Genomic DNA, 230,686 nt, shown 5'->3' on the forward strand with positions numbered 1-230,686 from the left:
CTACCAGGCCAACCTGCAGCGCTTCGCCGACCTCGGCGTGGACGTCCAGATCACCGAGCTGGACGTGATGACCGGCGGCAACCAGGCCAACATCTACGGCGCCGTCACCCGCGCCTGCCTGGCCGTCTCGCGCTGCACCGGCATCACCACCTGGGGCGTACGGGACTGTGACTCGTGGCGTGGCTCGGACAACGCGCTGCTGTTCGACTGCAACGGCAACAAGAAGGCCGCGTACACCGCCGTCCTGGACGCCCTCAACGGCGGCTCGACCCCGCCCAACACGCCCCCGCCGGGCTCCGGCGTGGACACCAGCGCCTGGTACGTGTTGCTGAACCGCAACAGCGGCAAGGCACTGGACGTGTACGCCTCGGCCACCACCGACGGGGCGCGGATCAGCCAGTGGACGCGCAACAACGGCGTCAACCAGCAGTGGCAGTTCGTCGACTCGGGGAGTGGCTACTACCGGGTGAAGTCCCGCAACTCCAGCAAGGTGCTCGACGTCAGCGGCTTCTCCACCGCTGACGGCGGCGCGATCGTGCAGTGGTCCGACCTCAACGGCACGAACCAGCAGTTCCGCATCGCGAACTCGGCCGACGGCTACGTTCGGCTGATCAACCGCAACAGCAACAAGGCGGTCGAGGTGCAGGGCGCGTCCACCGCCGACGGCGGAAACATCGTCCAGTACGCCGACTGGGGCGGCACCAACCAGCAGTGGCAACTGGTCCGGATCGGCTGACGACCGGCGTCATCAACCAGGTGAGCGGGAGCTGCCGGCCGCTCGGGATCCGGCCGGTGCCCGCCCCCGGCGAGGTGTGACCAGTGGCGGCCCGCCCCCATCCGGGGCGGGCCGCCGTGGCCGTCAGGGGACCCGTGGCGGGATCCTGCGGATCGATGGCAATCGTTTGACGTATGACGTATTACCCGCTAATTTCACCCCGCGGGCCACCCGGCCACCGGGAGCCAGGACGTCGAGCCGCGCCCCGCGTGCGGCCTGCCACGAAGCCCGGATCGTGGCATCGCCATCGACGTGCGCCGTTTGTCGTGGGTTGCCCGCACACCACCCAGACGTGCTGACGCCACCACCAGGACGCCGGTACGCACGCCACGGCACGCGCGGTCGCCCCCGCTCGTGGGTGACCCCGATCGAAGGAGTGGACCATGAAAGCCCTCGGTGAGGCTCGTCCCGCCTCTCGGCACAGATCTCGCTGGCGTTCAGGGTTGGCCGCGGCGGCGGCCGCGGCCATGGCAGCCAGCGCACTCGTCGCGGTCAACGCGGCACCCGCGGCGGCAGCGACAGTGGACACCAACGCCTCGTACGTGCTGGTGAACCGCAACAGCGGCAAGGCGTTGGACCTGTACGCCTCCGCCACCAACGACGGCGCGCGGATCAGCCAGTGGACGCGCAACAACGGCGTCAACCAGCAGTGGCAGTTCGTCGACTCCGGGGGCGGCTACTACCGGATCAAGTCGCGGCTCTCGGGCAAGGTGCTCGACGTCAGTGGTTTCTCCACCGCTGACGGCGGCGCGATCGTGCAGTGGTCCGACCTCAACGGGACGAACCAGCAGTTCCGGCTGGCCGACTCGGACGGCGGCTACGTTCGGCTGATCAACCGCAACAGCAACAAGGCCGTCGAGGTGCAGGGCGCGTCCACCGCCGACGGTGGCAACGTCGTCCAGTACGCCGACTGGGGCGGCACCAACCAGCAGTGGCAGCTCGTCGCCGTCGGCGGTGGCACCACCCCTCCACCGTCGGGTGGTAGCGGGTGCGGCAAGGCACCGACGTTGGCCAGCGGCACGCACACGATCCAGAGCAACGGCAAGACCCGGACCTTCATCCTCCGGGTGCCCGCCAACTACAACAACAGCAACCTCTACCGGCTGATCTTCGCCTTCCACTGGCGGGGCGGCACCATGCAGGAGATCTCCTCCGGCGGCACCAGCGGGACGGCCTGGTCCTACTACGGGCAACAGGAGCAGTCGAACAACAGCGCCATCCTGGTGGCGCCCCAGGGATTCGGTAACGGCTGGGGCAACTCCGGCGGTGAGGACATCACCTTCGTCGACGACATGATCACCCGGATCGAGAGCAGCCTCTGCGTCAACCCGAGGCAGCGGTTCGCGCTCGGCTTCAGTTGGGGTGGCGGCATGAGTTACGCCGTCGCCTGCGCCCGAGCCAACGTCTTCCGGGCCGTCGCGGTCATCTCCGGCGCGCAGATCAGCGGGTGCAGTGGTGGAACGCAGCCGATCGCGTACTTCGGGCTGCACGGCATCTCGGACAATGTCCTGAGCATCTCCCAGGGCAGGGCGCTGCGCGACACCTTCGTCCGCAACAACGGTTGCACCGCCCAGAGCCCGCCCGAGCCGGCCGGCGGCAGCCGCACCCACATCACCACCGTCTACTCCGGCTGCAGGTCCGGGTACCCGGTGCAGTGGGCCGCGTACGACAACGGCCACATGCCCGGTCCGGTGGATGGCACCTATTCCGAGAGCGGCGTCACGACCTGGACCAAGGGTGAGATCTGGAGGTTCTTCGCCCAGTTCTCCTGACCTGTTCGGCGGCGTCCGCTCCCGTACTCGGGGGTGGGCGCCGTCGGTCGTCCGGAACGATCAGCGTTCGAGGCGGCCGGGGCTCCCCGAGCCACTGCGGCGGACCAGCCAGGCCTCGGTGATGTGGGTGAACATCGCCTCGGCGGCGCCGTTGGAGTCGTGGGCGGCGATGCGCTCGTAGATGCGTCGGTGACCCTGGTTGGACGCCACGCACAGCGCGCGCTCGGTCCGGCCCATGTAGCGGGCGGTGTTGATGACCTGACTCTCCAGCGCCCGAACGACGCCACGGGCGATGCGGTTGCCGGATGCCTGCATGATCGTGTCGTGGAAGGCCCGGTCGTGGTCGTGGTAGGTGACGTGGTCGTCGACGAGTTCGTCCATCCGGTCCACCATGGCGCGCAGTCGATCAACGGTCTCGGCGTCGGCGTGGCGGGCGGCGACGTTCGCCATGTCGGACTCCAGCACCCGACGGGTGACGACCAGGTCGTCGAGGATGGCGAGGCTGTCGTCCACCGCGATGGTCGCCGCGAGGACCAGCTCGTCGAGCATGTCCCAGTGCGCCGGCGGGGTCACCATCGTGCCGGCCCCCTGGCGGACCTGTACCAGCCCCTTCTCCTGAAGGATCTTGACGGCTTCCCGGACGACGGTCCGGCTCACGCCGAAGGTCTCGCAGAGGATCGGCTCGGGGGGTAGGGACGACCCGGACGGGTGTACGCCGCGGACGATTCGCTCCACCAGTTCGGCCGTGACCGCCCTGGCGAGGTTGGTCGGCCGACGCACCCATGCCGGGGTCCCCGGGCTGTTCAGGGCTGTGTCCTGCGGTGGCGTCATGTCCCCCTCCGATGGCTCGCCGTGGCACGACGTCCGGATCAGTGTACGGCCGACCGTTGACGTAACACGTCATACGAGTTACCTTCCGGTCAACATTTGGCTAGCGGGGCGCCCGCCGGCCACCCCCCATATAGAGGTGACAACTGATGAGACAGCGCGCAATGTGGTCGGCCGTCCTCGTTGTGGGCCTGGCCCTGGCCGGTTGTGGAAGTGCTAGCGATTCGGGCAAGTCGACCAGCTCCGAAGGCAAGTTGGTCGTGTGGGACTGGAAATCCGGCGAGCCATTCGCCAAATCCTATCTGGACAAGGCCAAGGCCGACTTCAAGAAGAAGCACGCCGACGTCGAGGTCGAGTTCGTCGCGCAGCCGTTCGACCAGTACTACACCCTGCTCGGCGCGGCGATTCAGTCCGGCAAGGGCCCCGACGTCATGATGTTCAACGGTGGTGGCCAGATCCGCGACCGGGTGGACGCGTTGGTGCCCATCACCGACTACGTGGCCGAGGACAAGCAGCGGCTGGCCGGATGGGACGCGTTCACCAAGGACAGCAAGGTCTACGGCAGCCCGGTGACGCTGCAGGGCTACCCGATCTACTACAACAAGGAGATCTACCGGAAGGCCGGCCTCGACCCGGCCAGCCCGGCCACCACCTGGGACAAGTTCGTCGCGGACTGCGCCGCCATCGCCAAGGCCAGCTCCAGGTGCTTCGCCCTCGGCAACAAGGAGGGCGTCGGCATCCAGTTCTGGCTCTCCAGCATGGGGTCGGTCACCCTCACCGCCGCGGAGTACGACGCCTGGATCACCGGCAAGCGTGACTGGACCTCGCCCAACGTGAAGCGGGTCTTCGAAACGTGGAAGGAGACCGGCGACAAGAAGATGAACACGGACGGGGCCAACTCGACCGCGATGTTCAACGACTCCTTCGCCGCCTTCCAGTCCGGCAAGGCCGCCCACGTCATGGGCCTCATGTCCGACGTCGGGCACTGGAAGTCCTTCAACGAGTTCCTCACCGCGGAGAAGCTCGGCGTCATGAAGCCCCCGGTCGTCACCGCCGGCACCACCCCGAGCCTGCCGTACGACGGTGGCATCGGCTACGCCGTGGCCAAGTGGACGAAGGACCCGAAGGTGGCCGCCGACCTGGTGCGCTCCCTGACCTCGGCCGACGCGTTGAAGGCGTTCTACGCCGACGCCGGCGCGATCGCCGCCGACATCACGATCGACGTCTCGCAGGCCGGCCCGGCTGCCTCCACCATCGTCGCCGAGCTCAAGACCGGCAAGCCGGCTCTGCACGTCGCGCTCTCCTCGAAGACGATCGACCTGATGGGGCGCCTCTCCCAGCAGCTGCTCAGCGGTTCGATCACCGTCGACGAGGTGGTGAAGCAGTTGGCCGCTTCCGACCAGGCGGGCTGACCTCGTGCCGATCGGAAACACGCAACCGTCGGTCCGCCTGGCTTCGGCCGGGCGGGCCGGCGGCCCGGCGGCCACCTCTCCCGCGCACCGCGGTGGCACCCGTCCCCGTCGCACCCGTGGCGGCCTGGGAGCCGAGCGCTACGCCCCCTACATCCTGATCGCCCCGGCCGTCCTGATCATCGTGGCGCTGCGGCTCTACCCGCTGATCCTCGGGGTCAACTTCTCCTTCACCGGCGACGGTGACCGCAACGGAGAAGCGGTCGGGTTCGGCAACTACCAGGAACTGTTCGCCGATCCGCTGTTCCGCACCGCGCTGGGCAACGTCGGCCTGCTGGTGTTGCTGCTGCCGGTGGCGGTGGCGATCCCCGGCCTCCTCGCCACGTTCATCTTCCTCCGCGTGCCGGGCCACCGTTTCTACCGCAGCGTCTACTTCTTTCCGGCGGTGCTGTCGCCGGTCATCGTCGGGGCGATCTTCAACCTGCTGCTCGCCTTCGACGGCCCTCTCAACGCCGTCCTCGGGGCGATCGGCGTCGGTCCGGTGGACTGGCTCGGGGACCCGGACGTGGCGATGTTCATGGTGGTGGGCGTGCACATCTGGGCCACCTTCGGGATGGCACTGGTGGTGTTCCTCGCCGGCTTCGCCACGCTGGACGCCGCGCTGCTGGACGCCGCCCGGGTGGACGGCGCGTCGCTGCGCCAGGTCGTCTGGCACGTGATCATCCCGAGCCTCGCCCGGACCATCCAGTTCGTCTTCGTGACCACGATGATCGGGATGCTGACCTCGATGTTCGGGCTGCTCTTCGTGATGACCAGCGGCGGCCCGGAGGGCTCGACGTACCTGCCGGAGTACTACATCTGGATTCAGCAGGGCCAGATGAACCGCCCGGCTCTCGCGTCCGCCGCGTCCACGATCCTCTTCGCGATCATGCTCGTGGTGGGAATGTTGCAGATCAAACTGCTCGAACGATCGGGAAAGGTGGACTGATGTCCCGCGTCCGACTGGGACGGTGGATGATCGCCATCCCGATGTCACTGCTCGCGGTGGCGACGATCTACCCCCTGATCTTCACCGCGAACGTCGCGTTGAAGACCCGCCGGGACTACATCCTGGACCGGTTCGGCCTGACCAGCACTCTGCAGTGGGAGAACATCAGCACGGCGTGGACCAGCGTCGGCATGGGCCGCTACTTCGTCAACTCGCTGGTCGTGGTGACGTCGTCGGTGTTGCTGCTGCTCCTGCTCGGGTCGATGGCCGGCTTCGCGCTGAGCCAGTTGCGGTTCCGTGGCTCGTCGGCGTTGTTCCTGGGCTGCCTCGCGGGGCTCTTCATCCCGTTCCAGGTGATCATGGTGCCGCTCGCCCGGATCATGGCCGACACCGCGCTGATCGACACGTACCCGGGTCTGATCCTCGTCTACGTGGCCCAGTTCCTGCCCTTCACCGTCTTCCTGATGACGAGCTACTACAAGGGCATCCCACCCGAGATCGTCGACGCCGCCCGGATCGACGGCAACACCGTGTACGGCGTGTATCGCCGGATCATGCTGCCACTGGGCACTCCGGCTCTGCTGTCGGTCGGCATCCTCAACGCCCTGTTCTGCTGGAACGACGTCCTCATGGCGTTGGTGATGATGCCCTCGGCCGAGAACCGGACGCTCATGATCGGGGTGACCTCGTTGCGAGGGCAGTACTCCGACAACATCCCCACCTTCGCGTCCGGGGTGCTGATCGCCGCCATCCCCGTCCTACTGGTCTACCTGTTCCTCCAGCGCCAAATTGCCGACGGCGTCGCCGCCGGTTCCACGAAGGGTTGACATGCGGATCACGGGATATCGGACGCTCACCACGGTCCAGGAATGGGGGCGCCCCGTCGGCGACGCCAACGGCGTGTTCGCCGACGGGGTGGTCCCGGTCTCGATCGTCCTCGTCGACACCGACGAGGGCATCACGGGCGTCGGCCTCGGGCCGCACGTCGAGATCGAGCGGATCTTTCCAGCCCTCGAGGGCGAAGACCCCCGTGCCGTGACGTCCCTGTACGACCGCATGTTGCGGCACACCTTCAAGGCCGGCCACGCCGGCCCGGTGTTCGGCACCATCGGCGCTCTGGACACCGCGCTGTGGGACATCAAGGCGCAGGCCGCCGGCGAGCCGCTGTGGCGACTGCTGGGCGGACGCGACCGGCGGGTCACCGCCTACGCCTCCGGCCTGGACATCGGTCTCACCGACGACGAACTCGTCGCCGAGTACGAGGTCTACGCGAGCCACGGCCTTCGGGCGGCGAAGCTCAAGGGCGGCCTCGACATCGAGCGCGATCGACACCGCCTGAGCCTGGTCAGGGAGGTTCTGACCGAGGCCGGGCACGGCCGGCGGCCGGGCCTGATGCTCGACGTCAACGAGGCGTGGACCCGTAAGCAGGCCGTCCGACACGTCTGCGAGCTGGAACGCACCCTGGACCTCATCTGGATCGAGGAGCCGGTCCGGCGCTGGGACGCCGAGGGTCTCGCCGCGGTCAGCCGAGGCGTGTCCGCGTCGGTCGCCACCGGCGAGAACCTGACCGGGCTCGAACAGTACCGCCCGCTGATCGCCGCCGGTGCGGTCGACATCGTCCAGATGGCGGCCGTCTGGGGGGTCACCCACTTCCTGCGGGCGTCCGCCCTGGCGCATGCCCACGACCTGCCGGTCAGCCCGATCGGCAACAGCCCGGTCGGGCTCCTGCACGCCGCGACCTCGGTGCCGAACCACCTGACCAGCGAGTTGCAGGATCTGCACACACCCGTTGGTGTCTCCATCGACCTGCACGTCGAGGATGGTGCCTTCATCCTCGGCGACGCACCCGGGCTCGGGGTCCGGGTGGACGAGGAGCGGATCCGGGCGGTCAACCGCCGCCCGCAGGCGCAGACGGCCGACAGCCCCAACGTCCGGCCGGAGCGGGCCGGTCGACGGCTGCTGGCCGGAGTCGACGGGGTGATCCCCACCCGCCAGGTGCCCGTCGTGTCGCTGAACTCCCGCAACGAGGTGTCGCCGACCGTACGGCACTGAGCTGAGCACCAGACAAGGAAGGGCGTGGGTGCATCGCGACGGCGGTGCACCCACGGCCATGCCCGGTCGGCACGACCGACGTACCGACCGTCGAGACGGAGGAACGATGAAGGCAGTCGTCTACCGGGGAGCGCGACACCTCGGAATCGAGAACCGCGACCCGGAGCCACCCGGCCCCGGACAGGTACGGATCGAGGTGGCGTACACCGGCATCTGCGGTACGGATCTGCACATCTACCACGGGGACATGGACGCCCGGGTTGGCGACTCCGCGATCATCGGGCACGAGATGTCCGGGCGGATCGCGGCCGTCGGCGAGGGCGTGACCGGCTGGACCATCGGTCAGGCCGTCACCGTGATGCCGACCCGGCCCTGCGGACGCTGCGCCGCCTGTCAGCGGGGCAACTCACACGTCTGCCACGCGATGAACTTCCTCGGCATCGACTCACCGGGTGCCATGCAGTCCTCCTGGACGGTGCCGGTGGACCTGGTCCTGCCACTTCCGGAGGAGTTGCCCCTCGACCACGCGGCGCTCGTCGAGCCGGTGGCGGTCGCCGTGCACGACGTACGCCGGGGGAACGTGACCGCCGACGACCAGGTAGTCGTGGTCGGTGGTGGGCCGGTCGGCGTCCTCATCGCCACCGTCGCCCGGGGCCGTGGCGCACGGGTGCTCCTCGTCGAGCCGGACCCGTTCCGGCGCGAGGTGGCGGAGGGGGTCGGGATCGAGGCCGTCGACCCGCGGGCGACCGACGTCGTGGCCCTGGTCAACGACCGCACCGATGGCGCGGGAGCCGACATCGCCTTCGAGGTGTCCGGCGCGCCGGCCGGCGTCACCACTGCTGTCGACGTCCTCACCACCCGTGGCCGGCTGGTCATGGTGGCGATCCATCCGCAGCCCCGCGAGGTCAACCTGCACCGGTTCTTCTGGCGTGAGCTGGAACTCCTGGGTGCCCGGCTGTATCAGCGCGACGACATGGTCGAGGCGATCCGGTTGATCGCCTCGGGTGCCATCCCGGCACAGCGGCTGATCTCCCGGGTCGAGCCGGTCGAGGCGGCCGGCGCGGCCTTCGAGGCGTTGGAGGGTGGCGGCGTCATGAAGGTGCTGCTCGATGTGCGGGAGGGCAACCAGTGACGGCGTTGTTCGACCTGTCCGGCCAGACCGCCGTCGTGACCGGGGCGCGGCGCGGTATCGGTCTTGCCATGGCCGAGGCGCTGGCCCTGGCCGGCGCCGACATCGTGGGGGTCTCCGCCCAGCTCGAAGCCGAGGGCAGCGAGGTGGAACGCCGGGTGCGCGCCACCGGCCGCCGGTTCACCGGACTGCGGGCGGACCTCGGCGACCGGGCGGCCGTGCACCGGTTGGCCCGCGACATCACCGCTCTCGGGCCGGTCGACATCCTGGTGAACAACGGCGGCACGATCGCCCGGACCCCGGCCGCGGAGCACCCGGACGAGATGTGGGACCAGGTGATCGAGGTCAACCTCAGCAGCCAGTTCATCCTCAGCCGGGAGATCGGCCGGACGATGGTCGAGCGGGGCCGAGGGAAGATCATCTTCACCGCGTCACTGTTGAGTTTCCAGGGCGGCATCACCGTCCCCGGTTACGCCGCCTCGAAGTCGGGCGTGGCCGGCCTCACCAAGGCGCTGGCGAACGAGTGGGCGGCCCACGGCGTGAACGTCAACGCCATCGCGCCCGGCTACATCGCCACCGACAACACCCGGGCACTGCGCGACGACCCCGACCGCAACCAGGCGATCCTCGGCCGGATTCCGGCCGGGCGGTGGGGCCGGGCCGACGATCTCGGCGGTGCCATCGTGTTCCTGGCGTCGACGGCGTCGGACTACGTCAACGGCGTGGTGCTGCCCGTCGACGGCGGCTGGTTGGGCCGATGACGGGCGCGCAGCAACACCGGCAGACCGGCATCGTCGACGCACACCACCACCTCTGGGTCCGGGCACGGCACCCGCAGCCGTGGATCGACCCGGTGACCATGGCGGCCATCGACGCCGACTTCGAACCCGCCGATCTCGCGCCACCGGCCCGAGCCGCCGGGGTCACCGCGACAGTGGTGGTGCAGTCCATCGCCTCCGACACGGAGACGGTGGACCTGCTGTCCATCGCCGCCGAGGACACCCTCGTCCGTGGGGTCGTCGGCTGGGTGGACCTGACCGCCGACGACGTCACGCAGCGACTTGAGCGGCTGCGGGCCGGACGGGGCGGGGAGCGCCTCGTCGGCATCCGCCACCTCGTGCAGTCCGAGACCGACCCGGCGTACCTGGACCGTCCCGACGTCCGTCGGGGGGTCGCGGCGGTGGGCGCTGCCGGTCTCGTCTTCGACCTGCTGGTACGCCAACACCAGCTCCCCATGGCCGTGCGTCTCACCCGCGACCTGCCCGAGGTGCGCTTCGTCCTCGACCACCTCGGCAAGCCCGCGCTCGGCAGCCTGGAGATGGCCGAGTGGAGCCGGGACCTGCGGTCGTTGGCGGCCTCGCCCAACACCACCGCGAAGCTCTCCGGGCTGGTGACCGAGGTGCCGCACCCGCACTGGACGCCGGCTGACCTTCGACCCGCCGTCGAGGACGCCCTCGACGCGTTCGGGCCGGACCGACTGATGTTCGGCTCGGACTGGCCGGTCTGCCTGTTGGCCAGCTCGTACCAGCGCTGGGTCGACACCCTCGCGGAGCTGCTGGACGGCCGGGACGAGGCCGACCCGGCGTCGATCTGGGGTGGGACGGCGCGCCGCGTCTACCGGCTGGAGGCGTCATGAGGGCCCGCGCGCTGCCGCGCCGCCCGGGGGTACGCCTCAGCGAACTGGGCTTCGGCGCGGCCCAGGGGGGCAACCTGTACCGGACGACGACGGACGAGGAGTTCGCCTCGGCGGTCGACGCCGCATGGGAGGCGGGCGTCCGGTACTTCGACACCGCGCCGCACTACGGTCTCGGGCTGTCCGAACGCCGCCTCGGCGTCGCGTTGCGCCAACGGCCGCGCGACGAGTACGTGGTGTCGACGAAGGTCGGGCGACTCCTGGTGCCGTCGCCGCAGGACGCGCACCTGCGGGACTCCGACGGCTTCGACGTGCCCGCCACCCACCGGCGGGTGTGGGACTTCAGCCGCGACGGCGTGCTGCGCTCCATCGAGGCCAGCCTGGAGCGGACCGGGCTGGACCGGATCGACGTCGTCTACCTGCACGACCCCGACGACCACTGGGAGCAGGCCGCGCACGAGGCCGTACCCGCCCTGGTCGATCTGCGCGACCAGGGTGTCGTGGGCGCGATCGGCGCCGGGATGAACCAGTCGGCGATGCTGGCCCGGTTCGTCCAGGAGACCGACGTGGACGTGATGATGTGTGCCGGGCGGTACACCCTGCTCGAACAGGGCGCCGCCGCCGACCTGCTGCCGGCCGCCGAGAGCCGGGGGGTGGGCGTCGTCATCGCGGGCGTCTACAACTCGGGGCTGCTGTCCCGCGACCGGCCGCCGGCCGACGCCGTCTACAACTACGAGCAGGCCCCGGCGGCGGTGATCGAGCGGGCGCGGCGGATCGCCACCGTCTGCGAGACGTACGGGGTGACGCTGCCCCAGGCGGCACTCGCCTTCGTCCGCCACCACCCGGCCGTGGTGTCGACGGTGGTCGGTGTCCGCACCGAGGCGCAGGTGACCGAGACGGTACGACGCTGCGATGTCGCCGTACCCGAGGAGCTGTGGGGCGCCCTGGCGGCGGCGGGGCTGCTGGCCGGAACGCCCGGCGTTGCCGGGCAGCCGAACTGACAAAGACGTCCCGGCCGGGACCGGCTCCGACTCTCGGATACCGGTCCCGACCGGGACGTCATCTGTTACCGCGACAGCCGCAGGTCAGAGCGCGGTGAAGCGCCACTGCTGGTTCGTCGCGTTGCTGCAGGTCCACTGCAACACCCGGGCGCCGTCGGCCGTGGAAGCGCCGTTGACGTCCATGCAGAGCCCGCTCAGCGAACTCTTCACCGTGTAGACGCCGGAGGTACCCGTCGCGGTGGCGGTGAACTTCTGCTGGTTGCCGTTGTTGCAGGTGGCCTGCTGGAGGAAGGCCCCCGCCGCGGTCGAGCTGCCAGTGACCTCGACGCACTTGCCGCTGTGGACCGCCTTCAGGTAGAGCGCGCCGTTACCGGCGTCGACCGCCTGCCACCTCTGGTTGTTGCCACCGGTGTTGGCCCACTGGGTGATCTGGGCGCCGTCGGCGGTGGAGACACCGCTGACGTCCAGCAGCTTGTTGCTGTGCTGCGCCGTGACCGTGTAGGTCTTGCCGGCCAGGCCGGTGCCGGTGCCGGTGCCGGGTGTCCCGACGCCGTTGCCGCCGAAGGTGTGCGAGTCCAGATCGAACGAGTTGTTGGCGTTCTTGAACACCATGTAGAGCGTGTGCGTACCGCCGAGGGCGGCGACGCTCACCGGTGTCGTGGACTGGTAGTTGTCCCAGCCACCCGTGCTGGGCACCGTGGTGGTGGCCAGCAGTGTGCCCGTCGGCGAGTCGGCCCGCAGCTCGATCGAGCCGCCGCCGGAGGGCGACGACAGCCGGTAGCTGACCGTCGAGATCCCCGACAGGTTCATCGGGCTGAACGCGATCCAGTCGTTCGAGGAGATGTCACCGATGCGCTTGGTGCTCTCCGCGGCAGCCTGGTCGATGACCCGGATGCCCGACTGGCTGCTGAAGTACTCGGACTGCTTGTGCTTCGGTTGCAGGATCGCCTGCGCGGTCCCGGTGAGCGGGGCTCCGCCGCTCGAGCCGCCGTTGTCGGTGTACCGGGCGTTCAGCACGTAGAACAGGTTGGCGCCATCGGGGTGCCCACCGAGCAGGTCGGTGGAGATGGTGCCCGAGCAGCCCGGGTACTCGGTGGTCTCGTGGGCGTGGTCGTCGTGACCCAGCGCCGGGTTGAGGAACACCTTCGAGCAGTCGACCGTTCCGCCGTCCGGATCGGTCACGGTGATCTGGTACGACACCTTGTCACCGAAGGTCAGCATGCCGCCGTTGCCCGGTGTGGTGATGGTGACCACCGGGGCGCTGTTGCCGACGGTGATCGGGACGTTGGCGAAGCCGGTCTTGCCGGTGCTGTCGGTGACCTTCAACTGGGCGGTGTAGTTGCCGTTGGAGGTGTACACCTTCGACGGGTTGGCCGCCGTCGAGGTGGTGCCGTCGCCGAACGTCCACAGGTAGCTCAGCGTGTTGCCGTCCGGGTCGGACGTGCCAGCGCTGCTGAACTGGACGGTCAGCGGCGCGCTGCCGCTGGTGGGCGTGCCGGTGGCCTTGGCGATCGGTGACCGGCCGCCCTGGTTGTAGTCGATCCGGTAGAGCCCGGAGTCGCTGTTGCCGCCGCCGAAGTTGGTGCCCCACTCCAACATGTAGAGCGAGCCGTCCTTGCCGAACTCCATGTCCATCGGCTTGTTGAACCGCACGTTGGGCAGGAACGGGTTGGTGCGGGTCACCGCCGAGGAGGAGTCGAAGTGCACCTCCTTGACGTAGTTGCGCGCCCACTCGTAGAAGAAGTGCACGCCGTCGTAGTAGGGCGGGAACTTCGTCTCGGAGGGGTTCGCCGCGTCGTACCGGTAGATCGGCCCACCCATCGGAGCGGAGCCGCCGGAGCCGAGCTCGGGGAAGGTCGTCGAGGCGGGGTAGCCATACCAGATGTTCGGCATGACGACCGGCTTCAGGCTGGTCAGACCGGTGTTGTTCGGCGAGTTGTTGACCGGCGCGGAGCAGTTGAACTTCGATCCGACGACGCCGGTGTCCGGGTTGAACGGGGCATACGGCTGGTTGTTGCCGTGGCAGAACGGCCAGCCGTAGTTGCCGGGCGTCTTGATCACGTTGAGCTCGACCAGGCCCTCCGGGCCACGGTTGGTGGTGGGCGGGTTCCGGTCCGGGCCGTAGTCGGCCAGGTAGACCCAGCCGTTGGCCGGGTCGATGGAGAAGCGGAACGGGTTGCGGAAGCCCATCGCGTAGACCTCGGGCTTGGTCTGCGCGGTGCCCTGGGGGTAGAGGTTGCCCGACGGGATGGTGTAGCCACCGTTGGCCGAGGGCCGGATGCGCAGCAGCTTGCCGCGCAGGTCGTTGGTGTTGCCGGCGCTGCGGGCGGCATCCAGGTTGGACTTGCCCGACCGCCAGTCCAGCGGGGCGTAGCCCTGCCAGTTCGGGTCCAGGTTCGGCGGAGTGTCGTCGCCGGTGCCGATGAAGAGGTTGCCGTCGGGACCGAACTTGATGTAGCCGCCGGTGTGGCCGGGCTCGGCGAACGTCCGGTCCCGGTACGCCGGGATGTCGATGATCGTCACGCCGCTGGAGGTGTTCAGCGTGTCACCGCTGACCGTGTAGCGGGAGACCCGGTTGACGTCGGTGCTGCTGTTGGCCGGCGAGTGGTACAGGTAGATGTAGCCGTTGGTGGCGAAGTTGGGGTCCAGCGCCATGCCGGTCAGGCCGTCCTCGCCGCCGGTGTAGACGCTGAGCGTGCCGGCGGTGACGGTGCTGTTGGTGGAGGGCTTGAAGATCTTTACCTGGCCGCCGCGCTGGACGTAGAAGACCCGGCCGTCCGGTGCCACACCCAGCGCCATCGGGTCGACGGTGTTGTCGTCGAGGGTGCGCTTCTCGAAGTTGCCCCAGACGGTGCCGCCGCAGTCACCGGCGGCGTTACCGGCCGCCCACTTGATGCCACCGAGCACGTGATTCTGGAAGTTCGCCTCGCTGTAGGAGCCGATCGCGTGGCCCATCGCGGTGGCCCACACCCGCCCGCCACTGGTGTTACGGCACCAGGAGATCGGATGATCCGGGCCCATCGCCCGGGATCCCGGGTTGTACGTGCGCTCGTCGGCGGTCACCAGCACGTGCACGTTGCCGCGCGGGTTGGCGTCGAAGTTGTACCACTCTTCGCTGCGGGTCCACCGATCCGGCAGGCTGGCCGTCGACGGGTGCTTCTTGTCGGCGACGATGGCAGTGCCCTGGAGCACGCCGGGGGAGTGCTCGGGCATGTGGGCGCCAGCGTTGATGGTCTGGTCCCACCACGGGTATTCGCCCTCGATGCCCATGTCGGTGGCATTGTGGATGGCGACGATGCCCTTGCCGCTGGCGAGGTAGCCCTCCACCGCCTGGCGCTGCGCCGTCGAGGTCCAGACCATGCCGGAGGTCTGGAGCATGACGATGACGTCGAAGGTCGCCAGGTTGCTGGCGGTGAAGACGCTGGAGTCCTCGGTGGCCACCACCTCGAAGTTGTTCGCCGCCGCCTGCTGCTGGATCATGCTGATCCCGGCGGGGATCGAGTCGTGGCGGTAGCCGGTGGTCTTGCTGAACACCAGGGCGCGGAAGGCCGGGGCCGCCGACGCGGGTGGGGCGAGTCCGAGCGCCAGTAACAGGCCGGCGATCACCGAGATGAGCATTGTGTTACGACGCATGCCGTCTCCTAGGTTGGGCGGGCGTAGGGATTGCGACCACGGGCCCTACGACGCGCCAGGTTGACCCTGGACACGTGAGGGGACGCGGGCGCGCTTGGCTGTCCTCATGCCGTTCGCCGCAACGGCAGTCAGACCTGCGAGACGTCACACAGCGTGATGGTGGCTGTGGTTCTCGCCCCGGGGTCCACGAGGTCAGGATGAGCTAGAGATCGATGACTGTCAATCCACAAAGTAACGTCCGACGTCCTGCCCGGTGGACGACGTCCGTGCCCGACTCCCTCGCTGCGGTGCCGCTCGTCGATCCTGGCCCGACCTGGTAGTCAGTCTTGATCGAGGATTGCGGACCCGCATCCAAACATCTATCTTCATACGTGTGATGTTTCGTCGGTGTCAAGGGAATGTTTGCACCGCAAGAACGTAAGTCGTGGCTGTTGCCACGAAAGCTTGTTGTTCAGTGCCTCAAAGCCGCCGTAGTGTGGCATCTAAATACGTCTATAACTACTGTCTGTGAGGGCTTTCGGGATGTCAGACCCGCCGCCGACGCCGCTTCTCACCCTCCGGGGCATCGGCAAGTCCTTCCTCGGAGTCCGCGTTCTCGACGGTGTCGACCTCGATGTCGCGCCGGGCGAGGTGCACGCCGTGGTCGGTGAGAACGGTGCCGGGAAGTCGACCCTCATGAAGATCGTCTCGGGTGGGCACGCCCCGGACGGAGGCACTGTCGAGTTCGCGGGCGCGACGCGGACGTTCCGTGGCCCGCGCGACGCGCAGCGGGCCGGCATCGGCATCATCCACCAGGAATTCAACCTGCTGCCGGAACGGACCGTCGCGGAGAACGTCTATCTGGGGCACGAGCCGGTCCGACGCGGGCTCGTCGACCGTCGGGGGATGATCGACCACACCACGCGACTGCTCGCCTCGATCGGCGAGACCACGTTGCCGGCCGACGCCCGGGTGGGGCAGCTGGGCGTCGCGCAGCAGCAGGTCGTCGAGATCGCCAAGGCGCTCGCCCTGGACGCGCGGCTGCTCATCATGGACGAGCCGACCGCCGCGCTGGCCGACCACGAGGTCGAGCTGCTCTACGGGCTGGTACGCCGACTGCAGGAGCGGGGCATCGGGCTGCTGTACGTCTCGCACCGGCTCGCCGAGGTCTTCGACCTGTCCGGGCGGATCACAGTGCTCAAGGACGGCCGACGAGTCACCACAGTGGACACCGTCGACACCACGCCGGACCAGTTGGTGCGGCACATGGTCGGCCGGGAACTGTCCAGTTACTACCCGGACCGGGCCGTCCCCGAGGACCGGGGCCCGGTGCGGCTCACCGTTCGCGACGCCGGCAACCGCAAACTGCGCGACGTCAACCTCCAGTTGCGCGCCGGCGAGGTGCTCGGCATCGGGGGCCTGCAGGGCTCCGGGCGCTCGGCGCTGGCTCGCGCGATCTTCGGGGTGTCGCCGTTCACGACCGGCGACGTCACACTCGACGACCGGCCGGTCCGACTGCGCTCACCCCGCACCGCCATGCGGGCCGGCATCGCCTACGTCACCGAGGACCGCAAGGGCGAGGGGATCGTCCCTCGGCAGTCGGTGCTGGACAACGCGCTGCTGGCCAGCCGGGCCGTCTTCGCCGCCCGGTCCGGCCGGGCGGCCAGGACCGCCCGGGTACGCGAGTTGCTGGCCGCCGTGGAGATCCGTGGCGCCGGCGACGACCAGGAGATCCGCTTCCTGTCCGGGGGCAACCAGCAGAAGGTCGTACTGGCCCGGTGGCTCGCGCTCAGCCCGCGGATCCTGCTCTTCGACGAGCCGACCCGGGGCATCGACGTCGGCGCGAAGTCAGCCATCCATGATCTCGTCCGCCGCCTCGCCCGGGATGGCGCGGCCGTGCTGATGATCTCGTCCGATCTACCGGAGCTGCTGGGAATGAGTGACCGGATCGTCGTCATGCGGGACGGCCACGTCGCGGGTGAGCTGCCCGCCGGCGCGACCGAGGAGGAGGTCGTCGCGCTGGCGGTCGGCACGGTGCGGGAGGCGGCCCAGTGAGCGCGAGGAGTGAGCCGGTTTTGCGAGCCCCGCAGTCGCGAACCGAGGTGACCCAGTGAGCGCCCTGTCGCTGCTGCCGGCCCGACGGTCCGTACCGGGCGTGTTCGTGGCCCTGACCCTGACCCTGACGATCGGTTGGCTCGTCGTCCTGCTCGACGGTGGTCAGCTCTTCAACCAGTCCACGACCGTGAGTCTGCTGCATGTCGCGGCCGGCCTCGGGCTGGTCGCGGTGGGGCAGACCCTCGTCATCCTGGGAGGCTCGCTCGACCTCTCGGTGGCGTACGTGATCAGTCTCAGCACCCTCGTCGCGGCCGAGACGATGAACGGCAGCGACGGCGCGGTGCTGCCGGCGATCGGCCTGGTGCTCGTCGTCAGCGCCGGTGTCGGGTTGCTCAACGGGCTCCTCGTCACCAGGTTCCGGGTCAACGCGTTCATCGCGACGCTGGGCGTCGGGCTACTGCTCAAGGGCTACCTCGACAACGGCTACGACGGCCCGGCCGGCACCACCGCGCCCTCGCTCGTGCAGGCGCTCGGCTACCAGCGGGTCGGGCCGGTTCCGGTGTCGTTCCTGCTGTTGATAGCGGTCACCGCGGCGGCCTGGTTCGCCCTGTCGCGGACCCGCTTCGGCCACCACCTGGTCGCCGTCGGTGGGGACCCGGAGGTGGCGCGGCTCTCCGGCGTCCGCAACAACCGGGTCCTCGTCACCGCCCACGTCCTGTGTTCGATGTGCGCGGGGCTCGCCGGCATCTACCTCGCCAGTCGGCTCGGCTCGGGCGCACCCCGGGTCGGCACCGAGGGCCTCTACGACCTGGAGTCGATCGCCGCTGTGGTCATCGGCGGAACCGCCCTCGCCGGTGGGCGCGGCGGCGTCATCGGCACGGTCGGCGGGGTGCTGCTGCTGGCAAGCATCGACGCCATCTTCAATCAGCTCGAGGTCGACGCCTTCTTCAAGCAGGTGATCCGGGGCGTCATCATCATCGCCGCGGTCGCCGTCTACGCCCGCCGGGCCATGCGAAAGGCGGCCTAGCCATGCAGACCGTCCAGCCCCGTTCCCTGCCACTGCGTCTCCCGCGGGTGCGTCCCGGTGGAGTCCTGCCGATCCTCGTTATCCTCGCGGTGCTGCTGGTGCTCGTCGGCATTCGTCAGCCCGACTTCCTGGCCCCGCCGTCGTTGATGTCCTTCCTCGGCCGTTCGGCCCCGATCATCCTGCTCGCCGCCGGCCAGTACTTCGTGATCGTGTCCGGCGAGTTCGATCTGTCGGTCGGTTCCCTGGTCACCGCCCAGGTGGTGGTGGCCGCCCGGCTGATCGACAGCGACCCGGCGCGTACCTGGCCGGTGGTGCTGCTCCTGCTGGCCTTCGGCGCACTGGTCGGGCTGGTCAACGGCCTGATCACGACACGGCTGCGGGTGCCGTCGTTCATCACCACCCTCGGCATGTTCCTGATCCTCGTCGGCGCGGTCTACCTGTGGTCCGACGGTGCCCCGAAGGGTGGGCTCTCCGAGGAGTTCCGTCGGTTCGGGCGGCGCGCCTTCGAGGACGTGCCGGTGCTGGGCCGCGTTCCGTACGCGCTGGTGGTCCTGGTGGTCCTGGCGGTGGCGGCCGTGCTGCTGATGCGCTCGGACTTCGGCCGGACGCTGGTCGCCGTCGGCGACAACCCGCGCACCGCCGAGCTCAGCGGGGTACGCGTCTGGCGTACCCGGACCTTCGCCTTCATCCTCAGCGGGCTCGCGGCGGCGGTGGCGGCCATCCTCCTGGGCGGCTACAGCGGCGTGTCGTTCCAGGCCGGCGCGGGCCTGGAGTTCGGTGCGATCACCGCCGTCGTCCTCGGTGGGGTGGCGCTCGGCGGAGGTCGCGGCGCTGTCGTCGGGGCGATGCTCGGCGCGCTGACCCTCGAACTGTTGTTCGCCCTCATGAACTTCTACGGCGTCTCCGGCGCCCTCAGATCGACCGTCCAGGGCGCGATCATCCTGCTCGCCGTGGCGGTCTCGGCAACGCGTTCTTCGTCGAGATGAAGGGAAAACCATAGTGCGACGTTCCATGGCGGCCATTGCCGCTGTCACCCTGCTGTCCCTTACCGCCTGTGCCACCGACGAGCCGGCCGCGAGCCCGTCGGGAAGCGCGTCCGCCGCCACCGGATCCGGCACCGGGGACCAGTCGAAGTTCTTCGTGCAGGCCGACTACGACGCCGAGTTGGCGCTGCTCGACGCGGCACCGACCGGCCCGGCCGACAAGCCGTGGGAACAGGTGCTCAACCCGACGATGGTCGACACCGCCAAGTTCAAGAAGAGCGGCCCACACAAGATCTGCTTCTCGAACGCGGCGCTGAACAACCCCTGGCGGCAGGTCGGGTTCAAGACCATGCAGGCCGAGGTCGAGGCGCAGAAGAGCCGCATCAAGGAGTTCGTGCACGTCGACGCCGAGGGCAAGGACCAGAAGCAGATCGCGGACATCAACGATCTGCTCGGCAAGGGCTGCGACGCGCTCATCGTCTCGCCGAACACCACCGCCACGCTCACCCCGGCCGTCGAGGCGGCCTGCAAGGCCGGGCTGCCGGTCGTCGTCTTCGACCGCGGTGTCAACACGAAGTGCCCGGTGACGTTCATCAACCCCATCGGCGGTTACGGGTTCGGCCACGTCGGGGCCGAGTTCGTCAGCCAGAAGATGAAGTCCGGTGGCAAGGTCCTCGCCCTGCGGATCCTGCCCGGCGTCGACGTCCTGGAGACCCGCTGGTCGGCCGCGAAGGTGGCGTTCGACAAGGCCAAGGTCGACGTCGTGGGCGTCGAGTTCACCGATGGTGACCCGGCCAAGACCAAGAAGATCGTCGACGACTACATCCAGCGGTACGGCACGATCGACGGGGTCTGGATGGACGCCGGAGCGACGGCCGTCGCGGCAGTCGAGGCGTTCCAGGACGCGGGCAAGCCCGTTCCGCCGCTGAACGGCGAGGACCAGCTCGACTTCCTGAAGATCTGGAAGGACAAGAACCTCACCGCGATCGCGCCGACCTACCCGACCTACCAGTGGCGGACGCCGATCCTGGCGGTGTTGCAGATCCTGGACGGCAAGCAGGTGTCCAGCCCGTGGAAGCTGCCGCAGCCGACCGTCACCCAGGACAACCTGGACCAGTACCTCGACGCGAACATGCCGCCCCTGCACTACGCGATGTGCGGCTGCACCGACCTGCCCGGTTACCCGCAGCGCTGGAAGTAGGAACCGATGTACGCCATCGGCGTCAACCCCTGGGTCTGGACCTCGCCGGTCGACGACAAGGCCCTGACCGAGCTGATCCCGCGGATCGCCGCGTTCGGCTTCGACGCGGTCGAGTTGCCGATCGAGCAGCCCGGTGACTGGGACCCGATCCGTACCCGGGATCTGTTGGCGGAGCACGGCCTCGTCGCCGCCGGCGTCTGCGCGGTCACCCCGCCAGGGCGGGACCTGGTAGACGCCGCGCCGACGGTCGTCGAGTCGACGGTGGCGTACCTCAAGGGCTGCGTGGCGAGCGCGGCGGCCGTCGGCGCTGGATGCGTCGGCGGCCCCGCGTACGCCTCGGTCGGCCGCACCTGGCGGATGTCGCCGGCGGCTCGCGCGGCCTGCTACGCGGAATTCCGGCAGGCCCTGGCGCCGGTGGCCGAGCAGGCCGGCGAGTTGGGCGTGAGCATCGGTGTCGAGGCGTTGAACCGCTACGAGACGAGCGTCGTCAACACGATCGAGCAGACGATCGAATTGATCGACGGGCTACCGCCGAACGTCGGCATCATGATCGATACCTACCACATGAACATCGAGGAGGCCGACCCCTACGCGGCCCTCGCCGTCGCCGGCCCGCACATCAAGCACGTCCAGGTCAGCGGCACCAACCGGGGCGCTCCGGGTGCCGACCACTTCGACTGGCCCCGCTTCTTCACGGTCCTGCGGGACACCGGCTACCAGGGCTCGATCTGCATCGAGTCGTTCACCGCGGAGAACGAGACCATCGCCACCGCCGCGGCGATCTGGCGTCCGTTGGCCCCCTCGCAGGACCGTCTCGCCACGGACGGCCTGCGCTATCTCCGGGAGATCCTCGGATAACTGCCCGACCCGTCACCCCCGCGCTGGTCGAGGCCGCTCCGCCACCCCCACCCCGTTCTCATGTCAGGAGCACCGTCCCGTGTCCTCGTCCCTTTCGTCGCTGCGCCGGCTGCTGGCCGGCGCCGCCGCGACAGCGGTGACCGCGCTGGTCGCGGTAACCGCCTCGGCGTCCCCGGCCGCCGCGGCCACCACCACCCTCTACGCGTCGCCCTCCGGCACCGGCACCGCGTGTTCCGCCAGCCAACCGTGTTCGCTGACCGCCGCCCAGACGGCGGTACGGGCGATCAACAGCGCGATGTCCGGTGACATCGTCGTGGAGTTGGCCAACGGCGCGTACCGGCTCTCGTCGCCGCTGCGGTTCACCGCGGCCGACTCGGGCACCAACGGCTATCAGGTGATCTGGCGGGCCGCCTCCGGCGCGCGTCCCACGATCACCGGCGCCCGGGCGGTCACCGGCTGGTCGCTCGTCGACTCCGGAAAGAACATCTGGCGGGCCAACGTCGGCGCCGGGCTCGACTCCCGTCAGCTCTACGTCAACGGGGCGGTCGCCACCCGGGCCCGCACCGCCGTGAACCGCTCCGACTTCACCTTCACCACGTCCGGCATGCGGTTCACCAACAGCGCGCTCAACTACCTCAACAACCTCGGCAACCAGAACCGCGTCGAGGTGGAGAGCGTCGGCTCGTTCACCGACCGGTACTCGCCGGTGCAGAGCATCAGCGGAAACTTCCTGACGATGCAGCAGCCCGCGTGGAACAACAACACCTTCGGGTTCGACACCCTCTCCAGCCCGCACCGCGCCGGTCCCTTCTACCTGACCAACGCGTACGAGTTCCTGGACTCGGCGGGGGAGTGGTATCTCAACCCGAGCAACGGTCAGCTCAACTACATCCCGCTCTCCGGGCAGAACATGAGCTCGGTGAGCGTGGAGCTGCCGCAGTTGCAGTCCCTGGTCAACCTGGGCGGCACCCTCGCCGCGCCGGCGCACCACATCTCGTTCAGCGGCATCACCTTCACCGGCACCAGCTGGCTCGGCCCGAGCAGCAGCAACGGCTTCGCCGACCAGCAGACCGGCGCCCACATCACCGGCACCTGGTCCCGGCCCTCCGACGCGCTGACCTCCTGCCAGGCCGGCTGCCCCCAGTTCGAGGCCACCCGGCCGAACTGGAACCAGATGCCCGCCGCCGTGCAGGTCTCCGCGGCCAACACCATTACCTTCAGCGACTCCCAGTTCGTCAACCTCGGGCAGACCGCGATCGGCATCGGCAACGACGCGAACGCCCACGCCAGCGGCGTCGGCCTGGGCGCCAGCAACATCACCGTCACCCGCTCCGAGATCGCCCGCAACTCCGCCGGTGGCGTCGTGGTCGGTGGCGTACGCGCCGACGCCCACCACCCCAGTGACCAGCGGATGATCAACCGCAACATCACCATCAGCAACAACCGGGTGCACGACCTCGGCCTCGAGTACCGGGGTGTGGTCTCGATCCTGACCACCTACGTGAACACGGCGACGGTCTCGTACAACGAGGTCTACAACATGCCGTACACCGGTCTGTCGGTCGGCTACGGTTGGGGCGCCAACGACGCCGGTGGCAGCCAGCACTACGCCAACCGGGGCCTCTACAACTACCAGCCGCGCTACACCACGGCGACCACCGCGGCCAACAACCAGGTCATCGGCAACTACGTGCACGACGTGATGCAGCAGATGACCGACGGCGGCTGCATCTACACGCTGTCGGCGAACCCGGGCGCGACCATCAACCAGAACTACTGCCTGCGGACCAACGGCTGGTTCGGGCTCTACTTCGACGAGGGCTCCCGCTACTACACCGCCCGCAACAACGTGTTCTCCTCCACCGGTACCTGGGCCACCGCCAACTACTGGTACGCGGAGAACATGGGCAACTTCACGGTCACCAACAACTGGTCGACGAACAACTCCACGAACGTGACGAACGGCGACCGCGGCAACGTGGTCAACGGCAACGTCACGGTCAGCAACGGCAGTTGGCCGTCGGGCGCGCAGACCGTGATCAACGCGGCGGGAGTGCAGAGCGGCGGCGGCACCAACCCGCAGAACGTGCAGATCGTCGGCGCACAGTCGGGCCGGTGCGCCGAGATCGGCAACTCCAGCACCACGAACGGCACGCAGGCCCAGATCTGGGACTGCATCAGTGCGGCCACCAACCAACGGTGGACCCACACCGCCAGCCGGCAGCTCATGGTCTACGGCACCAAGTGCCTGGACGCCTCGGGGCAGGGCACCAGCAACGGCACCACGGTGGTGATCTGGGACTGCAACGGTCAGGCCAACCAACAGTGGAACGTCAACGCCAACGGCACGATCACGGGCGTGCAGTCGGGTCTCTGCCTGGACGCCAACGGCGCCGCGACGGCCAACGGCACGAAGCTGATCCTCTGGTCCTGCTCCGGCGGCACCAACCAGCAGTGGCAGCTGCGCAGCTGATCCGTTAGCACGACACCGACAGGTCCGGGCCGGGGCGCGAGACGCCCCGGCCCGGGCGCGTCCGGGCTACCGCTTCACTGTCAACCCGGTCGCGGCGTCGTAGCGGACCGGGATGGGGTCGGTGAGTTCCCCGACGAATGACCCGTCGACGTGGTCGAGGAAACCGATGAGGGACCAGTCGTCGGCGGGTCCGGGGACCAGCCGGGGCGCGTACAGGTGCGGGTGGGTGAACGGCTGGGCGGACGCGATGTCCCACGGCCCGAGGGTGGTCTCGCCGGTTGCCACCCAGATCCGCCGGTCGTCGCGCCGGGCGCTGCCGGTGGCGTCGGTGGAGAAGAGCAGCAGCGGCTGCCCGTCGAGCACCGCGACCTGGGGCACCTCCAGGTGACCGAAGCCGGCCGGTGTCGACAGCGGCGGCGCGACGGTCCAGGTGACGAGGTCGGTGGAGGTGGCGTGGCCGACGACGCCACGGGTGTTCGCCGGACCCGTGTTGGCGCGGGCGGTGATGAGCATGTGCCAACCGTCGCCGTCGGGGTCGGGGAAGACCCAGGGGTCGCGCCACGCCTGCTCGTACCACAGCTCCTTGTCCAGCAGCTCGTACCAGGTGGGGTCGGCCTGGACGATCGGCTCGCTGCCGTGCCGGTGCCAGGTCATGAGATCGTCGGAGACGGCCAGTCCGATGCGTTGGACGAGCCCGTCCTCGGCGCGACCGACGCCGGTGTAGAACAGGTACCACCGCCCGTCCGGCCCACGGACCGTGCAGCCCGTCCAGGTCGCCAGGTCGTCCCAACCGGGCGCGTCGGCGGGGACCACGGCGTCGGCGACCAGGCGCCACGAGCACAGGTCCGTCGAGACGGCGTGGCCGATGGTGGCCCGGCGGTGGCGGCGGTGCGGGTCGTGCAGGGCGCGGGACGCGCGCAGGAAGAACACGTGCCAGAGGCCGTTGTCGTCCCGCGTGTACCAGCTGTCCCACACCCAGTGGTCGGGTAGACGAAGCATGGTCGGAAACCTAGCACTAAACCGTTTTAGCGTCGGCCGAGCCCGATTCGACGGTGCTGATCGGGGGCCGTTGCTCAGCCGGCCGGCGGGGCGAGGGACTGGCGTCGACGCAGGGGCATCGGCACGAGCGAGGGCTCGACGGCGCCCCCGTCCAGGAGCAGTTCGACCGCTCGACGTCCCATCTGTTCGTGCGGCAGCGCCGTGGTGGCCAGGCTCGGACGCAACCAGGCGGCGATCGGGTCGTCGTCGAACGAGATGACCGAGATGTCCTCCGGGACGGTCAGCCCCGCCTCGCCGAGTGCCTGGTACGCGCCGAAGGCCAGCCGGTCGTTCATGCAGATGATCGCGCTGGGTCGCTCCGGCTTGCTGAGTAGGCTCCGCGTGGCCGCGTACCCGTGCTCGGGCAACCACTCGGTGCAGAAACACTCGGCCAGGAGGCCGACCTTCGCCTCGTCCAGTGTCTGCCGGATGCCGTGCAGGCGGGCGCGGGCGGCGAGTGAGACCTCCGGATCGTCCTCCTTGAGCCGGTTGCGGCCGATGAGCGCGATCGCGTCGCGGTGGCCGAGCTCCAGCAGGGCGGTGGCGACGGAGCGCCCGGCCCCCTCGTCGTCGGGGACCACGCTGGGCAGGCCGTCGGGGCTGGTGGCGTTGAGCAGCACCACCGGGCCGCCGAGGATGGCGGCGGGCACCGTCAGCCGTCGGGTCGCCATCGCCGCGTAGATCACCCCGTCGACCTGCCGGTCCAGGACAGCCTCGATGGCGTACTGCTCGAAGGTGGCGTCGCCCTGCGTCTCGGTGATGAGCAGGACGTGGTCCCGTTCGCGGGCCGCGTCGAGGGCGCCGCGGATGAGGTCGCCGGCGAACCGGGTGGTCGCCACGATGTCGGAGACGAACGCGATGGTGGCCGTCTTGCGGGTACGCAGGCTGCGCGCGGCCAGGTTGGGTCGGTAGCCGAGTTCCTCGGCGGCGGCGAACACCCGCTGGTGCGCCTCGGCCGAGAGTCGGGTGCCCTCTCTGCCGTTGAGCACCATCGACGCGGCGGTCTTGGACAGCCCGGCTTTCCGCGCGACGTCGGCGAGTGTTGCTCTGTTGCGGCCCATCAGTCCTCCGAATCAGGCACGGCGCCACGGGCACCGCTCCTGCCCATCATGATGCGTCGCCGTCCGGGATCGAGCGCCGGTCACGTCGGGTGTGGTGTGAACCCAACGTTTCCGCACCGTTGCCAAGTTGTCCTTGACAGCTCCCCGTGCCGCGCGCATGCTCTGCTAAATCAGTTTAGCGACCACTTCCGGTGCATCCAGAGGCGCCTGCGGTGGCCGCGCCGGTTCCTTTTTGTGCTGACGGTACGGGTGCCGCGCCCGCGCGAGAGGCCACGACCGACGTGTCGTGGCCTCCGCCGGTTCGCGGTGGTCCCGGTGGAGCCGTCGCGCGGCCATGGGTCGCGGGACGCGTGGAGATGTCAAGGAGTCATGACATGGCAGAATTGCTGACAAAGTTTCCGCGACGGAGGACTGTGCTCCTCGCGTCGTTGCTGGCCGTCGGGATGACCGCGACTGCCTGCAGCGCGCCGGGGGAGGACCGGTCGTCGAGCCAGAAGTCCGACGCCGCCGTCAAGACCGAGCTGGGCACCGACCCGATCACCCTGGAGATGTACGCGGAGACCGGCTTCCCGCTGGCCAAGGCGTTGGCCGACGAGTTCTCCAAGCAGCACTCGAACGTCACGTTCAACATCCGCGAGGACCAGTTCACGGTGATCGTGGAGAACGCGCCGCGGGTCATGGCGTCGGACAACTCGCCCGACATCATCCGGCTGCCGACCATGGTCGACCTGGTCAAGGACGACCTGCTCAAGAACCTCGACCCGTACTTCACCGCGTACGGCTGGGACACGTTCCCCGCCTCGCAGCTCATGCAGCTGCGCGTCGGCGAGAACACCCGGGGCACCGGCTCGCTGTACGGGATGGGACTCGGCTACAGCGTCACCGGCGTCTTCTACAACAAGAAGCTGGCCACCCAGATCGGCATGACCCAGCCGCCGGCCACCGTTGCCGAGTTCGAGGAACTGCTGGCCAAGGCGAAGACCGGCGGAGTCCAGCCGATCATGCAGTTCAACAAGAACACCGCGGGCATCAACTTCCCGCACCAGGCGCTGCAGAACCAGTTCGGCGACCCGACCCAGGTCGCCGACTGGATCTTCCAGAAGCCGGGGGCCACCTTCGACACCCCGGCTGCCCTGAAGGCCACCCAGGCCATCCAGAAGTGGGCCCAGGCCGGCTACTTCCCCAAGGACGCCAACGCCCTGGACTACGCGGGCATGGTGGGGGAGTTCCAGAAGGGCAACGGCCTGTTCATGTTCAACGGCGACTGGGAGTCGGCCAACCTCGACAAGTCGATGCCCGGCAACGTGGGCTTCTTCCTCTTCCCCACCGAGTCCGCCGGTGGAAAGCACGTGGCGATGTCCGCCCCCAACACCTTCGGTGTCTCCGCCAAGGCCAAGAACCCGGACGCCGCCGCGTACTTCCTGAACTGGGTGCACACCAACGCCAAGGCCCGCGAGATCTCGGTGACCGTCGGCGGCTCCAGCCCTGGCGGCCCGAGCGACCTGCCGGTGCCGAGCGCCGCGGAGAACACCGTGCTGGCCGAGACCCTGAAGGCGTCCCAGCAGCTCGGTGCCGAGAACGGCGCTGTGGACTTCACCGCGAACGCGACCGGCGGCATCTTCGCCGCCGCGATCACGCCGGAGATGCAGAAGCTGATCGCCGGCCAGCAGACGCCCGAGGGGTACGTGAAGGCGGTCCAGGCCGAGTACCAGAAGGAACTGTCCCGATGATGTCTGCCCTCGGCAGCGCACCAACCGGGCGCGACGATCGTCGCACCCGCCCCACCCCCACGCGGGCCCACCGATTCCGGTGGGCCCGCGCGGCCGGGACCGGCTGGTTGTACGTCCTGCCCGCCCTGGTGATGTACGCGGTGTTCGTCCTGCGCCCGCTCGTCCTGACGCTCCAGTACTCGCTCTACGACTGGAACGGCATCGGGGTGGCCCGCTGGGTGGGCCTGGACAACTACCTCACCGTGTTCACCGACAGCGACCTGCTGAAAATCATCGGCAACGCGATCGTGCTGATCGTCTTCTTCAGCTTCATCCCCGTCGCGCTGGGGCTGTTGGTGGCGAGCATGGTCCGCCGGATCACCACCGGCGTCTTCGGTACCGTCGTCCGGACCATCCTGTTCCTGCCGCAGGTCATCCCCCTGGTGGCGGCGGGCATCGCGTGGAGCTGGCTGCTCTCGTCGAACGGTCTGGTCAACCAGGCGCTACGCGCGGTCGGGCTGGGTGGCGTCGCCCGCGCCTGGCTCGGCGACTTCGACACGGCGCTGCCGGCCGTCGGCGTCATCGGGGCCTGGGTCCTGCTCGGCCTCTGCACGATCCTGCTGGTCACCGGCATGAGCAAGATCGACCCGGCGCTGTACGAGGCCGCCCGCCTCGACGGCGCCGGTCCGGTCCGCGAGTTCCTCGCCGTGACCCTGCCCAGCCTGCGTCAGGAGATCGGCGTCTGCCTCACCGTGACGATCATCGCGGCGCTCGCGAGCTTCGACATCGTTTACATCTCCACCAGCGGCGGCCCCGGCCTCCAGACCACGGTGCCGGGCCTGGAGATCTACCGGCTGGCCTTCTCGCAGCGGCAGGTGGGGCTCGCCTCGGCGCTCGCCGTCGTACTCATGCTGCTCGTGCTGGCGTGCGTGCTGCCGATTCAGCGCCTGAGCCGAGGGGACAAGCAGTGAACCTGAGTCGACGCGAACAGGTGACCGGCCGGGTCTTCCTGATCGCCCTGATCGTCGTCACCCTGCTGCCGTTCGTGAGCATGCTCTCGGCGGCGTTGCAGCCCCGGGGCACCGTGCCCAACGGGCTCGAGTGGCCGTCCGACCCGCAGTGGGGCAACTTCGCCGACGCCTTCACCGCCGCGAACATGGGCGCCCTGCTCCGCTCCAGCCTGCTCATCGTGGCCGGCGTCGTACCGGTGTCGGTGCTCATCGCGACCCTGGCCGGCTTCGGTCTCGGTCAGCTGCGCGTCCCGGGTGGCCGGCTCGTCTTCGGTCTCTTCCTGCTGGGTCTGACCCTGCCGTTCGAGGCCGTGGTCACGCCGCTCTACTACCAGATGCAGGACCTCGGCCTGCTCAACACCCGCTGGGCCATCATCCTGCCGCTGATCGGGCTCTACATGCCGTTCGCGGTGTTCTGGATGCGGGCACACTTCACCAATGTGCCGGTCGAGTTGTCCGAGGCGGCCCGGGTGGACGGCAGCAGCACCTGGCAGTTGTTCTGGCGGGTCCAGGTGCCGCTCGCCCGGCCGGCGATCGCCTCGCTGACCATCCTGATGTTCCTCTGGACGTGGAACCAGTTCCTGCTGGCCATCGTCCTCGTGGACGACGCGACGAAACGCACCATGGCCGGGGCGCTCGGAGCGTTCCAGGGCCAGTGGGGCACCGACCTGGTGCTGCTGTGCGCCGGGTCGCTGCTGATCCTCACCCCGACCCTCATCGTGTTCCTGATCTTCCAGCGACAGTTCATCAAGGCCCTGATCCAAGGGTCAGTGAAGGGGTAGGCAGTGGTCACACAGCCACAGATCCACGGCGACGTCGACGATCGCTTCGGGCGCGTCGCCGACGTCTTCCGCGACAACTTCACCTCCCGGGGAGAGGTCGGCGCCGCGGTAACCGTCTACGTGCGCGGACGCAAGGTCGTCGACCTGTACGGCGGGGTCGCCGACACCCGTACCGGGCGGCCCTGGGACGCGCACACGCCGGTCGTCGTCTTCTCCTGCACCAAGGGGATCCTGGCGATCTGCGCCTACCTGCTCGCCCAGCAGGGCCGGCTCGACCTCGACGCTCCCGTGACGCGCTACTGGCCGGAGTTCGGACAGCACGGCAAGGCGGACATCCCGGTGCGCTGGCTGCTGACGCACCAGGCAGGTCTGCCCGCGGTGGACCGACCGCTGACCCTCGACGAGGTGCTGGCGTGGGATCCGGTGATCAAGGCGATCGAGGCGCAGGCCCCGCTGTGGGAGCCGGGCACGGCGCACGGGTACCACTCGATGACCTACGGCTGGCTGATCGGAGAGGTGATCCACCGCATCACCGGCCAACTACCCGGCGCGTTCTTCGCCGACACCGTCGCGGGTCCGCTGGGCCTGCGTACCTGGCTGGGGCTTCCGGCCGCGGAGAGCGACAGCGTCGCCTGGGGCCTGGCACCGCCCCCGGACCCTGACCCGTTCGTGGACCCGGTCGCCGAACGGGGCATCACCATGGGGGGCGCCTTCGCCTTCCCCGCCGACGCCGACGGCCTGGTCAGCTTCAACGACGACGCCATCCGGGCCGCCGGTGTTCCCGGCGCGGGCGCGGTGAGCACCGCCGAGGGTCTCGCGCGCCTCTACGCCGCCTGTGTGTCGGAACGGGAGGGGGGGCCGCTGCTCACGGCGGCGTCGGTGGACGACGCGGTAGTGGTTCGCTCGCGTGGTCAGCAGCGGCACGGCCCGCCGGACAGCGGGCAGCGCTGGGGCACCGGCTTCCTGCTGCACTCGCCACCGGCCCGACCCCTGCTGGGTGAGCGCAGTTTCGGCCACGACGGCGCGGGCGGCAACCTCGCCTTCGCCGACGCCGAGCATCAGGTGGGCTTCGGCTACGTGGTCAACCAGATGCGCGGGATGGGCGACGAGCGCGCCAATCTGCTCACCGCCGCCCTCCGAACCTGCCTCCAGGCCTGACCCTCCGGGTCCCCCCACCGGGAGGGTCGCCTCGGTCGATCATGGAGTTGCTGCCCCGACCCGTCGTGGGCGGCGGCAGCAACTCCATGATCACCGAGGACAGGGCGGGTGTCGGCGATTGGTCCACTGTGGATCTACGCAGTGTTACGGGCATACTTCGGATGCGTTTCATCGATAGTCTTGACAGGGCTTGTTAGCGATAACACGATGGCCTTCACGCCGCTCTCGCGTTTGGAGCTCGCCTTGGCCCGGTCGGTCCGCTCGCGCGTCCTGAACATCGCCCGCGAATCCGCTGTGAACAGTCTGAACGCCCCCGCTCGCCATGCCACGCACGCGCTCGCCCGAGCGGCCTTCACAGTGGCCGCCAGCCGCCTTCGTCCGCTGTGCGCGCTCGCATCGGTGGCCGTTCTCGTCGCTGCCGGCATGGTGGCCGTTCGCGCCGCCCCCGCCACCGCGCACGCCGCCGCCGGATGGTCGCCCCGATCGTCGTACACCTCCACCGACACCGGCGTAGGCACCTACTCGGTGCCGCTGCTCAACGCCGACGTGCCGGACATCAGCGTCGAGCGGGTGCCGGCCGCCGAGAACGACGAGGGCCGTGACCTGTACTACATGATCAGCACGACCATGCACCTGAGCCCGGGCGCGCCGATCATGAAGTCGTACGACCTCGTCAACTGGGAAATCGTCAACTACGTCTTCGACCGGGCGAGCATCGGCGACTCCTTCTCACTGCGCAACGGCCAGAACTCGTACGGCCAGGGCCAGTGGGCGTCGTCGCTGCGCTACCACGACGGCACGTTCTACGCCGTCTTCAACACCAACAACCTCGGCGGGGCGTACCTGTACCGCACCGACGACATCGAGAACGGCCCGTGGCAGCGCACCGCCCTCGGCCGTGGCCTGCACGACCCGTCGCTCTTCTTCGACGTCGACGGCACGCCCTACATCTTCTACGGCTCCGGCGGCACCAGCGCCGTACGCCTCAACGCCGACCTGACCGCCGTCGCGCAGGACTACCCGAACATCTTCACCGCCAACAACTACGCCGGTCAGCCGTTCATCGGCGGGTTGTTCGAGGGCGCGCAGGTCTACCACATCGACGGCTGGTACTACGCCGTCATCATCACCTGGCCCTCGGGGCAGGGACGCCAGGTGGTGATGTTCCGGTCGAAGGACCTGCTCGGGCGCTACACCTCGGTCGGCGGGGTCAACACCTACGAGGCGCGCGGAGTGCTCAACTCCAACGGCTTCGCCCAGGGCAGCCTGGTGCCGATCAGCCGCCCGGGCGGCCGGACCGACTGGCACGGCATGTTCTTCCGCGACACGTTCCCGATCGGCCGGATCCCGGCGCTCATCCCCGCCACCTGGCAGGACGGGTGGCCGACCTTCGGCACAGGCGGGGTCGTGCCGGTCAACGGACTGTTCGACAAGCCGATCAGACTGAGCCCGGCCGAGGAACTGTTCGAACGGCAAAAGAGCGTCGTCGCCTCGGACGACTTCGCCAACGACGCGCCGCACCGGGCATACCAGGACGAGCAGTGGACGGTCCCCGCGCCGCTCGACCCGGCGGAGATCGCCCCCAACGGGTCGCGGCTGGACCTGGCCTGGGAGTGGAACCACGCCCCGGACAACCGGCACTGGTCACTCACCGACCGCGACGGCTGGCTGCGGCTGACGACCGGCACGGTGGTGACCGGCCAGTACGTCTACACCAAGCTGTCCAACCGGGCCGAGCTGGCGTGGTTCGAGGAGGCACGCAACACGCTCTCGCAGCGGACGTTCGGGCCACGACAGTCGGTCCAGACCCGGATGGACATCTCCGGAATGCGCAACGGCGACGTCGCCGGTCTGGCCGCCTACAACCGCGGATTCTCGTACGTCGCCGTCAAGCGCGTCGGGAACGTCAACACCCTCGGTGTGGTCAACCGGTCGCAGCCGTTCGCGGTCGACCTCGACCAGTCGACGCTGGAGACCTTCATCGCCGGCACGACGGTGTCGCTGGGCGACGCGACCGAGGTGCACGTGAAGGCGGACCTCGACTTCTCCGCACCGGTCGGCCAACTGTGGACGACGTTCTACTACAGCCTGGACGGGATCCAGTGGACGCGGCTGGGTAACCGCGTGGGCCCGCAGGCGCTCGACGGCAGCCTCGCCCACTTCATGGGTCACCGGGTGGGCCTGTTCACCTACGCGACCCAGCAGACCGGCGGCCACGTCGACTTCGACGACTACCTGCTCAGCGACGTCCTGACCGCGCAGGCCCGGCCACTGGACACCACCGCCCTGGACGCGGCCATCGCCCACGGGCGGACGCTCGACCCGCGCCACTACCCGGCCGACGCCTGGGCGGCTGCGCAGTCCGCGCTCACGGTGGCGACGTCGGCACGGGCCGGACAGTTCGGCACCCAGAACCAGATCGACGCACCGGAGCGGGCACTCAGCTACCAACTGGCCCGGCTCGGGGTGCTGGCGGCGCTGCCCGTGACGGCCACCGCCCAGGTGCGCTGCCTCAACGGCAGGGCGTACCTGGCGGTGCAGGCGCGCAACGACTCGGACGAGCCGGTCGAGATCACGGTGGAGACCCCGTACGGAAACCGGTCGTTCACCGCCGTCGCACCCGGCGCGAGCGTCTACCAGTCGTTCAACACCCGCGCGTCGTCGACGCCGGCCGGCTCGGCGACGGTCCGGGCCACCGGTGCGGTCGCCGGCCGGGACGTGATCACCCCCCACGCCGTCGAGCACCCCGCCAGCGCCTGCGGCGGATAACCCCACCACGAGCCTCGGCTCACCGACCAGGACCACCGGCGTTCGGCCGGGCGGCGCGGAACAGCGGACGGGTACCGCGCCTCGGCCGCTGTCGCACCCGGTGGCGGCGGTCGGCCCCTGATGTCCGGACCACTCACGACAGCGCACCCACCGATCCCCCGTACACCGATGACCGCACGTCAGAGATGAAGGAGGATGTCTCGTGGAACAACGAATGCGACGGGCGACCCGAGGACGGGTCGCGGCGCTCGCGGCGGTCGGCCTGATGCTGACCACGGGGTTCGTCGCCCCGGCGGGGCCGGTCCAGGCCGCCGACACGAACCTCGTCGTCAACGGCGGGTTCGAGGACGGCCTGACCGACTGGTTCGTCAACAACGGAAACGCCTCCGACGGGGCCCAGTTGTCGGCCACGTCGAACGCCTACTCCGGCGCGAACGCCGCGCTCGTCACCAGCAGGGCGACCACCGGGTCGGGCCCGATGCAGGACCTCAGCGGCAAGGTGCAGGCCGGTCAGGCCTACACCCTGACGGCCCGCATCAGGTACGAGAACGAGAGCGGGCCGGCGACGAAGCAGTTCTTCGCCACCATGCACTACGGCGGTGGCACCTACACCAACCTCGTCAGCGTGACGGCGACGAAGGGACAGTGGGCGCAGTTCACCGGAACCTTCACGATCCCGACGACGCAGAGCGTGTCGACGGCGCGCCTGTTCTTCGAGACCCCCTGGACGAGCACGCCGTCCACCGACCCGGCGCTGCACCTGATGGACTTCACGCTCGACGACGTGTCGGTGACAGGCGCCGCGCCGCCCGCGCCCGCGTCGAAGACCATCGAGGTCGTCGGCAAGCTGCCCGGGGAGCACAACCCGTTGATCGGGCACAAGTTCGGGGCTGACGGTTTCGGCCTCGTGCACGACGGCCGGGTCTACATGTACATGACCAACGACACCCAGGGCTACGCCCCGAACCCGACCACCGGCGTCTCCCCGGGGATCAACTACGGCGACATCAACCAGCTCACGGTGATCTCCTCGGCGGACCTCGTGAACTGGACGGACCACGGTGAGATCCAGGTCGCCGGCCCCAACGGGGTGGCCCCGTTCACCGCCAACTCGTGGGCTCCGGGCATCACCAAGAAGGTGGTGAACGGGGTGGAGAAGTTCTTCCTCTACTACGCCAACGGCGGTGGCTCCAGCAACGTGATCACGGGTGCGTCGCCGCTCGGCCCGTGGACCAGCGAGCGCACCAGCACGCTGATCGACGGCCGTACCCCCGGCGCCGAGGCCGTCGCGTGGAAGTTCGACCCGGCCCCGTTCGTCGACGACGACGGCCAGCCGTACCTCTACTTCGGTGGTGGTCCCGCGTCGACGAGCATGCCGCCGGCCGAGCGCTTCAACAACCCGAAGAACATCCGGTCGATCGAACTCGGCGACGACATGGTGTCGACCGAGGGCACGGCGGCGGTGGTCGACGCCCCGGTCGCCTTCGAGGCGGGCCACGTCTTCAAGCGCCAGGGCCGTTACTACTTCTCGTACTCCTCGCACTTCGGCGGGAACGACTTCGGCGGCAACCAGCAGCCGCTTCCCGGTTACCCGGGGGGCGGCCAGATCGGCTACATGATCTCCGACGGCCCGATGTCGTGGCCGAAGGAGACCTACGCCGGCGTGCTCTTCCCGAACCAGTCGCAGTTCTTCGGGGCCGGCACCGGTGGCAACAACCACCAGTCGGTGTTCGAGTTCGGTGGCAGGTACTACTTCACCTACCACGCGCCGACGCTGAACAAGCGCATCAACGGCAACACCACCCAGGGGTACCGCAGCCCGCACATCCAGGAACTGACCTTCAACCCGGACGGCACCATCCAGCAGGTCGTCGGCACCTACGCCGGGGTGGAGCAGGTTCGCGACTTCGACCCGTACCGCGTCTTCGAGGCCGAGACCTTCGGATGGAGCAAGGGCGTCGCCACCACGAAGGTCGACGGCAGCTCCGCCCAGTTCGGTGGTGCGGCACCCAACCTGGTCGTCCGCGACATCGACAACGGCGACTGGACGGCGTTGTCCTCGGTGGACTTCGGTGACGACGGCGCGCGGAGCCTGACGGCGCGGGTGCGTGCGCTCGCCACCGGCGGGCAGATCCAGGTCCGGCTGGACGACGTCAACGGGCCCGTCGTCGGCACTGTCGCGGTGGACAGCCCGGCCGGACAGTGGGCCGAGGTGACCGCCACGCTCGACGGCGTCAGTGGCGTGCACGACGTCTACCTCACCTACACCGGCTCGGCCGGCGCGGACCTCTTCGAGATCGACAACTGGTCCTTCGCGGCGGACACCCTCGACCTGCCCGTCACGCTCAGCGCGTCCACGCGGTGTGTGGGCGGCAAGGCGTACGTGGCGGTGCAGGCGCGCAACGACCACGACGCCCCGGTGGGGATCACCCTGGAGACGCCGTACGGCGAGCGGTCGTTCGTGGCCGTCGCGCCAGGCGCGAACGCCTACCAGTCCTTCAACAGCCGTGCCGTGTCGCTGTCGGCGGGTTCGGCCACGGTCCGGGTGACCGGGGCGATCGGCGGACACGACGTGACGACCGTCCGCACCGTGCAACACCCCGCCGGCACCTGCGGCGGATGACCCCTGATGGCGGAGAACGGAGAACACATGAACACAGACAAACGGCGGCAGACGCTCGCGGCCGGCGTCGTCGTCGCCGTGCTGACCGGGGCGGCGGTGCTGCCGTCGCCCGCACTGGCCGAGCCCGGTGACGACGCGAGCGTGCGGGTCACTGTCGACATCGACGAGATCAGGGAACCGGGCGTGCTCGCCCTGTCGATCGCCGGCGACGCCGTCGCGCTGTCCGAGGACGGCTCGACCCTGCTGGTCCGCCAGTTCGTCGGCACGTTGCCGACGGTGACGGTCACCGACACCCGGGTCGCCGACGAGGTGCCCGACGGCGCCAACTGGGCGGTGCTCGGCAGCGCGACCGACTTCGCGGGCAGCGCCGGCCAGGCACCGATCACCGCCGACCATCTCGGTTGGAAGCCGCGCCTGCTCGACGGCGGCGAGACCGGCCTGGTCACCGAGGGCGAGGAGGTGGTGACCAGCCTGGACGAGCCGACCCAGCCGGGCAACAATGTCGGCCTCGTCGACCAGGAGCTGTTGGTCTCGGCCTTCGACTCCGGGGCTGTCGCCAACGACTCGTACTCGGTGAACGCCGACCTGTACCTGCGGACCCCCGCGGAGGTCGCCGCCGGCGAGTACAGCTCGACGCTCACGCTCTCACTGTTCGAGTAGTGGCCTGGGCGGGGGCCCGGACCGGGCCCCCGCCCAACCCCGTGCCGAAGGGCCGTCTCATGACCGTCACCCCGTTGCGCCGCGCGCTCGTCGTCCTCGCCGTCGCGTCCCTCGCCGTTTCGGTCTCGCCGAGCGCGGCGGCGGCGGAACCGGACCCGAAGGCCCTGACCTGGACGGTCCAACCCGCCACCGCGAGCGGGCCGGACCAACGCCGATGGATCAACGCCAGTCTGGACCCGGGGCAGGCGGTCACCGAACACCTGGCGGTACGAAACTTCAGCCGCACCGCCGTCGCCTTCTCCCTGAAGGCCGCCGACGGCTACCTCACCGACAAGGGCCGCTTCAACATGCTGTCGTCCGACCGGCCCTCCGTCGACGGTGGCACCTGGATCGACGTGCAGGAGAAGGTCACCGTCGGCCCCAACGAGACACGGGTGGTGCCGTTCACGATCACGGTGCCTCAGGGTGCCACACCTGGCGACCACCCGGCCGGCATCGCCGCGACGGTCACCAGCACCGGGGGCACCGTCAACGTCGAGAGCCGCGTCGGCTTCCGGGTGATGCTGCGCGTCAACGGCACCGGGCGGGCCGCCCTGGCTGTCCGGGGCCTCGATGCGACGTACTCCCCGTCGTGGAACCCCTTCGCCGGTGGCACGGTGCGGGTCCGCTACACCGTCGAGAACGACGGCAACGTCTGGGTCGGCGGGACGAGTCGGGTGGCGATGTCCGACCTTCTGGGCCGGAGCACCCACGACGCCACCAGCGCGGTCGAGGAGTTGCTGCCTGGCGGCGCGCGAACGATGCAGACCCGGGCCGGCGGCGTCTGGGCCCTGGGGCGCCTGCGCACCACCGTCAGCACGTCGCCGGCGCTGCTCGGCGACGGCCAGGGTGGGGCAGACCTCCGACCGGCCTCCGCCACCGTCACCACCTGGGTGGTGCCGTGGGCGCAGCTCGCCCTGTTGGGTCTGCTCGCCGGCCTGTTCCTGGGGCTGCGGGCGGCGGCTCGGCAGCGGCGGCGTCGGCTGGCCGGGCTGCTGGCCCGCGCGAGGCAGGAGGGCCGGCAGTCGGTGCTCGTCGGGGGTGCGCCCGCTGCCGCCGAGCCCGGCGCGGGCGACGCCCGCCGGTGAGCCGTCGGCGCGAGGGAGTCGTGCTGCCGGATCGCGGCGAGGACGTCGCCCGGCCCCGGCCTCAGGGCTTGGACCGGCCCAGCAGCCAGCGCAGGATGCTGGCGTCCTCGTAGGTCGGCCCGAACGCCGCGTGGTAGTCCGGCACCGAGAACGCGGCGTCGGCGTACTCGGTGTAGCGCACCAGGTCGGCGGTCTGCTCGGGCGTCCTGCCCCGGGCGGCGTACGCCTGCCGCAGCAGGGCGGTCGAGTTACGCGCGCCTGAGACGTTGAGCAGGTGGTCGTGCTCGCCGTGCGTGATCCACACCGGCACCTCGGCCGCCGCGATGGCGCTCGCCTGGGTGGCGTTGACCGGGAAACCACCGGTCACCAGTCCTCCGGCGAACAGGTCGGGACGCTTGGCGAACGCCTCCCAGAGCAACTGCGAGCCGTACGACACAGTGGTCGCGTACACCCGACGGGTGTCCACCGCGAACTGACCGACGAACTGGTCGAGCAGCTTGACCAGCAGGTCGGCCTCGGCGACCCCACCGACGCGCTGGTGCTGGGGCGCCAGGACGATGACGTCCTCGGCGGTGCCGGTCCACCGCGGTTGGAGCCACGCGGTCGCCGGGATGTCGGCGGCGAGTTGGACGCCGAGGTTGTCACCGTCCCAGCCCATGCCGTGACCGGGCAGGACGACCATCAGTGGGTATGTGCGGCCCGGCTGGTAGTTCTTCGGCAGGTGGTAGTGGTACGGCAGCACCATTCCGCCACTCAGGAACGAGCCGTAGGTGAACTCGTCGACCAGTTGGTTGACCGGCTTCTCGGTGACGGGACGGGATTCGCGCGGGGTGCCCCGGGCGAGCACCGGGCCCTTGCCGGCCCCGCGGCCGGGCTGGCCGTGCACGTCCTTGCGTTGCACGACCCGGGTCGGCAGCTCGGGGTTGACCTTGACAGTGCAGAGGAAGGTCGGGCACTTGGAGACGACGACCGTCGAGCCGCCGGTGTCGGCGGGGTCGAGTTCGACGATGACGTACCGTCCCGGCGCCGATCGGTGGTCGGCGCGGGTGCCCGGTGTTGCGTTGGTGTAGGTGTGGGTGACGGTCCGTTCGGCGAGCTTCGGCAGGTCCTCGATGGGATTGAACCGGAAGTTGTAGATGGTGTCGGTGACCGAGAACGTGGTGGGGTCGAGGGTGCGCGGGTTGACAGTGGCCGGGTACTCGATCGCCACCGCGGAGACCTTCTGGCCGTAGGTGTAGACGGTGGTGATCGGGGTGATGCTGCGGATTCCGTCAGTGCTGCCCGGGCTGCCGCTCGCGCTGCCGTACGCCGTGCCGGAGGCGCCGGCCAGGACGAGGGTGGCGGCGAGCGGGATCAGTCCTTTTCGCAGTCTCATGGGGGTCCTCTCTCGAAGGTGGTGCGCTCAGTCGGCGGTCCGGCCGGGGGAACGGGAGTGGGACGGGTCGGAGAAGTCGGTCGCTAAACTGATTTAGCAGAGCATCGATCGCGGGCCCGGCGGTGTCAATACCGAGGGCGCTACGAGCCTGAAACCGGGCCGCCGACGGCCGGGACCGCTCTGACTGCGCGGTCGACCGCTCCCGTGAGCACTGCAACAAACCTGCAAGCGTCAGCTATTGCGTTCCCGGAAACCGCTTTCCTACGATTGCGTTACATCGATGTTTCATTTGACAGTCGTGTGAGCGACGGCACCGGGCGCACTCCGCTTGCACGGCGCGACCCCGCTTCCACCAGGGCGCGAGCGATTCGATGAAATCAATGCGATTGACTGCCGTCAATTCTTGAATCTTGCCTGTTGGCAGGTGCGGTCGCGATGTCCGTCGAGTCGAAGCCTGGAACGAGACGATTGCGAAGGTGAAGACATGAGACGACCAGTCGTGTTGCGACGTCAGGCGGTGCTGGCCGCGGTGGCCGTGGTGACCGCGGTCGGGGTGGCCCTCCCGACCCCGCAGGCCTCGGCGGCGGTTGGCAGCGCCACCGGCTACGCCACCCAGAACGGCGGTACCACCGGCGGCGCGGGTGGGCAGACGGTGCGGGCCACCACGGGAACGGCGATCCACGCGGCCCTGTGTGGTCGGCCCAGCAGCAGCACCCCGATCACCATCGAGGTGAGCGGGACCATCAATCACGGCAACACCAGCAAGGTGTCGGGGTCGAGCTGCAACACCGCGGCGGGCGTGATCGAGCTCAAGCAGATCAGCAACGTCACCATCATCGGGGTCGGCAGCGCCGTCTTCGACCAGCTCGGCATCCACATCCGCGACTCCAGCAACATCATCATCCAGAACGTGACGGTGCGGAACGTCAAGAAGTCGGGCTCGCCCACCTCCAACGGCGGGGACGCCATCGGCATGGAGAGCACGGTCCGCAACGTCTGGGTCGATCACGTCACCCTGGAAGCCTCGGGCGGGGAGTCCGAGGGGTACGACGGCCTCTTCGACATGAAGGACAACACCCAGTACGTGACGCTGTCCTACAGCGTCCTGCGCAACTCCGGTCGGGGCGGCCTCGTCGGGTCCAGTGAGAGCGACCTGTCCAACGGCTTCATCACGTACCACCACAACCTCTACGAGAACATCGACTCCCGCACGCCGCTGCTGCGTGGCGGGGTCGCCCACATCTACAACAACCACTACGTGAGCCTGAACGAGTCCGGGATCAACTCCCGGGCGGGGGCCAGGGCCAAGGTGGAGAACAACTACTTCCGCGACTCCAAGGACGTCCTGGGCACCTTCTACACCAGCGAGCGCGGCTACTGGCAGGTCGCCGGCAACGTCTTCGACAACGTGACCTGGTCCAGCGCGGGCAGCGACAACTACCCCGCCGGCCCCAACCCGACCTCCACCACCACGGTCGGCATCCCGTATTCGTACCGCCTCGACGGAGCGAGTTGTGTGCCGGACATCGTCCGTCAGACGGTCGGGGCCAACACGGGCCTGAGGGTGTCCGACGGCAGTTGCTCGCCGCAGACTCCGCCGCCGACCACGCCCCCGCCGACCACGCCGCCCACCACGCCGCCGCCCACGACGCCGCCGCCCACCGGCGGGACCAACCTCAGCCTGGGCGCCGGCGCCGACGGCTCCAGCAAGGCCAGCGGAACCAGCTACGGCAACGTGCGTGACGGCAACCTGGGCACCTGGTGGTCGCCGGCCGGCTCGACCGGCACGATCTCGATCAAGTGGGGCTCCGCGACCCGGGTGTCCCGGGTGGTGATCCGCGAGCCGTCCGGCACCCAGGGCTCCATCGGGTCCTGGCAGCTGATCAACAACGACAACGGAGCCGTCCTGGCGTCCGGCAGTGGGGCGGGTGCGATCACCTTCCCGGCCACCGCGATGAGCAAGGTCAACTTCAAGATCAACAGCTCCAGCGGTACGCCACGGGTCGGCGAGTTCGAGACGTACGCCAGCTAGGGCTTGTTCATCAGGGCGGTCGCCTTCGTCGGGGGCGGAAGCGGTTCCGAGCGGTACACCGCAGAGGTGTGGACGCGCCTCTGCGGTGTACCGCTCCTCGGCGGATCGACAATCGGCGAGGCGGCCCCGCGCGCCCTCACGAATCCGTGTTCGGCAGAGTGTCCATGAAGGAGCTGACCGAGAAGACCGCTCGCCCGGGCCCGGCCGGGCCGTACCCCGGCGGGCTGGACAGACCGTGGGCGTCCATCGTCGCCCGGTAGGCCTCCAGCAGGCGGACGTGGTATTCCAGCGGCGCGCCCTGCGGGTTCGTCCGGCCCAGCGGTGTGGTGGGCTCCGGGCACCAGGTGGTGAAGCGGGGCGTGATCCCCCGGGACATGAAGTAGTCGAGCCCCTCGGTGGTGGAGGCGATCGCCTCGTCGACGCTGGTGAAGCCGTGCGGGGCGGCCATCTCGACGCCCGCGACGAAGTTCGGGATCACGTTGCGGGGGCCGAACACCTCGGCCGAGTCGAGGATGCGCCGGTGCCACTCCTCCCGACCGACGTACCGCTCCTTGCCCGGGCAGTACAACTCGAACAGCCGCTTGTCCCACACCTCGTAGTTGGGGTGGTAGATGCGGATCCCGTAGTCGTGGAACCGCTGCACATCGGCTCGGGGGAGCGCCTGGGCCACCACCTTGCCGATCCACCGTCCCGGAAACCGCTCCTCGATCGCCTGCGCGTACTGGCCGTAGAAGTCGGCCTCGGCCAGCCCGTTGACCTGCGAGGTGATGCTGCCACCGGTCAGCGTGTACGCCTGCGACGCGCGATCGACGTCATGTCGGTTGATGATCTCCAGGGCTTCGAGGACCTCGTCGACGGGCTTGACCCCGGTGTAGGGCCGGCCGGCCTGCTTGTGCTGCCGCCAGTTGTGGTTGATGTCGCAGTACTGGCACTCCTCCTTCGCGCCGAAGTACTGGCAGACCCGGAACGCGGTCAGATAGATGAGATAGCCCCACTGGATCGTCGGGGCGACCTCCATCACCGACTTGCCGTTGCCGAGCGTGTGACGGTAGTACGCCGGCATGGGGGGCAGCCCGACATCGGCGATCGGCCGTCCGTCCAGGAACAGGCGCAGTCGACCGTCGCTGTCGGTGCCGACGCGGTACGGCGAGCTGGGGTTGGTGCGGACCGACACGACGGTACGACGCAACTCGTACGGACCCCCGGTGAGCACGATCTCCTCCGGTGGCCGGCGCAGCGCCGCCGTCCCCAACTCGGGCAACGTCCGGTGATCGAAGGAGAAGATGAAGTACGACTTCGGCTTCACGTCGCCGTGCTCGTTGTCGGTCAGTGCCGCGTCGTCGAAGGCGAGCCCGCCCCGCAGCAGGTCCTCCTTGAGGACCGCCTCCCGCGGCACGTGTGGGAAACGGCTCATCAGATCTTCGACGAGGTCGGTGCGCGACGTCATGCGGTTCCTCCCGAACGCGGTACGCCGCACCGGGTGGCCGGTGCCACCCGGTGCCGGCTGATCAGCTCTGCTTGGTCTCCCAGAAGATCTTCGAGATCTCCTCGATCCTGCCGAGGAGCTGCTCGGCGACCGCCGGGTCCGCGGCGCCCTTCGCGCCGCCGGCACCTGCCAGCTTCGTCGCCTCGTTGAAGAGGCCGTGCAGGTGGGGGTACCTCTCGAAGTGCGGCTGCTTGAAGTAGTCGGTCCACAACACCCAGAGGTGGTGCTTCACCAGCTCGGCGCGCTGCTCCTTGATGAGCAGCGCGCGGGTGCGAAACTCCGGGTCGTCGCTGGCCTGGTACTTCTCGGAGATCGCCTTGATCGACTCGGCCTCGATGCGGGCCTGCGCGGGGTCGTAGACGCCGCAGGGGAGGTCGCAGTGCGCGCTGGCGACGGTGCGGGGGCGGAGAAGGCGGGACAGGAACATCGGAATCCCTTCGACTGTGGCGTTCGGCCGACGTGGGTCCGGGCGCGGCGGCCCGGACGTGACCATCGAGGAACGCTAGAACCTCAACCGCACTTCATGTCAATGGCGGGCCCTGTTTGCGGACGAGCGTCAGCAGGGCGGTGTGCGTCCGCTCGTCCGCGGCCACCACGAGACCGTCCCCACCGGTGTGCAGGGGCTGGCCGTCGAGCCCGGTGACCACGCAGCCAGCCGCCTCGCAGAGCGCTATTCCGGCCGCGAAGTGGACGCTGTTGCGCAGGTCGTGGCGGTCGGTCACATAGCCGGCGCGGCGGCCGGCGGCGACCCAGGCCACGGCCAGGCTGGTGGAGACCACCCGGGGCCGGAACTGTTCGAGGAAGCCCTCGTCGGCGAGCAGGCGGGCGGCCAGGAAGACGTCCCGGTTGGGAAAGGGCGGGTCGAGGTTCAGGTCGACCAGCGTCGACTCGGCCGACGGGACGAGGCGCTCATCCGTCCCCGCAACCCCCCGGACGTACGCGGCGACGCCGTCGGTCCAGAACACCTCGTCGGCGAACGGGTCCACCGACGCCGCCACTGTGACGTCGGACCCGACGCGCAGGGCGACGTTGACCGAGACCAGCGTGGTCCGCGCGGCGAAGTTCAACGTCCCGCACAGCGGGTCGACCAGCCAGGTGCGCCCGTTGTCGCCGGTACCCGTACGCCCGCTCTCCTCGGCCACCACGGCGTCGTCCGGACGCGCCGCGCGCAGGACGTCGATGATGGCGTGCTCGGCCTCCATGTCGGCGGCGGTGGCGAAGTCGCCGGCGGTCTTCATGACGCGCGTCAACACTGAGCCGTACCGGGAGCCCACGACTGCGGCTCCGGCTTTCGCCGCCTCGACGGCCAGCGCCTGGTCTGTGATCGACATGCCCGAACCATAGGAGCCGCGGGCAATGTCGGTGACAGGCCCGCACCCGGGCCGCAGGTCAGTCCGACAGTTCGCTGATCGGTAGCTGACTGACGACCGCCGTCATGATCATGGGAGCGTCGCCGTCAGACTGGTTGACCGAGACCGCGACCCACCGCCCCTCGGCCACCGTCGGCCCCCACACGGTCAGGTCGCCATAGCAGTCCAGGTCAGACAGCGACTGGAACAGCGCCGGCATGGGTTCACCGGCCTGGGCTCGAAACAGCGGCACCCGCATGGAGACAGCGCGGTGCGCGCCCCACCTCTGGGTCAACTCCGCTATGACGAGGGCCAGGTTCGCCTCGGCGGCCTCCTCTGCCCGGTTCCATTCGGCGCCGTACACACCCGTCAGGGCGTCGCTCTCCCAGAGCGGGGCGATCCGAAAGCCCTCGCCCCGGGTGCCGGTCCACTCCCCGGTGACCGGGTCGCCCTCGCTGACCGGCACCCCGCCCGTGGGCAGGTCCGCGGCGAGCAGCGACTCGATGTCGGACACCGCCCGACCCGTGTCGAACACCTCGCCGGCCCGACCGGTCATCGGGGAACTCGTCGTACCGTCGGCGGCCCACACCGCATCGTCCGCACCACCTGTCTCCGTCGGACTGTGGGTTTCGATCATCGCACCATGAGCGAGCCGGGGAGGGGGCGGGCATCGGTCAGGAGACCGCCGTCCGCACCAGCTCGGTGAGCTTCTTCTCCACGGCCGGGCTCCACTGCTGCAACGCGTACGCCACCGGCCAGAAATCCCCGTCGTCGAGGTTGGCCGGGTCCTGGAAGCCCACCGTCGAGTACCGGTAGTTGAACTTGCCGGAGTCCTGGAAGAAGACGACGATCTTGCCGTCCTCGTTCGCGTAGGCGGGCATCCCGTACCAGGTCTTCGGCGTCAGCCCCGGGGCGGCGGCGGTCACCGTGACGTGCACCCGCTCGGCGAGCGCGCGGTCCTCCGGCTCCATCTGCGCGATCCGGTCGAGGACCGCTTGCAGCCCGTCCGCCTTCTTGGCGCCCTTCCTGCCCTCGGCGCGCAGCTCGTCGGCGCGCTCCTTCATCGCGGCCCGCTCCTCGGCGCTGAAGCCGTCGGACCCGGTCGTGGTGGTCTTCGCGGACATTCTCGGGCTCCCTCTCGTCGTCTGGCCCGGCGCGTTGCCGACTGCCTGGGAAAAGGCTAGGCCGGGCGGCGCTGGCGAGCTTCTCGATTCCTGATCGTTCGACGACCGCCCTCCTGCTCAGGGGTGACCTCGGCCTCTCGAAGGTGCTCGCCAACCCGACCGGTGGCTAGGTTGCTGGGCGAGGGCGAGCGAGCGTTCCGGGGGGAACCAGACATGAGCACCACCGCCGACCAGTTGGCGACGGCGTACTTCGACGCGATCCAACTCCTCTGCCAGGTGACGCCGAAGGGCTGGTACGCCGAGCGGGGCACCGCTCGCGCGGGCCTCACCCACGCCAGCGTCGCGACGCTCAACGGGGTCCTCGAGACGGCCGCCGAGCCGGATCTCACGGCCATCGACGAGCTGGCGACCGAGGTGAGCCGGCAGACCGCGCACTGGTCGATCATCATTCGCGGTGCGGCGAGCGACGAGGTCGCCGACCTGGCGGCCCGGCACGGGCTGCGCGCACGCAGCCACCTTCCCCTGATGGCCTGCGCCACCGACGACATCGTGTTCCGGGCCGGCCCGACCCAGCAGGCGCTGGTCCGGCGGGTCGGAGCCGCCGAGAGCGACAGGTACACCGACGCCCTCACCCGGAGCTTCGAGGCGCCCGACGGCCTCTTCGGCCCGCTGATGGGCGGCGCGGTGCTCGATACCGCCGCCATCACCGGGTATCTGGCCGAGGAGTCCGGCAGCCCGGTCGGCACCGGGCTCGGAATCCACACCTCCGACGTGATCGGGGTGTTCAACATCGCCGTCGTACCGTCCGCCCGGGGTCGTGGCCTGGGTCGGGCGCTCACCGAGGCGGCGCTGCGTGACGGCGTCGCCGCCGGCGCGGACGCCGCGTACCTGCACGCCAGTCCGATGGGTCGACCGCTCTACGAGGCGATGGGTTTCGCGCTCGTGGAGACCTGGACCGTGTTCCAGGCGGCCTGACGGTCCGTACCGGCCAGAAGGAGGAGGACCTGTGACCTTCAGTGAGAACGTCCGCTCGGCTTTCCGGCGCGGCGAGACCGACGCCGTGGTGCGGATGAGCGAGGCCGAGATCGAGCGGGCCCGGGCGGCCGGTGACCTGGCGGGCGAGGTGGAGGCCCGGTACAGCCTCGCCCGGGTCGCCATTCGGGGCGGTGACCTGACCGGGGGCGAGGCCCGGGCCCGGGAGGCCCTCACGGTGGCGCTGCGCTCCGGCGACCGGGCGCTGGAGGAACGACCGAGGCACGTGCTGGCGGCCGTCGCGAGGATGTCCGGTGACCTGGTCCGCGCCCGGGACCTGTACCGGCAGAGCATCGCGCTCAACGAGGCGCTCGGCCGACCCAGGACGGTCAACTCCGAGTTTCACAACCTCGCGTTCTGCGAGTTGGGGTTGGGCAACCTGGACGTGGCCCGGACGCTGTTCGCCGAGAACCGCGAGCGGGTGTTTCGCAACAACTGGGCGGACTTCGTGCCGTACGTCTGCGTCGCGGGCGCCGCGCTCGCGACCGCCGAGGGGGACCACTCCCGCGCGGCCAGGATGATCGGTGTCGCCGATGCCGCGTTCGCGGCGCTCGGCCAGGTGCCGGACCCGGACGACGCCGCGGACCTCGCCAGGATGCGCGCCGCCGCCACCGAGGCGCTGGGCCCGACCGACTTCGACCGGGAGTACGCCGTGGGCCGGCACCTCGAACCGCGGGCGGCGTTCGACGCCTAAGAGGTGGAGGCTCGGGCAGCGGTGATGGTCCGTCCCCGCTCCGACTCCGGGAAGCGGTCCAGCATGGCGCGCACCTCGTCGGCGCTCACGTTGGCGCCGAACAGCTCGCTGCCCGGTTCGAGTCGGACCCCCTCGGCCAGCTGGCCGGCGACGACCGGGTCGAAGCCGAGCGCGTCCACCAGGGCCGCGACCTCGGTGAGGTCGACGTCCTCGTCGCCGGCGATCGCGATGGCCTTGCGGCCGACCGCCCCCGTCGGCCGGGCCTCGTCCTCCAGGTCGTGATAGCCCATGTGGTTGAACGCCTTGACGACGCGGGAGCCGGGCAGGAACGCCTGGACGGTCTCGCTCGACGAGGTCCGCGGGTTGGTGAGGTCGTCGCGGATGCCGTCGATCTCCCACCAGTAGTTCATGGCGTCGACGACGAGCTTGCCGCGTAACGCCTCGGCGGGAACGCCGCGGTACTTGCCCAGGGGCAGGGCGAGGATGACGACGTCGGCGTCGGCCGCCGCGTCGACCGCCGTGGTGGCCTCGGCCCCCGGGGCGAGGACCTCGACGGTGAGGGCGATCTTCGCCGGGTCGCCGGAGCCGGCCACCCGTACCCGGTAGCCGGCGGCGACGGCGAGCCGGGCGAGCACCGTGCCCACCTTGCCGGCCCCGAGGATGCCGAGGGTCGCGGGCCGGCTCCGGTCGTTGTCGAACATGGTCGTCCTCTCGCCTGTGGGGAGCGCTGATCAGGCCAGCAGTTCGCGGACCATGGGGATCACCTTCGAGCCGTACAGTTCCACCGCGCGCATCCGGGCGCTGGCCGGTTGCGCTCCGGCCGAGTAGATGAGGTCGAAGCGGCCGACGCCGAGGCTGCTGATGGCACGGGCCATCCGGCGGGCCACCGTCTCGGGTGAGCCGATGTAGAGGGAGCCGTTCTCCACCTCGGAGTCGAACTCCTGACGGCGGATCGGGGGCCAGCCCCGCAGCTTGCCGATCCGGTCCCGCATGATCCGGTAGTGCGGCCAGTAGATCTCCTTGGCCTGCTCGTCGGTGTCGGCGATGAAGCCCGGCGAGTGCATGCCGACCGGGTGCGCTGTGGTGCCGAGTTGGTCGGCGGCCCGGCGGTACAGGTCGATGTAGGGCGCGAAGCGCTCGGGTGCGCCGCCGATGATGGCGAGCATGAGCGGCAGCCCGTACTGGGCGGTGCGGACGACCGACTGCGGCGAGCCACCCACACCGACCCAGGTGTCGAGGTGACCCGACTCGGTCTTCGGGAACACGTCGGCGTTCTCCAGCGGGGCACGCAGGGTGCCGCTCCAGGTGACCGGCTTCTCGTCGAGCAACTTGACGAACAGCTCGATCTTCTCCTCGAACAGCGTGTCGTAGTCGCGGAGGTCGTAGCCGAAGAGCGGGAACGACTCGGTGAACGAGCCGCGACCGAGGATGACCTCGGCTCGGCCGTTCGACAGCGCGTCCACTGTGGCGAAGCGCTGGAAGACCCGTACCGGGTCGTCGGAACTCAGCACCGTCACGCCGGAGGCCAGCCGGATCCGCGAGGTGCGGGTGGCGATTCCGGCCAGCACCGTCTCCGGTGTGGAGACCGAGTACTCGGGGCGGTGGTGCTCGCCCAGGGCGATGACGTCGACCCCGAGTTGGTCGGCGAGCACGGCCTCGTCGACGACCTGCCGGATCGCCGCCGCGTGGGAGACGAGTTTGCCGTTGTCGTCCTCCGGTACGTCGCCGAAGGTGTCCAGGCCGAACAGCAGATCAGACATGGTTGGGCTCCTTAGCCAGCAGCTCCCGGACCCGCGGCGCGACCTCACTGCCCAGCAGTTGGATGGTGCGCGCCCGTGCCTCGCGGGGCAGGTGCATGATGTCGTACTTCAGGTCGAAGCGGCTCAGTCGCAGGTCGCGGGCGACAGTGGCGATCTTCTGCGCCACCGTCTCGGGCGAACCGACGAAGAGCGCCCCGTGGTCGATTTCCGCCTCGTAGCGCGTGCGGTCCGGTTTGTAGAAGCCGCGTTCGGCGGCCAGAGCCGCCACCACCGGCTGCCAGTACCGCCACCACGTCTCCACCGCCTCCTCGTCGGTGTCTGCGACAAGGCCGAGTGAGTGCTGCCCGATTGGCTGCAGGGTATGCCCGAATTGTTCGAGCGCTCTGGTGTAGAGGTCGACGTGACCGGCGAAGCGCTGGGGGCGCCCCCCGATGATCGCGAGCATGAGCGGGAGTCCGTGCCGCGCGGCGCGGATCACGGAGTTCGGGCTTCCCCCGACGCCGATCCAGGTCGGGATGCCGCCCGGCCGCATCCGTGGGTGCAGCCGTTGCCCGGTGAGTGGGCTTCGTACCGTGCCGGACCAGGTGACCGGTTCGTCCTGTTGCAGTCGCAGGAAGAGGTCCAGCTTCTCCTCGAACAACCGCTCGTAGTCGGCCAGGTCGTACCCGAACAGCGGAAACGACTCGGTTGCCGATGCCCGCCCGAGGACGATCTGGGCGCGGCCGTCGGAGACGGCGTCCAGCGTGGAGAACTCGTGGTAGAGCCGTACCGGGTCATTGGTGCTGAGCACGGTGACCGAGGTGCCGAGGCGAATTCGCTCGGTCGCCGTCGCGACCGCGGCCAGCAGCACCGGTGTCGCCGAGTCGTTGTGACCCTCGCGGTAGTGCTCACCGACGCTGAACACGTCGAGTCCGGCCGACTCGGCGAGCCGTGCCTCGTCCACGAGCAGCCGTACGGTCTCGGCGTCGCTCAGAACCCGGTCACCGTCGGTGGCCACCTCCCCGAACGAGTTGAGCCCCAGCTCGAAGTCCGCAGCTGCCATCGTCTCCTCCTCGGCGCATTCCGCCGGCGACCCACGGGAGCGGACCTACCGGTTGACGTGTCAATGATGCTAACTTGGCGATTGACACGTCAATTCCCGGGAGAGTGAGATGACGGAGGCCACACCCGGCCGGCGGGGCGGACGGCAACTTCCGACCGCGGACGAGCTACGAATCTGGCGGGACTTCATCGAGACGACGGCGACGCTCGGCTCCCGGCTCGAGTCCCGCCTCCAGGGCGACTCCTCGCTCTCGACCGGAGACTACGCAGTGCTCCTCGCTCTCAGTGAGGCGGAGGGCGAGGCGATGCGGTCGTCCGAACTCGCCTCGCGCATCGGGTGGGAGCGCAGCCGGCTCTCCCACCACCTCGGGCGGATGGAGCGGCGCGGTCTCATCCGCCGCCAGGAGTGCGCCACTGTTCCCCGCGGTGCGGAGGTGCTGCTCACGACGGTCGGCGCCGAGGCGTTCAGGGGAGCCACCTATCCCCACCTGCGCGCCATCCGGGAGTTCTTCGTCGACGCCCTCACGCCGGAGCAGATCGTCGCGGCCGGCGAGATCGCCACGGCGCTGCGGGCGCAGCTCGATGTCCTCGGCAAAGATTGATCACCGCGCATCGATGACCGCGAGTGCCCAAACGATTGCCGAGAGCTACGCCCGGGTGGTCCAATCCTCCAGAAAGCCTGCTCCGCCGCTTGGGAGGTACGTCCATGAGCGAGGCCGCCACCGCAGAGGACCGCCGCGTTCGAGCGGACCAACCCGGCCCCGGGCGTACGGAGTCGGTGTTGCCGGAGCTGCGGGAGATGTGGTGGGAGACGGGGGTCCGGGCGCGCGCGGAGGCCGGCGTCCTCGCCGTGTTCGCGGAGTTGCCCAGGCTCGTCTGGACAGCCATCGGTATCAGTTGGCGCGCTGACCGGCTCCGTACCGGTGTGGTGGCCGCGGCCACGGTCGGCGCGGGGGCCATGGCAGCGTTCGGCCTGTTGGCGACGCAGCGGGTGCTGGTGGAACTGTTCGCCGGCGGACCGACCGCGGACAAGGTGCGGGCCGCGCTGCCCGCGCTGGCCGTGCTGGCGGCGACCGTCGCGCTCCGCGCCGGGATGGGCATCGCCAGCGGGTACGCGCAGAACGGCTTGACGCCTCGGGTGAGCCGTGAGGTGGAACGGGGCCTGTTCGAGGTGTCCACAGCGGTCCGGTTGGAGGCGTTCGACGCCGACGCGTTCGCCGACGACATGGAACGGGCCTCGCGCGGCACCGAGTCGACGATCGGGCTGGTGCAGGCGTCGATGAACCTGCTGGCCGGGCTGGCCGGGCTGCTGGCCGTGACGGCCGCCGTGATCGTCATCCACCCGCTGCTGGTGCTGGCCCTGCTGGTCGCCACGGTGCCCAACGCCTGGGCGTCGTTGCGGGCCGGGCACCTGCGCTACCAGACATACAACGCCGGTTCGGTACGCCGGCGTCGCCTGTGGCTGCTGCACAAGTTGATGGCCGAACGTGCCTCGGCCCCGGAGCTGCGCTCCTACGGGCTGCGTCGGTTCCTGCTGGACCAGTACGACCGGGTGATGCAGGTGGAGACCGACATCCAGCTCGCCCTCGCCCGGCGGGTCACCACGACCACCACCGTCGGAGCCGTCGTCGGCGGCCTCGCGACCGCGACCGTCTACGCCCTGCTCGGGTTGCTGCTCCTCGACGGGCAGATCCCACTCGCCGCCGCGGCGACCTGCGTCATCGCGGTGCAGTCCGCGCAGCGGTCCCTGGCCATCGCCACCTTCCAGGTCGACCATGTCTACACCCAGGGGCAGCACTTCGGCGACTACACCGGATTCATGACGCGCGCCGACGTCTACCTACCGACCAGCACCGGACCCGTTGCCTCGGCCGAGCCTGATCGGCTGCGGGAGTTGACGGTCAACGAGGTGAGCCTGCGCTACCCCGATCGGGACGACGCCGCCGTCGACGACGTCACCTTGACGATCACCGCCGGGCAGACTGTCGCGTTCGTCGGGGAGAACGGCTCGGGCAAGACGACCCTCGCCGCGATGATCGCCGGCCTCCGCGCGCCCACCGAGGGCAGTATCGAGTGGAACGGCCGCCCGTTGTCGGACTGGAACGTCGCCGGGCTGCGCGCCCGGATCGCGGTGGTGACGCAGGAATACCACAAGTGGCCGTTCACCGCGGCCACGAACATCGCCCTCGGCGACGTCGACAGCGACGCCCGGCAGGATCGGATCGAGGCCGCCGCCGGCCGCGCCGTCGCCCACGACATGATCAACGAACTACCGCACGGGTACGAGACACTGCTCGACCGGACCTTCGCGCGAGGCCAGGACCTCTCCGGCGGGCAGTGGCAGCGCATCACCGCCGCCCGCGGGTTCCTGCGCGACGCCGAACTGCTGATCATGGATGAGCCGTCCTCCGCGCTCGACCCCCGCGCCGAGGACGCCCTGTTCCAGGCCATCCGGGACCGGAGAGGTCGGGCCACCACGATCCTCATCACGCACCGGCTCGCCAACGTCCGGCACGCCGACCGGATCTTCGTCCTGCACCACGGCCGGCTCGTCGAGGACGGCACCCACGCCGACCTCGTCGCCACCGGCGGCCGGTACGCCGAACTGTTCGCCCTCCAGGCCGCCGGCTACGACGCGAACCTGGCCGAGGGCAACCAGCACACCTGAACCGTCCAGTCGGACCTTCTCCCGCTCATTCGCGGGAGGCTAGGCTTCGGCCCATGTCAGGGTGGCGGGGCCGTGCTGCGGACGTCGCCCTGGTGCCCGCCGTGGGTCTGGTCGCCGTCGTGGGCCTGGTGGTGCAGTCGCGCGGCATCGCCACCGTCGCCGAGTGGGCGGCGCTGCTGGTGGTGCTGCTCTCCACCGGCGCGCTGTACGTGCGCCGACGTCACCCGGTGCCGGTGGGCATCGTGGCGCTGGCTGCCATCGGCGCGTACGGGGCGTTGCTGCACCGGCCGGGTCCGATCATGTTGGTGTTCGTCGTCGCGCTTTACACCGTCGTCGACGAGGGACATCTCGCGGTCGCCATCGGGCTCGGTCTCGCCTCGGTGATCGCCTTCGCCGTGGCGGACAGCGACAACCGCACCCCGAACACCATGAACGGGGCGACGTTGCTGCACGCCGGTTGGCTCGTCGCGGTCATCGTCGGCGTGACCCGTAACCGCCGCGCCTACCTCGCCGAGGCGCAGGCCCGAGCTGTCGCCGCCGAGCAGCGGATGGAGGAGGAGGCCCTGCGACGGGCCACCGAGGAGCGGCTGCGCATCGCCCGGGAGTTGCACGACGTGCTCGGCCACCACCTGTCGTTGATCAACGTGCAGGCCAGCGCCGCGTTGCACCGACCCGACCCGGTCCGGTCCGAGCAGGCCCTCACCGCGATCAAACAGACCAGCAAGGAGACCTTGAGTGAGTTGCGGACGACGCTGGGCGCACTGCGGCAGGCCCCGGCGGTCATGCCCGCACCCGGTCTGAACCGCCTCGGTGATCTGATCAGGACGGCCGCTCGGCCGGAGTTGGAGATCCGCACCGAGCTGACCGAGACACCGTCGCTACCGCCGGAGGTCGATCTGGCGGTGTACCGGATCGTCCAGGAGGCGCTCACCAACGTGGCGCGTCACGCGCGTGCCACCACCGCGGTGGTCCGGGTCCGGCCCGATCACGACGACGTGCTCGTGGAGGTCGAGGACGACGGCACCGGCCTGCCGGGTTCCCCGGGCAGCGGGATCCTCGGAATGCGGGAGCGGGCGCTGGCACTCGGCGGTTCGTTGAACACTGGCCCACAGCCGGACGGGGGCTTCCGGGTCCGTGCCCGCCTGCCGATGCGACCCGGTCGGGCGCCGGTGGGGGAGCAGAGGTGATCCGGCTGCTCCTCGTCGACGACCAGACCCTCGTACGCGCCGGTTTCCGGTCCATCCTCGACGGTGAGGACGGCCTCCAGGTGGTCGGCGAGGCCGCTGACGGATTCGAGGCGGTGCGGCTGGCCCGGCACCTGCGACCCGACGTCGTCCTCATGGACATCCGGATGCCCGGGCTCGACGGCCTGGCCGCCACTGGTGAGATCGTCGCGAACTGCGACGCTCGCGTGATCATTCTGACCACGTTCGACCTGGACGACTACGTCTACGGCGCGCTGCGTGCCGGTGCCAGCGGCTTCCTGGTCAAGGACACCGAGCCAGCGGAGTTGATTCACGGAGTGCGGGTGGTGGCCCGGGGTGACGCGTTGATCGCGCCGTCGATCACCCGGCGGTTGATCGCCGAGTTCGCGGCCCGGGCCAAACATCCCGACCCCGGGCCGCGACTGAGCGTGCTCACCGAGCGGGAGCGTGAAGTGCTGACGCTGGTCGCCGCCGGCCTCTCCAACGACGAGATCGCGGCACGGTTGGTGCTGAGCCCGGCGACCGCCAAGACACACGTCAGCCGGATCATGACCAAGGTCCAGGCCCGGGACCGAGCCCAGCTGGTGATCCTCGCCTATGAGTCCGGTCTGACCGTGCCAGGTTGGCTCGCTCGCTCCTGAGTCAGCCCGCCAGGCGGCCGGTGCGGCGCGCGCGCACCAGGGCCAGCCCGCCGAGCACCACCCCGGCCAGTCCGACCGCCAGTGCCACATAGGCCCCACCTCGCCCGTTGCCCGTGCCGATGCCGCTGTCGGCGGTGGCCGCCACCAGCCCGCCGAGCGCCATGCCGATCAGGCCCGTCGCCAGAGCCAGGACGGCTCCGAGGCTGCCCGAGCCGGTGCCGAGCCGACTGGCGGGGCGAGCCACTGCCAGACCTCCGATGATCGTGGCGGCCAGCCCCAGCAGGACGGCCACAGTGGCCCCGAAGCGACCGGCACTCATGGAGAAAGCGGTGGCCGCGGTCGGCTGGGCGGACACGTGCGCGGCTGCCGGTGCGGCCAGCCCCATCCCGGCGAGCGGGGCGGCTACGGCGGCGGCGAGCAGGTGACGGACGGACATGGTGGATCCCCTCGGTCGCATGGCGAAGACAGGTGGCAGCCTAGGAAGCAACCAGCTGGTGAGTCGTCATGCCGGAGTTGCCGACCCGCCTACCACCCGGGATGTACGCGTCCGGCACCACGTACCGCCGCAGTTGTCCGGCGGGTACGGGTTGCGCGGTCACGCCACGTCGTCGCCACCCGATACGGGTTCCAGCACCACCACTGTCGTCTCCGACGATCGCCGTGCCGCGTGGGCGTCGAAGTTCTTGTCGGCCGCGCGCCACCGCGGCCACAGGCGCGACCGTTCGTCGTCGGTGGCGGCGCGACCGCGCACCAGCCGGCGCCCGTCGGCCAGCTCGACGGACGCGTCCGGATGAGCCTGGAGGTTGAGCCACCAGGCGGGGGCACCCTCGCCCCACCCGTTCATCGCCACTCCGACCAGGTTCGGGCCATCCTCGAAGTACGCGATGATGACGCTGCGCTGCTGGCCGGTGCGGCGACCCGTCGTGGTCAGGCGCAGCGTGCCCCACCGGTGCTCGCGCGGTCGCCACAGCCCGACCCGGCTGCCGCTGACCCGGTACAGACCCCGGTGCACCGACCAGGCCAGCCGGATGAACCACCGAGGCGGGAGCCACGGCGCCTTCGTTACCTGACCGTCCGACATCGCGAACCTCCTTGAGCGACGGACGATGATGGGTTGCCATCACCTGTGACGTGCGGCGTACGCCGCGAAGTGATCGGCCCAGCGGCGGGTGACGTCCTCGGCGGGCTCGAGCCACTGGGTCGGCTGGGCGGGCAGTGGTAGGCCCTGCGACTCCAGGAAGCATTCGACCGGGATCATCGAACGACTTCGGGCGGTCAGCAGGCTCAGCTCGTCGCGTAGTCGCTCCAGGCGGTCGCGGTCGCCGTCGAGCAGCGCGATGCAGCATTCGGCAAGCCCGTACCGGTAGCCGATCTCGTCCATCGACGCCTCGTCGAGGATCCGCAGGCGGTCGATGGCCAGCGCGACGTCCGTCCGATCCGAGTGCCCCAGCAGGACGGTGGTGAGCAATGCGGAGCGGGTCGCGACCAGGTGACCGGACTGGTCGGCCCGATCGACGAAGTCGCGCATCTCGTCGACGCTGACGTCGCCGCGGAAGAACGCACGCCGCATCAGCAGTGTGCCGACCTCCTCCAGATACTCCCGCTGGCGGCCGGCGTCGCGCAGCTTCGCCATCTTGTCGGCGATCTCGGCGAAGTAGCGCTCCGGTCGACCGTGGGCGTACTCCGCCACCCTCGTGATGAGGCTCTGCACCGGGAGCCCTCGCGCGGCCTGGTCGGCATCTCTGAAGCGCCGGGCCAGGCTCAGAACCTGTGGACGCTGTCCCCGGTGCAGTGGCGTGGGTCTACGTGCGACCAGCTCGTCGAAGACGGCGAGCGCCTCGTCCCAGCGGTGGCGAAGCCGCAGGGTGTAGCCCAGATGCCGGCCCGCGGCCGGCCAGAGTGGGTGATCGGAGTCGAAGATCTCGCGGAGCAGACTGAGTCGCTCGTCCACCGGCGTCTCGATGGACTTGGCCGCGATGAAGTTCAGGACCAGGCGACCGTACCCGGTGCGGCTCGCGGCCGGCACCCGGGACCGTAGGCCCTGCACCGACGGGCTGAACACGATCGCGCGTGACAACCAGTCCGCGTAGTTCTCACTCGGAGCCGGCTCCAGCGTCGTGCTCTGCTCGCACACCAGCACGACAGCGACACCGATCAGGTCCAGGACCTCGCGGTTGTCTTCTCGATTCTTGGCATCGTCGTGTTGGCGTCGGACCGCGGCGGCGGCCCGGCCGGCGGCCAATTCCCAGTCGCGCTCGGCCCAGCCGCCGGATATCTGGTGGTCGGATCGGCGGATCGCCTCCCGGACGGCGTCGTGTATCCGGTACGGGAAGCGGTCGCCGTGGTGGTGGTCGATCATCGGACGTCGAACGGCCCGCTCGGCGCACCCGTGGTCGACGTCCGCCGCGGCCGCCATCAGGTGAGTGTCGAAGACCCGGAACAGGCACGCGGCCCGGATGGCCCGTTGCTCGTCGGCCGGAACGTCGTCGAGGATACGCATCACCAGCGAACCGAGCGAACCCGTGACGTCCTGGGCCTTCACCTCGCGTCCAGCCCCGGCATCCTTGATCGAGATAGCGACCTGCCGAGCCAGTTCCAGATACTGCGGCAGCCCTGCCGACGATCGGACGAGGTGCTCGACAACGTCGTCGCTCATCGGCAGGTCGACTTGGGTACGTCCGCGCATGACCAGCGCGCGGGTGTCCGAGGGGGAGAGGTTGCCCACGAGGTGCTGCCGGGGGTTGTCCGCGGCGCCAGGCACGAGCCCTGGCCACGTCCACGGACCGCGGTGCGGAAGGTCGACGCGGCTCTCGTCGTACCAGTCCAGCAGATCGCGCCCGGTCAGCACGAACAACACGTTCGGCATGCCGTGGATCAGCCGGTTGAGGTGGCCCTCCGAGACCCGTCGCGGGTCCAGGGCGAGCCGTTCGGTCGTGTCGACGAACACCGCCACCAGGGGCGACGGCATGACCTGAGCCAGCTCCCAGGACAGAGCCGCGGCGAGCTTGCAGGCCAGGGCTGGCCGAGGCTCGGTGGGGCTCGGCTCGTCGGCGCAACGGAGCAGGAAATCCTCGAAGCCCGGGAACCCGTCGACGGCGAGGCGCAGATCACGTCGGCGGCGGAGTTCACCGACCACCTTGCGGACACCACGCACCCCGAGCGAGGCGGCCGTGCCACCGGCGAGGTCCGCCAGCGAGCCGAGATCTTTGAGTACCTCGCCCACCGTCTCCGCCACGGAGTTCTCCAGCTCGTCCCGCCCCCGCAAGCGTGGCAGCGGCTCACCGGGACGTAGGGCCGACCAGTAGGCCGTGAACGCCAGGTCGAAGACCGGCCAACGGCGGCGGATGCCGGCCACGCCTGCCCGCAACGCGAGCAGTGCCGTGGGAAGGTCCATACGACCGGCGGAGCCGTGCAGGTCGATGCGGGCCGTCGCGTCGACGTTGGTGGCCGGAGGTGGCCCCCAGCCGTTGACGAGCGGGAGGTCGCGACGGACCCAGGCCTCCAGCCGCTCCGAGAGAGCGGTCTTGCCGATGCCGCCCAGACCGTAGAAGGTCAGCACGTTGTGGCGGGCGACCCCGACCTCGTCGTCGCCGTCGAGCAGCTGGCGGAACCGGGCCAGGGTCGACTTGAATGCCTGCGACTCGGTTTCCCGGTCGGTGAACAGCTCACCGGCGTGCGCTGGACCGTCGCGGTGCTCGCGTCCGCCCGGGGGTGAAACCTTCATCAGCCGCCACATCCAGGTCGTCGGCGTCACTGTGGACCGAGATCCCTAGTCTCCGGGCGTGAGCGCGGCCTGGGTCCAGGTGTCCAAGATCCGACGGAGAACCGGACCGGTCGGAGGAAGCCGTCGTGGCGACGACCGCGCGGTTACCGCTGCCAGGCGTCGATGGCGCGGACGCCGTCGCGGACGACCCGGTCCAGGATGGCGGGGTTGCCGCTGGTGCCCTCCCACCCCTGGTCGTCGAAGACCGTCACCGCGCTGTCGACGCGGGCCACCGCGATCTGGCTGGACGCGGTTCCGCCGGTACGTTCGCCGTTCAGGCTCGTCTCGGGCCACGTCCGGGTCAGCAGCAACGCCTCGTCGCCGGCCCCGGGCAGCGCCTTGCTCGTGACGGTGACGCGGTTTCCGGACTGGTCGTACGAGGGGCACGCCTGCACGGCGGTGCGCAGCCGGCTCAGGTAACCGGGGGCACCGTCACCGTCGAAGGCGAAGATGGTCTGGTGGATCATCCCCTGCGGCACGTTGCTGGCGGGCTCGCCGGCCTTCCGGTAGGTGACAGTCATCGCGGCGCTCGCGGTGACCTGCCGGCCGCCGGTGCCGAACTCGTTGCCGCACAGCTTCGGCAGCGCCTCCTCGACCGGCGTCGTCCGTCGCGGGGACTTCCGCAGCTCGGCGGGCAACTCGACGAAGGCGGAGGTCGGGATCGTCACCGGGGTGCTCGCGCTCGACGATGGCGGGTCTGTCGGGGGCACTGACGTCGACGCGGTGGCCGGTGCCGTGGTCGCCGGGGCGGAGCCGGGCGGATCCTCGGTGGCGGTGCAGGCAGCGGCCAGCGCGACGGTGCCGAGCAGCGCCAGCGCGCGTCGCGTACGGGCCATCGGTCGTTGTGCGTGTCGGCTCATGATCACCCCTCGTCGGTCCTGAGGCAGTTCCCTGCGCCGAGTCGACCGAAACGACCAGGCGACGCCCCGGCCGTCGGCCGAACCACGGGAATTCGTCTGTCGTCGGGTCGGCCGGGCCGCTAGGCTGCCCCGCATGACCAGCGTGATCGCCCAGTGCACCGGACTGTCGTGTGACGTCCAGGTCGGTGCGGGGCGACGCCGGCGATCCGTCGCCCGCCCGCGCTGACCTGTTACCTGCGACCGGCGGATCGAGCCGCCGGTCGTTCGCTGGTCGTCCTCGGTCCGCCCGAATCTCCCCCCGTCAACGGCTCGCGTGGCAGCGCGGGTCCGAGCGAGATCGGCGTACTCATGGATCTTGAGAAGTTGTTGTCCGACCGGCTGGCACCGGCGTTCGCGGCGGTGGCCGGCGGCCCGGTCGACCCGCTCGTGCGGCGGTCTCCGCGTGCGGACTTCCAGTCCGACGCGGCGCTGGCGCTGGCCCGGCGGCTCGGCCGCCCACCGCGCGACATCGCCGCGGCGGTGTTGACGCACGCGGTGCTCGACGACGTCGGGGTGTCGGCGGAGGTCTCCGGGCCGGGCTTTCTCAACCTGACGGTTGCCGACCGGGCCCTGGCCGACCTGGTCGCGGGGCTGGCCGGTGACGCCCGGCTCGGCGTGCCGTCGACGGCGACGCCGCAGACGGTGGTGGTCGACTACTCGGCGCCCAACGTGGCGAAGGAGATGCACGTCGGGCATCTCCGCTCCACGGTCATCGGCGACGCGGCGGTGCGGCTGCTGGACTGGCTCGGGCACCGGGTGGTGCGGGTCAACCACCTGGGTGACTGGGGCACACCGTTCGGCATGCTGATCGAGCACCTGATCGACCTCGGCGAGGCCGAAGCCGCACAGAACCTGTCGATGGGGGACCTGGACACCTTCTACCGGGCGGCCCGGCTGAAGTTCGACGCCGACGAGGCGTTCCAGGAACGGTCGCGGCTGCGGGTGGTCGCGTTGCAGCGCGGTGACGAGCGGACCCGCCGGTTGTGGCGGCTGCTGGTGACGCAGTCGCAGCGGTATTTCCTGACCGTGTACGACCTGCTCGACGTGACGTTGTCCGAGGCCGACTTCCGGGGCGAGAGCACCTACAACGACCTGCTGGCGGGCGTCGTCGACGACCTGGACCGGCTGGGGCTGCTGCTGCCCAGCGGTGGGGCCGAATGCGTCTTCCCGCCCGGGTTCACCGGCCGCGACGGCGAACCGCTGCCGCTGATCGTGCGCAAGAGCGACGGTGGGTACGGCTATCCGGCCACCGACCTGGCCGCGCTGCGGCAGCGGGTCGGCGAGTGGGGCGCCAACCGGCTGCTGTACGTCGTGGGCCTACCGCAGCGGCAGCACTTCGCGATGGTGTTCGCCGTCGCCGAGGCGGCCGGCTGGCTCTGCCCGCCGGCCCGCGCCGAGCACCTCGGCTTCGGGTCCATCCTCGGCGCCGACGGACGGATGCTGCGCAGCCGGGCCGGTGAGTCGGTGAAGCTGGTCGGGTTGTTGGAGGAGGCGGTCGCCCGCGCCACCGAGCTGGCCCGGAGCAGGAACCCGGATCTGGACGCCGGGACCGCCGCCGAGATCGGCCGCGCGGTGGGCATCGGCGCGGTCAAGTACGCCGACCTGTCCGTCGACCGGACGAAGGACTACGTCCTGGACTGGGAACGGATGTTGGCGCTGGACGGCAACACCGCTCCCTACCTCCAGTACGCGTACGCCCGGATCCGGTCGGTGCTGCGGCGGGCCGGGACCGCCGTGCGGCCGGACGCGCCCATCGTGGTGGCGCAGCCGGCGGAGCGAGCGCTCGCGGTCGAGCTGCTCGGCTTCGCCGCCGTGGTCGGTGAGCTGGAGCGGAGTCTCGAGTTTCACCAGCTCGCGGGTTACCTGCACCGACTCGCGACAGCCTTCAACGCGTTCTATGAGCGCTGCCCGGTGTTGCGGGCCACGGACGAGCTGCGGGAGAGCCGGCTGCTGCTGGCCGAGTTGACCGCCCGGACCCTGCGGCAGGGGCTGCACCTGCTGGGCATCCGCACGGTGGAGCGGATGTGACGCGCCGGCCTGCGGGCCCGGTCAGCGGGCCCGCTTCGTCGCCCGCTTCCGGGGCGGCGTCAACAGGTCGGCGATCTGCGCGATCGCGGAGGGCACCAGGCGGTAGTACGCCCAGACCCCGCGCTTGTCGCGTTCGAGGAGGCCGGCCTCGGTGAGGATCCGAAGGTGATGACTCACCGTCGGCTGGGAGAGATTGAGCGCCGCGGTGAGGTCACTCACTGACGCCTCACCTTCCGGCGCGGACTGGATCAGGCTGAGCAACCGGAGTCGCGCCGGATCGGCGAAGGCCTTGAGCACCCCCGCTAGCCGCTCGGCATCGGCCCGCTTGATGGGATCGCCGGTGAGCGGCGAGATCGCAGGCATGGCAGTTTTCGCAGTTCCCACGCCTGCAATAGTGACACCAACACCATCAATAAACCGGCAGATCCGGCACCAGCCCTCCGATGGCGTCCGGATGGCGCGACGGAACCACCGAACGTGAGTCGAACGTCGACGTCCGTGGCGGCACACGGGCCGTGTGGAGCTTCGGGAAGCTCCACACGGCCCTGGGCGTCAGCGGCGGGGTTTGGGTGCGATGCGGGGCAGGACGTACGGCGGCCCGGCGAAGATCAGGTCGGACTTCAACTCCTGGTACGCCCGCTTGGGCTGGTAGTTCTCGTCGTAGATGGTGGCCAGGCCCTCCGGCGGGTCGTCGAACCAGCCGGGCACCCACGAATGATTGTCACTGAAACCCCAGACCGTGTACGACAGGCAGCTCCGCACGGCGAGGCACGCCTTCATCAGCACGCTGAAGTTGGCGGCCGACGCCTGTAGCCGGGGGTTGATCTCCTCGGAGTCGCCCGCCTGGACGCCCTCCGTCAGCCGGCTGCGCACGTCGACCTCGGTGAACGCGGTCGCGACGCCGAGCCCGCTGAACTTCTTCAGCGCGGCGGTCACCTGGAGGGTGTCGAAGTTGCCGTACTGGGTGCCCAGGTGGCCCTGGGAGCCGACTCCGTCGATCGGGACGCCCTGAGCGCGCAGGCTCTTGGTCATGTCGTACACGAACTGGGTCTTGTCGTCCGCCGGGTTGCCCGAGCCGAACGCCTCGATGTTGTAGTCGTTGTAGAACAGCAGGGCCTTCGGGTCGGCGGCGCGCGCCCAGCGGAACGCGTCGGCGATGTAGCCGGGCCCGAGGTTCTGCGCCCAGAAGCCCTTGTAGTGCAGGGTCGACGGGGTGTCCCACGGGTCGCTGACCGCCTCGTTGACCACGTCCCACTGCCAGATCTTGCCCTTGTAGCGGTTGACGACGGTGGTGATGTGCTTGCGCAACAGCTCGCGCAGCTCCTGCTTGCTGATGGAGCCGTCGGCGACGCCGCTGGTCAACCAGGCGGGCAGCTGGTTGTGCCAGACCAGCACGTGACCGCGCACGCTCTGCCGGTTGCGCTTGGCGAAGTCGACGAACTCGTCGGCCGGCCCCCAGTTGTAGGTGCCGCGGGTCGGCTCCAGGCTCTCCCACTTCATCACGTTCTCGGCGGTGACCGAGGCGAACTCGGAGGAGGCCAGTCTGCGGTACTGCGGGTCGTCGACGTCGTTCAGTGCATCCATGTTCACCGCGGTGCCGACGTGCAGACCGTGGCGCAGGCCGAGAGTGCCGAGGCTCTGCGTCGTGGGGTCGTACGGTCGACTCGCGGTCGCCGGCACCGTGTTCAGCGTGGCGATGGTCGCGACGGCGACCAGGCCGACGCTCGACCACTGTCTCAACTTCATGTGCCTGCCCTTCCCGATGATCAATAGATAGATGTCGATCTAGGAGGTGAGGGTCCGGTCGTGCTCGGATGGAGACGCGAGATGGCTGGGTGACGCCGGTAGTTCCGGTCGGAAACCGGAAACTTGCTCGAAACGTTAAGCCGATCGATGTCTGGGCGTCAACGCTGAAAACTTCCGGAAATTCATCACATGACCTGCCCGGCGCGGCGTGGCCAGCCAGCGAAACTTTCGGCGACCGGAGGCCGTGGTTCGGCGACCGGTTCGGGTGGCGAGGACGTTAGCGACGCACGCCACGGGACGTCGTCGCCCCGGTGGCCGACGATGTCCGGTGGCGCTATCGAGAGGTGATCAGCGCAGACCGGCGAAGAGGTCGTCCTCGGGGGTCGGCGCGCCCGTTCGGTCCCGCACCCGCAAGAAGGTCTCCACGCCCATCAGCTCGGTGAACCGCTCCTGGCCCAGTTGCAGGAAGAAGATGTTCTCGGTCTGACTGGCGTGCGTGGCCAGCGCGTCGAACTTCTGCGCGCCGTACTTGCTGGTGTCGACCCAGGTGGTGATCTCGTCGTCGGGCAGACCGAGCTGCGGCCCCGGCTCCGACTCCGCGTCCGGCTCGGCCCACTCGACGCCGAGCTCCTTCATGATCCGACCGAACTCCGCGAACGCCGTACGCGGCACGGTGGTCCAGTAGACCTTCGCCGGGATGTCCGTCTGCTCGACAGCGGCCATGGTGATCCGATGCGCCTGGATGTGGTCCGGGTGGCCGTAGAAACCGTTCTCGTCGTACGTGACGATCACGTCCGGCCGATACTGCCGGATCAGCTCCGCGAGCCGGGCCGCCGCCTCCGCCACCGGCGTGATCCAGAACGCGCCGGGCTGGTCGTTCGTCGGCCAACCCATCATCCCCGAGTCGGCGTAGCCGAGGGTCTCCAGATGGGTGACCTTCAACGTCGCGCAGCTGGCCTCCAGCTCGGCCTGGCGCATCGCCACCACGGCGGCCGGGTCGTGCCCCTCCTCGCCCGGCTTGACCCCACCGGGGCCGTCGCCACATCGCCCGTCGGTGCAGGTCACGAGCACCGTCGTGACCCCTTCGGCGGCATAGCGGGCAAGGACGCCGCCGGTGCTCGTCGCCTCGTCGTCGGGGTGGGCGTGCACCGCCATCAGGGTCAGAGGTCGCTCAGCCATGCCATCACCCTACGGTCCTGCGGCTACCGGCCCCCGACCTCCACCGGGAACATCCGCGGGAGCGGGGGGATCGTACCCATTCCGGGACCCGTCGAGCTGTCCTTGTGTGAACGGCGATCAGGCCCCGGACAGGTCGCTAGATTCGGGCGTGATCAGCACCTCCGAGCAGGTCCGGACGCGGGGAGAAAGTCGATGGCAAAGGCCGCTGGCGGGTTCACCGACCTGCGACAGATCGACGCCGGGGTCCTGAACGTCGGTTACGTGGACGCCGGTCCGCCCGACGGCGACGCGGTGATCCTCCTGCACGGCTGGCCCTACGACATCCACAGCTTCGCCGACGTCGTACCGCTGCTCACCGCAGCCGGTCAGCGGGTCGTCGTCCCCTACCTGCGGGGCTACGGCACGACCCGGTTCCGCTCCGACGACACGATGCGAAACGGCGAACCGGCCGCCATGGGGCTCGACCTCATCGCCCTGATGGACGCCCTGAACATCGACACCGCGAAGCTCGCCGGGTTCGACTGGGGCGCGCGGACCGCCGATGTCGTCGCCGCGCTGTGGCCCGAACGCTGCCGGGGGCTGGTCTCGGTCAGCGGCTACCTGATCGCCAGCCAGGAGTCCGGTAAGGCGCCGCTGCCGCCGAAGGCGGAACTGGCGTGGTGGTACCAGTACTACTTCGCCACCGAGCGAGGGCGGGAAGGTTACGACAAGAACCGACGCGCCTTCAACAAACTGATCTGGCACACCGCGTCCCCCCAGTGGACGTTCGACGACGCCACGTACGACCGCAGCGCGGCGTCGTTCGACAACCCCGACCACGTCGACATCGTGATCCACAACTATCGGTGGCGGATGGCCCTCGCCGACGGCGAGGCACAGTACGACGACATCGAGAAGCGCCTGGCCATCCAACCGAAGATCAGCGTGCCCAGCATCTCCATGGAAGGCGACGCCAACGGCGCGCCCCACGTCGAGCCCACCGTCTACGCCAAGCAGTTCACCGGCCAGTACGAGCACCGGACCGTCGGCGGCGGTGTCGGGCACAACCTGCCGCAGGAGGCGCCGCAGGCGTTCGCCGACGCCGTGCTGGAGGTCTGAGCGGGCCTAACCCGTTGGACGTTCCCCCCGGACCGGGTCGCCGCGAACCAGCTGGATCGTCAGACCCCGGCGGACGCCCTCGTCGCGTAGGCGGTGCAGCAACTGGCTCAGCGCCCAGGCGCACTCCTGCGGCCCACGTCCGGCCGACAACAGCAGGAACGCGGTCATGAGCGGCCTCGCCGGCCACGGTGGCCCCGCCGCTGCGGGCGTGCGGAGCCGAGATCCGGCGTCTTGTAGGTGACCACTGGTGTCGTGCTGACCACCGGGGTGGCCAGCCGGTGCTCGACCAGGTCGCCGATCACCTGCTCGATGCGCTTGTACGCCGTGGGCGCCTCCTCGAAGAGCAACTGCCGGTCACCGCACACCACCAACGACCCCACCGGGGTACGGCGCAGCTCCTCGACCGTGTGCTTGGCTCTGCCCCGCCGCAGGGCGTCGGCGCGCGACATCTTGCGACCGGCACCGTGGGCCACGGAGAAGTTGGCGTCCCGTCCGGCGTGCGCGGCTACCAGATAGGACGCCGTTCCCCGGGTACCGGCGATCAGGACGTCGCGACCGTCACCCGGCGCCGCGCCCTTGCGGTGCAGGTAGACCCCGTCCCGGACCTCGACCAGGTTGTGGCACTCATCGACGATCGGCGCGGTGGGCTCGGCCCCCAACGCGTGCGCCACCCGGGCGGCCAGCACCCGGCGGTTGAGCGAACCCCAGCGCACGGCGTCGTCGTGCCTGCCCAGGTAGGCGGCGGGGTCGGGGGCCGCCCCGGCGCCGTGGACCTCGGTGTGCGCCCGCAGGATCCGCTCGCCCAGACCACGGGACCCGCTGTGCACGATCAGCACGAGATCACCGGCGTCGAGCCCGAGCCGGCCCGCGTGCCGCACGTCGAGGACGGTGTCGACGCGGGCCAGCTCCACGAAGTGGTTGCCCCGCCCCACCGTCCCGAGACCGTCCAGGTGACCGGCCGGAACGTCACCGTCGACGGCGGCCCAGGCCGGGTCGTCGGCGTCGCGTACCGGGTCGAGCGCCTGGTCGAGGTCGGGGAACCGGGCGGCGAGCCGTTCCGGCACGGCCCGCTTGAGCTTGATCGGAAACACGGCGATGCCGCAGCCGATGTCGGAGCCCACCAGGAACGGGTACAGCACTGTCGAGGCCATGGCCGCGCCGATGGGCGCACCCTTGCCCGGGTGCAGGTCCGGCATCGCGGCGACGTGCCGCATGCCGAGGCACGTCCGGCACGACAACTGATATTCCTTCACGACGTACGCTGCCGCGATGAGCGCACCGCGTCGCATCCTGGTCTACGGGGTGTACGGCTCCGGCAAGTCCACCCTCGCGGCGCGACTAGCCGAACACCTCGGACTGCAGTGGTATCCGGTGGACGACCTGCTGTGGCAACCGGGCTGGGTCGAGGTGCCGGTCGCCCAGCAACGCAGCCGGATCGAGGGGATCTGTCGACGGGACCGCTGGATCATCGACGGGGCGTACCACGGTTGGCGGGACGTCCCGATGGCCCGCGCCGACCTGGTCGTCGGCCTCGACTATCCACGGTGGCTGTCGTTCGGGCGGTTGCTCCGCCGTACCGTCCGCCGAGTGGTCACCGGCGAGGTGATCTGCAACGGCAACCGCGAGTCGCTGGGTAGTGTGCTCTCCTCGGACTCGATCCTGGTGTGGCACGTCACCGCGTTCGGCCGGGCCCGACGGCGGATGCGTGCCTGGCAGTCCGACCCGTCCGCGCCGCCCGTGGTGTTACTGCGCTCCCCGGCGGAGCTGGAGGTCTGGCTGGCCGGGCTGCCTCGCCGTTGAGTGGTGCGATCGACGGCGGTGTCAGGCCGGCCGGAGCGCGCGACCGAGGACGCAGGGGGAGGAGGGGCTGTTGCTGGTGGCCGGGAAACGGAACCTGCGCAGCTCCTGCACCTCGAAGCCGGCCGCGCCGATGGCGGCGACGGTGTCGCGGTTGGTGTGGCAGCCGGCGAACAGCTTCGGCCACAGCGTGGCGTCGAGGAGCCGTTGGGCGCGGTGCAGACCGCTGGCCCCCTCGGCGGCGACGTGCTCGAAGAACCGCACCTCGCCTCCGGGGCGCAGCACCCGGTTGATCTCGGCCAACGCGCTCGCCTGATCGGGCACGGTACACAACACCAACGCCACCACCGCCGCGTCGAACTCGCCGTCGCCGGCGGGCAGCGCCTCGGCCAGACCGTCGACGACAGTCACCGGAACCGGCGCGGTCGACGCGGCGCGCTCGGCGGCGGCCCGCAGACGCCGCTCCGGTTCGACCGCGTAGACCTGGGTCACGCCCGGCGGGTAGTGGGCGAACATCCGCCCGTTGCCCGCGCCGATCTCGATCACCCGGCCGGAGAGGCCGGCGGCCAGGTCCCGCCGGAACGACGCCGTGCCGGCGCGGTCCATGGCGACGCTGAGCCGCTCGTAGACCCGGGCGAACACCGGGTGGGACACCGTGGCCACGTCGACCTCCTGATCTCCGTCGAACCGTTCTCCGGCGATTGTCCTGCATCCGCGCACGCTTTCCGTCTTACTGGGTGGCAGCACGATCCAACCCAGTGCAGACAGGACGTGGTACGACCATGAAGATCGTCGTCATCGGGGGCAGCGGCCTCATCGGTTCCAAGCTCGTGGAGCGGCTCGGCGCCGAGGGCCACGAGGCGGTGCCGGCATCGCCGAAGACCGGCGTCAACACCCTGACCGGCGAAGGGGTGGCCGACGCGCTCACCGGCGCCGAGGTCGTCGTCGACGTGTCGAACTCGCCGTCGTTCGAGAACGCCGCCGTACTGGAATTCTTCGAGACCTCGACCCGGACGCTCCTCGCCGCCGCGTCCGACGCCGGGGTGAGCCACTACGTGGCGCTCTCCATCGTGGGGTGCGACCGGATCCCGGACAGCGGGTACATGCGCGCGAAGGTTGCCCAGGAGAAGCTGATCGTCGCGTCCGGACTCCCGTACTCGGTGGTGCACGCCACCCAGTTCTTCGAGTTCCTCAAGGGCATCATCGACACCGCCACGGACGGCGACACCGTGCACCTCGCGCCGGTGCTCATCCAGCCGATGGCCGCGGACGACGTCGCCGCAGCGGTCGCCGAGGTCGCGCTCGGCACGCCGACGAACTCGGTGGTCGAGGTCGCCGGGCCGGAGCAGTTCCGCCTCGACGAACTGGGCCGATCCCTCCTCGCCGACCAGCAGGACCGCCGCTCGGTGGTGGCCGACCCCGACGCCCGGTACTTCGGCGCCAAGCTGGGCGAACGCGACCTCGTTCCGGCCGACGGCGCCCGCCTCGCCGGCACCGCTCTGGACGACTGGCGCACCCGGGCGGGCCGGGGAAACTGAGCCGGCCGGTCACCCCGGCGTCCCGGGCGGGTCGGCCCGTCCACCGAGGCGCCGCACCAACTCCTGTACCACCTCGGTGAACGGCTCGTCGGACTCGCCCGGCCAGTGCCCCTGGATCGGTGGGGCGACGCTGTCCCCGGGGGGTGCCACCACGCCATCGGGGTCACGCTGTCGGCGATCCACTCCGGCGGCCGGGTCGCCGTTGCGGGCCGGGGTGGGTGACGTGCGCGGGGAGAACACCCAGCCGCCGATGGGGTCGGTGTCCCGCCACAGGTTCACCCACCGCCAACCCACCCGCCGGCCGATCTCGTACAGTGCCGCGTCGTCGACGTACGCGGGGAACAGCCGGGCGTAGAGGCGGCGCAGCGGGGATCCGTGGGTCAGCAGTGCGACCCGGTCGCCGACCCGCGGCGGCAGTTGGAGCACCGTGGCGGCCAGCAGAACCGAGCCGTGGCTGTGCCCGGTGAGGAGCACCGCGTCGCCGCGCTCGACGAGGTAGGTGATCCGGCGGGCCAGCTCCGGCACCGCCCGCTCGGAATAGCACGGCGGTGCGAACGGGTGGGCGGCCCGCGGCCAGAAGGTGCCGAGGTCCCACAGGACGCCGATGTGCCGGCGGTACGGCTCGGTCCGGTACGCGAAGATGCCACCGATGATCAGTCCGAGAATGATCGCTGCGATCACCCAGCTACCGAACGCGATGCCGAACGTGACGGCGTCCGCGGGCAATCCCACGTTCCGCTCGATCACGTCGCTCGGAAACTGCCCCAGCAGGCCGACGGTGGTGGTGGCGGTGGCGAGCCCGGCGAGGCAGCCGTACAGCACGGCAAGCGGCACCAGCTTCTCGGTGAAGCGGGCCCGAGCTATCGCGTCCCGGACCTGCCGCAGTCGGGGCCCTGCCCCGGCCGGCGGGTTCGGAAAGTCGCGCGCGACGATCGTCGCACCGGCGCGACGACGACCCCGGCGGGAGAGCAGGACGACGAGCCCGGCGACGATCACCGTGACCAGCAACGCCCGTAGGAAGCCGTAGATCGCCCAGGTGTAGGCCCGGGGCGGGCCGGAGGCGATGCCCTCTCCGGTCGGCACGTCGCGGTCCAGGAAGTCCGCCACCCGGTAGACCAGTTCGGCGGAGTACGCCACCGCCATGCTGATGCCGGTGGCGGCGACCACGAGAGGGCCCAACCCGAACAGCGGGGTGGCCCCCCGCTCCCGGCGGCGGTGCCAGAGCAGCACCACGCCCAGGGCGGCCAGCAGCGTCGTCTGGGCCACGAACAGGCCGGCCAGGGTCGGGTCGTAGCCGGGAAGCCCACGCTCCGGCGGCCACGATCGCGAGCTGGTCAGCACGTGTGCCACCACGACCACGGTCAGGACGACGGCAGTGGTCCGGAGGGTGCGGGTGACCCGGTCCAGCCGCTGGTCGCCGGGGGCCCGGTCCATCAGCGGGGGTGTGCAGAGCAGCCCCACGCAGCCCGCCAGGAGCACCCCCGTGACCGCCGTCAGCGCGATCGTGGCCGGCGAGGCGTCACCGGCACCTCGGGCCAGCAGCAGGACGAGATCCAGCGTCGCGAAGGCCGCGGCGATGTGCACGGCCCGCAGCCGACCGACGAGTGGTTCGGCGTCCCACTGGCCGACGGTGCCGAGCCGGGACGCGGAGCTGCCCTGATCCGGTGCCCGAAACGCCTCGAAGGTCCGCCCAGGGCGGCAGCTGACCCGCCAGATCAGGCCGATCGCGGCAACCGGGACCAGCGCGAGCACCGCCAGTTGCAGTCCGACCGGGCGTCCACTCAACCAGGACAACCAGCTCCGTCCGGCCAGGCAGTCCGGCGAGGCCAGGCACTTCCAGCCGACGAGGTCCAGGGCGACGCCGGCGATGGCGAGCACGTACAACACGGTGAGGGTGAGCGCCAGCAGCCGGCACAGGGACTTGACCGTCGCCTCGGAACCCGGGTTCGCCGGGCGCATCCAGATCGCGACGTTGACCAGCATGAAGGGGAGGAGGAAGACCACCGCCAGGGTGCGGGCCACGGTCCCGGAGGGCAGGTCACCCCAGCGGTACGCCTCAAGGGTCACCCCGTGTGCGCCGCTGCTCTCCGAATACCGGGGGCGCGGCCGGTAGAACCCGCCGCTGCGGTCACCGGCTACCTGCGCGGTCTGTTGCAGGTCCAGCACCTGTACGGCGCTCGCGCCGGAGACTCCGTGCACCCGTAGCTCCACGACGTCGACGGAGTCGTCCGGCCCGCTCAACCGCGTTGATCCATCCGACGTCCCCCCGAGGCGTCTGGCAGCCCTTGTCCCGTGATCCGGCGCCGACGCCCCAGGCGCCGGGTCGCCGGTGACGGCAGAGCCGGGTCTACCCGATCCGGACGCCCCCAATCTCCGCCGGTACTACCGCCCCGGCAGGGACCGACCGGCGGTCACCGTCGGTTCGGGTACGTCGCTCCGGGCGGTCTTCGCCAGCTCGGCGCGGTAGGCGCGCGGCGACAGGCCGGTGGTGCGCTTGAAGGCCACGCTCAGCGCGCTCTCCGAGCCGTACCCGACGGCCTGGGCGATGGTGGCGACGGTGTCGGAGCTGCGCCGGATGCGGTCGGCCGCGAGTTCTATCCGCCACCCGGTCAGGTACTCCAGCGGGCCCACTCCGACGATCTTCTTGAAGCGGGCCGCCAGCGTCGACCGGGAGACGGTGGCCGCTCGGGCGACCTCGTCGACCGTCCACGGGTGCGCGGGTCGCGCGTGCATCGCGCGTAGCGCGGGAGCGACCACCGGGTCGGTGAGACCGGCGAGCCAGCCGGAGCCGGGTCGCTCGTCACGGGCCAGGTGCAGCCGGAGGATCCGGATCAGCAGGACGAGCGCCAGATGCTCGGCGACGAGGTGGGAGCCGAGTCGCGTCGATCGCAGTTCCGCGTCGATCTCGCCGAGGGCCCACTGGACGGTCCCGGCCTCCGGGGTGTCGGCGGGCACGTGGATGACCGGCGGGAGGTCGTCCAGCAGGAGGCTGCGCGCCCGCCCGCCGAGGGTGAAGGCGCCGCCGACGAGGAACACGTCGTCACCGTCGCCGACGCGCGCCACACCGTCGGCGGCGGCGGCGAAGATGGGGTACGCGGGCTGGACCGGCACCTCGGGATCGCTGAAGAGGGTGTAGGCCGCCGGTCGGGTCAGCAGGAAGCAGTCGCCCGTACCGAGGTCGATCGGCTCGGCGTGGCCGTCGACCCGCAGCGAACATCGGCCCCGCCGGACGGCGTTGAACTTGGCTCCGGCCGGGGGGTCGAAACCGACGGCCCACCGTCCGCCTCCGACCAGACCGGCGGAGACGTGGCTCGTCGCGCCGAGCAGGGCCAGGACATCCTCCAGCGGATCCATCCCCCACCTCCTCTGGACGCTCACGAAAGTATGAAGGACTTCAGACTATAGGCAGTCTGAACCGAGCGTTCGTAGCCTGGGTGTCATGACAGCGAATCCACGCCTCACCACCCCGTTCAACGCCCGCACCACCGCCGCCGAGGTCCTCAACGGTGTCGACCTCACCGGACGCCGGATGATCGTCACCGGGGGTGCCTCCGGCATCGGTGTGGAGACGGTGCGCGCGTTGGCCGGGGCCGGTGCCGAGGTGACCATCGCGACCCGGAATCCTCGCGCGGCCGACCGGCTCGCCGAGGAGTTCGCCACCGATGCCACAGCGGGCACGGTCCGGTCGTCCGCCCTTGATCTTTCCGACCTGGCGTCGGTCGACGCCTTCGTCGCAGCCTGGCAGGGCCCGCTCGACGTGCTGGTGGCCAACGCCGGAATCATGGCGATCCCGACCCGCCAGCTGACCGGCGTCGGCTGGGAACTCCAACTCGCGACGAACCACCTCGGCCACTTCGCGCTGGCCCGGGGGCTGCACGGCAGTCTGCGGTCCGCCGAGGCGGCCCGGGTCGTGATGGTCAGCTCCGGCGCGCACCTGGCCGCGCCGTTCGACTTCGACGACCCGCAGTTCGAGCGGCGTCTGTACGACCCGTGGTCGGCCTACGGTCAGTCGAAGACCGCGGAGGTCCTGCTGGCGGTGGGGATCACCCGCCAGTGGGCGAGTGACGGGATCACCGCGAACGCCCTCAACCCCGGGTACATCTTCACCAACCTCCAGCGCCACATCGACGACGACACGATGCGGGCGATGGGCGCGATGGACGAGGCGGGCAACCTCATCGAGGCGGAGTACTACAAGAAGCCCGACCAGGGCGCGTCGACCACGGTGCTGCTCGCCGGCTCGCCCCTGCTCGACGGGGTCGGCGGCCGGTACTTCGACGACAACCAGGAGGCCGAGGTCGTCCCCGGTGGTCCCGACGCCACCGGCGGAGTCGCCGCCCACGCGGTGGACTCGGCCGCGGCCGACCGGCTCTGGGCGTACGCCGAGAAGACGCTCACCTCACGCTGAGGACGGTCGGGCCGTGCCGGGCGAGGATTGAGCCGGTCGTGGCGGGGTAGGTGCCGCCATGGTCGCTGCCGGTCGGCGCGGAGCGGACGCGGGCCCCTCGACCGTCGTCCGGCTCCTGGACCGCGTGGGAGCCGCCCTACGCGAGCGGGTCCGCCGGGTACGGACCATCGGCGGCCTCGCCCTGCAGGCCGGCCTGGCCGCCGGGCTGTCCTGGTTCGTGGCGCACTCGCTGCTACAGGTGTCACAGCCGGTCTTCGCGCCGATCTCCGCCGTCTCGACGCTCGCCGCGTCGGTCGGTCAGCGGTTGCGTCGCACCGTCGAGCTGATCATCGGGGTCACCGTCGGCGTGCTGATCGGTGACCTGCTCCTCGTGGTGATCGGCACCGGATGGTGGCAGCTCGCCCTGATCGTCGTGCTGGCGATCGTCGTCGCGCTCTTCCTCTCGGGTAGCGCGGCGGTGGTGATCCAGGCGGGGGCGACGGCGGTGCTCATCGCCACGCTCAGCCCGGCCGTCCGGGATCTGGAGATCCCCCGGTTCGTGGACGCGCTCGTCGGGGGAGGGGTGGCGCTGCTGGTCACCGCCGTGTTGCTGCCGCTGAACCCGCTGCGGGTGCTCAACCGGGCCGCGCGGCCGGCGTTGGACCTCCTGGCGACCCAGCTCGACGCCACCGCCGAGGCGCTGACCGAGCGGGATGCCGCTCGGGCCCGTACCGCCCGGGGTGAGCTGCGGCAGAGCGCGGGCCGGTTGAAGGCGTTCGTCGAGGCGACCCAGGGCGCCCGGGAGGCGAGCACCCTGTCACCGCTGTACTGGCATCAACGGCGCGGGCCGGTGGGCCGCTACGCGCAGGCGGCGGAGCCGATCGACCGGGCGGTGCGCAACAGCGGCACCCTGGTCCGACGGGCGGTGACGCTCATCGAGGACGGCGAACCGGTGCCGGAGTCGTTGCCGACGGCGGTGGCGGATCTCGCCGAGGCGGTCCGCCTGCTGAAGCGGCAGTTCGGCGCCGGTGCCGAGCCGAACCGCGCCCGCGAGCAGGCGCTGCGGGCGGTCCGGACGGCCGGGTACGCCTATCGGGACGGCGTCGGCTTCTCCGGCGCGGTGGTGGTGGCGCAGGTCCGGACGACCGTCAGTGACCTCCTGGTCGCCTCCGGATTGAGCCAAGAGGACGCGAATCAGTTGGTCCGAAGGCTGTTCGGCGATCTTTGAGGGTCGACCGACCCCCGGTGGCACCACATGGTGCACCTTGTTGAGCCATGGCTGTTGCATTGTGAGCCAAAGTGATGCCATGATGGTGCCATGGAGCTGAGGTCATACGTCGAGAACCTGCGTAACGAGTTCGCCGTGGCGGCGGAGGGCGTCGACCCGGAGGCCCGGGCGTTGGCCGAACGACTCTTCGCGCAGTTGGAGGCGGCCACCCGTCTCACCCTGCTCGAAGCGCTGTCCGACGCGGCCGACGAGATCACCCGCGATCTCGCACCGGGCTCGGTGCACGTTCGACTGCGCGGGCGCGAGCCCGACTTCGTGGTGGCACCCGCCAACCTGCCGGTCGAGACGGCGAGCGAGGCGAGCGGCCCGCCGCCGCTGTCGGTGCCGGTGCCCGCGCCCGAGGGTGAGGAGGGCGGCACCTCACGGATCAACCTGCGGCTGCCCGACCACCTGAAGGCCAGCGTCGAGGAGGCCGCCGGGCGCGCCGGGCTCTCCGTCAACGCCTGGTTGGTGCGCGCCGTCGCCGGTGCCGTCGGTGGGGGCGAGGCGCAGCGTCGTCCGCCCCGCCGTCCGGAGCCGCGCTCCGGCCAGCACTTCACCGGCTGGGCCCGCTAACCCCCCGTACCCCACCTCATCACGCCGCTGACCAGCGGCGACCTTCGCCGACCACCTTTCGGGAGACCACCATGCCTGTTTTCGAGACGCCAGAAGCGATTTCCGCCCGGATCGAGATCCCGGTCGGGGACGTCTGGATCGCGGCCAGCGACCGCACCGACACGGTGGTGACCGTGCGGCCCCGCGACCCGTCGAGCAAGGCCGACCTGAGTGCCGCGGAGCAGACCACCATCGAGTACGCCGCCGGACAGCTGGTGGTCAGGGTGCCGAAGAGCTGGCGTCGCTACGCGTTCGGTGCCGGGCCGTCGGTCGACGTGCTGATCGAGCTGCCGACCGGATCGGGCGTACAGGCCGAGTCGTCGTGGGCGGCGTTCCGTTGCGAGGGCCGGCTCGGCGAGTGCCGCATCAAGACCGGTGGCAACATCCGGCTCGACGAGACCGGGCCGCTGGACATCGATTCCAGCCACGGTGAGGTCGCGGCCGAGCGCGTCCTCGGCTCCGCCCTGGTGAAGGTGTCGTCCGGCAAGGTGCGTCTCGGGCTCGTCGACGGCAGCGCCGAGATCAAGAACTCCTCCGGTGACTGCTGGATCGGCAGCGGTGGCGGCCCCGTCCGGATCAACACGGCGTACGGCGACGTCACGGTGGACACCGCGCTGGCCTCGGTGACGGCCCGTACCGCCTACGGCAACCTCCGCCTCGGCGAGGTCGTCCGGGGAGCTGTCGAGTTGCAGACCTCCTACGGCGCGATCGAGGTCGGCATCCGTCGCGGGACGGCCGCCTGGCTGGACGTCAGTTCCAAGCACGGCCGTGTGCACAACGCCTTGGAGTCGACCGACAGCCCGGCGCAGACCGACGAGACGGTCGAGGTCCGTGCGAACACCTCCTTCGGCGACATCATGATCCGCCGCGCCTGACCCACCGCCCCCACCCACCACGGATGAGGAGACCATGACCAGCTCCATGAACCCCGCGATCGTCGCCACCGACCTGCGCAAGTCCTACGGCGACAAGGTCGTGCTGGACGGCATCGACCTGATGATCACCGAGGGCACCATCTTCGCGTTGCTCGGTCCGAACGGCGCCGGCAAGACCACCACCGTGCAGATCCTCTCCACCCTGATCGACGCCGACGGCGGTAACGCCCGTGTCTTCGGCCACGACCTGACCCGGGAACCCGACGCGGTCCGCGCGCTGATCGGCGTCACCGGCCAGTTCTCCGCCGTCGACAACCTGCTCACCGGTCGGGAGAACCTGACCCTGATGGCCGACCTGTGCCACCTGGGCAGGGCCGCCGGTCGACGGCGGATCGCCGACCTGCTCGACCAGTTCGACCTGACCGAGGCGGCGGGCAAGCCGGTGTCCACGTACTCCGGCGGCATGCGTCGCCGACTCGATCTCGCGATGACCCTGGTCGGCGAGCCCCGCGTCATCTTCCTCGACGAGCCGACCACCGGCCTCGACCCGCGCAGCCGTCGGGCCATGTGGCACATCATCCGGGCCCTCGCCGCCGAGGGCGTGACCATCCTGCTCACCACGCAGTACCTGGAGGAGGCCGACCAACTCGCCGACCGGGTGGCCTTCCTCGACCACGGCCGGTTGATCGCCGAGGGCACGCCGCGCGAACTCAAGCGGCTCATCCCGGGCGGCCACGTCGTGTTGCAGTTCGCCGACCAGGAGGGGCTCGACTCGGCGGCCCGGACGTTCGAGGCCGCCACCCGCGACGACGCGGCGCTCACCCTCCAGCTGCCGAGTGACGGAGAGGTCGGGTCGTTGCGATCCCTGCTCGACCAGCTCGACCGCGCCTCGATCAGCGTGGCGGGGCTCTCCGTGCACACCCCCGACCTCGACGACGTCTTCCTCACCCTCACCGGTCAGCCCGACACCCGGGCCAGCCGACCCAACCACGAAAGGGCTCCCGCGCGATGAGCACCCTCTCCCTCGCCGTCCGCGACTCGAGCACCATGCTGCGGCGAAACCTGCTGCACATGCGGCGGTACCCGTCGATGACCTTCCTGCTCATCGGCATCCCGATCATCATTCTGCTGCTCTTCGTCTATGTCTTCGGCGGCACGCTCGGCGCCGGTCTCGGCCCGTCCGGCGGCCGCTCCCAGTACGCCAACTACGTCACCCCCGGCATCCTGCTCATCACAGTGGTCAGCGCCGCGCAGGGGACCGCCATCTCGGTCGCGATGGACATGACCGAGGGGATCATCGCCCGGTTCCGCACGATGTCGATCTTCCGACCGTCAGTCCTGACGGGTCACGTGCTGGGCAGCCTGGTGCAGACCATGCTCAGCCTGGCGGCCGTCACCGTCGTGGCGCTGCTGGTCGGGTTCCGGCCCAACGCCAGCGCGGTCGAGTGGCTCGCGGCGGTCGGCGTACTCGTCATGATCACCTTTGCGCTGACCTGGCTGTCCGTCGCACTCGGCCTGGTCAGTGACAGTGTCGAGACGGCCAGCAACCTGCCGATGCCGCTGATCCTCCTGCCGTTCCTCGGCAGCGGGTTCGTCCCCACCGACTCCATGCCGACGGCCGTGCGGCTGTTCGCGGAGTACCAGCCCTTCACGCCCGTCATGGAAACCCTTCGCGGCCTGCTCCTGGGCACCGGGATCGGCGCCAACGGGATCATCGCGGTCGTCTGGTGCGCCGTCATCACGGTGGGCAGCTTCCTGTGGGCCAAGGCCCGGTACAACCGCAACCGAACGGCCTGACCCGACCGGCGCGTCCGGTACCACCGCAACAAAGAGCCGGCGGCTCGGCCCACAGGGGTCGGACCGCCGGCTCGTGGCGCGGCGCGCGACCGGCGGCGCCTCGCCTCGCCTCGCCCGCCCCGCCGCGGACTGCCCTGCCGCCTCTGGCCGTCAGGCGCAACGGCTGGCCGGGGATGAGCGCTGGAACCACATTCGCTAATGAGCGTGATGTCTGTGAGTCATCGTGATGACTCACAGACATCACGCTCATCGGAGTGAGGCCCGCCAGGTCATGCGCTCGGCGTTTCAGGGCGCGCGGATCGCGCCGCGAGTCGCCGACCTGCCGCAGCGGGCTCGCGGGCATCTCGCCCGTGGTCCACGCTGGCGGGATGTCATCGCTGGCCTTATCACCCTGCTTGGTGCTGCCGCGCGGCAGCAACGACAGCTGCGCGACCTGAGCCAGCGTCAGTTGGCCGCGTTGGCCGACCAGGCCGCGTTGGCCCGGTTCGAACGCGGTCGATCACTCCGCCCGCGACCCCGGACGTGACAGAGCTCGAGTGGAGCTTTGCGTCCGGGTCGCGCGACCCGCCGTCGGGCGCGCGGGGTGATCGGGCGGCGCGGGCACACCAAGACGTTGAATGTTATCGATAACACCGGGCGGTCGCCCGGCTCGGCGGCGGGTGGGTCGCCCTCCGGGGCGCTCGGCCAGGAGCCAACATGGTCGTCGATGGCGGTGAGCGGATCCGAGCCCGCGACCGTGGAGCCCTGGGAATGTTATCGCTGCCATCATCCTCGGGGGAGAAGTGGTCGCTATCGGGCGGTGAAGTCGCGATGCGCGACGGACCGGACCTGTCGCGCCGCCTGCTCACGCCTCTCCGGGTGGCGCTCGTGTCGGACGCAGGCCCCATTCATCAGATGGCTGGCGCAGATGAGGGCGAAATGTTGGTTCTGCGCCGGTTGGCGGCAACCCTCCCGAGTCGGTCCGCCTTTCGCGTTCCGTTACGGAGCTGTTGCGGGTAGATGTCTTGACGAGGCTGTATGTGAGCGTTAACACTATCCCCGTTAATGGTGGAGGTGAACATGAACCGTGTGGACGGAGCTGACGACCGCTACGTCGTCGGTGTCGACTATGGCACCCTGTCCGGGCGAGCTCTGGTGGTCCGTGTCGGCGATGGTGCCGAGTTGGGGACCGCGGTGCACGAGTATGGCGACGGCGTGATCAGTACGGCCCTTCCGGGAGGCCGAACGCTGCCCCCGGACTGGGCCCTGCAGAACCCGCAGGACTACCGCGACGTGCTGAGGTACGCCGTCCCGGCGGCGCTGTCCGCCGCGGGGGTGGACCCGACGGCGGTGGTCGGCATCGGCATCGACTTCACCGCCTGCACCGTGCTGCCGACGCTCGCCGACGGCACCCCGCTGTGCGAGACGCCCGAGCTGCGCGACCGACCGCACGCCTGGGTCAAGCTGTGGAAGCACCACGCCGCGCAGCCGCACGCCGACCGGATCAACGCGCTCGCCCACGAGCGGGCCGAGCCGTGGATCGGCCGGTACGGCGGCAAGATCTCCGCCGAGTGGCAGTACGCCAAGGGTCTGCAGCTCCTGGAGGAGGACCCGGAGGTCTACGACCGGGCCGAGCGCTTCATCGAGGCCGCCGACTGGATCGTCTGGCAGCTCTGCGGCACCGAGACCCGCAACGTCTGCACGGCCGGCTACAAGGGCATCCTGCAGGACGGTCACTACCCCTCCGAGGGCTTCCTGACCGCACTCAACCCCAACTTCGGCGACTTCGTGGCCAAGCTGGACGGCCCGTTGCTGCCCCTCGGGGCCCGGGCCGGGTCGCTCACCGCGCAGGCCGCCGCCTGGACCGGACTGCCGGAGGGAATCGCGGTGGCCGTCGGCAACGTCGACGCGCACGTCACCGCGGCGTCCGCGCAGGCGGTGCAGCCCGGCCGGTTGGTCGCCATCATGGGCACCTCGACCTGCCACGTCGTCAACGGCGCGGAGGTCGCCGAGGTGGCCGGCATGTGTGGTGTGGTGGATGGCGGCATCAGCCCCGGCGCGTGGGGTTACGAGGCCGGGCAGAGCGGTGTCGGCGACATCTTCGGCTGGTTCGTCGAGCATGCCGCACCGGCCGGCGTCGACTCGCACGAGCGCCTCACCGAGCTGGCCGCGAGTCAGCCCGTCGGCGCGCACGGCCTGATCGCGTTGGACTGGTGGAACGGCAACCGTTCCCTGCTGGTCAACCACGACCTCAGCGGGATGATCGTCGGCATGACCCTGGCCACCCGGCCGGCGGACATCTACCGGGCCCTGCTGGAGTCCACCGCGTACGGCACCCGGATGATCATCGAGGCGTTCGTCGACGCCGGAGTCCCGGTGAACGACCTGGTGATCGCCGGTGGTCTGACCAACAACGCGCTGCTGATGCAGATCTACGCCGACGTGACCAGGCGACCGCTGAACATCATCGCCTCGGCGCAGGGGCCGGCGCTGGGCTCGGCGATCCACGCCGCCGTCGCCGCCGGTGAGTTCCCCTCGATCCACGAGGCGTCGCAGGCCATGGGCCGGGTGCACGAGGCCGTCTACCGTCCCGACCCCGAGCGGGCCCGCGCCTACGACGCCCTCTACGCCGAGTACCGGGCGCTGCACGACCACTTCGGTCGTGGCGGCAACGACGTCATGCTCCGCCTGCGGGCGATCCGTAACGCGGCGGTCGAGACCGCCGCGACCGCTCACGAGGCTCCGTTGGAGGTGGTGGCGTGAACGCCGAGGTGACCCGACAGATCGCCGAGCTGCGCGAGACCGTGGCTCGCCTGCACGCCGAGCTGACCCGGTACAACCTGGTCGCCTGGACGTCCGGCAACGTCTCCGCGCGCGTCCCCGGCCAGGACCTGATGGTGATCAAGCCGAGTGGGGTGAGCTACGACGACCTCACCGCGGCCACCATGGTGGTGTGCGACCTCGACGGTGTTCTCGTCGAGGGCGACTTCGCCCCGTCCAGCGACACCGCCGCCCACGCCTACGTCTACCGGGCCATGCCCGAGGTCGGCGGGGTCGTGCACACGCACAGCTCGTACGCGACCGCCTGGGCCGCGTGTGGGGAGTCGATCCCCTGCCATCTCACCGCCCAGGCCGACGAGTTCGGTGGGGAGATCCCGATCGGCCCGTTCGCGCTGATCGGCGGTGACGACATCGGCAAGGGCATCGTCGCCACGCTCGCCGGGCACCGCTCGCCGGCGGTGCTGATGCGCAACCACGGCGTGTTCACCATCGGCCGCGACGCCCGCGCGGCGGTCAAGGCGGCGGTCATGTGCGAGGACGTGGCGCGTACGGCGCACCTGGCCCACACCCTCGGGCAGCCGGTCCCGATGGCGCAGGCCGACATCGACTCGCTCTACGACCGCTACCAGAACGTCTACGGCCAACAACCAGTCGCACCGGCGGGTTCCTGACCCTGCACCGAAGACCCGGGACCCGTCGGTCTGCACCACGACGCACCAGCACGCACCACCCGCGTACGCCGCTTCTCGCACCTCTGCGGTCGGCGCGGTTACCCACCACATCCAGCCAAGGAGATTCGATGGGAAAGATGCGAACGCAGTCCGTTCGGTGGCGCGCTGCCGCAGTCCTCGCCAGCGTGCTGCTGGTCGGCGGCGTGGCGGCCTGTGGCAACAGCGACACCGGCGGCGGCGGGTCCAAGGACGACGGCAAGATCACGATGGGCTTCTCCCAGGTCGGTGCGGAGAGCGGGTGGCGTACCGCCAACACCACCTCGATCAAGGAGTCCGCGACCGCGGCCGGCATCGAGCTGAAGTTCGACGACGCGCAACAGAAGCAGGAAAACCAGATCAAGGCGATCCGCAACTACATCCAGCAGAAGGTCGACGTGATCGCCTTCTCGCCGGTGGTGGAGTCCGGGTGGGACACCGTGCTCAAGGAGGCCAAGGACGCCGGCATCCCGGTCATCCTGACCGACCGCTCGGTGGACTCGGCCGACAAGACGCTCTACAAGACGTTCCTCGGCTCGGACTTCGTCAAGGAGGGCCGGCTCGCGGGTGAGTGGCTGGTCGAGCAGAAGAAGACCGCCTCGGGCCCGGTGAACATCGTCGAGCTGCAGGGCAACACCGGTGCGGCGCCGGCGAACGATCGCAAGAAGGGCTTCGGTGAGGCGATCGCCGCCAACCCGAACCTGAAGATCATCGCCTCCCAGCCGGGTGACTTCACCCGGGCCGGTGGCAAGCAGGTCATGGAGCAGTTCCTCAAGGCCAACCCGAAGATCGACGTGCTGTTCGCGCACAACGACGACATGGGCCTGGGCGCGCTCGAGGCGATCACCGCGGCCGGCAAGGTGCCCGGCAAGGACATCACCATCATCACCGTCGACGCGGTGAAGGACGGCATGCAGGCTCTCGCCGACGGGAAGTTCAACTTCATCGCGGAGTGCAGCCCGCTGCTTGGCCCGCAGCTGATGGACCTGGCCAAGAAGGTCCACGCGGGCGAGGAGGTGCCGCCTCGGATCGAGACCGAGGAGACCACCTTCACGACCGAGCAGGCCAAGGAAGCTCTGCCCAACCGTAAGTACTGATCGACGACGGGGTCGCCGCGCTCGCGTGGCGGCCCCGCCGCGTCGCCTCCCTACCCGAAACGGACCGGGCTTGGCCCGCGACGACCCGTACCACGCCCGCCCGAGCGTCCCCCACGGACGACCGGGCGGGCGTGGCGGGAGCGTAGCGGCCCTTCCGTGTCGACAACCCAGAAGAGGTCTGATGGGATGACGGATAGCCGTCCGGTCCTGACCATGACCGGGATCAGCAAGTCCTTCCCCGGGGTGCGCGCACTCCACGACGTCAACTTCCGGCTCTTCCCCGGCGAGGTGCACGCCCTGATGGGCGAGAACGGCGCCGGCAAGTCCACCCTGATCAAGGTGCTCACCGGCGTCTACGACACCGACGAGGGCGCGATCACCCTCGACGGTGAGCCCGTGTCGTTCACCGGGCCGATGCAGGCGACCGCCGCCGGTGTGAGCACCGTTTTCCAGGAAGTCAACCTCTGCACCAACCTCTCGGTGGCGGAGAACATCTTCATCGGCCGGGAGCCTCGGGTCTTCGGCGCCGTCCGCTGGGGTGAGGTTCGCCGTCGCGCCCGAGCCCTGCTGGCCCGCCTCGACCTCGACCTCGACGTCAGCGCGCCACTCGGCTCGTACTCGCTCGCGATCCAGCAGATGGTCGCCATCGCCCGCGCCATCGACATCAAGGCCCGGGTGCTGATCCTGGACGAACCGACGTCCAGCCTCGACGCCGGCGAGGTGGCGCAGCTGTTCCGCATCATGCGGCAACTGCGCGACGAGGGCATCGCGATCCTGTTCGTGACCCATTTCCTCGACCAGGTCTACGAGATCGCCGACCGGATCACCGTGCTGCGCAACGGCGGGCTCGTCGGCGAGTACCTCACCGCCGAGCTGCCCCAGCTCTCCCTGGTCGAGAAGATGATCGGCAAGGAGCTCGACGTCCTGGAGGGCATTGAGGAGCACTCCCGGCGGGACCTGGCCGCGCTGGAGGAGGGCACCCCCCTGGTGGCGGTGTCGAACTTCGGTCGGGCGGGAGCGGTCGAGCCGTTCAGCCTCACCATCCACGCCGGCGAGGTGGTGGGCCTGGCCGGCCTGCTGGGCTCGGGGCGTACCGAGGTCGCACGGTTGTTGTTCGGCGCCGACAAGACCGACGGCGGTCAGGTGGCGATCGACGGCAACGCGAGCAGTCTGCGTACTCCCGCGCAGGCCATCGACCACGGCGTGGGCTTCTGTTCGGAGAACCGCCGGGCCGAGGGCATCGTCGCGGACCTGACGGTCCGCGAGAACATGATCCTGGCCATGCAGGCGGCCCGGGGCTGGCTGCGGCCCGTTCCGCGTCGCCGCCAGGACGAGCTGGTCGACAAGTACGTCAAGGCCCTCAACATCCGGCCCGCCGACCCGGAGGTGCCGGTACGCAACCTCTCCGGCGGCAACCAGCAGAAGGTGCTGCTGGCCCGGTGGCTGATCACCGAGCCTCGACTGCTGATCCTCGACGAGCCGACCCGGGGCATCGACATCGGGGCGAAGACCGAGATCCAGAAGCTCGTGACGCAGCTGTCCGACGGCGGCATGGCGGTGCTGTTCATCTCCGCCGAGCTGGAGGAGGTGCTGCGCCTGAGCCACAAGGTGGCCGTCATGCGGGACCGGCAGATGGTCGCGCAGCTCGCCAACGACGAGAGCCTGGACGCCGACCGCGTCATGCAGACCATCGCCAGCGGATCCCACCGGGAGGAGGCAGACCGATGAACGACACCATGGGCCGCTATCGGACGATGATCGGTCACCGGCTGTTCTGGCCCGCCGCCGTGCTGTTCGTCATGCTCGCCGCGAACACGATCTACCGGCCCGGGTTCCTGTCCATCGAGCTCAAGGACGGGCACCTGTACGGCACGCCGGTCGACATCCTGCGGCTGAGCGCACCGCTGATCCTCGTCGCGCTGGGCATGACCCTGGTCATCTCCACCGGTGGCATCGACCTGTCGGTGGGCTCGCTCTGCGCGATCAGCGGCGCGATCGCCTGCATGTACATCAGCCAGCAGCCCGACCAGAACAGCCCGGCCGTGGTGGTCACCGCCCTCGCGCTGGCGATGGGCGTCTCGCTGGTGCTCGGCGCCTGGAACGGGGTGCTGGTAGCCGTGATCGGGATCCAACCGATCATCGCCACTCTGATCCTGATGGTCGCCGGCCGGGGTCTCGCCCAGCTGATCACCGAGGGCCAGATCATCACCATCAACTCCGAGCCGTACCGGGCGATCGGCCTGGGGCACGCGTTGACCCTGCCACTGGCCATCTTCATCGCCCTCGCCGCGGCCCTGCTGGTCGCCGCGTTCACCCGTCGCACCGCACTCGGCATGATCATCGAGTCGGTGGGCGGCAACGCCATGGCCAGTCGGCTCGCCGGCATCCGGTCCGGTCGGGTCATCTTCCTGACGTACGTGATCAGCGCCGCGTGTGCCGCGGTCGCCGGCTTCATGATGACGGCCAACGTCTCCAGCGCCGACGGTAACGCCGCCGGCCTCTGGGTCGAGCTGGACGCGATCCTCGCGGTCGTCATCGGTGGTACGTCCCTCGCGGGCGGCCGGTTCTTCCTGAGTGGCACGATCATCGGCGCGCTGATCATCCAGACCCTGACCACCACGGTGTACGCGATGGACATCTCGCCGCAGACCTCGCTGCTGTTCAAGGCGGTCGTCGTCATCGCCGTCTGCCTCATCCAGGCACCGGCCTTCCGGGCCCGGTTCAGCCGACGTAGGCGCAACGTCCCGCCGCCCGCCACCATCGCCGACAAGCCGAAGGAGCAGGTGCCGGCATGACCACTGGAACGCTTACCGCCGGTCGTACCCGGTTCCGGCTGCCGCGCAAGCAGATACCGGTCCTGGCGACGCTCGCCCTGCTGCTGGTGATGTACGGCATCGGCGTCTCGCAGTACACGGCGTTCTCCAACGTCCAGGTCATCTTCAACGTCTTCATCGACAACGGCTTCCTGCTCGTCGTCGCGGTGGGCATGACCTTCGTGATCCTCACCGGGGGCATCGACCTGTCGGTCGGTTCGGTGGTCGCGATGACGGCGATGGTGTCGGCCGCGCTGCTGCAGGACGGCATGCCGGCGGCGCTGGTGCTGGTCATCGCCCTGCTCATCGGTCCGACGCTCGGCCTGTTGATGGGCTGCGTCATCCACTTCTTCGAGATCCAGCCGTTCATCGTGACGCTCGCGGGGATGTTCTTCGCCCGGGGCATGTGCACCTTCATCTCCGGCGCGTCGATCCCGATCACCGACGGGTTCTGGACCTCGATGTCGCAGGAGCGGATCGGCGACCCGCGGGGCAACTTCGTGTCGATCAGCGTGCTGATCGCCTTCGTGGTGGTCGTCATCGCGGCGTACGTGCTGGCCTACACCCGGCTGGGACGCAACGTGTACGCCATCGGCGGCAACCCGCAGTCGGCGCTGCTGATGGGCCTGCCGGTGGGCCGCACCCGGATCGCCGTCTACACGATCAGCGGTCTGTGCTCGGCAATCGGCGGGATCCTGCTGTCCTTCTACACTCTCTCCGGCGCGCCGCTGATCGCCGTGGGGATGGAGCTGGACGTCATCGCCGCCGTCGTCATCGGTGGCACCGTGCTCACCGGCGGCGCGGGTTACGTGTTCGGGACGGTGCTCGGCGTCCTGGTCCTGGGCGTGATCCAGACCCTCATCACCTTCGACGGGAGCCTCAACTCCTGGTGGACCAAGATCGTGATCGGCGGCCTGCTCTTCGCGTTCATCCTCCTTCAGCGTCTCATCGGAATTCGTTACAAGTGACCGCCCCTCTCGCGGAAGGCAACTCCATGGCACCACACACACAACCCGAGATCTGGTTCCTCACCGGCAGCCAAGGCATGTACGGCGAGGAGACGCTCCGCCAGGTGGCCGAGCAGTCTCGCCAGATCGCGGCCGCGCTCGACGACTCACCGCAGATTCCCGCCCGCGTGGTCTGGAAGCCCGTCCTGACCAACAGCGGTGAGATTCTGCAGGTCTGCCGGGACGCCGCCGCTCAGGGTGCCGTCGGGGTCATCGCCTGGATGCACACGTTCTCACCGGCCAAGATGTGGATCTCCGGTCTGGACGCGTTGCAGACGCCGCTGCTGCACCTGCACACCCAGGCCAACGTCCTGTTGCCGTGGAACGACATCGACATGGACTTCATGAACCTGAACCAGGCCGCCCACGGCGACCGTGAGTTCGGGTACATCCAGACGCGTCTCGGGGTGGCCCGTAAGACGGTGGCCGGGCACGTCAGTGACCCGCGGGTGACCGAACGGGTCGGGGCCTGGGCGCGCGCCGCGCTGGGCTGGTCGGCCATGCGGTCGCTGCGCCTGGCCCGCTTCGGCGACAACATGCGCGACGTCGCGGTGACCGAGGGCGACAAGGTCGAGGCCGAGCTGCGCTTCGGGGTCTCGGTCAACACCTACGGGGTCAACGACCTGGTCGAGGTCGTCGGCGAGGTCACCGACGCCCAGGTGGACGACCTGGTCAAGGAGTACGAGGACACCTACCGCATCGTCGGCGCGTTGCTGCCCGGTGGTGAGCAGCACGACTCGCTGCGGTACGCCGCGCGCCTGGAGCTGGGCATGCGTGCCTTCCTGGACGCCGGCGGTTTCCGGGCCTTCACCACGAACTTCGAGGACCTCGGCGGGCTGCGTCAGCTGCCGGGCATCGCCGTGCAGCGGCTGATGGCGGACGGCTACGGCTTCGGCGGCGAGGGTGACTGGAAGACCTCGGTGCTGGTCCACACGCTCAAGGCGATGTCGGTGGGCGTGAGCGGCGGTACGTCGTTCATGGAGGACTACACCTACGACCTCACTCCGGGCAACGAGCTGGTGCTCGGCGCCCACATGCTGGAGGTCTGCCCGACCATCGCGTCCGACGTTCCCAACGTGGAGATCCACCCGCTGAGCATCGGCGGGCGGGAGGACCCGGTCCGGCTGGTGTTCGACGCCGCACCCGGCCCGGCGGTGGTGCTCGGCCTGGCCGACATGGGGGAGCGTTTCCGGCTGGTGGCCAACGAGATCGACGTGGTGGCCCCGCCGCAACCACTGCGCCGGCTGCCGGTTGCCCGCGCCGTCTGGCGTCCGCGCCCCGACCTGCCCGTCTCGGCCGAGGCGTGGATCACCGCGGGCGCCCCGCACCACACCGTTCTGTCCCAGGCGGTCGGCGTGGAGGAGCTGCACGACCTGGCGGAGATGAGCCGCACCGAGCTGGTCGTCATCGACGCCGCCACGGAGCCTCGCCGCTTCGCCGACGAGCTGCGCTGGAACCAGGCCTACCACCGGCTGGCTCGCGGCTTCTGATTCGCGCGGCCTGACGGCCCCTTCGAGACGGGTGGTCCATCCCTGCCTGCGGGCTGGGTGGACCACCCGTTCGCGTGTGGTCCTGGCAGCGACGCGAGGCGGCTGTGTTACGGCTTGACTAACAGCATGTTATCGCTCACAGTCTATAGCCAAGATGGTCGATGTCTTTGGCTGTCCGGCCACGCGCGCTCCCCACCTCTCCCGGGTCTCGGCATTCCGTCGCCGTCACGGTCGGGCCGGCGGTGTTAGCGATCACATGGCCGGGCTCGGTCAGATTGGCGCCCCGCCCGGTGCCGCGGACGCCGACTCAGATCGCTCGGTTCGCGTCAGCAGAGGAGGATCATGCTTTCCATCGGTCGGGTTCCCCGGGGTGCGCCACGTCGGCGCGGGTGGCTGTCGAGACTTGCTGTCGCCGCGACGGCACTGGTGGTCGGTGGCGCGGCCGCAGCCGTCGCCTCGTCGCCCGCGTCAGCGGCGACGGTCGACACCAATGCGTGGTACGTGTTAGTCAACCGCAACAGCGGCAAGGCGTTGGACGTCTACAACCTGGCGACGAACGACGGCGCGCGGATCACCCAGTGGACCCGCAACAACGGCAACCAGCAGCAGTGGCAGTTCGTCGACTCCGGGGGTGGCTACTACCGGGTCAAGTCGCGGCTCTCCGGCAAGGTGCTGGACGTCTCGGGCTTCTCGACCGCCAACGGCGGCAGCATCGTGCAGTGGAGCGACACCAACGGCACCAACCAGCAGTTCCGGCTGGCCGACTCGGACGGTGGCTACGTCCGGTTGATCAACCGCAACAGCAACAAGGTGATGGAGGTGCAGGGCGCCTCGACCGCCGACGGTGGAAACATCGTGCAGTACGACGACTGGAACGGCACCAACCAGCAGTGGCAGTTCGTCCGGGTCGGCGGTGGGACCGACCCCACCACGCCGCCGCCGACGACCCCGCCGCCGTCGAACGGCACGTTCTCGAACCCGGCCATCTGGCAGGACTTCGCCGACGTCGACATCATCCGGGTCGACAACGTCTACTACCTGACGTCGTCCACCATGCACTACTCGCCCGGCGCGCCGGTTCTGCGCTCGTACGACCTGGTGAACTGGGAGTTCGCCGGTCACGCCGTGCCCCGGCTCGACTTCGGCTCGAAGTACGACATGAGCGGCGGTAACGCGTACGTCGACGGGATCTGGGCGTCGACGCTCAACTACCGGCCGAGCAACCGGCAGTACTACTGGGCCGGGTGCATCGACTTCGCTCAGACCCACATCTACACCGCGTCCGCCGTCGACAGCACCTGGAGCAAGCACGCCACCATCCCGAACTGCTACTACGACGCCGGCCTGCTGTTCGACGACAACGACACCCCGTACATCGCGTACGGCAACGGCACGATCAGCGTCGCCCAGCTCTCCGCCGACGGAAAGTCCCAGGTCCGCGCCCAGCAGGTCTACCAGACGCCGTCGAGCATCGGGACGCTGGAAGGCGCCCGCTTCTACAAGCGCAACGGCGCCTACTACATCTGGCTCACCCGCCCGGCCAACGGCCAGTACGTGCTGAAGTCGACGAACGGCCCGTTCGGCCCGTACGAGCAGCGTCAGGTGCTGCTCAACCTGCCCGGCCCGATCTCCGGTGGCGGTGTGCCGCACCAGGGTGGGCTGGTGCAGACCCAGAACGGGGACTGGTACTACATGTCCTTCGTCGACGCGTACCCCGGTGGTCGGATGCCGGCCCTGGCCCCGATCACCTGGACCGGCGACGGGTGGCCCGTGCTGCAGACGGTCAACGGCGCGTGGGGCAGCACGTACCCGAAGCCGAACCTGCCCGCCCCGCCCCGGGCGGTCAAGCCGCTCACCGGCACGGACACGTTCGCCGGCACCACGCTCGGCCCGCAGTGGGAGTGGAACCACAACCCGGACAACAGCAAGTGGTCGGTCAACAACGGGCTGAACCTGCAGACCGCCACTGTCACCAATGACCTGTACAAGGCACGTAACACGCTGACCCACCGCATCCAGGGCCCGACCTCGACCGCGACCATCGAGTTGGACTACTCCACCATGCGCGACGGTGACCGCGCCGGATTGGCGGTGTTGCGCAACTCGTCGGCCTGGATCGGAGTCAGACGCGACAACGGCTCCACCCGGCTGGTCATGCAGAACGGTCTGACGATGGACGGCAGTTGGAACACCACAAGTACCGGCAGCGAGGTGGCGAGCACCGCCGTCTCCGGTGGCCGGATCTGGTTGCGCGCCAACGCCGACATCAGACCTGGGTCCGGCCGACAGGCACGCTTCTCGTACAGCACCGACGGGGTGAACTTCACCTCGTTCGGCAACGCCCTGACGCTGGCGAACAACTGGCAGTTCTTCATGGGCTACCGGTTCGCCATGTTCAACCACGCGACGCAGGCGCTCGGCGGCGCGGTCACCGTGCGGCGGTTCGACCTGACCACGCCGTGACACCGATCACACGACGATCGCTCTGACCGGTGGCGCGGGCAACACAGGCCGGGCGCATGTGGTGCCCGCGCCACCACGTCAGGTTGTCGCCGGCCTGTTCCACGCTCTGTCCAGGAGCGAGGAACAGGCCGGCGCACCACACAAGGACCGCGTCCCGTGCCGGTGGGTACGGGACTGCGGACGGGCACCGCGTCGTACGGGTGCGGCGCGTCGGGCGGTCCCCGCACAGGCATGCCGTGTCCGGGGTCTTTGCTGGCGTAGACTGTCGGCGATCCAGCGCTGGTCACCTGGGATTCAGCACCGGCGTGGTGACTGAGCGAGGGGGATCGGGCCGGACCGCTCCAGTCGACGTCGACGGGCCGCGGGCCGGAGATGTAGCGGGGGGAGCGAAATGGCCGTCCACGGTCCCGCGATGACGGACGTTGCTCGTCTCGCCGGTGTCTCCCATCAGACGGTGTCGCGGGTGCTCAACGGGCACCCCAACGTCCGTGAGCAGACCCGGCTTCGGGTACGCGCGGCGATTGCCGAACTCGGCTACCGCCCCAACGGCGCGGCGCGCGCCCTGGTGACCGGTCGATCGCAGGTCATCGGTGTGGTCGCGCAGAACACGACGCTCTACGGCCCGGCTTCGCTGCTGGCGGCGCTGGAGCAGACCGCCGCCGAAGAGGGCTTCGCGGTCAGCGTCGGCAGCGTGCGAAACCTGGACCACCGCTCCATCTCGGCCGCCGTGGAGCGGCACCTGTCGCACCGGGTCGCCGGCATCGTGGTCATCGCCCCGGTCGAGTCGGCCGGTGAGGCGCTGGAGCGACTGCCGAAGGACGTTCCGCTGGTCACGGTCGACGGTGACCCGAGTCGGCCGGTGCCGTTGGTGACCGTCGACCAGGTGGCGGGGGCCCGGGCGGCGACGCAACATCTGCTCGACGCCGGGCACCGCACCGTCTGGCACGTCTCCGGGCCGACCGACTGGTTCGACAGCGTGGGTCGGATCGACGGTTGGAGGCAGGCGTTGCTGTCCGCCGGGCTGGAGCCGCCGCCGCCGATGCCGGGGGACTGGTCCGCGGCGTCGGGTTACCGGTGCGGGCAGATGTTGGCGCGAATGCCGGAGGTCACCGCCGTCTTCACCGCCAACGACCATCTCGCGCTGGGCGTGCTGCGCGCGCTGCACGAGTTCGGTCGGCAGGTGCCGCACGAGATCAGCGTGGTCGGCTTCGACGACGTACCGGAGGCGGCGTACTTCATTCCGCCGCTGACCACCGTCCGCCCGGACTTCGACGCGGTGGCGCGTGCGAGCCTGCAGATGCTGCTGTCGCAGATCGAGTCGGGCACCGGCGGGGCGCTGCGGCAGACCATCGCCCCCGCTCTGGTCGCCCGCGAGAGCGTCGCTCCACCTCGTCGCTGACCGTCGGCGCAACCCCAGGTCGCCCCGCCTGGTGCGGGGAGCGACCGCGCTGCGGCGGCGTACGGGTCCGCGCCGGCGTGCGCGAATTCGGTTTCCTCGTCCGATAAGACGTGGCTCGATGGGTCGCACCGTGTAACCAATCGATGACAAGCGATACAAAGCCGTGCAGGTATTGAACCTCGTGAAATGTCGCCGTAACATGATGAGCGTCTCTGTTAACGCTAACAAAAATTGGCACCCAACTATCGGCGTACCGACCAGAGATCGGCGTCACGGGCGGGCGTCACCGACAGGAGGCTCGATGAACCGCAATACCCGAGGTCGTCGCTGGGGGAGCGTACTGGCGGCCGGACTACTGCTCGCCGGCACCCTGGTCGGCCTTCGTGCCCCGGCGGCGCAGGCGCTCGACAACGGCGTGGCCCGTACGCCCCCGATGGGTTGGAATTCGTGGAACTCGTTCGGCTGCAACATCAACGAGGCGCTGATCCGGCAGACGGCTGACGCGATCGTCAGCAGCGGCATGCGCGACCTGGGCTACAACTACGTCGTGGTCGACGACTGCTGGTTCAACCCCAACCGGGACAGCTCCGGCAACATCCAGGGCGACCCCACCCGGTTCCCCAGCGGAATGAAGGCGCTCGGCGACTACCTGCACGCCCGGAACCTGAAGTTCGGCCTCTACCAGGTGCCGGTCGACAAGACCTGTGCCCAGTACTTCGGCTCCTACCCCGGTGCGACCGGCAGCCGCGGCCACGAGGTGCAGGACGCCCGCCAGTTCGCCGCCTGGGGTGTCGACTTCCTCAAGTACGACTGGTGCTCGCCGGAGGGCAGCATCAACGACCAGGTGGCCACCTTCGCCAAGATGCGTGACGCGCTGGCCGCCACCGGCCGACCGATCGTCTACAGCATCAACTCGAACAGCATCCACGCCAAGACCGGCCCGCAGCGCAACTGGGGCGACGTGGCGAACATGTGGCGAACCACCGAGGACATCACCAACGCGTGGGACACCGGCCAGACCAACGGGTACCCGATGGGCATCCAGAACATCATCAACGTGACCGTTCCGCTGGCGTCCTACGCGCGCCCGGGAGGGTTCAACGACCCCGACATGATGGAGGTCGGTCGCGGCGGCATGAACGACACGGAGATGCGCAGCCACTTCGCCATGTGGGCGATCATGGCGTCTCCGCTGATCGCCGGCAATGACGTGCGGAACATGAACGCCGCCACGCAGACCATCCTCAAGAACGCCAACCTGATCGCGATCAACCAGGACTCGCTCGGGTTGCAGGGGGCGCAGGTGTCGTTCGACGGCACGCGTCGGGTGTTGGCCAAGCCGCTCGCCAACGGTGACGTCGCCGTCGCCCTCTTCAACCAGGGCGGCTCGACGACGACGATCTCGACGACGGCCGCGGCCATCGGCAAGTCCGGCTCGTCGTTCACCCTGGTCGACGCGTGGACCGGCGGCACCAGCACCAGCAGCGGGACCATCAGCGCCAGCGTCCCCGCGCACGGCACCGTGGTGTACAGGGTCAGCGGTGGCGGCACGACTCCTCCGACGACGCCTCCGCCGACCACGTCGAGCGCGTATGCCAGCGCCGCCTCCGGCCGCTGCCTCGACGTGCCGAACAGCAACACGACGAACGGCACGCAGCCGGTCATCTGGGACTGCAACGGCGCCGCCAACCAGCGCTGGACCAGGAGCGGTCAGACCCTGCAGTCCCTGGGCAAGTGCCTGGACGCGCCGTTGAACGCCGCGGCCGGATCCAAGGTGCAGATCTGGGACTGCAACGGCGGGACCAACCAGCAGTGGGCGGTCAACGCCAACGGCACGATCAGCAACGCGCAGACCGGGCTCTGCCTGGACGTCAACGGCAACGCCACGGCCAACGGCACCACGGTGATCCTCTGGACCTGCACCGCGGCGGCGAACCAACGGTGGTCGCAGCGGTAGTCGACCGGGGTCGCCGAGCACCGAAGTCGCGGCGGCCCACCTGATCCGACGGTGCTGCCGATGCCCGTGGACGACAGATGTCGTCCGCGGGCATCGGTCTGTAGAGTGCTGCCGACGACCACGCTGAGTTGCCGAGTCCTGCCCTTCCGGTGGATCGGCCACATGGCTACGCTCGCCTGGATGCTCCGTTACGAGACCGTGACACCGGTATTTCGGATCTGGTGTTGACGCAATCTATGTGAGCGCTAACACTACCCGAAAGATGACAGTGGGCCCCGGCAGTCGGCGGGGGAGTCCAGAGAGGAGAAGCCCGTGGGCAGGAAATTCCTGGTTGCTCTCGGCGGCGCGGCACTCGCGCTGAGTTTGGCGGCGTGCAGCGGCGGGGGTGCGGGCAGCGGTGAGAAGTCCGGCGACGAGAAGCCGAGCGACCTGACCATCGGTGTCTCGATGCCGACCCAGACGTCGGAGCGGTGGATCGCCGACGGCAACGCGGTGAAGTCGAAGCTGGAGGCCAAGGGCTACAAGGTCGACCTCCAGTACGCCGGCGACGACATCCCCACGCAGTCGCAGCAGGTCGACCAGATGATCACCCAGGGTGCCGATGTCCTGGTGCTCGCGGCGATCGACGGCACCGCCCTCAGCAGCCAGCTGCAGGCCGCCGCGGCCGCGAAGATCCCGGTCATCTCCTACGACCGGCTGATCCGCGGCAGCAAGGACGTCGACTTCTACGTCAGCTTCGACAACTACAAGGTTGGCGTCGCCCAGGGCACCGCGCTGCTCGTCGGTCTCGGCCTGCTGAACAAGGACGGCTCGAAGGGCACCGCCAAGGGGCCACTGAACGTCGAGCTCTTCGCCGGGTCGCTGGATGACAACAACACCCAGTACTTCTACGGCGGCGCGATGGACACGCTGAAGCCGTTCATCGACAACGGGACGCTGGTCGTCAAGTCCAAGCAGACCACCCCCGAGCAGGTAGCCATCCTGCGGTGGCAGCAGGAGACCGCGCAGAAGCGGATGGAGAACCTGCTGACCTCCAGCTACAACGACGGCTCGAAGGTCGACGGGGTGCTCTCCCCGTACGACGGCATCTCCCGCGGCATCATCACCGCCCTGCAGAACGCCGGCTACGGCAAGGGCGCGAAGAAGCTCCCCGTGGTGACCGGCCAGGACGCGGAGATCGCCTCGATCAAGCTGATCAACGACGGCGTGCAGAGCTCCACGGTCTTCAAGGACACCCGGCTGCTGGCCGAGCAGGCCGTGAACGCGGCCGAGGCCTTCCTGCAGAAGAAGGAGCCGCAGGCCAACGACACCAAGACCTACAACAACGGTGTCAAGGTCGTCCCGGCGTACCTGCTGCCGATCGCGACCGTCTACAAGGACGACATCAAGGCGACGCTGATCGACTCCGGCTACTGGACGGCGGAAGAGGTAGCCGCCGGTCAGGCCAAGAAGTAAGCCACTCGTCGGGCCCGGCGGTCACACCCGCCGGGCCCGACGCCTGGGCGCGTACCGCGTCCAGACCTGACGGAGGACAGTGACCATGGACGACACCATCCTCGAGATGCGTCGCATCACCAAGACCTTCCCCGGCGTCACCGCGCTGGAGGACGTCACCCTCGCAGTGCGCCGCGGGGAGATCCACGCCATCTGTGGTGAGAACGGCGCCGGCAAGTCCACCCTGATGAAGGTGCTGTCCGGCGTCTACCCGTCCGGCTCGTACGACGGCGAGATCCTCTTCGACGGCAAGCCGATGCAGTTCCGCGGCATCCGCGACAGCGAGGCCAACGGCATCGTCATCATCCACCAGGAGCTCGCTCTGGTGCCGTACCTGTCGATCGCGGAGAACATCTTCCTCGGCAACGAACGGCGCGGCCGCAGCGGCCTCATCGACTGGAACTTCGCCAACGCCGAAGCGGCGAAGCTGCTGGCGTCCGTCGGGCTGCACGAGAACCCCGTCACCCCGGTCATCCAGCTCGGTGTCGGCAAGCAGCAGCTGGTGGAGATCGCCAAGGCGCTGTCGAAGAAGGTGCGCCTGCTCATCCTGGACGAGCCGACGGCCGCGCTCAACGACATCGACTCGGCGCACCTGCTCGACCTGCTGCGGGCGCTCAAGGAGCAGGGCATCACCTGCATCATGATCTCGCACAAGCTCAACGAGATCACCGCCATCGCCGACTCGACCACCGTCATCCGTGACGGGCGCGCCGTGGAAACCCTCGACATGAAGTCGGACGAGGTGACCCAGCAGCGGATCATCCGCGGCATGGTCGGGCGCGACCTGGACAGCTTCTACCCCGACCGGGAGTCGTCGCCGGGTGACGAGGTCCTGCGCATCGAGGACTGGACCGTGCGGCACCCGGTCCAGGACCGGATGGTCGTCGAGGGCGTCGGGCTGTCCGTACGCGCCGGCGAGGTCGTCGGCATCGCGGGCCTCATGGGCGCCGGCCGGACCGAGCTGGCCATGAGCGTGTTCGGTCGGTCCTACGGGCGCGACATCCAGGGCCGACTCTTCGTCCACGGGCGGGAGGTGCAGGCGCGCTCCGTCGCCGAGGCGATCGACAACGGCATCGCCTACGTCACGGAGGACCGCAAGCACTACGGGCTCAACCTCATCGACGACGTGCGGCGCAACGTGTCCGCCGCCGCGCTGGGCCGGCTGTCCCGCCTGGGCTGGGTGAACGGCAACGAGGAGATCAAGGTTGCCGAGACGAGCCGCAAGGAGATGAACATCCGCACGCCGAGCGTCATGGCGGTGGTCGGCAAGCTCTCCGGCGGCAACCAGCAGAAGGTCGTGCTGTCGAAGTGGCTGTTCACCGACCCGGACGTGCTGATCCTCGACGAGCCCACCCGCGGTATCGACGTCGGCGCCAAGTACGAGATCTACACGATCATCAACCGGCTGGTGGCCGCCGGTAAGGCGGTGATCGTCATCTCCTCCGAGCTGCCGGAGCTGCTCGGAATGTGCGACCGCATCTACACCCTCGCCGCCGGCCGGATCACCGGCGAGATGCCGGTGGCCGAGGCGACTCAGGAGAGCCTCATGGAGCTGATGACCAAGGACAAGGAGCTCGTCGGATGACCAGCATCAAGACCCCTTCGACGGAGCGCCCCACGCCCCCGGACAGCGCGCCCGGCGCGGCCCTGCACAGCGGGACGAGCGACCTGCGGGCGCTGGTGTTGAACAACCTGCGGCAGAGCGGTATCTACGTCGCCCTGGTCGTCATCGTCGCGCTCTTCGCGGTCCTGACCGACGGGGTGTTGCTGAGCCCCGGCAACATCACCAACATCGTCCTCCAGTACTCGTACATCCTGGTCCTCGCGATCGGGATGGTCATCCTGATCATCGGTGGGCACATCGACCTGTCGGTCGGGTCGGTCGTCGCACTCACCGGAGCGGTCTCCGCCGTCCTGGTGATCCAGCAGGGTCACCCGTGGTGGATCGGCGTCGTGGCCGCGCTGGTCGTCGGCGTCGCGGTCGGCGCGTGGCACGGCTTCTGGGTGGCGTACGCCGGCATCCCGGCCTTCATCGTGACCCTGGCCGGCATGTTGCTGTTCCGGGGTCTGACGCTGCGGGTGCTCGACAACATCTCGCTGTCGCCGTTCCCGTCCGAGTACCAGCAGGTCGCGGCGGGCTTCCTCAACGGCCTGCTCGGTGGGCAGGGCTTCGACGCCTTCACGTTGCTGATCGGCGCCATCGCCGTGGCCGGGTACGCGGTCAGCGGCTTCCGCACCCGCGTGGCGCGTATCCGCTACCAGCAGCCCGTCGAGTCGTTCCCGCTCTTCGTCGCCCGGGTCGTGCTGGTCGGCGCGGTCCTCATGTACTTCGCCTGGCAGCTGGCGCACGCCCGAGGGCTGCCGATCGTGCTGATCATCCTGGCGGTTCTGGTGCTGGTCTACGGCCTGCTCACCCGGCGTACCGTCTTCGGTCGGCAGGTCTACGCGATCGGCGGCAATCTGTCGGCGGCGGCGCTCTCCGGGGTGAAGGTCCGCACCGTCAACTTCTGGATGTTCGTCAACATGGGCTTCCTGGCGGCGGTGGCCGGCGTCATCTACTCGTCGCGGTCCAACGGCGCCCAGCCTGCCGCCGGCAACATGTTCGAGCTGGACGCGATCGCCGCTGCCTTCATCGGCGGTGCGGCGGTCACCGGTGGCGTGGGCACCGTGGTGGGCGCGATGGTCGGTGGTCTGATCATGGCGGTGATGAGCAACGGCATGCAGCTGATGGGCATCGACCAGTCGACCCAGTCGGTGGTGAAGGGTCTGGTTCTGCTCGTCGCGGTCGCCTTCGACGTCTACAACAAGCGTCGCGCCGGCACCGCCCGCTGACCCCCGCGCAAAACCCGGAAGGGCCCCTGACCGCGACACGGTCAGGGGCCCTTCGGCGTTCCCACCAACTCCGCGATCTTGCACTTGCTGTCGACGATCTGCGGCTTATGCGGCATAAGCCGGGACAGCAAGTGCAAGATCGACGAGGTGGGGTGGGGTGGGGTGGGGTGGGTGGGGGTGGGGTTAGTGGCAGGTGGTGGTGCCGGTGTCGGTGTAGGTCTGGCCGGCTACCGGTACGAACTGCCAGTCGTAGCTGTTGGAGTGCAGGGTGAACTTCAGTAGGCCCCACGCCGAGCTGTTACGCGCCTCGCTGTTGGGCTGGATGGTGCCGAAGCCGTAGTGTCCGGCACCGCCCATCCCGGCGACGAAGCTGCGTAGACCTCGGCTGGAGTCGGCGACACCGGCCGGGTTCATCGGGGCGAACCGCTCGTACACGTGGTTGTGCCCCCAGACCACGACGTCGGCGTTGTAGTCGTAGAGAGCCTGGTACAGCGGGCGCGTCGACGTCGACGGCGCGTGGTTGGAGCTGGACGTGAAGAGCGGGTGGTGCCAGTACGCGATCGTGCACGGCTTGCTGCTGGCGGCCAGGTCCGCGCGCAGCCACTGCTCCTGCGTCGAGCCGGCCGACATGCTGATGTTCGAGTTCAGCGACACGACGTGCCAGTTGCCGAGGTCGAACGAGTAGTACCCGCGACCGCTCGGGCCGGCCGACGTACCGAAGTAGGTGTAGTAGCCGCTCGCGCCCGACGTGTTGTAGTCGTGGTTGCCCGGCGACGGGCGGGTGCGCGACTTGTGCCGACCCCAGGTGGGCTCGTAGTAGTTGGTGAACTGCGACGCCGTCCCACTGTCGTAGACGTTGTCGCCGGTGGTGAAGACCGTTCCCGGGATGCTGTCGAGCAGCGTCGCGGTGGCGCTGTCGCCGGAGCCCGAGTCGGCGATGTCGCCGGCGCCGACGAAGACCGGGTCGCCCGACGGGGGCGGCGTGGTGCTGCCGGTGGTGACCACGAGTTGCGGAGCGTCGGCGCCACTCTCGCGGGTGTCGTAGTAGGCGCCGTCACCGCTGGTCGAGGTGGCACCGAAGCTGTACGTGCCGTTGCCGGTGACAGCGGCGGTGACGTCGACCTCGTACCAGCTGTTGCCGCTGACCGCGCCGATCGTGCCGAGCGTGGCCCCGTCGATGGCCGGCTGGTTGTTCCAGGTGGTGCCGGTCTCCGACCAGGTCGTGTTGGACATCCGGCGGAACGTGCCACCGGCGTCGCTGCCGCTGTTGCCGCTGATCGTGCGCAGCCGCAGCCTGGCGCTGGTCACCGTGCCGCTGACACCGCTCACCGTGAAGCGCAGGAACGAGCGCCGCACCGGCGAATTGTCGACCACGACCTGGGTGGACGTGCCGTAGTTGGTGGCCGCCGTGTCGCTCTGGACGTAGGTGTCGGCGACGGGCGTGAAGGTCACGCTCGCCGCCGACGCCTCGCCGGCGCCGGTCACGACGACGGCGGCGGTCGCGGCGACGATCACCGTGACCACCCCCAGCGTCACCGACGGACGGGGGAATCGAATGTCCATGCAGGACTCCTTACCTCGTGGGAAGAGCGCAAGGAATGTAGGAGAGACGACGGACCGGCGGACCACAGTCGAATGAACAGTACGCTCAGCCAGTTAAACATCTCGATGTTTGTCGGATGTTCATCCGCCGCACGCCTGGCGCTCCCCGGCGGAGCCTTGCCGCCCCTGCCCTCAGTCGCAACGATGGCTGACCGTCAGCTACCGACCCGAGGAGATGCTCGTGTACCTGTCGACCGTCTCCCGACCGGTCGCCGACGAACCCGGATCGGGCCCCCGCCGCCGCCGGTTCACGATGGTCAGCGGCAACGTCGTCGCGCTCGGCACGGTCAGTCTGATCACCGACGTGTCGGCCGAGATGGTGGCCGCGGTCCTGCCGCTCTATCTGGTGCTGGGCCTGCATCTCAGCCCGGTGGCCTTCGGCGTGCTGGACGGCGTCCACACCGGCGCCACCGCGCTGCTGCGGGTCGTCGGTGGTTTCGCCGCCGACCGGTTCCGGCGGCGCAAGCTGATCGCCGGCATCGGGTACGCGCTCTCGGCGGTCGCGAAGCTCGGCCTGCTGCTGGCCGGTCGGTCGATCCCGGCGATCGGCGCCGTCATCGCCGTCGACCGGATCGGCAAGGGGGTGCGCAGCGCGCCGCGGGACGCGCTGATCACCCTCTCCACGCCACCGGAGGCGCTGGGTCGCGCGTTCGGGGTGCACCGGGCGATGGACAGCGTCGGCGCGTTCCTCGGGCCACTCGCCGCGTTCGCGGTCCTGCTGGTCGTCGGGCAGTCGTACGACGCGGTGTTCGTCACCAGCTTCTGCATCGCCGCTCTGGCCGTGGTGGTGCTCGTGCTCTTCGTCCGGGAGCAGCCACCCGGCGAGGTGGTGAACGGCGAGGTGGTGAACGGCGAGGTGGTGAACGGCGGGGCGGCGGACGAGACCAACGAGGCGAAGGTCTCCGTCCGCGAGGCGTTCGGGCTGCTGCGCGGCGGACCGGCCCGGCGGCTGGTGCTGGCCGCCGCGATGCTCGGGCTGGCCACCATCGGCGACGGCTTCGTCTACCTGCTGCTGCAACGCCGAATGGACCTCGGCCTGCGCTGGTTCCCGCTGCTCGCGGTGGGAACCAGCCTGGCGTACCTGCTGCTCGCTGCTCCGCTCGGCGTGCTCGCCGACCGGATCGGTCGTCTGCCTGTGGTGATCGGCGGCTACACCGCCCTCGGCGCGACGTACCTGCTGCTGGCCGGCCCGGTCGACGGGTGGCCGCTGATCGCCCTCGCGCTGACCCTGTACGGCGCCTTCTACGCGGCCACCGACGGCGTCCTCATCGCGCTCGCCGGTCCGGTGTTGCCGGCGCGGCTGCGGACCACCGGAATCGCGTTGGTGCAGACCGGGCAGGCCCTCGCCTACCTCGTCTCCTCCGTGCTGTTCGGCCTGGCCTGGCAGGCGTGGGGGCCGGAGAACGCGATCCGCGCGGCGGCCGTGGCCGTCGCCGGCGTCCTGCTCGGCACGCTGCTCCTGCTGGCCTCCCCGTCCCGACTCACCACCCGGAAGGTGTCCCGATGACCGCGATGTCGACCCGAGCGAAGCTCGGTGTGGTGGTCGCCTCGGCCGTGCTGCTGGGCGCGGTGGCGGCCGGCTACGCCGCGACGGCGGCGGAGACGGCCCCGCCGCCGCCGGCAGCCAGCGGGGAGCAGGCGGTCACCCTGACACCCGGGCCGCGCCTGCTGGCGATCACCGACCGGCACGTCTCCACGGTGGCCGCGACCGACCCCGCCGGGCCGCGCACCGTCGCCGGCCTGGAATGCCTCCGGGTGTACGCCGCAGCCGGCACCGGGGTCTGCCTGAAGCCGGAGACCGCCTGGTCATACCAGGTCGTCGTGCTCGACGCGACGCTGCGCCAGACCCGGGCGGTGAGCGTGCCGGGTCTGCCGAACCGGGCCCGGGTCTCGGCGTCCGGCCGGATGGTCTCCTGGACCACCTTTGTCGGCGGCGACTCGTACACCTCAGGTGGTTTCTCCACCCGCACCGGGATCCTCGACAGCCGCACCGGTGCCACTGTGTCGTCGCTCGAGGAGTTCGCGATCACCCGGGACGGTCGGGCCTACCGCAACCCGGACGTCAACTACTGGGGTGTCACCTTCACGGCCGACGACAACCGCTTCTACGCGACCATGTCGACCGGGGGCAAGCGCTACCTCGTCCGGGGTGACCTCGCCGCCCGTAGGGTCGAGACGCTGAAGGAGAACGTCGAGTGCCCGTCGCTGTCACCGGACGGCACCCGGCTCGCGTTCAAGGAGGCGGTCGACGCCGACCCGGCGAAGGGCTGGCGGCTGTCGGTCCTGGACCTGGCGAGCATGCGGGTCACCGCGACCGCCGAGATCCGCAGCGTCGACGACCAGGCCGCCTGGCTGGACAGCGGAAAGCTCGCCTACACGCTGCGCCGCGACGACGGCCAGCCCGACGTGTGGAGCGTCCCGGCGGACGGGTCCGGTGCGCCGGCGCTGGTGATCCCCGGTGCCGAGTCGCCGTCGCCGTTGACCTGACGGGTCGTCCCGGGCCCGGCGGCCCGGACACCTGAACGCCTTGGCGCGGACAGCATTCCGTCATGTCGGATTCCGCCGCGCAGCCATCGCCGTTCATCGACGTTCCCGAGGCTGTTGACCATGACAAGGCTGAGCCGTCGCATCTTCGTCCTTGGTGGACTCGTGACCGCCGGAGCCGCTGTGACACCTCTCCAGGGTGCCCGTGCAGCGGTGCCGTACCCCTTTAAACTCGGTGTGGCGTCCGGTGACCCGGCGCCCGACAGCGTGGTCCTCTGGACCCGGTTGGCACCCTCCCCGCTCAACGCCGACGGGCAGGGCGGCATGGCCAACGCCGACGTGACCGTGGAGTGGCAGGTGTCCACCACCGACCGGTTCACCTCGCTGGTCGCCTCCGGCTCGGTGGTCGCCCGCTACGCCGACGCGCACTCCGTGCACGCCATCGCGGGCGGCCTGGCCGCCGACTCCGACTACTTCTACCGGTTCCGGGCCCAGGGGCAGATCTCGCCGGTCGGGCGGACCCGGACCGCCCCGGCGCCCAGCGCCTTCGGTCGCGATCTGGTGATGGCCTTCGCCTCCTGTGCCCACTACGAGGCCGGCTACTACACCGCGTACCGGCGGATGGCCGAGGACAACCCCGGTCTGATCCTGCACCTCGGCGACTACATCTACGAGGGCGGCGTCGGCAGCTCCACGGTGCGCCAGCACGTCGGTGCCGAGATCGTGTCGTTGGCGGACTACCGCCGCCGGTACGCGCTCTACAAGTCCGACCCGGACCTGCAGGCGGCCCACGCGGCGGCGCCCTGGCTGGTGGTGCCGGACGACCACGAGGTGGAGAACAACTACGCCAACATGGTCCGCAACGACAGCAGCCCCACGCTGACCGCCGCCCAGTGGACCGCCCGGCGCGCCGCCGCGTACCGGGCCTACTACGAGAACATGCCGCTGCGGCCGGCGTCCGCCGCCAGCGGCAACAGCATCCCGCTGTACCGGCGGGTCCGGTGGGGGCAACTCGCCACCTTCCACATGCTCGACACCCGACAGTTCCGCGACGACCAGGCCTGTGGCGACGGCTGGAAGGTCTGCGCCGACGCCGACCTGGCCTCCCGGTCACTGACCGGCGCCACCCAGGAGGCCTGGCTGCTCGACGGGCTGGCCCAGCGCTACGGCACCTGGGACATCCTCGGCCAGCAGGTCTTCTTCGCCCAGCAGCTCGACGCGAACGGGGCGGCGAGCATGGACGCGTGGGACGGCTACCGGGCCTCGCGCAGCCGCATCCAGGGCGGTTGGCAGCAGCGTGGGGTGCGCAACCCGCTGGTGCTCACCGGCGACGTGCACCGCTCGTGGGCCAACGATCTCAAGGCCGACTACGTCAACCCCAACTCGGCCACGGTCGGCACCGAGCTGGTCTGCACCTCGATCAGCTCGACCGGCAACGGCAGCGGCAGCACCACCGTCCCGAACGCGGCGGCCAACCCGCACCTGAAGTTCTACTCGGACCGGCGCGGCTACGTCCGTACCACCATCACCCGCAGCCAGGTCCGCGCGGACTTCCGCGCGGTGAACACAGTGACCGAGCACGGCGCGGCGGCGTCGACCGTGCGCTCGTTCGTCATCCTCGACGGCCAGCCCGGCCTGCAGGCCGGGTAAGGGAGACAGCCACCATGACCGCGATCACCGCACTGCTCACCGCGTCCCTGCTGATCCCGAACGTGGTTCCCGGCCCGACCGCCATGACCGCCGAGGCGGTCACCTGGACCACCGCGAACAGCGTCGCCACCGGCGACCAGGACCGGCCCTCCATCGCCATGAACCGCAACGGCCACGTCGCCGTGGTCTGGGAGGACGACCGGGACAGCACCGCACCGGAGGACGACACCCACAGCGAGATCTACCTGCGGCTGTTCCGCGACGGCACACCCGCGTACGAGCTGAAGCTCTCCGGCGGGGGAACCAGCGGGGCCGCCTGGCGGCACCTCAGCCCCGACGTCGGGCTCGACGACCGGGGCAACGCCGTGGTGGTGTGGGCCGCCGACGGCGACGGCAACGGCGTCTACAACATCCAGTACCGGGTGGTGTCGCCCGCCGGCGCGGTGCTCGGCTCGGGGCAGGTCAACGCCAGCGACGCCGGGCAGCAGATCTGGCCGAAGGTCTCGGTCGACCCGGACGGCGCGCCCACCAACGCCGCCGCCGTCGGCTTCACCGTGGTCTGGGAGGACGTGCAGGGCACCGCCCCCGCCACCGTCAAGGCCGCCGGCTTCACCGCCGCCACCACCAAGGCGTACGAGGTGACCGCCTCGCAGACGACGGGCTCGCACCACCGTCCCGACGTTGCGGTGTCCGCCTCCGGCGAGGCGCTGGTGGTCTGGGACGAGGACGCCGACGCCAACGGCTCGTACAACATCGGGCTGATCCGGCTGGCCCGGTCCAACGGTGCCGTGGCGCTGTCGCGGCGCACGGCCAACGCGCAGAGCGGCGGGCAGCAGCAGCGGGCCTCGGTGGCGGCGAACTTCGCCGGTGACTTCACCGTCGGGTGGGAATCCGACCACACCGGCACCCGGGGTGTCTGGGCCCGATCGTTCACCGCCGCGGGCGCGGCCCGGCACGACGAGGTTCCGGTCTCCACCGCAACCGGTGCCATCGCTCCGGGGGTCGGCATCGACGATCAGGACAACGTGGTGGTGGGCTGGACGGTGTCCGGCGTCAACCCGGACGTCTGGGCACGTGGCCTCAACCCGGACGGCACGTCCACCGGCCGGCTGGCGGCGCAGGCGCTGAGCCAGACCACGACGGGTCGCCAGGAGCACGTCGCCGTCGCCGCGTCGCCGTGGGGCGAGGTGAGCGTCTGCTACACCGACGACAACGACGGCAACACCTTCGACCAGGTGCTTCTCGGCCTGGGTACGACGAACTCCACCTGGCTGATGTCCGCCGACGAGTTGCGCCGGCTGAAGGCGCGGGCGGGCGTCACGGCGCACTGAGTCGGGCGGGCTCCGACCGCCGAAGTCGCGGTGTCCCCGGTACATGGGCATACCGCGACTTCGGCAGTGGGCCCCGCTGGGAACCTCCGGCCAGTCACGGCGGGATCAGCCGAAGAGCAGGTCGAGGTGGGCGTCCAGTGCCCCCAGCGCCTGTTCGGCGGTGTACTGCCCGCCCAGCAGGTAGACGCCGAGCCCTTCCATCAGCGCCAACAGGCCGGAGGCGGCGGCGACGCCGTGCCGGTCGGGCAGGACGCTGGCGATGAACCCGGTGAACTGCGCGGTGTCCTCGTGCAGGCGGGGCGCGGTTGACGGTCGCACCGCCGTGTAGGCGAGGAACGCGAGCGCGACCCGCCCGTTGTCGCGGGTGCCGTCGTCGAGTGGCAGCAGCGCGGCGAGCATCGTACGCAGCAGCAGTCGAGGTGGCGGGGTCTCGCCCAGCCGTGCCACCGCCTCGGTGACCCGGCTCTGGCTGCGCTCCCGCACCACACTCAACGCGAAGGCCATCATCTCGTCCTTGGTCCGAAAGTAGTGCTGGACCATTCCCGCCGACACCCCGGCCTCGGCGGCCACGTGTCGAAGGCTGACGGCCTCCAGGCCCTGATCCGCGGCGACCCGCATCAGCGCGTCCGCGATGAGGGTGCGTCGCACCTGGTGATCGACCTTCTTGGGCATGGCCTCGATCGTTTCACAGTGGGTGGCCCGGAGACTCCGCCAGCGCGGGTGGTCACCGGCTGACGGTCTGGCTCACCGGAGTGCCCCGCGCGCTGCGGAGCAGGCCGTCCGGGTCGTCGGCGTACAGCCGCAGCTCGTGCACCGGCGTGGACCCGGCTCTCGGCAGGTCGAAGGTCAGCGGCCGGCGCAGTAGGACGTCGATGCTGGTCTGGCTGCCGACCGAGATGGACACCACCCGCCGGTCGCCCTCCTGCTCGACCTGCACCGATCTGCTCGACGGCAGCGAGCGGTAGCGCTTGCGCAGCGCCTCGACGTCCGTCCACGGGATCCAGATGTCGATGCCCGAGCTGAGCCGCACCCGCAGGCCCCGATCGCCCACGACGTGGGGGTGGATCGTCATGCTGGCGAACAGGCCGATCATCCAGAGCAACCCCCAGATGCCGAGGCCCAGCACGATCCAGCGGGCGGGCCGCCACGGCACCACGTGGGTGACCACCACGTCGAAGATCGGGATCTCCACGACCGACAGGCCGATGAAGATGCCCAGGATCGGCTTGACCACGCCGAGGTAGCCGAACGGCTCGTCGCCGGGCCCCAGCGGCAGTGGACGACGCCGTGCCCACACATAGAGGCTGCGCCACGTCGCGGCCTCGGCCTCGGCGGCCCGACGCAGCAGCGGGCCCACCCGCGCCCTGGTCGGGGTCTTCGTGTCGGTCATGGTCGTCCTTCTCGCTCGGGGGCCGACGGTTTGTGCGGCGTGACCGTTCCGGCGCCGCCGTCCACCGTGACGAGCTGCCCGGTGATGATGGTCCGGGTGGCGTCCGGCACGCAGATGACGGCGGGAATGCCGTACTCACGGGCCACCGTCGGGCCGTGCGCCATGATCGCGCCGGTCTCGGTGACCAGCGCCGCCGCGGTGAGGAACAGCGGGGTCCAGCCGGGGTCCGTGGTCGCGGCCACCAGCACCTCGCCGGGCTCGACGTGGGCGGTGCCCGGATCGTGCACGACCCGGGCGGGGCCGGTCACCCGGCCCGCCGACGCGCCCACTCCGGCGAGCATCCCGTCGCCGGTCGATGCCGCCGGCAGGACGGTCTCGACGTCCGTACCGTCGGAGAGCAGCGCCACCGGCACGGTCCGACGCCGCAGCTCCCGGCGGTGCACGGCCCGCCGGGCGGTCACGGTGCCGCGCAGATCCACACCCTGGTGTACGGCGATGTGCACCTCGTCGAGGGTCAGGAACATGATGTCGTCGGGCTGGTCCAGCATCGCGCGAGCGTGCAGGTCGGCGCCGATGAGCAGCAGTTGGCGACGGGTCTCGCGCAGCGGGTACAGCCCGGCGAACTTGCCGGCCTCGCGCAAGCCGGCCAACGACCGCGCCCGGCGCAACAGGAAACCGGCCATCCTGCCCCGCACCGGCCGGCTACGGCGAGCTCGGGTGACCAACTCCTCCAGCGCCGTCTCCGCCGCTGAGGCGGCCCGCTGGAAGCGCTGGTCGGGAGCCTGTTGCGGATCGGTCACCCGCAGGTAGTTGGCGACCGCGGCGAAGACCGGCGTGGGGTCCTCCGCCCAACGCGGCACCCCGAGGTCGACTTCGGCGACGCCCCGGTGCCCGTAGACGTCCAGGAACGCCGCCATGCCGATGTCGGGCAACGTCCCGTGCAGGTGGCGTGCGGCCAACTCGGCCGGCGGGGTGTCGAGGAGAAGCCGGCGGTGCTCGCCCACGCCCTGGGCGAGCCGCCACAGGGCCAGGTCCATCTCGATGGTGACGTTGTGCGGCATGCCGCCGAGCACGGTGTGGATCTCGTCCGGGCCGGCGACGCCCTTGAGCAGCGCGGTCGGCAGGGCGGCGGCGAGCATCCCGGCGACGATCGGCCACATGATCGCGTCGGCGGTGTCGTCGGCGTCGGTGTCCTGCGCCTGCACGAAGCGCAGCCGGTCGCCGGTGGTACGCAGGTCGGCGGGGGCGGCTGAGGCCACCCTCAGCTGCTCGATCGCCTCGAACATCCGGGTCCGCGCGGCCTCGGGGCGGGCCAGCGCCCGCAGGATCCCCGCCACCGCGCGACGGGCCGTCCGCAGTGACGCGGCTCCCGATGCCCCAGCGCGCCGGGTGCCGCCGCTGGTCGGGGCGAACCGGGGATCCGCCAGCACGTGCCGCATCACCGCCTGGGCGCGCGGCCCGAAGTCGACAGCGAGGAGCTTCACCAGCCGCTTGCGGGACGACGGGTCGCGGGCGAGGTCGGTCAGGTCGCCGTAGAGGCGACCGCCGATGTCGACGATCTCGACCCGTACCCCGAGCGCGGCGAGCATTGCGGCGATCTGCCTGCGCAGGGTCGACATGCCCATCGGCGTGACCGGTTGCAGCATCCCCTGGACGTGCCCGAACTCCAGGTAGACGCGGGGGAGGGGCTTCTCGCTGGGCGGTGGGGCGGGGAACAGGCTGGTGATCGGCCGGGACTGGAGGAGCCACAGCACGTCCTCCCCGTCGATCGCCCACTCGACATCCTGTGGGCAGCCGAAGTGGGCCTGCAACCGCTCGCCGCTGGCGCGGAGGCGGGCCAGTTGCGGGGACGTCAGGCAGCCGGCCTCTGCGCGCGTGACGTCGTCGAGAATGTAGTGGTCGACGGCCGCGGCACCGTCCACGACTGTGGTGCCGAGGCCGGCAGCGGCGTCGACGGCCATCTCGTCACGACGCCCGGTCAGCGGGTTCGCGGTGAACAGCACTCCGGCCACGGTGGGTGTGACCATGCGCTGCACGACGACGGCCATCCGTACCGTCTGGTGATCGATGCCGTGGGCGTCGCGGTAGGCGGTCGCCCGGTCGCCGTGCAGCGACGCCCAGCACTTCTCGATGGCGGCGATCAGCTCGTCGGTGCCGGTGACGTCGAGGACGGTGTCCTGCTGCCCGGCGAAGCTCGCGTCCGGGAGGTCCTCGGCGGTCGCGCTGGAGCGCACCGCCACCGCGCCCGCGCCGAGCCGCTGGTACGCGGCGACGACCTCGGCGGTGGGGACGACGCCGAGCCGGTGTGCCTCGGTCGTGACGCAGAAGCCGTCGGGCACCTGCTCGCCGTGCCGGATCAGCTCGCCCAGCCCGGCCGCCTTGCCACCGACCAGGGCGGTCATGGCGGCGGTCACCTCCGACAGTGCGATCACGTGCATGGGAGCCCACTCTCGTTGCAATACAACTGCATTGCATCCGACGGTATCTCGTTTGCGATTCGACTGCAATGTCACGCTGATGGGGTGCCACCTCGGCGCCGGGCGGTTGCCCGGATCTGCCATGCTCGGGCCGGTGACGACCGGTCGCCCCACCAGATCCCGCTCCCACCGCCGCCCTCGAAGCCGTGCCATCCGCATCCTGCTCGCACTCGTCGCGGTGGCGGCCCTCGTGGGTGTCGCGGTGGTCGCGGTGCCGATGCTGCGGCCGGCCGGTCCGCGCCCGCTCTTCCAGATGCCGGTGACCTGCGGCGAGACGTGGCAGCTCAGCACCTACCCCGGTCACGACGACTACGACGTCGACTTCTTCCCGGTCGAGGGCGAGACGTGGGGGCGGCCGGTGCTCGCCTCGTACGCCGGCACTGTCACCGTGGCGGGCATCAACGGCTCGTTGGGCGGCCGCAACCCGGAGAACCCGGAGGGCCCGCGGGGGCGCGGCGGCGGCTACTGGGTCAAGATCGACCACGGCGGTAAGTGGGAGACGCAGTACCTGCACATGCTCGAACCGCCACTGGTCAGCGTCGGTCAGAAGGTGGCCCAGGGTGATCAGATCGGGCGGCTCGGCAGCACCGGTAACTCCGGTGCCCCGCACCTGCACTACGAGCAGCGCCGCGGTTGGGAGAAGGTCGAGACCCATTTCGACGGCGCGCCGTCGGGCATCACCACCGACGAACGCGAACAGATCCTCCGGCGGGTGAGCAACAACTGCCCGACCGTCTCCTGAGGAATCCGGTTTGCCCCGCACGTCTCGGGGCACTGTTTCGGCAGACAGTTCTGACGCAGGGAGGAGCCGGCCATGGTCAAGGGTGACGTCGACACGTACCACGAGGACGGGCAGTGGAAGAACAAGCCGGAGGGCCACGAGCGGGCCACCAGCACGCATGACGTGAAGGCCGACGCGCAGGCCCAGGGTCGCGAGATGGCGGCCGACCGCGGCGTCGAACACGTGATCAAGAAGCAGGACGGCACGATCGGGGAGAAGAACACCTACCCCCGCAGCCGTGACCCCCGCGACATCGAGGGCTGACAGCTCCCAGCCCCGGCGCACCGACCCCCTCGGCCCTGCCGAGGGGGTCGGTGCGCTTTCGGGGGTCGGGTGCCGTGCCAGCTTTATCCCCGTACGAGAAATATGGGTGTTTTTGGGGGATATAGTCCATCCCGGTACTGGAGTGAAAGCTGGGAGTGGACATGTCGTTTCGGGGCCGGCGTCGTCCGAGCAGCATCGCCACGCTGGTGGCAGCCGTGACCGTGGGCGTTCTCGCGGTCGCGCCCCTTCCGGCGTCGGCTGCCGGTTCCGTCCTGTTCGACCAACCCTTCCACAACAACACCGCGAACGGCCTCGGCGCCGTGTCGGTGCCAGGTGTGCCCGTCGCGCTCGCGACCAACGCCGCCTGCCTCAGCGCAGCGGGCAACTCGACGATCGGGCCGCTGCTGAGCTGCACCACGTCCACCGACCCGCAGGGCTCGGGCAAACTGCGCCTCACCCCCGCCACCCTGAACCGGGAGGGCGGGGTGTTCGGGGCGGTCGGCGTGCCCACCTCGCAGGGTCTGCACGTCACCTTCAACACCTACCAGTACGGCGGCATCAGCACCGGTGCGGATGGCATCGCCTTCGTGCTGGCCGCCGTCGACCCGGCCAACCCGAGGCCCCCGTCCACCCTCGGTCAGCCGGGCGGCTCGCTCGGCTACTCGGCAGCGTTCAACGGCGCATCGGTTGGCCTCTCCAATGGCTACCTCGGCGTCGGGCTGGACGTCTACGGCAACTTCAGCAACAGCACCTACCAGGGCACCGGCTGCACCAACCCGCCGTACATCTCGACCACCAACGGGCGGGTCCCCGGGCAGGTCGTGATCCGAGGGCCGGGCCGCAACGGGGTCGGCTACTGCGCGATCAACAGCACCGCCACCACCACCTCGTCGGCGGCACTGGCGTTGCGGGCCGTCACCCGGGCCGCGTCCGTGGTGCCGGTCGAGGTGGTCGCCAACACCACCTCATCGCCGTTCACCACCGACACCGGCATTAGCGTGCCGGCCGGGGAGTACCGGGTCAGGTTCACCCCGGTAGGCGGGTCGGCGCGGACCCTGGCGGGCAGCCTGCCGGTCGTGTCGCCCAGCCTGTACCCCTCGCCGACCTGGCTCAACGCCAGCGGTTACCCACGGCAACTCGCCTTCGGCTGGGTGGGCTCGACCGGCTCGGTCACCGACTTCCACGAGGTCGACAACGCTCGGGCAGTCAGCTTCAACCCGGTGCCGGACCTGAACGTGTCACAGACCAGCTCCGTCGGCGCCTCCCCGCAGCCCGGTGACCCGGTCACCTACTCGATCACCGCCGGGGTCGACGCCGGCGCCACCGAGACGTCGCCCATCTCGGTCACCCAGACCGTCCCCGCCGGTGTCGTCCCCCGCGCCGCGTACGGCTCCGGCTGGGTCTGCGCCGCACCATCCGGACAGACCGTCACCTGCACCAACAGCAACGGCCCGTTCGCCGGCGGCACGTCCCTGCCACCCATCACCGTCGTCGCGACAGTCACCGGCGCCGGTGTCACACCGACGCAGATCCAGACCACGACAGTGGCGACCTCGTCGTCGATCGACGCCAACCCGGGCCTCGCCACCGGCACCACACCGGTCGCGCCGGCCACCGCGCCCAGCGGCATCACCGTCACCCCGGCCCAGAGCTCCGTCTCCGGAGGCATCCCGGTCACCGTGGGCGGCAGCAACCTCACCGGCGCCACCGCGATCACCATCGGTACGGCGGCCGAACAGCAGGCCGGCACGTCCGTGCTGCTGGTGCCGTGCACCGCCGGCCCGGCCGCCGGGTGTTTCACAGTGAACCCCAACGGCACCCTCGCCATCTCCTCCATGCCCGCCCGGTCCGGCCCGGCGACGGTCACGGTCAGCGTCGTCACCCGGGGCTCCGCCGGATCGGCGAACTTCGTCTACGCCTCCACGCCGGGCACACCGACCACCCCCACAGCGGTCGCGGGCGTCACCAGCGCCACAGTGAGCTGGACCGCGCCGGACAACAACGGCAGCCCGATCACCAGCTACCTGATCACCCCGATCCGGGACGGCGTCACCCAACCGACCCTCACCTTCGACGCCTCCACCACCAGCCGCACCCTGACCGGGCTCACCGCGGGCTCGTCGTACTCCTTCCGGGTGGCGGCGGTGAACGCGTTCGGCACCGGCGCGGCCAGCCCACCCTCGGCCGCCGTGGTCCCGTACACGGTGCCGGCAGCGCCGACGAACATCTCGGCCACCGCCGGCACCAACGCCGCCAGGGTGAGCTGGACCGCCCCGGCCAACGGGGGGTCCCCGATCACCGGTTACACGGTGACGCCGTACCTCGGCGCGGTGGCGCAGACACCCCGGGTCTTCGGCGGAACCGCCACGACCCAGATCGTCACGGGGCTGACCGCCGGTGCCACGTACACCTTCCGGGTGGCCGCGACGAACGCCGGCGGGACCGGCCCACAGTCAGCTTCCTCCGGGTCGGTGACCGTCAACGCGCCACCGACGCTGACCTTCCCACCGCCCCCACCCGGCAAGGCGTACGAGCCGTACCAGTACCAGCTGACGGTGACCGGCGGCACCGGCCCGTTCGTGTGGTCGGTCAGCGCCGGAAGCCTGCCCGCCGGGCTGACCCTCGACCCGGTCACCGGGCTGCTCTCCGGCACGCCCACGGTGTCCGGGACGTTCCCGTTCACCGTCCGGGTGACCGACTCGTTCGACCAGTTCGCGACCCGACCGGTCGACCTGATCATCACCCCGCTCGGTGGACTCTCCATCAGCGTCCCGGCGATCTCGGCGCTCGGCAGCGTCACCTCGGGCACCACCGGCGTCTCGGGAAGACTCGGCCCGGTGACCGTCACCGACGACCGCGGCCCGTTTTCCGGCAACTGGGTCAGCGTCGTCTCCAGCACGAGCTTCACCACCGGCTCCGGCTCGGGAGGCGAGACCATTCCCAACAGCAACATCACGTACGCCTCGGGGCCCGCCCTCGCCAGCACCGGGGTCGGATCGTTCGTCCCGCAGCCCGGGGCGGTGCTGAACACCCCGCAGGTGGCCGCGGGATGGTCCGGCCAGGCGGGCGGCCCGAACTCCGCCACCTGGAACCCCACGCTGTTGGTGACCCTCCCGCCCGGGGTGGTGGTCGGCGACTACGTGTCGGTCGTGACGCACTCCGTCATCTAGTGCCCCGTCCTACCTACCCCTACCCCGCCCCCGCCTCCTGCCCCGCCCCGCTGCGCCTCCCGCCCTGCCCGTCCCGCCGTGCCTCCTGCCCGTCCCGCCGCTCCACCGCCCCCGCCCCACCCCGCCCCGCCCCCGCCCGTCGATCTTGGAGTTGTGGTGGGGGGAGAATCGGTTTTGTTGCTCTCAAGTCGGGCACCACAAGTTCATGATCGACTCGCGGAACGATGCTGCCCGGCCGTTCCGGGGGGAACGGCCGGGCAGATGAGGTGGGGCGGTGGGGGTTGGGTGGTCAGGCCCACTGGGCCTGGCGGCGGCGGACGAGGTACCAGCCACCAAGGGTGACCAGCACCAGCAGGGCGATGCCACCGACCGTGTAGACCAGCCAACTCGGCCCGCTGGACGTCGCGACGGTCATCGGCGCCGCGACGGGTAGGACGATCTTCCCGGTCGCGGTGCGTTCCACGGTGCCGCTGGCGAGCTTCGCGTGGACGTCCCAGGTGCCGGCGGGCAGGGCCTGGTTGACCTCGATCCGGACCTGACCGCTCTGGCCGGGCAGGATCGTCACGCCGTTGGTCACCTTGAACGGGCCGGCCTGGACCGCCGCCTTGGTCAGCGACAGGGTGCCGGTCATGTCCAGCGCGCGTTCGCCGGTATTGGTGACCTTCGCGGTGACCACCGGGAACTCACCGGTGCCCGGCTCCGCGGCCAACCCTTCGATCCGGAAGTCCGTTGGCGGCTCGCCACCGGGACCGACGTCGAGGTAGACCCGGATGCCCACCCGGTGGATCTGGGTGACGTTGCCGGTGCGCTCCTTCGTGCTGGTGACCTGCGCCCAGATCGCGGCGTACCGCTCGCCCTTGGACGCCTTCTTCGGCACGGCGAGTTCGACCTCGACCGGTCGGCGCTCGCCCGGATCCAGCCGCATCGTGGCGGTCTTCAGCCGGATCCACCCGCTCAGTTCGTTGCCTGTGCGCCCCTCGGGCACGGTGAAGGCGTTGTTCTCCACCGACGCGCCGCCCGAATAGAAGTCGATCTTCTGCGTCTCGGCGGAGGTGTTCTGCACCTCCACGCGGCGGTTGATCGTCGTGCCGGGTTTGAGGTGATCCACGATGTAGACCTGAGCCCTCGGGTCCTGTACCCGACTGGCCGGAATGTCCAGCATCCGGATGCTGATCGCGGCCTCCTCGGCCGGGTCCTGTCGCTGCTCCCGCACGGCAACGGCTGGTGCCGCCGAAACCCCGAGCGCCACGAGGGCGACCGAGGCCAGCAGCACCAGCCGGCCGAGCGGCTCAGAACACCGAATGTGTCACCGTCCCGGTGTAGACACCCTGGACGGTGCCGACGGGGATGTTCACCACCAGGGTGGGGTTCCAGGTGGCGAAGTTGTTGCCGGTGCCCCCGGTGTGGCTCATCGCCGTCCGGGGCACGTTGATGATCACCTGCTGGGCCGCGGTGGGCTGGCCCGGTGTGAAGGTGCCGCCACCGGCGGTCGCCGTGGCGGGGCCGGACCAGTACAGAACGTTGATGTTCGGGATCGTCTCTCCGGAGGAGCCGCCGCCGGTGACGAAGTCGGTGGAGATGACGTTGGCGGTCCAGTTGGGGGTGAGCGACCCGCGCTGGTCCAGCACGGTGACCGGGCCGAGCTGGCCGGTGACCGTGGAGCCCTCCACACCGTGTCCGATGTTCGCCGTCGCCGGCACGGTGATCGACAGGCCACCGGCGGCGTCGACGGTGAGGGTCACGATCGTGTCGCCCGTGGTGTCCGCGGCGGCCGGTCCGGCGAGCGCGACGACGGCGGCGACGCCGGCCAGGCCCGCGAGAATCTTTCTGCGCATCGAGTCTCCTTTGTCCTAAAGAGCGCTGGGAAGCACTTAAGAGACTAACTACGCAAAACACCCATAAGGGCTCGAATGGCACGAGCGTCACCCGTGGGCGTTCGATGATCGTGCGGGGCCGGGTTCCCGCACGAGCATGGCCCGCCGCACGTGCGGGGTCGTCGCGGTGGGCGCGCGCACGGCAAGGGCTCGGCGCCGTACCGGCCGCCGAGCCCTCCGAACGGATTCAGGCCGCGACCACGTACGGGAACGTGGCGGAACGCGCGGCCTTGGTGACCTCCGAGGTGAGGCCGGACGTGGTGCCGGTGTTGAGGACCAGGGAGAACATCACCTCGGGCGCGTTGTCGGCCAGGGTTCGTCCGTTGCGGACCGCGAAGCCGAAGTTCGCTGCCGTGCCGACCGTGTACGACAGCAGGTCGGGGTAGAGCTGCCGGGCGACGCTCCAGCCGTACGCCTGCGGGTCCGGTGCGGTGCCGTTCGCCTCGACCACCCCGGCGACCGCGTTCGCGATCTCCTCTCCGCCCTCGGTGAGGTCGTTGCCGGGGTGCCGGAAGTTGGCGGGGTCGGAGAAGTCGGTGTCGTGCGGCCAGAAGATCGGCCACATCATGGGGTGGCCGGCGCGGTTGATCTGCCGCCACCCGCCCGCGTCGGTGGCCAGCATGGTGCGGCACCACACGCCGATCTCGGTGCCGTCGCGCAGCAGCGGCTCGTCGTGGGACACCTCGAGGACGATCGACTCGACGGTGGTGCCGGCGAAGCTGTTCTTGGCCTGGTCGACCCGCCACGCCGAGCGGTCCACCCGTGAACCGTTCTTGACCGCGCCGTTGATGGTGGCGAGTTCGTCGAGGTCGACGAAGAAGGGGTCGGTGATCCGGCCGGCCCAGATCCGGACGTTGCCGCCGGTCGTCACCTCACCGGTTCGCCCCTCGGCGATGGGGGTGCCCATCGCGGCGTCGTCGCGGGCGTCCGAGCCGGTGAGCTCGTACAACTGGAATGTCTGCCGGGCTTCGCCGTCCGGCTCGCCGAAGGCGAACCGGTAGGTGAGGTCCTCCATCGGGGTGCCGTTGATGTGAATCTTGATCTCGTAACGCGCCTCGGCGTGGAAGCCGCGCTTGATGTCGGCCCTGGTCACCGAGCTGTTGACGTCCATGACGAACACCGTGGCGCGGTCACCGTTGAAGACGTACAGGTCGTCGATGTACAACTGGCCGCCCTGAGCGGCCAGGGGCGTATCGAGGTGGTGCGACATGGGCTCACTCCCGGACTGCCGGATTCAGGACTAATCCGAACATAGTGGTCATGAGCCTGGCCTCTACGCCCATCGAGTCAATCCGGTTCGAGGAGGTGGCGAAGGCTGCAACGGCGCTGGGCCGCCCGAGTTCTCCTCGGACGGCCCACGCCTTGGTGCTCGGCTGATCAGATCCGGGACCACTTCTGGTTGGCGGCGCCGAGGCAGTCCCACAGGTGCAGCTTGCCACCGTTGTTGGGGTTGGCCTCCCGGACGTCGACGCACTTGTTGGCATTGAGGTTGACCAGGTCGCCGGCACCGTTGAGAGTGAAGCGTTGCGCGGTGTTGCCGTTGCAACTGACCAGGTTGACCTCGGTGCCGTTGGCGGTGCCGGCCCAGGCCGGGTCCATGCACTTGCCCATCGCGCGGACGGTCCCGTCGGACGCGAAGGTCCAACTCTGGGCCGCCGTGGTGTTGCAGTCCCAGATCTGGAGCTTTGCGCCCTCGACCGGGTTGGCGCCGGGGATGTCGATGCAGCGACCGCTCTGCGCACCCCTGATCCGATTGGTACCGGGAGTGGGCTCGCCCCCGCCACCCGAGGTGTAGCTGGACACCCGGACGTAGTCGACGAGCATCTGCTGCGGGAACTGGGTCGAGCCGTCGGGGTAGCCGGGCCAGTTACCGCCGACCGCCACGTTGAGGATCATGAAGAAGGGGTGGTCGAACACCCAGCGGTTGCCGCCGAGCCGAGCGGGGTCGACCCGGTGGTACTGCACCCCGTCGACGTACCAGGTGATGACGTTCGGCTCCCAGTCCACCCGGTACGTGTGGAAGGTGTCGGCGAGCGGCGCGCCGATGGTGCGGCTGCCCGTGATGCCGCCGCCTCCGGAGTAGCCGGGCCCGTGCACGGTGCCGTAGACGGTGTTGGGCTCCCGGCCGATGTTCTCCATGATGTCGATCTCGCCCGCGTCGGGCCACCCGCCGCCGGTGCCGAGCATCCAGAAGGCCGGCCAGATGCCCTGACCACGCGGGATCTTGATCCGGGCCTCGAACCGCCCGTACGTCTGGGTGAAGGTGGCCGCCGTCAGCAACCGCGCCGACGTGTACTCGCAGCGCCCGTAGTGGCACTGGTAGTTGGCGGGATTGTCCCGGCGGGCGGTGATGACCAGGTTGCCCTGACCGTCGTGGACGGCGTTGCTGGTGCTGTTCGTGTAGTACTGCCGCTCGTTGTTGCCCCAGCCGCCACCGCCGGTGTCGAACCGCCACTTGTTCTGGTCGACGGGCGTGCCGGCGGGGGAGTTGAACTCGTCCTGCCAGCTGATGGGACCGATGGCGGCCTCGGCCCGGTCGGGGTGCGCCGGGACGACGAGCGCCGTCGCGGTCGCGACGAGGGTGGCCGCCAGGAGTACGAGCGGACGGAAGCGGAGGCTGGGCCGGGCTGTGAACACGGGAGGCTCCTCAGCTTGGGGGTGATGGAGGCGGTTTACCAGGATAGAGAGCGCTCTCTAAGCGAAGCATGTCGATATGGTGTCTTTCTGTCAAGACTGTTTCCAATATCACGACCGTCCGTTACCGCCCGATGCTGAGCAGTGAGCGGCGGTGCGCCGAGGCCGGTCGTCGCCGTGGCATCGCTCGATGCCTCCTCGGTGGACGACGTCGACCCGTCGAAGAAGTTCGGCGCGGCCGAGGGTTACTCGATAGCGGTCGAATCGACCCTTCCTATTGCCGTGGGCCGTCCACGCGGGACAGGATGACGAGGCGTGCCGGAAACTTTCCCGTAACCTGCGCGCTGCTGGTCTCTGTCACAAGGAAGTGGGAGTCAGTCATGAGCGAGGCGTCGACGGCACTGGGTGTGCGTCTCTACCCGGATCTGGTCGAGCGGGGTGGCCTGGCCCCCGCGCTGATCGAAACTGCTGCCCGCCACGGGCTCGACGTCGGCCGGGTGACCGCGCCGGAGCAGGGGCGGGCCCGGTTCACCTGCGCAGAGCTGCACTCCGACGAGGGCGTGGTCTGCGTGGGGCTGGGATCACAGGCCCGATACTTCATGATCGACCTGCGCGTCTCGGGAGAGGTTCTCGCCCGCGGCGACGTCATGGACCTGGTGCAGGTCGCCCAGGTGGCCGCGGCCTGGCGGGCCGGCCTGACGTTCGCCGAGCTGACCGTCCGGTTCCCGTTCATGGAGGAGATCAAGCACCGCCCGGCGCCGGTGGCTCAGGTCGGCTAGGGCAGGTCAGCAGCGCAGCCGAGGTGGCAGTGGTGACTGCGTACCGGCACTCCGGTTGAGGTAGGTCGACGCGACGAAGTCGACGAGGCGCTCCGCGTCGGTCGCGGTCGAGGCCAGTCCGAACGAGACACGGACGGCGCCGCCCGTCGGCAGCCCCAGCGCGGCGAGGTACTCGTCGATCGTGTCGACCCCTGCCAACAGTCGCTGCCGCATCGACGTCCGGCTGATCCCGAACGCGCCCTCGGCCGCGCCCGGATTGCAGAAACAGCCGGTACGCAGGGAGAGGCCGGCCGCTGCCGCCTCCCGCGCCACGAGCCGTTCGTCGACCAGCGTGCCGTCCGGGTGGCGGAGGTTGAAGGTCACCGTGCCACCGCGCCCCGCACCCGTCGTCGGCCCGTACACCTGGACCAACTGCCCGCCGGTGTCGTGTCGCAGAGTGGCCAACCGCTCCAGCAGCCACTCGGTGAGCAGGCCGACCCGGGCGTGGACGAGGTCCACGCCGATCGAGTCGAGCCAGCGCAACCCGAACTCCACGTCCGGGATGCTCAGGAAGTTGAGCGTGCCGTCCTCGAACGCCGACTCGTCGTCCATCGGCCGGTGCCAGTCGCCCTGCACGCTCACCGCGCGGATCGTGCCGCCGGCGAACCACGGCCGGCGCAACCGGGCCAGCGCCGAACGGCGGGCCAGCAGCGCACCGACACCGGTGGGGTAGCCGAAGAGCTTGTACCAGCTCAGACAGACGAAATCCGGTCGGACGACGCTGAGGTCCAGCCGATTCGTGGGCGCGAAGGCGGCCGCGTCCAGCAGCACGTCGTAGCCCCGCTGCTGGGCCAGCTCCACCCAACCCAGCGGGTGCTGCACCCCGGAGAAGTTGCTCTGCGCCGGGTAGGCGAACAGGCCACGACGACCGGGCCGGCCCCACCGACGGGTCAGGCCAACCCGGCCGGCGTCGAGCGCCGCGACCAGGTCCGTCTCGGCGATCCGCAGTTCCGGCCCGTTCAGCGGCAGGTAGCGTACGGACGCGCGAGCCGACCGGGCGTACTCGCGGATGCCGTTGACCGAGTTGTGATTGTCCCAGGTGAGCACCAGCGGCGCGGCCCGGCCGAAGTCGTACGCCTCGCCGACCAGCCGGCAGGCGCCGCTGGCGTTCGGGGTGAAGATGACCGCGTACTCGTCCGGGTCGGCACGGAAGAAGTCGAGCACCGCGCGTCGCGCCGACTCCACCAGCGAGCCCGCCGCCACGCTCGTGGGGTTCTCCGAGTGGGGGTTGCTGTAGAGGCCGGCGAGCAACCGGTCGTGGTGGGCGCGAACCTGCGCCTGGGCGGCCACCCCGGCTCCGGCGTAGTCGAGGTACACCTGCCCGTCGGTGTCCAGGTGTCGGTACTCGGTGGCGCGCAGCTCGTCGATCCGGCCGGTGGCGGTGTATCCCGGCAGCGCCGTGGGGGAGGCGGGCTGCGTCGGGTCAGGACGCACGACGGGGATTCCGTCGGAGCAGGACCGTCCAGGCCGCGCCCAGGAAGAGCAGCACGAAACCGCCGAGCACCAGCCAGTCGACCCACACCGGCCGGGAGAAGCTGTCGCCGTACGTGGCCAGCAGCGGCGGGCCGAGCGGGGAGCCGCCGTCGCGCCAGAGCCGCTCCACCCCGGCGGTGTGCCCCAAGCCCTCGAACGCCCACCGGTTCGACATCGCGTAGCTGAGCCACTGACCGCCGACCGCCATCGCCGGCACCGGCAGGATCGCGCCGACGAACAGCACCTGTGGGAAGCAGAGCATCGGCAGCATGAGCGTCGCCTGGGCCGCGTCGGACACGGCCGCGGAGCAGAGCAGGCCGAGGGCGAGCGCCGCCGCCGAAGAGAGCAGCAGTGTCGCGTACAGGGCGGCGAAGTCGGCGCCGCCGACCGGCGGCAGCCGGTCCATGCCGCGCAGCACGCCGAGCAGGGCCAGGTCCACCAGGGCCAGCAGCGGCAGCAGCACCGCCACCTTCGCCAACAGGTACGGGACCAGCCGGACACCGGCCAGCCGTTCCCGGCGCAGGATCGGCAGCTCGGTGCAGATCTGGAGGAGCCCGTAGGTCAGCCCGAAGAAGAAGCCGCCGAACGCGATCCAGAACAGGATCATCACGGTCACCGTCGGGCTGGGTCTGGTCGGCTCGAACGCCCCCGGGCGGAACAGCAGCGCGAACATGCCGAGCACCATCAGCGGCGAGCCGAGCAGGATCGCCAAGGTCAGTCGGTTGCGGACGACGATCTCCGTGTTGCGCGCGGTGAGGACCGCCCACTGGCGCAGCCGGCCGACGCGTCGGGACGGCGTCGCGCCGACGTCACCCTCGTCGGGTGTACGGGGCGGCTGTTCGGGCGCGCGCTGCTCGGCGAAGCGATCGGGCCACTCGGCCGGCTGCGTCGTTTCGTCGAGCCGGAGGTGCACCTCGGCCAGGGAACGCAGGCCGAAGAACTCCCGGGCGGCGGTCGGGGTGCCGGTGAACGCCAACCGGCCCTGGCGGGTCAGCACGACGACCCGGTCGCAATGGTCCACGTCGGTGACCTGGTGAGTGGTCAGCACGACGGTGGTGCCGTGTCGGCGAGCGCGCGGAGCACCCGGAGCAGCTCCACGGCGATCGCCGGGTCCAATCCGGAGGTGGGCTCGTCCAGGAAGAACACGCCGGGTCGGGTGAGCAGCTCGACGGCGATGCTGGCGCGCTTGCGTTCACCACCGCTGAGCAGGCCGACCGGCGTGGCGGCCCGGTCGGTCAGTCGCAGCTCGGCGAGCACCTCCGCGACCCGGTCACTGATCTCGGCCGGCCCGGCGGTGGAGCCCAGGCGCAGTCGGGCGGCGTACCGCAGGGTGCGGGCCAGGGGCAGCTCGCGGTGGATGATGTCGTCCTGGGGAACGACACCGATGGTGCCGGCCGTGGTGTTGCCGTCGTACGTGACGGTGCCTGCCGCCGGTAGCTGCACCCCCGAGAGGATCTCCAGCAGGGTGGTCTTGCCGGCGCCGCTGGCACCGATGATCGCGACCAGCTCGCCCCGCGCGATGGTCACCGAGACGTCGGTCAGGATCTGGCGACCGCTCCGCACGCTCTGGACCAGCCCGTGAGCGGCGATGCCGACACCGGCACGTGGGGGAGACGTGGTCTGCTCGGTCGTCATGGCGAGTGCTCGATCCGGTCGGGAGTGGTCCGCCCGAATATCGTGCCTCGCCGATGTTACTGAGTGGCCGCACAGCGCGCCCGGAGTGGACGGTCAGCGACAGTCGTCCGTTCAGCCGGTGGTGGTCCGTGCCGGTGCCGGCACCTGGAGGAGGTCGAGGCAGTTGCGCCACAGCGTCTCCAGCTGGGTCGGATCGTTGAGCAACTTCGCGAGCAGGACCCGCCCCTCGATCTGCGCGACTATCGATCGGGCGGCCTCGCGGCTGTCGACCGCCGGGCCGGCCAGTCCGCGCTCCTTGGCTTCGACGACGACCTGCTCGATGAGGCCGATCTGCTCCTCGAAGATTTCCTGGAGCCGACCGCGGATCTCCTCGGCCTGGTTGCTGAGTTCGAGGGCGAGGTTGCCGAACAGGCAGCCCGCGACCACTCCGGCTTTCTGCTGGCCGACGTGCTGGATCTCCTCGGTGGCCTCGAACAGGTCCCGGAGACGCTGGAGCGGGTCGCGCCCGCTGCCGAGCAACTGCTCCCACTGCCGGCGCTGGGTGACCCAGTGCTCGTCGATGACGGTGCGGGCGAGCGCCTGCTTGGACTCGAAGAAGTAGTAGAAGCTGCCCTTCGGCACGCCCGCCGCCGCGCAGATCTCGGCGACGCCGAGCGCCGAGTAGCCGCGCTGCTCGATGAGCGTGGCGGCCGCGTCGAGGATTTTGTTCCTCGCGTCACTGGTTCGACCCATGCCTCGACGATACACGACCGGTCGGCTAGCTTTTAGTAGACCAGTCGTCTAGTGAAGGTGGTTTCCTCATGAACAGCAGTCAGGGTCAGAAGGTCGTCGTGATCACGGGCGCTTCCCAGGGCATCGGCGCCGGCCTCGTGGACGCCTACCGCAAGCTGGGGTACGGCGTCGTGGCGACCTCACGGTCGATCGGCGCTTCCGACGATCCGGAGATCGTCACGGTCCGGGGTGACATCGCCGAGGCCGACACCGCGGAGCGTGTGGTGCGTGCCGCTCTGGACCGGTTCGGGCGGATCGACACTCTGGTGAACAACGCCGGTGTCTTCGTCGCCAAGCCGTTCACCGACTACACCGACGAGGACTTCGACCAGGTCACCGGCATCAACCTCGCCGGCTTCTTCCACCTCACCCAGCGCGTGATGCCGCACCTGCTGGCCAGCGGGGCCGGTCATGTCGTCAGCATCACCACGAGCTTCGTCGACCAGCCCAACTCGAACGTCCCGTCGGTGCTCGCGTCGTTGACCAAGGGTGGCCTCAGCTCGGCGACCAAGTCGCTGGCCATCGAGTACGCGGGGCGCGGTGTCCGGGTCAACGCCGTCGCGCCCGGCGTCATCAAGACCCCGATGCACCCGGTCGAGACGCACCCGACACTCGCGGGTCTGCACCCGGTAGGCCGGATGGGCGAGACCAGCGACGTCGTCGACGCCGTGGTCTACCTCGAGTCCGCACCGTTCGTCACCGGCGAGATCCTGCACGTCGACGGCGGACAGAACGCCGGTCACTGATTCCTGCGAGACCGCGCGGGCCGCGGGTTCGGCTGATGTGGCGGGCAGATCCGCGCCGGTGGTGTGGATCTGCCCGGCGGGGTTGATCATTTCGTGCGACCGTTGGCGGGTGATCAACACGAGGTTGGTCACCGGAAGGAGACCACGGCGGGACCCACGGGTGGCGGTGGCGATCTCCGACCCGCAGAAGCCGGGTCGCTACCACGAGGTCCGGGGGCGGGTGGTGCACAACAGCACCGAGGGCGCCGCCGAGCACATCGACCAGTTGGCGCAGCGCTACCTCGGTGGGCCGTACCCGTGGTTCGGCGGGCGGGACGAGGTTCGGATCATCCTGACCATCGAGCCTGACCGGGTGCGGTCGATGGGCTGACGGCGTCACCCGTCGCCGAGCCGCGGCAGGCATGAACGGCCCGGTCAGGGGAAGACCGGCCGTTCCGCCGCCGAACAGGAGAGCCGGGATGAGAGCCGTCGTGTACGCGGGCGTCCGGACGGTCGCGGTGCGGGAGGTGCCCGACGCGACGCTGGAGGCGGAGACCGACGCGCTCGTCCGCATCACCTCCACCGCTCTGTGCGGTACCGACCTGCACATGTACGACGGACGGACCAGCGCCGAGCCCGGCCTGGTGCTCGGTCACGAACCGCTCGGCGTGGTGCAGGAGGTGGGCGCCGCGGTGCAGACCGTCCGGCCGGGCGCACGGGTGGTGATCCCCACGCACCTGTTCTGCGGCACGTGTGTGATGTGCGCCCGCGGGCTCTCGGCGGCCTGTCTGCGGGCCCGCGCCGAAGGGCCGGGTGCGGCGTACGGGTACGCGGGAATGGGCCCGTACCGCGGGGCGCAGGCCGACCTGCTGCGCGTGCCGTGGGCCGACGCCAACTGCGTGGCTCTCCCGGGCGAGCCGGGGGACGCGAACGAGGACGACTTCGTGCTGCTCGCCGACGCGTTCGTCACCGGGTGGCACGCCGCCGCCACCCTCGCCGAGGTCGGGCCCGGCGACACCGTGGCGGTGTTCGGCGCGGGCACCGTCGGTCTGCTGAGCGCCTACGCGGCGCTGCTCCGAGGCGCCCGGGTCGTGTACTGCGTCGACGGGGTCGACGCCCGACTCGACAAGGCCGGCGAAATCGGCGCCGTACCGGTCGACTTTCGCCGGGGCGACCCCGTCGAGCAGATCCGCGCCGACCGGGCTCGGACCGGGCTGCCCCTCGGCGAGGAGAAGCTCGGTGGGGTCGACAAGGTCATCGACGCGGTCGGGTTCCAGGCCCGGGACCGGGAGCACCCCGACCGGGAGCGACCGAACCAGGTGATCACCGACGCCGCCCGGCTGGTCAACGCCGCCGGCGCGATCGCGGTCGCGGGCGTCTATCCGGACCAGGACCCGCACCCCGGCCCCGGCGCGGACGGTCACGAGAACCTGGTCGCGCCCTGGGGTGCGCTGTTCAGCAAGGGGGTCGCGGTCCGGTTCGGTCGCACCCACGACCGCCGCTACACCGTCCTGCTGCGGGACCTGGTCGTCGCGGGTCGAGCACAGCCCAGCGTGATCGTCACCCACCACGGCACCCTGGCCGACGCCCCCGAGTTGTACCGCCGCTTCGACCGCCGCGAGCACGGGTTGATCAAAGCAATACTGCGCCCCTCCTAACCACCCCGTGCCGCCCCCGCACCCTGCTGACCGCGCCGGGCTGACCGCGCCGGGCTGACCGCGCCGGGCTGACCGCGCCGGGCTGACCGCGCCGGGCTGACCGCGCCGGGCTGACCGCGCTGATCTTGCAGCTTCTGTTGTCGATAGAAGGTGATATGCCCCTTGTGTCGGCACAGAAAGTGCAAGATCGCGGGCGGGGGGCGGCCTGGGCCCGTCGATCATGGATTTGTGGTGCCTGCTTTGTCGTGTTGTGAGGAGCTTGTCACCCAGCACAACTTCATGATCGACGGGGTCGGCATCGACGGGGCGGCGTTGGCGGGGCGTTCCGCTGGTCTCGGGCGGTTCGTTGGGTGAGGTGGGGCGGAAACTCTGTCACTGCTCCGCTGGGCCCGGTGCCTGCGGGTCTCGGGCGGCGCGCTCATCGTCAAGGCGCTGGGGGTGCTGGCCCGAGCCCTCGGTGTCGAGGTGGGCGAGTCGAGCGCGATCGTGAGGGAGTGCCCGCGCCGACGCCCGTGCGCCGTGCCGGGGGAGGGGGCCGCCGGACCGGCCGATCCCGCCCTTAATGGTCGTTAAGTAGCATGTCCGGCTGCTGGTGGCGGATTTGGTGGGGACGATCATCGTCGATTTGGTACCTGGGTAGAGGCGTGGGTCACACCGTCGCCCGGGGAGTCTGGTGTCATCGTGGGCGAGGTGCCGACGCTGCCGTTGGATCAAGATCAATCGATGGTGGCCAGCGTGTCCACCGCCGCGACCGCTCCGAGTAGCGGCGGATCGTGCCTGGTGACGGGGCTCTCGACGGCGACCGGAGTCGATCATGGGCCGATCTTCCATTTGACAACGTTGCCACCGACAGGCCAAGGTGCCCGGAGGGGCTCCTGAGGTAGCTGTGACGGGCGAATACTCTGCTACGTCTATATTGCCGGATTGTTACTTTTTCAACAGCTCCTCGCCTTGCGGATGGCCCTGCGGCCGCAATACGTTGCCGTCAACAACAAAACCGAGTGAAGGTTCAACCTTCCGGAGGCAACCGATGACGTTGGCGAGGTGGTACGAGCAATGAGCAACGTGCCGACCCTCCTTGAGATGCGCTCCATCACCAAGGAGTTCCCCGGAGTCAAGGCCCTCTCCGACGTCAACCTGGTGGTTCGCGCCGGCGAGATCCATGCCATCTGCGGCGAGAACGGTGCGGGCAAGTCCACCCTGATGAAGGTCCTCAGCGGGGTGTACCCACACGGCACCTACGACGGCAAGATCATCTACCAGGGGTCGGAGAGCAAGTTCTCCGACATCCGGGCCAGTGAGAACGCCGGCATCGTGATCATCCACCAGGAGCTCGCGCTCATTCCCGGAATGTCGATCGCCGAGAACATCTTCCTCGGCAACGAACCGCGCAAGCGGGGCGCGATCGACTGGAAGGCCGCGAACCGGATGGCGTTGGACCTGATGGCCCGGGTCGGTCTGGAAGAGGACCCGGACACCCTGATCAAGGACATCGGAGTCGGCAAGCAGCAGCTCGTCGAGATCGCCAAGGCGTTCGCCAAGGACGTGAAGCTGCTCATCCTCGACGAGCCCACCGCGGCGCTCAACGAGGCCGACTCCCGTCACCTGCTGGACCTGCTGCGCGGGTTCCGCTCCCGCGGCATCACCTCGATCATGATCTCGCACAAGCTGAACGAGATCGAGGCGATCGCCGACCAGATCACCATCCTGCGCGACGGCCGGACCGTGGAGACCCTCGACGTCAAGGCGGACGGGGTCGACGAGGACCGGATCGTGCGGGGCATGGTCGGCCGTGAGCTGAGCAGCCGGTTCCCGGACCACACCCCGAAGATCGGCGAGGTCTTCTTCGAGGTCCGCGACTGGAACGTCCGGCACCCGATCTCCGCCGACCGGCAGGTCTGCAAGAACGAGAGCTTCGTGGTACGCCGCGGCGAGATCGTCGGCTTCGCCGGTCTCATGGGCGCGGGCCGCACGGAACTCGCGATGAGCGTCTTCGGCCGCTCCTACGGGGTGTACGAGTCGGGCACGATCATCAAGGACGGCAAGGAAATCGTGCTGAAGTCGGTGGCGGACGCCATCGACAACGGGCTCGCGTACGTCAGCGAGGACCGTAAGGCGCTCGGCCTCAACCTGCTCGACGACATCAAGACGTCGACGGTGGCCGCCAAGCTGTCCAAGATCACGCACCACGGCGTCCTGAACGAGGTCGAGGAATACCAGGCGGCTGAGTCGTACCGCAAGGAGTTGCGGACCAAGGCCCCGACGGTCGACGAGGGCGTCTCGAAGCTCTCCGGCGGCAACCAGCAGAAGGTCGTCCTGGCCAAGTGGATGTTCAGCGACCCGGACCTGCTGATCCTCGACGAGCCGACGCGCGGTATCGACGTCGGCGCGAAGTACGAGATCTACGGCATCATCCAGCGGCTCGCCGACCAGGGGAAGGGCGTCATCGTCATCTCCTCGGAGCTGCCTGAGCTGATCGGGCTCTGCGACCGCATCTACACCGTGTTCGAAGGTGCCATCACGGGCGAGATCGCCCGGGCGGACGCGGACCCGGAGACCCTCATGAAGCAGATGACCTCGACGAAGAAGTTGGCCACCCGATGAGCCGTATCAAGGACCTTCAGAAGAACCTGTTTGGGGGCACGACCTCCAACGCCCGCCAGTTCGGGATGATCTTCACCCTGGTGGCGATCGTCTTGATCTTCCAGATCTGGACCAACGGGCTGACGCTGCGGTCGGACAACCTGATCGCGCTGTTCCAGCAGAACTCGTACATCCTGATTCTGGCCATCGGCATGCTGATGGTGATCGTGGCCGGGCACATCGACCTCTCGGTCGGCTCGGTCGCGGCATTCACCGGCATCCTGGTCGCCAAGTCGATGACCGAGTGGGATCTGCCCTGGCCCGCCGCCATCGTGTTCGGCCTCGCCATCGGCGCGGTGATCGGCGCCTGGCAGGGCTTCTGGGTGGCGTACATCGGGGTGCCGGCGTTCATCGTCACCCTGGCCGGCATGTTGCTCTTCCGCGGTGGCAACCAGTTCATCGGCAACGCGCAGAGCATCCCGGTGCCGGAGGGCTTCCGGGAGATCGGCTCGGGCTTCCTGCCCGAGTTCGGCCCCAACACCGGCTACAACAACGCCACGCTGCTGCTCGGTCTGGCCGCCGCGTTGGCGGTGGTGTGGCGCGAGATCCAGGCCCGCAACACCCGTCGCGCCATGGACGCCAACCCGGCACCCATGTGGATCTCGATCCTGCGGATGGCCGTCATGGTCGGCGTGATCGCCTTCGCGGCGCTGCGCTTCGCCAGCGGTCGCGTCGGCACCAGCTTCCCGATCTCGGGCATCATCCTGGTGGCGCTGGTCATCGCGTACTCCTTCTACACCCGCAACACGGCCGGCGGCCGGCACATCTACGCGGTGGGCGGCAACTCCCGGGCGGCCGAGCTGTCCGGCGTGAAGCTCAAGCGGGTCAACTTCTTCGTCATGATGAACATGTCGATCCTGGCTGCTCTGGCCGGCATGATCTTCGTGGCCCGTTCGCAGGCGTCTGGCCCGCAGGACGGCAACGGCTGGGAGTTGGACGCGATCGCCGCGGTCTTCATCGGTGGCGCGGCCGTCGCCGGCGGCATCGGCACCATCAGCGGCTCCATCGTCGGCGGTCTCGTCATGGCCGTGCTCAACAACGGCCTTCAGCTTCAGGGCGTGGGCACCGACAAGGTCCAGATCATCAAGGGCCTGGTCCTGCTGCTGGCCGTCGCGATCGACGTCTACAACAAGAGCCAGGGGCGGTTCTCCATCATCGGGAGCCTGATGCGGCCGTTCCGCCGCGACGACTCCGTCCCACCCGCCTCACCGCCGGACGCGGAGCGCGAGCCCGCCAAGGCAGCGGTGTCCGGCTGACGGTCACCGACCTCACCACCCCGTTACACCTCAAGAAAGGCAAGTCCTCACCATGCGTAAATTCTTCGGCACGTCGGTGGTCGCGGTCAGCGCCGCCGCCATGCTGGCCCTCGCCGGCTGCGGTTCCGGCCGCGACGGCGACAGCGGCTCCGGCGGCGAGGCCGCCAAGGGCTTCGCGGCGAACTCGCTGATCGGCGTGGCCCTCCCGGCCAAGACCTCCGAGAACTGGGTCCTCGCCGGTGACCTGTTCACCAACGGTCTCAAGGAGGCCGGCTTCCAGGCTGACGTGCAGTACGCCGGCGCGTCGACCACCGTCGCCGACCAGCAGGCCCAGATCACCGCCATGACCACCAAGGGCGCCAAGGTCATCGTCATCGGCGCGACCGACGCCGCGCAGCTGGCGACCCAGGTCGCCGCGGCGCACGCCGCCGGTGCCAAGGTGATCGCGTACGACCGGCTCATCACCAACACGCCGGACCTCGACTACTACGTCGCCTTCGACAACTTCAAGGTCGGCCAGCTCCAGGGCCAGGCCCTGCTGGACGGCATGAAGGCCAAGAAGCCGAACGGCCCGTACAACATCGAGCTGTTCTCCGGCTCGCCGGACGACAACAACGCCGGTGTCTTCTTTAACGGCGCGATGGACGTGCTCAAGCCGGAGATCGACAAGGGCAACGTCGTCGTCGCCTCGGGTCAGAAGGACGTCAAGCAGACCGCCATCCAGGGCTGGAAGGCCGAGGGTGCGCAGGCCCGCATGGACCAGCTGCTGACCTCGACCTACGGCAGCAAGGAGCTGGACGGCGTCCTCTCCCCGAACGACACGCTGGCCCGCGCCATCCTGACCTCGGTCAAGGGCGCTGGCAAGCCGACCCCGATCGTCACCGGCCAGGACTCCGAGGTCGAGTCGGTCAAGTCGATCGTCAAGGGCGAGCAGTACATGACGATCAACAAGGACACCCGCAACCTGGTGAAGGAGACCATCAACATGGTCAAGGCTCTCCAGGCCGGTAACACCCCGCAGGTGAACGACACCAAGTCCTACAACAACGGCAGCAAGGTCGTCGACACGTACCTGCTCCCGCCGGTCGCCGTCACCAAGGCGAACGCGGCTGAGGCGTACGCCAACGACCCGAAGCTCGCGCCGCTCACCAAGTAATCACCGCACGGTAGGTAGTACGCCGATGGGTCCCGGGTCTCCTCTACCGGGACCCATCGTCGTCTCCGCACCCCCGCACCGAGCGGCCTGGACCCGGAAGGAGGTCTGACCGTGGCGACACCAGTACGGGCCAGGCCAGCCGGCGTCGGCCGCAACACGGAATCCCCGCTGCCGGCGCTCCCCGGCGCCAGCCAGGAGGAGATCCGGCGGCAGAACCTCGGCGCTGTGCTGCGCTACGTCCACCTGCACGGGCCGACATCCCGCGCCGAGCTGACCAGCCGGCTCGGCCTCAACCGAAGCACCATCGGCGCTCTGGCCGCCGACCTGGTCACCAGCGGTCTGGTCACCGAGGAGGCGCCGGCCACCACCCGCCGCGCCGGTCGACCCTCACTCGTGGTCAGCCCTCGCTCCGACCGGGTCTACGCGCACGCGCTGAGCATCGACGCGGACCGGCTGCGTGCCGCCCGGGTCGGCCTGGGCGGGCAGATCCTCGATCTGCGGGAGATCCCTCGTCCCAGCGGCATGTCGGCGATCGACGCCGTCGGCCCCCTCGGCGATCTGGTCCGTGACATGGAGCGTTCCGTGGCCGGCGACGGCCTGCTGGTCGGCGGCGCGGCGGCGGTCACCGACACCACCCGTGACCCGGACGGCAGGCTCCGGATCGCCAGCATCGACGAAACCCTCGGCGTCGCGCTGGAGGCGGAGTTCAGCAGTGACCCTGGTTTCGTCGCCGGCGACCTGGCCGACATCGCCGGCCTGGCCGAGCACGCCAGGGGCGTCGCGGTCGGCATCGACGATGTCATCTACCTGCACGGAGACCTGGGCATCAGCGCCGGCATCATCGTCGGCGGCCGACTGGTGATCGGCCACCGGGGCCACAGTGGCAAGGTCGGCCACATGGTCGTCAACCCCAACGGCCTGCCCTGCGGCTGCGGCTCACGCGGCTGCTGGGAAACCGAGATCTCCGAAGCCGCGCTGTTGCGGCACGCCGGCCGTGATCCGAGCGACCGCGCGGCGGTGGCCGAGGTCCTGCGCGCCTCGGCGGCCGGCGACCCCACCGCCCGCGCGGCGGTCGAGCAGGTGGCGGACTGGCTCGGCTTCGGCGTGGCGAACCTGGTCAACGTGGTCAACCCGGACGCCGTGGTGTTCGGTGGCTCGCTGCGCGACATCTTCGCCGCCGGTGCGGACGTGGTCCGGGACCGGCTCGACACCATGCCACTGCCCGCCTCCCGCGAGCACCTGCGGTTGCGCGCGGCGGCGCTCGGCCGCGACGCCGTCCTGATCGGCGCCGCCGAGTTGGCGTTCGACAAACTCCTGGCCGACCCGTTGAACGTCGGCGTCGCGGGCCAGGTGAATTCCGCCGAACCGGTGTAGCCACCGGCGATGTCGTGTCGGTGGTCGTCGTTAGGCTCACCGACGTGGATGTGCACCGACTCGATCGGGCCCAGGCGCGGCGGATCGCCATCCGGGCCCAGCTGCTGGCCGCTCCGCGTCCGACCGACCTGCTGACCGTGGTCCGCCAGTTGACGCTGGTGCAGATCGACCCGACCGCCGCCGTCGCGCCCAGCGCCGACCTCGTCTGCTGGAGCCGGCTCGGCTCGTCGTACCAGCCAGCGCACCTGCGCCAGGCCCTCGAACGGGACCGGACGCTCTTCGAGCACCACGCGATGGTGCGACCGATGGACGACCTGGGGCTCTTCCTCGCCGAGATGGCGGCCTCGCCCGGCCATGAGCGCCACCGCGAGTGGCTGCGCGCCAACGACTCGTTCCGGCGCGACGTGCTCGACCTGCTCGGCCGAGGTGGCCCACTGCTCTCCCGGGACATCCCGGACACCTGCGTCGTGCCCTGGCCGTCCTCCGGTTGGACGAACAACCGCAACGTCACCCAGATGCTGGAGTTCCTGGTGCTGCGCGGCGAGGTCGCGATCGCGGGTCGCCAGGGGCGGCAGCGGCTCTGGGACGTCGCCGAGCGGGTCTACCCGTCCGGGGTGCCCGTCATCGAGCTGGAGCAGGCGCGCCGGCTTCGCAACGAGCGACGGCTGCGGGCGTTGGGCATCGCCCGGCAGAAGGCGGTCATCGTTCCCGGCGAGCCCGCCGAGGTCGGTGACGCGGGGGAGCCGGCGGTGATCGAGGGCGTCGCGGGGGAGTGGCGGGTGGATCCGGCCGCGCTCGGGCAACCCTTCACCGGGCGTACGGCGCTGTTGTCACCGTTCGACCGGCTCGTGCACGACCGGGTCCGCCTCGCTGACCTCTTCGAGTACGAGTACGTGCTGGAGATGTACAAGCCCAGGGCGAGTCGACGGTGGGGCTACTTCGCGCTGCCGATCCTGCACGGCGACCGGCTGGTCGGGAAGGTGGACGCCACTGCCGACCGGCGGCGCGGCACGCTCACCGTGCACGCCGTCCACCAGGACGTTCCCTTCACCCCGGAGGTGACCCGGGCTCTGCGCGAGGAGCTGCACGACCTGGCGTCCTGGCTGTCGCTGACCGTCGAGGGCGTGCGCTGACGGGTGATCGCCGAGGCCCCCGCCCCCCGACGAGCACCCGTCGCCACCTACGCGATCCGGCGGATCCGTCGCACCGCCAGGTAGAGCAGGAGCACGGCCAGGGCGACGAAGATGCCCGTCTCGATGCTCTGGAACAGCCAGAACCGGTCCGCCGGCTGGTAGAGCTGCCAGTTGTACGCGCCCGGTTCGAGGCCCAACTCTGCGCCGCAGACCCGACCGTCCGGCCCCTTACCGCCCGGGGGGCACTGGATCCGGGCACCCTCCGCGATCATCGTGCCGTCCGGGTTCCGGATGCCCTGCGCGAGGACCCAGTCGCCCCGGCTGACCTCCGGTGGCCCTTCCCCCTCGATCGAGAAGGTCTGGGTCCGGGCCGGCTGGTAGTGCCGTCGGGCCAACAGCTCCACCGCCGCCCGTACGCCGACGTACCCGGCGAGGGTGATGCCCATGGCGGGCAGCATCCGCTTCCAGACGGTGCCGGCGAAGACGCCCAGCGCCACGGCGAAGAGGGTGTACCCGATCGGGACGATGCCCTGCAGATCGAAGACGATCATGCCGAACCGGCCCTCGTGCGCGGACTTGGTGAGCGGGTCGACCCACCACGACATGCCCAGCCCGTAGACCGTCGCGAGGATCAGGGCGGACCCGCTCGCCAGACCGAACTTCACCAGGGCCCAGCGGGTCCGGCCGACGCCCTGGGTCCAGACGAACCGGTGCGTGCCCTGCTCCACCTCGCGGGCCACCAGCGGCGCACCCCAGAAGAGGCCGACCAGCACCGGCAGGGTGATCAGCAGTACGGCTACCAGACTGAGGTTGCCGTACTGGTTGGCGAAGCGCCGATAGCCCGCATCACACGTCTCCCGGGTCGCCTGCGCCACGTCGGCGCGGGCGAGTTGGCTGGCGCAGTCGGCCAGCCCGAGGTCGGCGAAGGTGTGCCGCATCGCGATGCCGATCGGCACCAGCAGGGCGGCGAGCGCCGCGAGCGCCAGCAGCGTGTAGAACGTCTGCTTGCGGTGTTGCCGCCAGGTCAACCAGATCATGCCGCTACCCCCCACTCGCTGTGACTGGTCCGCGTGGTGCCGTCGGCCAGGTATGCCAGCACGACGTCCTCCAGGCTCACGTCGCGGACCGTCCACGCCGGATCGGTGACCGGGCCGTCGGTGCGGACCAGCAACGTGGACTGCCGGTCGGTGTGGCTGGTCCGGACCACTGCGGCGACGCCCCCGATGACGCCGCCGTCGTGTCGTGGCCCGACGAGCTGCCGGTGCTCGGCGACCAGGTCGTCGACCGCGCCGGTGAGCTGCACCTGGGAGGCGTTCAGCACGATCAGGTAGTCGCAGACCCGTTCCAGGTCGGCCAGCAGGTGCGAGGAGAGCAGGACGGTGGTGCCCGACTCCGCCACGCTGCCCATCAGCGACTGGAGGAACTCCCGTCGAGCCAGCGGGTCGAGGCTGGCGACCGGCTCGTCGAGCAGCAGCAGCCGTGGCTGCTTCGCCAGCGCCAGAGCCAACGCGACCTGGGCCCGTTGACCGCCGGAGAGCTTGCCGACCGGCTTGTCCGGTGGGATGCCGAGCTGCGCCAGCCGGGTTCGGGCCAACGTCGCGTCCCACCGCTTGTTCAGCTTGCCGCCGGCGACGACCAGCTCGGACGCCGTGAAGTCCCGGTACAGCGGGGTGTCCTGGGCGACGAAGCCGATGTCGGCCAGGCCCTCGGTGTCGCCGTACGGGGACCGACCGAACACCCGGACCGCACCGGCGTCGGGCTTGAGCAGCCCGACGGCCAGGTGCAGCAGCGTGCTCTTGCCCGCGCCGTTCGGCCCGACCAGCGCGGCGATCCGGCCGGCCGGCAGATGCAGCGAGCAGTCCCGCAACGCCCAGGTGCTGCCATACCGTTTGCCGAGCCGGTCTGCTTCCAAGACCATGTCCATCCCTTGTCCTCTCGTTCCGTTCACGCCACCGCGTCGCGGTCGCGCGAGCGCTTGCGGTGCCTGATGTTCCGTTCGCCCTGCTCGCTCACGCGGGCTCCTTCTGCGGCGCGTCGTCGGCGAGGGTGGCGCGCAGCGTCGTCTCCACCAGGGCGATGACGTCCTCCGCCGTGAGGCCGGCCGCCTGCGCCCGGTGCAGCCAGGCGACCAGGTCGTCGCGCAGCTCGGCCTGGTTGGGCAGGGACGCGCTGGCCAGGGTGCGCTGGACGAACGTGCCCACCCCGGGTCGGCCGCCGACCAGACCCTCGATCTCCAACTCCCGGTACGCCTTCAGCACCGTGTTCGGGTTGATCGCCAGGGATTGCGCGACGTCCCGGACCTTCGGCAACTGGTCGCCCGGCGTCAGCAGGCCAACCCGTAGCGCCTGTTTCACCTGCTGCACGAGCTGCATGTAGGTGTTCACCTTCGACCGGCTGTCCAGTACGAACTCGATCACTACCGATGACCCTTCCTGTTGTCCTACGACAGTAGGACTAATAGACAGCTTCATCGGTGGCCCATCGGCTGTCAAGCCCGAAGGGGCACGTTCTGTTCGGGCCCGGCGCGTCTCGCCCGGCGCGCCGCGTTCTGTTCGAGCCCGGCGCGTCGCGTTGCTGGCCGACAGGCCCGTCGAGTCCTGCCGAACGGGCCGACCACGGTGGCACCGGCAGGCCACCGGTTGGCACCCAGGGGTCAGCCCGTGGGGAAGGGACCGGCAGCGATCCGCGTGGACGGGAGGTGTTCGATGGTCACCAACGAACTGACGACGTCGAGGGCGACTCCGCTGCAGGCCGCTCGCGCCCGGGGCCGCGTACGCGGGCGCTTGATCCTGCTCGGCCCGGCGTTCGTCGCCGCCGTCGCGTACGTCGACCCCGGCAACTTCGCCACCAACTCCGCCGCCGGGGCCCGCTACGGCTACCTGCTGGTCTGGGTCGTGGTGGTGGCGAACCTGATGGCGATGCTGGTGCAGACGCTCACCGCGAAGCTCGGTCTGGCCACCGGGCGCAGCCTGCCCGAGCTGTGCCGGGAACGCCTGCCCCGGCCGGTGAACCGGGTGATGTGGGTGCAGGCCGAGTTGGTGGCCATGGCCACCGACCTGGCCGAGGTGATCGGTGGCGCGGTCGCCCTGTACCTGCTCTTCGGCATCCCCCTGCTGCCCGGCGGGATCATCATCGGCACTGCCGCCTTCGCCGTGCTCGCCCTGCGCTCGCGCGGGTACCGCGCCTTCGAGGTCGCCGTCGCCGTCCTGCTCGGGGTGATCGTGCTGGCGTTCGCCGCCAACCTGCTGGCCTCCGGCTCCGATCCCGGCTCGGCCATGGCCGGCATGGTGCCGCGCCTACAGGGCACTGACAGCGTGCTGTTGGCCGCCGGCATTCTCGGCGCGACAGTCATGCCGCACGTCATCTACGTGCACTCCGCGCTCACCCGCGACCGCATCCCCGCCGCCGACGACAGCGAGCGTCGGATTCTGTTCCGCGGCCAACGCACCGACGTGCTGCTCGCCCTGAGCGCAGCCGGCGCGGTCAACCTCGCCATGCTGCTGATCGCCGCGGCCAGCTTCCGTGGTGGCGGCCCGGGCGGCGCGGACAGCCTGGAAGGAGTGCACGCCGGGCTCGGCCAGACCATCGGGACCGCCGCCGCGTTCGGGTTCGCCGTCGCCCTGCTGGTCTCGGGGCTCGCCTCCACGAGCGTCGGCACCTACGCCGGAGAGGTGATCATGCAGGGCTTCCTGCGGCGGCGGGTACCGCTGCTGCTGCGCCGACTGGTCACCCTGTTGCCCGCGCTGGCCGTGCTCGCCATCGGCCTCGACCCGACCCGGGCGCTCGTGCTGTCCCAGGTCATCCTCAGCTTCGGCATCCCGTTCGCGCTGATCCCGGTGGTCGCCTTCACCCGCCGACGCGACCTGATGGGCAACCTGGTCAACCACCCGCTCACCACTGCCGCGGCGTCCCTGGTGGCGGTGCTCGTGGTCGCGCTCAACGCCTTTCTGCTCTGGCAGGTCGTCGCCGGGTAGCTCGCTTCGGCGAGGAGTTGGCCAGGCTTGAAGTACGGAACGGGATCCGGACCCGCTGAGCGCGACGGGACCTTACGACGTCACGTCCGACGGCCCTCGTCGCGGCCGGGGATCTCCTGAAGTTGTTCGAGGGCGTCCGCCGGGTTGGCATCGGCAGGCAGCGAGGTGACCTCCTCCAGCGTGCCCGCCGGAAGGGCGCCCTGCTCGGCCAGGTCCGCCTCGGACGCTTCGGGGTCGACGTCACCCGACACCCGGTCCGGCGGCCCGTAGTCGACGGCGCTCTGCCGTTGCTCCTGGGCATCCGCCTCCGGCGGAGGGAAAGTATCGCCCTGTTCATCCCGGTACGTGCTCATCGGAGCCTCCCACCCGGCGGGTGTCGACATGCCGCCGGGCCGCTGCCTACCCGCCAGCGCCCCACTCAGGCGGCCGCCGGTCAAGATCTTGGCAGCTTTCGGGACAGGGTGGCCTCCGCAACGGCGGGAGCAGCCCCGTACCGGTAGTTGCGCGGATCTTGAGAGGGGCCCGGCGTCACGCGCGCCGGCAGCGAGCAGCGGTCGGTCTGCGCACCCTGGTGGGTGCCCCCAGGTCGACCGGGGCCGGGCCGCCCGAGCAGGCCAACGCGCCGACCTCGCCGCCGGCGAGGATGGGTGCCGACGCGGTACCGGTCAGCGCCACCGACCCGGTCACCCGGGCCCCCACCATCGTGACGTGGTCGGTGGTGCCGGTCAGCGCCGCCGCGCCGCGTACCTCGGTGTTCAGCACCTCGACGGCGCTGGCGCCCGACGCCGTCAGGTCGCCGCCGATCGTGGAGCCCTGAGCGACCAGGGCGGCGCCGGGCGCGACGGTGACCGGGCCGGTCACGGTGGCCGCGCGCAGGCAGGTGACACCGGCGGTGACGGTCAGCGGGCCGGCGTGCCGGCCGGTGACCACCGTGGTGCAGGCCGGTGGCGGCGGGATCAGCGTGGTCACGAAAGCGCGGGCCGGTGCGATGTTGCCGACGGCGTCGATGCCCCGGTATTCGATCCGGTGCCGCCCGTACCCGGGGGACCGCTCGGCGAACGGGGACACGGACAGCCCGCCCGAGCCGAGGTTGCCGTAGACCAGGCCGTCCACGTCGGTGCCGGTGGCGGTGAACAGGAACGGAGACCGGGCGTCGGTGGGCCAGCCGTAGTAGTTGTGCCACCCGTCGCCGTCGAGCCGGAACTCCGACGTGACCTGGCCGGTGCCGTCGTCGGTGCCGGTCAACCCCATGGTGAACGGGCCGTTGAACACATACTCGGTGGGTCCGCCGGGCCGCGTCGTGGTGAGCAGCGGCTCGGAGAGGGCGTACGCCACGTCGGGTCGGGTCGCGTCGACCGTCCAGGTGCGGGTCACCGCCCTCCCGGTGCCCGGCTCGCTGACCCGGGCGGTCAGCCGGTGGGAGCCCCGCGACAGGGGCAGGGCGCTGAGGTCCACGTCCCGGTCGGTGCCGGTGTCGGCCACCGGCCGGCCGTCGAGCGTCCAGCGCACCTGTGGCGCCCGATCGGTGGGCTGGCTGGTCCGCACGTACACCACGTCCTGCGCGCCGGCCGGTCGGTCGGTCGCGGTGGATGCGGTGATCGCCAGCGGCGGATCCACCTTCGGGGTACGCACCGCGGTGTCCACGGCCCAGGTGCGGGTCTGGGTCAGCGCCGGTGAGCTGCGGATCGCCGGGTCGCGGACGAAGTCCGTCGGGTCGGTCACCGTGGCGGTCACCGTGTGCCGGCCCGGGGTGAGCCGCAGTTTCCGCAGGTCCAGATGGCGGGTGTTGCCGGTGCGGGGCACCGCCCTGCCGTCCACGGACCACGTCACGGTCAACGCGTGGCTCACCGGGTGCAGGGTGTCCACCCAGAGCAGTCGGTCCGCGCCAACCGCCTGATCGGTGGCCGTGCCGCCCTGCACGATGCCGACCCGGGCGGCGATCCGTTCGGTCATCCGCTCCCGGCCGACCTGGTCGAAGTAGAAGCCGAGCGACTTCATCATCGAGTGCCGGCTCGGTCGCCACACTCCACGCTGGAGGTACAGGCCGCCCTCGTAGCGGCCGATGGTCCCGCCCGCCTCGCTCGGCTCACCCAGCCAGCGCCACCACTTGGCCCGGGTGTCGCGCATCTGCCCCTCGGTCAGCACGGTGTGGTGCACCGAACTCGGTTCCGGCCCGCTGTAGGTGTCGCCCGGCACCCCACGACCGTAGTAGTCGTACTCGTCCTGCAAGCCACCGAGCGAGTGGCCCAGCTCGTGCGGGCTGATCAGCGCGGAGAGCGCGTTGCCGCCGGAGGCGGTGGCGTTGCTGCCGCCGGCCCCACCGTAGGTGTCGCTGTTGGCCAGCGCGACCAACTGGCGGTTACCGGGGTTGGTGCCGACGGCCAGGTCGGCGTACGCGTTCGCGGCGACGCCGTCGACGGTGAGCAGGCGTTGCACGCTCGCCGGGTTGCAACCACCCCAGAAGCCCATACCCAGAGCGGTGTCGTGTCGTGGCGCGGACAGGCCGGGGTCACAGTCCACCCCGGACTCCGCCGAGACGATCTCCACGGCGTAGACGTTGAAGTAGCTGCGGTAGGACTTGAACGGCTCGATCGTCCACAGGGTGTTGAGGTGCCGGTCCACGTGTGCCCGGAAGGTGGGTAGGTCGGCCTCGGTGTAACCGTCGCCCAGCAGCACCAGGTTGAACCGCGTCGCCGGGTCGCCGGTGACCTGGATCGGCACCACTGTGGCGGCGGCCGTCGGGGCGGCGGCCGGTGTGGCGGCGGCCGGTGTGCCGACCGTCAGTCCCGCCGCGACGAGTGCCGCGACACACAAGCCCGCTCTGATCCGCACCCTGTGCCCCTTCCGTGGCCGGCCGGCCTGGCGGTGCCGAGCGTCGGGCCCGGCGGGGCGCCGTCGTCCGGACCTGCCGTGACCGTGGACATCTCGGACCGTACCGCTCCGAGGAGCGACAGGTAACCCTCGGCGGTCAGTCGGCGGTGGCCTCGGACGTGGTGTTCCGGCGGGTACTCGCGGCCAGCCCCAGGGCCAGCAGCACGCACACCGCGCCCACCAGGAAGAACAGCGACGCGGTCGGCTGGCCGAGCCACTCCCAGTACGGGTGCCAGGCCGGGTGCGGTTCGCCGAGATGGTGCGACAGCAGGGACGGGACGCTCAGCGGCAGCGGCAGCCACCACAGCACCGTGGCCACACCCATCAGACCGTTCACAGTGCCGCGGCTGCGACGTCCCTCGGTGCGTCGGCTGACCCACCCGAAGACCAGCCAACCGGCCACCGCACCCAGCACCGTGCCGAGCACTCCGGCGGGGACCACCAGCGGCGGCGGCGCGCGGTGCAGCTCGACCGAGAGGTAGCTGGCGTCGACGGCTGTCTGCGAGGAGATCGAGGCGTTCAGGATGGTGTCGCCACGTCGGGCGGTCAGCGCGGTGTCGGTGACCGCCTGCGGGGTGGCGCACCTCTTGTCCGCGCAGCTCACGCGGTCGGACACCTGTGGGTCGTACACCCGCCAGCCGGTGCTGGTCAGGCGCTCCCGGGCCACCGTGACGATCTGCTCGGCGGGCACCGGTGGCGCGCCGAGGGCACCGGCGCCGGTGGCGCTCTCCTGGTACTCGCCACCGTCACCGAGCACCAGGGTCTTGACCGTCGACAGGCGCAGCGCGTGCCCGTAGACGACGAAGAGCGCCGGCGGGGTGTCGATCTCGCCGAGGTCGTGACCGGGAAAGACGTTGGTGAGGATGGCGGCGGCCTCGGCGCGGTCGGGTTGCGGTCGGGAGGTCTCCCAGGCGGCCCGGCTGGCCAGTGCGCCGGTGAAGAGGCCGCAGACGACAGCGGCGAGCGGCACCCAGGCGACGGCGGAACCTCTGGCCGGGCGGCCGAGGCGGCGCAGCAGCCGCCGTGCGAACCGGGTGGCCGGCGCGGTGTCGCTCACGGACATGTCCACCTCCCGGCGTGAAGATCAGGCGGAGCGACACTACATCGACCAGGAGTCCGGGCGCGTCCCCCCGATGAGCGCCGACCGTGGCCGGGATCGGCCAGGATGGGCGGGTGGCCGGTCACGGCTGCGACGAGGAGGGTGGGCGATGCGGGTACGTGGACGGTTGACCTGGGGGCGGCGTGCTCGCGCCGGGGCGGTGGTGACCGCGTTGCTCGCGGGCGTGCTGCCGCCGGCCGTGGTGCTGGTGCCGGGTGCTGCCACGGCGGGCGCGGTCGCGGGGACGCCGGTCTGCCAGGTGCGCGACGACCGGCTGCGCGAGATCTCCGGGATGGTGGCCACCGACGACGGGTACGTGGTGATCAACGACGGGGCCGACGACGAGGCCCGCCGCCGGATCTTCTACCTCGACCAGCGCTGCGCCGTGGTGCGTACCGTCTCCTTTCCGTCCCGGCCCCGCGACACCGAGGATCTGGCCGTCGGCCGGGACGGCACCGTCTGGGTCGCCGACATCGGTGACAACGACCGCACCCGGACGACAGTCGGCGTGTGGCGGCTGGCACCGGGGGCGAAGCAGCCGGTGCTGCACCGGATGACCTACCCGGACCGTCCGCACGACGCCGAGGCGCTGCTGCTCGACGCGTCCGATCGGCCGCTGATCGTCACCAAGGGCGGCAGTGGAACTGTCTTCCTGTACGCGCCGGCCACCGCGTTGCGGCCGGACGCGACGACGCCGCTGACCGCGCTCGGCCAGGTGACGGTGCCGTCGACCACGACCAGCAACCCGTTCTCGTTCTTGGGGCGCGGCGTGATCACCGGCGCGGCGAACGCCCCGGACGGACGGCGGGTGGTGTTGCGCAGCTATGCCGACGCCTTCGAGTACGACGTCCCCGACGGCGACGTGGTCCGCGCGTTGACCACCGGCACCCCCCGGATCACCGGCTTGCCGGACGAGCCCCAGGGCGAGTCGATCACCTACAGCCGCGACGGCCGGTCGTTGCTGACCGTCTCCGAGTCCGCCGGTCAGCCAGCCGGCACCCGCTCGACGATCCTGCGCTACCCGGCCACGGCCACCACTGTCACCGCCGCGCCCTCCACGGAGTCCGTCGACCCGGTGTCGCCCACGGCGGTCCGTCCGGCTGCCGGAGAGGCCGGTGCAGCGGGTGGGCGGACCTGGCCGCTGGCCCTCGGCGCGGGGACACTGCTGATCCTGCTCGGGTTCGCCGGCGTGCTGTGGTGGAGACACACCGCGCGCCGCTGAGCGGGCCGGGCCTGCGGCAGGATGGGGGGATGTCCGTCCTGTCCACGTTGCGCCACCCGATCATCGCCGCCCCGATGGCTGGTGGCCCGTCCACGCCCGCGCTGGTGGCCGCCGTGTCCGCCGCGGGTGGGTTGGGCTTCCTCGCCGCCGGGATGATCGAGACCGACCGGCTGCTGGCCGACGTCGCCGAGGTTCGCTCGCGTACCGATCGGCCGTTCGGTGTGAACCTCTTCCTGCCCGACCCGGGTGGCGTCGACGACGCCGCCATCCGGGCGTACGCCGAACGGCTCGCCCCGCAGGCCGCGCGACGTGGCGTGAGCCTGGGCGAGGCGGTGGGCGGCGACGACGCGTACCCGGAGAAGCTGGCGGCTCTGCTCGCGGACCCGGTCCCGGTCGTGTCCTTCGTGTTCGGGCTGCCCGACCGGGCGGCGGTCAGCGCCCTGCGCGAGCGGGGCACCGAGGTGTGGGCCACCGTCACCCGCCCGGACGCCGCGATCGCCGCCGCCGACCTGGGTGTGGACGCGGTGGTGGTGCAGGGCACCGAGGCCGGTGGGCATCGCGGCGGTCTGCCGGACGACGACGACTACGGGTTGCTGCCGCTGCTCCGACTGACCGCCGCCCGCTGTGACCGGCCGCTGGTGGCCGCGGGTGGCCTCGTCGACGGCCCCTCGGTGGCCGCCGTGCTGGCCGCCGGCGCTGCCGCCGCGCAACTCGGCACGGCTTTCCTGCGCTGCCCGGAGGCGGGCAGTTCGCCGATGCACCGCGCGGCGGTGGCCGGTGCCGCACCGACCGCGTTGACCCGGGCGTACACCGGTAAGCGGGCCCGTGGCGTGGCCAACGACTTCCTGCGCGAGCACGACGCGGTGGCACCGCGTGGTTACCCCCAGGTGCTGCACCTGACGCGTCCCCTGCTCGTCGCCGCCCGGCGCGACGCGGACGCATCGGTGGCCAACCTCTGGGCCGGGCAGGCACACCCGCTGGCCCGGGACGTGCCGGCGGCGCAGGTGGTCGCCGAGGTGAGCGCAGACGCACGGGCCGCGCTGGCCACAGTGGTCGAGCGATCCAGCCGCTGGGGCTGACCAGGCCGCCGGCAACCGGCTCGGGCGGGCGGGACAGGCCGGGCGGGCAACCCGTTAGAGTCTCGCCGTGATCGAGATCGGTGCGCAGGTCGAGCTGTCCCACCCGGCTGAGCGGGTCTGGCGCGCCCTGACTGATCGGGAGTTGCTCGGCCGGTGGTTCGCCGAGGCCGAGATGGTCGAGGGCGTACCCGACCGGATGCTGCTGCGCACCGCCGGCCTGTCCGGCTTCCAGGCGGACGTCGAGGTCGAGGTCACCGAGCGGCAGGAGCCGGACCTGCTCGTGCTGGCCTGCGACGAGGCCGGTCGGCTCAGCGAGGTGACCTGCGACGTCACGGCCACGACCCAGGGCTGCCGGCTGGAGGTGCGGGAGGTCACCACGCACGGCGGGTGGTCGGTCGAGCGGCAGAAGCCACGCGAGCAGCAACTCCGGCAGGCGCTGACGGTCCGACTGCCGGCCATTCTCGACTGGCTCGCCTTCCAGCAGGTCGACCTGCGCCGGGCCGACGGTGGGATGACCGCGGAACTGCCGCTGGTCGGCGTACGCGGCCGGGCCGGCCGTAACCCCCGCCGGCGTCGCACGCTGGTCGCCGTGGTCGCCGGGGCCGTGCTGCTGGCGGGGACGGCGGCCTGGGTGACGTTGCCGCTCGACCCGAAGCCGGTCGCCGCGCCCGTACCGACCGCGACCGCGACCGCGCCCGCGTCGTCGACCGCGACGGCCGGCAGGGCGACGGTCGTTTCCACGGCGACCCCCTCGGCGCGCCCCTCCCGGGCCACCGCGTCGGCGACCACCCGGCCGAGCCGGACCCCGTCGGCGAAGCCCTCGCTGACGCCCACGTCGGCGGCGCCACCTCCGCCACCGGCGCCCGTCACGGCCCGCTACGAGACCGAATCCGACCGGCTGTTCGGCTACACCGGAGAGATCGTGGTCGGCAACCCGGGAGGTGCGCCGGTGGCGGACTGGGCGGTGGTGGTCACCCTTGCCGAGGGCACCACTGTCGACGACGTCGAGGGCGCGAACTGGCGACAGGACCGACGGGTGATCACCTTCACCGGGGCCGCCGTGGCGGGCGGGGGATCCCAGACGATCAGCTTCGACGTCCGCGACAGCCGGCCGAACGCCCGGGAGCCGGAGAGCTGCACCATCGGCGGACGACCCTGCGCGGGCCTCTGACTAGGCTGCCGACATGGCACTGCTGCACAGGGCGACCCTGCACCCCACGAAACTGGACCTGCTGACGGCCTGGCTGCCCTCCCGACAATGGTTCGCCGGGCCGACCGGCGTCGAGGTGGTGAGCCGGGGCGCCTACCGCTTCGACGACCCGGACGGCGAGGTCGGCATCGAGACGATGCTGGTGAGCGCCGCCGACGGGCCGGTCCACCAGGTTCCGCTCACCTACCGTGCCGCGCCTCTCGACGGTGCGGACGGCTGGCTCGTCGGCACCACCGAGCATTCGGTGCTCGGCCGGCGCTGGGTGTACGACGGTTGCGTCGACCCGGTCTACGCGGCCGCGCTCGCCCAGGCGATCCTCACCGGCCGCGGTCAGGCGGAGCAGTACTTCGAGGTCGACGGCCGGCGCGAGGTGCGTGAGCCGACGGTGACGGTCGTCGTCGACGGGGTCGCCGCCGAGGCCGGGGTACCGGCCGTCGGCGCGGTGCGGCGGGTGGTCGACGAGGACCGCACGCTCATCGCCACCGACACCGTCGAGCTGGTCGTCGTGCGCCGGCCGGGAGCCGGAGCCGACGGACCGACCGGGGGCACGCTGAGCGGCAGCTGGGACGGTCATTCCACGACCGTCGCGCTGGCGTACGCCAGGACGCGCTGATCCGGGTGCGGTGGGCGGCCCGAGCGATCGGGCCGCCCACCGCTGTCACCACTGCGCCGGCGGCGGGGGCGGCGACACGGGCGGCCGGTCGTCGCAGGTGATGGTGTTGGGCAGCAGCCACGGCGCGAGCCACCCGCCGTCGTTACCGCCGAGGTCGGTCAGCGTGAACTCCGAACCGGCCGGGGTGAAGTGGAACGACCCGCAGTTGTTGACGCCGACCGCGCCCACGTTGCGAGCGTCCACGTTGGCGAACGAGGCGGACCCGGCAGCGCGGGCGCTGAGCACCGAGGTGCCGGTGCCGTCGACCCGGACGTCCCGGAACCGCGCGTCGTCGATCGAGTAGAGGTCCTTCACCGGCCAGTCGCTGACCAGCATGATCGCGTTGTAGGTGTTGTCCAGGTACGCGTCGCCGGTCACCTCGATGGGCGCCTCGATGCTGCGGTCCAGGGCGAAGACCCAGATCGCGCCCAGCCCGATGTTCCAGTTCAGCTCGTACGTGCCGGCGCGGGCCGTGGTGTTGTTCGTGAAGCGCAGGTGCCCGGTGAACGGCTCGGCGCCGAAGCGGGCCCCGGCGTGCAGGCCGCTGCCCTCGCGTACCGGGTCGGCGACCAGGTTGTGCGAGACGGTGGTGTCGGTACCGCCGTAGATGGCGATGCCGTTGGCCAGGGTCGGTGACTGCACGGTGTTGTGGTCGAACGTGTTCCGTGCGTTGGCCGTCTTCTCCGACCACATCGCCAGGCCGTCGTCGCCGGTGTTGCGGACGAAGTTGTGCGCCACGAGGGAGTCGGTCACGCCGGTGTGGAAGTTGAGCGCGTCGGCGATCTGGTCGACGATGATGTTGTTGGTGACACGGACGTTGCGCATCGGGCCGTCGAACCACAGACCTGCCTTGGTGTGGTGCAGGTAGAGCCCGTCGATGGTGGAGTCGCTCATCGCCCCACCGATCGCGTTGACCTGGTCGGTGTCGATGCGTTCCCGCACGTCGCCCTCGATGGCGAAGCCGGAGAGGTGCACGTTGCGGCTGCCGCCGTCGGCGGCGTCCCGCCCGTAGAACCCGACCCCGGTGTGCACGGAGCCGTCCGGCGCGGGAGTCGGCAGGGCGACCTCGCGACCCTTGATCGTGGTGTACCAGTTGCCGGCGCCCTCGATGGTCACGTCATCGACGATGATGTGCCGGTTGACCTGGTAGGTGCCCGGGGGAATGTAGACCTTGAGGTGGGCGCGCCGGGCGAAGGCGATGGCCCGGTCCAGCGCGTCGGCGGAGTCCCGCCGGCCGGTGGGGTCGGCGCCGAAGGCGAGCACGTTCGCCGCGAGCAGTCGGACGTGTGGCGGTGCCACCAACTCGGAGTCGAGCAGGTCGATGACCGTCCAGGCGGCGGCGCTGCCGGTCGGCGCGGTGAGCCGGACCTTGTCGCCGGCCCGGTAGGTACGCCCGAGCAGCAGTCGCTGCTCGTCGTAGAAGTGGGTGGGCCGGAACGGCGTGATGATACTCGGGTACGGCGTGGTGGCCGACGGCACGCACTGGCACTCGGTGATCCACCAGTCCGGGTGCAGCAGTCCGGCCTGCGGGTCGTTGGTGAACGGGTACTGGTTGTAGAGCCACGAGTACTGCGACGTGAGCGTCATGGTGCGCAGGTGCTTGCCGTTGACCGCGACCTTCAGCGGCGCGGTGATCCCGCCACCCTGTGGCGCGTCCGGGATGCTGTACCGCACGGTGATCCCGTTCGCCGCGCTGGGCAGGACGAACTCCACGTACTCCCCGGGGGTGAGCCGGACCGCCCGGCGGCCGGAAGCCTCCGCGGGCAGGGTGTAGGCGGTCCGGTCGGGCCCGATGATCTCGCCGTTGGTGCGGGCGTTCTCCGCTTCCTGTTCGAGGAAGTCGACGTCCGCGCCGCGTCCGGCGACCAGCGCCGGATCGAGGGCGGCCCGGGTGACCACCGGCTGCGCGCCGGCGGACGCGGGTGGACTGGCGACGGCCGCGGTGGGTCCGGCGACCAGCACGGCGAGACCGGCCGCGAGCGCGACGGCGGTGCCGCTGGGCCGGTTGGGGCGTCCCCGCGCCGGCGTGAGGCTGCGAAACATCGGTGACCCTCCTGGGTGGGTGGTGGTGGAGGTCCGCCCGGCGCCCCCGACGCCCGACATTGATCGTCATGATGCAGCACCAGGCAGGGCGCTGCAAGACAACTATCGAACAATGAAAATAAACGACTACTAGTCCGCAAGAAATGGACGGTCGTCGAGTTGAGGTGCCGCGCGTCGCCTGCCCCCACCAGCTCACGCCCGGCGTAGGCTGATCCGCGTGGATCAAGAAGACCGGATTGCCCTCTTCCTCGACTACGAGAACCTCGCGTTGGGCGCGCGCGACCATCGTGGCGGCGCGGCCTTCGACTTCCGGCCCATCGCCGACGCGCTGGCCGAACGAGGTCGGGTGGTGGTGCGACGGGCGTACGCCGACTGGTCCTACTTCGACGAGGACCGCCGGATGCTCACCCGCTCGCACGTCGAGCTGATCGAGATCCCGCAGCGGATGGGCGCGTCCCGCAAGAACGCCGCGGACATCAAGATGGCCGTCGACGCGATCGAGTTGGCGTTCGAACGCGACTACATCTCCACCTTCGTGATCTGTAGCGGTGACAGCGACTTCACCCCGCTGGTGCACAAGCTGCGCGAGCTGAACAAGCGGGTCATCGGCGTCGGGGTCGAGGGGTCCACCTCGGGGCTGCTTCCCCCCGCGTGCGACGAGTTCCTCTACTACGACCGACTGGAGGGCGTGGACATTCCGCCGGCCCATGGTCGGCGCGCTCGTCCCGCCACCCGGCAGGCCGGCGCGGAGCAGCGCCCACCGGAGCAGGAGCAGGAGCGTCGCACACCGGACGCGGAGCCCGATCGGGATGTGGACGCCGTCGCGGTGCTCGTCGCCCAGTCGGTCGCCGGGTTGCAGGGCAGCGCCAACGGTGAGGTCACCGCCTCCCGGCTCAAGCGGACGCTGTTGCGCAAGGACCCCACCTTCAGCGAGTCCGACTACGGCTTCCGCACCTTCGGCGAACTGCTGCGCCACCTCGCCGAGCGCAACGTGATCGAGCTGGCCGAGGGGCCGGCGAAGGGTGACCCCGAGGTCTCACTGCCCGAGCACGGTGACCGGGAGGTGGCGTTCGGTCTGCTCCGGGGCGTCGTGGCGGACCTCGGCAGCGGCGGCAACCCGGTGGCGTTGTCCGGGTTGAAGAACCAGGTACGCCGGGCCCGCCCCGACTTCAGCGAGAAGAAGCTCGGCTACCGCAGCTTCCTGCAGTTCTGCAAGGCCGCCGCCACCGCCGGCGTACTGGACCTGCGCTGGAGCCCCGAAGCCGACGACTACCTCCTGACAGCCCAGGGGTGACGGCCCGACCGGGGCAGGCGGCCTCCGCCGGCCATTGACCGCTGTCGAGCGGGAGTGCCGAGCCTGCCCATAGGGTGGGTGGTAGGGCGGTCCCGAGGGGCGAGGTGAGGGTCGGCATGTCGGGACGTGGCGAATGGACACTCGTCGGGCGCGACGACGAGCTGAAGACCATCGAGGACGTCGTGTCGGCGCGCCTGCCCGGGCTCGTGCTGGTCGGCGACGCCGGGGTGGGCAAGACGCGTCTGCTGCGCGAGGCGCTGACCCGCGCCGCCGAGAACGGCGTGGAGTGCCACCGGGTCTCGGCGACCGGCGCGGCGCGGTCCATCCCGTTCGGCGCCGTCTCCCATCTGATACCCGCGCCGACCGGATCCCGTTCCGACCCGGTGGGGTTGGTGGTCAGCGTCGAGCGGGACTTCGCCCGCCGGGCCGGCGAACGGCCGGTGGTGATCGGCATCGACGACGCGCGCGGACGGGGCACAACGCGTACCACGCCACCACCATCGTCAACTCACTGCTCGGCGCCGGGGCGGACAAGGTGGTGTGGATGCTGTATACGACATCACCCCGGCCAACATCGACGTCGGACAGTACGCCTGGGCCAAGCTCAAGTCGCTGCTGCCGACCGCGACGCACTCGTACCTCCCGGCGGCCCCGGTGTCGACACTGCAACCGCTGATCGATCCGCTCTGGGTGGGCAGCGTGCGCGGCGTGATCAGTGATCTCAACTGGGCCATCCAACTCGGCGTCCCGTTCGACCCCGCCGTCCGGGTGGCGATGCCGCCACCGTTCACTCCCGGTGACCTTCAGATCACCGCTGAGGGTGGCTCGCCGCACCCCAGCCCCTCCGGGCAGGACGCTTGGCCAACACCCTGGCAGGGGTGCTCGGCGGCATGTGATTAACGCCTGATTCGTTACTCAGGACGGGGAGGAGCCGCCGTTGCGGTTCCTCCCCGGTAACGGTCCGGTTGAAGTGCGCCTGATTTACGACTATCGCCCCACTATCAACCCTCCTGCGCCGTACCCTCCACGCAAAAATTGCTATACGGTCGGCGAATGAAGGTCGAGGAGCACTGGTGGAACGGAGACACGACCCCGCGCGGACGCCGGGACGTGTACATCCGTACTGACGGGCAGGGTTGGGAGGTCCGCGCCCAGATCGGTGGGGCGTCGGGTCGTGAGCGGGTGCAGCAGTGCCCAAGCCGGGCCTCGGCGGCCATCCTCGCCGACGCCTGGCGCGGCACCCACCCATCCTGGCGCGAGCTGAAGCAGCGCTGATCCGGCACCGGGCCGGGTCGGCAACGCTCCCGGGCTACGGCCCGGCGCGCCCGCCGACCGGCCCGGCGCTCGGTAACCACTGACCAACTCGGCTACGGGCGCGCGCGGCTCCCTGAGATCTACGTCCAGCCGTCGAAGCTCCGGAAGCTCGCCAGTGCGGCTCGGCCGACCGCCCGCCCCGGGCTTTCTCGATCAAGTGATGAAAAGTAGGTCTCGGGGAGCGGATTGAGCTACTTTTCATCACTTGATCAAGGCATGTCGGCGGATCTCCGTGTCCCCGCCCTCAGGTCGGGTATCCGTTGGGCTGCCGGTCGCGCGTCCGATGGAGGTCGCCCATGTCGCAGGGTCCCGACGAGGAGAGCCCCAGGATCGACGAGGAGGTCCGAGAGGCCGAGCGTCGACTCGCCAACCTCGGCACCCCGTCCGATAACGGGCTGACCGACGACGCGCTGACCGATGACGACGCCCGCGCGTCGGACGACGCTCTCACCGAGGAGAACGCCGACTAGGGCCCGCCCGGCGTCCTGCCGGACAGGCCCCGAGGGTCGGCTCAGCGCTTCAGCGTGAAGGTGAAGTCGCCGGAGAGCCTGCCGCTCAACCGGAACGCCGAAACGACTTTGCCCTCCATGATCAGTCGGTTCACCTCGCCGCGCGACAGCCGGCAAGCCTCAGCGATCAGTCGGGTCGGCCGGACCGGGACCCGTGCCGCGTTGCGGACCGCGACGTCGATCACGTCGAGGTCCAGGTGCGCCGATCCGCCGGTGTCGAGACGCCAGGCGTCGGTCCAGTCCAGGGCGAATCGGTTCCGGTGCTGAACGGCCGCATCCTGGAGCAGTTCGGCGATCAGGCCGCCGTCGTTGCGATGGAGCCGGTCCAGCAGCTCGGGTGGGATGGTGCGAACGGTCGTCCGTTCCAGGACGGTGAGCTTCGCCGTCTCACCGCACTCGGTGCAGAGCGCGAGGAGCCAGACGTCGAGGAGCTTGTGGTTGGCGTTGACCCGGAACGTGCCGCTCGCCCGAAGGCGTTGGGACGGGCACGCGTGGCAACGGCGGTTGACGATCGGCAGGCAGGTGGGCACGACGGCCCAGTGAATGAGCACAGAGGTACACCGGTTTCAGTGAGAAGTCCGCAGCAAAAAGGAGCGCGGCGCACAGGCGCGACGCGCGACAGATCAGCTCTCGGGAGGTCTCACAGGGTGTACAACGGCACGTCCTTGCCTAGACGACCTGGTTGCGCAGCACGGTAACGGCGCACGACGGCGCCGCTCCACTGGTTTTCCGCGTCAGGAGCCCGGGTGGCGGGACGTGCGAGCCGGTCAGGCCGTCGGGACCGGCAGGACCACGCCTTCGGCCGCCGACCGGTGGGCCAGCTCGATCAACTCGACAGTGTGGACGGAGTCCCGTGGGTCCACCGGCATCGGCGAGCCGTCGCGCAGCGCGGCCGCCACCTGGGCGTAGAAGCTCTGGTACGCACCGGGTTCGGTCGGTACCGGCCGCAGGTCGCCGTCGACGCCGAGCAGGCCGTAGCGGTCCGGCGGGACCTCACCCCAGCCCGGCTGGTCCGGGCGGCCACCGTCGTGCAGCGCCGCCTCCTGCACGTCCAGCCCGTAGCTGGTGTAGCCGGCCCGGTCGCCGAGCACCCGCAGGCGCGGCCCGAGCTGAGCGGTCACCGCGCCCATCCACAGGTGGGAGTGGACCCCGTTGGTGTGGGTCAACGCCACGAAGGCGTCGTCGTCGACGGCAGCGCCGGCGCGGCGACGGTCCACCTCCGCGTACACCCGCTCGACCTGGCCGAACAGCTGCACCGCCTGGTCGACGAGGTGGGCACCGAGGTCGAAGAGGGCACCGCCGGCCTCCTCCGGGCCGGCAAGCTCCCGCCAGCCCGGCTTGATCGTCGGACGGAACCGCTCGAACCGGGACTCGAAGCGCAGCACCTGCCCCAACTCGCCCTGCTCGACCAGGCGGCGGACGGTCAGGAAGTCGCCGTCCCAGCGCCGGTTCTGGAAGACCGTCAGCGGCACCCCACGCTCGGTCGCCTCGTCGATCAGCACGCGGCCCTCCGCGGCGGTCGGGGAGAGCGGCTTGTCGACGACGACCGGCAGGCCGGCGGCGAGCGCCGCGCGCGCCATCGGCACGTGCTGCCGGTTCGGCGTCGCCACCACGACCAGGTCCAGAGCGTCCGGGGTACGCCACAGCTCGTCGGCGTCGTCGACCAGGCGGGCGTCCGGGAAGTGCTGTCCGGCCTGTTCGCGTCGCTGCGGGTCACGGGTCACGATGGCGTCGAGGCGCAGCCCGGGAGTCGCGGCGATCAGCGGCGCGTGGAACACCCGACCCGCCAACCCGTACCCCAGCAGACCAACCCGCAGCGCCTTCGCCATGCCGTGCCCCCGTCTCCCTGGTCCGCGCCCTGACCTGGCGTCGGTACCGCTGAGAAGAATCTACGCCGGGGGCGGTCGGGCCCGATCTCGGCCCGGTGCCGGTCAGGTCACCGGGTCGGCGCGCAGGTAGGTGAGGACCGCCAGCACCCGGCGGTTGGTGTCGTCGCTGGGGGGCAGGTCGAGCTTCAGCAGGATGTTGCCGACGTGCTTGCCGACCGCCGCCTCGCTGACGTGCAACCGGCCGGCGATCGAGGCGTTGGACCGTCCCTCGGCGAGCAGCGCCAACACCTCGCGTTCCCGGGCGGACAGCGCGGCGAGCGGATCGCGGGGGCGGTGCAGCAGTTGTCGCACCACGTCCGGGTCGATGGCGGTGCCGCCGTCGGCGACCCGGCGCAGCGTGTCGACGAACTCGGTGACCTCGGCGACCCGGTCCTTGAGCAGGTAGCCGACGCGTTGCCCGTCGCCGCTGTCCAGCAGCGCCGCCGCGTACCCGGTCTGCACGTACTGACTGAGCACCACGACCGGGAGGTCAGGTCGCTCGGTGCGCAGCGTGACGGCCGCCCGCAGCCCGTCGTCGCGGCGGCCCGGCGGCATCCGGATATCGGTCAGCACCAGGTCCGGTTGGTGCTCGCGGGCCGCCGCCAGCAGGTCCGGTGCGGAGCCGACGGCCGCGCACACGGTGAAGTCGAAGCGGGTCAGCAGCGCGACCAGACCCTCCCGCAGCAGCACCTCGTCCTCGGCGAGCACCACCCGGGTCACCGACGACATGGCAGCTCCACCCGGACCACTGTAGGGCCGCCGGGCGGGCTGGACAGCAACAGCCGGCCGTCCACGGCGGCGACCCGGTCGGCGAGCCCGGTCAGGCCGGTGCCCCGGGCCGGGTCGGCTCCGCCGTGGCCGTCGTCGGTCACCTCGACGACGAGGTCACCGCCGACCCGGGTGAGGCGTACGTCGGCGCGGGTCGCCCCGGCGTGCCGGGCTACGTTGCCCAGCGCCTCGGAGACCACGAAGTAGGCGGTGGTGTCGACGATCTCCGGCAGCTCGTCGCGCAGGTCGGCGTGCACGGCGACCGGGATGGTGGCGGCGTCGGCCAGCTCGCGGACGGCGCCGGCCAGGCCGAGGTCGGTGAGGCTCTGCGGGCGGATGCCGTGCACCAACTGCCGCAGCATCACCATCAGGCCCCGGGCCTGGTCGTGCGCCACGGCGAGGGGACGGGACGCGGGGGAGTCCTCGGGTACGTCCAGCCGGGCCAGCCCGAGCTGGAGGGTGAGGCTGGTCAGCCGGGGCTGGGCGCCGTCGTGCAGGTCGCGCTCGATCCGACGGCGTTCGGCCTCGTACGCGCCGACCAGTCGGGTGCGGGAGCGGGTGACCTCGCGCAGCGCCGCCGCGTCCACCGGGTGCGCCAGCAACCACCGGGCCACGGCTGCCTGGAGCGCGGCGAGCAGACCGACGGCGTAGCAGAGCACCGGGATCAGCAGCACCCCCACGATCGCGTACGGAATGGCTTCGCCGGTGCTGTCGATCGGCTGCCAGATCACCACCGGCTGGTTGGCGTCCCCGGCCAGCCAGGGGCTGGAGATCATCCCGAGGTCGAGCAGCACCAGCACCAGGAACACCCAGTAGGCGACCGGGGCGAAGCCGCCCAGCCAGAACAGGTAGGCCACCTCCCGCCAGGTCGCGGCGTTGCGGTAGCGGGCGACCAGGCCCGGCCACGGCGACGAGGGCAGCGGACGACCGTCGACGAGCCCGACCCGCCACCGCTCGACGACGGCCACCGGGAAGCTCACGATCGGCGCGAGCGCCAACAGGGTGAGGCTGCCGACACCCAGGAACAGCATCAGCGCGATGCTCGGCGGCCGGTCGTGCAGCAGCAGCCCGTTGGCGGCGGCCAGCAGGGGTCCGCCGATGACGAGCAGCCCGACGCCGAGCACACCGGCGACCGGCACCGTGGTCACCAGGTAGGCCAGCGCGCGCCAGGGCCACGCGGAGATCAGCCAGCGGCGGCGGCGCAGCGCCTCGGCCAGGTGCGAAGGGTGTTCCGTGGTCATGCAGCAGACGCTAATCGGGCGCGACCGGGTGCCCCAGCCGTCCAGATCCACTCTTCGGGGTATGCCCAGCACTACCGGCGACCGGGTGTGCGGCGTCTGGAAACGGGAAGAACGCGAGGTCACGCGACCCGCGTGACCCTGTGCTGGCGGCGGCTGGAGAGACATGGGTGCCAGAACCTTCGTGGTGGTCGGCGGGACCAGCGGTCTCGGCCTCGCGGTGGCCCGACTGCTCGTCGACGAGCATCAGGTGGTGGTGTTCGGCAACGTGCCGGCCGAGGTCGCCGCCGCGACCGACGAGCTGGGTTGCGACGGCGCCGTCTGCGACATCTCCTCCTACGAACAGGTCCGCGACTCCTTCGCCGAGGTGGTCGAGCGCTACGGCACGATCGACGGGGTGGCGGCCTGCGCCTCCATGTGGGCGGGCGGCGACCTGGGGGACCTCTCGGTGGAACACATCCGCCGGGCCGTGGAGATCAACGTCCTGGGCGTCACGTACCTGCTGCGGGAGGCGGTGCAGCACCTGCACCGGCAGGGCCACGGCAACGTCGTCTACATCGGCGCGCTGGCGCTGGCGGCCCCCCGGCCCGGCATCCCCGTCTACCGGGCCACCAAGAGCTACGGCAACAGCCTTGTCGACTCCCTGGCCGAGGCCCAGCACAGCAACCGGGTCAAGGTGATGCAACTGCACCCCGGGCCGATGCCGACCCGGCTACAGGAACGGGTGGGCGCCGAGTTCCTCGACGAGGTGTACGCCATGCCCGAACAGGTCGCCACCGAGGTCGTCCGGTTGCTACAGCTCGAACCCGACGACCTCTACGTCTCCGGTGAGCGCGTGCTGCGCGCGGACGGGCGGTGGTGACGGCCGCAGCCGGACCCGCCGACCGTCCGGTCTCGGCCTGGGCGCCGCTGCGGACGACGGTCTACCGCAACCTGTGGCTGGCCCTGCTCGCCGCCAACATCGGCACCTGGATGCAGACCGTCGGCGCGCAGTGGCTGCTGATCAACCACTCCAACGCCTCCACCCTCGTGGCGTTGGTGCAGACCGCCAGTCTGCTGCCGGTGCTGCTGCTGGCGTTGCCCGCCGGGGTGCTCGCCGACAGTTTCGACCGCCGGCACCTGCTGATCGCCGTGCAGCTGTTCCTGGTGGCGGTGGCGGTCGCGTTGACGCTGCTCACCCTGACCGACCGGATGCCGCCCGCGCTGCTGCTCACCCTCACGTTCGCGTTCGGTGTCGGGCAGGCGCTGACCCTGCCGGCCTGGGCGGCGGTGATCCCGGAGCTGGTGCCGCAGGACCAACTCCGGTCGGCCTCGGCGCTCGGGTCGATCAGCGTGAACGTGGCGAGGGCGGTCGGACCCGCGGTGGCCGGCGTGCTGATCGCCCGTACCGGCGTCGCCCCGGTCTTCGGCATCAACGCGGTCGCCTTCGCGATCTTCGCGTACGCGCTGTGGCGCTGGCGGCCCGGCAACGCCCGCGCGGTCGAGGTGCCGGAGCGGTTCACCGCCGCGTTGCGCGCCGGCAGCCGCTACGTACGTCACTCGCCGACCGTGCGCCGGTTGTTGCGCCGTGCGTTGGTCTTCGTGGTCCCGGCCAGCGCGCTGTGGGCGTTGCTGCCGTTGGTGGCGAGTCGGCGGCTGGGGCTGGGCTCCGGCGGGTACGGGGTGCTGTTGGCCGCCCTCGGCGTGGGCGCCATCACGGGTGGCGTGCTGCTGGCCGTCATCCGCACCCGGCTGTCGGCCAACCAGCTCCTGCTGATCGCCGGGGCGCTGTTCACCGTGGCGCTGCCCGTCGTCGGCACCGTCCGGGCGGTGCCGCTGGTGCTGCTCGCCCTGCTGCCCGCCGGGATGGCCTGGGTGACGGTGCTGGCCAACGTCAACGCCGAGATGCAGCTCTTCCTGCCCAGTTGGGTACGGGCCCGGGGCCTGGCCGTCTACCAGGTGTGCTTCGCCGGTGGGCAGGCCGCCGGCGCCCTGCTGTGGGGTCTGGTGGCCGAGCTGGCCGGGCTGCTCCCCGCGTACCTGGCGGCGGCGGCGCTGATGCTTCTCGGCACCCTGACGAGTCGGATCTGGCCGTTGCCGGACCTGCGCTCGGTCAACCGGGAACCGGCTGCCTACTGGCCGCAGCTGCACCTGGCACGCGAGCCGGACCCGAGGGTGGGGCCGGTGCTGGTGACGGTGCAGTACACGGTCCGGCCGGAGCGGACCCAACGGTTCCTGGCGGCGATGGACGTGGTGCGGGGCGCGCGGCAGCGGACCGGCGCGATGCGGTGGGGGCTGTTCCGCCCGGCCGAGACGGTGGACCGGTTCGTCGAGGTGTACCTGGTGCCGTCCTGGGACGAGCACCTGCGCCAGCACGGCGGCCGGTTGACCGGCGAGGACCGCGCGGCCGAGCAACGGGCCCGGGAACTGACCGACGGGGAACCGGAGGTCCGACACCTGGTGCCCGCCGCCGCCGGCCCCACACTCTCCGACGATCGCGAGGCGCTCTGACCCCGGGCGGCACCCCGGGAGCGTGCCGGGCGTGGCCGCGTACGACGTACGGCGTCGTTGTTAGGATGGCCGCACCATGGCGAGTGAGCGCAGGACGACCGCGGACCCGGCCCGCAGCCTGGCTCTTCTCTGGCGCACCCGGGAGCCGACCAGTCGCAGCGCCGGTCCGGCGCTCAGCGTCGACCGGGTGGTCCGGGCCGCGATCGACATCGCCGACGCCGAAGGGCTCGACGCGCTGACCATGCGCCGGGTCGCCGAGGCGCTGGGCGTCGGCACGATGTCGGTCTACACCTACGTGCCGGGCAAGGCCGAACTCGTCGCCGTCATGATCGACACCGCGTACGGCGAGATGCCCCGCCCCGTGGTCGAGGGTGACTGGCGCACCCGGCTGGAGCGGGTCGCCCGCGACAACCTGGCGCTCTACCAGCGGCACCCCTGGATGCTGCGGGCCGAGACCACCCGACCGGTGCTCGGCCCGCACCTGATGGCCAAGTACGAGTACGAGCTGAGCGCCATCGTCGACATCGGCCTCACCGACGTCGAGGTCGACGCGGTGCTCACCCTCGTGCTGGGGCACGTGAAGAGCGCCGCGCGGGCCGCCTCCGAGGTGGTCGACCTGGAGCGCGAGACCGGCCTGACCGACGGCCAGTGGTGGCAGTCGCACGCGCCCGTGCTGGAGACGGTCATGACGGCCGGCGCCTACCCGATCGCGTCCCGGGTCGGCACCGCGGCCGGCCAGCGGCACGGTGCCGCGTACGGCCCGGAGTACGCGTTCGAGTTCGGTCTGCAACGCGTCCTCGACGGGATCTCGGTGGTGGTCGCCGAGCGGGCGGCCAACCGGTAGCCGCTAGCGCGGTGCTGCCCGTCGGGCCAGCCGGGCCAGCGAGCGCGCCGACGGGCTGCCCGGCTCGGCGTGGTAGACCACCAGCGACTGGGTGGTGCCGCTGATCGCGAGCTTCTCGTAGCGCAGCGCCAACTCGCCCAGCTCCGGGTGCTGGAACACCCGCACCCCGCCGCCCGCGCGGGCCGTGACGTCGTGCCGGGCCCACAGCCGCCGAAACCGCTCGCTGCCGGCCGTCAGCTCCCGCACCAGCTCGGTGAGGTGGGGGTCGTCCACCTCGGGGCCGACCTGTGCGCGCAGGCCGGCCACCGCGTTGGCCGCGACAGCCGTCAGAGCCGGGTAGAGCGCCGGCACGCTCGGGTCCAGGAAGACCGCGCGCAGGAGATTCACCCCGGCGGTGAAGATCGGTGCCAGCGCGGTCGCGGCGGGGTTGGCGAAGAGCACGTCCAGGTGTCGGCCGTGCACGAAGGCCGGCGTCTCGGCCCACGAACCGACCAACTGCCGGATGCCCACCGGCACCCGCTCCGGGGGGCGTGCCGCCCGGCGGGCCGGCACCGGCCGGGCCAGCGTGTGCAGGTGTGCCGCCGCGTCCGCGTCCAGCCGCAGCGCGCGGGCCAGCGCCTCGACCACCTGCGTCGACGGGTGCCGGTCACGCCCCTGCTCCAACCGCAGGTAGTAGTCGGCGCTGATGCCGGCGAGCAGGGCGGCCTCCTCGCGCCGCAGGCCGGGGACCCGCCGACGGCCGTGCGCGGGCAGGCCGACGTCACCCGGCCCGATCAGCTCGCGCCGGGCACGCAGGTATTCGCCCAGCGGGCCGGCCGCGCTCACCCGCCCATCGTAGGAGCCGGCACCGACCGCCCATCCTGGTCCTGCCACTACCAGGAAAAACAGGGAACCGGCTGACGCCTGCCGCTCGGGTGACAGTGTCCAGGTAAGCGTGATCGAGAGACGGGACAGCAATGACAGAGCGCATCACGACTCCCTTCGGTTTCGCCTCCACCGCCGACGAGGTCATCGCCGGGGTGGACCTGAGCGGCAAGCGGGCCATCGTCACCGGCGGTGCCGCCGGCATCGGCATCGAGACGGCCCGTTCGCTCGCCGCTGCCGGCGCCGAGGTCGTCCTCGGGGTCCGCCGGGTCGCGGCGGGTGAGCAGGCCGCCGGCGACATCGCGGCCAGCATCGGCGCGGAGCGGGTCACCGTCCGCGCGCTGGACCTGGCCGACCAGGCTTCGGTACGCCAGTTCGTCGCCGGCTGGGACCAGCCGCTGCACATCCTGGTCAACAACGCGGGGATCATGGCGCTGCCCGAGCTGGAGCGCACCGCCGAGGGCTGGGAGATGCAGTTCGCCACCAACTTCATGGGGCACTTCGCGTTGACCGTCGGCCTGCACGACGCCCTCGCCGCAGCCGGCGGTGCCCGAGTCGTGTCGGTCAGCTCCAGCGGCAACCTCTTCTCCCCGGTGATCTTCGACGATCTGCACTTCGCGTTCCGGCCGTACGACCCGCTGCTGGCCTACGGGCAGTCCAAGAGCGCCGAGGCCCTGCTCGCCGTGGAAGCCACCCGCCGCTGGGCCGGCGAGGGCATTTACGCCAACGCGCTGAACCCGGGCGCCATCGCCACCGGGCTGCAGAAGCACACCGGCGGCCTGAAGTCGCCCAGGGAGATGCACAAGACCCCGCAGCAGGGCGCGGCGACCTCGGTGCTGCTCGCGGCGTCCCCGCTGCTCGACGGCGTCGGCGGTCGCTACTTCGAGGACTGCGCCGAGGCTCCGGTCGTCACCGAGCGGCCCGCCGACTACACCGGCGTGGCCGCGTACGCGGTCGACCCGGGCAACGCCGCGCGGCTCTGGGATGTGGCGTCGGACCTGATGTCGTAGCGCGGTGTCGCCGCCGGCCGGCCCGGCTCGGCGGAACCACTCCGGGCCTGGCGGTCGGGGTGGTACGACTGGGACGGCGGCGGCAGCCGCGGGGCCGGGGAAGGATGGCGATGGCGGGCGCGCTTCCGGGACGGCTGCTGCTCCGACGGGAGAACCCGGGCAAGGCGTCGTTCCTGGAACTCTTCTTCGACCTGGCGTTCATCTTCGCGTTGACCCGGCTGTCCCGCGCGCTGCTCGACGATCCCAGCCTCAGCGGCGGTTTCCAGGTGTCGCTGATGCTGGCCGCGCTCTGGTGGGTGTGGTTCGTGACGGCCTGGTCGGCGGACTGGTTCGACCCCCGCGCCCCGCTGATCGTCGCCCTGCTGCTCTGGGTGATGTTCGGCGGCCTGCTGATGGCCGCGGCCGTACCCACCGCGTTCGACGGGCACGCCCTGGTGTTCGCCGTCGCCTACGTGGCCATCCACCTGGGTCGGGGGGCGATCCTGATCCCCGGACTGCGGGGGCACCCGCTCCTGGTGCGCAGCCTGCGGGTGGCGATCTGGTTCGGGATCTCCGGCGTGCTCTGGGTGGTCGGGGCGGTCGTGGCCCCGGCCCGCGAGGTGCTCTGGGCACTGGCCCTGGCGCTGGAGTACCTCCTGGCCCGGCTGCGCTGGCCGTTTCCCCGGCTCGGACGCAGTACCTGGACCGAACTCCAGGTGAACGGCAGACACCTGTCCGAGCGGTACCAACAGATCTTCATCATCGCCCTGGGTGAGCTGATCCTGATCTCCGGCGTCACCTACAGCCAGTCCGGCATGGATCGGGACAGCACGCTGGCCTTCGTCTCGGCGTTCGCCACCGCGGTGGCCCTCGCCCGGCTCTACCTGGTGCCCGCCGGCGTACGGCTGGCCACGAGGATCGAGGCGGACGGCCCGCCTGGCAGCAAGGTGACACTCAAGGCGGGCTACCTGCACCTCGTCATGATCGCCGGTGTGCTGGCCACCTCCGTGGCCATGGAGATGGCGATCGACGATCCCGGAGGGAACGACACGGGGCAGTTGGCACTGGGCGTGATCGGCCCCGTGCTGTTCCTGACCGCCCGGATCCACCTCGCGGCAGTGGTCGACGGCAACCGGCCCTGGGCGCGCCTGATCGGGGTGCCGGCCATCCTCGTGGCCGGGCTGGCGACGGTGAAGCTGCCGCAACTCGTCAACAGCGCCGTCGTCGCCGGAGTGCTGCTGCTCATCGTCCTGGTCGACGGGATGCCCGGCCTGCGGGGATACGCGCGGCAGATCAGCGGACGCGACGGGGCCGACCAGCGGCGGCACGGGGAGCGGCCCGGTGCCTGACCGAGAGCCGGACCACGGCGACCAACCGCGCAGACCCGACGTGGTGGAGTTGCGGGTGCACGGCGTGTCCGGGGGCGACCCCACTGTCATCCTCGACCGCCCGGGAGTCCGGCAGGTCGCCGGCGACGACAGTGGCGGCTTCCACCGCCCCGACCCGGCGGAGGACACCGACCCGGACGGGGTGACGCTGGAGGCGTACCGCTGGGGGGACCTGCCCGCGGGCACCGTGGCCCGGACCCTCTCCATGGTCTTCCTGCTGCCGTTCATGTTCAGCAACGTGGCCGTGTGGATGCTGCCCACCGGCCGCCGCCGTGCCGCCGGGGTCACCATGCTCTGCCGGCTCCTCGCGCTCAACCTCACGGTGCTGTACGTGGTGTCCATCGCCGGGGTCGCCCTCGACCTGTTCGCCTGGCGGTGTCTCGGTGCGGCCCGCTGCCGTGAGCCCTTCGACACGATGGCCGGGCTCGACGGCCGGCACCTCGGGCAGCGGCTGTGCGTGCTGGCGCTCCTGCCGATCGCCGCCATCGTGTTCCTCCTGCTTGTCGGCACGCGCCGGTCCCACCCGGACGGCAACGCCGTGTGGACCGTGGAACCGCTGGTGCAGCGGCTGCGAGCGATCCACGTCGCCGCCGCGCTCGCCGTACTCGATCTCATGCTGCTGGTGGCCCGTCACAGCGCCGGCGCGACGGTCGGAACGACGCTGCTGCTGACCCTCAGCGTGGTGGTGCTGCTGGTCTGCGTCGGCCTGCTCGCCGCCCCCGGGCTGGCCGAACGGGCCGTGATGGCGCGAACCGCGGAGTGGACCGCCCGCACCGCAGCCGTCCTGGCCGTCGGTATGACTGTGGCGACCCTCGTCCTCGTCGCGCGCGACGACCATGGCTGGCCGTCGTCGACCGGGATGCCCGGCTACGGCGGGATCGCGGCCGGGGCCCTGTTCGGTCAGATGACCCTGCTGGTGGTGCTCAGCGGGCTGGTGTTGTGGCACCGTGGTCGTGCGGGTGGCGGGTCCACGCTGCGGCGTGGCCTGGGCGCGGCGGTCGTCGCCGCCTTCGCGGTCGGCCTGGCCAGCGGGCTCTCCGCCGGTCTCGTCTACCAGATCGGGCAGTTGCTCCGCGGTTACTCCGGCGACGGCGGGCCGCCGCTGCCGTACCGCTGGACGCTTCTGTCCTTCTTTCTGCACGTGGTCGCGGGGGTGCTGGTGTGTGGCGCCCTGACCCTCCTGTCGCGGCGACGACGGCGCGTCGCGGCAACGGCGATCACCCGTCGCGACTTCCCGGTGGTTCCGCCGGAGGCGGCGGGGCGGCTGCGGCTGACGATGACGACCATCGCCCGGGCGAGGTTCACCGAGTGGTTGGGTCTGATCGCGACCACGTACGCGGTGCTCGCGCTGATCGGACTGATCACGAGCCTGGTGGGGCGAACCGGGCGTGAGCCGGAGCAGTTGGCGCTACAGGTGTTCGGGCTGCCGCCACGAGCCGTCGAGATGGGGCTCACCGGAAGCACCTATCTCCTCGCCGGACTGCTCCTCACACTGTTGGCCGGGGGTGTGTTCGCCTACCGGACCGCGTGGTTCCGCCGCCACGTCGGCATCCTGTGGGACCTGGGCACCTTCTGGCCCCGGGCCGCGCACCCGTTCGCCCCGCCGAGTTACGCCGACCGGGCCGTGCCGGAGCTGGCCGACCGGATCAGCCAACTGGCCGAGCGGCACGCCGGGGTGCTGCTCTGCGGGCACAGCCACGGGTCCGCGCTGCTGGCGCTGGCGGTGCTGCGGCTGCCTCCGCGCGTACGCCGACGGGTCGCGCTGCTCACCTACGGTTCACCGCTGGACCGCCTGTACGCCCGGCTCTTTCCGGCCTACCTCAACGAGGGGGTGCTGCGGGAGGTGGGGGAGCGGGTCGAGTGGCGGTGGCTCAACCTCTGGCGGGAAACCGATCCGGTCGGCGGCTGGGTGTTCGCCGCACACCGGCCCGGTGATCCACCCCCGGACCCGGCCGATCCGGCGGGCCAGGTCGACAGGCGGTTGCGGGACCCGGCACACCTGCTGCCGGCACCGGGAGAGCGGTCCGCGCCGCCGCTGCGGGGGCATCATCCGGGCGAGACCGACCCCGAGTTCCGGGCGGCGGTGCGTGAACTCACCGAACGCCTTCGCGCTGCCGGCTGAGGGTCACCGGCCGCAGGGGCGGCGACGCGGCGTCAACGATCCATCTCGGGAATCCGGTCGGACTCCGCCACCGTCGCGCGGACCTTGCGCAGGGTGGCGTCGGGGGCCCGGATCGCCACACGCCAGCGGTCCAACGTCCGCGTGAGCACCCGGACGACGAACTGCAACTGGTTGACCTGCTCGCGCAGCACCCCCAGCTCGGACCGGGCGCTGAACGCCTCGCCCTCCAGCTGGGTGATCCGCGTCTGCAACGGCTGAACCAGCGTAAGGGCGGCCTCGGTGAGCGTGTCGGCGGCATCGGCCTTGAACTTGCCCCGCTGCACCACGACTGTGGCGATCGCGGCCAGGCCGGTGCCCCCGCCGAGGATGCCGAGCACGCTGAGCGCCACCTGCACCCAGTGCGGTGCAGCTGGCGCGGGTGCGGTAATCACGTGACACCTGCCTGCAACTGTTCGTAGGTCACAAATTCGCATGCTCGCGCCAGGCGACGGAGGTCGATGGCGATCTGCGCGGCCCGCCAGAGCGACCCGACCGTCACCGCCATCACGAACGACGTGGCGACGATGGCGTTCTGGCCTGACATGACCACCAGGGCCACCGCGTACATGCCGGTGATCGTGCCGAGCACCAGCACCGACGCGAGTTCGAGGCCGAGCCCCGTGGAGAGCCGCCCGGGCCACAGGACGCCCAGTAGTCCGCCCACGCCCACCGCGACCAGACCCAGCTCCCAGGCGACCTGGATGGGCTCCGGCATCGACGTCTGGACGGACGTCGGCCGGACATTGAGGGTCATCAGCAGAATGCCGCAGACGGGTGCCGCAGCCAGGACGGCGATCTCGTACGGCTGGTGGCGGGATCGGATACGAAGGTTTCCCACGGCAGCTCCTTGGTCGAGGACCGGCGTCCGGCAGCGGCCGGTGGGCCAGTGCCGTTCGGTGGGTCGCGACTGTGCAGCCGTGAACCGTGCGGCGGAGCCCGGTGGCGCGTTGCCTGTGGACGGTCGTTGGGCGAGAAGATGGAACGACTCGACGTCGTTGGCTGCCGGTATCTGCCTGTGTATCACCGATCGCCGGTTCGCGTCCACCTGTGTAACGTCGCATTCCCGCAGGTCAAGGGGCATTACCCGGTGGTTTTTGGGCGGTGGAAAGGATGCAGCGCGGCGACCCGGCCGCACGGTCGCCCGGTGACGGGGAGTGTCGGATATCTTCCCCAGGGTGGCGATCGTGGGTCGGGTCGCCGGTCGATCAACGAGCGAGCAGGGCGCGCAGCGCCCGGAGCACCTCGGCCGGGGCCTCCTCCGCCATGAAGTGCCCGCAGCTGACCGTCTGGTGGTCCAGATCCGGCGCCCAGGCCCGCCACACCGCCGCCGCGTCGTAGCCCAGCGCCGCGCCCCAGTCCTGCTGGAGCACCGCCACCGGCATCCGCAGCTGGTTGCCGGCCGCCCGGTCGACGGCGTCGTGGGCCACGTCGATCCCGGCCGACGCCCGGTAGTCGGCGACGATCGAAGGGACGGCGTTGCGGGAGGCGCGCAGGTACGCGGCACGCACCTCCGCCGGCAGCGCCTCCGGATCACGGGTCCAGACGTCCAGGAAGTGACCGAAGAAGGCGTCAGGGCTGCCGGCGATCAGCTCTTCGGGCAGGCCGGGCGGCTGCGCCATCAGATAGAGGTGAAACGCCACAGCGGCGCTGGCGCCGTGCAACACGTCCCACATGTCCAGCGTGGGCAGCACGTCGAGCAGGGCCAGATGACTGATCGCCGCCGGATGGTCGAGGCCGGCGCGGAACGCGACCAGGGCGCCCCGGTCGTGCCCGGCCAGGGCGAACCGCTCGTGACCGAGCGCGCCGGCCAGCGCCACGATGTCGGCGGCCATGGTGCGCTTGGCGTACCCGGTGCCGTCGGGGTCGAGGGGCTTGTCGCTGTCGCCGTAGCCGCGCAGGTCCGGGCAGATGACCGTGTGGTCGGCGGCCAGGTCGGCGGCGACGTGCCGCCACATGAGGTGTGTCTGCGGAAAGCCGTGCAGCAGCACGATCGCCGGCCCGGAACCGCCCACGGCGGCGTTGAGCGTCACCCCGTCGGCGACGGTGACACGTCGGTAGTCGAATCCGTTGATCTTCGGGTCCACGGGGAACCTCCTGGTGAGCAGTCCCGGCGGGGGCGGTGGCCCGTCGCCGTCGTACCTCACCGAGCCTGCGCGGTGGTGATCAGCAGCCGGTCAGCGTCGGATCAGTGCCGGGCGAGCCAACGGCCTAGATTGGTGCCGTGACCAGGCAGCTGACGGCACCCGTCGCGGTGACCTTCGGCGTCCTCGGGCCGGTGATCGCCGCGACCGAGCGCGGCCCGGTCCCCCTGCGGGGGCACCGGCAGCGCCTGGTGCTGGGCCGGCTGTTGATCGCCCACGGTCGGGTGGTGCCGGTGGATCGTCTCGTCGACGACCTGTGGGAGGTCGCACCGGACGGCGCGGTGGGCGCGATCCGGACCTTCGTCGCCGACCTGCGCCGGGCCCTGGAGCCCGATCGGCCACCCCGGCAGCCGCCCCGGATCCTGGTCACCGAGCCACCGGGGTACGCGCTGAAGGCCGCCCCGGACGCGGTGGACGCCGGACAGTTCGAGGCGGCTGTCGGTGCGGAGGCTCGGCTGCTGGCGGCCGGGCGTCCCGCGCCGGCCCTGGCCGCGCTGGACTCGGCGCTCGGGCTCTGGCGCGGGCCCGCGTACGCCGACTGCGCCAACGAGTCCTGGGCGGTCGCGGAGATCAACCGGCTGGACGAGCTGCGGATGCTCGCCGTCGAGCGGCGGGCCGAGGCGCTGCTGGCGGTGGGCCGACCGGACGAGGCCGCCGCTGACCTGCCGGCGCACCTGGCCAGCCATCCGCTGCGCGAGGACGCGTGGCGGCTGCTCGCGACGGCCCGGTACCGCGCCGGCCGGCAGGGCGACGCGCTGGCCGCGCTGCGGGAGGCCCGCCACGTCCTGGTGACCGAGCTGGGGGTGGACCCGGGGCCTGAGCTGCGACGGCTTGAGGCCGACATCCTCGCCCAGGCGCCGCACCTCGCCCCGCCCCTCGACCGGGCCGCCACCCCCGGTCTCGGGCAGGCCGCGCGACCCGTCGAGACGGAGCAGCGCCCGTTCGTCGGGCGCGACGCGGAGCTGGGGCGGCTGCGGCACGCCGCCGAGGCCGCGTCCCACCGCCGGCGGCCCACGCTCGCCCTGCTCAGCGGCGACCCGGGTGCCGGCAAGACCGCGCTGGCCGAGGCCCTGACCCGGCGACTCACCGCCGAGGGCTGGACCACGGCGTGGGGACGCAGCCCGGAGTACGAGGGCGCGCCTGCGGCGTGGCCGTGGACCCAGATCACCGACACGCTCGCCGGGCCCGCAGCCGCGCCCGCCGCCGTCGCTGCCGACCCGGAAGACGGTTCGGCCGACTCCGCCACCGTGCGGTTCCGTCGACACCGCGCGGTGGCCTCGCTGATCGCGGCGGTCGCCGACCGGGCGCCGGTCCTGCTGGTCCTCGACGACCTGCACCGCGCCGACGGCGACACCCTGGACCTGCTGACCGCGCTGCTCACCGGCGCGCAGCCGGCCAGCGGGCCGGTGCTGATCCTCGGCACCTACCGGGCCACCGAGATCAGCCCGGAGTTGACCGCCACGCTGGCCCGCGCCGCGGGGCTGGAGCCGGTCCGGGAATATCTCGCCGGCCTGCCCGCGTCGGCGACCGGCGAGCTGGCCGGGGCCATCGTCGGGGCGGAACTGGACCAGGCCACCGCCCGGTCGATCCACCGGCGCAGCGGCGGTAACCCGTTCTTCGTCCGCGAGCTGGCCCAGCTGTACGCGAGCACGGGACAGGCGGGGTTGGCCGCCGTGCCGCCCGGGGTACGCGACGTGATCCGGCACCGGTTGGCGCAGCTACCCGCCTCGACCCGTACCGTGCTGCGGCAGGCGGCCGTGCTCGGTCGGGACCTCGATCCGGACGTGCTGGGCGCGTTGGCCGGTGACCCGGTGGCAGCGCTGGACGCCGTGGACCGCGCCCTGGCGGCCGGGTTTCTCAGTGAGCGGGAGTCCGACGGGCGGCTGCGCTTCACCCACATCCTGGTCCGCGACACGCTCTACGCCGACCTGTCAGCGCCGCGCCGCGCCGCCTGGCACGCGGCCGTCGCCGAGGTGCTGCGACAGCGGGCACCCGTCGAGCCGGCAGCCCTCGCATACCACCTGCTGCGCGCCGGGCCGGCCCACGCCGCCGAGGCGTCGACACACGCCCAGGCGGCGGCCGAGCGGGCCGAGCGGGACGGCAACCCCCACGAGGCGACTCGGCTGTGGGGCCAGGCGATCGACGCGTACGACAGTGCCGCTGAAGTCGAGCCGCGTGGGCGGGTGACCGCGCTGCTCGGCCTGGGGCGGGCGCTCGCCGTGACGGGCCGGCTGGCCGAGGCGCGGCTGCGGCGTGCCGAGGCGATCAGCGTCGCCGAGTCCACCGGCGACCCCCTGCTGATCCAGGAGGCGCTGGCGGGCTTCGACGTGCCCGCCAGTTGGACGCGCAACGACGACGACCTGCTCTCCGGGCACATCGTCCGGGCCGCCGAACACGCCCTGACCGCGCTCGGCCCGATCGGCTCGGCGCAGCGCAGCCGGCTGCTGAGCACCCTCGCGCTGGAGTTGCGCGGCACCACCACCGATCGCGGCCGCCGCGCCGCCGTCGAGGCCGAGACGATCGCCCGCGACATCGGCGACCCCGCTCTGGTGGCGTTCGCGCTCAACGCCCGCTTCATGCACGCCTTCCACCGCGTCGGTCTGGCCGACGCGCGGGCCCGGATCGGCGTGGAACTGGTCGAGCTGGCCGCCCGGCACCACCTGGTGACCTTCGAGGTGCTCGGCCACCTCGTCCTGGTCCAGGCCAGCTGCGCGCTGGCCGACCGGCCCGCCGCCGACGCGCACGCCAACGCCGCCGACCGCCTCGCCGAGGCGTACGAGCTGCCGTTGGTCGGTGTCTTCACCCGGTGGTACGCCGCGCTGCGGCTGGCGTTGGGCGGCGACCGGGACGCCGCGGCAACCGCGTACCGTGCTGCCGCCGAAGAGCTACCCGCCGACGGTATGCCGGGCCTGGCCCAGGGGTTGCTGCCGCTCGCCCTGCTCGGCCTGCGCCTGGCCGACGCGGTGAGCGACGCCCCGCCGGCGGGTGACCCCCGGCTGGCCGCGGCGCGGCGGCCGATTCCCGGGCCGGGTGACGAGGACTGGGCGCGGTGGGACTGGGGCCCGCATGAGCCCTGGGTTCGGCCCCTGCTGCTGGCCGCCGCCGACGACCCCGGTGCTGCCACGGCGGCGTTGCGGGCCCTGCCGGACGGGCCGCACGACCTGCTTCGGGAGGTGCGGCTGTGCCTCACCGCCCGGGCGGCGCTGGCCGTCCGCGACCGACCCACCATGGAACGCGTCGCCCGCGCGCTCCGCCCGGCCGCCACCGAACTGGCTGCCGGCAGCGGGGTGCTCACCGTCGGCCCGGTGGCCGCGCACCTCGCCGATCTGGCCGCCGCGCTGGGCCGCGACGAGGAAGCCGCCGAGCATCGCCGTACCGCCCGGCTGCTCCTGGCACGCGTCCGCGCCGACGACCCGTCCTGAGCGCCGCGGCGGGTGTGCCTGGCCAACGCGCTCTGGCTCCCCGGCGACTTGCCGGTTTCGGCCGGAACCAGCCGTGGGGTGCGGTCAGATGGAACCACCGGCGTGTCCACCGTCGGCCATGATCCGAGGGGGGTACGCGTGGAGGCGCTCATCCTGATCGTGGCACTCGGCGTCACCGTCCTTGTCGGCACCACCCTCGGCGGCCGGTACCGGGTCGCCCCGCCGGTGCTGCTCATCGCGTTGGGTGTGCTGCTCGGGCTCACGCCGCCGCTGTCCGAGGTCACCCTGGAACCCGACCTGGTCCTGCTGATCTTCCTGCCGGCGATCCTCTACCGGGAGAGCCTCACCATCAGCCTGCGGGAGATCCGGGCCAACCTGCCCGTGATCGGGCTGCTGGCCGTGGTGCTGGTGGTGCTCACCATGGTCACCGTGTCGTTCGCCGCGCAGGCGTTCGGGGTGAACCCCGACGCCGCCTGGGTGCTCGGCGCGGTCCTCGCGCCTACCGACGCCGCCGCGGTCACCGGCCTGGCCAAGCGGTTGCCCCGGAAGCTGCTCACCACCCTGCACGCGGAGAGCCTGGTCAACGACGGTACGGCGCTGGTGATCTTCGCTGTGGCCGTGGGGCTGCTCAGCCACAGCGAAGACCCGGGTGTCCTGGGCATCGGCGAGGAGTTCGTCGGCGCCAGCGTCGGCGGTGTGGTCGCCGGCCTGCTGGTGGGGGCCGCGGTGGTGCTGATCCGCAAACGGCTCGACGATCCGTTGCGCGAGGGTGCGCTCAGCGTGCTGACCCCGTTCGGTGCCTTCCTGCTGGCTGACTCGGTGCACGCCAGCGGTGTGCTGGCGGTGGTGGTCGCCGGCCTGGTGCTTGCCTACGCCGGCCCACGGGTGATCCGCGCCCGGTCCCGGGTCCTGGCGTACGCGTTCTGGGACCTGTCCACCTTCCTGATCAACGGCGGGTTGTTCGTCCTGCTCGGCACGCAGATTCCTCGCGCGGTCCGGGGGATCACCAGCACCTCGCCCCCGAGGGCTCTGGTGATCGTGCTGGTGGTCACCCTCGTCGTGATCGGCACCCGGCTGCTCTTCGTCTACCTCACCGCACAGATCGCGAGGCTTCGGCGTCGCCGCATCATGGACCCGAGCCAGGGGCCGTCGAGCTGGCGGGTCGGCACCGTCGCGGGCTGGTCCGGTTTCCGGGGCGCGGTGTCGCTCGCCGCCGCCCTGGCCGTCCCGACGGTGATGGTCGACGGTCAGCCGGTGGCCGAACGCGACCTGATCATCTTCGTGACCGCGCTGGTGATCGTGCTGATCATGCTGCTTCAGGGCACCACCCTGCCGTTGGTGGTGCGCTGGGCCGGGCTCACCGGTGACCCGGAACGCGTCGACGAGGCCCGCAACGCCCGGCGGCGGGCGACCGAGGTGGGCCTGGCCGCCCTACCGCAGGTCGCCGCGGAGGTCGGTGCCCAGGACGAGTCGGTGCGCCGGCTGGAGGCCGAGTACCGACGGCATCTGGCGGACCTCGACGAGAGCGGTGGGAACACCGCCGAGGAGCGCCGGTTGGAACACCGACTGCGCCTCGGCGTCCTCGCCCACAAGAGGCGGGAGGTCACCCGGCTGCGCGACAACCGGGAGATCGACGACCTGGTGCTCCAGGAACTCCAGTCCGCGCTGGACAACGAGGAGATCCGGCTGCTCGGTCGCGGACCCAACGAGTGACGGAGGGCTCAGAGCACCTGGTCGAGGAACCGGCGCAGCCGCGGATGCTCGGCCCGCTCGAAGACCGCCTCGGGTGGGCCGGCCTCCAGCACCACGCCCCGGTCCATGAAGGCGACGGTGTCGGCGACCTGCCGGGCGAAGCCCATCTCGTGGGTCACCACCACCATGGTCATGCCGGCGGCGGACAGGTCGGCCATCACCCCGAGGACGCCCTTGACCAGCTCCGGGTCGAGCGCCGACGTCGCCTCGTCGAAGAGCATCACCTCGGGGCGCAGCGCCAGCGCGCGGGCGATCGCCACCCGCTGCTGTTGACCACCGGAGAGCTGCGCCGGCCGGGAGTCCGCCTTGCCGGCCAGCCCCACCAGCTCCAACTGGGCCCGGGCCACGGCCTCCGCCTCGTCCGCATCGAGCTTGCGCAGCCGGCGCAGCGCCAGCGTGACGTTGCGCAGCACGCTCATGTGTGGGAAGAGGTTGAACTGCTGGAACACCATGCCCACCCGTTGCCGCAGCGCGTCCGGGTCGTCGCCGAGCACGCTGCGCCCGTCCAGCAGCACGTCGCCCCGGTCCGGTTCGATCAGCCGGTTGATGGTGCGCAGCAGCGTGGACTTGCCCGACCCGGACGGGCCGATGACGCAGGCCGTCGCGCCCCGCGGCACCGAGAGGTCGACGCCGCGCAGCACCCGGTTCGGCCCGAAGGCGAGGTGCACGTCGCGGACGTCGAGGCTGACCGAGGTGGTGGTGTCGGTGGTCATCGTCGGCTCCCTTCGGTGGTGGCGGTCGACAGGTCCTCGTCGTCCTCATCGTCGGGCGCGGTGGCCGGCCGACCGTTGCGCAGCCGTCGGTCGATCCAGTTGACGACGTGCGTCAGCGGGACCGTCAACGCCAGGTAGAAGAGCCCCGCCAGCAGCAGCGCCGATTCGTTGCCGGTGGTGGCCGCGTAGTCCTGCCCGATCCGGAACAGCTCCCGCTGGCTGGCCACCAGGCCGAGGAAGTAGACCAGACTGGAGTCCTTGATCAGCGCGATGAGCTGGTTCACCCAGGCCGGCAGCACCCGCCGGATGCCCTGCGGAATGATCACCAGCCGCATCGCGTCGGCCCAGGAGAAGCCGAGCGCGCGGGCGCCCTCCAACTGGGCGGCCTCCACCGACTGGATGCCCGAGCGGAAGATCTCCCCGATGTACGCGGCGGCGATCAGCGACAGCGCCAGAATGCCCAACGGGTAGGGATCCGGCCCCCAGACCTGCATGCCCAGCGGGGCCAGCCCGACCCCGATCAGCAGGATCGTCGCCGCGGCCGGCAGCCCCCGGAACACGTCGGTGTAGACCCGCGCCGGCCAGCGCAGCCAGCGGCTGCGGGAGATCCCGGCGACGGCCAGCAACAGGCCGAGCACCGAGCCGAGCAGGGCGGCGGAGACCGCGAGGATCAGCGTGTTGGGCAACCCGACGGTCAGCATCTCGGGCAGCGCCTCGCGCATCGCGTCGGCGTCGAAGAAGGTCTCCCACAGGGTGGTCAACGGTTCCATCGGTTGCTCCTCCTACCGCCCCGCTCGCTCGTCACCGGCTCAGGACGCGGCCGACGCGGACGCCGACGGCGCGACCTTGACCGCGCCGCTGCCCGGGGCGAAGTCCGCCGGGATCGGCCGGCCCGGGTAGTACTGGGCCTGCAACCGGTTCCAGGTGCCGTCGGCGATGACCTCGTCGAGGGCCTTGTTCAGCGCCTCGCGCAGCTTGTCGTTGCCCTTGGCCACCGCGTACGCGGTCGGTGCCGGGCTGAGCTGCTTGGCCGCCACGGTGATCTTGCCCTTGCTGTCGGCGGCCGACTTCTCACCGATCTCCGCCGGGGCGATCCAGGCGTCGGCGGTGCCCGCCTTGAGCTGGTTGATCGCGCCGTTGTAGTCCGGCACCCGCACCGGGTTGAGCTGCTTGCCGGTGGCGTAGTCGTCCTGGACGGTGCCCTGCACCACCACGACCCGCTTCCCGGCGAGCTGGTCGAAGCCGGTGATCGGCGAGCCGGCCGGGACGTCCAGGCCGAAGTAGCCGAAGTCGTAGCCGTTGCCGAAGTCGACGGTCTTCTTGCGGGCCTCGGTGATGGTGATCGAGGAACTGCCCACGTCGAACTTACGGTTGTTGACCTGGCTGAGCAGTGCGGAGAAGTCGGTGCCGACGAACTCGACCTTGAGGGAGAGCTTGCCGGCCACGGCGGTGAGCAGGTCGTTGTCGAAGCCGGTGAACTTGCCGTCCTCGAGGTACACGTTCGGCGGGGCGTCGGTCAGCGTCCCGGCGCGCAGCACGCCCGACTGGGCCAGGCCGTACGGGTTGGCGTCGGAGGAGTCGTCGTTCCCGCAGGCGGTGAGGGCGGTGGCGGCGAGGATCGTGACCGCGCCCAGGGCGGCGGCGCGGGTCAGGGCAGGAAGGAATCGCACTGGTGTCTCCGAAGGGTGGTGTCTCGGCGCGCACGGACGTACGCCACCGACGGCGCGCCCGATGGGCGTACCGGTGGGAAAGGAGCTCGGGAAGGTGGTGCTAGAGCGCGGTGCCGCCACGACAGGCGGCGCTGCACATTCGCATCATGTCCACGTGCCGTCGCCGGATCAGTACGGGCGAGGGGCGACCGGTGCGGGTGCCCGCGACGTCGGTCGGTCCGGTGGTGCCGAGGATGCGCATGGTTCTCCCGGGTCTGTGCTGACCTGGGTGCCAGGCCACGCTTGCACCGACGTCCTGCCGGTGCCTGGTCTTCACCCGGGGCACCCCACCGCGGAGGAGGGTTGCCGGCCAGCGAGCCGGGGCTTCGCGCTGGCGCTCATGACCTGCGCCGAGGCTAGCAGCAGGAACGGGTGGATCGTCCAGTCGGTATGACCACGCTCACTGTGCGCGACGGGCTGTCGACTCGCAGGTCAGCCGGCATGGACGTGCGGTCGACGGTGCGGGTCGGGCTCCTGGCGGCGCAGGATCTCCCGGGTCACCGAGGCGATGGCACCCTGTCCGAAGGCCAGGTAGCGCAGGAAGTTGCGGGTGGGGCCACCCTCGGACCACTCGAAGTAGATGTGGGGGCGCCGACGGCTGCGGTCGCGGATCTCCAGCAACAGGGCGGCGAGCGCGGTGGGCACCGACGAGCTGGCCAGGCTGAGCACCGGGAAACGGCCGTCGACTTTCCCACCGCGGACCAGCAGCTCGGTCTCGAAGTCGGACGGGTCGGTGACCGTGACCTCGACGAAGATGACGTCGCTGTCGTCGGGAAAGTCGTTGTCCGCCATGGTCTGCGCCAGCTTGGCGCGGTACTCCGCCTCGTCGCGCCGGTCGGGTTCGTGCGCGACGAGGCGGATCCGTCGTCCGGCGCGTTCGTCGATCATCCGCGCCGCGGTGTGGTCCAGCTCGACGTGGTCGACGCGCAGCTCGTAGGCCCGCATCAGCCGGGACAGCACCGACACCAGGATGATCCCGCCGATGAAACAGGCCGCGATCTTCACACCGTCCGGGCGCTCCACCACGTTCGCCACGGTGGTGTAGACGAAGATCAATGCGATGACGCCGAAGGCGATGGTGCGGCCGCGCTGACGCTGCCGGCGCGCAGCGAGCGTCACCGCCGTCGCGGCCGAGGTGATCAACACCAGGACCCCGGTGGCGTACGCGCCGCCCTGCGCGTCCACGCTGGCCTCGAAGACGATCGTGATCAGAAACGCGACGGCGGTGAAGACCAGCACGAGCGGCCGGACGGCTCGCGCCCAGGTCGGCGCCATGCCGTACCGGGGCAGGTAGCGCGGCACGAGGTTGAGCAGACCCGCCATCGCGGATGCCCCGGCGAACCAGAGGATTCCGATCGTGGACAGGTCGTAGACGGTGCCGAACACCTCGCCGAGGTGGGCGTGCGCCAGGTACGCCAACGCGCGCCCGTTCGCCGGTCCGCCCGGCTGGAAGGCCTCCGGCGGGATGAGCACCGTGGTCGTCACGCTGCTGGTGATGAGGAAGACACTCATGATCACCGCCGCGGTGGTGAGCAGCCGGCGCGCGCCACGGATCCGGCCCAGCGGTCGTGCCTCGGAGTCCTGCGGGTCACCCCGTACGCTCGGCATGACCGCCACCCCGGTCTCGAAGCCGGACAGACCCAACGCCAGCTTCGGAAAGACCAACAGCGACAGCCCGACGACCAGCCACGGATCGCCGTGCCCGGTGGTCAGCATCGTGGTCCAGTCGCCGACCGCGCTCGGATGCGTCGCCACCCGCCACAGCGCGTCGGCCACCACCACCGCGTTCAGCGTCAGGTAGACCGCGACCAGGACGACGGCGATCCCGATGGCCTCGGTGAATCCCTTGAGGAACACCGCGCCCAACAGCGACACCAGCAGCAGCGTGACCAGCACCTCGTGACCCTTGAGCCCGCTCGGCCAGAACGGGTTCTCGTCGATGTGCGCCGTCGCGTCGGCGGCCGAGAGGGTGATGGTGATGATGAAGTCGGTGGCCACGAAACCGAGCAGCACCAGCACCAGCAACTTGCCCGGCCAGTAGCTCAGCAGGCGTACCAGCATCGCGATGGAGCCCTCACCGTACGGGCTCTCCACCGCCACCCGCCGGTAGACCGGCAGCGCCCCCAGCAGGGTCACCAGCACCAGCACCAGGGTCGCCACCGGTGAGAGCGCGCCGGCGGCCAGCGCCGCGATGCCCGGCTGGTAACCCAGCGTGGAGAAGTAGTCGACGCCGGTCAGGCACATCACCTTCCACCACGGGTGGTGCCGGTGCTCCGGCGGGCGCCCGTGCGGCCCCGGGTGCTGTACGGCCTGGTCCGAGCCGGCGTCGAGCAGCCACCCCCGCAACCGGCCGGTGCTGTCGACCTTCACCGGCGCGTCCCCCGTCATCCCCCACGGTCACCGTGAGTATCCGCCCGGCGGGCCGTCCCCGTCCGCCGGTGCGCGGAACCCGGCCGACGCCACGGCGGGTTTCAGGGCCCGGGGCAGCGGGGAAGCAGCGCCCCGGGCTGGACGGGACGGCGCCGGGGGAGGGGACAGGGCATGGTCGGCGGCCGTCGCTTCCGCCCGGGTGGTGGCTTCGGCCGCCAACTCGACGAGTACGAAACCAGGGTCGGTGTGCCGCCGCCCACGGAGTCACCCGCCGCCGCGTCTCACGGTGGTCTGGTGGACAGCGCGGTCTACGTCCGAGGGCACCGGTTCGCCTCGCCGTCCGGCCTCGCCGAGACGTACCGCTGCCTCCAGGAGCAGGACGGCGCGATGGCCTGGATCGGGCTGTACCGGCCCGACATCGAGCAGATCACCTCGCTGGCCCGGGAGTTCCGGCTGCACGACCTGGCCGTCGAGGACGCGATCAACGCCCACCAGCGGCCCAAGCTGGAGCGCTACGGGCACACCCTGTTCGTGGTGTTACGCGCCGCCCGCTACGACGACCTCCGGGAGGGGGTCGAGTTCTCCGAGCTGCACCTGTTCATCGGCCCGGGCTTCGTGGTCACCGTCCGACACGGTGAGGCGCCCGACCTGGCCGCGGTGCGGCGACGGCTGGAGACCGAGGCGCAGATGCTCGCCCGGGGGCCGGAGGCGGTCCTGTACGCGATCCTCGACCAGGTCGTCGACGGGTACGCGCCGGTGGTGGCCGGACTGGAGAACGACATCGACGAGATCGAGACCCAGGTGTTCGGTGGCGATCCGAACGCCAGCCGCCGCATCTACGGGCTCAGCCGGGAGGTCATCCAGTTCCAGCGGGCCGCCCGCCCGCTGCTCAGCGTGCTCGGCGCGCTGGCCGACGGCGCCGGCAGCGCCAGCGCCAACGAGGAGCTGCGCCGCTACCTGCGCGACGTGACCGACCACCTGACCCAGGTGGTGGAGCGGGTGGACGGTTTCCGGCACCTGTTGCAGAACATCCTCACGGTCAACGCCACCCTCGTCTCGCAGCAGCAGAACGAGGAGATGCGCAGCCTGACCGCGGCCAGCTACAGCCAGAACGAGGAGCTGAAGAAGGTCTCCTCCTGGGCGGCGATCCTCTTCGCTCCCACGCTCATCGGCACCGTGTACGGCATGAACTTCGTCCACATGCCGGAGCTGAACTGGCGCTTCGGTTACCTCTTCGCGCTGCTGTTGATGCTGCTGGTCTGCGGCACCCTCTATGTGATCTTCAAGCGGCGCGGCTGGCTCTGACCCGTGCGGCCGGGATTCACTCGATGCCGCGCAGGATGTGCCGTTCGTCCTCGACGTCGTCGTCGCCGGCACTGATCCGGCCGAGCAGTACGGCGGCCGCCCAGATCGTCAGTGGCGTGGCCGCCCCGGTCATTCCCCCGCCGGTCCGGTCGTCCCGGGTCTGGCTCCGCTCCGAGCGCGGTGGCCTGCGCTGAGCCTGCATGGGCCCTGCCTCTCCTCGTCGAAGCCGCCGTGGGTGGCGCGGGGTGACCCCGCGCCACACCGGCCGGGCGGACCGCCTGTGAGCAGCCCACCACCGGTACGACAGCCACTCGAACCTTCCCACGCCTGGCCGCATCCGCACCGCTTGTTTTCGGGTTTCCGACTGTCACCCGCCAAACCGGACATTACGCCTCGACGGTCGAGGCGCGGTCACGGCAGCGGGTGGGCGATTCCGCGGGCGTGGTCGGTGAGCGCCGCGCCGACCACTGTCGCGCTCAACGGCAACACCTCCAGACAGCGGCGCACCGCGGCAGCCATCAGCGTGTTCGGCACCCGCATGGAGAGCGTGCAGTGCGGCACCCACCGCCCCGGCCGGTAGTGCTCGGCGAGGGCGACGCCGGCGGCGGCGAGCCGGTCGTGCACCAGCCGGTGGTGCGCCAGCAACTCCGGGGTGGGCGCCGGGCCGAGCCACAGCACCCGACCGACGAACTGGCCGGCATGGTGGAAGTCGAGCCGCAGCGGGGCTGCCACCACCGTCCCCTGTAGCGCCTCGACGACCTGCTCCGGGTCGAACCGGGGGGCCACCATGAGCGAGACGTGCGGACGGTGGCGCCGCTCCAGCAGCGAGCGCATGCTCTGCACCCCCTCGGCCTCCAGCGCGTCCCAGAGCACCCTGATCCGGCGGGTGGCGTCCGGGTCCAGGTACAACTCCACCGCGGCGACCATCCGATCACCGTAGCGGCCGAGGTTTGCCCGCCCGGTTCCGGCGGTACCTGTTCGGAAACCGACCGGGAAGGCGTACCCGTGAACGTGAGTGACCTGCTGACCGAGGCGTACGACAGGCTGCCCGACCTCGTCCGCGCGGCGGTCGACGGCCTCGGCCCCGAGCAACTGCGCCACCAGCCCGGGCCGGGCGGCAACTCGGTCGGCTGGCTGGTCTGGCACCTCAGCCGGGTGCAGGACCACCACGTCGCCGACCTGCTCGACGCCGAGCAGATCTGGGTCAGCGGAGACTGGGCCGGTCGGTTCGGGCTGACCCCCGACCCCGACGACACCGGCTACGGGCACTCGCCCGCTCAGGTCGCCGCCGTACGGCCGGAGAACGCGCAGGCGTTGATCGACTACTACCAGGCGGTCGCGGCGCGTACCGCAAGCCTGCTGGCCGGTCTGGGCCCGGCGGACCTGGACCGGGTGGTCGACGAGTCGTGGGACCCGCCGGTCACCCTCGGCGTCCGGTTGGTCAGCATCGTCGACGACGACCTGCAACACGTGGGCCAGGCCGCCTACGTGCGCGGCCTGATCGAGGCCGGCTGACGCGTCCCTCACCCGTTGCGGGTGAGCCGGCATCACCCCGACGCGGGTGATCCTGCGGGGAACCGTGGGGAGGGGACCCGATGGGCGCGACGGCGGAGCAGTACCTGCGACAGCTGGACACCGATCGGCGGCCTGACCTGCCGGAGACCACAGCGGGAACGCTGCGGCTGGACGTCCGCGACGACGGCAGCACCGATCACTGGTACCTCACCGTCGCCGACCAACAGGTGCGGGTGGCACGGTCGGCCGACGACGCCGACCTGGTCGTCAGCGCGGACCGGCGGGTGTTCGACCAGATGGTCGACGGGCAGCTGCACCCCGGCGCGGCGCTGCTGCGCAACGACCTCGCCCTGCACGGCGACATGCGACTGCTGATGCTGCTGCGGCGGATCTTCGCAGGGCCCAGCGGCGCCCGGCATCCCCGGGAACTCGGCCGGGCTGCCCTCGCCGGGCGGCCCTCGGACCGGAGCGCGGCGGGTGCCCCGGCCCCGGACCGCGGCCTCGTGCACGCTCGGGAGGAACGGTCGTGAGGCAGGAACTGCTCCACGTGATCGCCGGTAACGTGTTCGCGATCTGCGACGCCCAGGGCGACATCGAGGCCGACCCGCGGTCACCCGTCGGGCTCTTCGCGTACGACACCCGCTTCCTGTCCCACTTTGTGCTCAGGATCGACGGCGAACGGATCAACGCGCTCTCCCGTGACGACCTGACCTACTTCGAGACGCGGTTCGTTCTGGTCCCCGGCGCGGCCAGCCACTACGTCGACGCCGACGTGTCGATCATCCGCCACCGCTCGATCCACGACTGTCTGCACGAGAACATCACGGTGCTCAACCACTCGCCGGAGCCGGCCGATTTCACGATCCGAGTGGAGATGGGCAGCGACTTCACCGACATCGCCGAGATCGGGCACCTCCGCCAGCGGGCCGTCGAGGTCGCTGCGGACTCGGCGAACCAGCGGCTCGTGCTGCGGTACCAACGGCAGCGCTTCGTGCGCCAGACCACGGTGCGCAGCACCGAACCGGTGGAGGTGGACGAGGGAGGAATGACGTTCCGGGTCCGGATCGCCCCGGAGGGGAAGTGGGAGACCGACCTGCACATCGCCATGACCATGGGCGGTGCGGACGGGCAGGATGTCCGCGACTCCCTGGAGTCCCACCAGCGGGCCGTGCGTACCGGGATGCGCGAGAGCCTGGCGGACTGGATGGACCAGGCGCCGCAACTGATGGCCGAACGCGACGGACTGGAGGAGATGTACCGGGGCAGCCTGGCCGACCTGGCGGCACTGCGGTATCGGCCACTGTCGTACGACGCCCGTGTGCCGATCGCCGGTCTGCCGTGGACGATGTGGCTGTGCGGGCGGCACAGCATCATCACGTGCCTGGAGACGCTGGCGTTCACCCCCCAACTGGCTCCCGCGACGCTGCGGATGCTGGCCTTCATGCAGGGTGGCCACCTCGACGACGATCTGGACGAGGAACCAGGCAAGATCCTGGCCCACCTCCGGTACGGCGAGTCCGGCGCGTTCGGCGACCGGGCGCACGCGCTGTACTACGGATCGGCGGACACCAGCCCGCTCTTCGTCGTCCTGCTCGACGAGTACGAGCGGTGGTCCGGTGACGGGGACCTGGTACGCGAGTTGCGCCACCCGGCCCGGATGGCGCTGGACTGGATCGACGAGTACGGCGACATGACCGGGGACGGGTATGTGCGCTACCAGCGTCGCAACGAACGCCACGGTGCCCTCAACCAGTGCTGGAAGGACTCCCCGGACGCAATCACCAGCGCCGACGGCAGTGAACCCGCTTTTCCCCGCGCCACCTGCGAGTTGCAGGGTTACGCGTACGACGCGAAGAGGCGGGGGGCCCGACTGGCCCGGGAGTTCTGGAACGACCCCGCGTACGCCGACCGGCTGGAGCGGGAGGCCGCGGCGCTGAAGGAGCGCTTCAACCGGGACTTCTGGCTGCCCCACCGGGACTACTACGCGTTGGCGCTCGACCCCTACGGTGAGCCGGTCGACGCATTGGCCTCCAACATGGGGCATCTGCTCTGGAGCGGGATAGTCCCGGACGACCGCGCGGAGACGGTCGCCGAGCACCTGGTCGGACCGCGCTTGTTCAGTGGTTGGGGGGTGCGCACCTTCGCCACCGGCCAGCGCCCGTACAACCCGGTGGGCGCCCACCTGGGGGCGGTGTGGCCGGCGGACAACGCCCTGATCGCCGCCGGTCTGCGCCGTTACGGCTGCGACGCGCACGCGGCGACGATCGCGGGCGGCATCTTCGACCTGGCGCAGACCCTCGGCGGAGCGGTGCCGGAGGCGATCGCCGGGCACGAGCGCAGCCTGACGAAGTATCCGGTGCAGTTGCCGGGGGCCGCCCGCCCGCAGTCGTGGTCGTCGGGGGCGCTGCTGATGCTGTTGAGCACCACCCTGGGGTTGCGGCCCACCGGCGACAACCTGCTGGTGAACCCGGCCGTGCCGGAGGGGTTCGGGCGGCTGGAGCTGCTGGACATCCCGGGCCGCTGGGGTCACTCCGACGCCTACGCCAGGGACCGGACCACCGAAGGGCGGGAACGCACCCGCCTCCGCTGAGGCGTGTCGACGACCACCGCGACCCGCGCGTCGGGTCAGCCCATGGTCTTGGCGCCGTCGATCGACTCCCGCAGGATGTCGGCGTGCCCGGCGTGCTGGGCCGTCTCGGCGATCAGGTGCAGCAGCACCCGCCGGACCGTCCAACTCGCTCCCGGCTCGAACCAGGGCGCCTGCGGCAGCGGGTGCGCCGCGTCCAGGTCGAGGGTGACGGTCAACTCGTCGGTCCGGGCGGCCACCTCCTGGAAACGCTCGACCAGCCCGGCGAGGGTCTCACCCGGCAACATCTGGAACTGACCGACCCAGTCGATCTCCTCACGGTTCATCGCCTCCGCGCCACCGGCGGCGAAGAGCATCCACCGGTGCTCGACGCCGGACACGTGCTTGATGAGGCCGCCGAGGCAGAGCCCGCTGACGGTGGGGTGGCTGGCCGCCTGCTCGTCGGTGAGCCCGTCGACCGTCTGCAGGAGGAAACCGCGGTGCCTGCGGAGTGTCTGCAGGAGATCGGCGCGCTCACCGGTGAGCTGCTCAGTGCTGGTCATGCCGCCACCCTTCGTTGATGTCCACCGGTGCCACCGTAGGGCGCGGCACCGACACTTCCCGGGTACGACACCTCCTCGACCGAAGTGCCGCCAGCGGTTGCCGATCCGCGCCGGTGGCGGTCCACTGAATGACATGGGTGTGATTAAGGTGGGCACGTCGTCCTGGGCGGACCAGTCCCTGCTGCGTTCCGGGTGGTACCCCCGCTCGGCCAGCACGCCGGCCCGTCGACTGGGCTTCTACGCCAGCCAGTTCCCGATGGTCGAGGTGGACACGTCCTATTACGCCATCCCGGTGCCGGAGACGACCCAGGGCTGGGTGGACGCCACACCGGACGACTTCACCTTCGACGTCAAGGCGTTCAGCCTCTTCACCGGTCACCCGACACCGGTCGCCGTGCTGCCGCGGGACCTGCGACCGGCCGGCGGCCCGAGCCGGATCCGCCGCCGAGACCTGCCGGAGCCGGCGTACGACGAGCTGTGGGCCCGGTTCCGGGCGGCCCTCGACCCGATCGCGGCGGCCGGCAAGCTCGGTGTGGTGATGTTGCAGTTTCCGCCGTGGCTGGTGCGCAGCCCCGCTGCCGAACGCCGGATCGTCGAGCTGGCGCAGCGCTGCCGCCCGTGGCGGGTCGGTGTGGAGCTGCGGCACGGCTCCTGGTTGAACGAGCACTCGGCGGCGGGCACTCTGGACCTGCTACGCGACCACGACCTGTCCCTGGTCTGTGTCGACATGCCGCAGGGGCACCCGTCGTCGGTGCCGCCGATCCTGACCATGACGGCGGAGCCGGCGATCGTCCGGTTCCACGGTCACAGCGATGCCTGGCGCGAGGGTGACAAGCAGGAGAAGTTCCGGTACGCGTACGCTGAGGACGAGCTCCGACACTGGGCCGGGCTGCTGGCCGAGTTCGCCGACCGCTCCGACGAGCTGCACGTGCTGTTCAACAACTGCTGCGCCGGGCAGGCCCAGCGCGACGCCACCCGGCTGGCGCAACTGCTCGCCGAGACGATGCTCGTCGAGCAGGCCGTCCCGGTGACCGGCTGATCTCCGCACCGGCCACCCGGTCGGACGCCGCTCCGCTCAGGACCGCCGTCCCCGGCTGCGCAGGGCGTCCTGCGTCGACTCGCCGATGTCCGCGTCGTCGGGGAAGCTCCTGCCGCTGGGGGCGGGATCGGGTGGGGCACCGGGTCCGGCCATCGTCGTACGGGTCGGCTCGACCGAGCCGAAGCCGTGCCGTCCCGCCGGGTCCGACCGGCCCACCGGGGCACCCGCGCGTCGCTCTCCGCGCCGTCCCTCGGGCACCGCGGTCTCCTCGCTGCCCTCGTCCATCGGTGAGTCGTCGCCGGTGCCCCAGGGCGCGTCGGCGTCGACGTCGTCGCCGGTGCCCCACGGCCTGGTCGCCTCCGGCTCCAGCCGGTCGTTGTTCCCGCTGCGTCCCTCGTGCGCCGTCATGGCCACCCCGCTCGTCGGTCCGCCGCTACGGCGGACGGTGTGCCGTCCTCGGGCCGGGACCGCCCGCCCAAGCGCGGCGTACGGCATGTCGCCGGCACGCCCGCCGCCCGCGCGGGACCCGTCATCGCTTCGGTGCGGGCAGGCCGGTCAGCGCCCCGCCGTCGAGGTGGCGGAGGGACGCCGGCCGGCCTGCCGTTCAGCGTCCGGCCATCGCCATCGGCCGCTTGCCGTTGCTCATTCCCGCCATCTTGATCATGCCCTTCGAGGCGCCCTTCATCCCACCGGCGCGACCGAGCACTCCGCGGAACACCTGGCCGGGCTTCTGCTGCTCACCCATGTACGCGGTGACCACGACCAGGGTCCCGGTCAGCGCCGGGATGGCCCACTGGAGCAGCTTCATCTGCCGCTGCGACGAGGCCACACTGGCCGGTGTCTGGTGGTTCGGCTCGGTGGCACCGCTCACCGACGGACCACCCGCCTTCTCCAGCCGCATGCCGACCAACCGGCTGTACCCGGTGACCGCCAGCGCGCCGATGGTCAACGCGGTCTTGATGGCGCTGACCCGGCCCACGCCGGACTGGGCCGCCACCCGTGGGCTCTCGGTCACCAGCTCGCCGACGGCGCCGGCCAGGTGGGCGCCGATCGCGGCCGCGTTGACCGGTGTCCACTTGGACCATCCGGCCGAGGCGACCGGGAGCCGCTGGGTCGAGTCGCTGATTTTCGCCGCTGCGCCGTTGACGCCGAAGGCACCCATGAGGGAGCCGCCAAACCAGGCCGCCAGGCCCAGATCGTGCATCGAGCGCAGTGCGGTGTGCCGTTCGGACATGTGATCCCCTTCCGCCGTGTCGGGCGGTGCGGCTTACCCGCCGGTCGAGCGGCTAACCCCGCCCCGGGTGGGCCGATCACCGTCGCGACCGGCCGCTACCGGACATCGGCGGCGTCGGCCGGGCGACCTGCCCCGGGCAGGAGTCGTTCGCCCGGCGGCGGGTAGATCCTCAGCGACGCCGACGAGAGGGGAACGCGATGTCGCAGCCGGACGAGAGTCGGGAGAAGACCCCCAAAACAGACGCGGTGCTCATGCACCCCGACAACGACCCACACCGGAAGACCGCAGAGGTCCCACCCCGCAAGGAGCACGCCGAGATCCAGGTGGAACGGGACGGGAACCTGGCGCCGCTGGACCAGGACGAGTGAGCCGACCGGCGGTACGGCTCAGCGGGGCGGCAGGTCGCCGACGAAACCGGCGATCCGCCGCGCCAGCGGGGCACTGGCTCGGACCCAGGTGAAGTGGTCCAGCGTCGCCCCGGCCTGCGCCACTGTGTAACGCTCCCGGGTCACCGGCGCTCCGACGAGCTTCGCGCAGAGGTGGTCCATTGTCTCGTGCGGGGTGAACTGGTCGTCGTCCACGCTGACGGCCAGCACCGGGGTCCGCACCGCGTGGACCGCCGCGTCGGTGTCCGTACCGTCGATTCGGGGGAATCGGCCGGTCCGCGCCGTGTAGGCCCAGTCACGGACCACGCCGCGCGCCTGCCGGCCGCCGAAACCCCAGCCGGGCCAGACCCCGAGCAGCGCCGCCGTCGCGGCGATCCCCTGGGTGAGGGGCAGCACCCCGAGGCCGCGCCGACCCGGGTAGGTTCGCCAGTACGGGATGCCGACCGCGACGAGCGCCAAGCCGTCCACCTCGTCGGTCCCGTGCAGGGCGAGATGCAGCAGGCTGGCCTGCCCGCCGAGTGAGTGCCCGAGGAGCAGTCGGGTGCGCCCGTCCAGTCGCGGCTTGAGAGCGGCCAGGACGACGCCGACGTCGGCGGCCAGCTCGGCGTAACCGTGCCGGTCCGCCCGACTCGGCGCGGGCGTGCTCGCCCCGGTGCCGCGCAGGTCGGCCACGACCACGGCGAGCCCGGCGGCGCGCAGCTCGGCGGCGAAGGGCCGGTAGTACCGGGCCCGGACCCCCATCGCCGGCCAGATCACCACCACCGGCGCGCCGGTCACCCCGGGCGGCTCCGGATAGACCTGCACACCCAGCCGGCCACCGTCGACGTCGACGAACTCCTGCGCGTATTCCGGGTCCCCGTTCACCGACCCAGCGTACGGCCTGACGTTACCGGCGGGTAGTACTCGGCGGCGGGGCCCACGACGGCGGTGGGCGGACGTGCCGCGCCCGGCGGACGCGACGGAGGGCCCCGCCGGTCGGCGGAGCCCTCCGAAGGAGACGCTGCGGTCAGGAGACCGAGATCGCCCCGTTGCTGGCCCGGACGCAGGCCACCGCTCGGGCGCTGGTGGAGGCCGCGCCGCTCAGGCACTGGCCGAGCACCTGGTGCCCGGTGGCGTTCGGGTGCCACGACTCCTGGCAGGTCTGGAAGTAGCTGACGCAGGTGTTGGCGATGCGCTGGATGGCGATCTTGTCCTTGCCGGCGAGGCTGGTGACAAAGGTGCCGGTCGCGCCGTCCTGGAGCCGGATCGGGGTGGCCAGCGCGCCACTCGGGCTGCTGGTCTGCTCGCAGAGCCGGGCACCGTTGAAGGCCTGCTGCACGTTGAGGTACACCAGGTCGTCGGCGGGGAACTCGGCGGCCAGAGTGTCCCGGGTGGACTTCACGATGCCGCCCAGACCCTGGGAGAAGCGGTGCCCCGGCGCCAGGCTGGCCCGGTGGATCGGGCAACCGCCCGCGTACCGCTCGGCACCCAGGTCACGGAACTTGTCCCGGGTGTCGTCCCGGCTGTCCTCCTCGTGGAACTGCGGGTTCAGGTCCAGCGGCAGCGGGTTCGTGTAGTCCTGGAACACCACCCGGTGCTGCCCGTCCGCGTCCACCTGGTCGAGGGTGGTCAGGATCTGGCGTACGGCCGCGGTGGTCTCCGCGGTCGCGGCGCTGAGCTGCGCGGCGGTGGCCAGGTCGGCGTCGCTGCACGGCTTCTGCTCCACCGGCCCGTTCAGGTACGCCCAGAACTCCCACCAGCCGGTCCAGGCGTCGGCGATGAACCGGTTGGCGCACTTCTCCGCGACGCTGCCGAAGGTGAACGAGCTGTTGTTGGAGCCGAGGCCGATCAGCACCAGGTCGATGTCCTGGGTCTGCGCGACGGCGCGCAGCTGGCTCAGCTGCGAGGCCACGGTACGACCGTTGGTCCGCGCCTGGGAGGCGTTGGCGATGTCGTGCGGCTGGCCACCGGAACAGGCCAGGTTGAACCGGTTCTGGATGCCCGGCAGGTTGGCCTGGTTGAGCGAGGCGTTCGCCGAACGGTGGCAGAAGAACGCGTTGTTGTTCGCCGCCGTCCAGCCGGGGAAGCCCTGGCTGACTCCGTTGACGTCGACGACCGGGGTGTACGCCCCGGCGCCCTCGCCACTGATGAAGCTGTCCCCGAGTGCCACCGCGGCGGTGGGTAGCGCGGCGGACGCGGGTGCGGGCAGCGCGACGGCGGTCGACAACGCGGCCATGGCGATCGTTAGTCCCGCGGCGAGCGCGGTACGCCGGAACCTGGGCATGGGGCCCCCAACCATCGAAAGATGAAAGATTCTCTGAGAGCGCGATCAGATCACCCCGGCGCGACAGGCGTCAATGGCCCGTAACAGATTCGTTCGACGAAAGACACGGGCCCGTAGGCGCGAGGGGTTAACGCGTCGAGGTGGCCCCGCGTACCGGTGGCGGTGTCTCCGCGTGGTTCCATGATCACCAGTCGGCTGTTCGTTGCCTCACGTCCAGAGCGCGCCGCGCGGCGGGTCGCACAGGGCCTCCGACACTTGTCCTAGCCTCGGGCTAGGCTCGCTGCGGCGCGCCACGCCGGCTGATGTCGCCGGTGACCGGCAGCACACCGCCGAGACCGGGGAGTACGACCAGTTGACCGCAGAGCCAGACACCCTGTACGGGGCCGATGACCTCACCCACCTTGAGGGGCTGGACGCTGTCCGCAAGCGGCCCGGCATGTACATCGGCTCCACCGACAGCCGTGGCGTGGGTCACCTCGTCAACGAGATCCTCGACAACTCCACCGACGAGGGTGTCGCCGGTCACGCCAGCCACGTCGAGGTGATCCTGCACGCCGACGGCTCGGTGCAGGTCGACGACGACGGCCGCGGCATTCCCACCGACGTGCACGCCAAGTCCGGCATCTCCGGCGTCGAGCTGGTGCTGACCCGCTTGCACGCCGGCGGCAAGTTCGGCGGCTCCGGCTACAAGACCTCCGGGGGTCTGCACGGCGTCGGCGCGTCCGCCGTCAACGCGCTGTCCCGTCGCTTCGACGTCACCGTCCGGCGGGCCGGCAAGATCCACGCGATGTCGTTCCGACACGGCGTCCCGGGCATCTTCGGCGGCGACGGGCCGGACGCCCCCTTCACCGCCGGCCCCGGGCTCCAGGTGACCGGCGCCATGAAGCGCGGCCAGCGCACCGGCACCTCGATCCGCTGGTGGCATGACGCCCGCTACTTCGAGACCGGCGCCGCGCTCGACGTCGACGCCGTTCGGATGAAGCTGCGCAACACCGCCTTCCTGGTCCCCGGCGTGACCTACCTGCTCCGCGACCTGACCGGTGAGGCACCCGCCGAGGAGAAGTTCCACTACCCCAACGGGCTCAGCGACATGGTGGAGTTCCTCGCGCCGGCCGGCGACCGGCCGGTCTCCGGCACCCTGCTGGTCAACGGCGAAGGCACCTACCGCGAGAACGCCGCCGACGCCAACGGCGTCATGCAGTCCAACGTGCAGCGGCGCGCCGAGGTCGAGGTCGCGTTCCGGTGGGGCACCGGTTACGAGCGCACCGTCGAGTGCTTCACCAACACCATCCGCAACGCGCACGGCGGCACCCACCGCAAGGGTTTCGAGCGGGCCCTCGTCCGCGCCCTCGCCGACGCGATCCGCAACACCCGCGGTCTGCTCAAGGCCAAGGAGGAGCCGCCCACCCTGGACGACGTCCTGGAGGGGATGACGGCGGTGGTGCACGTGCGGATCCCCGAGCCGCAGTTCACCTCGCAGACCAAGGACGAGCTCTCCACGACCGGCATCACCAAGGTTCTCCAGTCCCTGGTCGACGCCCACATCAAGGCATGGCTGGAGGACCGGCGCACCAAGGCCGAGGCGCGCACCGTCCTGCAGAAGATCGTCGACGCCGCCCGGGTGCGGCTCACCCAGAAGCAACAGAAGGACGCCGCCCGGCGCAAGACCGCCCTGGAGGGCGCGTCCATGCCGCCGAAGCTCGTCGACTGCCGGGCCACCGGCATCGACCGCAGCGAGCTGTTCATCGTCGAGGGTGACAGCGCCCTGGGTACGAGCCGGATGGCCCGTTCCTCGGAATACCAGGCGCTGCTGCCGATCCGCGGCAAGATCCTCAACGTGCAGAAGGCCAACCTCCAGCAGGTTCTGGACAATGCCGAGTGCGCCGCCATCGTGCAGGTCCTCGGCGCCGGCTCGGGGCGCACCTTCGACCTCTCCGCGCTGCGCTACGGCCGTGTGCTGATCATGGCCGACGCCGACGTGGACGGCGCCCACATCCGGACGCTGCTGATCACTCTGTTCGCCCGGTACATGCGACCGCTGATCGAGGCCGGTCGGCTCTACGCGGCGATGCCACCCCTGCACAAGATCACCACCAAGGGGCGCAGTCCGCAGACGGTCTACACCTACACCCAGGCCGAGATGGAGACGACGGTCCGCAAGCTGGAGAAGGCCGGCAAGCAGATCGTCACACCCATCCCACGGTTCAAGGGTCTCGGTGAGATGGACGCCGACGAGTTGTGGGACACCACGATGAACCCGGCCACCCGGGCCGTCCGCCGGATCACCCTCGACGACGTCGACGCCGCCGAACGCATCCTCGAACTGCTGATGGGCGAGAAGGTCGAGCCGCGCCGCAACTGGCTCATCGACTCCGCCGACCGCGTCGACCGGGATGCGATCGACGCGTGAGCGAGCGACAGCGAGCGAATCTCGATACAGCGCGATGGTGTCTCATGCCGTTGCGAAGCGACGGCGTGAGCGCCCGATCCGTTCCGATGGAGAGCTGAGTCATGGCACGCCGTAAGGAAAACAAGGTCGACCTCTCCTCGTTCGACCAGGCCGGCGCGCGGGTCTTCGACAACCCGCTGGTCACCGAGGTCTCCGACTCCTACCTGGAGTACGCGTTCTCGGTCATCCACTCCCGCGCCCTGCCCGACGCCCGCGACGGCCTCAAGCCCGTGCACCGGCGCATTCTCTGGTCGATGTACGAGCAGGGCTACCGCCCCGACCGTGGGCACGTGAAGTCTGCCCGAATTGTCGGGGACTGCTTCGTTGCCGGCACGCTGGTCTCCACGCCTGACGGCCTGCGACCGATCGAGGAGATTGAGGTCGGGGACCTCGTGCTGGACGGTGAGGGCGCTTCGGTCCCGGTCACCGCCGTGTATCGAAACCCGACCTCCGCCCTTGTTCGCGTCACCTGGAGTAATGGGCACACGATGCTCGTCACCCCAGGCCAACGCTTCCGGGTGGTCGCGGACGACCTCTCGGTGCAGTGGGCCGAGGCTCGGGATCTGGCGGGACGCCTTTCGCTGGCCTACGGGAGCCGCCGTAGCGAGGTGTCGACGCAACCTGGCAACGTCTACGACTACGTGCGCGGACTGCTGGTAGCCGAGGGCTTCCCGGCCGACCGGAACCGCGCGGCGGACGGCCGGGTTCGGATCCACATGTGTGACATCGAACCGCTCGATGTCGCTCACGGCTGGGCCATCGCCAGTGGGGTGAACGTCTCCCGAGGTAAGCGCGAGGCACGCAATCCCCTCCATCGCGACCAGCACATTCTGACCTTCAGTCGGCACGAAGGGCTGCTGCAGGCCACGGAACCGCTCAGCCGCGACAAGTACGTTCCCCGTGACATCGTCGAAAACCGATCGGCGTGGGCACCGTTCCTCGCTGGCTTCTTCGACGGAGACGGTTACGTCCGTAAGCGCTTCAGGGAGATCGTCTTCGTCAGCACGAGCGAGGTGCTGGTACGGCAGATCTACGCCATGCTCGCCGACCTTGGGCTGCATGGGCATCACTGGATCAGCGGTCGTGCCTCCGCCGGTAACCCACTCTTTGGCCTATCGGTCTCCGGGCGGGACGCCGCTGAGCTTGCCCGTTTGCTGTTGCCCTGGGTGCGGATCGGATACAAGCACGATGGCTTGCAGCGGGTTACCGATATCGGCTACGAGTACAGCGGCAAGCAGGGCGACGACCGGTTGCCGTACGGTCCGGTCGTCGCGGAGTTCACGGCCGCGCACCAGGGCGGCGGGTGGTTCCGGGACCAAGACGGCCAGGCGTTTCGCGCCTCGCTCTCGGCGAGCGGCGGACCGAAGGTACGGTACGGCAAGGACCGCAATGGCGTAGCGCTTGCGGACCGGTCGTTCCAGTTGGAGCGTGCGGTCCGGGACGGTTGGATCGACAAGCTCCACCGCCTCGGCTCTCCACTCGCAGCTCGACTGGAAGCGTTGGTCGGGAGCTCGTTTCTCCGAGTCACCTCGGTCGAGGAGCTGTCACCCGACGTTACGTACGACATTCAGGTTGGCAGTGACGAGCACGCGTTCGTCGCCGAGGGCTACGTCGTTCACAACTGCATGGGTAAGTACCATCCGCACGGCGACACGGCGATCTACGACGCCATGGTCCGCCTCGCCCAGGACTTCTCCCTCAACGTGCCGCTCATCGACGGGCACGGCAACTTCGGCAGCCCCGACGACGGCCCCGCCGCCTCGCGTTACACGGAGGCCCGGATGTCCCGCGAGGCCATGCTGCTCGTCGGCGAGCTGGGCGAGGACACCGTCGACGTCGAACCCAACTACGACGGGTCGCTGACCCAGCCGACAGTGTTGCCGGCGGCCTTCCCCAACCTGCTGGTCAACGGCGCGTCCGGGATCGCGGTCGGGATGGCCACCAACATGATCCCGCACAACCTGGCAGAGGTCGTCTCCGCGGCCCGCTGGCTGATCAACCACCCCGACGCCACTCTGGACAAACTCATGGAGTTCGTCCCCGGCCCCGACCTGCCCACCGGCGGCGTGCTGCTCGGCCTGGACGAGGTGCGCCGGGCGTACGAGACCGGCCGCGGCGTGGTGCGGATGCGCGGCAAGGTGGAGATCGGCCCGATCGAGGGCAGCCGGGGCCGTCAGGCGATCACCGTTGTCGAGCTGCCCTACGGCGTCGGCGCGGAGAAGGTCATCGCCGCGATCACCAACGAGGTCACCAAGACCAAGCGGCTGACCGGCATCGCCGACGTCAAGGACCTCACCGACCGGGAGAGCGGCACCCGGCTCGTCGTCGAGTGCAAGGTGGGCGTCAACCCGCAGGCGTTGCTCGCCGACCTCTACCGGTTGACCCCGCTGGAGCAGTCGTTCGGCGTCAACAACCTGGTCCTGGTCGACGGGCAGCCGCGCACGCTGGGCCTCAAGGCGCTGCTGGAGGTCTTCCTGGCCCACCGGTACGAGGTCGTCACCCGGCGTACCTCGTACCGGCGGCGCAAGCGTCAGGAGCGGCTGCACCTGGTCGACGGTCTGCTGATCGCGCTGCTCGACATCGACGAGGTGGTCCGGCTGATCCGGGGCAGCGACGACGCTCAGGCCGCGAAGGACGGGCTGATGAGCCGGTTCGGCCTCTCCGACATCCAGGCGACGTACATCCTGGACACTCCGTTGCGCCGGCTGACCAAGTTCGACCGGATCGAGCTGGAGGCTGAGCAGGAACGGCTGCGCTCCGAGATCGCCGAGCTGAGCAAGATCCTCGACGACGAGCGGGTGCTCCGGAAGGTGGTCTCCGACGAGCTGGCCACCGTGGTCAAGCAGTTCGGCACCGAACGTCGTACGACGCTTGTCGACGGTGACCTCAAGGAGGTGCTGGCCGCGTCCGCGCCGGCCGGCCCGCTGGAGGTCGCCGACGACCCGTGCCAGGTGATCCTCTCCGCGACCGGGCTGGTCGCCCGGACCGCGGCCGAGTCGGAGGAGAGCGCCGAGGGGCGCCGACGCAACGGCCGGGTCAAGCACGACACGGTACGCGCCATCGTGCACTCCACCGCCCGTGGTCGGGTGCTGCTGTTGACCAACGCCGGTCGGGCGTTCAAGGTCGACGTCCTGCCGCTGCCGGTGCTGCCCGAGCAGGCGGGCACCGTGTCGCTGCGTGGTGGTATGTCCGCCGCCGAGCTGGTGCCGTTGGCGGCGGGGGAGACCGTCGTCGGTCTGGCCCCGCTCGGCGGGCAGGCGGAGGGCTCACCGGGGCTGGCGTTGGGCACCCGGCAGGGCGCGGTGAAGATCTGCGCGCCGGAGTGGCCGGTGCGCTCCGACGAGTTCGAGGTGATCGGTCTGCGCGACGGCGACGAGGTGGTCGGGGCGACCTGGCTGACCGACGGCACCGAGACGCTGACCTTCGTCACCTCGGAGGCGTCGCTGTTGCGCTTCCCCGCCGGGTTGGTCCGCCCACAGGGCCTCAAGGGCGGCGGTATGGCCGGCATCAACCTGCCGGTCGGGGCGCGGGTGGCGTTCTTCGGGGCGGTGCGCACCGACGACCCGGGGCACGGCGAGCCGATGGTGGTCACCTCCACCGGCGCGACGGTCAAGGTGACGCCGTTCAAGGCGTACCCGGCGAAGGGCCGGGCGACCGGCGGCGTGCGCGCGCACCGCTTCCTCAAGGGTGAGACGGACGTGGCCGTCGCCTGGGTGGGCCCGCGACCGGTCGGCGCGACCGCCACCGGCGAGCCGGTGGAGCTGCCCGCGGCGGACCCACGCCGCGACGGCAGCGGCTTCGCGGTGATGCTCGGTCCGACGGTGGTAGGCCACCTGATCGAACGCGACTGACCCCTGCCACGGGCGTCGGCGCGCCGCCCCCGAGGGGGTGTGCGGCGTGCCGGGCCCGCTCGGGGATGTGCGGCGTGCCGGGCCCGCTCGGCCGGGCGCCCCAAGATCTGCACAACGTGGGGGAAGTTGCTGCTTCCGGGATGCCGCAGGCAGCAGTCTCCCTGAAGCTGTGCAGATCTTGATGGTCGAACTGCTGAGGATCGTGCTCGATCCAGGAGGTAGGGGTTTCACCGACGCGGTGATGCCACTCGATCCTGGATCTAGCACGATCATGCGAAGTGGGGCGTCCGCCGGCGCGCTATGGTGGTGCCCTCTGTTGTCGGTGAGGGTCCGGGTGCACCGCGAAGCACCCCTCAACATGATGTCTTCCTTGTCCGGCGGAGTCGCCGACGCGGCGTGAGCGCCGCCATCCGGGTCCGACCGAGGCGTGAGCTCCGTGCCGCCCGCCGTCCCCGGCCACACCGCTGTTGGGGTCACCTGATCGCCGCGCCACTCTGGCCGCTGCACGGCGCGAATCTCGGCACCCTGTTGCGGACGTGCGATGCGGTCGGCGCCTGCCTCGCCGTACCCCCGTTTCGTTGGGTGGACGAGGCCGTGGCCCGGGGCAACACGCTGCGTCGGCCGGGCTGCGTCCACCGGGTCGGCAGTCCGCTGCGCTGGCTGGCCGCCGAACGGGCCGCCGGCGCCCGGGTCCTCGGGGTGGAGTTGGCCGACGAGGCCGTCCGGCTCGGTGATCTGCCCGCCGCTCGAGGTCGCACCGTTGTGCTGTTGGGGCACGAGGCGACGGGCATCCCGCCCGAGGCGCTCGACCATCTTGACGCGGCGGTGGAGATTCCCATGGTCGGCCACGGTCACAGCCTGAACGTCGCGGTAGCCGGCTCCCTGGTCCTCTACAAGCTCGCCGGCCTCCTCTAGGGCAGCCGCCGGTTGAGATATTGCTGGGGCGGACCGGGTAGCTGAGGCTGCCCGATGCCACGAACCGCGAGGTAGGTCCGGACAATCGGACCTACCTCGCGAGTCGCTGGTCACTCGTGGCGATCGGCCACTCGCGATCGTCCCGCCTCCCACGATCCCGTCGATATCACCCCGGTAGGGAGAGGGCTGGCCGGCCAGTTGGCCAGGTAGCGCTGCATCGCCTTCCAGCTGTTGGTCCCGAGCGCCCCGTCGATCGCGCATCCGTCGAAATTTTCCCGGATCCGCGCAGCGGCTGGCCTGCTGTCCGCCGCGTCGCGGTGCTGGGTGAGGTCAGCAGGTGCGGGAGTTGTAGGCGGCCCAGTAGGGGCCGCCGCCCTGAGGCGGGTAGAACCGGTAGTTTCCGTCGGGCGAACGCTGCAGCACGAACTGGTGCGAGCCGTACGGACTCCGGGAACCCGTCGCCCCTCGGTACACCACGTATACCCATCCGTTCTGGCTGTCGTCCTGCGCCAGCCTGTCGCCGGCCTTGGTCCAGCTGTTCCGGCCTGCTGAGCCATCCGCTGAAAGGCCCTTGTCGCGCTGGAAGTTCCTCGTCGCGGCATCGGTCTGGTCGCCGAAGACGCCGTCGATCCCGGACGAGGGCAGGTAGCCATTCGCCCAGAGGATCGTCTGCCACAGACAGGCGACGTTCGAGTTGCGGTGCGTGGTGACGTTTGTGACGCCTTCGTCGTCGAAGTCGTCAGACACCGCGCCGGTGCCATGGACGTACGCCCTGCCCGTGTAGGAGCCGCTGGCTGCGGCCGGCGTGGCGATGGTGACGCTGACGCCGATGGCCAGTGCCGCGCCGATGGCGGGTACCGCAGCTTTCTTGAGGACGCGGCGGATGGAGCGGTGCGACGACATGCATCTCCTTCGGTCGGGATTCATTGGGGGGCAACGGTGCTGGGCGACGCGCAGCCGACGGTGTCAGACCTGGCACGACGAGGCGAGGTGCCTCGCGCCCGGTGTGGACGGTCCCGTTCGACTTCGTTCCATCGTCGTGCGACCAGTCCTGGCTATTGGTGCTCCTGGATGGGGCGGTGAGGACGGCAGAACCGTCCTCACCGCTCCGGGGCCCCCCGTGGAGAAGGTACGGTGGGGCCGGTACAACCGCCGTACAACTAGCGCATAGATCATTTACTCGCCCGCGTTGTCGGGGTGTTGTGCGCGTTGCGGTAATGGCTGTGCCCACATGTGAGGTGCCTGGTTGCGTTTCGAACTCCTTGGCCCGATCCGGGTGTACCGCGACGACCGTTCGGTTGCACTGGGCCCGGTGAAGCAGCGTCTCCTGCTGGCGACCCTGCTGCTGCGCCCGAATGAGGTCGTCGGCACCAACGAGTTGGCCGCGATGCTGTGGGGCGATGAAGAGCCGGCGTCGGCCGCCGCGAATCTGCGCACCTATGTCCGCGGGTTGCGGCGGTCGCTGGGTGATGGAGCGACCTGGGATGGGATAACCGCTACGGCAGGCGGCTACCTGCTGCGGGTGGGCCCAGGCGAACGGGACCTGGACCTGTTCGACGACGCGGCGGCGCGGGGCCGCGAGGCGCTCGCCGCTTTCGATCTGGACCGGGCTGAGGCCGAACTCTCCGCCGCAATGCGCCTGTGGCGTGGTGTTCCGCTGTCTGACCTGCCGCTGCGCTTGACGCTGTCTCGGCGGGTGGTGCAGTTGGAGGAGCGTCGGCTGCTCGTCGAGGAGGACTACGCCGAGGCGATGCTGGCCCGCGGCGCGTCGGCCGACGTCGTGCACCGGTTGCGCGGCCTGCTCGACCGGCATCCGTTGCGGCAGCGGGCGTGGGGCCAGCTGATGGTGGGCCTGTACCGCATCGGAGACGTGGCCGGCGCGCTTGATGCTTTCCGGCAGGCCCGACAGAGGCTCGCGGAGGAGACCGGCCTCGATCCCGCGCCGGAGCTCGTCACGCTGTACGACGACATCCTGCATCACCGCCCGGGCCTGACGGCGCAACCGCCAACGGGGCCGGGCCGGCCGGCGCCGGAGACGACAGGGGGGCCGCTCATTCAGCGCCCCGAGCAACTGCCGCGCGCGGTGCCGGGGTTCGTCGGACGCAGCGTCGAGTTGGCGGGCCTCGACGGGCTTCTGCACGGCGGTGCTGAGGGGCCGACGAGCGTGGCCATCTCCGTGGTGTCCGGCATGGCCGGAGTCGGCAAGACGGCCCTGGCGTTGCACTGGGCACACCGGGTTGCCGACCGCTTTCCGGACGGTCAGCTCTATGTGAACCTTCGTGGCTACGACGAAGCCGGCGTGGTGTCCCCGTCCGACGCCCTGTCCGGCTTCCTCGAAGCGCTCGGCGTGCCGCACACCCGGATACCCTCCGACATGGAGGCTCGGACTGGTCTCTACCGCAGCCTTTTGGCTTCGCGTCGGATGCTTCTGGTGCTGGACAACGCTCGCGACTCCGCCCAGGTACACGCCCTGCTGCCCGGTGCGGGCAGCTGCATGGTCGTGGTCACCAGCCGTGATCGTCTCGGCGGCCTGATCGCCGCCGAGTGTGCCACGCCGTTGACACTGGACGTGCTCACGGCGGAGGAGTCGAGGAGCCTGCTCGCCAGACGTCTCGGGGTCAGCCGGCTCGCCTCCGAGTCGGTGGCTGTGGCCGACATCATCGAGGCCACAGGCCGGCTTCCGCTGGCACTGTCGATAGTGGCGGCGCGGGTGGCGACCCATCCCACGTTCCCGCTCGGTGCGATCGCCGCCGAACTGCACTCGGCCGAGGCGAGGCTCGACGCGTTGGCCGACGGTGACGTCCGGCGCGTCTTCTCGTGGTCGTTCCTGGCCCTGAGGGCGGACGCGGCCCGGCTGTTCACCCTGCTGGGGCTGCACCCGGGCCCGGACCTGACCACCGCTGCGGCCTCGGCGCTCGCCGGTGTGTCGGCTGCTGCGGTCACGCCGATCCTGCGGGAACTGACTCGGCTCCATCTACTGGCTGAGCACGCGCCCGGCCGGTTCGCCTTCCATGATCTTCTGCGCGCCTATGCGGCCGAGCTCGCACAGTCGTCGGAGCGCGGCGACGAACACGTCGCGGCCCGACGGCGCCTGTACGACCACTACCTGCATGCCGCCTATCCGGCCGCCCGGCTGCTCCAGCCGCAGTGGCCCACGATCGAGCCGGTGCCGCCCCTGCCCGTACCCGCCAGGTCACCGGTGACCGATCATGACGGCGCGCTCGTCTGGTTCACGGCGGAGCATCGGGTGCTGGTCCGGGTGGTCCGACAGGCCGCCGAGAACGGCTTCGAGACGTACGCCTGGCAGATCGCCTGGGCGCTAACCACCTTCGTGGCACCGCGCGGTCTCTGGCAGGACCAGCTCGACATCCAGGAGGTCGCGCTGGGTGCCGCGGAAAAGATCGACGACCTCCCCGGTCAGGCCGTCGCCAACCGGCTGGTCTCCCGCGCGCTGACCCGACTGGGCGACCGCACCACGGCCGAGTACCGGCTCAAGCGTGCGCTGGAGCTGCACGAACGTCTTGGCGACCCGATCGGCCAGGCCCAGACGCTGCACAACTACTGCGAACTCTGCTACCTGGACGGCCGGCTCGACGAGGCGCTCGCACACGGTCGCGAGGCACTGCGGCTCTACCGGCTGGTCGGCAATCACGCGGGCGAAGCCCGGACGCTCAACGCGATCGGTTGGCTGCTCGCCACCACAGGCGATTACGTCCAGGCCATCGCCAGTTGCACCGAGGCCCTCGACCAGCAACGACGGACCGACGACCGCAATGGTCAGGCTGCGACGCTCGACAGCCTCGGCTTCGCCTACGACCGCCTGGGTGAACGCGACCGCGCGGCCAACTGCTACGAGCAGGCGATCGAGCTCTTTCGCGACTCCGCGGACCGGTACCACGAGGCGGAGACCCTCATCCGGCTCGGGGAAACCCGGGAAGGGATGGGCGACCGCGACGCTGCCGCTGCCGCTTGGCGGCTGGCTGTGCGGATCTACGAGGACGTCGGCGACCCCGCAGCCGAGGAGGTCCGCAGCCGCCTTGAACGCCTGGTTCCGTCCTAGTCACGCGACGTTGTGGGGGCGGAACTGGACGCTCACCCGGGGGCCCACCGGGCGGGTGGTCTTGGGGATGGCGTGTTCCCAGGTGCGTTGGCAGGAGCCACCCATCACGATCAGGTCGCCGTGGCCCACCGGGAAGCGCAGGCTCTCGCCGCCGCCGCGGGGGCGCAGCAGCAAAGGCCGGGGTGACCCGAAGGAGACGATCGCGACGATGGTGTCGCTGTTTGCCGAGCGACCGATGGTGTCGCCGTGCCAGGCGACGCTGTCGCGCCCGGAGCGGTAGAGGCACATGCCGGCGGTGACGAAGGGCTCGCCCAGCTCGTGCGCGTAGTGCTCGCTGAGTGCGGTCCGCGCGGCGGTGAGGACGGGGTGGGGGAGTTGCCGCGCCTCGTCGTACCAGCAGAGCAGGCGGGGCACGTCGACCTCGGCGTCATACATGGTGCGCCGTTCGGCACGCCAGGGCACCTCGGTGAGCAGGGTGTCGAGGACGGTGTCGGAGCCGCGCACCCAGCCGGGGAGGTGGTCGACCCAGGCGCCCCGGCTGAGCTGGTGCCGGCGGATCTGGCCGGGCAGCGGCCCCAGGGTCGGCCCGGTGTCGGCCAGGTCGAGCATCGACGGCTGGTAGGCGGCCTGCGTCATGGGCCCACCCTAGCAGCACTTTCGTACACCCGTACTAGTGGCGTCCGGCGTCAACCCCGGCCAAGATCGCGATCGTCGAACACCGCGTCCACCACCCGCGCCCGGCCCTGGCCGTCGACGGTGGACCAGGCGCGCGCGGCGAGCGTCGCGCGCCGCTGCGGCGAGCTGAGCAGCCCGTGCAGGGTCCGCGCCGCCGCCGCGCGGGCGGCTCGTCCGGCGACGCCGCCGGCGGTCAGTTCCGGCAGCTCGCCGAGGCCGGCGGCCAGGCCGTGGCGAACCACCCGGGTGTACGACTCACGTTGGTTGTCGACCACGCAGACCAGTGCGCTGGATGCGCCGAGGCAGCAGAGTTCCCAGGTGGACGTGCCGGCGGCGCTCACCACGAGGTCGGCTTCGGTGATCAGCGCCGGCAGCGAGGTGGTGGGCGGGACCGCTCGGATTATCTGCCCCCGACCGGGGGCGACGTCGTCGACCTCCGCCTCGATCTCGGGTCGGCCGACGATGACCGTGAGGTCCATCGGGTGGCCGGTGGCCGCCAGCACCCTGGTCAGGACGGGGGCCGCGCCGACCGCATCGGTGCCGCCGAAGAAGGCCAGCACCCGGGGGCGGCTGACCGCCGTGGCGGGAGGGGCGACCGGCGGCCGGGCGCTGATCACGGCGTCGCGCAGCAGGGCGTACCCGCTCCCGGCGAGCAGTCGGCCGGGCAGCTCGGCGGTGGAGCCCGGCTCGGGCAGCCTCGCCCCGGGACCCAGCCCTGGCGACTCCGCTCCGGAACCCAGCTCCGCTCCGAAGTTCTGGTCGAGGTAGAGGTCCGCGACCTGGCCCCGGCTGTCGCCGTCGATGATGGCGAGGGTGTGGACGCCGGCGGCGCGCACGGCGCCGGCTCCGGCCGGGTCCAGTTCGTAGGAGTCGAGGACCAGTACGTCCAGGTGGTGTCGGCGGGCCGCCTCGACCAGGTCGGCAGCCGAATCCGGGCCGGGGAGCAGCGGGATGCCCCGCGCGGCCAGCTCCGCGGTTGCCCAGTCGAGCCGTTCGACGGTGCCGAACACCGTGACGTCGGCGCCCCTGGCGAGGAACTCCTCGGCGAGCGCGAGGCAGCGGACGAGGTGGCCGACGCCGCGCCGTGGCCCGGCGTCGCAGCGCAACCCGACCCTCAGGGTGCTCAGGATTCCTCCAGGTGCTTCTGACGTACGTCGGCGTTGAGCGCGCGCAGCCGGGGTTGGCCGTCGAGCCAGTCGGCGAGCTTGGCCAGGGGCACGCTGACGTCACCGAAATGGTCGATGATCGCGCTGACCAGCGTCCAGTCCTGCTCGGTGTCGAGGGTGAGCCGCAGCGCGGAGCGGTCCGGGGTGAGCGTCACCCCGAGCACCCGGAACAGCTCCGGATGGGTGTACGCGTACGAGGTGACGTGCACCCGGTGGTGGTCGGTGGCGAGCCGGCCCAGGGTGCGCAGTGTCTCCGCTCGGATGATCTCGACGTCCAGCCCTCGGGGCAGGGTCCGGGCGATGGAGGTGCTGGCGTAGTCCAGCCCGGGGACCGCCCGGTACACCGAGGCGACCAGGGTGATGATCTCCGGGTCGAGCAGGGGGCAGTCGGCGGTGAACCGCATGACGGCGTCTCCCGGGTGCGCCGCGAGAGCCCGCACGAACCGGTCCAGCACGTCGTCGACCGGCCCGCGGTGGCACGGCACGTCGAGCCGCGCGCACTCGGCGGCCACCGCGTCGTCGACCGCGTCGGTGCTGGTGGCGACGACGAGGTCGGCCAGGACGCCGCTGTCCCGGGCGGCGCGTACGACCCGGCCCAGCACCGAGCGTCCGGCGAGCGGGCGGAGCACCTTGCCGGGCAGCCGGGACGAACCCATCCGAGCCTGCACGATGCCGACGATCCGCGGTACGCCGGTCACTGCTGCTCCTCCTGCTTGGGGGACAGCACCGCGGTGGCCCGGCGTTTGGCGGCCCGGGCACCCCGTTTGGCCAGCCGGGCCGGGGTGATGGCGAGCCTGCCCACCCGGTAGCTGATCGATCCGCTGAGCAGGCTGATCGTCGTCTCGGCCCGGCGCAGCGCCCGTTCCCGCGAGGTGAGCAGGTCCTCGGTCCACGCGGCCAGCGCCGCCAGTCGGGCGAGTTCCTCGCGCTGGCGCAGCCACGCCTCGCGGAGCTGCTGGTAGCTGTGCCCGCCGACCGGCGGGTCGGTCGGCGCGACGGCGTGCAGTTCGTTGGCGAGGCCGACCGTGCCGTCGGCGTCGAGCCCGTGCAGCGCGGCGGTGATGGCCGCCTCGGCCTCGATCGCCTCGCTGACCGTCGCGCGGTCGAGGTCGTGGCCGGCGAGTCCGCCGAGCACCACGGTCAGTCCCTCGACGTCGAGAGTGGACGACCACGGGTGAGCGTACCCGCCGGTGAGCAGGCCCGCGGCGAAACGCCACAGCCCGCGCGCGAGCACCACGTCGGCGGGCAACGGGGCGGTGGCCCGCCAGCTGGGGTCGAGCACCGCGTACCGCTCGCCGTCGACCACCACGTTGTCGGCGCCGGCCAGCGCCGCCGCGCCGGCTATCCGGCCGTCGGCATCGGTCTGGTCGGCGAGCCAGACCGCGTACCCGTGCAGCAGCGCGCGCAGGGTGGCCAGGTCGCGGCGCAGCGAGGCGTCGAGCAGCAGGGTACGCAGGAGCCGGCCGGACGGCACCGGTCCGGACAACGCGTCGGCGTCCCGGTAGGCGGCCTCGCGGCTGGCGAACGGCGCGACGGCCGGCGTCGTCGGGTCGGTGGCCGGGATGAGCCCCCAGCGCCAACCGGACGGGCCGTGCAGCACCTCCAGCACGCCGATGCCGGGGCGACCGGTCTGCACGAGAGCCACCGGCAGGTCCGCCTCGACGGTCGGCGTGGCCGGGTCCGTGGTGTCGGCGGGCCGGTGGGCGAGGGTCAGCCAGCCCGGTGCGAGGTCGGCGGCACGCCCGGCGTGCAGGGCGTCCACCGCGAGCCGGGCCGGGTCCTGCAGCACTGTGGAGCTGGTGAAACCCCCGGCGCAGGCGCCGTGCAGCACCGCGTCGAACAGGCCGGAGCCCGCGTCGCGGTCGAGGTGGTCGGCGTCCAGCAGCGCCGTCGGGGTGCTGACATCGGGGTACGCGGCCCAGCACGCGGCCGGCCGCAGCCCCGCCGCGCGGAGCCGCTCGCGCAGTTGGTCCCGGTTGGCCGGGTGGGCGCGGTCCAGCACGCCGCCGATGGTCCAGGCGGAGTCGTCGCGGCGGGCGTACCAGGGGCTGGTGTCGACGAGCCGGTGCAGTCCCAGCGGGTTGTCCAGGCGCAGCAGCAACGCGCCTCCCGGCCGGATCGCGGCGACGAGTCGTGCCAGCACGGCGTCCCAGCCGAGGCGGGTGCCCTCCACCGACTCCACCGGGTCCAACCCGGCACCCGCGATCACCACGTCGTACGTCTCGTCGTCAGGTATCCCGGCCGGGCCACCCACCACCACGCGGGCGGCCCGGTCCGCCAGCGCCACCGCGTCCGGGTGGCTGCGCAGCAGACAGGTGACCTCGGCGTGGGTGAGCTGGTCGAGCAGTGCCGGGTCGTGTGGACCGGCCACCAGGACCCGGGCGCCGGGCGGCACCAGCCGTGCGGCCAGCGCGGCGAGCGGCCCACCGTTGGCCAACCGTTCCTGCGGCAGGTCCGACCAGGCCAGCATCTCGCCGCCCGGCAGGGTGATCCGGTCGGCGGGTGCCGTCTCAGTCGTCACTGTCTTCCTCTTCCTCCTGGAGATTTGCCCAACCGAGCAGCTCGCGAAGCTCGGCCGGCGCGCAGCGGTGGTCGGTGCCCAGCTCGGCGCGGGCGATCTCGACGGCGGTGGGCAGGTCGACAACGGTGCCGTGCAGCTGTGGCCACTGCCGTCGGATCCGAGCGGTGCCACCGAAGGTGGGGTCCTCGTTGGACAGGATCATCGGGTCGCCGTAGACCGCCGGCTCGCATCCGGCCGCGATGCCGTAGAAGATCGCGCTGGTCAGCCGGTTGGATGCTACCCGGCGGTGACGGCGCAGTTCGGTGAGCTGTCGGTCGAGGAACTCCGGATCAGTGTCCTTCCACCAGTGTCCCCGGTAGCCGTGGCAGATCACCCGGAACCCGGCGCGCTCGTAGAGCCGGCGCACGTTGCGCATCCGGTACTCGTGCCAGTAGAGGCAGACCGTGACCGGGCCGGGTTCGGTGTCCTGGATGAGGGCGATCAGTTTGCGGTGGTCGCCCTTGACGTGTTGACCCTCCCAGCCGTGGAACGGGTACCAGATGGTGCCCTCCCGCTCCTCGGCCGGTGGTTCCTCGGGCCGCATGGCCAACAGGTAGCTGAACGGTGCGCCGATGACGACCACGTTGCGTCGTCCCACCGACCAGGCCCGACGACGGGTCTGCTCCGACCAGAGCAGGCTGGGGGTGCGTTCGGCGTACGGGTGGCCGGGGGCCAGGCCGTCACCGATGTTCCAGCCGTGCTGCACGTACCCGTTGATCCGGGGTGGGTGCCGGTCGCCGAGGCCGGCGTAGCGGGCCAGCACGTGCGCGTGGCCGTAGAAGTGGTTGGCGTGGTGCATCAGGTTCCCATCAGACGGCGGGACGCACCGGGCCGCCACGCACGGCGGCGGTCAGCGCGTCGATGACGCGGTCCTGGTCGGCGTCGCTGAGCCCCGGGTACAGCGGCAGCGACAGCTGCTGGGAGTAGAACGACTCGGCGACCGGGCAGGACCCGCGCCGGTATCCCAGGTCGGCGAAGGCCGGGTGCCAGTGCACCGGGATGTAGTTGACCTGAACGCCGATGCCGGCGGCGCGCATCCGGTCGTACACCTCGCGCCGGCGTCCGTCGAGCACCCGGATCGGGTAGAGGTGCCAGGCCGGGTCGGCCCACGACCTGCGGTTCGGCACCAGCACGCCGTCCAGGTCGGCGAGCGCCTCGTCGTAGCGGGCGACCAGGGCGCTGCGGCGGGCCGTGAACTCGCCGAGCCGACGTAGCTGGCTGCGGCCCAGGGCGCAGAGCACGTCCGGGAGCCGGTAGTTCAGCCCGAACTCGTGCACCTCCTGGTGCCAGCCGCCCTCGTCCGGGAACCGCAGGTCGTCGCGGTCGCGGACCACGCCGACACCACGGAACCGGCGGGCCCGCTTCAGGACCTCCGGGTCCAGCGCCGCGACGGCGCCACCCTCGGCGGTGGTCAGGTTCTTCGTGGGAAAGAACGAGAACGTGGTGAGGTCGGCGAGCGAACCGACCGGCCGAGCGTGGTACGTCCCGCCGATGGAGTGCGCCGCGTCGCCGAGCAGGAGCGCGTCGCTGCCTCCGATCGACGTGCGCAGCGCGTCGTAGTCGGCGGGGTGGCCGGCGTAGTCGACGGCGGCGACGACCTTCGTGTGCGAGGTGACCGCGGCGGCGGCCGCCGCCGGGTCGAGGCAGAACGTCTCGTCCTCGACGTCGGCGAATACGATCTTCGCGCCGAGGGCGACCGCGCTGCTGGCGGTCGCCACGAACGTCATCGGCGGTACGACCACCTCGTCGCCCGGTCCCACCCCGGCCGCCGCGTACGCCACGTGCAGCGCCGCGGTGCCGTTGGAGACGGCGGCGACACCGACGCCGCCGGTCCACCGGGCGAGGTCGGCCTCGAAGGCGTCGACCTGCGGACCGGTGGTGAGCCAGTCGCCGCGCAGCACGTCGGCGACGGCTGCGACGTCGTCCTCGTTGATCGACTGCCGACCGTACGGGAGCATCCCCGTCATCCGTTGATGCCGAGCATGTCGCGCAACTGCTCGACGGTGAGCCACTCGTCGTTGGTGTCCGACTGGTAGGCGAAGCCGTCCGGCACCGGGTCGCAGTCGATTGGTGCCTGGTAGCCCCAGGTGGCGATGGTCGGTTGGACGATGAACCGGCCGTCGGCGCGCAGCGTCCGCCGGCTGTCGTCGGGCGCGATCATCTCCTCGTGCAGCTTCTCACCCGGCCGGATCCCGATCTCGTGGGTGGTGGCGTCCGGGGCGACGGCCTCGACCAGGTCGAGGATGCGCATGCTCGGGATGCGCGGCACGAACAGCTCGCCGCCCTGCATCTGGTCGAACGAGTCCATGACGAACTGCACGGCCTGGTCCAGGGTGATCCAGAAGCGGGTCATCCGCTTGTCGGTGATCGGCAGGCTCTTGCCCTCGGCGGCGAGCCGACGGAACAGCGGGACCACCGAGCCGCGGCTGCCCACCACGTTGCCGTAGCGCACCACCGAGAAGCGGGTGGGGTGCTGGGCGGCGTAGTGGTTGGCCGAGACGAACAGCTTGTCGCCGACCAGCTTCGTCGCGCCGTACAGGTTGATCGGGCTGGACGCCTTGTCGGTGGAGAGCGCGATGACCTTCTTGACGCCGGCCTCGATCGCCGCGTCGACGACGTGCTGGGAGCCGGTGATGTTGGTGGCGATGTACTCCGAGGGGTTGTACTCGGCGGTGTCCACCTGCTTGAGCGCGGCGGCGTGCACCACGTGGTCGACGCCGTGCATGGCCCGGGTGAGGCGGTGCCGGTCCCGGATGTCGCCGATGAACCAGCGCAGCCGCGGGTCGTCGCCGAGCTGCTGGCGCAGCTCGTACTGCTTGAGCTCGTCGCGGGAGAACACCACCACGCGGGCGGGGTCGGCCTCGTTGAGGATGTGCCGGAGGAACGTCCTGCCGAAGGAACCAGTTCCCCCGGTGATCAGAATGGACGATCCATTCAACTCACTCAATGTGGTGCTCCCGTGTTCGTGGATGAACGAGCGGCCCTGGGCCGGCCGACCGGGGTGACACGCTAGCCATGGCGGGTTAACTCCCCGGCGCTCGCGGGTGAACCGCAACCTCTGCTCCCGTGAATGCCGGACACCGCGCAGGCGAACACTTCCGACCGCCCGGGACGGGGGCTGACCAGGCCGGATCGGGCCGCTACAGTGACCGCGCGAACGACCCGGCGGCCCCGCGCGCAGCCGGCTCCCGTGTTCACCCGACATTCACACCGGCATGGTGTGAGCGGGCCACCCCCAGCGTCACCGCCGCCGGCCGACGGGCTCGTCGGATCCGCGTGGGCCCGGCCCGGCCGGCAGTTCTGGAGGCGTTGATGGCACCCGTTAGTGACGTGGTCGACCGGCCGGCGGTGGCGGTCGAGACGCCGAGCGGCCCGCCCGCCCGGCGGTGGCTGGTGCCGCTGCTGCTGGTCGTCGGTTGGGTGCTCAGTGTGGCCTGGCGGATGTGGTGGTCCCGGCACATCGTGCTGCCCATCGCGCACACCGACGAGGACAGCTACCTGAACACCGCCCGTGCGTTGGCCGGTGGTCCGGGGGGCTTCAGCAGCGAGAACGACCTGCTGCGCCGGCTCGGCTACCCGATGCTGATCTCGCCGGCGTTCCTCGGGGACCGGGACTTCACCGACAGCTACCGGATCGTCCAGCTGATCAACGCGATGGTGAACTCGACGCTGCTGCCGCTGGCGTACCTCTTCGGTCGCCGCCTGTTCCAGCTGCGCCGCTCCTACGCGCTGCTCGGCGCGGTCGCAGCGGCGACCCTGCCGGCCACCGCCTTCTACGCGGGCGTTGCCATGATCGACGCGGTGATGGCGCCGCTCGTGGTCGCCTGGCTGCTCGCCGTGCACCGCTGGATCACCCGGCCCGGCCCGCTCGCGGCCGCCACGGTGGGTCTGTTCGTCGGCGGGTTCCACCTGCTGCACTCCCGCGGCCTGGTGATCGTGGCCGTGCACGCCGGGCTGGTCCTGCTGCTGTTCGTCCGCCGGCGGATCAGTCCGCCCGTGGTGCTCGCGGCGCTGCTGCCGGTGCTCGCCATGGCGCTCGTCAACGAGGCCGCCATCCGCTACCTCGGCGGCAAGGTCTACCTGCTCGGCAGCACTCCCGGCGGCAGCACGCTCGACGCGATCGCCTCCGCCCAGGGCGTGGTCCGGGTGGGTGCCGCGGTCACCACCCAGCTCTGGTACCTCGTGGTGATCACGTTCGGACTGGCCGGGGTGGCCTGGGCCGGGGCCGTCCGCGAGCTGTGGCGTCCGCGGCACGGCGACGCGGCCCGGTGGACGATGGGCGTGGCACTGGTGGTGACCGTCGGGGTGGCCGGCGGCGCGTCGGTGATCCTGTCCGGCATCACCGGCAAGCCGCTGGACGCGATCTACGGCCGGTACGTGCAGATGCTCGCGCCGTTCTGGCTGCTGGTCGGGTTGGGGGTGCTGTTCACCGCCGGCTGGGGGGTGGTGCTGCGCCGGGCAGCGGTCGCGGTGGCGCTGCTGGTCGGTGGCGGCGCGCTGATCGCGGCCCGACTCGCGTACGTGGCCAACCAGGACCACCAGCTGCGCTACGGCGGTTTCAGCGCGCCGGACCTGGTGGCGTTGACCGGGGGCTGGCATGAATTGCGACCGGTGGTCGGGTCGCTGGTCGGCATCGCCGGCTGTGTGGTGCTCGTCGCCGCGGCCCGGGTGCCCCGCCTGCGGCTGCCGATCCTCGGCGCCCTCGTGGTGGTCAACCTCGGCACGATGCAGGTGATCGACCAACGGATCGTCCGACCGGCCGCTGAGAGCACCGCCCCGACGCCCCGGGTGGCCGACGTCGGCGTACGCCCCGGCGAGCGGGTGTGGGCCTCGACCGGCGTGCACTACGTCCTGCGGTTCAATCTGAGCCACCAGGTGACCTGGACCGACGTCCGGTGGTTCGGCGTCGGGCAGCCGCCAGCCGCGGCGCAGGTCGTGTTCGCCCGCTGGGCGCCCGGGCAGGCCGACGACTGGGACGGCACCGCCTACGGCTTCGTCCGCCTCGGCGGGAACCCGGAGCAGCACTGGGCCGCCTGGCGTCGGGTCTGACCCGGCACGCCCCGGTGGACACCGCTATTCGTGAACGGCGGATGTCCACCGGGAGCACTGCCGGTTAATGTGTCCTGTCCATTCCGGAAAGGGTCCGACAATCAGCGCTGGCGGCGGTCCGCCCGAGCCAGGGAAATCGGGACGACGGTGATTTCGCGGCCGTCGGACAGCTCCTGTCGCGGCGTGCCCTCGACGAATCGGAAACGTCGGTTCATCTGCCGTACGACGGTATTGTGGCCGAGTACCTCGCCGTCGAGTCGATCCAGGTGCAGCCCGTCGAAGGCGTACTCGACGGCCTCCCGCATGACCCCCAGCCAGGCCGGCAGCGTCTCGCCCCTGTCGTCCAGGCCGTCAGCGTCGAGATAGAAGCCCCACGCGCCCGTCCGGGGGCCGTCCAACCGCAGGTCGAAGAAGGTGACCACGCCACAGGGCCGGTCGTCGCGGACGTACACCAGCACTCGCCGGGACGGGTCGTCGCGGATCGCCGACCACCAGCGGGCGTGCTCGGCGGCGGTGATCTCGTGGCTGGTCTTGCTGACCTGTCGATTGGTTTCCTGATTACGCCAGGACAACATCAGATGAACGTCGTCCGCCGTCGCTTCGCGCAGCACGTGCGTCTCGCTTTCTAGCCGTTCACTTCGGGTTCCGGAACCTTACCCGGGCCTACCGGGAAATCGGATATGCATTCGTTGGGTTGTAGACTGCGGCGCATGAACGAATTGAGTCGCGCGCAGATCCGCGACCTCATGGCTCAGGTGCTGAAGAATCAGGACAAGGAGCTGCCCGCGGACGACGCGGCGCAGTTGCGGGAGATCGGCTTCCGGTCGCTCGACTTCTCCGAGCTGGCCCTGCGGGTGGAGGACGAGACGGGGGAGGAGCTCAACTTCGACGCCCCCGGGCTGCGTCGCATCGCCACCGTCGGGGATGTCCTCGACTTCCTCGTCGAGCTTCAACACCAGTGACCGTCGCGACGTCGCGCCCCCCGACCCCCGCAAGCCCGGGGCCGGCCGGTGTCGACAACCGGCTCGTCGTCGGTGGCGCCACGCTGACCTGGCGTTCGCTGCCGACGCCCACACTGCCCGACCCGGCGGCGGTGCTCGCCCGCTCGGCCGTGCACGCGCTCACCGCGGCGCGGCAGCACGCCGTGCACGGCACCGAGTTGCTGCTCAGCACCGCGGGTCGGGTAGACGCGGTCATGCGCACCGAGCTGCTGGAGGCCGGGTTCACCGTCGGCGTCCTCGACGACGACGGCGTGCACCCGAGCGCACCGGCCCGGCCGCGAGCCGCCGAGCCGGGCCGGCTCTGGCTGCTGACCTCGGGCTCCACCGGGCGTCCGAAGCGGGTCGGGCACACCCTCGACACGTTGACCACGGTGCGGGCCGACCAGCCCGACCGGACCTGGCTCTGCCCGTACGCGCCGGGCACGTACGCCTGGTGGCAGGTCGTCACCCTGTCGCTGACCCAGCCCGGCCAGCACCTGGTGGTGGTCGAGCCCGACGAGTTGGACGACTGGCCCACGGTCGCGGCCACCCACGGGGTGGACGCGGCCTCCGGCACCCCGACCTTCTGGCGGCGCACCCTCTACCGCGACGCCGAGGCCCTCGCCCGGGTGCCGCTGCGCCAGATCACCCTCGGCGGGGAGCCGGTGGACCAGGCGATCCTGGACCAGCTGCGGGAGGTCTTCCCGGCGGCCCGGATCTCCTGGATCTACGCGTCCTCCGAGGTCGGGGCGTCCATTGTGGTGCACGACGGGCGGGCCGGGTTCCCGGTCGACTGGCTGGGCCGGGAAACCCCGGGCCGACCGACGCTCTTCGTCCACGACGACGAACTGGTGGTCACCTCCCCGTACCACGGGGCCGGTCTCGCCGGCCCGATCCGCACCGGGGACCGCGTGCAGGTTCTCGACGGCCGGGTGCTGATCACCGGCCGACTCGACTCCGACGAGATCAACGTCGGTGGCAGCAAGGTCTCCGCCGGTGTGGTCCGCGGCGTGCTCGCCGGTCATCCGGGGGTGGCCTGGGCCCGGGTCACCGGTCGCCGCGCCCCGGTGCTCGGGCGGATGGTGGTCGCCGAGGTGGTCCTCGCCCCGTCCTCTGTGGACACCGACGAGGCCGCGCTGGTCCGCTGGTGCGCCGACCGGCTCCCCGAGCACGCGGTGCCGCGCCGCATTCGCGTCCTGACCGACATTCCCGTCAAGGAGACCCTGAAGAGCGATGTCTGAGCCAGCCGACAACCAGCTCGTCCCGCCCAGCTCCGTGGTCCTCGTCTCCGGCGGTTCCCGTGGCCTGGGCCTGGCCATCGTCACCGACCTGCTCGACGCGGGCGTACGCGTGGCCGCGTTCGCCCGCACCCTCACCCCGGAGTTGGAGAAGCTTGCCGCCGCCCACCCCGACCGGGTGCACGTGGGCTCGGTGGACGTCACCGACCTGCGCGCCGCGCAGAGCTTCGTCCGCGAGGTGGAGCAGCACCTCGGCCCGATCGACGGCCTCGTCAACAACGCCGCCATCGGGCAGGACTCGCTGCACGCGCACACCGCCACCGACGACATCGCCCGGATCATCGAGACCAACCTGACCGCCCCGCTGCAGCTGACCCGGCTGGTGATCCGTCGGATGCTCGCGAAAGGGCTGCGCGGGCGGATCGTCAACATCACCTCGATCTGCGGGCAGCGCGGGTTCCCGGGCCTCGTCGCGTACTCGGCCACCAAGGGCGGCATGGACGCCGCCACCCGCTCGCTCGCCCGCGAACTGGGCGGCCGGATGCTGGTCAACTCGGTCGCGCCCGGGTTCTTCGCCTCGGAGATGTCCGCCGTGCTCGGCCCGACCCAGCTCGACCAGATCGTGCGCCGCACCCCGACCGGTCACCTGACCGAGCCGGAGGAGGTCACCCCGGTCGTGCGGATGCTGCTGCGGGAGCACACCAACATCAACGGCCAGGTCATCGTGGTGGACGGTGCCGCCGCCATCTGACCTGCGGTCGGTTCGCCCGCCGGTGCCACCGGCGCGGCGGATCGGCCGCACCGGCCCGGCCCTGTCGCCGGGGGTGGGCGGCGGGGTCGCGCCTCGTCCGGTGCCGGGGCTGCTCGTCGCCGCCGAGCAGCATCTGCGCATCGGGTCGCCGGAAGCCATGGCCGACGCGGTGACCCGGAGCCACCTCGACGACGGCCGATGCGTCGGCTGGTACGGCCCGTCGACGCCCGGTTGGCGGGTGGCCATCGACGCCGAGCGCGCCGACGCCCCGGTGCCACCGGCGCTGGCCCGCCGCTTCGGCGCGGATGACTTCTGGGCCCGCTGGACCCGGGCGGAGTGCTGCTGCAAGCTGGCCGACGTGCCGGTGGCGGCCTGGTGGCGGCGTCACGGCCTGGGCGCGCCGGCCGACGGCTCGGCGGTCTGGCGGACCCTCCGGCTGGCTGACCTGGTGCTCACCGTCGGCTTCGCCTCCAGTCAAGGCGCCGCCGCCCCACGCCAACCCCGATAAACCCCACCCGCCCCACCCCACCCCGGTCGCCCCGCCACCCCATCCCGTCGATCATGGAGTTGTGGTGCCTCACCAAGCAGGCACCAGGGGTGTTAGCGCCCACCACAAGTCCATGATCGACGCGGGCGGGGCGGGGCGACCGGGGTGGGGGCGGGACGGGGGTTAGATCTGGTTCCAGTTGAGGGGGGTTCCTCGGGGGACGTCGGTGGTGAAGGTGCGGCCCAGGACCCGGTCGATCTCCACGGGGGCCAGCCCACCGGCCGGCCGGATCGAGCGGACGTTGTGCGCGGTCACCGGATCGCCGGCCCGGACGTCCTCGACCACGAAGAGCGACCGGCGGAACCGGAGTCCCTCCTGCTCGGCGGGGGTCGGTCCGATCGCGGTGCCGCCCAGCGCCTCGAACGCCCGGCCGGACTCGGCGACCAGGGCCGTGAGCTCGGCCGGGTTCAGGGAGAAGTCCGAGTCCACACCGCCGTCGGCCCGGTCCAGCGTCACGTGCTTCTCGATGAAGCAGGCGCCGAGCGCCACCGAGGCGACCGCCACCCCGATGCCGGGGGTGTGGTCGGAGAGCCCGACCGGCACGTCGAACGCGCCGGCCAGCACGGGCAGCCGGCGCAGGTTGCTGTCGGCCGGCGGGGCCGGGTATGACGCGGTGCAGGCCAGCAGGACGATGCCCGCCGCGCCGCCGGTCCGGGCGGTGCGCACGGCGGCGTCGATCTCGGCGACCGTCGCCATTCCGGTGGAGATCACCATCGGCTTGCCGGTGCTGGCCACCAGCCGGATCAGCGGCAGGTCGACGAGCTCCGACGAGGCGATCTTGTACGCGGGCGCGTCCAGCGACTCCAACAGTTCCACGGCGGTCGCGTCGAACGGCGACGAGAAGACGGTCAGGCCACGCTCGCGGGCCCGTTCGAAGATCGGGGCGTGCCACTCGTACGGGGTGTGCGCGCGTTCGTAGAGGCGGTACAGGTTCTCCCCGCCCCACAGCTCGTGCCCGCCGGAGATCCGAAACGCCGGGGTGTCGACGTCGATGGTGATGGTGTCCGGCCGGTACGTCTGGAGCTTGAGCGCGTGGGCTCCGCTCGCTGCCACCGCGTCGACGATGGCCAGCGCCCGGTTCAGATCGCCGTTGTGGTTGCCGGACATCTCGGCGACCACGAACGGCCGCTCCCCGGCACCGACCGCGTGCGGTCCGATCTTGATTGTCGCTGTCATTCCGACCTCTGCTCACATCTGCCCGCACCGGGGTGCGGTGGTGCTGTCGTCATCCACCCGGCGGGCGGACGACCTGGAAAATCAGGGCGCCGGGAGTCGCCCCGGCTCCCGGCGTGCTCAGTGGTGGGGACGATCACGGCCGCCGGCCGACGGCCAGCGCGTCGCGCCGCTCCGGCGCGAGCCCACCGTCGCGCGTCGACCCCGCGCTCGCCCCTCGCCCCGGGTCCTCGTCGGCGGCGAGCGGACCGCCCTCGGCACCGCCCTCCGGGCCGGATCGACGCAGGCGGCCGGCGACCCGGTGGGCCTGGCGCAGCGCCGAGTACGCCAGCCAGTCGCCCCGCCCGACGAGGCGGTGCTTGAGCCCGCTGACCCCCGCAGGCAGCGGGTAGCCGCCGCTGGGCAGGTAGCGACGGTAGTGCGCGGCGGCCCGGTGGAAGAAGTCGCGGCGCAGGTGTGGGTGCAGCCGACCGTCGTTGCCCACCACCACCAGGTAGTGGCTGATCATCAGCTCGAACAGCTCGGCCTGCAACCGCTCGTCCGGGTGCTTGCGGTCGACCCAGTCCATCAGCCGCTCGTACTGGGCGAAGGCGTCGAAATGCCGGCTGCTGCGGGTGGAGGTGATCGCGCCCTGGCGGCCCTGGCGGTACAGGTAGCAGACCCGGTCCAGCACGGAGATCTTCTCGGCCCCGATCAGCAGGGGGTGGCTGAACGGGATGTCCTCGTACCAGCCGGGGAAGAACCGCAGCTCCAGCTCGTCCATGAAGTCCCGGCGGACCACCTTGTTCCAGGCGGTGTGCTGCACCCGCAGCAGTTGCGGCTGGTCGGCCAACCGGGTCACGCCGGTGATCCCGCGCAGCAGCGGGCTGCTCGCGTCGACCTCGCGCCGGCCGTCCTCGTGCACCCGCAGGTGGTCGAGCATCAGCACGTCGGGCTGGTGCTGGCGCAGCCGGTCCAGCACCGCCGCGATCGTGCCCGGTGGCAACCAGTCGTCGCTGTCGACGAACCAGACGTACCGGCCGGTGGCCACGTCGAGCCCGGCGTTGCGGGCCAGCCCCAGACCCACGTTGCTGCCCAGGTGCACGACCCGTACGCCGTCGCGGCTGACCGCGTACGAGCGGAGCATGTCGCCGCAGCCGTCCGGGGAGGCGTCGTCGACGGCGATCAGCTCGACCGCGTCCGACTCGCTCGCCGGAATGTCGGCCCGGATCGACTCGAGGCACTGGTACAGGTACGCCTCGACGCCGTACACGGGCACGACGATGCTCAGCAGCGGTGCGTGCGTCGGCTCATTGACCACGTCCGCCACCTTCGACGACCCGGGTGGCCGGCCCCGGAACCTGACGTTGCCGCCGATGGTGAACTCTCTGAACTCCCGCCCAGCGGAAGGTTAACGCCGAGCCGCTGGGCGGTTCCCGAGCCGGGGGGACGCGGGTCCATGCGGCGGGTGGGATGCGTCCGGTTCACCCGGTAGTGACCCGGTAGGGTGCCTCGGTGCGGCCCTGCCGGGTCGTCGTGGGCGTCGCCGTCGCGCCGTCCGACGCCGCGCCGAGGAGGCTACGACAGTGCTGGTGACCCTGCCGACCGCCGGGATCCCGGCATGACGAGCGTCGCCGCGACGTCGGCCGCCCGGCCCGCACCGTCCCCGCCCCGGCTGCCCTCGCTGACCGGGCTGCGGTGGATCGCCGCTCTGCTGGTCTTCGGCTTCCATGCCGGCACCATGCGGATCATCGCCGAGCCGGACTACAAGGCCGTCATCGACGCGCTGTTCACCCTCGGTCTCTCCGGGGTGCAGTTCTTCTTCATCCTCAGCGGTTTCGTGCTGGTCTGGTCGGCCCGCGAGGGCGACTCCCGGCGGACCTTCTGGCGGCGACGGATCGCCAAGATCTACCCGAACCACCTGGTGCTCTTCGTGGCGACGCTGGTGGTCGCCGGGTGGTTCGCCGACCCGGTCCTGCCGGCGGCGGCGGTGGAGAACCTGCTGCTGTTGCAGGCGTGGGACCCTCGGCCGGGCTGGTTCTACAGCATCAACACCGTCAGCTGGTCGCTGTCCTGCGAGTTCTTCTTCTACCTCTGCCTGCCGCTGGTGCTGCCGTTGCTGCGCCGGGCCCGACCGAAGCTGCTCTGGGCGCTGATCGCGGCGATGCCGCTGCTGATCCTCGCGCTCTGGCCGGCGCAGCAGCTGGTGCCGGAGGAGAGCCGGTGGTGGTTCACCCAGGTCTTCCCGCTGACCCGGTCGCTGGAGTTCTGGCTGGGCGCGGCGGCGGCCGAGTTGATGCGTCGGGGTCTGTGGCGTGGCCCCGGGCTGACCTGGGCCAGCGTCATCTTCGTGGTCACCTGGGTGACGGCCGCCCAGTGGATCCGCGCCGAGCTGTGGACCACGCTGCTGGCGGTCGCGTACCTGTTGGTGATCGCCGCCGCCGCGGACGCGGACGTGCGCGGTCGGCGCTCGCCGTGGCGGTCCCGGCCGTTGGTCTGGCTCGGTGAGGTCTCGTTCGCCTTCTATCTGGTGCACGTGCTGGTGATGACGAGCGTGCTGCGGTGGAGCGGCACCTGGGGGGTCGGCTTCGGAGGCTGGCGTGGCCCGGCCGTGGTGCTCGGTTTCCTGGCGGCGAACCTGGTCCTCGCCGGGCTGCTGCACCGCTTCGTCGAAACCCCGATGATGCGCCGGCTCGCGCCGCGCCGCGCGGCCCGTCCGGCGCCCGTCCCCCGACAACGCGCGGCCGGCGACGACGACGCACGAGACCCCGCGAGCATCGCCCGCGGCGAGGTCGACAGACCCGCCGACGAGGTCGGTCAGGCCAGCGGTCGATCGCCGTACGTCGACCTGCGCTGAGGGCGTCCAACCTGGTCAAAGGGGCCGGCGCGGCGTGATCCGACACGCCCGTGGTCGGTGCGCCCGGGTCGGCGCGAGGCGTAGCGTGGGGGCGTGCTTCCGGTCGCGTTCACCTGTCCGCTGTGGTGGGTGGCGCGCTGGGCGACGCGGGTGCTGACCAGCCTCGCCGTCGTCGCGGCCCTGGCGCTCGGCGCAGGCCCGGCCACGGCCGCCACGTCGACGCCCGGCCCGGGGCCAATGTCCAGCGTGGTGCCGACCACTGTCGCCGGCTCGTCGGCGGCCTTCTGCCGGCACGCCGCGCCATCGGGGCCGACCGTCACCACCGCCGGCCGTGCGCCGGGCGACGATGGTGCCGACGCCACCGGGTCGGGGGCTTCCGGCGCGGTCCGTCCGGCCCCCGCGCCGGCCGCCGAGGAGTCGGCCCCGACCTGGTCGGTCGACGCGCCGGTGGCGCTCCCCGGCGATCAGGGCACCATCGCGGCCGGCGTGCTGCCGGTCCGCGCGGCCGACTCTGCCCGGCTGCCCCTCGTCGACCTCGCCGGCGGTCGGGCTTCCCGGGCCCCACCCGGGCGCTGAGCCACCGGGACGACCGTCCCGCCGCCGCGCCCTGTCGACCCACCCGCTTCCTGACCCGCCGACCCGTGGCCCGCCGTGGCCCGCTGGTCGGCGCGGCTTTCCATCGCACTGCTCACTCTCCACGAGGTGCCGACCATGGAGACCGTCGTCTTCTACCAGTTCGTGACCGAGGTGCCGCGGGCCGCCGCCATCTGGTCGACGCTGTTCCTCCTGACCCTGGGCCTGCTCACCGTGCTGGCCGCCCGCCCCGAACGGGACCGGCCCACTGGCGAACCGCTGCCGGCCGGGCCCACTGCCCAGGAGCTGGCCGCGGCCGAGGCCGTCGACAGGCGCCGCTACGCCGAGGAGGTGGCCGTCGCCGCGGCCGGCGCGGCCACCACCGCCAGGCGGCGGCGCGCCGCCTGGCTGACCGCTCAGGAACAGCTGAATCGGGCCTGGACCGGGTACGACGAGGCGGACGCCGCCGCGCGTCGCTTCGCTGGCGCCGGAGCGCTGCCCACCCCGCAGACCCCGCACACCCCCGCCGAGTACGCAGCCCGGGAACGTTATCTGCACCGGGCGGCGATGGCGGCGTACTGGCGGGGGGACCTGACCATGGCGCAGCTCGGCGACGTGTTCGGGCACCGGCGCGGCTGGGACCCCCGGCGACACCCGGTCGAGCAGGAGGTGCTGATCAGCAGGGTGATCCGGGATGCGCGGCTGGCCGACTACCAGGTGGCCGCCGACCGTGAGCGGGTCGCCTGGCGCGACGCGGAGTTGGCCGCCGAGTCGGCCCGTGCCCTCGCCGAGGAGGCGTACGCGGCGGCGGCCCGGCTCCGCCCGACCCTGGTGCCGGCGCGCCGCACGGTCGCCGGGGCGTTGCGTCCCGCCGTCGTGGCACTGTGGCGTCCGGCCCGGGTGGGTTGAGCCCAATCTGTTATGTGAGCCGGGTCACCCAGGTGTGAAATCGGACGTCCGGCACGATCGACGGCATTGTTGCCGCGATTGTGGTCGCGTTCTTTGCGGCCTGTCCGGTTGTCGCCCGTAGGCGTCGCCGTAACTGGTTGTCCCATCGAGTCACATCATCGGCAATTCGCGCAGAAATTGTGGCGCCGATTGGGGTTTACGCAGGTGAAGCTGGCTTGGCAGGGTGTTGAGACGCCAGTAGTGTCGTCCCGTCCGGTGCGGTAACCGATCGCAAGACGCGACGCCGCATCGACCCGCTCAATCGTGATCAACGAACCGGGGACCCACCAGTAAGTCCGGGGTGAATCCGCGAGCCACGGCCCGCGGTAGGGCGTCTTCCCGCCCGAATCCGTCAGCTAACCCGGTAGGCGGTGTCGGAAGGAGTCCCATCGTCGTGCAGCACCTTTCCACCCCTCGGTTGTTCCCTCGCCTCCACGGCGCGGCGGTGCACCCGCTCAACCGTCGCGTGACGGTGAGCTGACCCCCGGGTCATCGCCTTCCCCGCCCGGCCGATCCGGGCGTTCCCCTGAGCGGTTCACCATCCGCGGACCACGGTCCGCGCGCTGGCGCCTGCCCGGATACCGGTCCGGCCCCGGTGTGCCGCTCTCCCCCCGATCCGTGGAGGACCCCGTGAAGCACACCCTGCAGCGTCAGCTCCGCCGCCTCGCCACCGAGCGCCCGTACCAGATCGTCGCCGCCTCCGCCGCAGCCCTCGCGATCGCCACCACCACCGGCGCCCTGCTCACCACCGCCGACGACGCCCCGGCCGGCCAGCGCACCGCGACCACCGTCGCCGAGATGCGCAGCGACGTCGCCGCCTCCCGCGGCGAGGCTCGGGACGCGTCCCCCTCGGCCAGCGCCGCGCCGACCACGGCCGCCCCGGCCACCAGCGCCGCGTCGCCTGCCGCCAAGGCCAAGAGCAACCCCGACCTCACCCGTAAGCCGACGCCGCCGAAGCCCCCCGCGACGAAGGTGCTCGACTACGACTACGAGGCGCAGAACACCTATTACAACTGCGGCCCGGCGGCCACCCGGAACGCGCTCAGCGCCGCGGGCATCGACCGCACCCAGGAGGAGCTCGGCGCCGAACTGGGCACCACCGAGATGGGCACCAACTCGGCCGAGGACACCACCCGGGTGCTCAACGCCGAGGTGAAGGGCTCCCCGTACCGGACCCGGATGTTCCCCGGCGCGCCCAGCCCGGCCCAGATGGACCGGCTCCAGGCCGACGTGGTGAAGGCCGTCACCGACGGCCGGGGCGTGGTGGCCAACGTCGTCGGGGACGCCGTGGACACCGACGGCGGTTGGCACTCCTACGGCGGCGGGCACTACATCGCCGTCGTGGGCTACAAGGACAACGGTCGCACCGTACGGATCGCCGACTCGGCGAACCCGGCCGACCCGTCGTACTGGATCACCACGATCGACCTGGCCAACTGGATCACCAGCCGGGGCTACTCCGCCTGACCCGGGCACGCTGACCGCCGCGGGCGCCGTCTCCCACAAGGGGCCGGCGCCCGCGGCGTCTGGCCGCCCGGCCCGCCGTCGACGGCTCTCGTACCCGGCCGCGAACCGTGGGAGACTGCGGCCGTGGTGGATGAGACGGGTGGTCACACCGGCCGCGGGTCGGTCCTGCTGCTACTGCACGGCATGGGAACGACCGGGGACGTGTGGTTGCCCTGGGCCCCGTACCTCGAGCGGCACTGGCCCGGGCGGTGGCTGGCACCGGACCTCGCCGGCCACGGCTGGGCGCCGCCACTGCCGTCGTACTCCTTCGCGGGCTTGGCCCGGCAGGTCGCGCGGGCCCTCGCCCCCGACGACCGGCTGGTCGTCCTCGGGCACTCGCTGGGTGGGGTGGTCGGCCTGGCGCTGGCCGCCCGCGACGCCGGTGCGCCGGTGGACGCCGTGGTCGGGCTGGGCATCAAGGCACTCTGGTCGCCCACCGAGCTGACCCGCGCGGCCGAGGTCGCCGCCCGACCGGTGAGCTGGTTCGCCACCCGCACCGAGGCGGCTCGCCGCTACCTGCGCGTCGCCGGGCTCACCGGTCTGGTCGCGCCGGACCACCCGGTGGTGGAAGCCGGGTTGCGCCAGGTCGACGGCCGGTGGCGTCTCGCCATGGACCCGGCCGCCTTCGCCGTCGGCGAGCCCGACCTGGCCGCGCTGCTGGCCGCGACCGACGTGCCGGTGGTGCTGGCGCGCGGGGAGAACGACCCGATGGTCACCGACGAGCAGCTCAAGGAGTACGGGGTGCCGGTCGCCACGCTGCCCGGTCTCGGACACAACGCGCACGTGGAGGACCCGGCGGCGGTGCTGGCGCTGCTGGATCCGTACCGTTGAGGTGCGGTGAATATCGGTCGTGTGACCGCACCCCGCAACGTACGCTTCCGCGTCGATGCCTATCAGCGAATCGACACTGCTCGTCAGCGTGAGCCTCAATGTCGTCGACACCCGCCTCGACGACGCGGTGCGTCGCTGCCAACCACTCGCCGCGGCGCTTGACGCGCACAGCCTGAAAGCGGCTCGGACCGATCCCGACGGTGCCCGCGCGGGAGTGAACGTGGAGCTGATGCTCCGACCGCCCCCGCCTAACTCCGTCGACGGCCGGAAGGCGGCGTACCAACTGGCTGCGCCGCTGCTGAGCCGCTTCGGGTGGGTGAACGGCGATCTGGAGGTGGGGGAGTCGGTGCGCGGCCATCCGACGCTCTTCGCGTCCGGTTCGGAGCGGACCAAGGGCGGAATGACGCCGCTCAGCGTCTCCGTCCTCGCCGTGGCCGACAGCGCCGACGACGCTCTGGAGCTGCCGGGAGGTACGTCCGCCGCGGAGGCCACCACCTCGGTCCGTCGGCTGCCCGTGGTGGCCGCCGAGGATGACGTCGTGGTGCGGGTGCGAGCCCGCCTGGAGGCCCCGAATCTCGACGCGGCGCTGACCAGTTGCCTTCCGCTGTTCGGACGGCCCGACGTGTGGTCCGCCGTCGTCCAGCCGTGGGCGACCGAGATCGACGGGGTTTGGGAGCTGACCCTGCTCCTCGTGCTGCGGCCGGTCGGTGTGTCGCCGCGCGCACCCTTCGGGCGGGCGGTGGTCGCTCTGGCGACGGAGTTCGGGCTGGCGGCGACGGAGTTGCGCATGCACCCGGTCAGGTCGTGGTCGGTGGCGTGCTGGAGGCTGGCCGCTCACCCACGGCAGCGCCGACGGTCCAGGCCCTGTATCTGCGCGCGGGCGCTGACCCGTGCGACCCGCACCCGGTGGACCACCCGGTGGAGACCCGGGAGATGGTGCTCCGGGGCCAGGACGGGGACGAAGTGGACGGGGTCGAGTTGTTGAACGCGATCGAGGAAGCGTTGCGAGACGAGGTGCAGCTCGGGCCGGTGGTCGACGTCGCCGGTCCGGTTACGGACGCCGCAGAGCCGCACCCGTGGGAGCGGAGGTGACCGCCGGGCGTCGGCCGGGCTGAGCTGGCCTCCTGCCTGACCCGACAGCCCGGCTCAGGCGAGGGGAGAGAGCTGCGCCGTGTTCTCGGCGGCCGGGTCGTCCGTCGCCGCCAGCTCCCGGCGGGCCGCGGTCAGGAACGCCTCGGCGTACGCCTCGGCCGGGAAATCACCCAGGTAGCGGCGGCGGGTAGCCCAGCGGGCCTCGGCCAGCGGGTCGGTGTCCAGCAGAGCGGTCAGCACCTCGTCCACGTTGGACATGTCCCGACGCAGCACGTAACCCGACCCAGCCAGCGGGAACCGCTCCACGAACCGGTCGCCCTCGTCGCCCATGTCGGTGACCGCGTACGGCTTGCTGGAGTAGAGGAAGTCCGAGATCACTCCGGACACGTCGGAGACCAGCGCGTCGGCGGCGTTGACGCACTCGGTCAGGCTCAGTTCCCGAGCCGCCGCGCCGACCACGTGCTGGCGGCCGCTGTGAGCCCGGTCGGCGGCCAGCAGGTCGGTCAGGCGGCCCAGTTGCCGCGCCGATGCCGGGTTCTGTGTGGTGTACGGGTGGGCTCGCAGGATCACCGTCGCGCCGCGCTCCAACAGTCGGCGCAGCAGGCTCTCGGCCACCGGCAGCGAGCAGTAGTCGGCGTCGGCGTGGTGCCCGGTCCAGGTCGGCGTGTAGAGCACCGTCGGATGCGCCAACCCTCGTGCGGGCTCCGGGCGCACCTCGATCGACTCGACCTGTGGGCGACCGACCATCACGAACTTGTCCGCCGGGATCTGCACTCCGGCGCGGGCGTACCGGTCGATCGCGGCCTGCCCGGCCACGAAGATCCGGTCGAAGATCCCCGACACCGGGTTGGCGCTCGGCGCCTTGTCGCTGTCGCCGTGGTGCAGCTGGATGTGGGTGAGCTGGGTGAAGCGGACGCAGTGGCTGTTCTTCGCACCGTGGTTGACGTAGAACGCCGCCCGCAGGCTCGGCACCAACGCCTGGTCCATCGCCCCCAGGGTCGGGCAGTAGACCACCGGCGCGTCGGTGGCCGCCGCGATCGGGGCCAGGAACTCCGGCTCACGCAGCACCACCAGGAACGGCCGGCCGATCCGTTCCAGGTACGGCAGCCACATGGTGACCTGGTATTCCGAGCCGGGGGGCGCGGAGAAGTAGAGCAGGAACTCCGGCTGGTGCCGGCGCAGCGCGGCGGCCACCGACCCGCCACCGGCGCGTGGCCGGAACCGTCGCCGGGCCAGGTCCAGCGCGACCGCACCGGCGCCCGCCCCGACCAGCAGGCTGGCGGCCAGCGCCACCCCGGCCGGCAGGGCGAGCGCGGCGGCGAGCGCCAGGGCGGCGAGCAGCCCGAGCAGGGCGGTGCCGAGCCGGTCGGCGATCAGCGGCGTCCAGGCGCGTACCGGCAGGTTGGCGGCCCGAATTTCCAGGCCGCCAGCGGTGCGCAGCGGCCCCACCAGCAGCACCAGACCCAGCAGGACCAGCCCGGTGGCAACCAGGGCGAGGTCGAGCCCGTCGTCCAGCCGCCGGGAGTAACCGACCAGGATCGCCGTGGCGATCAACGCGGTCTCCGCCACCAGGTCGGCGCCGGGCCGGATCCGCTGCTCGACGGCCGAGGCGGCCAGCGCGGCGACTGCCAACGCCAGCCCCCAGCCGGTGGCGCCGGTCAGCGCCAGCACGACGAAGGCCAGCACGGCCAACCCGGTGCTCAGGCACCGGGCGGCCAGCTTTCGGACCAGGTCGCCGCGCATGTCGCTCCGTTCGTGGTTCCGCAGCCGTCGGCGTCAGTTGGCGGACGTCGCGCCGGCCGGTGCCTCGACCCGACTCGACCCGGACTGCGCCGGCACGCTCGGCCCGTCACCGGGTGCCCGGCGTACGTCGATCACCTGACCGGTCAGTTCGGAGATCAGCACGTCCAGCGACGACTGGGCGACGGCCTCGGCGGCGAGCAGGGTGTGCTCCGGCTCCTCGCCGAAGGCCCGCGTCCGCATCGGGGTGGCGGTGCGCTCCGGGTTGATGCAGTTGACCCGGACGCCCATGTCGGCCCACTCGTCGGCGAGCGCCTGGGTGAGGTTGACCAGGGCGGCCTTGGTGGCCGAGTAGAGCGCGTAGCGGGCCCGGCCCCGGGTGTAGGAGCTGGAGGTGTAGAGCAGCAACTGGCCCTTGGTCTGCTGGAGGTACGGGAGGGCCTGGCGGGCGATGGTCACCGGGCCGACGAAGTTGACCTGGAGCACCCGGTCCATGGTCTCCTCGTCCATCTCGGCGAGTTCGCCCCGCTCCAGGATGCCGGCGGTGACCACCACGTGGTCGATCCGGCCGGTCGCCTGGAAGGCGGTCGTCAGCGCGGCCTCGACGTCCTCGGCCCGCTCCACGTGGGTGCCCGTGCTGGAACGGCTGAACGGGAAGACCTGGGCGCCGAAGCGGCGGGCCAGCTCGGTCAACTCGTGGCCGATGCCGTAGCTGCCGCCGAACACCACGATGGTCCGGCCGGTCAACTCCTCGCTGTAGCTGCGGTGGTCGGTCAGCCGGGGGGCCTGCGCGGCGGCGAGCTGGAAGAGCTTGTCCGCCAGGTGCACGTCGACCGGGTGGGTGACCTTGATGTTCTCGTCGGAACCGTCGATCACCTTGATCGGGGTGCCGGGAAGGTAGCGCAGCACCACGCCACAGTCGTCGGTGGCGGCGAAGTCCGGGTCGTCCTCGGCGATCCGGTACGCCTCACGGATCGTGGGGGAGCGGAAGGCCTGCGGGGTCTGACCACGGCGCAGCCGGGAGCGCACCGGGATGTCGGTGATGCAGTCGTTCTCGTCGACCTGGATGATCGTGTCCGCGGAGGGGATGGCCACGTCCACGGCGTCGTAGCTCCAGAGCGCGTTGACGCACTCGCGCACGATCCGGCCGCTGAGCAGCGGGCGTACCGCGTCGTGGAAGAGGATGTTGCAGTCTTCCGGGCCGACCGCGTCCAGGGCGATCCGGGTGGTGGCGTTGCGGGTGTCACCGCCCTCGATCACCTTGGTGACCTTGCGCAGGCCGGCCTTCTCGACGATCTGCTGGGCGTCCTCGACGTGGCCGGTGGCCATCAGCACGATGATCTCGTCGATCTCCGGTGCCGCCTCGAAGACCGCCAGGGTGTGCTCGATGATCGGCTTGCCGGCGATCTTCAGCAGCTGCTTCGGGATGCCGAGGCCCAGCCGCGTCCCGGTGCCGCCGGCCAGAACCACCGCCACTGTCCGCGAGGGCCGCCACGGCGTCGGGGTTCCCGCTTCGGCGTCCGGGCCAGGGGTCTGGTCCTGCGTCATTGCCGGATCCTCACTCTCAGGGATGCGTTAACGGAAGGTTCCGCCCGAGCGGCGACGGGATGAACCTTAACGCGCGGACCGCGTCGCCCCAACGCGGGCGACGCGGTCCTCAGGTGCCGTGTCGATGCCGGACGTTCGCCGGAACTCTACTTGCTGTTCGCGTACGCCTCGTACGCCCGGATGACCTCGTCGGTGGGGCCGTCCATCCGGATGACGCCCGATTCCAGCCAGATCGTCCGTTCACAGGTGTCCCGGACGGAGGAGAGCTGGTGGCTGACCAGGAACACCGTCCCCGCGCCCTCCCGCAGCTCCCGCACCCGCTGCTCGCTGCGCTTGCGGAAGCCCTTGTCGCCGGTGGCGAGCGCCTCGTCGATGAGCAGCACGTCGTGCTTCTTGGCGGCGGCGATGGAGAACCGCAGCCGGGCCGCCATGCCCGACGAGTACGTCCGCATCGGCAGGCTGGCGAAGTCACCCCGCTCGTTGATCCCGGAGAAGTCGATGATCCCCGCGGCCTGCTTGGCCACGTCGTCGGGGTGCATGCCCATGGCCAGGCACCCCAGGACGACGTTGCGCTCCCCGGAGAGGTCGTTGAGCAGGGCGGCGTTGACGCCCAGCAGCGAGGGCTGCCCCTGGGTGTGGATGGCGCCGCGGTTCACCGGCAGCAGACCGGCGATGGCCCGCAGGATGGTGGACTTGCCGGAGCCGTTGCTGCCGATCAGCCCGATCGCCTCGCCCCGGTACGCGGTGAACGAGATGCCCTTGACCGCGTGCACCTCCCGGACGTTCGGCGCGTGGGTGCGCTTGACCAGCCGGCGCAGCGCGGCAACCGGCGTGGTGCCACCGGCGGCGCCCTGGTGCACCCGGTAGATGATGTGCGCGTCGTCCACGACCACTGTCGGGATGCGCTCCTGGGTCCGGGTCATCGTCGCGCTCGCCTCGATGGGGGCGTCGAAGTGCTCAACCACGGCCGTACTCCTGTTCGCCGCGCCAGAAGTAGATGAAACCGCCGATGCCGGCGACCAGCGCCCAACCGGCGCCGACCAGCCAGAGCTGGGTCAGCGACTCGTTGAGCAGCGGCGCCTCCTCGAGCAGCGCGTAGCGCGCCAACTCGATGTAGACGAGCAGCGGGTTGTACTGCACGAGGGTCGTCGCCCAGCCGGGCAGCCGGTCGAAGAGGCTGACGCTGTAGAGGACGCCGGAGCCGTACATCCAGGTTCGCATGATGAACGGCATGACCTGCTTCAGGTCGCTCGACTTGGAGCCCAGCCGGGCCACCAACAGCACCACGCCGGCGTTGAACACCGCCTGCAGCAGCAGGGCCGGCACCAGCAGCAACCACTCCCAGGTGAGCGGTTCGCCGGTGGCGAGCACGATGCCGACCAGGACCACCATCGAGGCCAGCAGTTGCTGGAACTGGGTGATCGTGGTGGACAGCGGCAGGCTGGCCCGGGGGAAGTGCAGCGCCCGGATCAGCCCCAGGTTGCTGCTGATCGACTGGGTGCCGGCCAGGACCGCGCTCTGGGTGAAGTTGAAGATGAACAACCCGGTGGTCAGGTAGGCGATGAAGTTCGGGATGCTGTTCTGTGCCAGCACCACCCCGAAGATCAGGTAGTAGACCGCCGCGTTGGTCAGCGGGGTGAGCACCTGCCAGAGCTGACCCAGCTTGGCGTTGCTGTACGAGGCGACGAGCTTGGCGTTGGCGTACGCGGCGATGAAGTGCCGGTAGGCCCAGAGTCGGCGGCTGTACTCGACGAGGCTGGGTCGCTCACCGGCGACCCGTAGCCCGTGCCGAGCGGCCAGCTGCGCCTGGGTCAGGCCCGTGTCGGGGTCGACCAGCGCGGTGGTGGCCATGGAAATGGCGCTCCGATCTTTCGTGCAGACGGGGGTTGCTCGCGACGATCGAATCCTAGTGGGAAATTTGCGCGGGGCGCCGCCTCGTCGCTGCGAGGACAGTAGTCCGAAACACGTCGGGACGCAACCGTACCGTCGTTGCGCTACGCTGTCCGGCGTGACCTGCGATAAGAGCCCTCGATGACCACCGAAAAGAGGCGGGTGCCGGCCGGCGCGGCGGTGCTGCGCGACGAGATCACCACGGCGATCCGGCGGGCGCTGACGCAGGAGCTCGCCGCGGTCGGCTACGGCCGGCTCTCCATCGAGGCGGTGGCCCGGCGGGCCGGCGTCAGCAAGACGGCGATCTACCGACGGTGGAGCTCGAAGCTCGACCTGGTGCTTGAGGTCGTCGCCGCCGCGGCGCATGGCAAGCTCCCCGCACTGGACACCGGTACGCTGCGCGGTGATCTCGCGCTGCTGTTCCAGGCGGTGGCGCACGCGCTGCGCCACCCACTGGCGTCGCAGATCATTCCGGATCTCCTGGCGGAGGCAGCCCGCAACCCCAGCATCGACGCCACCCTGCGTCAGGTGCTGCACGCCCGGCAGCAGGAGATCGGCGGTCAGCTGGTCGTCCGTGCCGTGCAGCGCGGCGAGCTGCCCGCCGACACCGAGTCGGACGCCGCGATCGACCTCATCGTCGGGCCGCTCTACTGGCGGCTCGCCATCGCCCGTCTCCCACTCACCGACGACTACCTCGACAACCTCGTCGAATCCGTGGCGGCGGGGCTCGGCGCCGACAGCGTGCTGCCCCGCCCGCGGGCTGCCCCGGTCTCCGGCTGACCACGCCCGCGACACCCCACCACACGGAAATGGTTCAGCTACCGGTCTCCGCTACGCTGCCCCATTGACACCCGGCCGTCACCGTGCCGAAGCCGCCCTGCTCCCCTGATGAGAAGGACACCCGTGGCCAACGTCGACAGCATCGCCGTCGCGCCCACCGGTTCGGACCCAGCGCCAAGGTCCGACCAGGCTCCCCAGCCCTCCAACGGCACCGGCCGGGCCCCGGCGGCCCGGGTCCGCGCGCTGGTCGCGGCCGCCCCGGTGCTGCTCACCGATGGCGCGGTGCTGGCGTTCGCGCTCTGGACCGTGCTCTACCACCTGGCCTTCCTGTTCGGCCTGGCGCCGTCGACGACGTTCCTGATCTGGATCGCCGGCTGTCTGGTGGTGCTCGGGGCTTGGCTGTGGCGCCGACGCCGGGGCCGTGCGTCTTCCGCCGCTGCCGTGGGTCAGGAGGCCGTCGAGGGCGCCGTTTTGGCGTATCCGCGTCCCCTGCTCGCCCTGGTGCTCGGCGCGGGCACGGTCGCCGCGGTCACGGCAGGGCTGACCACCGTCAACGACGGCGTCGGCGAGGGCATCCCCTGGTGGATCCCGGGCGGCTTCGGCGCGCTCGCCGCGGCGGGGGCCATGGTGCTGGTCCGACGTCGCTGGCTCGCCACCCCGGCCGGCGACGCCCCGGCGGCCGTCACGACTCCGCTCTCGTCGGCGTACGCCCTGATCGTTGCCGTCTCGGCCGCGATCTCGGGGCTCTTCTTCGCCCGCAACTCCGTCGACGACGCCTTCTTCCTCGGTAAGTCGGTCTGGGTGGCGGAACGCGACGAGGTGCCCCTGCGGGACTTCCTGTTCACCGACGGTGTCGCGCCCGCGATGAACTCCCAGCCGCCAGTGCCCTCGATCGAGGTCTTCTACGGCGCGTTCGCCCACGTCTTCGACCTGCACGCCGCCTCCGCCACGTGGTACATCGTGACGCCGGTCATGTCCGTCGTGGCGGTGCTCGCCCTGTGGCGGCTGGTGCAGCGCTGGGCGCCACGCCGCGCTGTGCTCGCCTTCACCGTCGCGGTGGCCTACCTCTACCTGGTCGCCGGCGAGGACGCTGCCCTCGGCACCTTCCACCTGACCAGGCTGCACCAGGGCAAGACCATGTTCGTGGCGGCGGTCGTCCCGCTGATGTGGGTCTACCTGACCGAATGGTTCGACTCGCGTTCCCGCCGAGGGCTGCTGCTCATCGCCGCGCTCTCCATCGTGGCCACCGGTCTCTCCACCACCTCCGCCATCGTCCTCCCGCTGCTGGTCGGCGGCGCGGCGTTCGCGATGATGGTGGTCGGCCGTTGGCGGGACGCGTTCCTGGCCGGTGCGGCGGCGCTGGTCTACCCCATCGGCGCGACGATCTGGTCGCGGCTCAACGCCGGTCCCATCACCGAGAACGCCGCCGCGGCCTTCTACGACGCCGAGGTCACCTACCGGCGGACCATCCTGTTCGGTGTGCTCGGCGTGATCGGTGGCCTGGCCCTGTGGCTCGGCCCCCTGGTCGTTCGTCGGCGGACGCCCCAACTGCTCGTCGCGGGCAGCACACTGGCGATGAGCGTGCTGCTCTTCCCCGGCGTTCTCGAGGCGCTCAACAGCCTGACCGGCATCGGCGTCGTGCTGTGGCGGATGCCGTGGATGTTCGCCCTCCCGGCGGTGATCGGCATCCTGTGCACCGTCGACCTGCCGCGCCTGCGGGTGTTCGGGAGCGTCGCGATCGCGGTGGCACTGGTCGCTGGCTTCGCCCTCGTCGGCACGCCCATGTGGTCGGCGAAGAGCTATGTGACGGTGCACGAACAGCCGGTCTGGAAGCTGCCTCAGCAGCGCAAGTTGATCGTCTTCTGGATGACCCGGCTCGACCGGCCGGACGGCGTGGTGCTGGCCCCGTCCACCCTCATGCACACCGCACCGATGGTGACCAGCAGAATGCGGGTGGTCAGCCCCAACGACCGCTACCTGCCCGACTACGGCATCGACTCGCCGTTCGCCCAGGACCGGTTGAAGTTGGTCGCGCTCGCCAACGGCAAGCCCGAACTCGCGCCGCTGCCGGAGTTGGCCGGGGCGATCGAGCGGCTCAACGTCACCACCATCTGTGTCTACTCGGGCAACCAGGTGGCCCGGGACCTGGCTCCGCAGTTGGGTTTCCAGCAGTTCGCCAGTCGTAAACGGCCGGGAGCGATGACCTGTTTCCGGCGCGGCTGAACCCCTGGCACCCACTCTGGTCCACAGAGCACGGGCGGAGCGCGCTGGACGTACGGCTACCGAGTTTGTAACCGGAAAGGGCATTGATACCTGAACGACACCCCGATGTCCGCTCGCGTTAAGGTCATAGGGGCGCGAGCGGCGCGTAGGGGATTCGGTCGCCGCCGTGCGGGCTGTCATGCGGGAGTTCGGACATGGGTTGAGGCTGCCAGCTGTCGACATTTGTCCAGTTCCGCAACAGTTACTCACGGTGATGGGCGGCGGACCGCGCGCGACGCCTCGGTCTGTCCTTGTCGGGTGTTGCCGTGACGAATCCAGGCCCTGCCCGTAACCGATCTAGTAGGGAGCGAAATTCGTTGTTCGGCACGTTGACAGGACGCCTCGGGGTGGCCGCCCAGAGTGCGCTACTGGTACTGGCCTACCTGGTCATGCTCGTCGGTGGCGTGTTCGGTTGGGTCGGCCTGTTCGCCGTCGCCGGGCTGGCCGCCATCATCGGCGAGTTCGCCGTCGCCCGCTGGTCACCGCCGTCACAGGTGCTGCTGGAGAAGGTGGGCCTGCACTGGTCGTACCGGCAGCTGACCCGTGACCTCGCCGCCGTGTTGCTGGTCGTCGCCGAGGTGCGCCTCAGCGGCGGCGAGCTGACCCTCCTGTTGGTGCTGCCGGCCGCGGTGTGGGTCGTGTCGGTCTTCGCGGGTGCGCTCTCCACCATGATCGACCGTCGTAACCCGCTCTCCGCCATGGTGCGCAACATCGAGCTGGGTCCACTGTCCAGCGCCCCCCAGCCGCCCGCCTGGGCGGCGGCGGTCGCCGGTGACCGGATGCCTCTGCTCAACCTGCTGCTGGTGCCGGCCGGCGTGGCCGCCGCGGTGCAGCACGATCCGACGCCGTTCTTCGCGGCCGCCGCGGTGGCGGTCGTCGCGACGGGTCTGGTGGGCGCCATCATCGCGCTGACCTGGCTGCGGGGCCGGGGCAGCGGGCAGGGTCCGTTGCTGCCGGCGGTCCAGCGCTGGATGGACAACTACCGGCCGGAGGTCGCGCTCTACTTCGCCGGCCCGGCCAAGGACGTCTACCAGGCGAACATGTGGTTGGCCCCGACCGAGGCGCTCCAGCAGCGCGCGGTGGTGCTGATGCGCAGCCGGGAAGCGTTCCTCGAGTTGGCCGACACCCGGCTGCCGGTGATCTGCGTACCGGCCGGCGTCGACTTCATGAATCTCGACCTCGGTGGCATCCGCGCGGCGCTCTACGCCGCGAACGTTGGCGCGAACATCCACATGCTCCGCGAGCCGGGTACGAAGCACGTCTTCGTCGGGCACGGCGACAGCGACAAGCAGGCCAGCGTCAACCCGTACAGCAAGGTGTACGACGAGGTCTGGGTCGCCGGCCTGGCCGGCCGGGAGCGCTACGCCCGGGCCGGCGTGGGTGTGCTCGACTCGGACATCGTCGAGATCGGCCGGCCGCAGCTCGCCGGGGTGCACACCTTCGGCGCGGAGTCGGTGGACCGGCCGTTCACGGTGCTCTACGCGCCCACCTGGGAGGGGTGGCTCGACGACGACCCGTACCACACCTCACTGGTGCTGATGGGTGAGAAGATCGTCAAGGGGCTGCTGGCCACGAATCCCCGGGTGCGCCTGATCTACAAGCCGCACCCGCTCACCGGGTCGCGGTCCAAGGCGGCGAAGGCCGTGCACGAGCGGATCGTCACCGCGATCCGCACGGCCGGCGGCAACCCGGACGCGTCGTCGCTGGACGGCACCGAGCACCTGGTGGTCACCGGCCGCACGCCGGCGTTGTTCGACTGCTTCAATCAGACCGATCTGCTGATCAGCGACGTGTCCAGTGTGGTGTCCGACTTCGTGCAGAGCCAGCGGCCGTACGTGGTGGCCAACCCGGCCGGCCTGCCCGAGGACGATTTCCGCCGCGAGTACCCGACGGCGCGGGCCGCGTACCTGCTCTCCAAGGACTGCGGCGAGCTGGAGAAGATCGTGTCGGTCACCCGGGCCGGTGACGACCCGATGACCGAGGCCCGCCGGGAGCTGAAGACCTACCTGCTCGGCCCGGCCGAGGCGAACCCGATGGACCGGTTCCAGCAGGAGATCGAGCGGCTCTGCCGCTGAGCCCCGCGAAGGGCGGCGACCAGCTCTGCCGCTGAGCGCCGCCGCTACGGCATCGCGCCCGGCCCGACACTGTCGGGTCGGGCGCGTCCGTGTCTGCCGGTGGGGCGGCGGCCACCGGGTCAGCCCAGTAGAGCGGCCACCGCGTCGGCGACCGGAAGGTCCGCCGGCAACGCCCGCGCCGCCAGCACCGCCTCGACGGGCAGCGGGCCGTACACGTGCGGGAAGAGTTGCCCGCCGCGCGACGGCTCCCACCGCAGCGCGTCGCCGAGGCGTTCCTCCTCGACGCTGAGCATCGTCAACCCGGTCGCCCCGGTGAAGTACCGTCGCGCCGTCTCGACCACCTGGTCGGCCCCGGAGAGGTGGATGAACCCGTCCTGCCGGTCCACCGCGGAGCCGGTGAAGGCGCCGGCGACGAGGGCGTCGTCCCACTCGGCGCTCGACAGCAGTTTGTAGATCACCACACCAGCGTACGGGCCGGTGGTCGGCGCGCCCGCCCGGTTTTCGCCGGTACCGCCGCGCCCGTCGCCTCCCGCCGGGCATGCTCAGGTCAACGGCCGCGGAGGGATGGGCGATGCAGAGCTACGACGACGACTGGACCGACAGCCAGCGGGCGCTGTACGACGAGTGCTACCGGGCCGGCGGTGAGTGGGCCGAGGACCCGGACACCCCGTCCGAGGACGTGCAGTACGTGATCAACCTGGCGGAGGCGGACGACGACGCCTTCCAGGACGCCGAGATCGACTACCCGCCCCTGGTCGACGCCGTCACCCAGGCCGGCGGGGTCACCGTCACCAGCGTGCCGGCCAGCCACGAGGACCCGGGTTTCCGCGGCTTCACCGACGGCGTCCGGGACGCCACCGCCGACGACACCTTCGGCCTCTAGGGCGTGGGTAGCCCGCCCGGCGCGGGTGGGCGGCCTCCCGGTCCGCGCGGACTTCTGCCACCATTCGCAGAACAGCGCTGCGAGGGACGGGGGCACGGGTGCGGATCCTGCTGGTGGAGGACGACCGCCGGGTGGCCGCTGCGCTGTCCTCCGCCCTCACCCGCCGGGGGTACGAGGTCGAGCACGCCGCGACCGTCGCCGCCGCGCTCTCCGCCGCCCCCTGCGACCTGGTGCTGCTCGACCTGACCCTGCCCGACGGGGACGGCACGGACCTGTGCCGGGAGCTGCGCCGGCGCAGCAGCCAGCTCGGCATCATCGCGGTGACCGCCCGGGGTGAGGAACGTGACCGGGTGCTGGGTCTGCGCCTGGGCGCGGACGACTACGTGGTCAAGCCGTTCTCGATGGTGGAGTTGCAGGCCCGGATAGAGGCGGTGTTGCGCCGCGCCGCGAACGCCGCGCCCGAGCGGCACCTCATCGAGGCCGGGCCGGTCCGCATCGACGTGGCCGCGCGGACGGTGACCGTCGACGGCCGTGACGTCACGTTGACCCGCAAGGAGTTCGACGTGCTGCTCTCGCTGGCCCGTCAGCCCGGGGTGGCGGTGCCCCGCGATCGGATCCTGCTCGACGCCTGGGGCACCACCTGGGCCGACCGGCACACCGTCGAGGTGCACGTCGGGTCGCTGCGCGGAAAGCTCGGCGACGCCCGCCTGGTGGAGACCGTCCGTGGCGTCGGCTACCGACTGCGCGACGCGTGAGGAGCTGACGTGCGTCGTCGCCTGGTGATCAGCTATCTGCTGCTGATGGTCCTCGTCCTCATCGCGTTGGAGACCCCACTGGCCGCCACCATGGCCAGCCGCGAGACCGAACGGGTCCGCGCCGACCGGCTCGCCGACGCGACCCGGTTCGCCTCGTTGGCCGGACCGGCGTTGCGTGACGGCGGGCCCGGTCCGATCGAGTCGGAGCTGACCAGCTACGACGACCTGTACGCGATCAGCGCCGCGATCGTCGACCGGGACCGGAACATCCCGGTCTCGTCGCCGGGTTGGCAGGCCAGCCCGGGGACCACGACGGTGCTGGACGTGGCGCTGTCCGGGCAGCAGACCAGCGCCCCCGAGTCGGTCTGGCCCTGGACGACCGACCCCGTGGTGGTGGCGGTACCGATCAACGACGGCGGTGAGGTGCTCGGGGCGGTGGTGATCGTGACCCCGGCCGGCCCGATCCGCCGAGCCGTCGTCGCGTGGTGGCTGCTGCTCGCCCTGGCCGGTCTGCTCGCCGTGCTGGCCTGTGTGCTCACCGCGTTCGGGCTGGCCGGTTGGGTGCTGCGCCCGGTCACCGAGCTGGACGCGGTCACCCACGAGATCGCCGAGGGCGATCGGGGCGCCCGGGTGCAGCACCGGCTGGGCCCGCCGGAGCTGCGCCGCCTCGCGGCCAGCTTCAACCACATGGCCGACGTGGTCTCCGACGTGATGGACCGGCAGCGTGCCTTCGTCGCGCACGCCAGCCACCAGCTGCGCAACCCGCTCACCGCGCTGCGGCTGCGGGTGGAGGAGTTGGGGCCCAGTCTCACCGACGCCGACGGTCGGTCCGAGCACCGGCTGGCCCTGGAGGAGACCGACCGGCTCGCGCTGGTGCTCGACGCGCTGCTGACCCTCGCTCGGGCGGAACGGGAGGAGAACGAGCGCGTCACGGTGGACGCCGCCGCGGTGGCCGCCTCCCGGGTGGCCGCGTGGGCGCCGTTGGCCCGGCACCGGTCGGTCGCGTTGCGGCTGGCCACGACCGACGCCCCGGCGTACGCGCAGACCGTGCCGACCGCCGTCGACCAGGCGCTGGACGCCCTCATCGACAACGCGGTGAAGTTCAGCGGGGCGGGCGGGGCGGTGACGGTGACGGTGGACCGCCGCGACGGCGGGGTGACGCTGGAGGTCCGCGACTCCGGCCCCGGCATGACCGAGAGTCAGCTCGGCCAGGCGACCGAGCGGTTCTGGCGGGCCCCGGACGCGCAGAAC

Annotated in this window: 192 protein-coding genes, 4 pseudogenes and 2 riboswitches (1 of these 198 cut by a window edge); of the genes and pseudogenes, 117 read left to right on the forward strand and 79 right to left on the reverse strand. The window is 70.8% G+C overall.

All coding sequences use genetic code 11. The features are described 5' to 3' along the window. Together AB0877_RS23010 and AB0877_RS23015 are read left to right on the forward strand one after the other, a co-directional pair. Window positions 1-730: pseudogene (locus AB0877_RS23010) on the forward strand (RICIN domain-containing protein); the annotation flags it as partial. 428 nt (window positions 731-1,158) lie between these two features. Then, window positions 1,159-2,547 carry an RICIN domain-containing protein gene (locus AB0877_RS23015; protein WP_366611337.1) on the forward strand — a complete coding sequence of 463 codons (1,389 nt, stop codon included), beginning with the start codon at window positions 1,159-1,161 and terminating at the stop codon, window positions 2,545-2,547. A 60-nt stretch (window positions 2,548-2,607) separates the two neighbouring features. Here the strand turns inward: AB0877_RS23015 and AB0877_RS23020 are convergent, their stop codons facing one another. Further along, window positions 2,608-3,378, reverse strand: coding sequence for a FadR/GntR family transcriptional regulator (locus tag AB0877_RS23020; protein ID WP_366611339.1), 771 nt, complete (start codon window positions 3,376-3,378; stop codon window positions 2,608-2,610). A 146-nt stretch (window positions 3,379-3,524) separates the two neighbouring features. On the opposite strand from AB0877_RS23020, the gene AB0877_RS23025 reads away from it, so the two are divergent. The 8 genes from AB0877_RS23025 (at window position 3,525) to AB0877_RS23060 (ending at window position 11,587) form a co-directional block, all read left to right on the forward strand. Further along, on the forward strand, window positions 3,525-4,787 hold the full coding sequence (locus tag AB0877_RS23025) for an extracellular solute-binding protein (protein WP_366611341.1): 1,263 nt from the start codon (window positions 3,525-3,527) through the stop codon (window positions 4,785-4,787). A 4-nt stretch (window positions 4,788-4,791) separates the two neighbouring features. Continuing rightward, window positions 4,792-5,772, forward strand: a complete 981-nt coding sequence (locus AB0877_RS23030) for a sugar ABC transporter permease (protein WP_366611343.1) — start codon at window positions 4,792-4,794, stop codon at window positions 5,770-5,772. Beyond that, the gene (locus AB0877_RS23035) at window positions 5,772-6,599 is read left to right on the forward strand and encodes a carbohydrate ABC transporter permease (protein ID WP_366611345.1); all 828 of its coding nucleotides are present in this window, start codon (window positions 5,772-5,774) and stop codon (window positions 6,597-6,599) included. The genes AB0877_RS23030 and AB0877_RS23035 overlap by 1 nt, the downstream gene beginning before the upstream one ends. A gap of 1 nt (window position 6,600) precedes the next feature. Further along, the gene (locus tag AB0877_RS23040) at window positions 6,601-7,824 is read left to right on the forward strand and encodes a mandelate racemase/muconate lactonizing enzyme family protein (protein ID WP_366611347.1); all 1,224 of its coding nucleotides are present in this window, start codon (window positions 6,601-6,603) and stop codon (window positions 7,822-7,824) included. Between the two features lie 106 nt (window positions 7,825-7,930). Further along, window positions 7,931-8,956: an alcohol dehydrogenase catalytic domain-containing protein gene (locus tag AB0877_RS23045; RefSeq protein ID WP_366611349.1), complete on the forward strand. Its 1,026-nt coding sequence runs from the start codon at window positions 7,931-7,933 to the stop codon at window positions 8,954-8,956. Continuing rightward, window positions 8,953-9,714: an SDR family NAD(P)-dependent oxidoreductase gene (locus AB0877_RS23050; RefSeq protein WP_366611351.1), complete on the forward strand. Its 762-nt coding sequence runs from the start codon at window positions 8,953-8,955 to the stop codon at window positions 9,712-9,714. The genes AB0877_RS23045 and AB0877_RS23050 overlap by 4 nt, the downstream gene beginning before the upstream one ends. Continuing rightward, on the forward strand, window positions 9,711-10,589 hold the full coding sequence (locus AB0877_RS23055) for an amidohydrolase family protein (protein ID WP_366611353.1): 879 nt from the start codon (window positions 9,711-9,713) through the stop codon (window positions 10,587-10,589). Before AB0877_RS23050 ends, AB0877_RS23055 begins: the two co-directional genes overlap by 4 nt. Beyond that, window positions 10,586-11,587, forward strand: a complete 1,002-nt coding sequence (locus AB0877_RS23060; RefSeq protein WP_366611355.1) for an aldo/keto reductase — start codon at window positions 10,586-10,588, stop codon at window positions 11,585-11,587. The genes AB0877_RS23055 and AB0877_RS23060 overlap by 4 nt, the downstream gene beginning before the upstream one ends. An 84-nt stretch (window positions 11,588-11,671) precedes the next feature. Here the strand turns inward: AB0877_RS23060 and AB0877_RS23065 are convergent, their stop codons facing one another. Continuing rightward, window positions 11,672-15,220, reverse strand: a complete 3,549-nt coding sequence (locus AB0877_RS23065) for a ThuA domain-containing protein (RefSeq protein ID WP_366611356.1) — start codon at window positions 15,218-15,220, stop codon at window positions 11,672-11,674. Window positions 15,221-15,742: 522 nt separating this feature from the next. Between AB0877_RS23065 and AB0877_RS23070 the strand changes: the two genes are divergently transcribed. The 6 genes from AB0877_RS23070 to AB0877_RS23095 all read left to right on the forward strand — a co-directional run bounded on the left by AB0877_RS23070 (window position 15,743) and on the right by AB0877_RS23095 (window position 23,796). Beyond that, the gene (locus AB0877_RS23070) at window positions 15,743-17,254 is read left to right on the forward strand and encodes a sugar ABC transporter ATP-binding protein (RefSeq protein ID WP_366611357.1); all 1,512 of its coding nucleotides are present in this window, start codon (window positions 15,743-15,745) and stop codon (window positions 17,252-17,254) included. A gap of 55 nt (window positions 17,255-17,309) precedes the next feature. Next, the gene (locus AB0877_RS23075) at window positions 17,310-18,281 is read left to right on the forward strand and encodes an ABC transporter permease (RefSeq protein ID WP_366611358.1); all 972 of its coding nucleotides are present in this window, start codon (window positions 17,310-17,312) and stop codon (window positions 18,279-18,281) included. Window positions 18,282-18,283: 2 nt separating this feature from the next. Beyond that, entirely contained in the window at window positions 18,284-19,267 is a 984-nt protein-coding gene (locus AB0877_RS23080; protein WP_366611360.1) for an ABC transporter permease, read from the forward strand. A gap of 13 nt (window positions 19,268-19,280) precedes the next feature. Then, window positions 19,281-20,465, forward strand: a complete 1,185-nt coding sequence (locus tag AB0877_RS23085) for an ABC transporter substrate-binding protein (RefSeq protein WP_366611362.1) — start codon at window positions 19,281-19,283, stop codon at window positions 20,463-20,465. Between the two features lie 6 nt (window positions 20,466-20,471). Further along, window positions 20,472-21,323, forward strand: a complete 852-nt coding sequence (locus AB0877_RS23090) for a sugar phosphate isomerase/epimerase family protein (RefSeq protein WP_366611363.1) — start codon at window positions 20,472-20,474, stop codon at window positions 21,321-21,323. 79 nt (window positions 21,324-21,402) lie between these two features. After that, window positions 21,403-23,796, forward strand: a complete 2,394-nt coding sequence (locus AB0877_RS23095; protein WP_366611365.1) for an RICIN domain-containing protein — start codon at window positions 21,403-21,405, stop codon at window positions 23,794-23,796. A gap of 66 nt (window positions 23,797-23,862) precedes the next feature. On the opposite strand, the gene AB0877_RS23100 is transcribed toward AB0877_RS23095, so the two are convergent. Further along, on the reverse strand, window positions 23,863-24,873 hold the full coding sequence (locus AB0877_RS23100; RefSeq protein WP_366611626.1) for a family 43 glycosylhydrolase: 1,011 nt from the start codon (window positions 24,871-24,873) through the stop codon (window positions 23,863-23,865). Next, window positions 24,870-25,895 carry a LacI family DNA-binding transcriptional regulator gene (locus AB0877_RS23105; protein ID WP_366611366.1) on the reverse strand — a complete coding sequence of 342 codons (1,026 nt, stop codon included), beginning with the start codon at window positions 25,893-25,895 and terminating at the stop codon, window positions 24,870-24,872. Before AB0877_RS23105 ends, AB0877_RS23100 begins: the two co-directional genes overlap by 4 nt. Before the next feature lie 374 nt (window positions 25,896-26,269). On the opposite strand from AB0877_RS23105, the gene AB0877_RS23110 reads away from it, so the two are divergent. The 8 genes from AB0877_RS23110 (at window position 26,270) to AB0877_RS23145 (ending at window position 37,733) form a co-directional block, all read left to right on the forward strand. Next, on the forward strand, window positions 26,270-27,625 hold the full coding sequence (locus AB0877_RS23110; RefSeq protein ID WP_366611368.1) for an extracellular solute-binding protein: 1,356 nt from the start codon (window positions 26,270-26,272) through the stop codon (window positions 27,623-27,625). Beyond that, window positions 27,622-28,575, forward strand: coding sequence for a sugar ABC transporter permease (locus tag AB0877_RS23115; protein WP_366611369.1), 954 nt, complete (start codon window positions 27,622-27,624; stop codon window positions 28,573-28,575). The genes AB0877_RS23110 and AB0877_RS23115 overlap by 4 nt, the downstream gene beginning before the upstream one ends. Beyond that, window positions 28,572-29,396, forward strand: a complete 825-nt coding sequence (locus AB0877_RS23120) for a carbohydrate ABC transporter permease (protein WP_366611371.1) — start codon at window positions 28,572-28,574, stop codon at window positions 29,394-29,396. Before AB0877_RS23115 ends, AB0877_RS23120 begins: the two co-directional genes overlap by 4 nt. A 3-nt stretch (window positions 29,397-29,399) precedes the next feature. After that, window positions 29,400-30,554 carry a serine hydrolase domain-containing protein gene (locus tag AB0877_RS23125; protein WP_366611372.1) on the forward strand — a complete coding sequence of 385 codons (1,155 nt, stop codon included), beginning with the start codon at window positions 29,400-29,402 and terminating at the stop codon, window positions 30,552-30,554. A gap of 294 nt (window positions 30,555-30,848) precedes the next feature. After that, entirely contained in the window at window positions 30,849-33,323 is a 2,475-nt protein-coding gene (locus AB0877_RS23130) for a glycoside hydrolase 43 family protein (RefSeq protein ID WP_366611374.1), read from the forward strand. Between the two features lie 202 nt (window positions 33,324-33,525). Next, a complete protein-coding gene (locus AB0877_RS23135; RefSeq protein WP_366611376.1) occupies window positions 33,526-35,946 on the forward strand; it encodes a family 43 glycosylhydrolase in 2,421 nt (806 codons plus the stop codon). Window positions 35,947-35,973: 27 nt separating this feature from the next. Further along, the gene (locus AB0877_RS23140) at window positions 35,974-36,606 is read left to right on the forward strand and encodes a hypothetical protein (protein WP_366611378.1); all 633 of its coding nucleotides are present in this window, start codon (window positions 35,974-35,976) and stop codon (window positions 36,604-36,606) included. A gap of 59 nt (window positions 36,607-36,665) precedes the next feature. Next, on the forward strand, window positions 36,666-37,733 hold the full coding sequence (locus AB0877_RS23145; RefSeq protein WP_366611379.1) for a hypothetical protein: 1,068 nt from the start codon (window positions 36,666-36,668) through the stop codon (window positions 37,731-37,733). A 61-nt stretch (window positions 37,734-37,794) separates the two neighbouring features. Here AB0877_RS23145 and AB0877_RS23150 read toward each other — a convergent pair whose 3' ends face one another. Then, a complete protein-coding gene (locus tag AB0877_RS23150) occupies window positions 37,795-39,108 on the reverse strand; it encodes a hypothetical protein (RefSeq protein ID WP_366611381.1) in 1,314 nt (437 codons plus the stop codon). Between the two features lie 484 nt (window positions 39,109-39,592). Between AB0877_RS23150 and AB0877_RS23155 the strand changes: the two genes are divergently transcribed. Beyond that, window positions 39,593-41,140 carry a pectate lyase gene (locus tag AB0877_RS23155; RefSeq protein ID WP_366611383.1) on the forward strand — a complete coding sequence of 516 codons (1,548 nt, stop codon included), beginning with the start codon at window positions 39,593-39,595 and terminating at the stop codon, window positions 41,138-41,140. Between the two features lie 136 nt (window positions 41,141-41,276). Here the strand turns inward: AB0877_RS23155 and AB0877_RS23160 are convergent, their stop codons facing one another. The 5 genes from AB0877_RS23160 to AB0877_RS23180 all read right to left on the reverse strand — a co-directional run bounded on the left by AB0877_RS23160 (window position 41,277) and on the right by AB0877_RS23180 (window position 45,099). Further along, window positions 41,277-42,587 carry a radical SAM protein gene (locus tag AB0877_RS23160; RefSeq protein WP_366611385.1) on the reverse strand — a complete coding sequence of 437 codons (1,311 nt, stop codon included), beginning with the start codon at window positions 42,585-42,587 and terminating at the stop codon, window positions 41,277-41,279. 61 nt (window positions 42,588-42,648) lie between these two features. Next, window positions 42,649-43,053 (reverse strand): superoxide dismutase, Ni, encoded by a 405-nt coding sequence (gene sodN / locus AB0877_RS23165; RefSeq protein WP_366611628.1) that lies wholly within the window; start codon window positions 43,051-43,053, stop codon window positions 42,649-42,651. A 94-nt stretch (window positions 43,054-43,147) separates the two neighbouring features. Continuing rightward, window positions 43,148-43,957, reverse strand: coding sequence for an inositol monophosphatase family protein (locus AB0877_RS23170; protein ID WP_366611387.1), 810 nt, complete (start codon window positions 43,955-43,957; stop codon window positions 43,148-43,150). 58 nt (window positions 43,958-44,015) lie between these two features. Then, on the reverse strand, window positions 44,016-44,531 hold the full coding sequence (locus AB0877_RS23175) for a hypothetical protein (protein ID WP_366611388.1): 516 nt from the start codon (window positions 44,529-44,531) through the stop codon (window positions 44,016-44,018). Between the two features lie 118 nt (window positions 44,532-44,649). Next, a complete protein-coding gene (locus AB0877_RS23180) occupies window positions 44,650-45,099 on the reverse strand; it encodes a hypothetical protein (protein WP_366611390.1) in 450 nt (149 codons plus the stop codon). Window positions 45,100-45,312: 213 nt separating this feature from the next. On the opposite strand from AB0877_RS23180, the gene AB0877_RS23185 reads away from it, so the two are divergent. Both AB0877_RS23185 and AB0877_RS23190 read left to right on the forward strand, forming a co-directional pair. Continuing rightward, window positions 45,313-46,074: a GNAT family N-acetyltransferase gene (locus tag AB0877_RS23185; RefSeq protein WP_366611392.1), complete on the forward strand. Its 762-nt coding sequence runs from the start codon at window positions 45,313-45,315 to the stop codon at window positions 46,072-46,074. Between the two features lie 31 nt (window positions 46,075-46,105). Further along, window positions 46,106-46,825 carry a tetratricopeptide repeat protein gene (locus AB0877_RS23190; protein WP_366611393.1) on the forward strand — a complete coding sequence of 240 codons (720 nt, stop codon included), beginning with the start codon at window positions 46,106-46,108 and terminating at the stop codon, window positions 46,823-46,825. Here AB0877_RS23190 and AB0877_RS23195 read toward each other — a convergent pair. The 3 genes from AB0877_RS23195 to AB0877_RS23205 are packed head-to-tail and all read right to left on the reverse strand — an operon-like array spanning window position 46,822 to window position 49,627. Then, window positions 46,822-47,526: an NAD(P)-binding domain-containing protein gene (locus AB0877_RS23195; protein ID WP_366611395.1), complete on the reverse strand. Its 705-nt coding sequence runs from the start codon at window positions 47,524-47,526 to the stop codon at window positions 46,822-46,824. The two genes, AB0877_RS23190 and AB0877_RS23195, sit on opposite strands and share 4 nt — an antisense overlap. Before the next feature lie 30 nt (window positions 47,527-47,556). Beyond that, the gene (locus AB0877_RS23200) at window positions 47,557-48,585 is read right to left on the reverse strand and encodes an LLM class flavin-dependent oxidoreductase (RefSeq protein WP_366611396.1); all 1,029 of its coding nucleotides are present in this window, start codon (window positions 48,583-48,585) and stop codon (window positions 47,557-47,559) included. Further along, window positions 48,578-49,627 (reverse strand): LLM class flavin-dependent oxidoreductase, encoded by a 1,050-nt coding sequence (locus AB0877_RS23205; protein WP_366611397.1) that lies wholly within the window; start codon window positions 49,625-49,627, stop codon window positions 48,578-48,580. The genes AB0877_RS23200 and AB0877_RS23205 overlap by 8 nt, the downstream gene beginning before the upstream one ends. Before the next feature lie 109 nt (window positions 49,628-49,736). Between AB0877_RS23205 and AB0877_RS23210 the strand changes: the two genes are divergently transcribed. The 4 genes from AB0877_RS23210 (at window position 49,737) to AB0877_RS23225 (ending at window position 54,140) form a co-directional block, all read left to right on the forward strand. Then, window positions 49,737-50,228 carry a MarR family transcriptional regulator gene (locus AB0877_RS23210; RefSeq protein WP_366611398.1) on the forward strand — a complete coding sequence of 164 codons (492 nt, stop codon included), beginning with the start codon at window positions 49,737-49,739 and terminating at the stop codon, window positions 50,226-50,228. Window positions 50,229-50,425: 197 nt separating this feature from the next. Continuing rightward, window positions 50,426-52,294: an ABC transporter ATP-binding protein gene (locus tag AB0877_RS23215; RefSeq protein ID WP_366611629.1), complete on the forward strand. Its 1,869-nt coding sequence runs from the start codon at window positions 50,426-50,428 to the stop codon at window positions 52,292-52,294. 53 nt (window positions 52,295-52,347) lie between these two features. Continuing rightward, entirely contained in the window at window positions 52,348-53,481 is a 1,134-nt protein-coding gene (locus tag AB0877_RS23220) for a sensor histidine kinase (protein ID WP_366611399.1), read from the forward strand. Further along, window positions 53,478-54,140 (forward strand): response regulator transcription factor, encoded by a 663-nt coding sequence (locus tag AB0877_RS23225; protein ID WP_366611401.1) that lies wholly within the window; start codon window positions 53,478-53,480, stop codon window positions 54,138-54,140. The genes AB0877_RS23220 and AB0877_RS23225 overlap by 4 nt, the downstream gene beginning before the upstream one ends. A gap of 1 nt (window position 54,141) precedes the next feature. On the opposite strand, the gene AB0877_RS23230 is transcribed toward AB0877_RS23225, so the two are convergent. The 4 genes from AB0877_RS23230 to AB0877_RS23245 form a co-directional block, all read right to left on the reverse strand. Then, window positions 54,142-54,576: a DUF6223 family protein gene (locus AB0877_RS23230; RefSeq protein WP_366611402.1), complete on the reverse strand. Its 435-nt coding sequence runs from the start codon at window positions 54,574-54,576 to the stop codon at window positions 54,142-54,144. 159 nt (window positions 54,577-54,735) lie between these two features. Continuing rightward, a complete protein-coding gene (locus AB0877_RS23235) occupies window positions 54,736-55,221 on the reverse strand; it encodes a nitroreductase/quinone reductase family protein (RefSeq protein WP_366611403.1) in 486 nt (161 codons plus the stop codon). Between the two features lie 39 nt (window positions 55,222-55,260). Beyond that, window positions 55,261-57,894, reverse strand: a complete 2,634-nt coding sequence (locus AB0877_RS23240; protein WP_366611404.1) for a hypothetical protein — start codon at window positions 57,892-57,894, stop codon at window positions 55,261-55,263. Window positions 57,895-58,007: 113 nt separating this feature from the next. Next, window positions 58,008-58,763 (reverse strand): hypothetical protein, encoded by a 756-nt coding sequence (locus AB0877_RS23245; protein WP_366611406.1) that lies wholly within the window; start codon window positions 58,761-58,763, stop codon window positions 58,008-58,010. A gap of 348 nt (window positions 58,764-59,111) precedes the next feature. Between AB0877_RS23245 and argS the strand changes: the two genes are divergently transcribed. Continuing rightward, the gene (gene argS, locus AB0877_RS23250) at window positions 59,112-60,830 is read left to right on the forward strand and encodes an arginine--tRNA ligase (protein WP_366611407.1); all 1,719 of its coding nucleotides are present in this window, start codon (window positions 59,112-59,114) and stop codon (window positions 60,828-60,830) included. 21 nt (window positions 60,831-60,851) lie between these two features. On the opposite strand, the gene AB0877_RS23255 is transcribed toward argS, so the two are convergent. The 3 genes from AB0877_RS23255 to AB0877_RS23265 form a co-directional block, all read right to left on the reverse strand. Continuing rightward, entirely contained in the window at window positions 60,852-61,193 is a 342-nt protein-coding gene (locus AB0877_RS23255) for a metalloregulator ArsR/SmtB family transcription factor (RefSeq protein ID WP_238686609.1), read from the reverse strand. A gap of 189 nt (window positions 61,194-61,382) precedes the next feature. Further along, window positions 61,383-62,576, reverse strand: a complete 1,194-nt coding sequence (locus AB0877_RS23260) for an endo-1,4-beta-xylanase (RefSeq protein ID WP_366611408.1) — start codon at window positions 62,574-62,576, stop codon at window positions 61,383-61,385. 348 nt (window positions 62,577-62,924) lie between these two features. Continuing rightward, a complete protein-coding gene (locus AB0877_RS23265) occupies window positions 62,925-63,755 on the reverse strand; it encodes a PIG-L family deacetylase (RefSeq protein WP_366611409.1) in 831 nt (276 codons plus the stop codon). A gap of 192 nt (window positions 63,756-63,947) precedes the next feature. Between AB0877_RS23265 and AB0877_RS23270 the strand changes: the two genes are divergently transcribed. After that, a complete protein-coding gene (locus tag AB0877_RS23270) occupies window positions 63,948-64,853 on the forward strand; it encodes an alpha/beta hydrolase (RefSeq protein ID WP_366611410.1) in 906 nt (301 codons plus the stop codon). A gap of 6 nt (window positions 64,854-64,859) precedes the next feature. On the opposite strand, the gene AB0877_RS23275 is transcribed toward AB0877_RS23270, so the two are convergent. Both AB0877_RS23275 and AB0877_RS23280 read right to left on the reverse strand, forming a co-directional pair. Further along, window positions 64,860-65,021, reverse strand: a complete 162-nt coding sequence (locus tag AB0877_RS23275) for a hypothetical protein (protein WP_366611412.1) — start codon at window positions 65,019-65,021, stop codon at window positions 64,860-64,862. Next, entirely contained in the window at window positions 65,018-66,067 is a 1,050-nt protein-coding gene (locus AB0877_RS23280; protein WP_366611414.1) for an RNA ligase RtcB family protein, read from the reverse strand. The genes AB0877_RS23275 and AB0877_RS23280 overlap by 4 nt, the downstream gene beginning before the upstream one ends. A gap of 55 nt (window positions 66,068-66,122) precedes the next feature. Between AB0877_RS23280 and AB0877_RS23285 the strand changes: the two genes are divergently transcribed. Next, on the forward strand, window positions 66,123-66,653 hold the full coding sequence (locus AB0877_RS23285) for an adenylate kinase (RefSeq protein ID WP_366611416.1): 531 nt from the start codon (window positions 66,123-66,125) through the stop codon (window positions 66,651-66,653). A gap of 21 nt (window positions 66,654-66,674) precedes the next feature. On the opposite strand, the gene AB0877_RS23290 is transcribed toward AB0877_RS23285, so the two are convergent. Continuing rightward, entirely contained in the window at window positions 66,675-67,313 is a 639-nt protein-coding gene (locus tag AB0877_RS23290) for a methyltransferase domain-containing protein (protein WP_366611418.1), read from the reverse strand. Between the two features lie 95 nt (window positions 67,314-67,408). On the opposite strand from AB0877_RS23290, the gene AB0877_RS23295 reads away from it, so the two are divergent. Further along, on the forward strand, window positions 67,409-68,188 hold the full coding sequence (locus AB0877_RS23295) for an SDR family oxidoreductase (protein ID WP_366611420.1): 780 nt from the start codon (window positions 67,409-67,411) through the stop codon (window positions 68,186-68,188). Between the two features lie 9 nt (window positions 68,189-68,197). Here the strand turns inward: AB0877_RS23295 and AB0877_RS23300 are convergent, their stop codons facing one another. Both AB0877_RS23300 and AB0877_RS23305 read right to left on the reverse strand, forming a co-directional pair. Then, window positions 68,198-70,429: a hypothetical protein gene (locus AB0877_RS23300; RefSeq protein ID WP_366611422.1), complete on the reverse strand. Its 2,232-nt coding sequence runs from the start codon at window positions 70,427-70,429 to the stop codon at window positions 68,198-68,200. Window positions 70,430-70,570: 141 nt separating this feature from the next. After that, window positions 70,571-71,542 (reverse strand): AraC family transcriptional regulator, encoded by a 972-nt coding sequence (locus AB0877_RS23305; protein WP_366611423.1) that lies wholly within the window; start codon window positions 71,540-71,542, stop codon window positions 70,571-70,573. A gap of 85 nt (window positions 71,543-71,627) precedes the next feature. Here AB0877_RS23305 and AB0877_RS23310 point away from each other — a divergent pair, with 85 nt between their 5' ends. The 19 genes from AB0877_RS23310 (at window position 71,628) to mmsB (AB0877_RS23400) (ending at window position 97,148) form a co-directional block, all read left to right on the forward strand. Further along, window positions 71,628-72,596: an SDR family NAD(P)-dependent oxidoreductase gene (locus AB0877_RS23310; protein ID WP_366611424.1), complete on the forward strand. Its 969-nt coding sequence runs from the start codon at window positions 71,628-71,630 to the stop codon at window positions 72,594-72,596. Window positions 72,597-72,654: 58 nt separating this feature from the next. Beyond that, window positions 72,655-73,803, forward strand: a complete 1,149-nt coding sequence (locus tag AB0877_RS23315; RefSeq protein ID WP_366611425.1) for an FUSC family protein — start codon at window positions 72,655-72,657, stop codon at window positions 73,801-73,803. Window positions 73,804-73,893: 90 nt separating this feature from the next. Continuing rightward, window positions 73,894-74,418 (forward strand): hypothetical protein, encoded by a 525-nt coding sequence (locus AB0877_RS23320; RefSeq protein ID WP_366611427.1) that lies wholly within the window; start codon window positions 73,894-73,896, stop codon window positions 74,416-74,418. 71 nt (window positions 74,419-74,489) lie between these two features. Next, window positions 74,490-75,332, forward strand: a complete 843-nt coding sequence (locus AB0877_RS23325) for a DUF4097 family beta strand repeat-containing protein (RefSeq protein WP_366611428.1) — start codon at window positions 74,490-74,492, stop codon at window positions 75,330-75,332. A 34-nt stretch (window positions 75,333-75,366) separates the two neighbouring features. Beyond that, window positions 75,367-76,344, forward strand: a complete 978-nt coding sequence (locus AB0877_RS23330) for an ATP-binding cassette domain-containing protein (protein WP_366611429.1) — start codon at window positions 75,367-75,369, stop codon at window positions 76,342-76,344. Beyond that, window positions 76,341-77,129 (forward strand): ABC transporter permease, encoded by a 789-nt coding sequence (locus AB0877_RS23335; RefSeq protein ID WP_366611431.1) that lies wholly within the window; start codon window positions 76,341-76,343, stop codon window positions 77,127-77,129. Before AB0877_RS23330 ends, AB0877_RS23335 begins: the two co-directional genes overlap by 4 nt. Window positions 77,130-78,188: 1,059 nt before the next feature. Continuing rightward, a complete protein-coding gene (gene araB, locus AB0877_RS23340; RefSeq protein ID WP_366611432.1) occupies window positions 78,189-79,871 on the forward strand; it encodes a ribulokinase in 1,683 nt (560 codons plus the stop codon). After that, the gene (locus AB0877_RS23345; protein WP_238686382.1) at window positions 79,868-80,560 is read left to right on the forward strand and encodes an L-ribulose-5-phosphate 4-epimerase; all 693 of its coding nucleotides are present in this window, start codon (window positions 79,868-79,870) and stop codon (window positions 80,558-80,560) included. Before araB ends, AB0877_RS23345 begins: the two co-directional genes overlap by 4 nt. Window positions 80,561-80,697: 137 nt before the next feature. Continuing rightward, window positions 80,698-81,693 (forward strand): ABC transporter substrate-binding protein, encoded by a 996-nt coding sequence (locus AB0877_RS23350; protein WP_366611630.1) that lies wholly within the window; start codon window positions 80,698-80,700, stop codon window positions 81,691-81,693. A 186-nt stretch (window positions 81,694-81,879) separates the two neighbouring features. Further along, window positions 81,880-83,421 (forward strand): sugar ABC transporter ATP-binding protein, encoded by a 1,542-nt coding sequence (locus AB0877_RS23355; RefSeq protein ID WP_366611434.1) that lies wholly within the window; start codon window positions 81,880-81,882, stop codon window positions 83,419-83,421. Beyond that, window positions 83,418-84,488 carry an ABC transporter permease gene (locus AB0877_RS23360; RefSeq protein WP_366611436.1) on the forward strand — a complete coding sequence of 357 codons (1,071 nt, stop codon included), beginning with the start codon at window positions 83,418-83,420 and terminating at the stop codon, window positions 84,486-84,488. Before AB0877_RS23355 ends, AB0877_RS23360 begins: the two co-directional genes overlap by 4 nt. Continuing rightward, the gene (yjfF, locus tag AB0877_RS23365) at window positions 84,485-85,474 is read left to right on the forward strand and encodes a galactofuranose ABC transporter, permease protein YjfF (protein ID WP_355006877.1); all 990 of its coding nucleotides are present in this window, start codon (window positions 84,485-84,487) and stop codon (window positions 85,472-85,474) included. The genes AB0877_RS23360 and yjfF overlap by 4 nt, the downstream gene beginning before the upstream one ends. Window positions 85,475-85,500: 26 nt before the next feature. Next, window positions 85,501-87,003, forward strand: coding sequence for an L-arabinose isomerase (gene araA, locus AB0877_RS23370; RefSeq protein ID WP_366611438.1), 1,503 nt, complete (start codon window positions 85,501-85,503; stop codon window positions 87,001-87,003). A 342-nt stretch (window positions 87,004-87,345) separates the two neighbouring features. Next, on the forward strand, window positions 87,346-89,466 hold the full coding sequence (locus tag AB0877_RS23375; RefSeq protein WP_366611440.1) for an RICIN domain-containing protein: 2,121 nt from the start codon (window positions 87,346-87,348) through the stop codon (window positions 89,464-89,466). Between the two features lie 412 nt (window positions 89,467-89,878). After that, window positions 89,879-90,865 (forward strand): LacI family DNA-binding transcriptional regulator, encoded by a 987-nt coding sequence (locus AB0877_RS23380; RefSeq protein WP_366611441.1) that lies wholly within the window; start codon window positions 89,879-89,881, stop codon window positions 90,863-90,865. A 301-nt stretch (window positions 90,866-91,166) separates the two neighbouring features. Next, entirely contained in the window at window positions 91,167-92,822 is a 1,656-nt protein-coding gene (locus tag AB0877_RS23385) for a ricin-type beta-trefoil lectin domain protein (RefSeq protein WP_366611442.1), read from the forward strand. Window positions 92,823-93,134: 312 nt separating this feature from the next. Continuing rightward, entirely contained in the window at window positions 93,135-94,277 is a 1,143-nt protein-coding gene (gene chvE / locus AB0877_RS23390) for a multiple monosaccharide ABC transporter substrate-binding protein (RefSeq protein ID WP_366611444.1), read from the forward strand. Between the two features lie 85 nt (window positions 94,278-94,362). Further along, complete coding sequence (mmsA, locus tag AB0877_RS23395; protein ID WP_366611446.1) at window positions 94,363-95,901, forward strand: multiple monosaccharide ABC transporter ATP-binding protein; 1,539 nt, start codon at window positions 94,363-94,365, stop codon at window positions 95,899-95,901. Then, window positions 95,898-97,148, forward strand: coding sequence for a multiple monosaccharide ABC transporter permease (mmsB, locus tag AB0877_RS23400; RefSeq protein ID WP_355006870.1), 1,251 nt, complete (start codon window positions 95,898-95,900; stop codon window positions 97,146-97,148). The genes mmsA (AB0877_RS23395) and mmsB (AB0877_RS23400) overlap by 4 nt, the downstream gene beginning before the upstream one ends. A gap of 183 nt (window positions 97,149-97,331) precedes the next feature. On the opposite strand, the gene AB0877_RS23405 is transcribed toward mmsB (AB0877_RS23400), so the two are convergent. Then, a complete protein-coding gene (locus AB0877_RS23405; protein WP_366611448.1) occupies window positions 97,332-98,711 on the reverse strand; it encodes a DNRLRE domain-containing protein in 1,380 nt (459 codons plus the stop codon). Between the two features lie 220 nt (window positions 98,712-98,931). Between AB0877_RS23405 and AB0877_RS23410 the strand changes: the two genes are divergently transcribed. From AB0877_RS23410 to AB0877_RS23425, 4 genes are all read left to right on the forward strand, one after another. Further along, the gene (locus AB0877_RS23410) at window positions 98,932-100,257 is read left to right on the forward strand and encodes an MFS transporter (protein WP_366611449.1); all 1,326 of its coding nucleotides are present in this window, start codon (window positions 98,932-98,934) and stop codon (window positions 100,255-100,257) included. Then, a complete protein-coding gene (locus tag AB0877_RS23415; protein ID WP_366611451.1) occupies window positions 100,254-101,237 on the forward strand; it encodes a hypothetical protein in 984 nt (327 codons plus the stop codon). Before AB0877_RS23410 ends, AB0877_RS23415 begins: the two co-directional genes overlap by 4 nt. A 120-nt stretch (window positions 101,238-101,357) precedes the next feature. Further along, the gene (locus tag AB0877_RS23420; protein WP_366611452.1) at window positions 101,358-102,884 is read left to right on the forward strand and encodes an alkaline phosphatase D family protein; all 1,527 of its coding nucleotides are present in this window, start codon (window positions 101,358-101,360) and stop codon (window positions 102,882-102,884) included. Between the two features lie 14 nt (window positions 102,885-102,898). Next, entirely contained in the window at window positions 102,899-104,215 is a 1,317-nt protein-coding gene (locus AB0877_RS23425) for a hypothetical protein (RefSeq protein WP_366611453.1), read from the forward strand. A gap of 105 nt (window positions 104,216-104,320) precedes the next feature. Here AB0877_RS23425 and AB0877_RS23430 read toward each other — a convergent pair whose 3' ends face one another. The 3 genes from AB0877_RS23430 to AB0877_RS23440 are packed head-to-tail and all read right to left on the reverse strand — an operon-like array spanning window position 104,321 to window position 108,043. Next, on the reverse strand, window positions 104,321-104,887 hold the full coding sequence (locus AB0877_RS23430; protein ID WP_366611455.1) for a TetR family transcriptional regulator C-terminal domain-containing protein: 567 nt from the start codon (window positions 104,885-104,887) through the stop codon (window positions 104,321-104,323). A 52-nt stretch (window positions 104,888-104,939) separates the two neighbouring features. Continuing rightward, entirely contained in the window at window positions 104,940-105,605 is a 666-nt protein-coding gene (locus tag AB0877_RS23435) for a hypothetical protein (RefSeq protein WP_366611457.1), read from the reverse strand. Further along, entirely contained in the window at window positions 105,602-108,043 is a 2,442-nt protein-coding gene (locus AB0877_RS23440) for a PEP/pyruvate-binding domain-containing protein (RefSeq protein WP_366611459.1), read from the reverse strand. Before AB0877_RS23440 ends, AB0877_RS23435 begins: the two co-directional genes overlap by 4 nt. A 121-nt stretch (window positions 108,044-108,164) precedes the next feature. On the opposite strand from AB0877_RS23440, the gene AB0877_RS23445 reads away from it, so the two are divergent. The 3 genes from AB0877_RS23445 (at window position 108,165) to AB0877_RS23455 (ending at window position 112,297) form a co-directional block, all read left to right on the forward strand. Beyond that, window positions 108,165-108,824, forward strand: coding sequence for a M23 family metallopeptidase (locus AB0877_RS23445; protein WP_366611461.1), 660 nt, complete (start codon window positions 108,165-108,167; stop codon window positions 108,822-108,824). A gap of 72 nt (window positions 108,825-108,896) precedes the next feature. Next, entirely contained in the window at window positions 108,897-109,127 is a 231-nt protein-coding gene (locus AB0877_RS23450) for a DUF2188 domain-containing protein (RefSeq protein WP_366611463.1), read from the forward strand. 161 nt (window positions 109,128-109,288) lie between these two features. Next, window positions 109,289-112,297, forward strand: a complete 3,009-nt coding sequence (locus tag AB0877_RS23455; protein ID WP_366611464.1) for a fibronectin type III domain-containing protein — start codon at window positions 109,289-109,291, stop codon at window positions 112,295-112,297. Window positions 112,298-112,586: 289 nt separating this feature from the next. Here AB0877_RS23455 and AB0877_RS23460 read toward each other — a convergent pair whose 3' ends face one another. From AB0877_RS23460 to AB0877_RS23475, 4 genes are all read right to left on the reverse strand, one after another. After that, a complete protein-coding gene (locus AB0877_RS23460; protein ID WP_366611465.1) occupies window positions 112,587-113,510 on the reverse strand; it encodes a hypothetical protein in 924 nt (307 codons plus the stop codon). A gap of 76 nt (window positions 113,511-113,586) precedes the next feature. Next, window positions 113,587-114,132: a hypothetical protein gene (locus AB0877_RS23465; protein ID WP_366611466.1), complete on the reverse strand. Its 546-nt coding sequence runs from the start codon at window positions 114,130-114,132 to the stop codon at window positions 113,587-113,589. A gap of 226 nt (window positions 114,133-114,358) precedes the next feature. Next, window positions 114,359-115,381 carry a DUF4331 family protein gene (locus AB0877_RS23470; protein WP_366611468.1) on the reverse strand — a complete coding sequence of 341 codons (1,023 nt, stop codon included), beginning with the start codon at window positions 115,379-115,381 and terminating at the stop codon, window positions 114,359-114,361. Window positions 115,382-115,548: 167 nt separating this feature from the next. Further along, window positions 115,549-116,808 (reverse strand): family 16 glycosylhydrolase, encoded by a 1,260-nt coding sequence (locus tag AB0877_RS23475; RefSeq protein ID WP_366611469.1) that lies wholly within the window; start codon window positions 116,806-116,808, stop codon window positions 115,549-115,551. Between the two features lie 377 nt (window positions 116,809-117,185). Here AB0877_RS23475 and AB0877_RS23480 point away from each other — a divergent pair, with 377 nt between their 5' ends. Then, window positions 117,186-117,584 carry a hypothetical protein gene (locus AB0877_RS23480; protein ID WP_366611471.1) on the forward strand — a complete coding sequence of 133 codons (399 nt, stop codon included), beginning with the start codon at window positions 117,186-117,188 and terminating at the stop codon, window positions 117,582-117,584. Between the two features lie 6 nt (window positions 117,585-117,590). Here the strand turns inward: AB0877_RS23480 and AB0877_RS23485 are convergent, their stop codons facing one another. The 4 genes from AB0877_RS23485 to AB0877_RS23500 all read right to left on the reverse strand — a co-directional run bounded on the left by AB0877_RS23485 (window position 117,591) and on the right by AB0877_RS23500 (window position 121,463). Then, window positions 117,591-119,057 (reverse strand): aminotransferase class V-fold PLP-dependent enzyme, encoded by a 1,467-nt coding sequence (locus AB0877_RS23485; protein WP_366611473.1) that lies wholly within the window; start codon window positions 119,055-119,057, stop codon window positions 117,591-117,593. Beyond that, a complete protein-coding gene (locus AB0877_RS23490) occupies window positions 119,047-120,144 on the reverse strand; it encodes an ABC transporter permease (RefSeq protein WP_366611474.1) in 1,098 nt (365 codons plus the stop codon). Before AB0877_RS23490 ends, AB0877_RS23485 begins: the two co-directional genes overlap by 11 nt. Beyond that, a complete protein-coding gene (locus AB0877_RS23495; RefSeq protein WP_366611476.1) occupies window positions 120,138-120,731 on the reverse strand; it encodes an ABC transporter ATP-binding protein in 594 nt (197 codons plus the stop codon). The genes AB0877_RS23490 and AB0877_RS23495 overlap by 7 nt, the downstream gene beginning before the upstream one ends. 111 nt (window positions 120,732-120,842) lie before the next feature. After that, entirely contained in the window at window positions 120,843-121,463 is a 621-nt protein-coding gene (locus AB0877_RS23500; protein WP_366611477.1) for a TetR/AcrR family transcriptional regulator, read from the reverse strand. A 68-nt stretch (window positions 121,464-121,531) separates the two neighbouring features. On the opposite strand from AB0877_RS23500, the gene AB0877_RS23505 reads away from it, so the two are divergent. From AB0877_RS23505 to AB0877_RS23540, 8 genes are all read left to right on the forward strand, one after another. Beyond that, complete coding sequence (locus AB0877_RS23505; RefSeq protein ID WP_366611479.1) at window positions 121,532-122,248, forward strand: SDR family oxidoreductase; 717 nt, start codon at window positions 121,532-121,534, stop codon at window positions 122,246-122,248. 109 nt (window positions 122,249-122,357) lie between these two features. Beyond that, complete coding sequence (locus AB0877_RS23510) at window positions 122,358-122,618, forward strand: hypothetical protein (protein ID WP_366611480.1); 261 nt, start codon at window positions 122,358-122,360, stop codon at window positions 122,616-122,618. 88 nt (window positions 122,619-122,706) lie between these two features. Next, window positions 122,707-123,885: an alcohol dehydrogenase catalytic domain-containing protein gene (locus AB0877_RS23515; RefSeq protein WP_366611482.1), complete on the forward strand. Its 1,179-nt coding sequence runs from the start codon at window positions 122,707-122,709 to the stop codon at window positions 123,883-123,885. 1,056 nt (window positions 123,886-124,941) lie between these two features. Beyond that, the gene (gene mmsA / locus AB0877_RS23520; RefSeq protein WP_366611484.1) at window positions 124,942-126,489 is read left to right on the forward strand and encodes a multiple monosaccharide ABC transporter ATP-binding protein; all 1,548 of its coding nucleotides are present in this window, start codon (window positions 124,942-124,944) and stop codon (window positions 126,487-126,489) included. Then, the gene (gene mmsB, locus AB0877_RS23525; protein ID WP_366611485.1) at window positions 126,486-127,784 is read left to right on the forward strand and encodes a multiple monosaccharide ABC transporter permease; all 1,299 of its coding nucleotides are present in this window, start codon (window positions 126,486-126,488) and stop codon (window positions 127,782-127,784) included. Before mmsA (AB0877_RS23520) ends, mmsB (AB0877_RS23525) begins: the two co-directional genes overlap by 4 nt. Window positions 127,785-127,836: 52 nt before the next feature. Beyond that, window positions 127,837-128,940 carry a sugar-binding protein gene (locus AB0877_RS23530; RefSeq protein WP_366611486.1) on the forward strand — a complete coding sequence of 368 codons (1,104 nt, stop codon included), beginning with the start codon at window positions 127,837-127,839 and terminating at the stop codon, window positions 128,938-128,940. A 168-nt stretch (window positions 128,941-129,108) separates the two neighbouring features. Further along, the gene (locus AB0877_RS23535) at window positions 129,109-130,314 is read left to right on the forward strand and encodes an ROK family transcriptional regulator (RefSeq protein WP_366611632.1); all 1,206 of its coding nucleotides are present in this window, start codon (window positions 129,109-129,111) and stop codon (window positions 130,312-130,314) included. 44 nt (window positions 130,315-130,358) lie between these two features. Beyond that, entirely contained in the window at window positions 130,359-131,447 is a 1,089-nt protein-coding gene (locus tag AB0877_RS23540; protein ID WP_366611488.1) for a crosslink repair DNA glycosylase YcaQ family protein, read from the forward strand. Window positions 131,448-131,494: 47 nt separating this feature from the next. On the opposite strand, the gene AB0877_RS23545 is transcribed toward AB0877_RS23540, so the two are convergent. The 3 genes from AB0877_RS23545 to AB0877_RS23555 all read right to left on the reverse strand — a co-directional run bounded on the left by AB0877_RS23545 (window position 131,495) and on the right by AB0877_RS23555 (window position 133,864). Further along, the gene (locus AB0877_RS23545; RefSeq protein WP_366611489.1) at window positions 131,495-132,484 is read right to left on the reverse strand and encodes a transporter; all 990 of its coding nucleotides are present in this window, start codon (window positions 132,482-132,484) and stop codon (window positions 131,495-131,497) included. Beyond that, window positions 132,481-133,371 (reverse strand): ABC transporter ATP-binding protein, encoded by an 891-nt coding sequence (locus tag AB0877_RS23550; RefSeq protein ID WP_366611491.1) that lies wholly within the window; start codon window positions 133,369-133,371, stop codon window positions 132,481-132,483. Before AB0877_RS23550 ends, AB0877_RS23545 begins: the two co-directional genes overlap by 4 nt. An 85-nt stretch (window positions 133,372-133,456) precedes the next feature. Continuing rightward, window positions 133,457-133,864 (reverse strand): GntR family transcriptional regulator, encoded by a 408-nt coding sequence (locus AB0877_RS23555; protein WP_112678633.1) that lies wholly within the window; start codon window positions 133,862-133,864, stop codon window positions 133,457-133,459. 288 nt (window positions 133,865-134,152) lie between these two features. Here AB0877_RS23555 and AB0877_RS23560 point away from each other — a divergent pair, with 288 nt between their 5' ends. Beyond that, complete coding sequence (locus AB0877_RS23560) at window positions 134,153-135,421, forward strand: Nramp family divalent metal transporter (RefSeq protein ID WP_366611492.1); 1,269 nt, start codon at window positions 134,153-134,155, stop codon at window positions 135,419-135,421. 80 nt (window positions 135,422-135,501) lie between these two features. On the opposite strand, the gene AB0877_RS23565 is transcribed toward AB0877_RS23560, so the two are convergent. The 3 genes from AB0877_RS23565 to AB0877_RS23575 all read right to left on the reverse strand — a co-directional run bounded on the left by AB0877_RS23565 (window position 135,502) and on the right by AB0877_RS23575 (window position 139,355). Then, the gene (locus tag AB0877_RS23565; RefSeq protein WP_366611493.1) at window positions 135,502-135,774 is read right to left on the reverse strand and encodes a hypothetical protein; all 273 of its coding nucleotides are present in this window, start codon (window positions 135,772-135,774) and stop codon (window positions 135,502-135,504) included. Window positions 135,775-135,949: 175 nt separating this feature from the next. Further along, window positions 135,950-138,253, reverse strand: coding sequence for a M64 family metallopeptidase (locus tag AB0877_RS23570; protein WP_366611495.1), 2,304 nt, complete (start codon window positions 138,251-138,253; stop codon window positions 135,950-135,952). Window positions 138,254-138,389: 136 nt separating this feature from the next. Beyond that, entirely contained in the window at window positions 138,390-139,355 is a 966-nt protein-coding gene (locus AB0877_RS23575; RefSeq protein ID WP_366611496.1) for a hypothetical protein, read from the reverse strand. Between the two features lie 145 nt (window positions 139,356-139,500). Here AB0877_RS23575 and AB0877_RS23580 point away from each other — a divergent pair, with 145 nt between their 5' ends. The 4 genes from AB0877_RS23580 (at window position 139,501) to AB0877_RS23595 (ending at window position 143,515) form a co-directional block, all read left to right on the forward strand. Beyond that, window positions 139,501-140,613 (forward strand): hypothetical protein, encoded by a 1,113-nt coding sequence (locus AB0877_RS23580; protein WP_366611497.1) that lies wholly within the window; start codon window positions 139,501-139,503, stop codon window positions 140,611-140,613. Window positions 140,614-140,642: 29 nt separating this feature from the next. Further along, complete coding sequence (locus AB0877_RS23585; RefSeq protein ID WP_366611498.1) at window positions 140,643-141,692, forward strand: nitronate monooxygenase; 1,050 nt, start codon at window positions 140,643-140,645, stop codon at window positions 141,690-141,692. A 67-nt stretch (window positions 141,693-141,759) separates the two neighbouring features. Beyond that, window positions 141,760-142,863: an SRPBCC domain-containing protein gene (locus AB0877_RS23590; protein ID WP_366611499.1), complete on the forward strand. Its 1,104-nt coding sequence runs from the start codon at window positions 141,760-141,762 to the stop codon at window positions 142,861-142,863. Between the two features lie 13 nt (window positions 142,864-142,876). Continuing rightward, window positions 142,877-143,515: a hypothetical protein gene (locus AB0877_RS23595; protein ID WP_366611500.1), complete on the forward strand. Its 639-nt coding sequence runs from the start codon at window positions 142,877-142,879 to the stop codon at window positions 143,513-143,515. 45 nt (window positions 143,516-143,560) lie between these two features. Here AB0877_RS23595 and AB0877_RS23600 read toward each other — a convergent pair whose 3' ends face one another. Further along, a complete protein-coding gene (locus AB0877_RS23600; protein ID WP_366611501.1) occupies window positions 143,561-145,597 on the reverse strand; it encodes a glycosyl hydrolase family 28-related protein in 2,037 nt (678 codons plus the stop codon). Window positions 145,598-145,814: 217 nt separating this feature from the next. Here AB0877_RS23600 and AB0877_RS23605 point away from each other — a divergent pair, with 217 nt between their 5' ends. The 5 genes and pseudogenes from AB0877_RS23605 to AB0877_RS23625 all read left to right on the forward strand — a co-directional run bounded on the left by AB0877_RS23605 (window position 145,815) and on the right by AB0877_RS23625 (window position 148,675). Next, window positions 145,815-146,891, forward strand: coding sequence for a PIN domain-containing protein (locus AB0877_RS23605; RefSeq protein WP_366611503.1), 1,077 nt, complete (start codon window positions 145,815-145,817; stop codon window positions 146,889-146,891). A 116-nt stretch (window positions 146,892-147,007) separates the two neighbouring features. Continuing rightward, window positions 147,008-147,232, forward strand: a pseudogene (locus tag AB0877_RS23610) (ATP-binding protein); the annotation flags it as partial. 199 nt (window positions 147,233-147,431) lie between these two features. Next, a complete protein-coding gene (locus AB0877_RS23615; RefSeq protein ID WP_366611638.1) occupies window positions 147,432-147,791 on the forward strand; it encodes a hypothetical protein in 360 nt (119 codons plus the stop codon). Between the two features lie 153 nt (window positions 147,792-147,944). Further along, complete coding sequence (locus AB0877_RS23620) at window positions 147,945-148,166, forward strand: hypothetical protein (protein ID WP_030335934.1); 222 nt, start codon at window positions 147,945-147,947, stop codon at window positions 148,164-148,166. Between the two features lie 335 nt (window positions 148,167-148,501). Then, window positions 148,502-148,675, forward strand: coding sequence for a hypothetical protein (locus AB0877_RS23625; RefSeq protein WP_366611506.1), 174 nt, complete (start codon window positions 148,502-148,504; stop codon window positions 148,673-148,675). Between the two features lie 41 nt (window positions 148,676-148,716). On the opposite strand, the gene AB0877_RS23630 is transcribed toward AB0877_RS23625, so the two are convergent. From AB0877_RS23630 to AB0877_RS23645, 4 genes are all read right to left on the reverse strand, one after another. Next, entirely contained in the window at window positions 148,717-149,265 is a 549-nt protein-coding gene (locus AB0877_RS23630) for a DUF1062 domain-containing protein (protein WP_366611507.1), read from the reverse strand. Window positions 149,266-149,481: 216 nt separating this feature from the next. Then, window positions 149,482-150,543 carry a Gfo/Idh/MocA family oxidoreductase gene (locus tag AB0877_RS23635; protein WP_366611509.1) on the reverse strand — a complete coding sequence of 354 codons (1,062 nt, stop codon included), beginning with the start codon at window positions 150,541-150,543 and terminating at the stop codon, window positions 149,482-149,484. Between the two features lie 102 nt (window positions 150,544-150,645). Continuing rightward, window positions 150,646-151,311 carry a response regulator transcription factor gene (locus AB0877_RS23640; RefSeq protein WP_366611511.1) on the reverse strand — a complete coding sequence of 222 codons (666 nt, stop codon included), beginning with the start codon at window positions 151,309-151,311 and terminating at the stop codon, window positions 150,646-150,648. Then, a complete protein-coding gene (locus AB0877_RS23645; RefSeq protein ID WP_366611513.1) occupies window positions 151,299-152,591 on the reverse strand; it encodes a sensor domain-containing protein in 1,293 nt (430 codons plus the stop codon). The genes AB0877_RS23640 and AB0877_RS23645 overlap by 13 nt, the downstream gene beginning before the upstream one ends. A 163-nt stretch (window positions 152,592-152,754) precedes the next feature. Between AB0877_RS23645 and AB0877_RS23650 the strand changes: the two genes are divergently transcribed. The 3 genes from AB0877_RS23650 (at window position 152,755) to AB0877_RS23660 (ending at window position 155,922) form a co-directional block, all read left to right on the forward strand. Next, complete coding sequence (locus AB0877_RS23650) at window positions 152,755-153,450, forward strand: SDR family oxidoreductase (protein ID WP_366611514.1); 696 nt, start codon at window positions 152,755-152,757, stop codon at window positions 153,448-153,450. After that, entirely contained in the window at window positions 153,447-155,078 is a 1,632-nt protein-coding gene (locus AB0877_RS23655) for an MFS transporter (protein ID WP_366611516.1), read from the forward strand. The genes AB0877_RS23650 and AB0877_RS23655 overlap by 4 nt, the downstream gene beginning before the upstream one ends. 76 nt (window positions 155,079-155,154) lie before the next feature. Then, complete coding sequence (locus tag AB0877_RS23660) at window positions 155,155-155,922, forward strand: TetR/AcrR family transcriptional regulator (RefSeq protein ID WP_366611517.1); 768 nt, start codon at window positions 155,155-155,157, stop codon at window positions 155,920-155,922. A 3-nt stretch (window positions 155,923-155,925) separates the two neighbouring features. Here AB0877_RS23660 and AB0877_RS23665 read toward each other — a convergent pair whose 3' ends face one another. Next, window positions 155,926-156,747, reverse strand: a complete 822-nt coding sequence (locus tag AB0877_RS23665) for a helix-turn-helix transcriptional regulator (RefSeq protein ID WP_366611519.1) — start codon at window positions 156,745-156,747, stop codon at window positions 155,926-155,928. Window positions 156,748-156,878: 131 nt separating this feature from the next. On the opposite strand from AB0877_RS23665, the gene AB0877_RS23670 reads away from it, so the two are divergent. The 3 genes from AB0877_RS23670 to AB0877_RS23680 all read left to right on the forward strand — a co-directional run bounded on the left by AB0877_RS23670 (window position 156,879) and on the right by AB0877_RS23680 (window position 161,285). Beyond that, entirely contained in the window at window positions 156,879-157,796 is a 918-nt protein-coding gene (locus tag AB0877_RS23670) for an SDR family NAD(P)-dependent oxidoreductase (protein ID WP_366611520.1), read from the forward strand. Between the two features lie 110 nt (window positions 157,797-157,906). Beyond that, window positions 157,907-159,124 (forward strand): low temperature requirement protein A, encoded by a 1,218-nt coding sequence (locus AB0877_RS23675; protein ID WP_366611522.1) that lies wholly within the window; start codon window positions 157,907-157,909, stop codon window positions 159,122-159,124. Next, entirely contained in the window at window positions 159,117-161,285 is a 2,169-nt protein-coding gene (locus AB0877_RS23680; RefSeq protein WP_366611524.1) for a hypothetical protein, read from the forward strand. The genes AB0877_RS23675 and AB0877_RS23680 overlap by 8 nt, the downstream gene beginning before the upstream one ends. A gap of 32 nt (window positions 161,286-161,317) precedes the next feature. Here AB0877_RS23680 and AB0877_RS23685 read toward each other — a convergent pair whose 3' ends face one another. The 3 genes from AB0877_RS23685 to AB0877_RS23695 all read right to left on the reverse strand — a co-directional run bounded on the left by AB0877_RS23685 (window position 161,318) and on the right by AB0877_RS23695 (window position 163,408). Continuing rightward, window positions 161,318-161,716 (reverse strand): hypothetical protein, encoded by a 399-nt coding sequence (locus AB0877_RS23685; protein ID WP_366611526.1) that lies wholly within the window; start codon window positions 161,714-161,716, stop codon window positions 161,318-161,320. Next, on the reverse strand, window positions 161,713-162,162 hold the full coding sequence (locus AB0877_RS23690) for a hypothetical protein (protein WP_366611527.1): 450 nt from the start codon (window positions 162,160-162,162) through the stop codon (window positions 161,713-161,715). Before AB0877_RS23690 ends, AB0877_RS23685 begins: the two co-directional genes overlap by 4 nt. Before the next feature lie 367 nt (window positions 162,163-162,529). After that, on the reverse strand, window positions 162,530-163,408 hold the full coding sequence (locus AB0877_RS23695) for an alpha/beta hydrolase (RefSeq protein WP_366611528.1): 879 nt from the start codon (window positions 163,406-163,408) through the stop codon (window positions 162,530-162,532). A 137-nt stretch (window positions 163,409-163,545) separates the two neighbouring features. On the opposite strand from AB0877_RS23695, the gene AB0877_RS23700 reads away from it, so the two are divergent. Together AB0877_RS23700 and AB0877_RS23705 are read left to right on the forward strand one after the other, a co-directional pair. Continuing rightward, window positions 163,546-166,887, forward strand: a complete 3,342-nt coding sequence (locus AB0877_RS23700; protein WP_366611530.1) for a BTAD domain-containing putative transcriptional regulator — start codon at window positions 163,546-163,548, stop codon at window positions 166,885-166,887. 138 nt (window positions 166,888-167,025) lie between these two features. Beyond that, window positions 167,026-168,600, forward strand: a complete 1,575-nt coding sequence (locus tag AB0877_RS23705) for a Na+/H+ antiporter (protein WP_366611531.1) — start codon at window positions 167,026-167,028, stop codon at window positions 168,598-168,600. 8 nt (window positions 168,601-168,608) lie between these two features. Here the strand turns inward: AB0877_RS23705 and AB0877_RS23710 are convergent, their stop codons facing one another. The 4 genes from AB0877_RS23710 to AB0877_RS23725 all read right to left on the reverse strand — a co-directional run bounded on the left by AB0877_RS23710 (window position 168,609) and on the right by AB0877_RS23725 (window position 173,449). Further along, window positions 168,609-169,352, reverse strand: a complete 744-nt coding sequence (locus AB0877_RS23710; RefSeq protein ID WP_366611532.1) for an amino acid ABC transporter ATP-binding protein — start codon at window positions 169,350-169,352, stop codon at window positions 168,609-168,611. Then, window positions 169,349-170,122: an amino acid ABC transporter permease gene (locus AB0877_RS23715; protein ID WP_366611533.1), complete on the reverse strand. Its 774-nt coding sequence runs from the start codon at window positions 170,120-170,122 to the stop codon at window positions 169,349-169,351. Before AB0877_RS23715 ends, AB0877_RS23710 begins: the two co-directional genes overlap by 4 nt. 39 nt (window positions 170,123-170,161) lie before the next feature. Next, window positions 170,162-171,022 carry an ABC transporter substrate-binding protein gene (locus AB0877_RS23720; RefSeq protein ID WP_366611534.1) on the reverse strand — a complete coding sequence of 287 codons (861 nt, stop codon included), beginning with the start codon at window positions 171,020-171,022 and terminating at the stop codon, window positions 170,162-170,164. 273 nt (window positions 171,023-171,295) lie between these two features. Further along, window positions 171,296-171,407: riboswitch (SAM riboswitch) on the reverse strand. An 86-nt stretch (window positions 171,408-171,493) separates the two neighbouring features. Continuing rightward, entirely contained in the window at window positions 171,494-173,449 is a 1,956-nt protein-coding gene (locus AB0877_RS23725; RefSeq protein WP_366611535.1) for an amino acid transporter, read from the reverse strand. Between the two features lie 153 nt (window positions 173,450-173,602). Between AB0877_RS23725 and corA the strand changes: the two genes are divergently transcribed. Next, window positions 173,603-174,736, forward strand: coding sequence for a magnesium/cobalt transporter CorA (corA, locus tag AB0877_RS23730; protein WP_366611536.1), 1,134 nt, complete (start codon window positions 173,603-173,605; stop codon window positions 174,734-174,736). A 16-nt stretch (window positions 174,737-174,752) separates the two neighbouring features. Here the strand turns inward: corA and AB0877_RS23735 are convergent, their stop codons facing one another. Both AB0877_RS23735 and AB0877_RS23740 read right to left on the reverse strand, forming a co-directional pair. Further along, the gene (locus AB0877_RS23735; RefSeq protein WP_366611538.1) at window positions 174,753-174,938 is read right to left on the reverse strand and encodes a hypothetical protein; all 186 of its coding nucleotides are present in this window, start codon (window positions 174,936-174,938) and stop codon (window positions 174,753-174,755) included. A gap of 209 nt (window positions 174,939-175,147) precedes the next feature. Further along, window positions 175,148-175,663: a 2'-5' RNA ligase family protein gene (locus tag AB0877_RS23740; RefSeq protein WP_366611540.1), complete on the reverse strand. Its 516-nt coding sequence runs from the start codon at window positions 175,661-175,663 to the stop codon at window positions 175,148-175,150. A 78-nt stretch (window positions 175,664-175,741) separates the two neighbouring features. Here AB0877_RS23740 and AB0877_RS23745 point away from each other — a divergent pair, with 78 nt between their 5' ends. From AB0877_RS23745 to AB0877_RS23755, 3 genes are all read left to right on the forward strand, one after another. Further along, window positions 175,742-176,251 (forward strand): DUF664 domain-containing protein, encoded by a 510-nt coding sequence (locus tag AB0877_RS23745; protein WP_366611542.1) that lies wholly within the window; start codon window positions 175,742-175,744, stop codon window positions 176,249-176,251. A gap of 80 nt (window positions 176,252-176,331) precedes the next feature. Continuing rightward, window positions 176,332-176,781 carry an SCP2 sterol-binding domain-containing protein gene (locus AB0877_RS23750; RefSeq protein WP_366611543.1) on the forward strand — a complete coding sequence of 150 codons (450 nt, stop codon included), beginning with the start codon at window positions 176,332-176,334 and terminating at the stop codon, window positions 176,779-176,781. Beyond that, window positions 176,778-178,841 (forward strand): glycogen debranching N-terminal domain-containing protein, encoded by a 2,064-nt coding sequence (locus AB0877_RS23755; protein WP_366611545.1) that lies wholly within the window; start codon window positions 176,778-176,780, stop codon window positions 178,839-178,841. Before AB0877_RS23750 ends, AB0877_RS23755 begins: the two co-directional genes overlap by 4 nt. Window positions 178,842-178,876: 35 nt before the next feature. Here AB0877_RS23755 and AB0877_RS23760 read toward each other — a convergent pair whose 3' ends face one another. Then, window positions 178,877-179,380 carry a DinB family protein gene (locus AB0877_RS23760; protein WP_366611546.1) on the reverse strand — a complete coding sequence of 168 codons (504 nt, stop codon included), beginning with the start codon at window positions 179,378-179,380 and terminating at the stop codon, window positions 178,877-178,879. A gap of 133 nt (window positions 179,381-179,513) precedes the next feature. Here AB0877_RS23760 and AB0877_RS23765 point away from each other — a divergent pair, with 133 nt between their 5' ends. Beyond that, window positions 179,514-180,419 (forward strand): DUF72 domain-containing protein, encoded by a 906-nt coding sequence (locus tag AB0877_RS23765; RefSeq protein ID WP_366611547.1) that lies wholly within the window; start codon window positions 179,514-179,516, stop codon window positions 180,417-180,419. Between the two features lie 36 nt (window positions 180,420-180,455). Here AB0877_RS23765 and AB0877_RS23770 read toward each other — a convergent pair whose 3' ends face one another. Both AB0877_RS23770 and AB0877_RS23775 read right to left on the reverse strand, forming a co-directional pair. Next, on the reverse strand, window positions 180,456-180,827 hold the full coding sequence (locus AB0877_RS23770) for a hypothetical protein (protein WP_366611548.1): 372 nt from the start codon (window positions 180,825-180,827) through the stop codon (window positions 180,456-180,458). 196 nt (window positions 180,828-181,023) lie between these two features. Next, window positions 181,024-181,653, reverse strand: a complete 630-nt coding sequence (locus AB0877_RS23775) for a hypothetical protein (protein WP_366611549.1) — start codon at window positions 181,651-181,653, stop codon at window positions 181,024-181,026. Between the two features lie 197 nt (window positions 181,654-181,850). On the opposite strand from AB0877_RS23775, the gene AB0877_RS23780 reads away from it, so the two are divergent. Then, window positions 181,851-182,021, forward strand: a complete 171-nt coding sequence (locus AB0877_RS23780) for a hypothetical protein (RefSeq protein WP_366611550.1) — start codon at window positions 181,851-181,853, stop codon at window positions 182,019-182,021. 18 nt (window positions 182,022-182,039) lie between these two features. On the opposite strand, the gene AB0877_RS23785 is transcribed toward AB0877_RS23780, so the two are convergent. Further along, window positions 182,040-182,903, reverse strand: a complete 864-nt coding sequence (locus AB0877_RS23785; protein ID WP_366611551.1) for an alpha/beta fold hydrolase — start codon at window positions 182,901-182,903, stop codon at window positions 182,040-182,042. A gap of 142 nt (window positions 182,904-183,045) precedes the next feature. Then, window positions 183,046-184,302: a hypothetical protein gene (locus tag AB0877_RS23790; protein WP_366611553.1), complete on the reverse strand. Its 1,257-nt coding sequence runs from the start codon at window positions 184,300-184,302 to the stop codon at window positions 183,046-183,048. A gap of 352 nt (window positions 184,303-184,654) precedes the next feature. On the opposite strand from AB0877_RS23790, the gene AB0877_RS23795 reads away from it, so the two are divergent. From AB0877_RS23795 to AB0877_RS23815, 5 genes and pseudogenes are all read left to right on the forward strand, one after another. Then, window positions 184,655-186,712: a DNA topoisomerase IV subunit B gene (locus AB0877_RS23795; RefSeq protein WP_366611555.1), complete on the forward strand. Its 2,058-nt coding sequence runs from the start codon at window positions 184,655-184,657 to the stop codon at window positions 186,710-186,712. Window positions 186,713-186,813: 101 nt separating this feature from the next. Further along, window positions 186,814-187,068: pseudogene (locus AB0877_RS23800) on the forward strand (DNA gyrase subunit A); the annotation flags it as partial. Continuing rightward, a pseudogene (locus tag AB0877_RS23805) lies at window positions 187,042-187,872 on the forward strand (LAGLIDADG family homing endonuclease); the annotation flags it as partial. The pseudogenes AB0877_RS23800 and AB0877_RS23805, both read left to right, overlap by 27 nt. A gap of 45 nt (window positions 187,873-187,917) precedes the next feature. Next, window positions 187,918-190,602, forward strand: a complete 2,685-nt coding sequence (locus tag AB0877_RS23810) for a DNA topoisomerase (ATP-hydrolyzing) (protein WP_366611634.1) — start codon at window positions 187,918-187,920, stop codon at window positions 190,600-190,602. Between the two features lie 396 nt (window positions 190,603-190,998). Further along, window positions 190,999-191,517 carry a TrmH family RNA methyltransferase gene (locus AB0877_RS23815; protein WP_366611556.1) on the forward strand — a complete coding sequence of 173 codons (519 nt, stop codon included), beginning with the start codon at window positions 190,999-191,001 and terminating at the stop codon, window positions 191,515-191,517. Window positions 191,518-191,847: 330 nt separating this feature from the next. On the opposite strand, the gene AB0877_RS23820 is transcribed toward AB0877_RS23815, so the two are convergent. Further along, window positions 191,848-192,420: a peptidoglycan-binding domain-containing protein gene (locus tag AB0877_RS23820; protein WP_366611558.1), complete on the reverse strand. Its 573-nt coding sequence runs from the start codon at window positions 192,418-192,420 to the stop codon at window positions 191,848-191,850. 409 nt (window positions 192,421-192,829) lie between these two features. Here AB0877_RS23820 and AB0877_RS23825 point away from each other — a divergent pair, with 409 nt between their 5' ends. After that, entirely contained in the window at window positions 192,830-195,577 is a 2,748-nt protein-coding gene (locus AB0877_RS23825) for a BTAD domain-containing putative transcriptional regulator (protein WP_366611559.1), read from the forward strand. Here AB0877_RS23825 and AB0877_RS23830 read toward each other — a convergent pair whose 3' ends face one another. Genes AB0877_RS23830 through pseB form a run of 7 tightly spaced genes read right to left on the reverse strand, consistent with a single transcriptional unit; the run spans window position 195,578 to window position 202,925 of the window. Then, window positions 195,578-196,213 (reverse strand): alpha-ketoglutarate-dependent dioxygenase AlkB, encoded by a 636-nt coding sequence (locus AB0877_RS23830; RefSeq protein WP_366611561.1) that lies wholly within the window; start codon window positions 196,211-196,213, stop codon window positions 195,578-195,580. A 50-nt stretch (window positions 196,214-196,263) separates the two neighbouring features. After that, window positions 196,264-197,379, reverse strand: a complete 1,116-nt coding sequence (locus AB0877_RS23835) for a spore coat protein (RefSeq protein WP_366611636.1) — start codon at window positions 197,377-197,379, stop codon at window positions 196,264-196,266. After that, window positions 197,376-198,116: a glycosyltransferase family protein gene (locus AB0877_RS23840; RefSeq protein WP_366611563.1), complete on the reverse strand. Its 741-nt coding sequence runs from the start codon at window positions 198,114-198,116 to the stop codon at window positions 197,376-197,378. Before AB0877_RS23840 ends, AB0877_RS23835 begins: the two co-directional genes overlap by 4 nt. Next, complete coding sequence (locus tag AB0877_RS23845; RefSeq protein WP_366611564.1) at window positions 198,113-199,939, reverse strand: class I SAM-dependent methyltransferase; 1,827 nt, start codon at window positions 199,937-199,939, stop codon at window positions 198,113-198,115. The genes AB0877_RS23840 and AB0877_RS23845 overlap by 4 nt, the downstream gene beginning before the upstream one ends. Next, on the reverse strand, window positions 199,929-200,777 hold the full coding sequence (locus AB0877_RS23850; protein WP_366611565.1) for a hypothetical protein: 849 nt from the start codon (window positions 200,775-200,777) through the stop codon (window positions 199,929-199,931). Before AB0877_RS23850 ends, AB0877_RS23845 begins: the two co-directional genes overlap by 11 nt. A 10-nt stretch (window positions 200,778-200,787) precedes the next feature. Next, window positions 200,788-201,945 carry an aminotransferase class I/II-fold pyridoxal phosphate-dependent enzyme gene (locus AB0877_RS23855; protein WP_366611566.1) on the reverse strand — a complete coding sequence of 386 codons (1,158 nt, stop codon included), beginning with the start codon at window positions 201,943-201,945 and terminating at the stop codon, window positions 200,788-200,790. Then, entirely contained in the window at window positions 201,942-202,925 is a 984-nt protein-coding gene (pseB, locus tag AB0877_RS23860) for a UDP-N-acetylglucosamine 4,6-dehydratase (inverting) (protein ID WP_366611567.1), read from the reverse strand. The genes AB0877_RS23855 and pseB overlap by 4 nt, the downstream gene beginning before the upstream one ends. A gap of 365 nt (window positions 202,926-203,290) precedes the next feature. Here pseB and AB0877_RS23865 point away from each other — a divergent pair, with 365 nt between their 5' ends. Then, window positions 203,291-205,027 (forward strand): hypothetical protein, encoded by a 1,737-nt coding sequence (locus AB0877_RS23865; protein ID WP_366611569.1) that lies wholly within the window; start codon window positions 203,291-203,293, stop codon window positions 205,025-205,027. Between the two features lie 101 nt (window positions 205,028-205,128). Here AB0877_RS23865 and AB0877_RS23870 read toward each other — a convergent pair whose 3' ends face one another. Continuing rightward, window positions 205,129-205,638, reverse strand: a complete 510-nt coding sequence (locus AB0877_RS23870; protein ID WP_366611571.1) for a GNAT family N-acetyltransferase — start codon at window positions 205,636-205,638, stop codon at window positions 205,129-205,131. 99 nt (window positions 205,639-205,737) lie between these two features. Here AB0877_RS23870 and AB0877_RS23875 point away from each other — a divergent pair, with 99 nt between their 5' ends. Genes AB0877_RS23875 through AB0877_RS23890 form a run of 4 tightly spaced genes read left to right on the forward strand, consistent with a single transcriptional unit; the run spans window position 205,738 to window position 208,504 of the window. Next, window positions 205,738-205,989: an acyl carrier protein gene (locus AB0877_RS23875; RefSeq protein WP_091401397.1), complete on the forward strand. Its 252-nt coding sequence runs from the start codon at window positions 205,738-205,740 to the stop codon at window positions 205,987-205,989. Further along, window positions 205,986-207,248 carry an AMP-binding protein gene (locus AB0877_RS23880; RefSeq protein ID WP_366611574.1) on the forward strand — a complete coding sequence of 421 codons (1,263 nt, stop codon included), beginning with the start codon at window positions 205,986-205,988 and terminating at the stop codon, window positions 207,246-207,248. Before AB0877_RS23875 ends, AB0877_RS23880 begins: the two co-directional genes overlap by 4 nt. Next, the gene (locus AB0877_RS23885) at window positions 207,241-207,996 is read left to right on the forward strand and encodes an SDR family NAD(P)-dependent oxidoreductase (protein WP_366611575.1); all 756 of its coding nucleotides are present in this window, start codon (window positions 207,241-207,243) and stop codon (window positions 207,994-207,996) included. Before AB0877_RS23880 ends, AB0877_RS23885 begins: the two co-directional genes overlap by 8 nt. Next, window positions 207,980-208,504, forward strand: a complete 525-nt coding sequence (locus AB0877_RS23890) for a hypothetical protein (protein ID WP_366611577.1) — start codon at window positions 207,980-207,982, stop codon at window positions 208,502-208,504. Before AB0877_RS23885 ends, AB0877_RS23890 begins: the two co-directional genes overlap by 17 nt. A gap of 162 nt (window positions 208,505-208,666) precedes the next feature. On the opposite strand, the gene pseI is transcribed toward AB0877_RS23890, so the two are convergent. Then, window positions 208,667-209,719 (reverse strand): pseudaminic acid synthase, encoded by a 1,053-nt coding sequence (gene pseI / locus AB0877_RS23895; protein ID WP_366611579.1) that lies wholly within the window; start codon window positions 209,717-209,719, stop codon window positions 208,667-208,669. Between the two features lie 133 nt (window positions 209,720-209,852). Then, a complete protein-coding gene (locus AB0877_RS23900; protein ID WP_366611580.1) occupies window positions 209,853-211,016 on the reverse strand; it encodes a glycosyltransferase in 1,164 nt (387 codons plus the stop codon). Window positions 211,017-211,316: 300 nt separating this feature from the next. Between AB0877_RS23900 and AB0877_RS23905 the strand changes: the two genes are divergently transcribed. From AB0877_RS23905 to AB0877_RS23930, 6 genes are all read left to right on the forward strand, one after another. Beyond that, window positions 211,317-212,552: an acyltransferase gene (locus AB0877_RS23905; RefSeq protein WP_366611582.1), complete on the forward strand. Its 1,236-nt coding sequence runs from the start codon at window positions 211,317-211,319 to the stop codon at window positions 212,550-212,552. Window positions 212,553-212,645: 93 nt separating this feature from the next. Further along, entirely contained in the window at window positions 212,646-213,128 is a 483-nt protein-coding gene (locus tag AB0877_RS23910) for a hypothetical protein (RefSeq protein WP_366611584.1), read from the forward strand. Between the two features lie 135 nt (window positions 213,129-213,263). Next, window positions 213,264-214,034 (forward strand): hypothetical protein, encoded by a 771-nt coding sequence (locus tag AB0877_RS23915; protein WP_366611585.1) that lies wholly within the window; start codon window positions 213,264-213,266, stop codon window positions 214,032-214,034. A gap of 284 nt (window positions 214,035-214,318) precedes the next feature. Beyond that, window positions 214,319-214,459: riboswitch (cyclic di-AMP (ydaO/yuaA leader) on the forward strand. Window positions 214,460-214,691: 232 nt separating this feature from the next. Further along, entirely contained in the window at window positions 214,692-215,540 is an 849-nt protein-coding gene (locus AB0877_RS23920; RefSeq protein ID WP_366611586.1) for a C39 family peptidase, read from the forward strand. Between the two features lie 123 nt (window positions 215,541-215,663). Continuing rightward, entirely contained in the window at window positions 215,664-216,410 is a 747-nt protein-coding gene (locus AB0877_RS23925) for an alpha/beta fold hydrolase (protein WP_366611588.1), read from the forward strand. A 55-nt stretch (window positions 216,411-216,465) separates the two neighbouring features. Beyond that, window positions 216,466-217,395: a hypothetical protein gene (locus AB0877_RS23930; protein WP_366611590.1), complete on the forward strand. Its 930-nt coding sequence runs from the start codon at window positions 216,466-216,468 to the stop codon at window positions 217,393-217,395. Between the two features lie 161 nt (window positions 217,396-217,556). Here AB0877_RS23930 and AB0877_RS23935 read toward each other — a convergent pair whose 3' ends face one another. From AB0877_RS23935 to AB0877_RS23950, 4 genes are all read right to left on the reverse strand, one after another. After that, window positions 217,557-219,245 carry a CDP-glycerol glycerophosphotransferase family protein gene (locus AB0877_RS23935; RefSeq protein ID WP_366611592.1) on the reverse strand — a complete coding sequence of 563 codons (1,689 nt, stop codon included), beginning with the start codon at window positions 219,243-219,245 and terminating at the stop codon, window positions 217,557-217,559. Between the two features lie 33 nt (window positions 219,246-219,278). Further along, a complete protein-coding gene (locus AB0877_RS23940) occupies window positions 219,279-220,790 on the reverse strand; it encodes a bifunctional cytidylyltransferase/SDR family oxidoreductase (RefSeq protein ID WP_366611593.1) in 1,512 nt (503 codons plus the stop codon). A gap of 146 nt (window positions 220,791-220,936) precedes the next feature. Next, window positions 220,937-221,713: an ABC transporter ATP-binding protein gene (locus AB0877_RS23945; RefSeq protein ID WP_036412239.1), complete on the reverse strand. Its 777-nt coding sequence runs from the start codon at window positions 221,711-221,713 to the stop codon at window positions 220,937-220,939. Window positions 221,714-221,747: 34 nt separating this feature from the next. Continuing rightward, the gene (locus tag AB0877_RS23950) at window positions 221,748-222,641 is read right to left on the reverse strand and encodes an ABC transporter permease (RefSeq protein ID WP_357200062.1); all 894 of its coding nucleotides are present in this window, start codon (window positions 222,639-222,641) and stop codon (window positions 221,748-221,750) included. A gap of 180 nt (window positions 222,642-222,821) precedes the next feature. Between AB0877_RS23950 and AB0877_RS23955 the strand changes: the two genes are divergently transcribed. The 3 genes from AB0877_RS23955 to AB0877_RS23965 all read left to right on the forward strand — a co-directional run bounded on the left by AB0877_RS23955 (window position 222,822) and on the right by AB0877_RS23965 (window position 227,797). After that, a complete protein-coding gene (locus tag AB0877_RS23955; protein WP_366611594.1) occupies window positions 222,822-223,460 on the forward strand; it encodes a TetR/AcrR family transcriptional regulator in 639 nt (212 codons plus the stop codon). A 108-nt stretch (window positions 223,461-223,568) separates the two neighbouring features. Beyond that, entirely contained in the window at window positions 223,569-225,683 is a 2,115-nt protein-coding gene (locus AB0877_RS23960) for a DUF6077 domain-containing protein (RefSeq protein ID WP_366611595.1), read from the forward strand. A 356-nt stretch (window positions 225,684-226,039) separates the two neighbouring features. Beyond that, complete coding sequence (locus AB0877_RS23965; protein ID WP_366611596.1) at window positions 226,040-227,797, forward strand: CDP-glycerol glycerophosphotransferase family protein; 1,758 nt, start codon at window positions 226,040-226,042, stop codon at window positions 227,795-227,797. 119 nt (window positions 227,798-227,916) lie between these two features. On the opposite strand, the gene AB0877_RS23970 is transcribed toward AB0877_RS23965, so the two are convergent. Further along, window positions 227,917-228,255, reverse strand: coding sequence for a DUF952 domain-containing protein (locus AB0877_RS23970; protein WP_366611598.1), 339 nt, complete (start codon window positions 228,253-228,255; stop codon window positions 227,917-227,919). 113 nt (window positions 228,256-228,368) lie between these two features. Here AB0877_RS23970 and AB0877_RS23975 point away from each other — a divergent pair, with 113 nt between their 5' ends. From AB0877_RS23975 to AB0877_RS23985, 3 genes are all read left to right on the forward strand, one after another. Continuing rightward, complete coding sequence (locus AB0877_RS23975) at window positions 228,369-228,680, forward strand: hypothetical protein (protein WP_366611600.1); 312 nt, start codon at window positions 228,369-228,371, stop codon at window positions 228,678-228,680. 98 nt (window positions 228,681-228,778) lie between these two features. After that, entirely contained in the window at window positions 228,779-229,435 is a 657-nt protein-coding gene (locus AB0877_RS23980; RefSeq protein WP_366611601.1) for a response regulator transcription factor, read from the forward strand. A gap of 9 nt (window positions 229,436-229,444) precedes the next feature. Then, on the forward strand, window positions 229,445-230,686 hold the 5' portion of the coding sequence (locus AB0877_RS23985; protein WP_366611602.1) for a HAMP domain-containing sensor histidine kinase. Its footprint extends 189 nt past the window's final position; 1,242 of the gene's 1,431 nt are visible here — the first part of the coding sequence; it begins with the start codon at window positions 229,445-229,447; the stop codon falls past the right edge of the window.

It is taken from the genome of Micromonospora sp. NPDC047644 (genome assembly GCF_040704315.1).
Taxonomy (GTDB): domain Bacteria; phylum Actinomycetota; class Actinomycetes; order Mycobacteriales; family Micromonosporaceae; genus Micromonospora.

Coding starts and splice junctions, on each gene's coding strand:
- AB0877_RS23230 (WP_366611402.1), bottom strand. CDS start 54,576: ATGTCCGTCCGTCACCTGCTCGCCGCCGCCGTAGCCGCCCCGCTCGCC.
- AB0877_RS23245 (WP_366611406.1), bottom strand. CDS start 58,763: ATGAGCCGACACGCACAACGACCGATGGCCCGTACGCGACGCGCGCTG.
- AB0877_RS23780 (WP_366611550.1), top strand. CDS start 181,851: ATGTCGCAGCCGGACGAGAGTCGGGAGAAGACCCCCAAAACAGACGCG.
- AB0877_RS23305 (WP_366611423.1), bottom strand. CDS start 71,542: ATGGATCCGCTGGAGGATGTCCTGGCCCTGCTCGGCGCGACGAGCCAC.
- AB0877_RS23170 (WP_366611387.1), bottom strand. CDS start 43,957: ATGTCGATCACAGACCAGGCGCTGGCCGTCGAGGCGGCGAAAGCCGGA.
- AB0877_RS23675 (WP_366611522.1), top strand. CDS start 157,907: ATGGCGGGCGCGCTTCCGGGACGGCTGCTGCTCCGACGGGAGAACCCG.
- AB0877_RS23080 (WP_366611360.1), top strand. CDS start 18,284: ATGCAGACCGTCCAGCCCCGTTCCCTGCCACTGCGTCTCCCGCGGGTG.
- AB0877_RS23015 (WP_366611337.1), top strand. CDS start 1,159: ATGAAAGCCCTCGGTGAGGCTCGTCCCGCCTCTCGGCACAGATCTCGC.
- mmsB (WP_355006870.1), top strand. CDS start 95,898: ATGACCAGCATCAAGACCCCTTCGACGGAGCGCCCCACGCCCCCGGAC.
- AB0877_RS23275 (WP_366611412.1), bottom strand. CDS start 65,021: ATGACCGCGTTCCTGCTGTTGTCGGCCGGACGTGGGCCGCAGGAGTGC.
- AB0877_RS23335 (WP_366611431.1), top strand. CDS start 76,341: ATGAGCACCCTCTCCCTCGCCGTCCGCGACTCGAGCACCATGCTGCGG.
- AB0877_RS23185 (WP_366611392.1), top strand. CDS start 45,313: ATGAGCACCACCGCCGACCAGTTGGCGACGGCGTACTTCGACGCGATC.
- AB0877_RS23660 (WP_366611517.1), top strand. CDS start 155,155: ATGGCGAGTGAGCGCAGGACGACCGCGGACCCGGCCCGCAGCCTGGCT.
- AB0877_RS23640 (WP_366611511.1), bottom strand. CDS start 151,311: ATGTCGTCGGTGACCCGGGTGGTGCTCGCCGAGGACGAGGTGCTGCTG.
- AB0877_RS23495 (WP_366611476.1), bottom strand. CDS start 120,731: ATGACGACCGAGCAGACCACGTCTCCCCCACGTGCCGGTGTCGGCATC.
- AB0877_RS23600 (WP_366611501.1), bottom strand. CDS start 145,597: ATGTTTCGCAGCCTCACGCCGGCGCGGGGACGCCCCAACCGGCCCAGC.
- araB (WP_366611432.1), top strand. CDS start 78,189: ATGAACCGTGTGGACGGAGCTGACGACCGCTACGTCGTCGGTGTCGAC.
- AB0877_RS23175 (WP_366611388.1), bottom strand. CDS start 44,531: ATGACCGGTCGGGCCGGCGAGGTGTTCGACACGGGTCGGGCGGTGTCC.
- AB0877_RS23725 (WP_366611535.1), bottom strand. CDS start 173,449: ATGACGGGGGACGCGCCGGTGAAGGTCGACAGCACCGGCCGGTTGCGG.
- AB0877_RS23625 (WP_366611506.1), top strand. CDS start 148,502: ATGTCGCAGGGTCCCGACGAGGAGAGCCCCAGGATCGACGAGGAGGTC.
- AB0877_RS23380 (WP_366611441.1), top strand. CDS start 89,879: ATGACGGACGTTGCTCGTCTCGCCGGTGTCTCCCATCAGACGGTGTCG.
- mmsB (WP_366611485.1), top strand. CDS start 126,486: ATGAGCCGTATCAAGGACCTTCAGAAGAACCTGTTTGGGGGCACGACC.
- AB0877_RS23765 (WP_366611547.1), top strand. CDS start 179,514: ATGGGTGTGATTAAGGTGGGCACGTCGTCCTGGGCGGACCAGTCCCTG.
- AB0877_RS23385 (WP_366611442.1), top strand. CDS start 91,167: ATGAACCGCAATACCCGAGGTCGTCGCTGGGGGAGCGTACTGGCGGCC.
- AB0877_RS23025 (WP_366611341.1), top strand. CDS start 3,525: ATGAGACAGCGCGCAATGTGGTCGGCCGTCCTCGTTGTGGGCCTGGCC.
- AB0877_RS23070 (WP_366611357.1), top strand. CDS start 15,743: ATGTCAGACCCGCCGCCGACGCCGCTTCTCACCCTCCGGGGCATCGGC.
- AB0877_RS23155 (WP_366611383.1), top strand. CDS start 39,593: ATGAGACGACCAGTCGTGTTGCGACGTCAGGCGGTGCTGGCCGCGGTG.
- AB0877_RS23330 (WP_366611429.1), top strand. CDS start 75,367: ATGACCAGCTCCATGAACCCCGCGATCGTCGCCACCGACCTGCGCAAG.
- AB0877_RS23935 (WP_366611592.1), bottom strand. CDS start 219,245: ATGCGCGGCGACCTGGTCCGAAAGCTGGCCGCCCGGTGCCTGAGCACC.
- AB0877_RS23960 (WP_366611595.1), top strand. CDS start 223,569: ATGAGAAGGACACCCGTGGCCAACGTCGACAGCATCGCCGTCGCGCCC.
- AB0877_RS23280 (WP_366611414.1), bottom strand. CDS start 66,067: ATGCGGCACGTCGCCGCGATGCCGGACCTGCACCCGGGCAAGGGTGCG.
- AB0877_RS23020 (WP_366611339.1), bottom strand. CDS start 3,378: ATGACGCCACCGCAGGACACAGCCCTGAACAGCCCGGGGACCCCGGCA.
- AB0877_RS23040 (WP_366611347.1), top strand. CDS start 6,601: ATGCGGATCACGGGATATCGGACGCTCACCACGGTCCAGGAATGGGGG.
- AB0877_RS23740 (WP_366611540.1), bottom strand. CDS start 175,663: ATGGTCGCCGCGGTGGAGTTGTACCTGGACCCGGACGCCACCCGCCGG.
- AB0877_RS23055 (WP_366611353.1), top strand. CDS start 9,711: ATGACGGGCGCGCAGCAACACCGGCAGACCGGCATCGTCGACGCACAC.
- AB0877_RS23140 (WP_366611378.1), top strand. CDS start 35,974: ATGAACACAGACAAACGGCGGCAGACGCTCGCGGCCGGCGTCGTCGTC.
- AB0877_RS23975 (WP_366611600.1), top strand. CDS start 228,369: ATGCAGAGCTACGACGACGACTGGACCGACAGCCAGCGGGCGCTGTAC.
- AB0877_RS23595 (WP_366611500.1), top strand. CDS start 142,877: ATGGCACTGCTGCACAGGGCGACCCTGCACCCCACGAAACTGGACCTG.
- AB0877_RS23455 (WP_366611464.1), top strand. CDS start 109,289: ATGTCGTTTCGGGGCCGGCGTCGTCCGAGCAGCATCGCCACGCTGGTG.
- AB0877_RS23585 (WP_366611498.1), top strand. CDS start 140,643: ATGTCCGTCCTGTCCACGTTGCGCCACCCGATCATCGCCGCCCCGATG.
- AB0877_RS23505 (WP_366611479.1), top strand. CDS start 121,532: ATGAACAGCAGTCAGGGTCAGAAGGTCGTCGTGATCACGGGCGCTTCC.
- AB0877_RS23950 (WP_357200062.1), bottom strand. CDS start 222,641: ATGGCCACCACCGCGCTGGTCGACCCCGACACGGGCCTGACCCAGGCG.
- AB0877_RS23255 (WP_238686609.1), bottom strand. CDS start 61,193: ATGCCTGCGATCTCGCCGCTCACCGGCGATCCCATCAAGCGGGCCGAT.
- AB0877_RS23260 (WP_366611408.1), bottom strand. CDS start 62,576: ATGAAGTTGAGACAGTGGTCGAGCGTCGGCCTGGTCGCCGTCGCGACC.
- AB0877_RS23405 (WP_366611448.1), bottom strand. CDS start 98,711: ATGGACATTCGATTCCCCCGTCCGTCGGTGACGCTGGGGGTGGTCACG.
- AB0877_RS23415 (WP_366611451.1), top strand. CDS start 100,254: ATGACCGCGATGTCGACCCGAGCGAAGCTCGGTGTGGTGGTCGCCTCG.
- AB0877_RS23470 (WP_366611468.1), bottom strand. CDS start 115,381: ATGTCGCACCACCTCGATACGCCCCTGGCCGCTCAGGGCGGCCAGTTG.
- AB0877_RS23435 (WP_366611457.1), bottom strand. CDS start 105,605: ATGACCGACACGAAGACCCCGACCAGGGCGCGGGTGGGCCCGCTGCTG.
- AB0877_RS23575 (WP_366611496.1), bottom strand. CDS start 139,355: ATGTCCGTGAGCGACACCGCGCCGGCCACCCGGTTCGCACGGCGGCTG.
- AB0877_RS23035 (WP_366611345.1), top strand. CDS start 5,772: ATGTCCCGCGTCCGACTGGGACGGTGGATGATCGCCATCCCGATGTCA.
- argS (WP_366611407.1), top strand. CDS start 59,112: ATGGATCTTGAGAAGTTGTTGTCCGACCGGCTGGCACCGGCGTTCGCG.
- AB0877_RS23320 (WP_366611427.1), top strand. CDS start 73,894: ATGGAGCTGAGGTCATACGTCGAGAACCTGCGTAACGAGTTCGCCGTG.
- AB0877_RS23750 (WP_366611543.1), top strand. CDS start 176,332: ATGGGCGCGACGGCGGAGCAGTACCTGCGACAGCTGGACACCGATCGG.
- AB0877_RS23090 (WP_366611363.1), top strand. CDS start 20,472: ATGTACGCCATCGGCGTCAACCCCTGGGTCTGGACCTCGCCGGTCGAC.
- AB0877_RS23565 (WP_366611493.1), bottom strand. CDS start 135,774: ATGAGCACGTACCGGGATGAACAGGGCGATACTTTCCCTCCGCCGGAG.
- mmsA (WP_366611484.1), top strand. CDS start 124,942: ATGAGCAACGTGCCGACCCTCCTTGAGATGCGCTCCATCACCAAGGAG.
- AB0877_RS23110 (WP_366611368.1), top strand. CDS start 26,270: ATGGCAGAATTGCTGACAAAGTTTCCGCGACGGAGGACTGTGCTCCTC.
- AB0877_RS23945 (WP_036412239.1), bottom strand. CDS start 221,713: ATGACCCGGACCCAGGAGCGCATCCCGACAGTGGTCGTGGACGACGCG.
- AB0877_RS23065 (WP_366611356.1), bottom strand. CDS start 15,220: ATGCGTCGTAACACAATGCTCATCTCGGTGATCGCCGGCCTGTTACTG.
- AB0877_RS23580 (WP_366611497.1), top strand. CDS start 139,501: ATGCGGGTACGTGGACGGTTGACCTGGGGGCGGCGTGCTCGCGCCGGG.
- AB0877_RS23480 (WP_366611471.1), top strand. CDS start 117,186: ATGAGCGAGGCGTCGACGGCACTGGGTGTGCGTCTCTACCCGGATCTG.
- AB0877_RS23195 (WP_366611395.1), bottom strand. CDS start 47,526: ATGTTCGACAACGACCGGAGCCGGCCCGCGACCCTCGGCATCCTCGGG.
- AB0877_RS23445 (WP_366611461.1), top strand. CDS start 108,165: ATGCTCGGGCCGGTGACGACCGGTCGCCCCACCAGATCCCGCTCCCAC.
- AB0877_RS23530 (WP_366611486.1), top strand. CDS start 127,837: ATGCGTAAATTCTTCGGCACGTCGGTGGTCGCGGTCAGCGCCGCCGCC.
- AB0877_RS23465 (WP_366611466.1), bottom strand. CDS start 114,132: ATGCGCAGAAAGATTCTCGCGGGCCTGGCCGGCGTCGCCGCCGTCGTC.
- AB0877_RS23645 (WP_366611513.1), bottom strand. CDS start 152,591: ATGACCACGGAACACCCTTCGCACCTGGCCGAGGCGCTGCGCCGCCGC.
- AB0877_RS23310 (WP_366611424.1), top strand. CDS start 71,628: ATGACAGCGAATCCACGCCTCACCACCCCGTTCAACGCCCGCACCACC.
- AB0877_RS23865 (WP_366611569.1), top strand. CDS start 203,291: ATGGCACCCGTTAGTGACGTGGTCGACCGGCCGGCGGTGGCGGTCGAG.
- AB0877_RS23375 (WP_366611440.1), top strand. CDS start 87,346: ATGCTTTCCATCGGTCGGGTTCCCCGGGGTGCGCCACGTCGGCGCGGG.
- AB0877_RS23550 (WP_366611491.1), bottom strand. CDS start 133,371: ATGGACATGGTCTTGGAAGCAGACCGGCTCGGCAAACGGTATGGCAGC.
- AB0877_RS23060 (WP_366611355.1), top strand. CDS start 10,586: ATGAGGGCCCGCGCGCTGCCGCGCCGCCCGGGGGTACGCCTCAGCGAA.
- pseI (WP_366611579.1), bottom strand. CDS start 209,719: ATGACAGCGACAATCAAGATCGGACCGCACGCGGTCGGTGCCGGGGAG.
- AB0877_RS23710 (WP_366611532.1), bottom strand. CDS start 169,352: ATGACCACCGACACCACCACCTCGGTCAGCCTCGACGTCCGCGACGTG.
- AB0877_RS23915 (WP_366611585.1), top strand. CDS start 213,264: ATGGAGACCGTCGTCTTCTACCAGTTCGTGACCGAGGTGCCGCGGGCC.
- AB0877_RS23450 (WP_366611463.1), top strand. CDS start 108,897: ATGGTCAAGGGTGACGTCGACACGTACCACGAGGACGGGCAGTGGAAG.
- AB0877_RS23425 (WP_366611453.1), top strand. CDS start 102,899: ATGACCGCGATCACCGCACTGCTCACCGCGTCCCTGCTGATCCCGAAC.
- AB0877_RS23285 (WP_366611416.1), top strand. CDS start 66,123: ATGAGCGCACCGCGTCGCATCCTGGTCTACGGGGTGTACGGCTCCGGC.
- AB0877_RS23105 (WP_366611366.1), bottom strand. CDS start 25,895: ATGGGCCGCAACAGAGCAACACTCGCCGACGTCGCGCGGAAAGCCGGG.
- AB0877_RS23770 (WP_366611548.1), bottom strand. CDS start 180,827: ATGACGGCGCACGAGGGACGCAGCGGGAACAACGACCGGCTGGAGCCG.
- AB0877_RS23850 (WP_366611565.1), bottom strand. CDS start 200,777: ATGCACCACGCCAACCACTTCTACGGCCACGCGCACGTGCTGGCCCGC.
- AB0877_RS23515 (WP_366611482.1), top strand. CDS start 122,707: ATGAGAGCCGTCGTGTACGCGGGCGTCCGGACGGTCGCGGTGCGGGAG.
- AB0877_RS23180 (WP_366611390.1), bottom strand. CDS start 45,099: ATGTCCGCGAAGACCACCACGACCGGGTCCGACGGCTTCAGCGCCGAG.
- AB0877_RS23200 (WP_366611396.1), bottom strand. CDS start 48,585: ATGTCTGATCTGCTGTTCGGCCTGGACACCTTCGGCGACGTACCGGAG.
- araA (WP_366611438.1), top strand. CDS start 85,501: ATGGCACCACACACACAACCCGAGATCTGGTTCCTCACCGGCAGCCAA.
- AB0877_RS23940 (WP_366611593.1), bottom strand. CDS start 220,790: ATGACGCAGGACCAGACCCCTGGCCCGGACGCCGAAGCGGGAACCCCG.
- AB0877_RS23760 (WP_366611546.1), bottom strand. CDS start 179,380: ATGACCAGCACTGAGCAGCTCACCGGTGAGCGCGCCGATCTCCTGCAG.
- sodN (WP_366611628.1), bottom strand. CDS start 43,053: ATGTTCCTGTCCCGCCTTCTCCGCCCCCGCACCGTCGCCAGCGCGCAC.
- AB0877_RS23500 (WP_366611477.1), bottom strand. CDS start 121,463: ATGGGTCGAACCAGTGACGCGAGGAACAAAATCCTCGACGCGGCCGCC.
- AB0877_RS23775 (WP_366611549.1), bottom strand. CDS start 181,653: ATGTCCGAACGGCACACCGCACTGCGCTCGATGCACGATCTGGGCCTG.
- AB0877_RS23650 (WP_366611514.1), top strand. CDS start 152,755: ATGGGTGCCAGAACCTTCGTGGTGGTCGGCGGGACCAGCGGTCTCGGC.
- AB0877_RS23830 (WP_366611561.1), bottom strand. CDS start 196,213: ATGACGCAGGCCGCCTACCAGCCGTCGATGCTCGACCTGGCCGACACC.
- AB0877_RS23350 (WP_366611630.1), top strand. CDS start 80,698: ATGCGAACGCAGTCCGTTCGGTGGCGCGCTGCCGCAGTCCTCGCCAGC.
- AB0877_RS23210 (WP_366611398.1), top strand. CDS start 49,737: ATGACGGAGGCCACACCCGGCCGGCGGGGCGGACGGCAACTTCCGACC.
- AB0877_RS23360 (WP_366611436.1), top strand. CDS start 83,418: ATGAACGACACCATGGGCCGCTATCGGACGATGATCGGTCACCGGCTG.
- AB0877_RS23670 (WP_366611520.1), top strand. CDS start 156,879: ATGACAGAGCGCATCACGACTCCCTTCGGTTTCGCCTCCACCGCCGAC.
- corA (WP_366611536.1), top strand. CDS start 173,603: ATGGTCGGCGGCCGTCGCTTCCGCCCGGGTGGTGGCTTCGGCCGCCAA.
- AB0877_RS23160 (WP_366611385.1), bottom strand. CDS start 42,587: ATGACGTCGCGCACCGACCTCGTCGAAGATCTGATGAGCCGTTTCCCA.
- AB0877_RS23855 (WP_366611566.1), bottom strand. CDS start 201,945: ATGACGGGGATGCTCCCGTACGGTCGGCAGTCGATCAACGAGGACGAC.
- AB0877_RS23430 (WP_366611455.1), bottom strand. CDS start 104,887: ATGCCCAAGAAGGTCGATCACCAGGTGCGACGCACCCTCATCGCGGAC.
- AB0877_RS23265 (WP_366611409.1), bottom strand. CDS start 63,755: ATGGCTGAGCGACCTCTGACCCTGATGGCGGTGCACGCCCACCCCGAC.
- AB0877_RS23560 (WP_366611492.1), top strand. CDS start 134,153: ATGGTCACCAACGAACTGACGACGTCGAGGGCGACTCCGCTGCAGGCC.
- AB0877_RS23420 (WP_366611452.1), top strand. CDS start 101,358: ATGACAAGGCTGAGCCGTCGCATCTTCGTCCTTGGTGGACTCGTGACC.
- AB0877_RS23620 (WP_030335934.1), top strand. CDS start 147,945: ATGAAGGTCGAGGAGCACTGGTGGAACGGAGACACGACCCCGCGCGGA.
- AB0877_RS23885 (WP_366611575.1), top strand. CDS start 207,241: ATGTCTGAGCCAGCCGACAACCAGCTCGTCCCGCCCAGCTCCGTGGTC.
- AB0877_RS23545 (WP_366611489.1), bottom strand. CDS start 132,484: ATGATCTGGTTGACCTGGCGGCAACACCGCAAGCAGACGTTCTACACG.
- AB0877_RS23820 (WP_366611558.1), bottom strand. CDS start 192,420: ATGTCGTCGCACCGCTCCATCCGCCGCGTCCTCAAGAAAGCTGCGGTA.
- AB0877_RS23315 (WP_366611425.1), top strand. CDS start 72,655: ATGGTCGCTGCCGGTCGGCGCGGAGCGGACGCGGGCCCCTCGACCGTC.
- AB0877_RS23790 (WP_366611553.1), bottom strand. CDS start 184,302: ATGCCCAGGTTCCGGCGTACCGCGCTCGCCGCGGGACTAACGATCGCC.
- AB0877_RS23235 (WP_366611403.1), bottom strand. CDS start 55,221: ATGTCGGACGGTCAGGTAACGAAGGCGCCGTGGCTCCCGCCTCGGTGG.
- AB0877_RS23715 (WP_366611533.1), bottom strand. CDS start 170,122: ATGGAACCGTTGACCACCCTGTGGGAGACCTTCTTCGACGCCGACGCG.
- AB0877_RS23875 (WP_091401397.1), top strand. CDS start 205,738: ATGAACGAATTGAGTCGCGCGCAGATCCGCGACCTCATGGCTCAGGTG.
- AB0877_RS23955 (WP_366611594.1), top strand. CDS start 222,822: ATGACCACCGAAAAGAGGCGGGTGCCGGCCGGCGCGGCGGTGCTGCGC.
- AB0877_RS23220 (WP_366611399.1), top strand. CDS start 52,348: ATGTCAGGGTGGCGGGGCCGTGCTGCGGACGTCGCCCTGGTGCCCGCC.
- AB0877_RS23930 (WP_366611590.1), top strand. CDS start 216,466: ATGCCTATCAGCGAATCGACACTGCTCGTCAGCGTGAGCCTCAATGTC.
- AB0877_RS23735 (WP_366611538.1), bottom strand. CDS start 174,938: ATGCAGGCTCAGCGCAGGCCACCGCGCTCGGAGCGGAGCCAGACCCGG.
- AB0877_RS23325 (WP_366611428.1), top strand. CDS start 74,490: ATGCCTGTTTTCGAGACGCCAGAAGCGATTTCCGCCCGGATCGAGATC.
- AB0877_RS23270 (WP_366611410.1), top strand. CDS start 63,948: ATGGCAAAGGCCGCTGGCGGGTTCACCGACCTGCGACAGATCGACGCC.
- AB0877_RS23440 (WP_366611459.1), bottom strand. CDS start 108,043: ATGCACGTGATCGCACTGTCGGAGGTGACCGCCGCCATGACCGCCCTG.
- AB0877_RS23635 (WP_366611509.1), bottom strand. CDS start 150,543: ATGGCGAAGGCGCTGCGGGTTGGTCTGCTGGGGTACGGGTTGGCGGGT.
- AB0877_RS23150 (WP_366611381.1), bottom strand. CDS start 39,108: ATGAGACTGCGAAAAGGACTGATCCCGCTCGCCGCCACCCTCGTCCTG.
- AB0877_RS23115 (WP_366611369.1), top strand. CDS start 27,622: ATGATGTCTGCCCTCGGCAGCGCACCAACCGGGCGCGACGATCGTCGC.
- AB0877_RS23905 (WP_366611582.1), top strand. CDS start 211,317: ATGACGAGCGTCGCCGCGACGTCGGCCGCCCGGCCCGCACCGTCCCCG.
- mmsA (WP_366611446.1), top strand. CDS start 94,363: ATGGACGACACCATCCTCGAGATGCGTCGCATCACCAAGACCTTCCCC.
- AB0877_RS23145 (WP_366611379.1), top strand. CDS start 36,666: ATGACCGTCACCCCGTTGCGCCGCGCGCTCGTCGTCCTCGCCGTCGCG.
- AB0877_RS23045 (WP_366611349.1), top strand. CDS start 7,931: ATGAAGGCAGTCGTCTACCGGGGAGCGCGACACCTCGGAATCGAGAAC.
- yjfF (WP_355006877.1), top strand. CDS start 84,485: ATGACCACTGGAACGCTTACCGCCGGTCGTACCCGGTTCCGGCTGCCG.
- AB0877_RS23205 (WP_366611397.1), bottom strand. CDS start 49,627: ATGGCAGCTGCGGACTTCGAGCTGGGGCTCAACTCGTTCGGGGAGGTG.
- AB0877_RS23355 (WP_366611434.1), top strand. CDS start 81,880: ATGACGGATAGCCGTCCGGTCCTGACCATGACCGGGATCAGCAAGTCC.
- AB0877_RS23215 (WP_366611629.1), top strand. CDS start 50,426: ATGTGGTGGGAGACGGGGGTCCGGGCGCGCGCGGAGGCCGGCGTCCTC.